Raw genomic sequence first — 162,470 nt, forward strand, 5'->3', positions numbered from 1 at the left:
AAATTAAATCAAGAGCCTTCTTTCAAGCTTTGCTTGTCAGAAGGACTTCTCGTCCTTTCTGGTGCTTCGTGTTTCTTTCACGTTGTTTAATTTACAAGGTACACGCTCCGTCCAGCCGATCGGCTGACGTGCTATTTATTTTAGCACTTCCGGATTTGTTTGTCAAGAACTTTTTTCAAGTTTTTTCGGAGCTTTTTAGCTCCAATCCCTTGATTTCAGTCCTTTTTAAACTCGTTCAGGCCTTTCGGCTCGAACTCGCTTATTCTATCACGCACACTCGCGGTTGTCAAGCACTTTTTTCTAATCTTTTTCGTGAGGCCGTCCGGCGTTCCGCTCGGTTTCTCCCAATTTTGATCAGTTTTCAGTCCTCTCTCGCAAGGCGCTCAGATAGAATACCACTCAGGGTTCCATTTGTCAACACCTTTTTCCCGTTTTCGTCATTTTCTTTTTCCAGTCGCTGTTTGTCATTCTCTGGTTGCGGCTGATGGGGAATTATGCTACTCTATTGGATAGCAAATCCTTATAGAAGGGAGCACTTCTATGCCCATTAAAATCCCTGACTCACTTCCCGCTACTGCGGTTCTGGAAAGCGAGAACATCTTTGTTATGACGGAACACCGGGCTCTGCACCAGGATATCCGTCCTCTGAACGTCCTGATCCTCAATCTGATGCCCACCAAGATCGTCACTGAGACCCAGATCCTGCGCAAGCTGTCCAACACACCGGTGCAGATCGAGGTGGAGCTGCTGCGGACCGCCAGCTATCAGTCCCAGCACACCGACGAGGATCACCTTTCCTCTTTCTATACCACCTTTGATCAGATCCGGGAGCGCAAATTCGACGGTATGATCATTACCGGCGCGCCGGTGGAAAACCTGGAGTTTGACCAGGTGGACTACTGGCCGGAGCTGTGCGAGATTATGGAATGGAGCAAGACCCATGTCCACTCTACTTTGCACATCTGCTGGGGCGCTCAGGCCGGCCTCTACTACCATCATGGAATTGAGAAGCGGTCCCTGCCCAAAAAGCTCTTCGGTGTTTATGAGCACCGGGTGCTGAAGCCCAGCTCTCCCCTCTTCCGCGGATTTGACGACGTCTTTTATGCCCCCCACTCCCGCTACACCGAGGTATGGGAGCAGGACATCCGCAATGCTCCGGGTCTGGAGCTCATCGCGACCTCCTCCGAGGCCGGCGTCTATGCGGTCAAAACCGAGAACAGCCGTCAGTTCTTTGTGCTGGGTCACCCGGAGTATGATCCGGATACCCTGGCCAAGGAATATTGGCGCGACGTCAACAAGGGCCTGGACATCGCCGTCCCCGCCCATTACTTCCCCGACGATGACCCCAACCGTGTTCCCGTGGTCCGTTGGCGCAGCGCCGGGCAGCTCCTGTACACCAACTGGCTCAATTATTACGTCTATCAGACCACACCTTACGATCTGAATGATATGTAACCGCAAAAGGAGGACGCGCACTTGCGCGTCCTCCTTTTTCTCTCAGCCTTCCAGACTGTTGTATTCCTGCTCGCTTACCGGCTCACACCACTCATTGGCGGTATCCTCTCCGGGAACCTCAACTGCCAGATGAGCAAACCAGCTGTCTTTGGCTGCACCGTGCCAGTGCTTTAATTCCGGCGGGATATTCACCACATCGCCAGGCTTTAGCGCACGGGCCGGCTTGCCCCACTCCTGATACCAGCCCCGTCCGGCGGTACACAGCAAAATCTGTCCACCGCCGCTCTTGGCGTGGTGGATATGCCAGTTATTGCGGCAGCCCGGCTCAAAGGTCACGTTGCCAATCACCACGCCCTGTGTACTCAGTATATTCAGGTAGCTGGTACCCACAAAGTAGGCCGCATAGGCCTCATTTTCCCCTCCGCGGGGAAAAACGCTCTCAATCGGTTCCATCATTGCTTCTGCTCCTTTCGTTCCTTGGCCCGGCGCAGCTGCTGCTCCTTGGTCATCAGTCCCTGCTCATACCGTTCAATCTTTTCGTTGAGGCGGTCCAGCGAGCGCTGCATATCTTCCATGCGCTCCACCAATTGGTCCCGCTGTTCGATCAAAAGGGCCTTTCTGGCGTCGATGGTCTCGTCTCCCTGCTGGAAGAGAGCTACATACTCAATCAGCGCCTCAATCTGTACCCCTGCTCCCCGCATGCACTTCATCAGCTCGATCCAGCCGCAGGATTCCTCGTCGTAGTCCCGAATACCGCTTTTGGTGCGAGGCACCGGTGGGATCAGGCCGATCCGTTCATAGTACCGCAGGGTATCCGGGGAAATGTCGTACTTTTTACTCACTTCCGCAATGGTCATACCCGTTCCTCCTTGCCATACCTTTATTTCCTTATCTAAACCATATCACCTGGAGTCCACTCCATGTCAAGCCTTTTTTCTGAGCTGGCTTTTTTCTCACATTCTTTGAATATTTATTCTTGCATTTTCCAACGGGTTCCGTTATAATTTGCATCACTGCGTTTTCGCAGAATCGGACTGAAAAGGAGATCGAGAAATGAAACAACAAGTCACTCTGGCGCTGACCCTCACCCTGACCGCCGGCCTGCTGGCAGGCTGCACTAACACCACGGGAGGGACCCAGCCGACTGGGGCGGCCCAAACATCCCTTGCGGATGCCACAACACCCAACAAGGCGGAAGTCTCCGCCAGCTTCACCGACGAGATGAAGATCCCCTACGCTGTGGACCTGTCCCCCGAGGACGGTGCCGACTCGGTAGAGCGGCTGGGCGACCATCAGGATTCCCCCTACTTCGCCCATCCCGATTACTACCACATGGAGTCCACTGACACCCTCACCATCCTGACCGGCTTTAAGACCATGCAGCAGACCAGCGAGTGGGCCTGCGGCGTCACCAGCGCCCTGATGGTGCTCAACTGGTATGATCAGCTGGGCGACTGGAACGAGGAGAGCCTGGCGGCTCTGCGCCACTCTCTGGAGGGCACTGAGCTGGCCGATTATCCCGGCACCACTCTGAAGCAGGCCATGGACATCTTTGACGGCGTAGGCGGCTTTACATACACCAGCACGCTGGATTACGAGGACCCGGCCTCCGAGGTCTGGATGGACACCATCCAGGGCTGGCTGGCCGAGGGCAAGCCGGTCATGGTGTGCTACAACGACTGGGGCGGCCACTGGCAGGTGATCATCGGTTACGACACCATGGGCACTGAGACCCAGCAGGACGACGTGTTTATCGTGGCCGATCCCTATGACACCACCGACCACTGTCAGGACGGATACGGCACTCTGATGGCCGAGCGCTTCATGTACAACTTCTCCATGTACGGCGCTTTCCCCGAGTCTGAGGGCGGCAGCGACTTCCTGTTCCTGGTTCCCTCCCCCGCCGAGTCCTGACCATCGCAGAAACGCTCACAGAGGGCTGTGACAAGCCTTTAGAGGGCATAAAGCGCCGGACACATCCGTGTCCGGCGCTTCGTTTCTCTGATGCAATTACTTGCCCAGCTGCTTGGCGATCTCCTCAGCGAAGTTCATCCCACCCGGCCAGGCCGGGCGGGGCCCCTGTTTTGACCGGATGGGGGCAAAGTGAATCCGCCCCCATCCAAGGTTTTGCCTCCGGCAAAACGCTTGTGCGCGCCACCTGGCGCGACCTGCCTTGCGGCAGGTGCAGGAGAACCTCCAGGCATGAAAAAGCGCCGGACACATCCGTGTCCGGCGCTTCATTTCTCTGATGCAATTACTTGCCCAGCTGCTTGGCGATCTCCTCAGCGAAGTTCTCCTGCTTCTTCTCGATGCCCTCGCCCTTCTCAAAGCGAACAGCGTTCTTGAAGGTGATGGTGCCGCCCAGAGCCTTGGCAGCGGAAGCGATATACTGCTCCACGGTCATGGAGTTGTCCTTAACAAACTCCTGCTGCAGCAGGCAGTTCTCCTTGTAGAACTTGCCCAGCTTGCCGGCCACGATGCCCTCCTTCACCTTCTCGGGCTTGGAAGCCATCTTGGGATCGTTCTCCATCTGGACCAGCAGGATCTTCTTCTCCTCGTCCAGGGTGGCCTGATCGACCTGGCTCTTGTCCCAGAAGCGGGGATTCAGAGCGGCGATCTGCATGGCCACGTCCTTGCCAACGGTCTCCACCTGCTCGGCAGTCAGGCTGCTCTCCAGGTTGACCAGCACGCCGATCTTGCCGCCAGCGTGGATATAGGGCACGGAAATACCCTCAGCAAAGAAGGCAAAGCGGCGGACCTTGATGTTCTCGCCGATGACCAGCACCATCTCCTGCTGCTCCTCCTGCACGGTACGGCCGTTGCCGAAGGGCAGAGCCATCAGAGCGTCCAGGTCAGCGGGCTTGTTGGCGGCCACAACAGCGGCAACACCCTTAACGAAGTCCACGAACTTCTCGTTCTTGCCCACGAAGTCGGTCTCGGCGTTGACCTCGACCACAACGCCCATGCCGTCGATGACAGCGGCGTAAGCCATACCCTCAGCGGCGATACGGCCAGCCTTCTTCTGGGAAGCAGCCAGACCCTTCTCGCGCAGGATCTCAACAGCCTTGTCCATGTTGCCCTCGGCCTCGGTGAGGGCCTTCTTGCAGTCCATCATGCCCACGCCGGTCATCTCGCGCAGAGCCTGTACGTCTTTTGCAGTGATTGCCATGATCACATTACCTCCATCTCAATTATAAAAGGAGCGTCCGCCCGCGCGGGCGGGCGCTCCTGTCCTTCGTTCCAGTAAAATTACTCAGCAGCCTCGGTCTTCTCGGTCTCCTCAGCGGCGTCCTGGCCCTGCTTGCCCTCCTGGATGGCGTTGGCCATCACACCGGAGATCAGCTTGATGGCGCGGATGGCGTCATCGTTGCCGGGGATCACGTAGTCGATCTCGTCGGGATCGCAGTTGGTGTCCACGATAGCCACGATGGGGATGTTCAGCTTGCGGGCCTCGTTGATGGCGTTGCGCTCCTTGCGGGGGTCAACAACGAACAGAGCGCCGGGGAGCTTCTTCATCTCCACGACACCGCCCAGGTACTTCTCCAGCTTGGCGATCTCGCCCAGGTGCTTCATGACTTCCTTCTTGGGCAGCATGTCGAAGGTGCCGTCCTCCTGCATCTTCTTCAGCTGGTTCAGACGCTCCACGCGGCCGCGCATGGTCTTGAAGTTGGTGAGCATGCCGCCCAGCCAACGAGCGTTCACATAGTACATGCCAACGCGCTCAGCCTCTTCCTTGATAGCCTCCTGAGCCTGCTTCTTGGTGCCCACGAACAGCAGGGTCTGGCCGGACTCGCCCAGAGAACGGACGAAGTTATAGGCCTCCTCCAGCTTCTTCACGGTCTTCTGCAGGTCGATGATATAGATGCCGTTGCGCTCGGTGTAGATATAGGTGGCCATCTTGGGGTTCCAACGACGGGTCTGATGACCGAAGTGGACGCCCGCCTCGAGAAGCTGCTTCATAGATACGACTGCCATGGTAAAAATTCCTCCTTTAATTGTTGATTCCTCCACCCGGTTCATTCGGAGCCGGCCAACCTCCAAGCGGAAGCACCTGGCCCCCCGTCCGCGGGTGTGCGTAATCATGCCCGGATATAATATCACAGTGTTTCCCAATTTGCAAGGATTTTTTCAATTCCGCACAGAAAAAAGAGCCCGGGTCACTCCGGGCTCTTTTTGTAGGGTTACTGCTGCTTCCAATAGCTGTTGACGGTGTTCCAATAGGTCTCATTGCGGAAATAGTGAGGCGTGAACTGGAAATGAATCACCGCATTGCTCTCCTCCGCCCCGTACAAAAGGCTGTTGTCCCCTACAAAGACAATGTCTTGGATCTGGGCCACATCAATGGGGGACTCCAGTTCGAACCGCACGTGATCCGCCCGGAAGAAGGTCTTTCCATTGGCGTCATGGAACACATCCTGGACACCGCCTCCCTTCTCAAACCGGGTCTGCACCTGGGTGCCATCCTCCAGCAGCACATACATCTGCCAGGGGCCCTGGGCTTCAAAGGCCGCATCATAGGCCGCCCCGTTGGGGATCACCAGGTCCATGGCGATGCTGACCGGGGAGATGGTCAGGTTTTCCACCGTCGCCAGCGTTGTCCCATTCAGATTCACACCGCAGCGCCCCTCAAAGGAATAGATCTCCGCCGTAGTCTCAATGGGAATGACCAGCCGGAAGTCCATTCCCTCCAGCACCCGGACCTCTTTCCCGTTCTCCAGCGCCCAGAGGTTGGAAAGGTGGGTAACCCGGAGCCAGGACGCCTCCTCCGGCAAGGTCTCGTCTGCGGTGATCTGGAGCATCATGGGGATCACCTGATCGGTGGTATCCGGGGCCTCCACCGCCTGGAAGCCCCAGCCCCAGCTGCGAGGGTCCACCCGCTGGGTGCAGTCCTCATCTCCGTAGAAGGCGACGGAACAATCCCCCTCTTCCTCTCCCAGCCAGAAGTTCCGGCCGTCCGCCGTCTCCTCCGGTATCGGGAGTACCGTCCCCTCCGGTGCGGTGAAGTCCATGAGCACATAGACCCGCTCCTGGTCCTTCACCACCTCTTTCACAATGATGGATGCACCGGAGCCATTCTGATCCGCAAAGACCAGATCCATCTGCTCAGCCCCCAGCTGCTCAGCCTGGACCTGATCGGTGATGCCGAAAAAGTCCCGGAATGCCGGAGACACCCCTGCCAGGGAAGCCGCCCCCGCCGCCCCTAGCAACAAAGAAATCACCGCCACGCCAGCCACCAGGCCCCGGTATGGCAGGTGCATCCGCCTTTTTGTTTCGCTCCGTCCTGCCGTCAGGCGGCGGGTCAGCTCTGCCTTCTCCTCCGGCGAAAATCTCAGCTCCTCCAGTTCATCCCGATAGCTTGCCATAGCCCTGTACCTCCAATCCCAGTCTCAGCTTCTGTCTGGCCCGGCTCATCCGGGCCCGCACCGCGTCCGCCCGGATCCCCAGCATATCTGCAATTTCATTGCTGTCATAGCCCATATAGTAGTAGAGCACCAACACCTCCCGGTATTTGGCGGGCAGCCGCTGGATCTCCTCCAGTACGCCCCCCTCTTGGGGCTGGAAGGCGGGCTGCTCCGCCACCGTGTCCAGCCCTACCGTCCGGGTGCGCCAGGGGCTGCGGCGCAGATTTTTGCACAGATTGATGGTCACCCGGATGAGCCAGGCCCGCTCGTGCTCCTGGCTCTCAAAACTTCCGGCCCGGTCCAGCCGCTTGAGCAGCGCCTCCTGGCACACATCCTGGGCGTCCGGCACGGAATTGAGCAGCGAGTATGCCACCCGCAGCAGCTGGTCGGAGTAGGTCTCCACCAGCCGCCGGGCCAGCGCCTCCCTGTCTTGCCCCTCCATGGTCCTCCCTCCTTGCCTTGTGTTTTGGAACGCGTTCACCTGGAATACACTTGGGACAAGCCAAGTGTGACAAAAACCTCCGGCTCCGGCCGGAGGTTTCGCAGCTGCTTTCTTTATACTTATATAAAAGTCCGCCGCAGAAGCCCGGAGGCTTCCCTCCGGGCTTCTGCGGCGGACCTGATCTACTGGTTTACTTGTTCATCTGGGCACTCATGGCCTGGTCGAAGTGCTCGTTGATCTGCTTGGTAAACTCCAGAGCAGCGTTATAGCCCATCTTCTTGTGACGGTTGTTCATGGCCGCCACCTCGATAATGACCGCCAGGTTCCGGCCCGGCTTCACCGGGATAGTCAGAGAGGGCACCTGCACGTCCAGAATGGTGGTGTACAGATTCTCCAGACCCAGCCGGTCATACATGGTCCCGTCCTTCCACTGCTCCAGGTTGATGACCATGTCGATCTCGCTCTCTTCCTTAACGGCGCTCATACCGAACAGGCGGCGCACGTCAATGACGCCAATACCGCGCAGCTCGATATAGTGGCGGATCAGCTCAGGGGCAGTACCCACCAGGCCGCCGGTAACAGTCTGCTTGATCTCCACCGCGTCATCGGCAATGAGGCGGTGGCCGCGCTTCACCAGCTCAATGGCGGTCTCACTCTTACCCACGCCGGACTCGCCCAGCAGCAGCACGCCTTCACCGTACACCTCCACCAGCACGCCGTGGCGGGTGATGCGGGGTGCCAGATAGGACTTCAGAGAGGCGATGATGGTACTCATGAGCACGCTGGTGGTGTCCTGGCTACGGAGCACCGTCCGGTCGTATTTCTCCGCCATCTCCATGCACTCCGGGAAGGGCTCGATGCCTCGGGAGAGGATGAGGGCAGGAATATCCTGGCTCAGCAGCAGCTCGAAGCTCTCCCGCCGCTGATCCGGCGTCAGGCCGGAGAGATAGGTGTCCTCGACCCGGCCAATGACCTGGAGCCGATGGGGGTCAAAATAATCAAAAAAGCCGGTGAGCTGCAGACCGGGGCGGTTCACGTCCTCCGTGCGGATGGCCTGATCCTCATAGCCCGCCGCACCCCGTAGCACCTCCAGTTTGAATTGCTTGATCAGCTCGCCCAACTTGACGGTGTATAAACTCTCCATGCCGCTACCTCCTGTGCCGCTGTTTTCCGATGATTTGTTTTATTATACCATTCTATCCGCCCTGTTTGCAACCGCCAGGATTTTACCACAAAAGCGGACAACGACACCTTGACATTTAATTCTATTGTTGTAGAATATAGTTGTACTATAATTGTAGAGGAGTGATCCTATGAAAGCCATCCGCAGGCTGCCCGACGCCGAGCTGGAGGTCATGCAGGCCCTGTGGTCCTGTACGCCGCCCGCCTCCCGCTCGGACATTGAAGCAGTGCTCCAGAACGTCCACCCTATGGCGGTCACCACCCTGCTGACGGTGCTCACCCGGCTGGGGGAAAAGGGCTTCCTCCGCATGGAAAAGCAGGGCCGCAAAAGCTATTACACCCCCCTTGTGGCACAAAAGGACTATCTGGCCGCCCAGAGCCGTACCTTTGTCCAGAAGGTGTGCGGCGGCAGCCTGCCCGCCTTCGCCGCCGCCCTGTGCGACAGCGGCCTCACCCGGGAAGAGCTGGACCAGCTCCGGGATCTCTTGGAGCGTGATGCTCTATGACGCTGTCCCTTCGTCTGCTGATGGGGCTCTTCCTCGCTGTGATATTGGCCATCGAAGTCACCTGGTTAGACCGCAAGGCTTTCGGCCCCCGCGCCCTTCGGAAAGGCCCCCATTATACGTTCAGCCTCCCCCCCGTCCTATTCGTATATTGGGCAGCTCTCCTGCTGGGGTCCGTGGTTCTGAACTGGGGCGACAGCCTGACAGACGCCCTTTTCTCGCTGTGGCTCATCCTCTTTTTCCAGCTGAGCCTATACAACCTTCTCCTGCTGGCCCTGATGCCTCTGCTCCGACGCTGGTTCAAACCGCAGACCTGCGCCCTGCTGTGGCTGCTGCCCATCTACCTCTATGTGCTGCAGTATGACGCCATGGCTCCCAGCCATCCCCGGCTGGTCCTACAGGTCCCTGATCTGCCCATTGGGGCCATCCTCCTGGTGTGGGTGATCGGATTTGCAGCCGTACTTGGGTGGAAAATCTTCTCTCATATCCGCTTCCGCCGCTCCATTCTGGCAGACGCCCGCCCGGTTGACGCCCCCGCTATCGTGGAGTTATGGCGGGGACTCCAGGCCCGTCTGAACCCCCACGAAGACAAGTGCTACCCTTTGGTGACCTCCCCTCGGGTGCAGAGCCCTCTGTCTGTGGGGCTCTGGAGCATCCATGTGGTGCTGCCCGAGCATCCCTATTCTCCGGAACAGCTCTCCCTGATCTTGAAACACGAATTGATCCATATTCTGCGTCGGGACAGCCTGTCCAAATTCTTTTTCGCCACCTGTACCGCCCTGTGCTGGTTCAATCCTTTGATGTGGCTGGCCATGGACCGCAGCGCTCAGGACATGGAGCTCAGCTGTGATGAGGCAGTGCTCTTCGATGCGGACCCCGACACTCGCCGCACCTACGCCGGTCTGCTGTTGGATACCGCCGGAGATTCCCGCGGCTTTACCACCTGTCTCTCCGCCTCGGCCTCTTCCCTGCGCTACCGCCTGAAACAGATCGTCAAACCCACCCGGCGGCTTGCCGGCAGCCTGCTGGCCGGTGCGGCCGCCTTCGGCCTGGTCATGACCAGCGGCTTTGTCTCCCTGGCTTACGAGACCACCCCCACTGCCGAATTGCTTTTCTCCAGCGGCTCTCAGGAAGACTATGCGCTGCGCTCCGTGGCTCTGACTGCCCCTTCCTCCCCCGAGTCCCAGTGGAGCTGCACCGACCCGGAGGCCCTGCTGGATTATCTGGCCGATCTGGAGGGACGAAAAATTACGGGCGGCTATACGCTCTCCGACGCCACTCACCAGCTGAGCATCCGCTATGCGGATAGCCAGCGCTCCTACCGTGTGGTCCTGGCCGACGATTATCTCATCTGCCGTCCCCGGTCCAGTTCGGTCGCACAGGAGGGGGCCTATCTAATCTCCGGCGGTGTGGACTGGGATGTTCTGACCGGCCTGCTGGAGCCGGAACCCCCGCTGCAGTAAGGCCTCCAGAAAAATTATATTCATTTTGAAAAAAACGCTTGCATTTTTCGCAAACATCTGCTATCATATCGTTCGATGCTTTTGTAAGCGTATCCTGACGAGCGAGGAGGTATAAGCGAATGGCCAAATGTGAATTTTGCGACAAGGGCGTTGTCTTCGGCATCAAGGTGTCCCACTCTCACCGCCGTACCAACCGTCCCTGGAAGCCCAATGTGAAGCGCGTCAAGGCGATCGTCAACGGCACGCCCAAGCACGTTTATGTGTGCACCAGATGCCTCCGTTCGGGTAAGGTCACCCGCGCTGTGTGATTGACCAATAGAAATCAGCGTCTTTTGTATCTGAAAAAAACAGCAGCATGATACTAACGTATCATGCTGCTGTTTTTCGTTCCTTCTTGTTCACCTTAAAAGAGCCAAGCGCTAGGTGTCATCCCCCCAGCTCTTGGCTCTTCTATCGTCACGATTCTGTTCCCGTTTTGATACGATGCACGGTACCACCATGGGTAATCGCACTTTGCGTGCGATCAATACCAACCGTTTCCCCAATATTAACAGAATCATACTGCTCTCTTGTGCAGCTCAACTTAAAGTCGGATGATTCGCCTTCCAGCGTGGGGCCTTGCTTGACCACAATATAGTAACCGAAGAGATTGGTGCCCTTATCCACAATTACTACATCGCCACCCATTGGAAAATACGATCTTCTCAATGCGGCATAACACAGAAAGCCCAGCACCGCAACCAGAAAAACACATAGAATCAGTTTGAAATACATCTTTTTTCGCATGGAAATCAATCCTCTCACCTGGCTTCCCGCAATGCTGATTCAAACTCGATCTTATTAACGTTCCTCTGGTAATAGCAAAACCTAATTTTTCATTCGTTTTCCAGTGGTATTATATTATTTTATCATATGATCTTCAAGTTTTTTCTTGCGTTTGGGTGTCGAGCTATGGAGCAGCCTTTTTCCTTTTCAGGCATGACAAGCCCTTCCTTCTGTGCTATACTGAACCCAGCTTTACAAGTGAGGAGGTCCTGCTATGAGCGACTGTCTGTTCTGTAAGATCGCCGCCGGGGAGATCCCGTCCAACAAGGTCTATGAGGACGATCAGGTCTTTGCCTTCTATGACATTGATCCCCAGGCGCCCACCCATTTCCTGGTGATCCCCAAGGCTCACATCGGCTCCTGCGGCGAGATCAACGCCGACAACGCCGGTGTGGTGGCCCACATCTTTGAGGTCATCTCCAAGGTGACTCAGGAGAAGGGCATCACTGATTTCCGGGTGGTTTCCAACTGCGGAGAGCAGGCGGGCCAGTCGGTCCATCACCTGCACTTCCACGTGCTGGCAGGCCGGGATATGACCTGGCCTCCGGGCTGATCCCAACCAAAAAAGCGGCCGCGCACAGCGCGGCCGCTTTTGTTATGTCCTCTTCTGCAGATGTCCCTCCAGCCAGATCAGCACATCCTCATAGACCTGCTGGCGGTTGGTCTCGTTGAGCATCTCGTGGCGTCCCTCCGGATAGAGCTTGACGGTCACATCCTTCACGCCGGCCTCTCGGAACCAGCGGGCCACCTTTTTCACGCCCTTGCCGGAACTGCCCACCGGGTCCTTGTCCCCGGCAAAGAAGTACACCGGGGTATCCGGGTCCAGCCGGGCCAGGGTACTCTTCCGGGCCAGCAGATTGAGCCCGTGCATCATGTCGTGGAACATGCTGACGGTGGGCAGGAACTGGCACAGAGGGTCGGCGCAGTAGGCGTCCACCACCGCCTCATCCCGGGAGATCCAGTCCGCACCGGTGCGGATGGGCTTGAACTGCTTGTTGTAGGCTCCCACAGACAGATCATCCAGCAGCTTGCTGTGGGCCCGGGGTCCTTTGGTCTTCATCAGCAGCGCGGACAGGGCCAGGCCCGCATTTACCTTGGCAGGTGCCTCCTGCCCAGTGCCCGACAGGATAGCTCCGTCCACTGTCCCCGGCCAGAAGCTGAGATAGCCCCGCACCACAAAGGAACCCATGGAATGGCCCATGATGATATAGGGGGCCTCCGGACAAGCCTCCCCGGCGATGCGGCGGAGGGTCTTGGTGTCCTTCAGCACATACTTCCAGCCGTCCTTGTCGGCAAACCAGCCGTATTCCGAGGGGTCCGCCGCCGTGCGGCCATGGCCCAGGTGGTCATGGCCCACCACCCAGTACCCGTGCTCCGCCAAGAAGTGGGCAAAAGCGTCGTAGCGGCCAATATACTCCGAGATGCCGTGGACCAGCTGTACCACCGCCCGGGGCCGCTCCGTCTCCCCCCGCCACCAGGTGGCTCCCACCAGATGGACCCCGTCACTGGAGGGAAAGGTAAATTCCTGTGTTGTTACCATGGAAATCGCTCTCCTCTTGTGGTACAATGTTTGTTACGATTTCAGTGTATTCCATTGCCCGGTCCCCGTCAAGAGAAAGCGGCGGGTCCCGGCGGAAAGGACGTAGAAACATGAATGCTGTGGAACGCTTTTTGAAGTACGTGACCTATGATACCCAATCCGACGAGCACAGCCAGACCATTCCCTCCACCGAAAAGCAGAAGGTGCTGGGCGCCGCTCTGGCGGAGGAGCTGAGCGCGCTGGGCCTGCACAACGCCCATATGGATGAGTTCGGCTATGTCTACGGCTGGCTCCCCGCCACCCCCGGCTGCGAGGGCATCCCCTGCGTGGGCCTCATCGCCCACATGGACACCGCCCCCAGCGCCCCCGGCACCGACGTGAAGCCCCGCATCGTCCACTATGAGGGCGGCGATATCGTCCTCAATGAGGAGAAGCAGATTCTCATGAAGGCCGCCGACTTTGAGAGTCTGGCCAAGTATGTGGGTCAGGACCTGATCGTCACCGACGGCACCACCCTGCTGGGCGCCGACGACAAGGCTGGCGTGGCCGAGATCATGTCCGCCGTGGAGTATCTCACCCTCCATCCCGAGATCCCCCATGGCCGCATCGCCGTAGGCTTCACCCCCGACGAGGAGGTGGGCAACGGCGCCGACCACTTCGACGTGGCCGGCTTCGGCGCGGCGGTGGCCTACACCGTGGACGGCGGCGAGCTGGGTGAGCTGGAGTATGAGAACTTCAACGCCGCCAGCGCCGAGATCACCATTCATGGTGTGAACATCCACCCCGGCTCCGCCAAAAACAAGATGAAGAGCGCCATCCTCATGGCCGTTGAGCTGGTGGACATGCTGCCTCCCGCCGAGACTCCCGCCCACACCGAGGGCTACGAGGGCTTCTATCACCTGTGTGAGATGTCGGGCGACGAGACCACCGCCACCCTCTCCTACATCATCCGTGACCACGACCGGGATAGCTTTGAGGCCCGCAAGGTCTTCCTGACCCGGGTGGTGGACTACCTCAACGCCAAGTACGGCGCCGGCACGGTGGATATGGACCTGAAGGACTCCTACTACAACATGCGGGAGCAGATCGAGCCCCACATGTACCTCATCCTCCGTGCCCGTGCTGCCATGGAGGCGGTGGGGGTCACGCCCATGGAGGTGCCCATCCGGGGCGGCACCGACGGCGCCCGGCTCAGCTACATGGGCCTGCCCTGTCCCAACCTGTGCACCGGCGGAGTGAACTTCCACGGTGTCCACGAGTACATCCCAGTGGATGCGCTGGAAAAAATGACCCAGGTTCTGGTCAATCTGGTGCGTAATCAGTAAGTGAAACAAGAAGCGGGGCCGCTCCCAATGGGAGCGGCCCCGCTGTTTCTTTACAGGACCATCTGGAAAAACTGCCAAATCAGCTTGCAGCCGTAGAAGATAATGACGATGCCGCACACCACATTGATGACCCGCAGGATCTTGTCGTTGAAGCGGGCGGAGAAGAGGGAGATCAGCACCGTAATGCCGAAGAACCACAGGAAGGAGGCGGTGGAGGAGCCCAGGATCAGCTGAGTGCTTACCGCGCCGGGGTTGCCCGCCCGGAAGCCGCCGAAGAGCATGGTGCCGTCGATGATGGCCTGGGGGTTGAACCAGGTGACCACGCAGGCCTTGGCCGCCACACGGGGCAGGGAGATGTTCACATCTACGTTGTTGTCCATGGTGGGCTTATCCCGCAGCAGGCCGATGCCGATCCAGATCACGATGCCGCCGCCCACCAGCAGAATGACCATCTGCAGCCAGGTGAAGTGCTCCATCAGCGCGCCGATACCGAAGAAGCAGGCCAGAGCCAGGGTCACATCAAAGAAGACCACGATGAGGGCGGTCAGCAGCGCCTTATGCCGGGGCTGGGTCAGGGCGGAGTTGATGACGAACAGATTCTGCATCCCGATGGGGGCCACATAGGCCAAGCCGATGCCAAGGCCGGTCAGATAAGGTGGCATGGAAATTCCTCCTAAAAAGTGCTTTTCATTTTTCGAACCTGGTAGTATTATAGTACCTATATTCATCCAACGCAAGAACGCAGAAATTTCGTACCAGGTAAGGAGGAACTGACCTGTGGAACATGATAACTGTCCCTGTATGGAGACCTGCCCCCTGAACCACGCCCTGTCGCTCATCGGCGGCAAGTGGAAAATGCAGATCCTGTGCTCTCTGTACAACAACGGCCCCACCCGGTACAACCAGCTGAAGAAGACGCTGGACGGGGTGTCCAACACCGTGCTGGCCAACGCCCTGCGGGAGCTGGAGGAGGACAAGCTGGTTACCCGCATGGAGTATCTGGAAGTGCCGGTGCGGGTGGAGTACAGCATCACCGAGCCCTGCAAGCGGCTCATCCCCATCCTGGATCAGCTGGGCAACTGGAGCATCTCCCTGTAAAAAAAGCCGCAGGCACAGGGCCTGCGGCTGTCGGTAAACTCAGTCTTTGTGGGTCATGTTGAACTTGACCCGATTCCAGAAGGTGTCCTTCTCATACCCCTTGGAGACCCGGAACTTCCATTCCGCGTCCCTGGCCTGTCTGCGGCAGGCCTTTTCATCGTGGTCCATCCAGCCTCCGGGGATCAGAGTCTGACTCATCTTGACCTGCAATCCAGCAAACCCGAACATACTGTACTCCTTTCTTAAGTCAGCACAACAAACGGGGTTTCCTTCTGGCTTAAAGATAACAACCGGACGCGAAAAAGTCAACGGGAGAAAAACCTGAAAAACGCCGGTTTCCGGCGGTTAGGAGAAACTATATGTCTAAAACATTGGTATTGGCGGAAAAGCCCTCGGTAGCGCGGGAATTGGCCCGCGTACTGGGCTGCAAAAAGTCCGGCGAGGGCTTCCTGGAGGGGGATCGCTACATTGTCACCTGGGCCCTGGGCCATCTGGTGGAGCTGGCACCCCCGGAGGACTACGACAAGGCATGGGCCAAGTGGGACCTGCTCACCCTGCCCATGCTGCCCGACAAAATGAAAACGGTGGTCATCCCCCAGTCTGGGCGGCAGTTCCGGGCAGTGCAGTCTCTCATGCGCCGGGGGGATGTCTACGATCTGGTCATCGCCACCGATGCTGGCCGGGAGGGCGAGCTGGTGGCCCGCTGGATCATGGAGAAGGCGGGCTGGAAGAAGCCGGCCAAGCGGCTGTGGATCTCCTCCCAGACTGACAAGGCCATCAAGGAGGGTTTTGCCCACCTGCGCCCCGCCGCCAACTACAACAACCTGTACCACTCCGCCCGGGCCCGCAGCGTAGCCGACTGGGTGGTGGGCCTCAACGTCACCCGGGCACTCACCTGCAAATACAACGCCCAGCTGTCCGCAGGCCGGGTCCAGACCCCCACTCTGGCCCTCATTGTGGACCGGGAGGAGGAGATCCGCAAATTCCAGCCCAAGGAGTTCTTTACAGTCTCCGTCAAGCTGCCAGGCTTTACGGCCACCTGGCGTGATCAAGACGGCCAAGCCCGTATTTTCAACAGGGAGCAAGCAGAATCCCTTGCTGCCAGATTGGACGGTAAGACCGCTGTTCTCACCGAGGTGAAGCGAACCTAGAAGCAGACCCCGCCCCCGGCAGCCTACGATCTGACCGAGCTGCAGCGGGACGCCAACAAGAAGTACGCCTACTCCGCCAAGGAGACCCTGTCGGTGATGCAGAACCTGTACGAGGTCCACAAGATCCTCACTTATCCCCGCACCGACTCCCGCTATATCTCCGACGACGTGGTACCCACCCTGCCCGAGCGGCTGCGCAGCGTCATGATTGACGAGTACGCCCCCCTGGCCCGGCAGATCATGACCCGCCGTCCCCTCCAGACCCGCTACCTGGTGAACAACGCCAAGGTCAGCGACCACCACGCCATCATCCCCACCGAGGAACAGGTGGAGCTGTGGCGGCTGTCCGGTCCGGAGCGCAACATCTTTGACCTGGTGGCCCGCCGCTTCCTGGCGGTGCTGCTGCCTCCCTTCGAGTACGAGGAGGTCTCCCTCAAGCTGATCATCGACGGCGAGGCCTTCCACGCCAAGGGCAAGGTGGTCAAGGAGCTGGGCTGGAAGGCTGCCTACGACCGCTCCTTCGACCTGGAGGAGGATACTGACGAGGAGGAGCGGGAGCAGTCCCTCCCCGACCTGAAGCAGGGCGACAAGCTGTCCGTCCTGTCTGTCCGGATCAATCCCGGCAAGACCGCGCCCCCCAAGCGGTACACCGAGGCCACCCTCCTCACCGCTATGGAGCACCCCGCCGCTCAGGTGAAGGACAAGGACCAGAGCAAGATCCTGGAGGAGACCGGCGGCCTGGGCACCCCCGCCACCCGGGCCGACATCATCGAAAAGCTGTTCTCCGCCTTCTACATCGAGCGTCGGGGCAAGGAGCTGGTGCCCACCTCCAAGGGCATCCAGGTGGTGGGGCTGGCCCCCGCCGATCTGCGCTCGGCCTCTCTCACCGCCCAGTGGGAAAAGCGGTTGGGTGACATCGCCCAGGGCAAGGAACGCGAGGACGCCTTTGTGGGCGAGATGAAGGGCTACGCCTCCCATCTGGTGGCCGAGGTGAAGGCCAGCGACGCCACCTATACCCACGACAATGTAACCCGGGAAAAGTGCCCCGACTGCGGCAAATTTTTGCTCAGCATCAAGGGCAAACGAGGCAAGCTGCTGGTGTGTCCCGACCGGGAATGCGGCTACCGCCGCTCGGTAACCCAGACCACCAACGCCCGCTGCCCCAACTGCCACAAGAAGATGGAGCTGCGGGGTGAGGGTGACAAGCAGCTCTTCGCCTGCGTGTGCGGCTACCGGGAGCGGCTCAGCGACTTCAAAAAGCGGCGGGAGAGCAAATCCGCCGGCAAGGGGGACGTCCGCCGCTATCTTCAGCAGCAGGAGCAGCGGCAGGACAGCGGAAACTCCGCCATGGCCGAGCAGCTGAAAAAGTGGCTGGAGCAAAATAAGTAAGCGAAAAAGAGAGAGAAAAGAGGATTCGTATGAACGCGATCGTATCCTTCCTGAATTGGCTGGATGGTTTTATTTGGGGCATTCCCATGATCGTCCTGCTGCTGGGCACTCACCTGTTTATGACGGTGCGCACCGGCTTCATCCAGCGCAAGACCTTTACCGGCATCCGCCTGTCGGTAACCCGTGATCCGGACTCCCCCGGCGACGTGAGCCAGTTCCAGGCGCTCACCACCGCCCTGGCCTCCACCATCGGCACCGGCAACATCATCGGCGTGGGCACCGCCATCTTCCTGGGCGGCCCCGGCGCGGTGTTCTGGTGCTGGATCGCCGGTATCTTCGGCATTGCCACCAAGTACGCTGAGTCTCTCATTGCCGTCAAGTACCGGGTACGCACCCCCGACGGCAAAATGCAGGGCGGCGCCATGTACGCCCTGGAGCGTGGCCTGGGCCTGAAGTGGCTGGGCGTGCTCTTTGCGGCCCTGGCTGCTCTGGCCTCCTTCGGCATCGGCTGCGGCACCCAGATCAACGCCATCGCTGAGGTCATTCAGAACAACGTCCCCTTCTCCATCCCGCCCATCATCATTGGCATCGTGGGCGGCCTGCTCACCGCCATCGTTATCATCGGCGGCATCAATTCCATCGCCAGTGTGTGCGAGAAGCTGGTGCCTTTTATGGCCATCTTCTACGTGCTGGGCTGCATCATCATTCTGGGCTTCAACTACGACTTTATCCTTCCCGCCATCGGCGCCATCATCCGTCTGGCCTTCACCCCCGGTGCGGTAGCCGGCGGCCTGGTGGGCCAGGGCCTGATGGTGGCCATGCGCTTCGGCGTGGCCCGTGGCCTGTTCTCCAATGAGTCCGGCATGGGCTCCGCTCCTCTGGTGGCCTCCGCCGCCCAGACCCGCAACCCGGTGCGGCAGGCACTGGTCTCTGCCACCGGCACCTTCTGGGATACCGTGGTGGTCTGCCTCATGACCGGTCTGGTGTTGGTCTCCACCATCATGAAAAATCCCTCCATCAACATGGCCGACGTCACCGACGGCGGCAAGCTGACCACCCTGGCCTTTGCCCAGATTCCCGTGCTGGGCCCCGTTATTCTGGTCATCGGCATTATCACCTTTGCCTGGTCCACCATCCTGGGCTGGTCCTACTACGGCGAGCGGTGTGCCCAGTATCTGTGGGGCAAGAAAGCTATCCTGCCCTATAAGATCCTCTTTGTGGCCGTAGTGGTGGTAGGTCCGGTGCTGGCTCTGGATCTGGTGTGGACCATCGCCGATATTCTCAACGCTTTCATGGCCATTCCCAACCTGATTGCGGTACTGCTCCTCTCCGGCGTCATCGCCAGGGAAACCAAGCATTACCTGAACCATTTGGACGAGGTGGACACCACCGAAATTCCCAGCGTGGATAAATAACCGGTTGACAGGTTTGCCATCCGGTGCTATCATAAAGCCAACAAGTTCATATGCAGTCTTCAGGGCAGGGTGAAATTCCCGATCGGCGGTAAAGTCCGCGAGCGCGTAAGCGCAGGATTTGGTGTGATTCCAAAACCGACAGTTAAAGTCTGGATGGAAGAAGACGCCGGCGGGAATGAATATATCCTTTTTCATCTGGATTTTTCCCCCGCCCCGCAGTTGCTTTCTCAGCGCCCCGAAGTTGCTTCGGGGCGCTTTTTTCGTCCCGAAAAAGGAGGGAACGGCAAAGTATGAACGCCAACGACTGCATGGCGCTGGCCATGGAACTGGCCCGCAAGGGCACCGGCTGGACCAGTCCCAATCCACTGGTGGGGGCTGTGCTGGTGAAGGACGGCAAGATCATCGGCCAGGGCTGGCACCGCCGCTGCGGCGGACTCCACGCCGAGCGGGAGGCTCTGGCCGCCTGCACGGAGGACCCGGCAGGCGCTACCCTGTATGTCACTCTGGAGCCCTGCTGCCACCAGGGCCGCCAGCCTCCCTGCACCCAGGCCATCCTGGATGCGGGCATCTCCAAGGTGGTCATCGGCTCCCGAGACCCCAATCCCCTGGTCCACGGCAAGGGGGCGGCCCTGCTGCGGCAGGCGGGCGTCACTGTGGAGGAGGACTTCATGCGGGAGCAGTGCGACACCCTGAACCCGGTATTTTTCCACTACATCACTCACAAGACCCCCTATGTGGCCATGAAATATGCCATGACCGCCGACGGCAAGATCGCCTGTCACACCGGCCTGTCACAGTGGGTCACCGGCGAGGCGGCCAGGGCCCACGTCCAGACTCTGCGCCACAAGTACCGGGGCATTCTGGCGGGCATCGGCACGGTGCTTCAGGACGACCCCCGGCTCACCTGCCGGATGGAGGGAGGCCGCAATCCGGTACGCATCATCTGCGACTCCCACCTGCGCATTCCTCTGGATTCCAACCTATGCCGTACCGCTCACGAGGTACCCACCATCGTGGCCTGCGCCTCCCCTGACCAGGACAAGCGGAAGGCCCTGGATGGCCTGGGCGTCACAGTGCTGGACCTGCCCGGCCCCGACGGCCGGGTGGACCTGCCCGCCCTGATGGCGGAGCTGGGAAAACGGGAGATCGACGGCATCCTGCTGGAAGGGGGCGGCGGCCTTAACGAGTCCATGCTGCGGCAGGGCCTGGTACACAAGGTATACTGCTACCTGGCCCCCAAACTGTTTGGCGGAGCAGACGCCAAAAGCCCGGTGGAGGGCGTTGGTGTGGACCGGCCCGAGGACTGCTGGCAGCTCTCCTCTCCCACCTGCACCCCCATGGGGGAAGATCTGCTGCTGGAATACGAGGTGATACAACATGTTCACAGGGATCATTGAGGAACTGGGCACCATCCGCAAGCTGGGCCCTGGCAGCCTGGAGCTGGCGGCCTGCACCGTACTGGAGGGCACCAAGCTGGGAGACTCCATCGCGGTAAACGGGGTGTGTCTCACGGTGACCGCCCTCTCCCCCGCCGGTTTTACCGCCGACGTGATGCCCGAGACCTTCCGCCGTACTGGGCTGGGCGGGCTGCACCCAGGCTCCCAGGTCAACCTGGAGCGAGCCATGGCGGCGGACGGCCGCTTCGGCGGACACATCGTCACCGGCCATATCGACGGTACCGGCACGGTAAGTTCTCTCCGGCGGGAGGGCAACGCGGTGTGGGTGACCATTGCCGCCGCCCCGGAGTTGCTCTCCGGCATTGTGGAAAAGGGCTCCATCGCCATCGACGGCATCAGCCTGACGGTGGCTGCGGTCACCGACCGGGACTTTTCCGTCTCCATCATTCCCCACACCGGAGCCCAGACCACCCTGCTGGACCGGCGCGCCGGGGACACCGTCAACCTGGAGACCGATATTTTAGGAAAATACGTGGCCAGATTGCTGGGCCGGGAGACACCCAAGTCCTCCGGCATCACCATGGAATTTCTGGCCGAGCACGGATTTTAAAGGAGGATACATACCATGGGATTTGCCACCATTGAGGAGGCCCTGGAAGAGCTGCGGGCCGGACACCTCATCATGTGCATCGACGACCCCGACCGGGAAAACGAGGGCGATCTGATCTGCGCCGCCCAGTTCGCCACCACCGAGAATGTCAACTTTATGGCGGTCCACGCCAAGGGCCTGATCTGCACCCCCATGTCGGAAGCGGTGGCCGCCCGGCTGGGCCTGGAGCAGATGGTGAAGGTGAACACCGATAACCACCAGACCGCCTTCACCGTGTCCATCGACCATGTGGACACCACCACCGGCATCTCCGCCGAGGAGCGGGGCTTTACCTGCCGCCGGTGCGCCGCCCCCGACGCCAAGCCGGAGGAGTTCCGCCGTCCCGGCCATGTATTTCCCCTGGTAGCCCGCCGCGGAGGCGTGCTGGCCCGCAACGGCCATACCGAGGCCACGGTGGATCTGTGCCGCCACGCAGGCCTTGCCGAATGCGGCCTGTGCTGTGAGATCATGCGGGAAGACGGCACCATGATGCGCACCACCGAGCTGCTGAAAAACGCAGAGGCCTGGGGCATCAAGGTCATCACCATCAAAGATCTCCAGGACTACTGCCGCCTCCACGACAAGCACGTGGTGCGGGAAGCCACCGCCAAGATGCCCACCAAGTACGGTGACTTCACCATCTACGGCTACACCAACGACCTCACCGGTGAGAGCCACGTGGCCCTGGTGAAGGGGGACATCGGCGACGGCATGGGCGTGCTGTGTCGGGTTCACTCCGAGTGCCTCACCGGCGACGTATTTGGCTCCCAGCGGTGTGACTGCGGCCAGCAACTGGCCGCCACCATGGAGCGCATTGAAAAAGAAGGCCGGGGCGTAGTGCTCTATATGCGCCAGGAGGGCCGGGGCATCGGCCTCATCAACAAGCTGAAAACCTACACCCTCCAGGAGCAGGGCTATGACACGGTGGAGGCCAACATCAAGCTGGGCTTCGCCCCCGACCTGCGGGAGTACTGGATCGGAGCCCAGATCCTCCGGGACCTGGGGGTCAAACAGCTGCGGCTGCTCACCAACAACCCGGACAAGATCTACGGTCTGTCCGGCTTCGGCCTGGCGATCACCGAGCGGGTCCCCATCGAAATCGCCCCTCAGGAGCACGATCACTTCTATCTGTGGACCAAGCGTGAAAAAATGGGCCACCTGCTGGAGCAGGTGACCGACGATGACAAGATTCAGGGAGGTATTTGACATGAACATTCTGGAAGGAAAACTGGTCGGCAGCGAAAGCCTGCACATCGCCATTGTGGCGTCCCGTTTCAATGAGTTTATCGTGAGCAAGCTGCTCTCCGGGGCGGAGGACGGCCTGGTCCGTCACGGTGTCCCCACCGAGAACATTGACGTGGCCTGGGTCCCCGGCGCCTTTGAGATTCCCGTGGCCGCCCTTCACCTGGCCCAGAGCGGCAAGTATGACGCAGTGATCTGCCTGGGCGCGGTGATCCGCGGCTCCACCTCCCACTACGACTATGTGTGTGCCGAGGTGTCTAAGGGCGTGGCCCAGGCCTCCCTCCAGACCGGCAAGCCGGTGCTCTTCGGCGTGCTCACCACTGACACCATCGAGCAGGCTATCGAGCGGGCCGGTACCAAAGCGGGCAACAAGGGCTATGACTGCGCCCTGTCCGCCATTGAGATGATCAATCTCTTCCACAAGCTGGGCTAAACCCCTTTTCCACGAGAAACGCCCCCGCTTCCCAACCGGTTGAATCCGGTGGGGAAGCGGGGGCGTTTTTTCATGCAGTTTGGCTTCTTATTGGCCGCAGTAATACTGGATGGTGCGTCCCAGCAGGCCCTGGATGTCGGCACACTGGGCCTGGCAGCCGCAGACCACCAGAAGCAGATCATACATCTCGCCGGGAACTGCTGGCTCAAAGCAGTCCTGCGGCTGCTCTTCCATCAGGCGGTGGACCAATGCCACCCGGTCATACCGGGGGTTGCAGCCACCGCAGTATTTTACTCCGACCCGCATGGACGTTCTCCCCGCAGGATGGCCCTGGCCTGGTCCAGCAGATCCTGGCTCACGCCGCCCACCAGCACCACATCCTTCAGCTCCGGGATGGACTCCAGCAGAGCCGACTTGATCAGGTTCTCGGTGGTCAGCATAGCGGACGGGCACCCGGCACACTGGCCGGTGAGCTGAAACCGGTATACCCCGTCCTCACAGTTCAGACTGCGGATGTTGCCCCCATGGAGGGCCAGGTCGGGGCGCACCTTCTCTTCCAGTACCCCTTCGATCCGCTCCAGGATCTTGCTGTTGTCAGACACGTTGTATCACTCCTTGACGTGGGCGATCTTCTTGGCCAGTTCCTTCTTCATGGGCAGGTTGCCCTGGCGAGCGATCATGATGCGCTGGGCCTGGGGAGAGCCGGCACCGTGGAGGGACTCAGTGCGGTAACCCACGGCAGCAGTACCCAGGGTCAGGTTCTCAATGAGGCGCAGAATGCGGAAGCGGTTCTCCACCGACACGCCGGGAGCGGCCTTGAAGTACTTTTCCACATAGGGCCCCAGCTTGGGATCCTTCAGATCGGCCTCGGCGGGGGCGGTGACCACTACGCCGCCGGCAATGTCCTCGGCCAGCCGGGCAATCTCATAGGGGAAGCGGGTGACGTTCTGCTTGCACACGTTGGCCAGCAGCAGGTCGATGATGTAGTTGCCGCTGGCGGTGGCGTGGCCCTCGGCGGAGCAGGCGATGCCGCAGCAGTACAGGGTCTCGTTCAGGTGGGTCATCTCGATGAGCTTGTCCTTGATGTGGGAGGCCTTGGCGCAGCCGTTGTAGTCGGCGGCCACGGCGGCGGCCCCGATGAGCACGTCGCCCACGCCCACCTTACAGCCACCGTAGCTCTGGCGGTGGTAGCCGGCAAACCGCTCCACCAGCATACCGGCGAACTCGGTCTCGCCGCACATGAAGATGCGGTCGTTGGGCACGAACACGTCGTCAAAGACCACCAGGGCCTCCACGCCGCCGAACTCGGAATTGCCCACGTCCAGCTCGCTGCCCTCCAGCTTCCGGGTGTCGCAGCTCTGGCGGCCGATGATCATAAAGATGCCCTCGGCGTCCATGGGCACGGCGAAGGACACGGCGTAATCCTTGTCCTCGGGCCCCATGGAGATGGTGGGCATGATGATGATCTCGTGGCTGTTCAGGGCGCCGGTCTGGTGGGCCTTGGCGCCCCGGACCACGATGCCGTCGGGACGGCGCTCCACCACCCGCAGGAACAGATCGGGGTCCTCCTGCTCATGAGGAGCCTTGGAGCGGTCGCCCTTGGGATCGGTCATGGCGCCGTCCACCGTCAGGTCGTTCTCCTGGACGTAAGCGGCAAACTTCTTGAAGTTCTCGTGGTAGCTGGTGCCGTACTTCTGGTCGATCTCATAGGTGGTGGAGTAGACGGCATTAAAGGCGTCCATACCCACGCACCGCTGGAAGCAGGCGGCGGTCTGCTGGCCCAGCAGGCGCTGCATCTTCACCTTCTTCACCAGATCCTGAGCGGACTGGTGGATGTGGGTGAAACGGTTGACCTGCTTGCCGGTCAGGTTGGAGGTGGCGGTCATCAGATCCTGATACTCCGGCTTCTGGGCCAGATCATAGGTCATGCGCACACTGTTCAGCGAGGGACGGAGAATGGGGTCATCCACCGGATTCTCCACCTTCTTGCCAAACATATAGACCTGCATATGCATCTTGCGGATGCTCTCAATGTACTGTTCGCCAGTCATCAGTGCCATTATATTCCCTTCCCTTCTCTTATTTCAAGTTCAAGATTTCACGGGCCTCGTCGGGAGTGGCGACCTTCTTGCCAAATTCCTCGATGACCCGGCGGGCACGCTCTACAAACTGGACGTTGCTCTCAGCCAGCACACCCTTGGTGTACATCACGTTGTCCTCCATGCCCACGCGGATGTGGCCGCCCAGAGCCACAGCGCCGTACAGCATGGTGAGGGCGGAGTGGCCCACACCGAAGCAGCTCCAGGTAGAGCCGGGGCACAGGGACTCCATGGTCTCCTTCATAAAGATCAGGTTCTTCATGGTGCCGGGAATGCCGTTGGCACAGCCCATGCAGAACTGGAAGTGGAGAGGAGCCTTGAGCACACCCTTTTTCAGGTAGTACTGGGCGTTGGCAATCATGCCGGGGTCAAAGGCCTCAATCTCCGGCTTGATGTTGTTGTCCTGCATGATCTTACCCAGCTTTTCCAGGAAAGCGGGCGGATTGAGGAACAGGCCACTGTGCATCCAGTTCATGGAACCGCAGTCGTAGGAGGCCATCTCAGGGCGGAGCTCCACGATGTGCTCATAGCGGCACTCCTCATTGGGGAAGGAGGCAGCGCCGGAGGTGGTCATATTCAGAATGATATCGCAATCGGGATGGTTGCCCCGCAGCAGCTCCACCGTCTCGCGGAATTTGTCCTTATCCATGGCGCCGTTGCCTTCATCGTCACGCATATGCATGTGGGCAATGGCGGCGCCCGCCTTCCAGCAGGCATAGATGTCCTCTGCGATCTCCGCAGGGGTCATGGGCACGTTGGGGTTGTTTTCCTTCTTGGGCCACGCACCGGTGGTGGCCACGGTAATAATGGTCTTATCCTGACTCATGTTCCGTTCCTCCTTCAAATCCTGTATCCGTCCTCTGGGGGCGGATTTTATCACGCCTTGAAAAAGAAGCAAAACTCATGCCAATTTGTTTCCCGCTTCCCTGCTGGATTCCCCGCCTTTCTTCCCTTAGTTATTGCATTTTTGAAACAGGCATGCCTGCTCGCGCCGTTTCCTTGTTGCAGTTCTGCATCATCATGGGATTTAACCCGGTTGTTTTGTCCATAAGCCCCTCAAGATTGTTGGCATCCGGTTTGCAGTTTGTATCCGCAGAACCAATCTCACCCCAATTCGAGAGGAGCTATCTGTATGAACCATGTTGCAATCGTAGCCGCCTGCCGTACCCCCATCGGCACCATTGGCGGCCAGTTCAAGACCCTGACCGCTCTGGACCTGTCCATTCCGGTGATGCAGGCGCTGGTCCAGCGCTCCGGCGTGGACCCCACCCTTATTGATGATGTGATCTGGGGCTGCAACTACCAGCGTACGTATCTGGAAAACAACCTGGCCCGTGTGGCCGCCATCAAGGCCGGCCTGCCCGACAGCGTCCCCGGCATTACCGTCCACCGCAACTGCACCTCCTCCATGTCCTCCATCCAGCTGGGCTTTTACCAGATCATGGCCGGGGAGGCTAAGTGCATCATGGCCGGCGGCGCCGACTGCATGAGCGCCGCTCCCTTTATGGTCTTTGACGCCCGCTACGGCAAGAAGTACGGCCATATGGAGCTGCGGGATTCCATGTGGGACTCCCTGACCAATTTGGGCGTGGGTCCCGCCATGGGCATCACCGCCGAGAATGTGGCCGATGTCTACGGTGTCACCCGGGAGGATATGGATCGGTATGCGCTCCACTCCCAGCAGCGTGCCGCCGCCGCCATCGACTCCGGCAAGTTTGAGGAGGAGATCATCCCCATCACCGTCCACAGCAAAAAGGGCGACACCGTCATCACCACCGATGAGCACGTCCGCCGGGATACCACCCTGGAGAAGCTGGCCAAGCTGAAGCCCACCTTCAAGGCCGATGGCCGGGTCACCGCCGGCAACGCCTCCGGTATGAATGACGCCTCCTCCGGCGTGCTTCTGATGGAAGAGGAACTGGCCAAGAAGCTGGGCCTGCCCATCCTGGCCCGCGTGGTGGCCACCGCCACCACCGGCGTCTCCCCCGACCTGATGGGTATCGGCCCCATCAGCGCCACCCAGAAGACGTTGGAAAAGGCCGGCCTCACCGTGGACGATATCAACCTGTTTGAGATCAACGAGGCCTTTGCGGCTCAGTGCGTGGCCTGCCAGCGGGAGCTTGGTATCGACGAGGACAAGCTGAATGTCAACGGCGGCGGCATCTCCCTGGGTCACCCCGTAGGCGCCACCGGCAGCCGTCTGGTGGTTACACTGCTCCACGAGCTGAAGCGCCGGGGCGGCAAGTACGGCCTGGCTACTCTGTGCGCCGGCGGCGGCATGGGTACCGCGGTCCTCATCGAGATGGTCTGATTGTGATACCGCTATGAAAAACTTTACTTTTTCCTTCCCCACTCAGGTGATCTTTGGCCGGGATGCAGAAAACCGCGTGGGGGAGCTCTCTGCCCCCTTTGGTCCCAACGTCATGCTGCTCTACGGCAGCGACCGTATCAAGCGCAGCGGTCTGCTGGACCGACTCACCGCCGACCTGGAAGCCCACGGCCTGACGGTCACCCTCTTCGGAGGCATCCAGGAGAATCCGGTCCTCTCCAAAGCGGAGGAGGGGCGGCGGCTGGCCAAGGAAAAAAAGATCACCCTCCTGCTGGCCGTGGGCGGCGGCAGCGTCATTGACACCGCCAAGGCCGTCAGCCTGGGGGCCAAAAACAGCGTCCCCCTGTGGGAACTCTATGGCGGCAAGGCCAGAGCCCAGCGTGCCCTGCCCATCGGCGTCGTCCTTACCACCGCTGCCACTGCCAGCGAGGCCAACGGGGTCTCCGTCCTCTGCCACGACGTGCTACACGAAAAGGTGGCTCTAGATGAGCCCCTGACCTGCCCCCGCTTTGCCCTGATGGACCCGGTCCTCACCTATACGCTGCCGCCTCGGCAGACCGCCTCCTGCGCGGTGGATATTTTCTCCCACGCCTTTGAGCGCTACTTCCACAAGGGGCAGCAGGGCACCCTCCGCAGTCAGATGTGCGCGGCGGTCATGCGCACGGTGATTGCAGAACTGCCCCGAGCGTTGGAGCACCCCGACAGCTACGACGCCCGCAGCCAGCTCATGTGGGCTGCTACCGTGGCACACAGCGATATGCTGGGCTTTGAAGGGGATTTCGCCTGTCATGCCCTCTCTCATATCTTCACCACCGAGCTTGGGCTGCCCCACGGCGTAGCTCTTGGCATCCTGATGACCGCCTGGTGCAAGTACATGCTTACAGACGAAACCCAAGCCATCGCCGACTTTTCCACCCTGGTGTGGCAGGTACCCTCCTGTCCCAGCCAGATCCAGACCGCCCAAAATGGCATCTCCGCCTTTCAGGACTTCCTCTGCTCTGCAGGCCTGCCGGTCACCCTCCGAGAGGCCGGTCTGGGGGATGTGTCCATCGAGCATCTGGCCTGGCTGGCCCTCCCCAACCGTGAAGGCTCCCTAGGCGGCAACTTCCGCCCGCTGGACTATGATGCAGTGGTCAGCCTGTTGCAGCTGGCCCGGGGTTGATTTCCTCTCAATAACGCCAAAGGCCGTCGAATAAATTCGACGGCCTTTGGCGTTATTCTTAGCTTCTGCGGTTCTCATAATCAATTCCATATTGTTTGATCTTTCTGCTGATGGTAGAAGCATTGATGTTCAATCTCTTACTGGCATCCCGCAGGTTAGAGGACTCCTTTAGGACCTGCTCCAGAAGTTGCTTTTCAAAGCCTGCAACTGCGGTATTGAAGTCCATACCATCTGCCAAAACAACTTCAGGCTCCTCTGGTGGAGTTTCCACTACTACATCCTCAGGCTCGGCAGGCTGCGTTTCCACACTCTTCTCCGAAACATTCAGCAATCCTCTAAGCACATCGTCCGCAATTTGTCCAACGCCAGAACTGCACAGGATCAAGTATTCCATTACATTCTCCAGCTCTCGGATATTACCCGGCCAGGAATAGCGTTTCATATAACTAATCTGCCACTCACTCAAACTAAACAGGCGATCATATTTTTTGGTAAAACGCTGGATAAAGTGTTCACACAGGGCTTCAAAATCGCTCATTCTCTGCCGCAGTGCCGGTACCGCAATGGGGATTACGTTGAGCCGGTAGTAAAGGTCCTGACGGAAGCTTCCCTCCGCCACCTTCTTTTTCAGATCCGCATTGGTCAGCGCCAGGAAACGGATATCCAGCTTGATGGGACGGGTACCGCCGATGCGGGTGATTTCCTGAGACTGTATGGCCCGCAGCAATTTGACCTGCAGGTCCATAGGCATGTCGCCAATCTCATCCAGCATCAGTGTGCCGTGGTTGGCATATTCAAACAGGCCAACCTTGCCCTTGGCATTGGCTCCGGTGAAGGCCCCTTTCTCATATCCAAAGAGCTCCGACTCCAACAGATGCCCTGGAATTGAGGCGCAGTTGATCTTTACATAGGGCTTATCCTTCCGCAGGCTGCGGCGGTATATCTCATCTGCCACCACCTCCTTGCCTACACCAGATTCACCGGTAATCAGCACCGATGCATCGGTGGGGGCCACCCGGTCCAGCAGCGCGTCAATCTGCTTCAGAGAGCCGTATTTTCCTACCATACCCTCCGATAGATGCTTGTCCGAGTCGGTAGTAATGGACTTTGGATGGATGGCGTTAATCTCCTTGACAAAGGCCTCAAAATCCTCCTGCAACGAGCTGAGCGTCACAATGGGCCGGCTACAGGCCACTACCTGGCGCAAGCTGCCATCCGACTTGAAGATTGGCGTCCCCACCACATAGCCCACCAGCGGTGCCTCTTTTTTATAGGTCGTCGACAAGCGGAATGCACTCTTTTTGCCCTCCAGTACGCTGGTCACCGCACCGCCGGTAAACAGCTTGTCTTCACCAATCAGCGTGTGTATATCCCGCTCCAGAACCTCCTCCTCTGTAATCCCGGTATTACGGGTATAAGCGGGGTTAATATACAGCACCGTTCCTTTTTCATCGGTAATCAGAATACTGTCATCCAGACAGTCTACCACTTCTTTAAAATCAATCCCCCGATCGTGAAATGTCTCCAGCCGTCTGTCAATCTCCTTCAACTGCTCTATTAACTCGGGATGACGGCTTTGCTCTATAACCTGTCTGAGCAACTGCCGTACCTCTCGAATCGCCGAATATTGATTCATTTTGTTTCTCCTTTATCCATCTTTCCCGTTCAGGCAATCATGCTTTCTGCAGCACGCTTCTTCGGAAAATCAGCACTTTAGTTCCTATCGTCTCCTTACACTATGATCAATCATTGAAATCAGGGTTGCAATCAAGAACCAATCTGCGGTCTGGTTCTTATGTTCCTTTGATTTAACAATATTATAACTTGTGTGTCAATGTTTCACAAAAAATAGTGTACCCACATAAATATGCCACACAATTCATTTATTCCAAGAGTGCAAGTCGCATGCCATCTCATATGTTGCCAATACCCATACCGCCGGATATGTCTGTTGCATTTTTGCAATTCTATCCTTTTTATTTTGCTACATATGTTTCCATTTTGCAACGCTTCCCTAAAATTTTCTACCCATAGCCCCTGTTGTGGCCAAAATTTCTGGCACGCGGTTTGCTATATTCTCTGAGCAAGGACGCAATCAATCGCGACGCCCTGGATACCAACAAAGAAATGAGGAAAGTGACATGGGCAATATCAAAGCAGTTTTTGTAGGCACCGGTATGATCGGAGCCGGCTTGGCTGCCAACGCCATGCTGAACGGTTATGAAACGGTTCTTTACGATGTGGTGCCTCCGGAGAAGATGCGCCAGAACATCAGCCACATTCTGGACATTTTGGTGGAGGCCGGTGCCGCCACCCGGGAGCAGGCTGACGCCGCCCTGAACGCCTGCCAGTTCTCCAACGACCTGGAATCCGCTGTGAGGGGCGCTGATTTTGTACAGGAGTGTATTCCCGAACGGCTGGAACTGAAGAAATCCACCTACGCCACCATCCAGAAGGTCACCGGCCCCGACGCCATCATCTGCAGCTCCACCTCCAAGCTCTTCCCCACCAAGCTGCAGGATGGCGCGCTCTATCCCCAGTCCATTCTGGTAGGCCATCCCTACAATCCCTCCTACCTGCTGCCCCTGATCGAGCTGTGCGGCGGCGAGCAGACCGCCCCCGAGGCAATCGAAAAGGCCAAGGAGATCTATACCGGCATGGGTAAGGTGGCTGTGGTCTGTAAGAAGGAGATCTACGGCTTTATCGTCAATCGCCTGTCCTGGGCCGCCCTTGATGCTGCCAAGGAGTGTGTACGTGACGGTGTCTGTTCCGTAGAGGACATGGACAAGGCCATTATGTTTGGCCCTGGCATGCGCATGGCGGTCACCGGTCAGCTGCTCACCATCAGCTTGGGCGTGGACGGCGGCTTCCGGGCCATTGCCGAAAAGTACGGCGAGGAACCCACCCCCTGGAACGAAGTGTACGCTCAGGGCGTGGATGAAGAAATCGCCAACCGTGACCCCTCCATGGGTAACACCATTGAGGGCGTGTGTAAATTCCGGGACCACGCTTTTGCCGAGCTGCTCAAACTCCACAAGCTTCTCTAAGCCTTTGCTGTGCTCTGTTTCAATTTTGCAACAGTCATCCAACTTTGTATTATTTCTGCAACAAATTTACGCTATACCCCCCATTTTCACCCAAAATCCCCCTCTTTATTTGGCATGTAGATTGCTTTAGTATATAACCATAAGCGTGGTTTTACCAACAGCACACAGGAAAAGCCTAGCTTGCACCCCCCAGTTACAGCTTTCTAAAAGGTAGTCCATTGCTTATGTCCGGCCTGGATCAACAGATCCAAATCTAATCGATAAGGAGTCTTTATTATGAGTAAGACCGTACTTGTTGACCTGTCCCACCCCTTTGGCCGCGGCAATCCCCTGTGGCCCTCCAACGGCGATTTCCACATCGACCGTGTGCAGCATATGCCCATGCATTATCGTCTGCTGCAGACCTTCAATGACTTCCACATGCACAACTCCACCCACGCCGACTCTCCCTCTCATGTGATCCCCGAGGGTGCCTTTACCCACGAGCTGCCCCTGGAGAACTACTACGGCCCCGCTGTCTGCCTGGACATCCCCAAGAAGCACTGGGAGCTCATTACCGTTGAGGACATCGAGAAGGCCGCTGCCAAGGTTGAAGGCGGCATCCAGGAGGGCGACTGGGTCCTCATCTGCACCGGCATGAACAAGCGCTGGGGCGAGAACGACGACTATTTCATGTACTCCCCCGGCATGTCCATCGAGGGTGCCCACTGGCTGGTGGACCACAAGGTCAAGGGCGTCGGCTTCGACCTGCAGGCTCTGGACCACATCCTCTACACCTACGCCGCTCAGCACGGCCCCGGACCCTACGTCCCCCGTATCGTGGACGAGTACAAGAAGGAGTTCGGCCATGAGCCCCTGGAGGACTTCCCCGAGTGGGAGCCCGTACACACCATCCTGCTGAGCAACAATGTCATGGGCATTGAAAATCTGGGCGGCGACATTGAGAAGGTCAAGGGTCAGCGCTTCACCTTCTGCGCCTTCCCCCTGCGCTGGTACATGGGTGACGGCACCATCGTCCGTGCCGTGGCTATGATTGACGAAGATAAAATCAACAAGGATGTCCCCGATCGCGTTTATAAGTACGGCGTGTATTAAGATAATCGTTCACGCTGCACCAATGATAAATTGGGAGGGATATTTGAACCATGAAGAAAAGAATCGCCTGTACGCTGCTGAGCACGCTGCTCGTTGGCCTCTTGCTGACCTCCTGTGGAAGCGGAGGCAAAACCGGCGGCAACGTTACGGAATCCGGTTATCCGACTATGGAGCTGATCGTCTCGGCCATTGACTCCCACGACAAGACCTCTGCCCACGAGATCGAGATCTTCACTGATCTGGTGACCGAGCGTTCCGGCGGTGCCATCACCTTCAAGGTTTTCTACGACAACCTGCTGGGTAAGGCTACCGACAACCTGAACACGCTCAGCTCCGGCATTGCCGACTTGGGTACAGTCTGTACCCTGTACACGCCCAGCAACCTGCCCCTGTCTCAGATCACCTACTGCATACCCTTCGCCCCCAGTGATCCCGCCATGGCCGCTGAGCTAATGTATAAGGTGGCCGAGGAGTATCCCGAGTTCTATGAGGAATACGAAAAGAACAACGTGGTATGCCTGGGCTGGAAGGGCAATGAGCCCTACAAGCTGTACTCCAAGGCCCCCATTACCGACCTGTCCCAGATGGCCGGTATGAAGCTGACGCTGGGCGGTGTGTATTACATTCCCTGGTTCCAGTCCATTGACGCGGTGCCGGTAAACGCTCCCGCTGCCGACCTGTATCAGACCATTAAGACCGGTGTAGCCTCCGGTTCCTTCGTGTACGACAGCATTTACTGCAACTATAAGCTGTACGAGGTGGAGGACTACTGCCTGGAGGTGGGCCTGGGCGCCCGCAACAACAATGTGCTCTGCTTCAACAAGGACATGTGGGACTCCTTTGACGAGAAGACCCAGCAGCTTTTCCAGGAGTGCGCTGATGAGGCCATGGCCCAGTTCCAGGAGTGGCAGCAAGACGAGATGGACGGCTGGGTGCAGGAGATGCTGGACAACGGCGTTACCTTCAACACGCTCTCCGACGAGCTTAAGGAAGAGTGGGCCGAGACAGCTCTGGCCTACCAGGATACCCTCCAGATGTGGATCGACGAGGTCACCGCCCTGGGCTATGACGGCGCGGGCATCATGTCCGCCTACCTGAAGGCCGGCGAGGAGCTGGGCTATGAGTGGCACTTCGATACGACTCCCTACATTCAATAACGCCTCTTCCCGCTGGACAAGCATTGAGGAAAGAATCTGAATTGAGGAGGAAAAGTATGTCAATTACAAAAAAAATACCGGCCTTTTATGAAAAGCCAGAGCTTCTAATGAAGCTGTTCGGCTGGGTCTCCGCCGGGGTAATGCTGTTCAACATGGTGCTCATCTGCTGCGACGTATTCATGCGCTATGTGTTCAATGCCCCCATTCAGGGCGCCACTGAGATCGTAACCATGCTGATGGCCTGGGTGGCCTACGCAGGCATGGGCTATACCCTGCTGAAAGGCCAGCATATGCAGCTGGGCGCTATCTACGACAAGCTGCAGGGCCGTACCAAGCACATCATCAGCCTCATTATCTATGTCCTGGCCAGCATCCTGTTCATCGTGATGATCAAGGCCTCCTGGGATCAGTTCTGGGCCTCCTGGCTCATCAAGGAGAAGTCTGTGGCCGCCGTCACGGTTTATGTATTCATTGGTAAGTTCGGCACCTTCCTGGGCTGGCTGCTGCTGGCCATCCAGAGCCTCTTTATGTCGGTCTACTGCGTAGTCGGTGTGATTTATCCCAACCGCGTGGACCACATCCTGATCAAATCCGAGCTTCCTTCTCAGGAGGATCTGAGTGCGTTTGGTTCGGATGAGCAGAAGAATACCAGAAAGGAGGGCAACAACTGATGGAAGGCGGCATCATTCTAGCTTTGATCGGCATCGTTGCCTTGATCGTACTGGTACTGATGGGCGTACATATCGCAGTCGCTCTGGGCACTGTTGGTTTCTTCGGTCTGGTAGCCTGTCTGAACTTCCCCAAGGCGGTGGCCATGGTCGGCATTCAGGCCTACAGTAACATCGCCACCTTTGATTATGCGGTCATCCCCCTGTTTATCCTAATGGGTATGTTGGCCACAGGCATAGGAATCAGTACAGAATGCTACGATACCCTGGCCAAGTGGCTGGGCCGCATCCCCGGCGGTCTGGGCGTGGCCACCACCCTGGGCTGCACAGCCTTCGGTACCCTGAACGGCTCCGCTCTGGTCACCGGCTCCGTGTTTGCCAAGATCGCCGCGCCTGAGATGCGCCGGTATGGCTACGATACCAACCTGACCTATGGCCTGATCGCTGCTTCCGGCAACATCGGCCAATTTATTCCCCCCAGCATCCTGATCGTTATCTTTGGTGCTCTGTCGGGCGACTCCATCGGACGTCTCCTGATGGCAGCCATCGCCCCTGGTCTGGCTCTCGCCATTGGCTTCTCCCTGTTCGTCATCATCGCCGCCATCGTACGTCCCCACCTGTTCCCCCGGGTGGAGCAGCACTTCACCTGGCGTGAGAAGCTGATCTCCCTGAAAAATCTGATCCCCATCGCCATCGTGGCGGTGGTCATCATCGGCGGCATCTTCTTCGGCATCTGCAGCTCCGCTGAGGCCGGTGCCATCGGCTGCCTGGTGTTCTTCATTATGGGTTTCATCAAGCGCACCCCCCTCAAGAAGATCTGGGGCGCTATCATGGAGACCGTGGAGAATATGACCATGCTCTTCCTGATCCTGGCCTGCTCCGGTATGTTCGCCAAGTTCATGACGGTGTCCGGCCTGGCCCAGGCTCTGACCAATCTGGTCACCCAGACCCACCTGAGCCCCGTGGTGTTCATGATCGCCGCTGTGATCGTATTCGTGATCCTGGGCTGCTTCCTGGACGCCTACTCCAGCATTGCACTGACCATCCCCGTGTTCTATCCCGCCGCCGTGGCTCTGGGTATTGATCCCATGCAGTTCGACCTGGTTGCCATCCTGGCCCTGCACATGGGCGGCCTGACTCCCCCCGTTGGTCTGTGTGTCTACTCCGTCAAAGCTGTGGCACCCAAGGATGTGGATGTCATGGGTATCTTCAAGGGCTCCATGCCTTATCTGGTCATTATGATCCTCATTACCCTGCTGTTCATCTTCATTCCCGGACTGTCCACCTTTATTCCCAACGCCATGTTCTCGTAATTTCCTGAAAGGAGTCCTAAATCATGGGTAAAACCGTACTTGTTGACCTGTCCCACCCCTTCGGCCGCGGCAATCCCCTGTGGCCCTCCAACGGTGATTTCCACATCGACCGCGTGCAGCATATGCCCATGCATTATCGTCTGCTGCAGACCTTCAATGACTTCCACATGCACAACTCCACCCACGCCGACTCTCCCTCTCACGTGATCCCCGAGGGCGCCTTCACCCACGAGCTACCCCTGGAGAACTACTACGGCCCCGCTGTCTGCCTGGATATCCCCAAGAAGCACTGGGAGCTCATCACCGTTGAGGACATTGAGAAGGCCGCTGCCAAGGTTGAAGGCGGCATCCAGGAGGGCGACTGGGTCCTCATCTGCACCGGCATGAACAAGCGCTGGGGCGAGAACGATGACTATTTCATGTACTCCCCCGGCATGTCCATCGAGGGTGCCCACTGGCTGGTGGACCACAAGGTCAAGGGCGTTGGCTTCGACCTGCAGGCTCTGGACCACATCCTGTACACCTACGCCGCTCAGCACGGCCCCGGACCCTACGTCCCCCGTATCGTGGACGAGTACAAGAAGGAGTTCGGCCATGAGCCCCTGGAGGACTTCCCCGAGTGGGAGCCCGTACACACCATCCTGCTGAGCAACAATGTCATGGGCATTGAAAATCTGGGCGGCGACATTGAGAAGGTCAAGGGTCAGCGCTTCACCTTCTGCGCCTTCCCCCTGCGCTGGTACATGGGTGACGGTACCATCGTCCGTGCCGTGGCTATGATCGACGAGGACAAGATCAACAAGGATGTCCCCGATCGCGTTTATAAGTACGGCGTGTATTGATATTCCCCTCATCTCACATAAACACGAGCCGGCGGGCACAGGATGTATCCTGTGCCCGCCGGCTCATTTATCAAGTGATTATGTACTTCTTATTCCCACTCGGCAAATTCAGATATAGTAGGGTGTATTTGAGGTGATTTCGCAGGAAAAACTTTCGCAAATATGTTAATATTCCACCTGCTATTTTCGGCTGTAAAGTTTATTAGTATCAAAATAGTATCACAAAAGGCTGGGAAATACAACAGAATTATGTGGAGCTCTACATAATTCCGGCACGGACGGACGCTGTCAGGCACAGCGGATAACAGCCTTGCAAGAGGCGTTGTACCTGCGCTGGATATATTCTTGATAGGCTTTCTGGTCTGTCATGGAAATTCCCCCTCTCTGAATAATAGTGCGGGGCGGCAGCACTCCTTGCTGTCGCTCCTTGACTGCCTAACTGCGAAACCGGGCGGGGCTGTCAACGGTGGGCGAAGCCCGTTCATCTTGACCGCCCGCTGGCTCGGCTGGGTTTGCTATTTACCCGACAAACTTGAATTTATTTTAAGCTATCACGTTTTACCTTCTTAAGCCTTACTATCATTACCATAGGAATTTCTTTGTTGGTTTTAAAACATTCTTCATAAAATCCATCAATGACAAATCCAGCTCTAAAACAAAGGTTAAAAATATCTTGTATGGAACGATGATAATAAATCTGCTCTTTCGGTTGCCCTTCAATCGCTATATCATAGTAACTGTGCGGTGTCATATATTTTTCAGTCAACGTGACAAAACAAGGGTGTTGCGTTGCAAAGACAAAAATTCCGCTTTCCTGCAACAGTTCATAAACAGCCATAAGAAGTGGTTCAATATCCGTAATATCCATAATTGCCATATTAGAAACTGCTTTCGTAAAGGCTCGATTTCTTTTTAATTCTAATATACTTTTTCTATCGGTCGCATCCGCCACACAAAATTCAATTTGTTTTGCATATTGTGATTGCCGTCTTTTAGCCAATTCTATCATTTTTTTGCTGTAATCAAAAGCGACAACCGAAGCGCCTCTTTGTGCAAGATACGAAGAATAATTTCCATTGCCACACGCAATATCCAAAATGTAATCCGCAGGATTAGGAGATAGAAGTTCCGTTACTTTGGGACGCACTACCTCTCTGTGAAATTCATTAGATTCGTCACCCATTGCATTATCCCAAAATTGTGCGTTCTCCTCCCAGATTTTTTTACTTTCCTCTGTTCCCATGTTCTCTCCCACTCCCCAAATTTGCTTTTTTGCTTCCATTAAATCTTCCTTACGATATTCCATTGTTACCCTCCATAACTTCTGATTGTTGCCGTCTTGACGATTATGTATCTTTACATTACCTTCTGAAACATATGGCGCACCTTGTCCAGGCGGCTGTTTGGACGGCGGGGCTGGATGACCGGCTGACCGACAGCGGCCTGATATCCTTTCAGCTCTGTAAGGCATACGCTCCGCCCGTTGGTGTAAAAGGCCAGATCAGTATCCGTCAAGAATATTATGAACGAAGCCTACTGCCGGGACATTTCCATCAAGACCCGTACTTCTTTGGATATAAAGCGGCGTAACGGAGATTTTGTTGGAGCCTTTCCCGTTTACGGCTATATGAAATCTGAGGAAAACAAAAACCTGCTTGTACCTGACCCGTATGCTTCCCGCGTTGTCCGGGACATCTTCCGTATGCGCCTGGATGGGACAAGCGCCCTGCGGATCGCCACCGTGCTGAACGAAATGGGCATCCTCTCCCCCCTGGCCTATAAGAAAAACAATGGTTTTCCCTATGCCAAACACGGCTATGCCGACAAAGAGGATTGCAAGTGGTCTGCTACAACGATTATTCGTATTTTGCAGGATGAAACCTACATCGGCACATTGGTACAGGGAAAGCAAGGCACCCCACACTACAAAATCAAGCAGATGGAGCAGCGGCCATCTTCTGAATGGATTCGCGTCCCTGACGCCCATGAGCCGCTGATTGCCAAGCAGGATTTTGAGCTGGTCCAGCGTATCCGCAGACTGGATACCCGGACTTCTCCTAAGCAGGATACGGTGTATCTGTTTTCCGGCGTTTTGATCTGCGGCTGCTGTGGGAGCCGCATGACACGGAAAACAAACCGGGTCAAAGGCAAGGAATACCACTATTATTATTGCCCCACCGGGAAAAAGCATGGCTGCGCCAATCCGGTAATGCTCAAGGAAAGCGATCTGGTGGAATGCGTTAAGGACAGTCTGAAAGGCTACATTGACAATGTGAGCTGCCTGCAAGCCATCCTGGACGGTATCGACCAGAGCAGCATCAATCAGGCGCTTGCCAATGAATACGCCTCCCACATCGCCGCCAATGAGCAGCAGGTAGAACAGGCACTTGAATTTAGGGCCCGTCTCTACGAAAGTCTGATTACCGGCACCATCAGCAAAGAGGAATATACCGACTATAAGGCCAGATACACAAGGATTGCGGAAAATGCAAAAGAGAGCATTCGGGTCTTAAAGGAAAAGCTGGCTGATGTTCTGGAGAACCGGAGTGAACGGAACCGCTGGATTTCCCACTTCACACAGTTCTCTACGATGGAGACCCTGGACCGCAAAGCTGTGGTTCACATGATACAGAGCATCAAGGTGATTGGGAAAAAGGAATTGGAGATCACCTTTACATACCAAGATGAATACCAGAAAGCAATCCAGCTGATTCAACTGGCAAAGCAAACAAGCCAAAGAAAGGTGGGATGATTTGTGGCAAGAAAAAGCAGAAAAGAAACTGTGGTGCTTCCCGCACCGGAGATAGATACCTCTTGCCGCGCCGGAGTTTATGTGCGGCTTTCCGTTGAGGATAAGCATACTCACACCACCTCTATTGAAACCCAGCAGCTGATTATCGCCCGGTATCTGGAGCAGAACCCGGAGATTATTGTGGTACAGACCTACATTGACAATGGCGCAACGGGCACGAACTTCCACCGACCCGGCTTCCAGCAGATGCTCTCCGATATTGAAGCGGGGCTTATCAACTGCGTCATTGTAAAAGACCTCTCTCGCCTGGGGCGAAATGTCATAGACACCGGCTACTACATTGAGCGTTACTTTCCCATGCAGAAAGTCCGCTTTATTGCCGTGAATGACCGCTACGATTCTTCTTCCCCGGACAATGCACACGATGGTATCATCATTCCGTTGCGGAACATGATTAACGAAGCCTATGCGATGGATATTGCCAGAAAAATCAAAGCCCAGCAGCGGCAGGCCATGAAAGACGGCAAGTATGTCGGTGGGCGTACACCCTATGGATATTTGAAGGCTCCTGATGACTGCCACCAGCTGATTGTTGACCCGGTGGCTGCCGAGGTAGTCAAAACCATGTTCCAATGGGCCGCCGAGGGCGCAGGATTAAACACCATAGTGGTACGATTGAACGAGGCCGGGTATCTCTCTCCCAGCCACTACAAGAGAACCTTGGGAGAGATCACCCATGAGAATCTGGTGGGAAACGGGCATTGGCAAACCCGCACCGTTTCCAAGATTCTCCGCGCAGAGGTTTATACCGGCGATCTGGTGCAAGGGGTTTCCAAAATCATTGACCATAAGCAGGTCAGAGCCAGCGCAGATGAATGGACAACAGTGCGCGGCACCCATGAAGCCATCATCAGCCGGGAGCTGTTTGCCGCTGTTCAGAAAGCATTGGACCAGGCTGCACAGCAGGCCAAAGACAGGGAGATACATTCCTGGTCTCCCAATCTTTTGAGAGGAAAGATCTTCTGCGCCCACTGTGGTCATAGCCTTCATCGGCAAAAATGCGTCCGCAGAAAATCACAAGAGGTATATGTCTATCACTGTATCAGCAATAACCGCATCAAAAAGGGTGTTTGTCCTGGTGCGTTTATCTTTGAAAAAGAGCTGCTGGACGCCCTGGCCGATATGATACAGGAACAGCTTGATACCACGCTGGGGCAATACTCTCTCGGTCTGGAAAACCTCACCAAAGAAGCCGAGGAACAGAAAAATATACAGGCTAAAATCGCCAGCCGAAAACAGGAAATCCAACAGCTGCGTACCTACCAGCGCGGATTGTATGAGGGCCTGATCCAGAACCATCTGTCAAAAGACGAGTATTTTACCTTCAAGGAGAAGTACGAAGCCAAAATCGAGGCCATCAGCGAGGAAGTCGAACAACTGAAAGCAGGGCTTGCGATTATCGCCAAGCAGCTGGAACAGTATAAAATGCTGTCCCAGGATGCACAGCATATCAAGGAAGATCGCCAGCTGACGGCAACTCTGATTGACCGGCTGATTGACCGTGTAGAGGTTTCAAGGGAGAAACGAATTACGGTTCGTTTCCGTTTCCAGAGTGAATTTGAACATTGTGAGGAGGTGCTGAACCAGTGCAGAAATATGTAATTGCCCTTTATATCCGCCTTTCCCTGGAGGATTATAAATACGACAGTATGAGCATTGAAAACCAGCACCTTGCGCTGAACGAATTTGTTTCTTCCATGCCGGAGTCCGCCCATGCAGAAATCCTTGAGTTTATCGACAACGGATATAGCGGGACAAACTTCGAGCGCCCCAAAGTCCAGGAGCTGATTGAGATGGTGCGGGCCAATAAGATCGACTGCATCATCGTAAAAGACTTTTCCCGTTTTGGACGAAACAGCATTGAAACTGGCTATTTCATTGAGCGTGTATTTCCGCTGTTTCACACCCGGTTCATTTCCATCAACGATGATTTTGACAGCGATCAGCACAAGGGCGATACCGGCGGTATGGATGTGGCTTTCAAGTATCTAATCAGCGAGTATTACAGCCGGGATATGTCCATCAAGACCAAAAGCGCCAAGTACGCCAAAATGCAGCGCGGTGAATACCAGAGCAAAGTTTGCCCTTACGGGTATCGCAAAAGCGCCGATGGCAGAATGGAACCGAACCCGGAAACCGCTGCTGTGGTACAGCTCATTTTCCAACTTGCTGCAACCGGCATTGGAGCGGCAGCCATTACCAGAGAGTTGTTCAAGCAAGGTATCCCGACCCCTGGAGAATACAAAGCAGCTCATGGGCAGCAATTCCATGATGTTTCCCGCACCCGTGGCCGTTGGAGCAGTTCTACGGTTCTTCGTATCCTGGAAGATGAACGCTATATCGGCTCCTATGTCATCGGGCGTCGTGCTGTTATTGAAGTAGGTGGTACACGAAGCCGCAGGAAAGAGCGGGACAAGTGGTTTATTATTCCCGACCATCATCCGGCAATCGTGGACAAAGAACTATTTGAAAAGGTTCAGGCTGTGCAGCGCCGGTTTTCCTTGCCGAACAAGAAAACCAGGGAGTACCCACTGAAAGGCAAAGTCTATTGCGGCTGCTGTGACCATACGCTCTCCCGCATCGCTCAAAAGAAACCGTTTTATATGTGCCGCCATTCTACTGCCGATGTGAACAGCCGCTGCCGCGATGTCCGGGCAGATGCTGCCGGTTTGGAAGAAGCAGTCCTCCTCACTTTGAAAAAGCAGCTGGAAATCCTGTTGCCCGTCCATGAGGACGGCACCATTCACCTGGAGGCCACCGCTGCCAAATGCTCAGAATATGAAAAGCGGCTGGACGCTCTGAAGGACCAGAAGCAAGCTCTCTTTGAACGGTATCTCCTGGGGCAAATCGAGCTGGACACATATAAATCGGAGAAAGCAGTTTATGACGCAGAAATACTGAAAGTCAAAAATGCCTATGCTGCTGTCACCGCCCAGACAAAGCTGAAGCGAGAAGAACAGGCCCGCCAAAGCAGCCGACAGGGGATTGCTCACTCGATTGCCGAAGCAGATGTGCTAACCTCGGAGCTGACCGATCTGCTGATTGAAAAGGTGTATGTATTCCCCGACAATCGCATTGAGATTGTTTACAAGGTCCATGACCTCTTTGAATAATTGAAGGTGCAAAAACGGAAAACCCAGGCTATCAAATCCACCTTGATAGCTTGGGTTTTCTGCTTTTCAGAATTATATTTTTTTGTCGTGTGCTTGACATACGGGTGCCTCAGGTCGTGTATTCTGATCCGCTTTACCCCGGCCTCTTTCGCACCCCTGTCCATCTCCCGGTGGAGGTAGGATTTTGTCACCGTGAAAATGCGGTCGGTGGGCTTCACCCCATACAGGCTCTTGATATAGTCTCGCATTTCTTCACAGAGGAAAGCGGGCATTTGAATGACCCGGTTGCTCTTAGGGGTCTTGGGGTCGGTAATCACATCCTTGCCCTTAATCCGCTGGTAGGACTTGGAGATGGTGACGGTCTGTTTCTCAAAGTCGAAGTCGCCAGGAGTGAGGGCCAGCAGCTCCCCCTCCCGGACGCCGCACCAGTAGAGCATTTCAAAGGCGTAATAGGAAAGGGGCTTGTCCATCATGGCCTCGGCGAATTTCAGATACTCCGCCTTTGTCCAGAACAGCATTTCCCGTCCCTTTGGCTTTCCCATATTGCCCGCCTGGGCAGCGGGATTGACCTTTAGATTGTAGTGCCGTACCGCATGGTTGAACACGGCGCTCAACTGATTGTGCAGCGTTTTTAAGTACACCGGAGAGTAGGGCTTGCCGTTCTTGTCCCGGTAACCCAGCATTTCATTCTGCCAGGCGATGACCTCCTTGGAGTGAATGTCGCACATCTTCCGCTTGCCGAAGTACGGCACCAACTTCTTGTAGAGGATATGCTCTTTCGTCCCCCAGGTGTTTTCCTTGATACGGCCTTTCATGTCCGCCACATAGACAGCCACGAAGTTTTCAAAGGTCATTTCCAGGTCGGCGGTCTGTTGTTGCAGGAATGTCCGCTCCCACTCCAGAGCCTCCCGCTTGATGGGAAAGCCCCGTTTCATTTTCTTTACTTTCTTGCCCGTCCAGTCCTCGTAGTAAAAGGACGCATACCATGTGCCCTTTGCCTTGTCTTTGTATGCCGGCATTGTGGTTCCCTCCTTATTGTCTGTCCCGCAGCCCATAGAATTTTTCCTCGAAGTAGCGCCTGCTTACCCGTCCGGGAATGGTGAGAAAGCCTTTTTTCTTCAGCTCCTCGTTCATCTCCCGCACCAGCTTGTAGGCGTAGGGCTTGGAAATGCCCAGCTCCCTGGCGACCTCCTCTGCTCTCACAAACAGCTCCTTTTCCATGGTCAGCACCTCCTTATTTTAGTTTCGCAAATATGTTAATGTCACCATCTTCATTATACATTAACATAAGTGTTAATGTCAAGAATTTATTTCGCATTTTTGTTAAAGATTATCTTGCATCTTTCGCTTTTTTGCGCTATACTATTGGCAAAGGCGGTGGGATATTATGACAGTCGGAGACAAGATAAAGAAAATCCGCACCTTTCGAGGCATGACACAAAAGGAATTGGGGCTTGCTATCGGCTTTGAGGAAAAGGGAGCGGACAACCGGATCGCCCAGTATGAGACGAATTACCGTGTTCCGAAACGGGAACTGCTGGACAAGATGGCCGAGGCGCTGCGGGTAGACCGCCAGAACTTCTACACCATCGCCCCCGGCTCTGCCGAGGACTTCATGCGGACATTCTTCTGGCTGGACGAGGACAGCCCTGGCGCTATCCGCCTGTTCCAACTTGTCCGCAATCCGGGCAGAGCAGGGGCCGCTGATGATACCGCTGTACGGTACAATGATAGCGATGACTGGCCCGCACACCCTCCCGTGGGTATGTACTTCCAGTATGGCCTTGTGGACGAGTTCATGCGGGAATGGCTTTTTCGTCAGCAGGAGTTACACGCCGGGGAGATCACCAGGGAAGAGTATTTTGAATGGAAACTCAACTGGCCCCATACCTGCGACGATGGCCTGGAAAGCGAATATTATATCCCTTGGCGGAAAAATAAATAAGACAAGCAAAAAAACCGCCCTGCTGAATTTGTCGTTCAGCAGGGCGGTTTTGCTTGTCCTTTTGGGATTTTTCTCTTGAGAATACCGGGCGGACACAAATAGTATCAATCCAGTATCAAGAGCAGTATGGACGGGCAAAAAAGCCTGTATTCATGCGGGTTTTCGCCGTTTCGAGCGTCATTCCCACTCTTCTTACGAAGCTTAACTTAACACATTTTGTTTAGCGATTATTGCTTCGTATCCTCTTGATTATCTAATGTATTCGTATTATCCTGACTTAAAAAGCTCCTGTTATCATTTTGTTATCGAGGTTGATAACAAGAATAGTAACATCGTGGATAATAACAAGTGGTATATAAGTATTATAAACGATTTTGCTTGGAATTTCAAGGGTTACAAGGAAATATCTATAAACCAAAAGCCTTGCCTTATCTTAAATCACACATCACCTTCGCAATATCAGTATCTATATTTCACTCTTATTACTTATCAAATTTTTATTTATCAATATCCCAATTTTTCTCCAATCAAAATAATCTCAAACTCGCCCGTCATCGGCTTTGACCATAACACCGACAGTCCTCGGCAGATACGTTCGGGACTTTTGCAATCATAGCAACGAAGCTCACCAACGGCGCAGGGCGTTTTGAGTCCGAAGCGGCGGGCGTTCAGAGGCGATGCGATATTTCTCGCACGCCAAAGTGCGCTGTCGTAGTCTTTGGCAATTTTGTTTTCGCCTGCGACAAGATACACCTTTTCGTGTCCGTAAAAGATTGATGCCACACGATTGCAGTTGCCGTCGATATTGATGATCTCGCCCGTTTCGGCAAGTCCGTTGACCGAGGACACGTAGATCTCGGCGGCATTTGCGGCAAGGCGCACCTCTTTACTCGTTTTGCCTTCAGGAATACGCTGATGCCAACGCACGTCGTTATGTGTGGAAAGTGCCTCGTAAAGCCCCATTTCTTCTAACGTCATAGAGCCACCGAAGCCGACGGTCTTGCCATCAATCTCGCCGTTTATGTACTCGGTCGCTTCTGCTGTCGTATCAAAGCAGGATACCTTGTAACCGAGGGCTTCTAATTTCTTTTTTATCGTATCGAAGTTCATTTTAAGTATCCTTTCGTACCATTTCCACAAGGGCTTTGTTGCGGTAGGTAAGGTCGTTCCTGACCGTAAAACCTTGCTTTTCCCAAAAGGCGTTGCCGCCTTGATTTCGCTCAAACACCACAAGCGCTACTTTAGTTATGCCGACAGACCTCAAGGTTTCCAGTGCCGCCGACACGAGCGCCGATCCAATGCCTTGTCTGTGATAGTCGGGATGCACCGCTGTGTGATAGATAAATCCGCGCCTACCGTCGTTGCCTGCCATAATGACACCGACAAGCCTACCGTCGCGCTCTGCGACAAAGCAGGTATCGGGGTTGCGGTCAAGAAAACGGACAATGCCACTTTCTGAATCGTCTACATCGTTTAGCCCCATGCCTTTATTGGCAAGCCATAGGTTATATACATCGCTGTAATCTGCTATTTGCATTTTGCGTATCATTGTCGTTTTCCTCACTTATTTGTTCGTATAGTAGAAGAAAATATCCTTCTTGTTCTCCTGCGACGTGCCGTTATACACGTGGGTGTTCAGCCCACCGATCTCAAAGCCGTTGCCAAGATAAAAGTGGCAGGCACCGAGATTGTTGTCCTGACCTTGCGTGTAAACGCCGATGTAGCCGTTATCCTTTGCGACCTTTTTGGACTCGTCAATCAGCATTTTGCCGACACCTTTACTGCGATACTCGGCGTTGACCTTCAAGTCATAAAGGTACATATATTTGAACATATCGTGGCGCAGAATGGCAAGACCAATGCATTTGTCCCCGTCGTATGCGCCGATAAAAATGTGCTTCTTTGCCATCTTATCATAATTGTAATTCTCGTCGGGAAAGCACATTTGGGTGTGGTTTTCGGGCGGGAATACAAGCTCCGTATGATCCCATTTGCCGTTGTTGTAGGACGGCAGCATCAGTCCGAATAGTCGGAAAGGGTGATTGGGAATGTTAATATCGTCTTTTCTATCACTATCTATAATTTTTACAGTTATCATTAAAATCACCTTCAAATTCACTTTTTTGCAAGTCGGTAGCTTTCGTCAATCCGAGTGCAAACTTCCTCGGTCTGTATGCGACCGTCAAGGATAATCGTGTACCAATTCTTTTTGTTCATGTGCCAACCGGGGAAATAGCGGACGTTGTCAATCGTCTGCTCCATAAGTTCCTTTTCAAGCCGCAGGTCTATAATTTCAAGAATTTCATCGGTCGGGAGTCCCAACTTGCGTCCCGATACGGTAAGAATTGCGCCGTACCATTTTTGGTTGTCTTTTCTTCTCCATACGGCATTGTCGGGAAACTTTTCCCATAGATATTCAAGTTCATCACCGTATGTATCCCGAACATAATCGATAACCGCAAGCGTTTGGTCGTTTTTGAAAACGGAAAAATCAAAGCATTTACCAGCGATCTCTGAAAGAACGCTCCCGATCTCGGTTCTTACTTCACCTACAAAAGAGCCTGCCGCACTCGTCTTATACAAAACATACGGCTCATCGGTTTCTTTTTCTACAAGTCGTGTATCGACATTGCCGTTCTTCGTCACCAAAACGGTAAGCAAAAAGGCTTCGTTCATAATAGGCACAGTATATTCAAAGCTACCATTTCGCATTTCAAAACCGAAACTCTGTAGTTTTTCGATATTTAGCTTTCTTCTATGGAAAATATCTTCAAACATAACTGTGCCTGCCTTTGTTTTCAAACTTGAAAGTTCATTTTTAATGTATTATATCACAGAAATATGACTTTTTCTACCTGTTTTACAAAGTAAAGCGGCGGCAAGGAGTTTTATTCTCCCTGCCGCCGTTAATCATAGTGATAAATTTTACTTGTTCCATTCGGAGAGCAGTTTCACCACATCTGCCGTTTTCAACACCTTGCCCATTGAAACCACCTGCTCGTTCACCACAAGCGCCGGAATGTGCATAACACCATATTCCATTACTTTGGGCAGATCGGTAATGTATTCAACCTCGATGTCTAACCCCATATTCTTTACCGCTTCTTTTGCGAACTTCAGTTGTTCGTGGCAAGAACCACAGCCTGCACCAAGAACTTTAATGCTTTTCAGTTCGTCATTTCCTTTTTCTACTGTCGGCCCAGCAATTTTTGTTTCTGCGTCAAAACCACAACAGCAGCAAGACTGCTCTTTTTTCTTTCCGAAATTAAATAATGCCATAATTATTACCTCCAAATTTTATATAATCAAAGGTTGGATCAGATTAAAGAAATATCCAACCACAATAATTCCTACCGTACATACTCCAATAAAGATGGCAAGCAGCTTTGGCTTAACTGCCTTGCGAAGCATAATCATAGAAGGCAGGGACAGCGTTGTAACACCCATCATAAAGGACAAAACTACACCAAGCAAAGCACCCTTTGCAAGTAAAGCTTCTGCAATCGGAATTGTGCCGAAAATATCTGCATACATAGGAATACCTGCGACAGTTGCAAGGATAACACCGAACGGATTGTTATCGCCAAGCACCTTTACGATAAAGTCTTCCGGTATCCAGTTATGGATAAAGGTGCCGACACCGACTCCGACCAATACATAGGGAAATACCTTCTTTGCAGTTTCAGCCACCTGCTCCCACGCAAATTTCATACGGTCTTTGAAATGCAGTTCCTCTTGCGGTACTTCAAGGGTATGACCGTTTCGGATATATTCCTCCACTTGATTTTCAAGGTGAAGCTTCTCGATAATTGTGCCGCCAAGAACGGCAATAACAAGACCGAGTATGACGTAGAGTACAGCAACTTTCCAACCGAAAATGCTCATCAACAACACAAGGCTGCCGAGATCGACCATCGGGGAAGAAATAAGGAACGAAAATGTTACACCGAGAGGAAGTCCCGCACTTGTAAAGCCGATAAATAACGGGATAGACGAGCAAGAACAGAAAGACGTTACTGTACCAAGCAAAGCGGCAACAATATTTGCTCCAATTCCGTGAAATCTGCCGAGTATCTTCTTTGTTCGCTCCGGCGGGAAATAGCTTTGAATATACGAAATAATCAAAATCAACACACCGAGCAATACCACAATTTTGATGGTATCATAGATAAAGAAATGAATGCTGCTGCCGATCTTGCCGGTTGTATCCAACCCAACGGCATTCAGAATCGTTGCAAGAAGCCGATCCAGCCAATTCATTCCGAGAACTTCATCTTGGATGAAGTTCCACACAGTTTTTAGTGCTTCCATAAGAAAAAGCTCCTTTCATACATAAATATATTGAGATGTGTCTATATATAGGTGTTAAAGGAAGTCGTGCGGAAAAGATTGGACTTCCTGCTTTTCACATCACGACTTGTTATCCCTTTGGGGCGGATGTTAACTCCTTTATACAATCCGCAGCGACTTTCGCCCCTTCTGCCGAAATGGAATAATACATCCACTTACCTTCTTTGCGACCAAGCACAATACCGGAGTCACAAAGAATTTTCATATGATGGGACAGCGTAGGCTGTGTTACATTGAGTTCATCAAGCATTTTACAAGCACACTTTTCGCCGCTTCGGAGCATTTTCAAAATGCGGATACGGTTTTCATCGCAAAATGCTTTGAAGATCAACGCCATCTTTTTTTCATCCATCCGAAACACCTCCAATAGGCAATCATCTATATGTATTATATGCAATACATAGATGTTTGTCAATAGGTTTTGCAAAAAAAAGAAGCGGCGGCAGAGAAATTTTATTCTCCCTGCCGTCACTGACGTTATGCGAATATCAATTCTGCTTATTGACAATTATCTCGTCAACCTTTCAAGTGCCTCATCCTGCGTAGCAACAAAGAACACATCCTTGCCTTTATTACTCTCGTAAATAAAATCCTTCAGCGGCTTGCTTGTATAGTGAGAATAATCTCCGAAGATGGCGAGTTTTGCTTGATAGGTGATGAATTTTTCGAGTATCTCGCCCGCAAGACCTCGACTAAGGATAAAGAAGTCATCGGCTACGGCACTTTTTTCAATGGCAATCAGATTTGTGCCAACCTCATATTTAGCGGTCATAATGAGGTCAAGTGCCGATTGCACATCGGTCAATACTTTTTCAGTTCCCGTGATCACGGCAACCGTTTTTTCATTTCTTATAAATTTCTCAACATTCATTTTCTGTTTCTCCATTTGTTATTTCACGATTGGCAGTTTCCTCCTGCAATATCCTGCGAACCGCCTCTTTCAATTTTGCATTAGCCGGCGATGACGGATCAAAGCACATCGAAAGAAACGATGAGAGTTGTGTGTCCTCTAACGGTTTTGGCTGAGCGTCGTACAACTGTCCGTGCGGCTCGTCACATCTTCCGAAAATATAATCCAGCGATACATTGAAAAAATCCGCATACTTCATCAACACACCGTAAGGCGGAAAGGATTGAGTGTTTTCATAGCGAAAGATGGCAGGCTGATCTAAATCAAAAACAGCCGCAAGCCTTGCTTGTGAGACGTGTATTCCTTCTCTCAGCTCGGTCAATCTTTTTGCAACAATGGCAGGTTTCTTTTCCATAATATTCTCCCATAATCGTGATAATATAAATATTATATACAAAATTTATATTATTGTCAATACGCATAATGAATTAACGGCAGGGATTTTTATCTCCCTGCCGCCGCTGACGTTATGCGAATATCAATTCTGCATTTACAATTTCCGTTGCTCTGCTATGAATATTATTCATACGACCAACCCACTCCATTTGATTATCCGCTTTAAGTTTTTCGGTAACTCCCTCACGCTCTGCCATCTCCTTTACAAGCCTAAGAAACATATCCTCTGCCTGCTTGTCGATCTCGGTAAGGTGGTCATTGAGTTTTCCGGTGGTGAGCAAATTGGTGTATAAAACCTTTCGGTTTTGCTTCAAATGCCGCAATCGCCGCTGTCCCCATAAGCCGATTTCGGTTTCTTTTTCGTGTGGTAATTGCAGATCGGGCAGATAATAATCGCCCTGCAAAGTGTAGCGGATGCCCGTTCTTTCGTCTGTGAAATGCTGTTTCATTGTGTGTTCCTACCTTTCATAATTTCTATTTTTTGAGCGTTGCCCACGCTCTTGGGGTTGATTTTTGGGTGCAGGAATCGGCTCATACATAATGCTCTTTTCCTGCTTCTTAAAGCGTTCAAGAATACCATCTATAAATTCCTTAACCGCTTTCGGTGCAGCCTTCAATGCTTCAAGATACGGGCGGCACTTCTCGGTCAGCTCAGATAACGCTTCCTTCAGCCGAGAAACTTCCGATTGTAACGACCATATCTGCCGTGACAAATATCGGTTTTGGTCTTGCAATTTTCGCACCTCGGACTCTGCCGAGTAGCTACGCTTCGCAAGAGAAGTCAGCTTCTGATAGTCCTCTGCCGACACGGTGTATTTGCCTGTGAGAGATTTTTTGCCGGAATTGTCTATCTCCATAAAAGTCATTGAAGCGGTTTTCTTATCATCATAACGCACTTGCACATCGGCAATTTTCTCTTGCAGATCGGACAGCCGCTTTTGATCCTGCTTAATCTTGTGTTCGAGCGAGGTGAGATTTTCAGCGGTGCTGCCACGCTCTCCACGGCTGAAACCGTCAAAGCCTGCACTCTGCATATGCTCATAAAATTTGTCTTGCAGAACGCTGTAGGAAGCGTGATAAACTTGTTTCCCTTTGCTGTTGAGGATGGGATTTCCATCTTCGTCAAGTGCTTTTTCGGAACGCCATTTCTTTGAATGGCTTACTTGATGGATGACCTCTTTGACCGTTCCCACAAGTTCGGGATTTTTGCACCGCTTCGACCAACGTACTTCTTTATCCACCACCGGCAATGCCATAATGTGCAAATGGTAGTGATAAATCGGTCTGCCGTATTTCTCGGTCATTGCTACGTTCAGCTCGTCAGCGTGCATTACGGCGGAGAAAATATTGTCCTTGCCGTATATTTTTTCTGCAAAGCGGAACGCTTCTTCATAGAATCTGCAAGCAAAATCATAGCCGCCGTTCTTCTCAAAATACTCGGTGTTGACATCCATAATCATCTCGTCAAAGACCTTCGCATCGGGTTTCAAACCTTTCAGCGACACCGTTCCTGCGGCAATCATTTGGTCGAGGTATTCATTATAGGTCAGCTCACCGCAACCCTTAAAGCTAACGTTCATCGGGGTACGGGAGAGGTCAACGTTCATATTTTCATAACTCTCGTTTTTGCGTTCAATGTGTCGCTCAAACTTGCCGACAGATGCTCTCGTTCGGGTTTCCACACGAGCGACACTAAAATTTTCCTTCGCCATCTTCTCACTTCCTTTCCATAGGCGAAATTTTGGAGAGCCGCTGTTACACAACTTTTTCAAAGTGTGTAACCCACTATGACACTTTCAGCAATTCTGCTGCAAAGATGTCGTGGGCTCTCCGAGGGGGTGTAGGGCGTTGCCCTGCTTACTGCGGTAAGCACCCAGCAGAGCTGCCCTTTGAAAATGGCACCCTGCACCCCGCCGAAACTTTCGTATTGCTCACTACCACCCGAAAAAGAACATTGCAAGATTGCGAAAGTCCCGCACCTTTGCAATGTTGCAACCTTAAAAGTTGCCTGCTTCTTTTTCATCGGGTAGTTCCCAATACCATTGACTGCCTTCCTTAACAGACCGCACCCTCAGCGTTTTCTTCGCTTCGTCAAGCACTCGTTTGGAGATACCCAAACGCTGTGCTTTCTGCAGCACGATTTGTTGCGGATACTTCCCATCGGAAAGGCAGTCAACGATGAGGCTTTCAGCCATATCGGATTTCTTCTCACGACTAACACCGCTGAGAAGATCGTCGATAGAAATATCATAATGACCGAGCCATCGAAACCCGTTTGCTTCGCTCAGTTCAAAGGCAATAGGTTTACCTTCCGGTGCAAGTGATGACTTTTGATGTGCTGCCACACGCACCTCCGGCTTGTCCTTTACTCTGCCGACCACAAGGACGCTTCGTGCCGTTGCTTGAAAGTCAATAGAGCCAAGACCTCTATAATTGGATTTATTACCCTGCGCCTTGTTCAAATGCCCTACAAGGATAATCGCACAGCGATATTTCTCTGCGATCCTGCCAAGTTGGGAGAGAATATTTCTGACTTCGTTCGCTCGGTTCATATCGACCTTAGCGCCGATATACGCCTGCATCGGATCCAAGATAATTACCCTTGCTCCCGTTTCAGCAATAGCCTTTTCTACACGCTCGTCAAGCATTGTAAGCGCCGCTTCGGATTCGTCTATCACCTTAATCTGTGAGCAGTCCGCATTGCCTGCAAGCAGGCGGGGCTTGATGGTATCACCAAGTCCATCCTCTGCGGTCTGATAGATGATTTTGATCGGCTCACGTGCGGTATCGTCGCAGGGAAGTTTTTCTCCCCTCGACAACAGCGCCGCCAACCGCAAAATCAAGGTTGTTTTACCTTCGCCGCCGTCACCGTGAATGATTGTCAGTTTCCCGTATGGGATATAGGGATACCACAACCATTCCACTTCCTCGACGGCAACCTCATCCATACTGATGATTTTAAGTTCTGCCATAGGCATTACCTCCTTTCAATTTTCATCAAAACTATTGAAATTGAAGGAGAAGTCGGTTATAATAAGGACAGTACATTTTTGAGAAGACTGTTCCGTATCTGCGCCAACAGATACATTGGGAACAGTCTTTTCGGTTTTATACGCCAACGCCGCCGTCTCCTTTCATTCCATATAAGGTGGTGTTTATCTGCTCAATGGTGTCGAGCAGTTCATCGGTTACGTTGCCGCCGCTTTCGATACGCTTCAGTTCTGAAAGAACAGCGGCAAGCTCATTGCGAAGTGCCTTATACACTCTCGGATTACCGACTACCGTTATCTCCTGCTGCAAGGAGCGAGAACAAAGGTAGTCTTGTTTAGTCAGTCCCGACAGCCTTACGTTCGTATCGAGCTGATCGGCTTCTTCGGGAGACATACGGAAAGCAACAGTTTTGCTTCTCCAACGGTTGTGACGGTCAAGATTTTTAGCAGACATTGGTTATATCCATCCTTTCATAATCTAATTTCTTTGCCATTTCCACTTGCTTTGATGGAAACAGATGTGCGTATCGGTAGGTTATCTCAATGCTTTCGTGTCCTACACGGTCAGCGATTGCCACCGCCGAAAATCCCATATCAATTAAAAGGGAAATATGGCTGTGTCTGAGATCGTGAATACGAATACGCTTTACCCCTGCGGCTTTTGAGCCACGCTCCATCTCTCTGCTCAAATAATGCTTTGAGATATTGAAAATGCGGTCTTTTTTGCCCACGCCGTAGAGCATACCGAGATAATCCTGCATTTCTTCACAAAGAAACTGCGGCATTTTAATGGTACGGTTGCTTTTCTTGGTTTTAGGTGTGGTAATCACATCCCGCCCTTTCAAACGCTGATAGGATTTGTTAATGGTAAGCGTACCTTTTACAAAATCGAAATCGGCAGGGGTTAATGCCAACAGTTCGCCTTCACGGATGCCGCACCAATATAAAACCTCAAAAGCATAGTAGGAAACGGGTTTGTCCATCATTTCATCCGCAAACTTTTTATACTCGTCTTTTGTCCAAAACTTCATTTCCTTGCGTTCCTCTGTGCCCATATTTCCGGCTTTGGAAGCGGGGTTGGAACGAAGGTCATAGTGTCTGACAGCGTGGTTAAAAATGGCGCTGAGTTGATTGTGGACGGTCTTGAGATAGGTCTGCGAATATGGCTTGCGGTTTTCGTCACGGTAGGCAAGCAGTTCATTCTGCCACGCCATAACATCCTTCGTGGTTATCTCGCTGATAATTCGCTTTGCAAAGTAAGGCATAATCTTGGTTTCCACGATATGCTCTTTGGTCAGCCAAGTGTTTTCTTTCAAGCGGGGCTTAATATCGTTTGCATAAAGCTCAAAGAAGGCTTCAAAGGTCATATCCATATCGGCGGCGTTCTGCTGCTGAAAGGTACGCTCCCATTCGACTGCTTCTTTTCTTGTTTCAAATCCTCGCTTGCATTTCTGCTTGCGTTCGCCCTTCCAATCTAAATATCGGGTAAGGACATACCAAGTGCCGTTGTCGCTCTTGTATACCGGCATTTATATCACCACCTTTCCATTGTGATAAAGTCTTTCGTAGAAATACTCTCGGTTGATACGCCCTGCGATTGTTATGAAGCCTTTAGCTTTTAACTCATCGTTCAACTGTCTTATGACCTTATAGGCGAATGAAGTTGAAACTTCGAGGACTTCCGCAACTTCTTCTACTCGCATAAATTTGTTTTCCATTCTGATCTTCCTTTCTTAATAGTAATTGTGATTTGTGCTGCCGTTCTGCCGTCACAAGTTCCTGCAGGCATTCCCACTTGTCGATGGGCGCTGTGCAGTCCCCTTACGGAGCGCTCACTTCCTTTCGGAAGGTCTTGGCGGTTTGTGCTTGATCGGACGGTCATTTAATTTTCTGCAAATACACTAACGGTATTTGTTTAACCATTATACCAAGCAAATTCCGTTAAGTCAAGAGGTTTGCAAGAAAATATTTAACTTTTTTGCTTTGGTTATCTTGACAACGCCCAAGCGTATATGCTATACTATGTTCACAGCACATAGATTGGAGAAGATAACTATGGCAATCGGTGAAAGAATACGTTTTTTGCGTAACCTAAAAGGTATGACTCAAAAGTGGCTCGGTATTGCTGTCGGTTTTCCCGAAAAGACCGCCGACATTCGTATGGCTCAATATGAGTCCGGCTCAAGAACACCCAAAGCAGATTTAACGCAATCGCTTGCACAAGTATTAGAGGTTTCGCCTTTGGCTTTGACCGTACCGGACATTGACAGCGAACTCGGTCTTATGCATACGCTTTTTACATTAGAGGATATTTACGGCTTCAAGATCGACAAGGTCGATGATGAAGTTTGTATCCGTCTTGACGGCAGAGTAGGTAGCAACGCTTCTATTCAGAAATACTTTGCTGCTTGGCAGAAGCAAGCTGAAAAGTACAGAAACGGCGAAATCTCCAAAGAGGAATATGACCGTTGGCGTTACAACTATCCTAAGTTCGATACCGAAAGCGGATGGGTTAAAGTCCCTTCACAAGAACTCAGCGATGCAATGGTCGAAGCATTCAAAGACCACTTAAAAGACAAATAAAGACGACAAAAAGCCCTTAACTGCGTTATCCACAGTTAAGGGCTTTCATCGTCTTATAATACGGTTACATTAGTCCCAATCCACGCATTGTTTATTCTGATAACCTGCAAACCATACGGGATATAGAATAAAGGGTGCTTCAAAGGGTGTTATCAAATTGTTATCAAAAGGGGTGGTCGAAGTCCGAAAAACCTTGATATTACTGGGTTTTTGAGCCTTCGTTAATTATTCCCATTCGCTCCTGTCAGAAGTTTTCTAAACAGATTTGCTTATGGGATTTAGTTCAGGGTATCGGCATTATTTTCATTATTCAGATAGTAGGGGCTATCTGATTTTATGTTGCCATGGTGTTGCCAAGAGTCCCAGCCTCAGTATAGCGGATTGTGTAGTGAGACTCAATACACCGAAACCACAAATTATGTTTTGAACACAAAACGATAGAGATTTTTTAGAGGAAGGGCAGCTTTTCTGCGAACTACCTAAGCTTTTTTAGTGGTATACATAGAACCTCGTATGCATATTTGTAGACATTATTGGATGCTTCATCCGGCGAAAAATCTCCGTGTGCAAGACAGCACCTAAGCATATACAACACGACCACTATTGCTCGACTTATTTTCACATCGTCTTTAACAAACGAATATGCGCCAATCTTTTTGCTCCTGTCTGGACTTCCTACATCCTCGGGCTTGGAAAGAACGGATTCAATCACATATGGAGTCATTTTGCCATAGCAGCGTAAACAAGATTCCCGTTGCGTAGGTGTCAAACTAACATATACTGATTGCTGTTGTAAGGCCTCTTCATCATACTCGTCTTGCTCAAAATGAAAAATCTCAACACCTGTACTTTTTTCTTTGACCGATGTAATAATTTTGCCGCGAATTCGAGTGCATTCGTAATGGTTTTTATAGTAATCAAAGCGTTCGGCAGCATTTAAGTTCTTAGAGGCAACGCTAGAGAAAGAAATAGCTTGTCTCGTACCTATGTATTCCTGCGTCATAAGAGCCGCATTTTGGAGCGCTTCATGCAAGTTTGCCACATTATCCCTGTAGGAAGCCCCCTCGGAGTCCTCTGCTCTCAAAAGATTTACGATATATTCTCTGAATCTATTAGATGTTTGAGCAATAGAATCAATATGCTCTTTATCGTTTTTTCCTGCAATTTCACCGCTATAGTTATACCACGCATTAAAGGCGATCCAGGCCTTCATAAAAGCAGAGTAATAATCAATTCTAATATCTATGGTATCTATCCAGTCTTTATAGCCAGGCATTCTTAATCACCTCACTTTGCAAAAAGCACTTTTTGATCCATCGTTCTCAAAGCCTTTTGCTCAAGCAGGTAAGCTTCATAACGTTTTTGATTTGCCTGGAGCGCAAGCTTATTTATTCTATCCTGAATTTCGGCATTTTTCAGAATAGGGATTGGTATTTGACTCACATGCGTTGCATCAATCTCATCAATTACAGACCCATACGTATAGCGTGTAATCAACCGATAGCCATATTGCGAAGACAAAAATACACTCAGATATCCAGCTATTTCATTATTTGCAGGCACTACACGAATAATGTGTTGATTAGCTGTCCAATTCTCCCAGTGTTTTCCGACCAGCGCAACTTTTCCTATGGTTCCACTACAAGTTATAAGCGTCATGTTTTCATGCAGTTCTAGTTGTTCCTCTATACGCTCACCGTGCTGTGTTACCGAAAGATACTTCTTATTTGTAGGGTCTAATTCTCCTAATTGTTTGCCACCGATAAAAATTCGCCCATGTCCTTCATCTACATAGACACGCTTGAATCGGCCCGGTAGAATAACATTACGGCTTATCCTGCAATCACCAATCGTCGTCACCTCTGCTGCGTTTTTATTGAGATAATCAACGATAGCTTTTACAATAGGCACATGATAAGACGCATCCACACGGTTGTTAAGTTGACTTAATTTTACCAGAAAAGTTTCAACTGGAGCATCCTGAACGAAATCATCCACTCCAATCTCTTCAATGGGAGGTAATTTCAATTCCTGCACCAACAAATCCATAGCTTCATCCAGCAATTTATTGGATTCATCTCTGAGAGCATAGGAATCAATGACCATCTTATGAATTTCCTGTTTGATTTCTACCGGTGCATTTGGGATAGGAACGTCAGCTAAATGTTCAGGTTCAATATGCGTAATAACCGCTCCATAGCTATTGGTCAACAATATTTGCTGTCCAATTTTACTCTTAAGATATGCATAAATGTATCCTGCGTTATCATCGTTACTATCAATCCGCAATAGATCATGGCTGAAAATCAATCCGTCGAGGGTATCCGACACATAAGCCACTTTTCCAATTGTGCCAGAACACGTCATAAGAATTTGGCCTTTTTTGACTCGCAGAGCATCGATATCGGTATCCGTACGCTTAGAGATATAGCCGTCTGGAGTAGGCTTTATATCCACAATAGAAGATGGCTGATAAATTGGATACTCAGAGTGGTCTACCCAAATTCTCTTAAACCGCGCTCCAGTGTAAGAACTCGTTAGTCCATCATCCCCACCCAAAGCTATTGCTGGGAATTTACCGTGGATTACGATTTCTCTAGCCTGTTTTGCCTCCACATCATATACGCTGGCTTCCAAACGCTTCCCACGTGCGATAATATCTGAAAGTGTAACAGAACACCATTTTACAGGAGATTCATCAATTTCAGCTTCTTCGAAATTCTGAAGCTGATAAGCAACATTCTCGCTTACCATGATAACCCCTCTCTCTTTTTCCATTCAGCAAAAATAGGCGGTACATCCGATGTTTGGTCATCTTCAACCTTTCTCTTTTGCTCATGTGCTACAGTTCGAGATCCGTCTCCCGTTTTTCCTAATACCAAAACGCTGCTTGTATCCGGGACTAAAATTTCATTTCCTTCTTTATCTCGCTTAAAGATCGGATTTCCACGCTTATCATGACCAACCTTATCCACCATTGCCATGAAAATGTTATAATCAGCCATCGTACCGCTTTTTTCCTCAGCGTCCTTTTGCTCCTTGGTTTTCTTCTGCAAGAATAAGACCGATGTCTGTGTACCGTTTCTCGGCTGGAATGTATCGACATGGAGATCAACACTAGCAATTATGCGGTGGTTTTTAATTAACCACTCACGGATATACCCCAGTCCTGGTGCACCTAAAATATTGTCAGGTAATACTATGCCCATTCTACCGCCAGGAACAAGAAGCTGCGTGCAGCGTTCAACAAACAAAATTTCAGGAGGAACGGACGACTGCAAACGATCAGTCATCTTCCAAGTATTGGAGTCTTTATCGTTTTCCCAAACATGTGCGAGATCAAATTGTTCCAAAATATCTTTATCTTTAATAGGAATTTTACTGCCAAACGGTGGATTAGTTACAATCACATCAAAAAAGCCAATAGTTGAATGGTTACGAATACTCGACTTGTCAATTCCTAAAGCTTCAGCAAGACTCGTCCTGAAATCTTCGGTCCATTCATGAGGAGGCAACAAAGAGTTGTTTTGCAGAATATTTCCGCTTCCGTCATTATTCATGACCATGTTCATCTTAGTTGCTTTAACCAAGTCAGGATTTATATCAAAGCCAAAGTAATTTACTTTGGCCATATCCGATACCCGATCCTGAAATGCGTTTTCAGCATCAGAATCCCACTTATCACGAGGGACTCCTAATTCTTTTGCAAAATCTCTTTCAAGTTGACTCATAACATGTGTCATAGCCGTAACTAAAAATCCGCCTGTGCCACATGAACTGTCCAATACCTTTTCATCCACTTGGGGATTGATCATTTCAACGACCATCTTCATAACATTACGTGGAGTAAAGAATTCTCCTCGATCTCCACGCAAGTTAGCGCCGACAATTTCTTCGTAGGCTTTGCCCTTAATGTCAATATTAGTATGAAGTAAGCTGTACTTTTGAAGCTCACTCACAATATATGCCAAACTCCGAGGCGAAAGCTTGATTTCATCGTTTGTGTCAAAGATCAACCGATATTTTTTCTTGTTTTTTACTCTTTCAAAAATTTTGGAAATTCTTTTTTTAACTGTAAGTTGACCATCAGGATTCGAACGTTCTTCCGATGTAGCATAAAACTCAAGTGGCTTCGGAATGTTTCGTTCATCTTCAATTTTGCAAAAGATAACCTTCAATAGTTCAAAAAAAGCGGGTTGCTTTTGCATACCATCATTAACATAAATATGATTATGGCAGGTCTTGAAGGTGAACAAAAGGTTATCATCATATGCGTTTTTAAGAGACGCACGACTCGGACGATTGATATCTTCCAAATTCCCATCGGCAGACGGAATATCATTGTAATCCATAAAGTCAATCTGACCTTTATCATTTACATATTTCCGAAAAACTTCTTTTTGTCTGCCGTTTGTCCACATGCCCCACTCACAGTTAGGACATGCGGACATGTAAGATTTTAATTGTTCAACGCCATCCTTAGCGTTTCTTGCATCTACAGTTTCTTTTTTGCACTCAATAATGATCTTGATATTTTCCTGGGTCTGTGCGGTGTCTTTAGACTCAAAAATAACAATATCAGCTCTAGGCTTTCTAGAGCCCAACTGTAGCGTGTACTCTACTCGAATTTGTTCTGGAAAATATTTGTGTTCATTTACTAACCGCTTTTCGACAGTTTGACGCACATATTCTTCAGGTGTGTCATTACGAAATTTTCCATCTATGTAGTCACATATTTTCCCTTCCGGGATAACAATTACTTTTGTATCAGCCATTGCCCTTCTCTCCATTTCTTTCATTCGGGTGGACATATCGAATAATGTCCGACAACTCACAATTCAACGCATAGCAAATTCGTGCAAGGACATCAAGATCTGGTCGCTTAATATTGTTTTTACAATACGAGTTCAGTTGTGTTCTTTGCAAATTAGCTTTTTCTGAAAGCTGATTTTTGCTAATGCTATTTTGCTTCAGAAAATCCGCAAGGACAATATCAAAATGTCCATAGTCACAAGGCCCATCCATTTAGATCATCCTCCTTATATTTTATTATAGCAAACATTGTCAATATGTACAGCTGTAATTATATACACTCCACGGCATTGAAGTTTAGAATAGTGTTTGGGATGACGGCCTGAATCTCAGCTTTTATCTAAAGATTCATACTCTGTCACGGCTTTCAAATATAGTTCTGGCTCACCATTCAAAATCAGTTCGGCATAGGACAGCGGATCGTTGTAGATTAGCCAGTCCAGCTCTGACCGCTGGTACATACTGTTTGCCACCTCGTTCTCCACGGCGGTGCAGTCGATGGAGAGCAGCGTCCCGTCATCCAGGCGCAGCTCCACGCAGGCGGTGTCCAGGTTGAACTCACAGGACAAAACCTTTCTCATAGTCGTTACCTCCCAATACTTAATTTCAGTTGGTTTTCCGTAGCGGTACAAGGGCCGTTTCGGTTATTTTAGTTACCGGCAAGCAATGCGTGTGGATAGCCACACACAAATCCGGCAAGCAATGCGAGTGTTCATACACACTCACATTTCCTGCCGTCTGCTTGTTGAGGGCAACGCCCCCAAGCCCCTTTTGAACACAGAATTTCATTCTGTGGCTGCGCGTTCTCCGAACGCTTTTTTGTCTGTGCCCAGTGCCCCGTTTCGGAGCATAGGGGTGCGTGAATCGCTCACCCCTTTTGCTAATATGGTACTCCCTAAAATAGGGCTTCCCTTGGAAGATGGGGTGGTAAAATGCCACCCCAGATTTTCCGTTCCGCGACGGTTGCGACGGTCGCAACGGTGCTGGGAGTACCCCTCAAAACACCGCCGCGACCGTTGCGAGCGTCGCGCTTTACTCGATTACTTCAAACGCGGGGGCTTCCACCACCATGTAGGTCAGCCGGATACGCCGCCCGGCGTGCTTGGTTTTGTTCTCGTACTTCACCTGATGTTCTTCCGATAGGCGGCTGGCATTCACATTCAGATGCTTGGTAAGCCGGTTCACCGCCATGTCTGTTTGAATCGCTTGGGCCAGCTCGGTGGGGCTGCCTTCCCATTCCCGGTTGTCAGCAGATACGATCTTTGCCACGGCTTCCAGTACCGGATCTGGGGGTTGCTTCCAAAGCTCATTCTCTGCATGGTCGAGCCCCCAAACTAGGCTCTCTTGGTCCTTGCTTAGATACAGCCGCTGATCCGGCTGGTCTCTGCCCACAACCTCCAAGGTTGCCTTACTATCCGTCCGCTTTTCCTTCTGCATCAGGAGCGCTCCATCCGCACAGCCCAGCAAGCCCGTAGTGCCGGAAATCATCTCAAAGCTGTCTCCCGCAGGCTGCTTTCTGGTGTGGTGGACGATCAGGGCGCAGACACCATAACGGTCAGCAAATTGTTTCAGTCTGCCGATTACCTCATAGTCGCTGGAGTAACTGTAACTGTCGCTCACCGCTTCCCGGACTTTTTGTAGGGTATCCACGATAATCAGCTTGGTTTCACCGTGTTCCCGAACGAACTTTTCCAGCTGTTCATCCAGGCCACCGCCGATCATTTTAGCGTTGGTGGCGAAGTGGAGGGAGCTTGTCCCCTCCACTCCGAACATTCGGAACATCCGGCGCTGCAACCGGCTCTCATCATCTTCTAGGGCAAGATAGAGCACGGTTCCCTGATGGACTTTGTAGCCCCACAGGTCTTGCCCGGTACTGATATGGTGGGCGATTTGCGCCACCAGGAAAGACTTGCCGATTTTGGGCGCTCCGGCAAGGATGTACGCTCCTGTATAGAGCAGGTTCTCAATCACCGCAGACTTGCCCTCGAACACATTGTCCATCAGCTCGTCCAGGGTCACAGTATGCAGATAGGCCGGGTCACTCATGCGGCGCATTTTCCGGTAAAGTTCCTCCAAATCTCTTTCGGGGGAATTGCTTTTTTCGTCTGAATCTGGTATAGTGGTCTTGGAATTTTGAGAGATTGACTGCCCATCATCTGCGCCAACAGATGAACTATGGGCGGTCATTTTCTTTATCTCATCGGTCATAGGCAAAGTCCTCCTGCATCCCGTTCATAATGGTTGCGATCATCTGGATGGTGTCCAGCAGCTCATCGTTTACGCCCTGCCCGGCCTCAATCCGGCGCAGCTCGTCCAGTACGGCGGCCAGCTGGTCCCGCAGGGCCTTGTAAACTCTGGGATTGCCCTGGACCACCACATCCCGGCAAAGCAGCCGCCGGATGATGTAATCCTGCTTGGTCAAGCCGGTGAGCTTCACCGCCGTCTCGATCTGGGTATCCTCTTCCGGGGAGACCCGAAAAGCCACGGTCTTGTTCCTCCAACGGTTGTGCTTGTCCAAATTCTTTGCTGACATTTTTAATTGCCCCTTTCCATGTTTAATTTATCCGCCATTTCCGCCTGCTTGGACGGAAACAGGTGCGCATAATTGTAGGTGATGTCAATGCTCTCATGGCCCACCCGGTCCGCGATGGCCGTGGCAGAGAATCCCATGTCAATCAGAAGCGACACCGCGCTATGACGAATATCGTGGATTCTGATGCGCGGCACCCCGGCTTCTTTGGCTCCCCGGTCCATCTCCCGGTGGAGATAGCTCTTGGTGACGGTAAACATCCGGTCATCCGGCCCGATGCCGTAAAGCATCTTGATGTAATCCTGGATTTCCTCGGCCAGAAACTGCGGCATGGTAATGACCCGATTGCTCTTTTCCGTCTTGGGGGTGGTAATCAAGTCCTGGCCGTTCAGCCGCTGATAGGACTTGTTGATGGTAACGGTACACTTCTCGAAGTCAAAGTCCGCCGGGGTCAGGGCCAGCAGCTCCCCCTCCCGGATACCGCACCAATAGAGCATCTCGAAGGCGTAGAAAGACAGCGGTTTATCCATCATCACATCGGCAAATTTCAGGTACTGTTCCTTGGTCCAGAACATCATCTCCCGGTTTTTCTTCTTGCCCATGCTGCCTGCCTTCTTGCAGGGATTCTCTCGGAGGTTGTAGTACCGAACCGCGTGGTTGAAGATGGCGCTGAGCTGGTTATGAACCGTCTTGAGATACACAGGCGAGTAGGGCTTACCGTTCTCGTCTTTGTGGTTCAGCATCTCATTCTGCCAGGTGATGATCTGCTGGGCAGTGATGTTGCACATTTTCAGCCTGCCGAAGTAGGGCAGCAGCTTGGTACGGATAATGTGATCCTTGGTGGCCCAGGTGTTTTCCTTGAGCCGGGTTTTCATATCCGCTGTGTAGAGGTCCACAAAGCTCCTGAAGGTCATGTCCAGATCAGCGCTGGTCTTGTTGAGCTGTTCGCGCTCCCAGGCCTGTGCCTCCCGTTTGGTCTTGAAGCCCCGCTTCTGGGTCTGCTTGCGCTCGCCGTTCCAATCGGTGTAGCGGTAGACCGCCCGCCAGGTGTTGGTCTTTCCTTCCTTGTAGACTGCCATGATTAGCCCTCCTTTTCCGTTTTGCCGTAGCAAAACTTCTCCATGAAAAAGTTTCGGTTGACCCGCCCGGAGATGGTCAGATAGCCCTTCTCCCGGAGTTCGGCGTTGAGCTTGTGGATCACCTTGTAGGCGTGGGACTTGGAGATGCCCAGCTCCTGGGCCACTTCCTGCACGCGCATAAAGTTTTGTGCCTGCATTGAAAATACCTTCCTTTCTTCGTTGATGACTGCTTCGGATGGATGTTGTGTTCCATAAATGCCTCCTCACTTTCGTCCGCCACTTTCTTCCCGGATGTATAACCAGCGTTTGCGGCAGTTCTTTTTTATTTATTGGTTCTAAGCTATTATGCTTAGTCTATTGTCATTATACTAAGCATAATAGCTTATGTCAATCGGAGTACGCAAAATAAATTAAATAAAATTGTTTAGTATTCCCTTGACTTTACTAAGCATTTCTGCTACGCTTTTCTTAAAGACAACCAACGATTGGAGTGTATGATATGGCGATTGGCGAACGGATTCACTTTTTCCGTCTCCTGCGGGGGATGACACAAAAATATCTTGGTATGGCGCTGGGCTTCCCGGAGAAGTCTGCCGATGTGCGCCTCGCGCAGTACGAAACAGGGTCAAGAACCCCTAAAGCAGACCTGACTGCCGCCCTGGCCCAGGTACTGGATGTCTCACCCCATGCACTCTCTGTCCCGGACATAGACTCCTATGTAGGGCTCATGCACACCCTGTTTACCCTGGAGGACAACTACGGGCTCAAGATCAGCGAGATGGATGGAGAAGTCTGCTTGAAGGTTGATGTGCGGAAGAGCAAGGACGCCGCCCGGCTGCATGAGATGCTCTGTTCCTGGCAACAGGCCGCTGCCATGCTGGAGGCGGGCGAAATTTCCAAAGAAGATTACGACAAGTGGCGCTACCACTATCCGGAGTTTGATAGGACTCAAAAGAAGACAAAGACGCTATCGCAAGAACTCAGCAATATCATGGTGGAAGCTTTAAAAGATGAAAAATAACTATAAGGAGTGCTCTTAGATGGTAGAGGCTTTAACACTAACAAGGCTTCACGAAGAAGTCCGCGAACGCTATGCCCATGATGAACAATGTGTTGTTGGCATTATGATGGCACGATACGATTTAGGCGTGACAAAGGACATAGTTGAGCAAAACTATCAGTATTGGCACCGCAATACTAGAAAGTACTTTGATGTGTTTTGGGCTGGATATGGTGCATATTTACCCCCAAGTGATGAGTCTTTAACTAAAACGATACTTAAATTTCCCGGTAATACTCAAAGAGCATACTTTGACCTGGATGCATTCATTGAAATCAAAGACCAGTTTAATGAGTACTTTAGCTCTCCTTATGAAGACAAACTTCAACTAATTCTTGTAAACTATCGCAACGGCCAATTACATTTTAGTGAATCTCTAAAAATTGACTTAGAAGAAAACCTTGACCCAAACTACGCAAAAATACGAAAAATAATGGAATTTGTAACTAATGAATGCCGTTCAGAATATGAGGTAGCTCCAATTGCCAAAAAGTTAAAATTAGGAAAATTGAAGGATACTTTTAAAGGCATTACTTTAAGCGATGTAATCAATGCAGCCATAGGAATTGCAGGACTAACAGTTTAATATGATGCAAAAAAAGAGCTAACTGACTAATCAAAATCAGTTAGCTCTTTTTTTATGAATAATGAAAAAGTGTTGCCAAATCGTTGCCACGGATGGCCTTAACCTCTAAAAAAACCAGTTATATCAGGCTTTTCCGAGTCTCTGAAATCATTCCCATTCGATGGTCCCCGTGGGCTTGGGCGTCAGGTCAAAGAGCACCCGGTTGACCCCCTTCACCTCATGGGTGATGCGGTCTGTAATGTGCTGCAGCAGGGCAAAGGGCACATCCTCCACAGTGGCAGTCATAGCATCCACGGTGTTCACCGCCCGGATGATCACCGGCCACTCGTCGGCCCGCTTGCCGTCCCGGACGCCTACGCTCTTGATGTCGGGGATGGCGGTAAAGTACTGCCACACCTTGCCCTCCAGGCCGTTCTTGGCAAATTCCTCCCGCAGGATCGCGTCAGACTCCCGCACCGCCTCCAGGCGATCCCGGGTAATGGCCCCCAGGCAGCGCACGCCCAGGCCAGGGCCGGGGAAGGGCTGCCGGTAAACCATGTTGTCGGGCAGGCCCAGGGCCTTGCCGCAGGCACGCACCTCGTCCTTGAAGAGCATCTTCAGGGGCTCCACCAGCTCAAAGTCCAGATCCTCCGGCAGGCCGCCCACGTTGTGGTGGCTCTTCACCGCCTTCACAGTCTTGGTGCCCGACTCAATGATGTCGGGGTAGATGGTGCCCTGCCCCAGGAAGGAGATACCCTCCAGCTTCCGAGCCTCCTCCTCAAAGACGCGGATAAACTCGCCGCCGATGATCTTGCGCTTCTGCTCCGGATCGGCCACGCCGGCCAGCTTGTCCAGGAAACGGTCCACCGCATCCACATAGACCAGATTGGCGTCCATCTCATGGCGGAACACCTGGACCACCTGCTCAGGCTCACCCTTGCGCAGCAGGCCGTGGTTGACGTGGACGCAGGTCAGCTGCTTGCCGATGGCCTTGATAAGCAGAGCAGCCACAACGGAGGAGTCCACACCGCCGGACAGGGCCAGCAGTACCTTCTTATCGCCTACCTGACGGCGGATCAGCTCAATCTGATCAGCGATAAAGTTTTCCATGTTCCAGTTGGCTTCTGCGCCGCACATGCCAAAAATAAAGTTGGACAGGGCCTGCTTCCACACCTCGTCGTCCTCCGGCCAGGGGGCATCCCCCTTGTGGTCCACCAGCAGCACCGGCAGGTCACAGTTATAAATCTCCTTGGACACGTCGATCTCCGCACCGTCTACCACACGGTTGGGACCGCCATTGAGGATGATACCCTTTACGTTGGGCAGAGCCTGTACCTCTGCCAGGGTGATATCGTGGGGGTGAATCTCGCTGTAAACGCCCAGTGCACGGACTTCCCGGGCGATTTTGGCATTTTCTTTGCTGCCAAGGTCCAGAATCAGAATCATGTCCTGCTTCATTGCAGTACCTCCCCGTTTCTTCAAAATAGCTGTGCGCGGCCGCCGGCGGCGCTTTTTGACATTATATCACATTTGTCCCAGCTTGGAAACACTCAGCGGTGCTTGGCCAGCTCTTTCCAGACCGCCTGAGCGATGAGCTCCTGCCCCTCCGGGGAACGCAGGGCCTCCAGCACCATGGCCTTGAACTGGTCCTTAGCCTGCTTGCTGGAGAAGAGGGCGTCCAGCATGGTGGCGCCGCCGCTAGAAGCAGGCTCCGCCTTGGGCCGCTTTACGGCAGGCGTGGGCCGATAGACCGGCTCCTCGTCCGCCGCGCTCAGGCCGCCGCTCATCCAGTCCTCCTGCCGGGTGCGGTCTCCGCTCTCTCCCCGGAGATAGAACAGGGAGACCCCGAAATAGGACGCCATTTTCTCCTGCTGGTCCTTGGTGGGGGTGGCCCGGCCGGTCTCATATTTCTCAATGGCGTTCTTGGGGAAGCCCAGCTCCGCCGCCAGGGCGGGACGGGACAGGCCCTTTTCATTACGCAGGGCCTCAATACGCTGTGCCATGGTAACCATAAATCATCTCTCCTTTTTCTGATGCAGCACAAAAGGGGCCCTGAGGGCCCCTTTTGTCTGTCTGTACTTTACCGCTGACCCTTGTCGTAGGGGATACCTTCCGCCTTGGGCGCTCTGGACTTCTTGGAGGTGAAGGCCAGCACGATCAGGGTGATCAGGTAGGGCAGCATCCGATAGAAATGGGGGCTGACGCCGATCTCCGCCAGCAGGAACACGCCGTCGCCGTTGATGTCGATGCTGGTGTAGGAGGCGGCGATACACTTGAACAGGCCGAACAGCAGGGCCGCACCGGCGATGTTCAGGGGCTTCCAGTTACCGAAGATCATAACCGCCAGGGCCAGGAAGCCAAAGCCGGCCACCTCACCGGTGGAGGCGCAGTTGGCGGTGGTGAGGGCGTACACAAAGCCGCCCATGCCCGCCAGGGCGCCGGAAATGGTAGTACCGGCGTAACGCATCTTATACACGTTGATACCCAGGGAGTCGGCAGCCTGGGGATTCTCACCGCAGGAGCGCAGCCGCAGGCCGAAGCGGGTCTTGTAGAGCAGAATGGACAGCACCACAAACAGGATGATGCAGATATAGGTGGCCAGATAGGTCTTGTCGATGAAGGTGGAGCCGAAGAAGCCCATATCATCGTTGCGTCCATAGCCGAAGAAGCTCTTCTTGATCATGAACCAGCTGGCTGCATCGCCCTGCGCCATCTGCAGAGTGTTCTGGTTGGCCACGATGCGGATGAAGAAGAGCACCAGAGCGGGCGCCAGCAGGTTCAGAGCGGTACCACCGATGGTCTGGTCTGCCTTCAGGTTCACCGAGGCGAAGGAGAGCAGCAGGGAGAAGATAGCACCCAGAATGGCAGCCACCACCATGGCCAGGAGCATGAAGCCCTGCAGGGCCACCCAGTCGCCGGCAGCCTTGGCTTCCACAAAGAAGCCCGCCTGCTGGCTCAGCCGTACAAAGAGCACACCCGCAAAGGCGCCGAAGATCATAATACCTTCCAGAGCCAGGTTGATGATACCGCTGCGCTCGGCGAACACGCCGGCCAGAGCCACGATCATCAGCGGAACGGCATAGATCAGGGTCTGTTGGATCAGGAACGTCATGCCTCACCGCCTCCTTTCTCCGCTGTGCCGCCATCGTCCGGCGGCGGCACCTGCGGTGTGGAAGCCGCATCCACCTTTGCCGCCTTGTGCTTCTTGCGGCCGCTGATCAGCATACGGATCACCAGGGAGAAGGCGCTGAGGTAGACGATGAGAGCAATGATAACGTCGGTGATATACTCGTTGTAGGCCGTCAGATTGGTCATCTGCAGGCCCACGATGTCCAGCATGGACATAAAGCAGCCGGCGAAGATGACACCGATGGGATGGCTGGCCGCCAGCAGGGCCACGGGGATGCCGTTGAAGCCGGTAGCCGGCAGAGTCTGGTAGGCCGAGGTCCAGTAGAACTCGGTGTTGCCGGACAGATAGTAGAGAGCGGCAGCCGCGCCGGACAGAGCGCCGGCAATGGCCATGGACAGCACGATGTTGCGCTTATCAGCGATGCCCGCGTACCGGGCGGCATGGCGGCTGGCGCCGCAGGCCTTGAGCTGGTAGCCCAGGGTGGTCTTGGTCATCAGGATATACACCAGGATGGCGATGATGATGGCCACCACGATGCCGCCGTTGACCTGGGAGCCGGGGAAGAGCTTGTCCAGCCCCAGCTTGGCGGTCTGCACACCGTTGAAGGAGGTCTTGTAGATATAGGCCGTCTTGGTGTTCTCCACATGGTTCTGCAGATTCTCAAACAGGCTGCCGTTGTCAAACAGCCAGGTCACCAGGTTGGCGGCAATCCAGTTGGTCATGATGCAGGCCAACACCTCATTGATGTTGAGGAAGGCCTTCACCAGGCCGGGGATGCAACCCCAGATGGCGCCGGCCAGGCAGCCGCCCACAAAGGCGATCACCCACACCAGGGGCGCAGGCACCACACTGGTGGGAATGGACAGAGCCAGAATCAGGGTGGCGGCAGTACCCATCAGGTACTGGCCGGGGGCACCGATGTTGAACAGGCCTGTCTTGAAGGCCACCGCCACCGACAGACCGGTAAGGATCAGGGGGGTAGCCCGGAAGAGCATATTGCCCATATTGGTGGGATTGAAGCCGAAGGTCAGGGCACCCGCCGCGTTGCGGCCTGTGCTGAACAGGCCGCCGAACACCAGCTGAATGCCCTCCAGGGCACCCTTCAGGCCCAGGTTGGAATTGAAGATACCAACGATGAGGATGATGACCGCGCCCACCGCCATACCGATCAGAATGGCGATCAGAGAGGCCAGCACCGACTTGGTACTTTCTTTCTGCAACAAGGTGGAACCTTTCTCTTTCACGCGCCCTCTCCCTCCTTCTGCGACCGCTTGGCGCCGGCCATGTACAGGCCCAGCTCCTGAACGGTGGTGGTCTTCGGGTCCAGCTCGCCCACGATCTCTCCTTCGTACATCACCAGAATACGGTCAGACAGGCTCATGACCTCATCCAGCTCTAGAGAGACCAGCAGAACGGCGCGGCCCTTATCACGCTCGGCCACCAGCTGCTTGTGGATATACTCGATGGCGCCCACGTCCAGGCCGCGGGTGGGCTGTACCGCCACCAGCAGGGGCTTGTCCCGATCCACTTCCCGGGCAATGATGGCCTTCTGCTGGTTACCGCCGGACATGGACCGTGCGAGGGTCACCGGGCCCTGACCGGAGCGGACATCATACTGCTGGATCAGGGTCTCCGCGTATTCCCGCACGGAACCCTTTTTGATAAAGCCGCCCTGCTGGAACCGGGGCTCCCGGAAGCGCTGAAGCACCATGTTCTGCTCCAGCGTAAAGTCCAGCACCAGACCGTGCTTATGGCGGTCCTCGGGGATATGGCTCATGTTGTTGCCTCTGTGGCGGATAGAGGCATGGGAAATGTCCTCACCGCACAGGGTCACCTTTCCGGCGCTGCACTTCTCCAGGCCGGTAAGGCCGTAGACCAGTTCGGTCTGGCCGTTGCCGTCGATGCCGGCGATACAGACGATCTCGCCCTTGCGCACCTGGAAGCTCACACCGTTCACCGCGTTGCGCTTGTGGCTGTGGGACGGCACCGTGAGGCCCTCCACAGAGAGCACCACATCGCCGGGCTTGGCCGGCTCCTTCTCCACCTGCAGCTGGACGGGACGGCCCACCATCATATTGGACAGGGACTGCTTGTCCGTATCACAGGTATTGACCGTACCCACATACTTGCCCTTGCGGAGTACCGTGACCCGGTCGGCCACCTCCATGATCTCGTTGAGCTTGTGGGAGATGAAGAGGATGCTCTTCCCCTCCTTGGCAAACTCCTTCATGGTGGCCATCAGCTCTTCGATCTCCTGCGGCGTCAACACCGCGGTGGGCTCGTCGAAGATCAGGATCTCGTTGTCCCGGTAGAGCATCTTCAGGATCTCCACGCGCTGCTGCATGCCCACGGTGATATCCTCCACCTTGGCATCCAGGTCCACGCTCAGGCCGTACTTTTTGGAGATCTCCTCCACTTTCTTTCGGGCTTCTTTCTTCTGCAGGAAACCCAGCTTGGTGGTCTCCGCGCCCAGGATGATGTTATCCAGCACGGTAAACACATCCACCAGCTTGAAGTGCTGGTGCACCATACCGATCCCCAGCACGGTGGCGTCATTGGGATTGTTGACCTTCACCCGCTGACCGTTTTTCCGGATTTCCCCTGCCTCGGGCTGGTACAGGCCGAACAGCACGCTCATCAGGGTAGACTTTCCCGCTCCGTTTTCGCCCAGAAGCGCGTGGATCTCCCCTCTCCGAAGCTGAAGGGTGATATCATCGTTGGCAATGATACCGGGAAATTCCTTGGTGATATGGAGCATCTCAATGATGTTCTCAGCTTCCATAGTCCTCACCCCGCCCCCCTTATCAAGAATATGTTTTATTATATAATAATGGCCAAAAAAACACAAGAAATTTATCCTATCTTACAAATAGGAAAGGAGCGCGGGCACTTGCGCGCCCGCGCTCCTTGTTCGTACAGATACGGGTTAGGATCAGATCACGTTCAGAGTGAGGTTGCTCCACTCGGTGGTATCCAGCTTGGAGTAGTCGTTGTCCACCACCAGGGTGCCATCGACCATCTGTTGATACAGAGCCTCGTACTCCTCCACGGAGAAGGTCTCGAAGCGCCAAGAGCTATCAGTGGTGGGCAGCTCAACAGCGTTCTCCTTCACACCCAGAGAGGTGGCGGTGCCGCCGATGGTGTCGAAGGTGTCGTCAGAGACATGGCCCACAGCCCACTGCACAGCGTCAGACAGGCCCTTCATAGCGGAGGTGACCACGCTGTCGGACTCGCCGGCCTGGTCAACGTCGACGCCGATGACATAGCCGTCATTGGCGGAAGCGGCGGCGGCGATGGACTGGAACATGGAACCGCCGCAGGCAAAGACGATCTCAGTGCCGTTGGCGTACCAGCCGCTGATCATGGTCTGCAGCTCGGTGGAACCGGAGAAGGTGGCACCGTACTGCCAGGAGTAGTTCATCTCAACGTTGGTGCCCATCTCGGTAGCAGCAGCGTTGGCGCCCTGAACATAGCCATAGCCGAAGCGGCAGCAGGCGGGGTTGGTGCCGCCGCCACCACCGGAGAAGCCCAGCTTGGTGAAGCCGTCCTTCACGGCAGCGTAACCGGCCAGATAGCCAGCCTGCTCCTCGTTGAAGGCGATGCCAGCCACGTTGGCCAGGGTATTGCCAGCGTCATCGCTGAGGGGATAACCGTCGATGAACACGAAGGGAACCTCGGGGAACTCGATGGCAGCCTTCTTCAGCGCGGCCTCCTGCAGGTAGCCGGCGCACACGACCACCTCAGCGCCGCCCTCAACAGCGGCCTTCATGGCGTCGTAACGGTCATCGTCGGTAGCCTCGCTGCCGTTGGCGGGCTGATAGTACTTGTAGGACTTGCCGTTGGCGGAGGCATACAGCTTCACGCCGTCGAAGGTGCCCTGGTTAAAGGACTTATCCTTCAGCTGACCCACGTCGGTGACGAAAGCAACCTGATACTTGCCGTCCTCGGAGGTCATGGTGTCGGGGATGGTGTCGGGATCGACAGCGCCGGTCTCCTCACCGCCGGGAGTGGTCTCCACGGTGCCGGGGGTCTCGGTGTTGCCGCTGGGAGTCTCAGTGTTGCCCTGAGAACCGCCGCCGCAGGCAGCCAGTCCAAAGATCATGGCAAGAGAGAGCAGCAGCGCAAGGAGCTTCTTGGACTTCTTCAATGTAATCTACCTTCCTTTCATACAAATCGCCCAGGTCGGTGTGCAACGTTGTCGTTTCTCCTCCCTGAGCTTGTCCTTATTATACCCTGTTCCCGCCAAAAGGGCAACCTGCATTTTACACAAACCATTCATTTTTTACAAAGCAGCCGTTGATTTTCCTTCCCTTTCCAGCAAAAACAGCAAAAGGGCGGCAAATTGCCGCCCTTTTGCGCCTGTTGTCACTGAATGGAGACTACCTCGTACCCCGCTTCCGTAACAGCGTTCTTCAGAACGTCGTCTGCCACATCGTGGGTCAGGGTAACGGTTGCGGTCTTGGCCTCCAGATCCACGACAGCGGTGACGCCGTCGATGGCGTTGAGGGCCTTCTCCACATGAGCCTGGCAGTGAGCACACATCATTCCGTTGATGGTCATAGTCTTGGTCATGGTACTCGTTCCTTTCTGTGTTTCAATTTGAGCTTCCGGCTCCTCCCCATGAGAGGGGCGGAAGAACTTCAGACGTAACGCGTTGGACACCACGCACACCGAGCTAAGGCTCATGGCGGCGGCGCCGAACATGGGGGAAAGCTGCCAGCCGGTGATGGGGAACCACACACCGGCGGCCAGCGGTATGCCGATGATGTTATAGATAAAGGCCCAGAACAGGTTCTCCTTGATGTTGCGGATGACCTTTTTGGACAGCCGTACCGCGGTGACCGCGTCCAGCAGATCGCTCTTCATGAGCACCACGTCGGCCGATTCGATGGCCACGTCGGTGCCCGCACCGATGGCCATGCCCACATCGGCCCGGGCCAGGGCGGGGGCATCGTTGATGCCGTCGCCGATCATAGCCACCCGCTTGCCGTCGGCCTGCAGCTGAGCCACCACCCGCTCCTTATCCTGGGGCAGCACCTCGGCAATGACACGGCTCACCCCCAGAGCCTTACCCACCGCCTGAGCGGTACGCTGGTTGTCGCCGGTAAGCATGACCACGTCGATGCCCAGGGCCTGGAACTGCCGGACGGCCTCGGCGCTGGTGGCCTTGGGTGTGTCGGCCACCGCCACCACACCCAGCATCTTCCCGTCCTCGGCAAAGTACAGCGGGGTCTTGCCGTCCTGGGCCAGGGCCTCACCCTTGTCTCCCAGAGCGCCCAGAGCGATACCCGCCTCCTCCAGCATGGCCCGGTTGCCCGCCAGCACGGCGGTGCCGTGGAGGGATCCCCGTACGCCCCGGCCGGAGACAGCCTCAAAGTCCTGGATGGGAGCCAGCGGAATGTTCCGCTCCTCCGCCTCATTCAGGATGGCCTCAGCCAAGGGATGCTCCGAGGGCTTTTCCAGGGAGGCGGCCACACACAGAAGCTCCTCCTCGGTTACGCCCTCCGCCGGGAGACAGTGGGTGACCGAAGGCTTGCCCTGGGTCAGAGTGCCCGTTTTGTCCACCACCACAGTCTGGATGGCGTGAAGGGTCTCCAGAGCCTCGGCTGACTTGATGAGGATGCCGTTTTCCGCACCCTTGCCGGTGCCCACCATAATGGCCACCGGGGTGGCCAGACCCAGGGCGCAGGGGCAAGAGATGACCAGCACTGCCACACCGGCCGTGAGGGCCCGGGTCACATCGCCGCCGGTGGCAATGAGCCATACCACAGCGGTCACCAGCGCAATGACGATCACCGTGGGCACGAAAATGCCCGCCACCTTGTCGGCCAGCTTGGCAATAGGCGCCTTGGAGGCAGAGGCTTCCTCCACCAGCCGAATCATCTGGGCCAGGGTGGTGTCCTCCCCCACCCGGGTAGCCCGGAAGGTAAAGAAGCCGCTCTTGTTGATGGAGGCGGCAGCCACCTTGTCACCAGGGCCCTTCTCCGCCGGCAGGGACTCACCGGTGAGGGCGGACTCGTCCACCGAGGAGGCTCCCTCGGTCACCACGCCGTCCACCGGAATGCGGCCGCCGGGGCGCACCACCACCAGGTCACCCACGGCCACCTCCTCCACCGGGATCTCCACCTCCACCCCATCTCGCAGGACAGAAGCGGTCTTGGGGGCCAGATCCATCAGCCGGGTAATGGCCTGGCTGGTCTTGCCCTTGGAGCGGGTCTCCAGCCACTTGCCCAGGGTGATGAGGGTAAGAATCATACCGGCGGACTCAAAATACAGGTCCATGGACCACTGGTCCACCCGGGCCAGATCCCCGTGGCCCAAGCCCCAGGCGATCTGGAACAGGGCCGCGATACCGTATACCACGGCGGCGGCGGAGCCCAAGGCGATGAGGGAATCCATATTGGGCGACCGGTGCCACAGGGTCTTGAAGCCCACCCGGTAGTACCTATCATTGATATACATGATGGGCAGGGTGAGCAGGAACTGGATAAAGGCCACCACAAACACATTGCCCGGATCATGGAAGAAGGCGGGCAGCGGCCAGCCCATCATGTGCCCCATGGCGATATAGAACAGGGGCACCAGGAAAATCAGAGAGGTCAAAAACCGCCGCTTCATGCCGGCAGCTTCTTCCTCCATCACGTTGGCCTGCCGGGGCTGGGCGGCCTGCTTCCTGCTCTCGGGCAGGGCGGCGCCGTAGCCCGCCTCCTCCACCGCGTGGATGATCTGCCCGGCATCGGTGGTCTCCTCGTTGTACTCCACTACCATGGAGTTGCCCAGCAGGTTCACATTGACCTGGTCCACACCGGCTACTTTACACACCGCTTTCTCCACATGGGCAGAGCATGCCGCGCAGGTCATACCGGTTACATCAAATTTTTGCTTCATGGTCTCACCATAACGTCTTTCTACTTTAGAATCTTGCCCAGCGTGCGAATGAACTCATCGATCTTCTCACTGCGGGCCTCCGGCGTATCCGCCTCCTGGACACAGTGCTTCAGGTGGGCCGCCAGGATCTCCTTATTGGTCCGGTTCAGCATGGCCTCAGTAGCCATCAGCTGCTGAGAGATATCAATGCAGTACCGGTCCTCTTCTACCATTTTAATGATTCCGTCGATCTGTCCCCGGGCGGTACGCAGCAGCCGGAGGACGGTTTTCTGGTCTGCCATCATGTCATACACCCCCCTGGGGTGTAGTATACTACCATCGGTTAGTCATGTCAACCTACCCCCTCCAAATTTCCCGAAAAAAAGTAGGAAAAAAGGGTTGACATATTAGAATATTTGAATATAATAATATATAGATCAAGACAGCGAGGTGATCCCATGGAAGGGTTGGAATCCATCTATCTGGAGAAAGCGGAGCTGCTGAAGGCCCTGTCCCATCCCATCCGGCTGCAGATCGTCCGTGGACTGCTCCACTGCGGCTGCCGCAACGTGGGCTGTATGGAGGCCAATATCGGCCAGTCCCAGTCCTGTATCTCCCAGCACCTGATGCGCCTGAAGGCGGCCGGCGTGGTCAAGGCAGCCCGCTCCGGCAACGAGGTCTATTATGAAGTATCCGATCCCCGGGCGGCTGCCGTCATCGCCGCTCTGTTCGGAGAGTGTGAGGAGGAATACCATTGTACGACATCGCAGTGATCGGCGGCGGCCCCGCCGGGTTGTCCGCCGCCGTCCAGGCCCGGGTGCGGAACAAATCCGTACTGGTAATCAGCGGCGACGGCCGGGACAATCCTCTCTATAAAACCCCCCGTATTGAAAATTACCTGGGCTTCCCCCAGGTCAGCGGCAAGGAACTACTGGACCGGTTCCGTGCCCACGCCGATGAAATGGGCGTGGCACGAAAAGAGGGCCGGGTGCTGAATATCATGCCCATGGGCGACACATTCTATCTCAGCATCGGTTCCGAGATGGAGCAGGCCCGGGCCATCGTACTGGCCACCGGTGTGGTGTGGGCCAACAAGTACCCCGGCGAGGCCGAGTATCTGGGCCGTGGCGTCAGCTACTGCGCCACCTGCGACGGTATGCTCTACCGCGGCAAAGAGGTAGCGGTGGTGGGCAAGGCCGCCGACTCCCCCCAGGAGGCCAACTACCTCCAGGAGCTGGGGTGCAAAGTCACCTATATCAGCGATAAAGCTCCCGACCGGCTGCGGCCCGACATTCCCTTCGTAAAGGCCGCCAAGGTGGAAATCACCGGCGGCGGCAAAGTGGAGGCCCTGAAAGCCGGCAGCACCACCATCCCCTGTGAGGGCGTGTTTATCCTCCGTCCCTCGGTGGCTCCCGCCGATCTGCTCCCCGGCCTGGCGCTGGATGGCGGATATATCCAGGTGGACCGAAACATGGCCAGCAGCCTGCCCGGCGTCTTTGCCGCCGGCGACTGCACCGGCCTTCCCCTCCAGGTGTCCAAGGCCGTAGGCGAGGGCCTGGTAGCCGGCCTGCGGGCTGCGGAATACGTAGACCATTTATCATAATTTTATATAGAGAAAGGATGTTATCTATGTCTATCATTCATCTGACCAACGAGGCCTTTGACAAGGCGGTTTCCAACGGTATCTCCATGGTGGACTTCTGGGCCTCCTGGTGCGGCCCCTGCAAGATGCTGGCTCCTGTGATGGAGGACCTGGCGGGCAAGTACGAGGGCAAGGCCCTGGTGGCCAAGGTCAACGTGGACGACGAGCCCAACCTGGCCATGCGCTTCGGCGTCATGAGCATCCCCACCGTCATCTTCCTGAAGGACGGCAAGGAGTTCGACCGCAAGGTGGGCGTCATGCCTCCCCAGGCCTACACCGCCGTGCTGGATGCCAATCTGTAAGCAATAAAAAATGCCTGCCGCAGTAATGCGGCAGGCATTCTTTGTTACTCTTCTTCTTTTTCAATCAGATGAGACGCCAGGGCGCAGAGTACCCCGCCGATGGGATAGACGATCCACCCCCAGCGCCAGCCCCAACTGTCCCCGTACTCTCCCGACGCTGCCATGGTGCCAAAACCCACGATCATGTAAATCACGGTAGCGACGATCATGATGGCCCCGCACACCCAGCCCGCCTTTTTCTGTCTGGCCTCCGCCTCCGGACTGGGGTTGTGTTGTTTATTCCACACTTCGATCTCATATTTACCTTTGCGAAGCGAAGCCCACACCAATACCGTCACCGCACCAGCTATGATGAGCAAAAATGCAGCCACCAGACCTAGCTCTGCCCGTTCTCCCTGCTGTTCCGCCCAGTCGCCCAGCAGTACCAGCCACAGCATTCCGATGATGATGGCCGCTACCGGCAGGGCAATGAGAAAGGGAAACCGGCCCAGATATCGCTCCCGCTGCTCCCGGGTGTAGAAATCCGGAATGGTGGGGTGTTCCTTTTCAAAGCGGTCGTACCGCATCCCGGCCACAATCAAAATCGCCACTGCCACTGCCACACCGGACAGCAACACTGCGGGGACGGCAATCTCCGGTGCGCCCAACCAGCCCCGGCAGCCCAGGCCCGCGGCTACCGACAGGATAATAAGTCCCACGCCCAATGCGACCCAGTTGGAAAACCAATTCATAAATCGGTCGTACCCAATGGTATCGCTCCGCATATGCTCCTGCACATCGCCCCGCAGCAGGGTGTCCAGATCCGTATGAAACAGCTTGCACAGCACCAGCAGCTTTTCCATCTCCGGAAAGCTGCTGTCCGACTCCCACTTGCTCACCGACTGCCGGGACACCTGGAGCTGCTCGGCCAGCTCCTCCTGGGTCATGCCAGCCCGATCTCTCAAAAACTGTAGATTGGACCCAAAACTCATGGTCTCTGCCTCCTCTCAAGGTGGCTACAACATACCAAAACCCAAACGCAACTGAAACCAATTTGCAGTTGCGTTTGCGTTTTTCCACGTAAACTTCCGGTTGCATCAGGCTTTTTGCCCTCAAAAAGTGCTCAGTGGGACCGTCCGCCCAGCATGGCGTTCAGTTCCGCCTGGGTACAGTGGTAATCCCCGTCTCCGCTGCGGCGATAGGAGCCCCGGCGGAGGTTTCCTCCGATATACACCGGCCGCTGATCCTGCTCCGCCATGGGCACGGTGATGGCCACAATGTCTCCACCATCCACATGGAGGATCTGGATATCCTCTTCCTTGAGAATGTTGATGCTGACCACCGCCGGATCATCCAGACCGGCGATCAGCTCCTCCACCATGCCCTGGGGATCCAGCAGTCCCTGCACCCGCAGGCTGTGGTCGGGCAGCTCCTCCACCCCCAGCAGGATCACCCCGCCGTAGCTGTTGGCAAAGGCGGAGTAGGTCTCCCAAATGCTGTGGGGCAGGCCGCCAGTGGCCAGCTTGGCCTCCAGACGGTTGTTTTCCCGATAGCGGCTGATCTGTGTGAAGTCGAACATGGCGCCGGCCTCCCCTTTCGTAGTGCCTTCATTATACCGGGACGGCGGTCGGTTGACAAGGAAAAAAGGGACCTGTCTACCGACAGGTCCCTTGCATGGGTCATACTGTGACAGCCCCCAGGATCTCCCCAATGGGGCCGGCAATCACCAGGTCGGCCTCCTTGTCGTAGGGGGTGGGGCTCTTGTTGATGAGGGTCAGCTTGCTGCCCCGGTAGTAGCGGATGAGGCCCGCCGCTGGATACACCGCCAGGGAGGTACCGCCGATGATGAGCATATCCGCCCGGGAGATGGCCAGCACGGCCCCCTCAATGGTCTCCTGGTCCAGGGACTCCTCGTAGAGCACCACATCGGGCTTGATCATGCCGCCGCACACCGGACAGTGGGGCACGCCCTCCTGCTCCATCATGAAGTCCAGGTCATAGAACTGATGGCACTTCATGCAGTAGTTGCGGTGTACCGAGCCGTGGAGCTCGTACACGTTGACGCTGCCCGCCGCCTGGTGTAGCCCGTCAATATTCTGGGTCACCACCGCCGTCAGCTTGCCCGCCTGCTCCAGCTCTGCCAGCTTTAAATGGGCGGCGTTGGGCTTGGCGTTGGGAAAGAGCATCTTGTTGTGGTAAAAGCGATAAAATTCCTCGGGATTCTTCTGGAAGAAGGTGTGGCTCAGGATGGTCTCCGGCAGGTAGGCGTACTGCTGGTTGTACAGGCCGTCCACACTGCGGAAATCAGGGATGCCGCTCTCGGTGGAGACACCGGCGCCGCCAAAAAAGACGATGTTCTGGCTCTCGCTGATCCACTCCTGGAGCTGCTTGCGTTTTTCATCCATGGTAAGCCCTCCTTTACGGCTCTTTCCGATGGCGGCAGTAGGTGTGGGGGCAGCTGGAGCAGCCGCCGCAGTCACACCCACGCTTGCCCTTCAAGCTCTGGTGAAAGCGGTAGATCAGGTAGACCGCCGCCCAGATGATGAGGGCGGCCACCCCGATGTAAATCAGGATCTTCAACATAGGATTACCTCAAAAACAGGGAGCCGATCTGGTACACCAGGAAGGAACCCAGCCAGGCGGCGCACAGCTGCCAGCCGATGGAAGCCAGGGTCCACTTGACGGAGTTCATCTCCTTGCGGATGGTGGACACTGCCGCCACGCAGGGCACGTAGAGCAGCACGAACACCAGGAAGGAGTAGGCGGCCAGGGGGCTCTGGAAGGTACCGCCCAGGGCGGCGGCAATGGTGGCGCCGCTGGCGGTCACCGAGAAGCCGTAGAACATACTCATGGAGGACACCACCATCTCCTTGGCGATGAGGCCAGAAAGGAGGGCCACCGCGGCCTGCCAGGTACCGAAGCCCAGAGGCACAAAGATGGGAGCCAGGAAGGAGCCGATGTTGCCCAGGATGGAGTATGCCTCATCGGACACCATACCGAAGGTGCCACCCTCGAAGCCGAAGCTCTGGAGGAACCACAGCAGCACACTCATGGCCAGAATCAGGGTACCGGCCTTCACCAGAAAGCCCTTCACCTTCTCCCACACGTGGAGAGCAATGTTCTTCAGGGTAGGCAGGCGGTAGGGAGGCAGCTCCAGCACAAAGGCGGCGGGCTCTCCCTTGAACACCAGCTTCTTCAGCAGGATGCCGGAAATGATGGCAAAGATCAGGCCCAGCAGGTAGAGGGAGAACACCACCAGTCCGCCGTATTTCGGGAAGAAGGCGGCGGTGAGCAGACCGTACACCGGCAGCCGGGCAGAACAGGACATGAAGGGTACCAGCATGATGGTCATGCGGCGATCCTTCTCATTCTCCATGGTGCGGGCGCCCATGACGGCGGGCACCGTACAGCCAAAGCCCATCAGCATGGGGATAAAGGCCTTGCCGGACAGACCGAACCGCCGCAGCAGCCGGTCCATGATAAAGGCGGCACGGGCCATGTAGCCCGAGTCCTCCAGGAAGGACAGGAAGAGGAACAGAATGGCGATCTGGGGCAGGAAGGTAAGTACGCCGCCCACGCCGGCAATGACGCCGTCCACCAGCAGGGCCTCCACCCAGGGGGCGGTACCGGCGGCAGCCAGGACGCCCCGCACCCAGTCGGCAAAATAGCCGCCGATAAGAGTATCCACCCCGTCGGCCAGCATCTGGCCGGGGCCGAAGGTCAGGGCAAACATGGCCAGCATCATCAGCAGGAACACCGGGATAGCCAAAAACTTATGGGTGACGATTGCATCAATCCGGTCGGACAGGGTGGGGGTGCCCAGAGGCCGTCCCCGTTTGACGCAGCCCTCCACCACTTTCTGAATGAACTGATACCGGGCGTCGGCGATGAGGGTCTCCCGGTCGCCCAGGTCATAGGCACTTTCATACTCCTGGCAGGTCCGCTCCAGGGCGGCCTTCTCCAGACCGCTGAGCCCCAGAGCCTTCTCCACCAGCTGGTCCCCCTCAATAAGCTTGATGGAGGCCCAGTGGGCGGGGATGTGGGCGGCATAGGCCTTGTCGTGGATCAGCTCGCCCACCTTGTGGTGGATCTGGTGGGTGAAGTCGTCGTACAGGTCGTCGGGCTCCACCGTGACGCCCACATGCATCTGGTTGTGGGCCACCTCCAGTAACTCCTTAATATTCTTGCCCGACCGGGCGGTGATGGGGATCACCGGCACGCCCAACTCCTTGGACAGCTGGTCCACGTCGATCTTATCGCCGTGCTTTTCCACCTCGTCCATGAAGTTCAGGGCAATGACCATGGGCCGCTCCAGCTCCAGCAGCTGGGCGGTCAGATAGAGGTTTCGCTCAATGTTGGTGGCGTCAATGATGTCGATGATGGCATCGGGCCGCTCACCCACGATAAAGTCCCGGGCCACGATCTCCTCCATGGAGTAGGGGGACAGGGAGTAAATGCCGGGCAGGTCCACCACGGTGACGGCTTTCCCGTCCACCTCGGCCTTGCCCTCCTTCTTCTCCACCGTTACGCCGGGCCAGTTGCCCACATACTGATTGGAGCCGGTGAGGGCGTTGAACAGGGTGGTCTTGCCGCAGTTGGGGTTACCCACCAGGGCCAGCTTCATTTCCCGGGTGTCATGGCTGGCGTAGTCGGGCACGCCGCCGTGCTCGGCAGCCTCGTGGGCGTGGTCGGCATCCATCCGGCGGATGGTCTCCTCATCGGGCAGGTGCTGCACCATGCCCATGCGCTTCTTTCTGGCCTGGGCCTTCTGCTCTCCCTCCTCGCCAGTAGCGATGAGGATCTGGGCTGCATCCGATTTCCGCAGGGAGAGCTCATAGCCCCGCAGGTTGAGCTCCACCGGGTCGCCGAAGGGGGCCACCTTGCGCACCATCACCTGGGTACCGGGGGTGAGGCCCATGTCCACCAGGCGGCGCTTTACCGGCCCTCGCTCATTGCCTACCCGCAGGATGGTACCCCGTTCTCCGGGCTGGACCTCCTCCAGTGTCTTATGATTTTGTGTCTCTTGTATCTTCATCTTATCCATCCACTGCTTCCAAGTTAATCTAATCTAATTCCGTGCTCATTATACTACGCAGCCAGCCGATGACGCAAGTAACATCCCCCGCCATTTTCACCAAAATCCTACTGCATTTAGGGGCATAAGGCCAACGATCAGACAAAGCAAAAAGGAGCGCTGCGGAAACTCCGCAGCGCTCCTTTTTAAATAGCCGGACTTAGCCCTCGTGGTCGTGGTCCTCGCAGCCGCAGCCACAGCCGCAGTCATCCTCGTCCTCATCGCCGCAGCAGCAGTCGTCGGACAGGTCCAGAGCGAACTTCTGCTTGCAGTTGGGGCACTGGATCACGCCCTCGTCCAGGACGGACTCGTCGATGACCAGAGTCTCACCGCAGTTGGGGCACTCGGTCTCGAAGAAATCGTCGTCGCCGCAGCAACAGTCGTCCTCATCCTCGTCGTCCTCGTCCTCAAAAACGGCCTTCTCCACGTCGGCCAGGTCGTCGGAGATGGCGTCGATCTCCTCACCCAGAGCCTCAGTGTTCTCCTCCAGGTCCTCGATGGACATGCCGATCTCCTCCAGGATGCCGATCATCACGGAGATGAGCTTGCCCTCCTTGGACTCCTCGGTGTCGATATTCAGGCCCTCAGCCAGGCCCTTCAGATACGCGACCTTCTCAGAAATCGTCATAACTGGTTCTCCTTTTCTCAGTCGTCGGCCACGAAGGGCCTAAAAATTGTCCGATTAACCCTTGCAGCGCTCCAGGTACTCGCCGGTACGGGTGTCGATCTTGATCTTGTCGCCGGGGTTGATGAACAGGGGCACCTTGATCTCGGCGCCAGTCTCCAGGGTGGCGGGCTTGGTCACGTTGGTGGCGGTGTCGCCCTTGAAGCCGGGATCGGTCTCGCTGACCTCCAGCTCCACGAAGGTGGGGGGCTCAACAGCGAAGATCTTACCCTTGTAGGAGTTGATCTTGCAGACCATGTTCTCCTTCACAAAGCGGAAGTTGTCACCCAGCAGCTCGGAGCCGATGGGCACCAGATCGTAGGTCTCGGGGTCCATGAAGTAGTACAGATCGCCGTCGTTGTAGCTGTACTCCATGTCCTTGCGCTCCACGTAGGCCTGCTCGAACTTGGCAGTGGGGTTAAAAGAGGTCTCGGTCACGCCGCCGGTGATGACGTTCTTCATCTTGGTACGAACGAACGCGGCGCCCTTGCCGGGCTTAACGTGCTGGAACTCGACGACCTGCATAACCTGGCCATCCATCTCAAAGGTCACACCATTGCGGAAATCACTGGCAGAAATCGTAGGCATTGAACTTCATCCTCCAAAAGGTATTTCTATAATTCAGCTAAGTCATTTTACCCTATTATTTCCCTCATTGCAAGGCTTTTTACAGAATAATCAGTTCTTTGGGCGATTTGGTGATATCCACATTGCCCTCCTCGGTGTAGATGAGCACATCCTCAATCCGCACACCGAACTTGCCGGGCAGATAGATGCCGGGCTCGGCAGAAACAGCGGCGCCCACGGGCATGGGAGTCTCGTCCCGGCCGTTGGCATTGGGGGACTCGTGGATCTCGATGCCTACGCTGTGGCCGAAGCCGTGTCCAAAGTATGCCCCGTATCCGGCGTCCTCAATCACCTTGGCGGCGGCGTTGTGGATCTCCTTGCCGGGCACGCCTGCCTTGGCCTTGGCAATACCAGCCAGCTGGGCTTTCAGCACGGTGTCGTACACCTTGCGCATCTCCTCGGTGGGCTCGCCGATGGCAATAGTACGGGTCATGTCGGAGCAGTAGCCGCCGTACTTGCAGCCGAAGTCCATGGTGAGGAACTCGCCCTTCTGCACCTTCTTCTCACTGGGGATGCCGTGGGGCAGGGAGCCGTTGGGGCCGGACACCACGATGGGGTCAAAGCTCATCTTGTCGGCGCCGCGGAGCAGCATCTCGTACTGCAGGCGGGCAGCGATCTCCTGCTCAGTCATGCCGGGCTGGATGAACTTCAGAATGGCGTCAAAGGCCTGGTCGGTGATCTCCTGGGCCTTCTTCATCAGGGCGATTTCTTCCTCGTCCTTGGCAGCACGCAGGTCGTTCACCAGGCTCTGGGCGGGCACCAGCTCGCAGGGCAGCTTGGAATACTGGTTGTAGGAGGCCACGGTCACATAGCCGTCCTCAAAGCCCATCTTCTGGATGCCCAGCTCCTGGATGGCCTGCTCGGCCAGCACCATGAAGTTCTTGTTCTTGTCGGTCATGGTGATGTTGGCGCCGGTGACCAGATTACCGGCGGCCTCAATATACCGGGAGTCGGTAAAGTAGCGGCTCTCAGTCTTGGTCACGATGACCATACCCTCACCGTGGAATCCAATGGCGTAATACTCGCCGGGAGCGCTGGTGATGAGCATGGCATCCAGCTTGTACTGGTCCAGCTTGGCCGCGATCTGATTCAGATGATTCATAATAATGACTTCCTTTCTATCTCGCGCCGCGGCACCCTACAGGGCGCTTTGGTACAGTTTTTTCATGGTCAGTGCGTCCTCCGCCTGGGTACCTGCGGACTCGCAGATAAAGGTGGGGCTCCAACCCCGTCGGGCCACCTCCGCCATCAGAGGCTCCGGGTCGGGCCCAAAGTCCTCCTGGTCAAAGGTCAGATGCATCTTCTCGCCCCCGTTGGGGGTGAACTGGATCTTAGAGAAGTGGCTGTGGAAGCGGCTGGCCCGCTCCTCCCCCAGTACCTCCTGGATGCGGTCCAGCATCCGGACGCAGGCCTCATGGCCCTCCAACTCCCCCAGGGAGCGAGCGTACAGGTGGCCGAAATCCACGCAGGGGGTGAGCCGCTCATCCAGGGTACAAAGCTCCAGCACCTCGTCCAGATCTCCCAGCTGGTTGATCTTGCCCATGGTCTCCGGGCAGAGGGTGATGTGACCGAAGCCGGTGTCATCACAGGCGGTCACCACCTCCTTCAGGGATTTCAGGGCGATATCCTGGGCCTCCCGCCGGGTGCGCTTCATCAGGGCGCCGGAGTGGATGACTACCCGGGTGGCTCCCATCCAGTCAGCTGCCCGGCAGGCAGCAGTGATATAGCCGATGGTCTTTTGCAGGCTCTCGGGATCGGGATTGGCCAGATTGATAAAGTAGGGGGCGTGGAGGGACAGGGAAATGCCTGCCTCCCTGGCCGCCGCCCCTACCTTGCGGGCGGTCTCCTCCCCCACATTGACGCCCTTGCCGCACTGGTACTCGTAGCAGTCCAGGCCCAGCCCGGCCAGCCACCGGGGGGCGTCCACCGAGGATTTATAGGGAAAGGACTCTGCGTTGCCCGCAGGGCCGAAGATTGCGCTCATAACGGTTTTGCTCTCCTTTTTGTCAGGGCGCGGAAGGGCCACTCGGCGGCGTACCGCAGGTAGCGCCCCGGATTGCCCGCCAGCCGGATGGGCTCCACCAGCAACGTGGTCACCCCGGCGCGGCTGCCGCCCAGAATATCGGTAAAGATCTGATCCCCCACAATGGCGGTCTGCTCCGGCGTGCAGCCCATCTGCTCCATGGCCTTGTAAAAGGAGCCTGGCTTGGGCTTGCCGGCGTGACCGATATAGGGCACGCCCAGTGCCTTGGAAAAACGCTCCGGCCGCTGGGGATGCCGGTTGTTGGACAGCACGAACAGAGTGATCCCCTGTTCCCGCAGCGCCGCCGTCCACTCCTGCACTGGCTGGGTAGGCTCCGGTACACCGTAGGGTACCAGGGTATTGTCCAAATCGGCCAGCAGCAGCCGGATGCCCCGCTTTGCCAGGGCGGCGGGATCAATGTCGTAAATGGTCTTTCCTGACCAGTGGGCCGTCAGCATGGCTTCACCTCGTCTATTTGCTGTCTGGTCAGCATAGGATGGTACAGGCTATCGAAAAGAACCTCCAGCGCAAAGGATTCGGAGGGAAAGATAGTGTGAAAGAAAACCGTCAGGGTTGTCTTTCGCGTTCGATCAAACACGTTTTGAAACTTGCCTCAAGTTTCAAAACGTGCCTCAGCTTGTCGGAAAGGCTTTTTCGACAAGCTGATTATACACGCTTCTTACAACTTGGACAAGGGGGTAGCTTATATGCAACCAAATTCCACCATCCTTCTCACCGCACCGCCTGCCCACAGCCGGGCGGCCCTGCGGTTTGGCCTGCCGGTGGCCCACGCGGCCTACCGGGTAGGCGGTGGCCCGCATCTCTTCCGGGCCAATATGCCCATATCCGTCCGGGGCGGCCTCATGGCCCTGGACTGCGTCGGCTTCGACGGCCGGGGTGAGGCCGGTTCCTTCTGCCAGGAGGTGATCCGGGAGTGCTCCGCCCGGGGCTATGACGGTATTTTATGCGACTTTGAGGGCCGCCCGCTTCCCCTGCTGGCGGAAATCGTTCAGACCCTGTCCGGCCTGACCCGGAAGCGGGGCTGGCCCCTCTACGTGCCCGAGGCCTACGGCGGCTGCGATGGGCACACCCATGTGCTTATCTCCTCCGCCCTCTCCGGCGGCTCGCTGGTCCAGCGGCTGCGGGAGGCTGTGTCGACCTATGGTCCCGACCGGGTCACTCTGGCGGTGGAGCGGGTAGCAGAGGATTTCTATCTCCCCTCCCCCACCGGACAGGGCCAACCCCTGTCCCGGGAGGATCTGTCCCGGATGCTGACCGAGCGCAGCCCCTCGGTCTTTTTCTCCAGCGAGCTGTGCGCCCACTACTTTACTTACATGTCCCGGGAGAACGGCGCCCACTTCGTACTCTTTGACGACGCCGGCTCCATCCGCAAAAAGCTGCGGGTAGCCCGGGATCTGGGCATCCAGCAAGCAGTCCTCTCCTATCCTCAAGTGGAGGACCTGCTGGATGATATTCTGTCCGGACGGTCTCAATAAAACGCAACAAAACCCCGCGCCGTTGGCGCGGGGTTTTGTGATTCGTCGTATTAGTAATACTTCTTGCGATTCTTGCGGGCGGCCTCAGACTTCTTGCGGCGCTTAACGCTCGGGCTCTCGTAGTGCTCACGCTTGCGAACCTCGGCCAGAACGCCAGACTTGGCACAGCTGCGCTTGAAACGCTTCAGCGCATTCTCCAAGGACTCGCCGTCCTTCACATGGACTTCCGACATTGACTTCCCCTCCCTCCGAAGCGGCGGGGTTCCACCGCCAAAAGGGCCACACATAGATATGGCTTTAACAGAATCATTGTATGCTATCCGCAAGCAAATGTCAAGAGCAGATTTTTATTTCTCGAATTCTATCTTCATCGCTCCTGAAAAAATTCCAGTTCCTCTCCGGCAGGACCCGTACAAAAGGCGATACGAATGGGATAATTTTCACCCAGATTTTTATCCTCCGGCCCAAGAAAAACCGTCTGTCCCGCTGCCTGGACCCGCCGGGCCATGCCATCCACATCATCGGTGGCAAAGGCAATATGGGCAAACAGGCCCTTCTCTTCCTTCCCACCGTTTGCCATGACCTCCAGCAGAGTGTTGCCCAGATCAAGCATGGCACCCTGATGATCTCCTTCACCCCAGCGGCGGACCAGCGGGCAATCCAGCACCTGCTGATAAAAGTCCAGTACCTGCTGGAATTGCTCGGCTCCCTTGGCCTTCAGGGATATATGATGCACACCATTCATATGCATACTTATTTCGCGATCAGATTGACCAGCTTGTTGGGCACCAGAATGGTCTTGACCAGGTTCTTGCCCTCGGTGAACTTCTGCACCTTGGGATCGGCCAGAGCGGCAGCCACCACGGTGGCCTCGTCGCTGTCCATGGGGACGGTGACGGTGGCGCGCAGCTTACCGCACACCTGGACGGCCATCTGCACCTCGGCAGCCACGGTCTTGCTCTCGTCGTAGGCGGGCCAGCTCTGCTGGCAGGCCATGCCGTCGGCATTGAAGCCCAGCCTCTCCCACAGCTCCTCCACCATGTGGGGGGCGAAGGGGGACAGCAGCAGCAGTAGGGTCTTGTAGTCGCCCTTGGAGCAGCCGTTGGCATAGAAGTCATTGACCAGAGCCATCAGAGCGGCGATGGCGGTATTGAACTTCATGGCCTCGATATCGTCGGCCACCTTCTTGATGGTCTTGTGAACGGCACTCTCATTGGCGGGAGTGTAGTCCATGGAATCGGTCAGGTTCTCGGACAGATTCCACACACGGTCCAGGAAGCGCTTGCAACCCTTGACAGCGTTGTCGCTCCAGGAAGCGGCCTTCTCAAAGTCACCGATGAACATGATATAGGTGCGCATGGTATCGGCGCCATACTGAGCCACCACGTCGTTGGGGTTGACCACGTTGCCGCGGCTCTTGGACATCTTCTCGCCGCCCTCGCCCAGAATCATGCCGTGGGAGGTACGCTTCTGGTAGGGCTCCTTGGTGGGCACCACGCCGATGTCATAGAGGAACTTGTGCCAGAACCGGCTGTACAGCAGGTGCAGGGTGGTGTGCTCCATGCCGCCGTTGTACCAGTCCACAGGGCTCCAGTACTCCAGAGCCTCCTTGGAGGCTAGGGCCTTGTCGTTGTGGGGGTCCATATAGCGCAGGAAATACCAGGAGGAGCCGGCCCACTGGGGCATGGTGTCAGTCTCACGCTTGGCGGGGCCGCCGCAGTGGGGGCAGGTGGCGTTGACCCAATCGGTCATCTTGGAGATGGGGGACTCACCGTCGTCGGTGGGCTCATAGGAGTCCACGTCGGGGAGCAGCAGAGGCAGCTGGTCCTCGCTGAGGGGCTGCCAGCCGCACTTCTCGCAGTACACCATGGGGATGGGCTCGCCCCAGTAACGCTGACGGGAGAACACCCAGTCGCGGAGCTTATAGTTGACCTTAGCCTCGCCGATGCCCTTCTCCTCCAGCCACTTGGTGATGACGGGGATGGCGTCCTTTACGGTCAGGCCGTTGAGGAAGTCGGAGTTGACCAGGATACCGGTCTCGTCCTTGGCGGTAAAGGCGGCCTTCTGCACGTCCTCGCCGCCGGAGACCACCTCGATGATCTCACAGCCGAACTTCTTGGCAAACTCCCAGTCACGGTCGTCGTGGGCAGGCACGGCCATGATGGCGCCGGTGCCGTAGGTAGCCAGCACGTAGTCGGAGATAAAGATGGGGATCTCCTTGCCGTTGACAGGGTTGATGCCCTTTACGCCGTCCAGGCACACGCCAGTCTTTTCCTTGTTGAGCTCAGTACGCTCCAGGTCAGACTTGGAGGCGGCGGCGGCCTGGTAGGCCTTGATCTCATCCACATTGTTCAGCTTGCCGCTCTCCAGCCAGCCCTTCACCAGGGCGTGCTCGGGAGAGAGGACCATATAGGTGGCGCCGAACAGGGTGTCGGGCCGGGTGGTGAACACCACGATATCCTCACCGGTGGTGGCCTTAAAGGTGACCTCGGCGCCGGTGGAGCGGCCGATCCAGTTCTTCTGCTGGGTCTTGACCCGCTCGATGAAGTCCAGGTCGTCCAGATCGTCGATGAGCCGCTGGGCGTACTCGGTGATCTTCAGCATCCACTGGCTCTTCTCCTTGCGAACCACGGGAGCGCCGCAGCGCTCGCACACACCTTCCACGACCTCCTCGTTGGCCAGCACGCACTTACAGGAGGTACACCAGTTCACGGGCATGGTGGTCTTGTAGGCCAGGCCGTGCTTGTACAGCTGGAGGAAGATCCACTGGGTCCACTTGTAGTAGGCGGGATCGGTGGTGTTGATGACCCGGTCCCAATCAAAGGAGTAGCCCAGCATATGCAGCTGCTTGGTGAAGTTCTCAATGTTGTCGTGGGTCACCTTGGCGGGGTGAATATGGTTCTTGATGGCGTAGTTCTCGGTGGGCAGGCCGAAGGCGTCATAGCCCATGGGGAACAGCACATTGTAGCCGTCCATGCGGCGCTTGCGGGCCACCACGTCCATGGCGGTATAGGGACGGGTGTGACCCACGTGCAGGCCCTGTCCGGAAGGATAGGGGAACTCCACCAGGCCGTAGAACTTGGGTTTATCACTGTGGTTCTCACAGTGGAAGGTCTTTTCCTCTGCCCATTTTTTCTGCCACTTGGGCTCAATGGCAGCAAAATCGTACTTCATTGACTGCACTTCCTCGTATCATATCCTGGCGGCATCGGCCGCCTCCATAATCCAGCATATTATACTAGAAATACAACATCAATGCAAGAAAAACCATCAGGCCCCGCCGTAAAATACGGCGGGGCCTGATGCGATTCACGGCTGTTCCTCCAGCCAATAGCTCTGACCGGCCTTCTCTCCCTCCAAGGGGATGTACCACTGCCCCAGGGCCAGACCGGTCACCTTCTCCGGCTCCACCGGCTCATCATATTCCCAGCAGGTCAGCCGGGTATCCCCCACGCTGCCCCCGCCCCCATGCGTTAGGGACAGTCGTCTGCCATCTTTGCAGAAAACGGTCAGCGGGAATGCATCGATGGTATTCCAACCGTCAGTTTGGATGGTCACACCCAGGGCAGACAGCTCTGCCTGGAGCAATGGGGTACCGGAAATCTCCCCGTTCAGCGGAATCCTTCTGACCGGCAGCTCTTCCGCCGTAAACGCGATCTTCCATTGATCGGTGATCTCCAACTCTCCCAACGGCGGCAGGACGATAGCAGACAGTTCCAACTGGTCCCCAATGGGCGTTGAAAATCCCCACACTGTAAACTCCAGGAGCGCAGTCTCACTCTCTTTCTCATACCCCACCCACTCCGCACTGCTGGTTATGGAGCCAGTATCCTCGCCCCCTTCGAGCGGAGTGAGTATCCCGCTCACACGCAGCGTATCGCAGACCGGTTCCCCATCCAAATTGCGCAGTTCGGCATAAACCTTGAAGATAGAGCCGCTGTTCAGCGCAGACACTACCCGGAGCTCCATCCCGTTGGATACATCCGCCCCCTCCACCGGCCGGGCATATTCCGTATATCCCCCCAGGGCGCTTTCCAGCATCTGCCGCAGGGTGGGCGACAGGGCAAAGGCCGATACCATCAGCACGCCGCACACCGCCGCCGCTGCCAACATGGTTCGTCCGATCCGGCGGGGCCGCCGGACCGGCTGGGCTGCCATAGCCTCCGTCAGCCGGGCCTGAAAGTCCTGCCCCGGCTCCACCTGGTCCATCCAGGCCTGATAATCCTGCTTCAGCATGGCGTTTCCCCCTCCTGTAAGTCCTCCCGCAGCATGGCCCGGGCCCGACTCAGGCGGGTGCGGATGGTCCCCTCCCGCTTGCCCAGCACCTTGGCAATCTCCGCGGTACTCAGCTCCTCATAGTAATAAAGATGGACCACCACCCGGTAGTCCTCCGGCAGCGCCAGGAGGCGCGACTCCATGCCCTGTTCCTCCGGCGGCTCCGGCGCGGCCATCTCTCCCGCCTGTTCCAGGGGCACCAATCGGCGACGCCAGGGGGAACGGTGCAGATCCCCCGCGCAGTTGGCGGCTACCCGCAGCAGCCAGGCCTTGCAGTGTTCCCCGTCCCGAAAGGTGGGGGCTGACCGCACCAGCCGCAGAAAGGTCTCCTGGGTGATGTCCTCTGCATCCTCCCGGTTCCCGGTCCTGGCGTAGGCCAGCCGGTACACCGCCGTGCTGTACTGCTCCACCAGCCGGGCCGCCTCTTCCCGCTCCATAGCTCACTCTCCTTTCGCCCTTTCTGTATGATACACGTTTTTCTCCGACAAAACGTTACAGGCCTCGCGGATATATTGATAAACAATAAAAATACATTGACAAACGAGTTGTCAGGTGGTACAGTGATGCCAAAGGAGGGAGCGCTATGGAACGAACCCGTGTACAGAAACTGGCCTATGTGCTGAAAATACTGGTAACTATCACCTTTGTATGTAACCTTATCGCGCTCATCATGGTGCCGGGCCTGGTACACATCGGCTTGCAGCAGGGTCTGGCGGTGTGGCTGGACTACGATATCGACGATACTCTGCATATGCTCTTTCTGGGCGGCTGGTCCCTGTGGGGATTCAACGGTCCCTATGCCGATGTTTTGTCCGGATTTTTGCTCTTCTGCGGCGCATGTATGGCCGTCATCCTTTGGCAAGGGCGCCGGGTGCTGAACACCATTCTGAAAGCAACCCCTTTCTGCACAGAAAATAGCGTCACGCTGCGCCGCGCCGGTATCTGCTGTTTTCTCATCTCTGCTGCCGCCCTGGTCCGGGTCATCTGGCGTCTATGCTATGACCAATCTATCGCTCCCCTGTTCAGTTACAACGCCCTCTTTGTCCCCCTGTTCTTCCTGGGCGGGCTGCTCTGTCTGGTCATGTCCGCCCTCTTCCGCCAGGCGGCGGAGATGAAGGCGGAAAACGACCTGACCATTTGAGGAGGTGTTCCCATGCCCATCGTTGTAAACCTGGATGTGATGATGGCCAAGCGGAAGATGAGCCTCAACGAGCTGTCCGCCAAGGTGGACGTCACCCTGGCCAATCTATCCATTATGAAAAACAACCACGCCCGGGCGGTGCGCTTTACCACCCTGGAGGCCATCTGCAAGGCCCTGGACTGCCAGCCTGGAGATATTCTGGAATATGTGCCGGAGGAGGAGTGAGCCATGGCGGTATTGGTCGCTATGATCCTGCTGGGTGCTCTGGGCCTGGGACTGCTGTCCTGGGGACTGGGACTGGCTGGGCTGATCCGGCGTGACCTGCGGTTCAGCGTATGCAGCCTGAGTTGCTGCGCCCTGACCCTGCTGCTGGCCTGCACCTATTTCTATGGTGGCATTCAGTGCGAAGACTGGTCCACCCTGCTGGACACCGCCCGCGCCATGCTGCTGTCCGCCGTGGTGCTGACGGTGGTGAACCTTCTGCTCAACGGCGGCGCCCTGGTGCGTCGGTATCTGGGAGGAACCGTTCGATGATCCGTTTCTTTTCTTCACTGCTGCTGTTGGTTCTGCTGTCATCCTGCGGCAGCAGAACCGACCAACCGAGCTATGCCGCCCGTCAGCTGGTCCTGAACTTGCCGTCCTGCCAGAGCTTCACTTCCGCCGACAGCCACGGCGGCTTTCACGGAGACGGGCTGCTCCACATGGAGCTGGTCTTTTCTCCGGAGGATGGAGAGACGGTAGCCGAAGCCATATCCACCCACCCCAGTGGCCTCTGGAACCCCTTCCCCATGGACCAGGAGATGGAAGATTTTCTGTGGAACGGTGGGGCTGGGATGGCGGAGTGGCCGGTGCCGGAGGAGGGCTGGTGGTTCCTGATGGACCGGCAGACCGACGGCGAGGGTAGCATGTTCAACCGTTACTCCCAGAACTATACCTTTGCCTGCTATGACAGCGAGACGAATACCCTCCGTTACCTGGAATTTGACACATAAGAAAAACAGGGCGCCTGCTTTCGCAGGCGCCCTGTTTTTCTGATTAAGCCTTGTTCTTCTGCTCCTGCCGGACCAGCTTGACGCAGGCGGCAATGACGCCGAAGAGGAACCAATAGGTGAACATATTGCGGGGATAGAACCAGGTGTACTCGGCCACACTGACCACCAGGATGCCGCAGAAGGCACCCAGCCCAGCGGCCAGCATCCGCTTGGTGCGCTTGTCCAGCGCGGCCCGGAAAGCCTTGACGCCGCTCTTCAGCTGGTAGAGCAGCACAGCCAGGAAGGCGATGATACCCCAAATGCCGGTCTCCGCCCACATCTGCAGATAGTTGTTGTGGGTGTGGATGGGATAGGTGCCGTCAAAGTTGGTGGGATAGGTCTGGAAGACCTCCTTCATCACGTCGGTACCCAGGCCCACACCCTTGACCCAGTGATCCCGCATCAGATTGCTGGTGGTGCTGTAGATCTCAAAGCGGTACTGGGTGGAGCTGTCCTGGGTGTTGGTGATGGTAAGGATCCGGTTATAGATGGTCTCCGGCAGGAAGGGGATAGCCACCACACCAGCCAGAATGAACAGAGGCACCCAGCGCCAGTCCATCAGGGCCAGGAAGACCACCACCGCCAGAGCCAGACCGATCCAGCAGGACCGGCCGTAAGTCAGGCCGATGGCCACCACGCCCACGCACAGGGCGATCAGAGAGAGGATCTTGCCCCGCCAGCGGGAGTTGAGGAAGAGGGCCATATCCAGCGGCAGCAGCATGACCAGCTGCTCGGCGAAGTTGTTGGGGTTATCAAAGAAGGAATAGACCCGGCCGGGCATACCGGCGTTGACGGTCATATCCTGCTGGGAGGCCACCACCTCCACGCCTACATACCCCTGGTAGCAGCCGTAGAGGGCGGCAATGGAGACGCCCAGCACCGCCAAGGCCACCATCAGCTGCAGCTGCTCGTACTTGCGCACAGTGCTTACCACCAGCAGCACCAGCAGGAAAGCGGTGAGATGGAAGGCGAAGAAGCGCATGGACAGGCGGGTGGAAATGGACCCCGCCAGGGCAATGCAGATAAAGGCCATGTAGATGGTCATGTAGGGGCCCAGGGTGTCCAGCTCCAGCCGGTCCTTGGCGCGGGAGGCACTGCCGATGATAAACAGGCCGGTGACGGCTATCACGCCCAGCAGGCCATAGGTGTTGTTCCACATCTCGTGGGGGGCCACCAGCATGACCAGCATAAACAGGCCCAGGAAGAAGAACCCGGCCCCGCCCACGGCCCCCAGGAAGCGGCAGAACAGACTGCCGTCCCATATCGGGCGGCCGATCTTGTAGATCCACTTACAAATGGCACACGGGATGTTGATAATACCGGTAAACAGCTGACAGGACAAGCTGTTGGGCCAGGCCTTGGGTACCGTGCCCTCCCGCCAGACAAAGCGGAAGATGGCGCTGCCCCGGAGCTGTCTGGTGAACCACCGCTCCAGGCCCGCACACGCCCGGCCCGGCAGGCTGCTCGCCCAGGCATGCCGGATCCCCAGCCAGAAGGCCAGGAAGAACCGGACAAAAAGACTGTTCGTTGCGATAGACATATAGCTTTTTTACTCCTTGGAATCAGTCGTGAAGCGCTTTTTCATAGACGCCATAGGTCACTTTTGCCATCTTGTGGACCTCGAACTTCTCCTCGATGGTCCGCAGGGCGTTGACCCGACACTGCTCGGTAAAGGCGGGGTCCTCCAAAAACCGCTTCATGGCCCCCGCCATGGAGTCGGGATCGTCATAGGTCACCAGCAGGCCGCATCCGGCCTCCTCGTTGACAATGTCGGAGTTGCCCCCCATATCGGTGGCGATCACCGGCAGGCCGGCGGCCATGGCCTCAATAATGAGGAAGGACAGCGCCTCGTGCTGAGAGGAATTGACGTACAGATCAGAGCCCTTGTACAGATTCTTGATGTCCTTGCGGAAGCCGATGAATTTCACCTGCTCCTCCAGCCCCAGTTCCTTCACCTGGGCCTTGGAGGGCTCCAGCAGAGGTCCGTCGCCCGCCAGCACCAGAGTAAAGGGCTTGTCCGTCAGCTGGGTCAGCCGCTTCACCGAGTCGATCAGGTACTTGTGGCCCTTGTCGTCGGCAAAGCGGGAGGCGCACAGCATGACAAACTGGTTCTCGGGCAGTCCCAGCTCAGACCGCAGGGTAGACTGGGAGCGGTCACCCGCCCAGGCCTCCAGATCCACAGCGTTGAAAATGACCTGGATCCGGTCGGCACTCCAGCCGTTGGCAATGAGCTGCTCCTTGCCCTTGTTGCATACGGCGATCATCTGATCCTGCCGCTTGTCCATCCAGCGGTTGGACAGACGGGTAACAAAGTCATTGGCCATCACGAAGTGGTTGGTGTACACCACCCGGATCTTCTTGTTGTACTTCTTGGCCAGCAGGGCGGTGTAATGCTCCCGCAGATAGTGGCAGTGGATCAGGTCAATGTCCCACTCCCGGCACAGCTCGGCCACCGCCTTGGCGGCCTGCTTATCAAACCGGCGGCGCATGGTGATCTGGCGGCAGGGAACCCCCATGGCCTCCAGCCGCTCCACCAGCAGCCCGCCCTCGTTGTAGGCAAAGAAGGGCTGTACCAGCCCGTCAGCGGAGAGGTATTTGACCAGAGTCTCCACATACCGCTCGGTCCCCGCCTTGCCCGCGTAGTTCAGCAGATAAAGCACCTTAAGCATGGCAATTATCTCCTTTTATTTTGGCGGATTACTTCTCCGCCCAGTTGCCGGTGGCCTCCGCTTTCAGATAGGCGTTGATGAAGCCGTCCAGATCGCCGTCCATCACGCCGTTGACGTTGCTGGTCTCATAGCCGGTGCGGTTGTCCTTCACCAGCTGGTAGGGCATGAACACGTAAGACCGGATCTGACTGCCCCACTCGATCTTCAGCTGCACGCCCTTGATGTCGGAGATCTTCTCCGCATGCTGCTGCATCTTCAGCTCCACCAGCTTGGCCCGCAGCATCCGCAGACAGGTGTCCTTGTTCTGGAACTGGCTGCGCTCGGTCTGGCAGGAGACCACGATGCCGGTGGCATGGTGAATCAGACGGACGGCAGAGGAGGTCTTGTTGATGTGCTGACCGCCGGCGCCGGAGGAACGGAAGACCTGCATCTCGTAGTCCTCGGGCCGGATCTCCACATCGGCGTCCTCAGGCAGGTCGGGCATGACCTCGATGGCGGCAAAGGAGGTCTGCCGACGGGCGTTGGCGTCAAAGGGAGACACACGCACCAGACGGTGCACGCCGTGCTCGCTGCGCAGGTGGCCGTAGGCGTTCTCACCCTCGATGAGGATGGTGGCGCTCTTCAGGCCGGCCTCGTCGCCGTCCAGATAGTCCAGGGTCTTACAGGTGAAGCCGTGGCGCTCCGCCCAGCGGGTGTACATCCGGAAGAGCATCTGGGCCCAGTCCTGGGCCTCCGTGCCGCCGGCACCTGCGTGGAAGGTAAGGATGGCGTTGGAGTTGTCGTACTCGCCGGTGAAGAGGGTGGACAGCTTGGCTTCCTCCATGTCGGCCTGCAGCTTGGCAAAGCCCTCCTCCAGCTCGGGCACCAGACTCTCGTCCTCCATCTCGTTGCCCAGCTCGCACAGAGTCATCAGGTCCTCCCACTGGCTCTGGCGCTTCTCCTGGCCCTCGATCTTGTCACGCAGGTTCTTCACCCGCTGCTGCACCTTCTGGGCCTTCTCCAGGTTGTCCCAAAAACCGTCGGAGGCGGACTCCGACTCCAGCATCTCGGCCTCCCGCCGGGCGGCCTCCAGCCCAAGGGCCTGCTCCAGCTCTTCCAGCTCCGGCCGCAGGTTGTTGAGCTTTACCTTATATTCATCAAACTGTAACATAGATCCACTCTCATTTCCGTAAAATAGCCCTACTATTATATCCAACCGCGGCAATAATGTAAAGAGAGGGGCACCAAAAAACCGCCCGAAGACGGGCGGTTTTTATGTGAGATCCTGCTTCATCGGTCACTGGCAGACCAGGCCGGATCGCTGCAAAAGATCAGATCATCCACATCTCCGCTGGGGCCGGTGCGCTGAATGGTATCATCATGCGGGTACTGCTTCATAGGGTTCCCTCCTTCCCGGTGATGTACGTATCAGTATATGCCGGGAGCCGGGAGGGATGTGTACGATTCCTGTCGCAGAATTTTTTGAAATTAGGGGTTGACATGTGCTCCATGCTGTGTTATTCTAATTGGGCACTCAAGAAACGCGAGATCGGAGCCCTCCACGCCGGAGTGGCGGAATTGGCAGACGCCCGGGACTTAAAATCCCGTGGGAGTAATCCCGTGCCGGTTCGATCCCGGTCTCCGGCACCATATCGCGGGGTAGAGCAGTTTGGTAGCTCGTCGGGCTCATAACCCGGAGGTCGGAGGTTCAAATCCTCCCCCCGCAACCAGAAAAAAACACCTGATTCTCGTGGAATCAGGTGTTTTTTATTACTTTTCTGCCATTTTCAAAAATGAGGCGTGTCGAGAAATTCAACTTTAATTCAACTCGCCTCTCAAATTCAAGCCTTTTTCAAAAAGATATCTGACAAGATATCCGCATTGCGCTGGTCGGCCTCCTCCATTACATGGGCGTAAATATTGGCCGTGGTGCTGACCTGAGCATGACCCAGCCGTTTGGAAATGCTCACACTGTCCACCCCATTGAAGTACAGCATGGAGGCCATTGTGTGCCGGAATGCATGGGCGTTAATGTGTGGGAGTCCGTGGCGCTTGCTGAACTTTTTGAGATAGTCGGTCACGCTGTCCGGGTGCATGGGCTTGCCGTTGTCCTGGGAGAATACAAAGTCCTGATTCTGGTAGTACTCCCCCAGCCGCAGCCGCTCCCCTGCCTGCCATGCCCGATACCGCCGGAGTAACTGCATTGTCTCAGCGGGCAGGGTGATGTACCGGCGGGACCGTTCTGTTTTGGGCGTACTCTCATAGATGCCGATATCCGGGGAATAAAGGACGCTGTTGCAGATATAGACCCTATTCCCTTCAAAGTCCACCTTGTCCCATTTCAGCCCCAGCACCTCCCCGCGCCGGGCACCGGTGATCAGCAGCAGATGGACAAGCATTTTCCACTTCATGGGCTCCTGTTCCAGTGCGTCCCGGATCGCCGCCACCTGTTCCGGCTGGAAGTAGTTCACTTCCTTGTGTTCGGCTTTCGGCAGTGTGGCGCGGCTGGCGACGTTAAACGGGACAAGGCCCTCTTTCACTGCCTGCTCCAGCACCGTGGAGATCAGCCGGTGATGCTCCAGGATCGTCTTTGCGGACAGCTTGCCGCCCCGCTTGTTCTGTCCATCCTGGCCCAACAGGGTATAGAGATCGTTCAGGTGGTCGGCCCGCAGCTCCCGCAGCTTGATATGCCCTATCTGTGGGTAAATCCGGCCTGTCAGCTCCTTGTATCTCACAACGGTGGAGTGCTTCACCCCCCGTTGCTCTTTCAGACCAATTACATAATCGCAGTAGGCGGCAAACTTCTGGCGGCTGTCAGAGGTCATGCCCTCTTTGCACTCTTTCTCAAAGGTCGCGGCGAAAGCCTCGGCCTTTTTTCTTGCGCTTTTTTCCGTCCATGTGGGCGATACCTCAAAAGTGGCCGTCCAGGGCTTGAGCTGCTTGCCGTCCATCCCCCGGCCACGATGGACGCGGATGGAGTAAGAAACCAGCTTGCCGGCCTTGTCCCGGCGCTCTTGAATGTTAGCCATTGATTACACCTCTTTTAGACAGTATTGGAGGTACAGGGACAATTTCATCTAACATATCTCCCAATACATCGGATACCCCAAATTTTCCTGCACGATACGTATATGAAAGAGTTTCAATTAGTGCTATATCTTCGGAGCTGCCTTGCTCCAGTTCTAACTTTAATTTTTCAATATCCATTGCGTATTTCCTGATTTGAAAAATAAGTTTCTCAAAATACGAACTGCTAATGATGATTGATAAAAGCTGTGGATACATTTCACCTCCGGGACGGTTGCTATTGATAGCTCGAAGAATGTCTATCGCATACTCACTTAGCCCCGTTGTTTCTGACATCTCTTTGTTTCCGATGTTGGTGTAATCCGATATACCAAGCAAATAATCAGTTGATACACCGAATAACTGTGACAGTTCTATCAGGTAGTCAGCGCTTGGATAATTCCCATCTTTTTCCCATGATCTATAAGTTTTCAGGTCGCAGCCTATCTTGTTTTTTACTTGCTCCTGAGTCAGGCCACACTGCTCCCTAAGTTTTTTCAGCCTTTTATCAGGTAGTTTACTCCCCGTTTTCATCGTTGTATCACTCCATAATAGGGTTTAAATAGGGAATTTACTCCCTGTTTGCAATAAAGTATACTACAGTCATGGACGCAACGCAACTACATTTTTTCGTAAAGGAGTGTTTTGTGATGACTGTGGAAGTCCCTCGTTTTATGTCCATCCGTGAAGTTGCAAGAACTGGCCTTTTATCTGAGTACACCTTGCGACTGATGGAAAAGCAAAAGCTGCTCCCTTGTGTATATGCGGGCCGAAAGTGCCTCATCAACTTTGACCGCCTGGTGGAGCAACTGAACGCCCCATCCCAGGAAGGAGGTGGCAAGAATTGAGCAAAAAAAGAAACGCCCGCCGGGATGCTGCAACATCCAAGCGGGCAGAGATGGAGACCAGCCGAGCGGGCAGAGATCCCCACACTGATTCTACCACATGGCACGGACCTGTTTCAAGATTTCTCGCAAAGGGACAGGAAAACGGCCTGCACCTCCGGGAGCTGGTGCGCCTTACTGGGTGGAGCACGCGGGAAGTTCGGCGGCAGATTCACATTGAGCGGCGGCAACATGTTCCAATTTGCAGCGACAGCAAAAGCGGCTATTACCTTCCATCCACACCCCAGGAGCGGGCCGCCTGTGTGCGCTCCATGCGCCACCGGGCGTGTGAGATTCTGGCAGCCGCTCGGGCTATTGAAGGAGATACAGAGATTGAAGGACAGGTGGCGATGTTTGATGTTTGAAGGCCAGCGCTTCACCGTCTTAGCCGTCGACGGCGCGTTTTTGGATGCCGCCGACCCCGGAACCGACGCCCTGCGCTTTGACGGTCTGACCTGGGAGGAGGCCGTCGAGCTGGCCCGCCTTTCCTTTAACCAGGGATATCAGATCGTGGTATGGCGGGCAGAGGAAAGCGCCGACACCACCTAATAAAGGGGGGCGGATAATGCCACGACATAAAGCAGCGCAAAATTGTAAGGTTCAATTTTGGATGTCGGCGCGGCAAGATTGCAAGGAAGGGCGATTCATTCAAGTTGGAAATTCGCTGCTTCTGTCCGAAGCGTTTCAAAAGCTATCTATGGGAGCCCGGAACTTGTATCTGTGCATGGCTATGGAAAGCGGCGGAAAACGCGCCTTTACATTTCCTCAATCAGCAGGAAAAAAGTACGGCTTTCCTCCGCGTTCCATGCGCCGGTACCAGCAAGAGCTATTAGACGCTGGCTTTGTCGAACTGGAGAGCAGCGGACGATTCACGCGAGAAAAGAACGCCTATTTATTCTCCACCCGGTGGAGGCCAGCGCCGGAAGATTAAAACCTATCGGGTGGCTACATGTTGTAGATCTGTGCCAATTTGGCATAGTGCCGATCGGGTCTATTTTCTCACTGGTTATGCCATTTTGGCACAGTGCGTGCCCCAAATCGCAATTACACTGTGCCAATTTGGCATAAGATAGCCGCCCACACTGTGCCAATTTGGCATAGCCAAATAAGACAATCATTCATCCAGAAAAAGAAAATTAAAAACCAGAGGGGAGAAACAAATGATTGACCAAGCTAAAATGAACCAGCTCAAGGAATACGGTGCCGCAGCCGCGCTGGAGCTGCGGGGGGAGATCGCCGCCGCATTGAAAGCCCAGACCGACGAGACATTGCGGGCCGTCAACGGCTACTTTTCAGACCGCAAAGAAAAGGAAAAGGCGCTTTCTGACCGTATCGAAGCACTGAAGGACCAGAAAACAGAACTGGAGGAGCGAGTGGCCAACTACGCCCCCAGGCTGGCAAATGCCACGCTTTCCGGGGACTCCGCCGACCTGGAAAACATCCAGGTGGAACTCACAAACCTGGAGGCCCAAAAGTCCGCGATTGCCGCCCAGATCGGCCTCCTGTCCGGCGTCGCCGTGTCTGGAGATAAAGAGCTGTTCAGCGCAGCCGACGAAATGGCGCGGGCCCTAGATCAGTTCTGGACGGAGACCCTGGCAGACCTCTCCACCCTTGCCATCTTTGCCGACGAGCAATCGAACCTCTGGAGGCAGGTGGCGAACCTCTCGACACTGGGTGGAGACCTTATGCCGCGCAACGCCGTTTTCTCCCGGGTGGAGGCAATGAAAAAAGATTTCCATGAAAAGGAAGGTGTAAACAATGAGTAAACCTATCAGAAGAATGGCATACACGTCCCCCATGCCGTTGCCCAGAATGTGCCTGGTGAATGACCAGGCCCCCCAGCAGCCCCAGAAGCGGGACCCGGAAGTGGAGCGGAAGCTGGCCCGGGTTGTGGCGCTACTGGAAAAGCTGGTAAATGAGGACCGGCCGGCGGCGGCGGATGTCATGGCCGCGAAAAAGGCCCAGCGGCAGGAAAACGCCCGCCGGCTGCGCGAGCGGAACGCGAAAATGGACACTCCCAATGATGACGGGATGACGCCTTTACTGGATGCTATCCGGCGGGCCTGCTTTGAGACAGAATGCGAGAGCAGCGCAGCAGCTTATGCAATGCGGAACCCACACAAGGCTCAGCAGGACGCCCCCGGGGATGACCGGCTGCAATACCCGCACAAACCCCGGCAGCGTGAAGCATGGGAGGACCGGCTGGCCACCAGGGACAGCGGCGCTCGCTTCATGACGGCCTGTGAACAGGCAGAAGCAGCTTATGCCGCCCGGAACCCGCACAAGCGCCGCCGGGAGAGGTAAAAACAGCCCCCGGATTGTATCGCGTGTACAATCCGGGGGCATCCCTACCGTGGTCCATATCGCTCACATTTTACCACGGGAAGGGGCGGTTTTCAATGAGCATTGAAGAATTGGCAAAGTTGATTCAAGCAGGCGAGCAGGACAAAGTACTGGAGCTCTGGCAGCAGGTGCGGCGCTTTGCATACCGGCAGGCCCGCCGGTGGTCTGCTGTCACCGGGGAAGATACTGAGGACCTCTTGCAAACCGCTTTTATAGCCCTCTTGGCCGCCCTGGAGGGCTGGAACCACGAGCGGGGCCAGTTCCTCACCTGGTACGGTTTGCGGCTCAAATCGGAGTTCACAGAGGCCACAGGGCAGCGCACACAACGGGACAGGCTGGACCCGCTGCAAAATTATCTATCCCTTGATACTCAATTGACAGATCAAGAAGGGGGCGTGCTCCTTCTGTCTGACGTTATACCAGACCCGAGAGCGGCGGCGGAAATGGAGGCTGTTGTGGAGCGTGACGCGGCAGCACGCCGGAATGAAGCAATCCGGAAAGCGCTGGACGCCCTCCCAGCAGATCAGCGGCGGGCCGTGGTGCTGCGGTATTGGTATGGAGAGGCAGTGGACAGCAAGGCCCACCAGGCAGCCCTGAAAGCCCTAAGACGGCCCGACGTGTCCCGGGGACTGCGGCAGTACATGACCCCCGTATAAACCCTAAGAAAGCCACAGAAAGCACAAGCGAGGTGATAAAAACGACACCGCGAAAAGAAAAAGCACTGCAGGCGTTTTTGGTGAGCAGAACCCAGGCAGAGGCGGCAAAGGCCGCCGGGATCAGTGAAAACACCTTGCGGGAGTACCTGAAAGACAAGGAGTTTAACGAGCGATACCGGAAAGCCTGCGGCGATTTGCTGCGGGACGCCGCCCAGCAGGCCCGGCAAGGCATTTCCCCGGCGCTGGAGACCCTGCGGGAGATTGCAGAGACCCCAGGAAACCCGCAAGCCAGGATCATGGCCGCCCGCTCTACCCTGGAATACTCATTGCGGCTGACGGAAAGGGTGGACTTCCTGGAACGCCTGGAGGACCTTGAAAAAATGCAGAGGGAGGCCGGACAGTGAATCTTGACCTTTTAAAGCGCCTCCGCCGCTTGGAGGCGGAAGCGGCACAGAGACAGGCAGGAAAGACCGTTTTTCTCCTGGAGGGCGGGGCGCGGTTTTTAACCGAGGATGACCCGATAACCTACCTGCTCCAGCACGGCCCCCAGAGCCCCCGGGGCCGGATCGTGGGGTATGAGCACACGGAGGGGCGGGAGGTGGACCCCATTTCCTGCTCCGTGGATGAGTGTATCAATGAGCTGCTGCTGAAAGGGGGCGATGATGTTTGCGTGTAAGGAAATCCGCCTTGCTGGAGTTCATCCGTTCCCGAGAGTCGGTGACATTCCCCGAGATCGAGAAGTTTTTTCAAGGAAAACGGTACGATTATCAGGGGTGTACGGCTATCAAATTATCCGGGGATATTTTGTGGCATGGCTGGAGCCATAAAGCAGGGGTAAGTTTTTTGGAGCTCTACGAAGCGGGCAAGATAGACCTTGTCAATGATGAAGGTGCTCCCATTCCGCCCCCCCGTCTGCGCTTTGCAGAGGGTCCCCCTGACTATCCGTTTAGACAAGTTTTGATCAAAGCGAGGTGACAATAAAAATGGCGGCAATACATGAAGTTCTTGTCATGGAGGACCAGTTCACGGCCCCCCTGACACGATATCTATCCTTAATCCAAAGGTCCGCCGGCGCATCTGATGATATGCGGGCGTCGCTGCTCAACATCGAGACAGCCACCGCCCGAACAGCTATGGCAGTTGAGGAAATGAGCCAGCAAATGAGTCAGTATGGATCGAGCACTCGGCAGGCGAGAACGCAAACCGATAACCTCATGAACTCCATTAAAAAACTGGTTGGTGCTTACGCTGGTATAAAGGGCGTGCAAACGCTGCTGAACCTGTCCGACACTTACGCCTCCAACACCGCCCGCATCAACATGATGAATGACGGCTTGCAGACTACCGCCGAGCTGCAAGACCAGATTTATTTGGCGGCGCAGCGGTCCCGTGGTTCGTATCAGGCCACCACCAACCTGGTGGCCAAGCTGGGCACCCTGGCGGGCGACGCGTTCAGCAACTCGGCGGAGACCGTAGCCTTTGCCGAGCAGCTTAATAAGCAGATCGCCCTTTCGGGTGCATCCACCCAGGCGGCGGACGCGGCTATGCTTCAGCTGATTCAGGGTCTATCCTCCGGCGCCCTGCGCGGCGAGGAATTGAACTCCATCTTGGAGCAGACCCCCACCATCGCCCAGACAATTGCGGACTATATGGGCGTCACCACGGGCGAAATGCGGGAGCTGGCCAGTGAGGGCGCGGTGACCGCATCCGTGGTCAAAAACGCCCTCCTCTCTTCTGCCGAAGAGACAAACGCTAAATTTGCGGAAATGCCCATGACCTGGGGCCAGGTGTGGACAAGCGCAGTAAATACGATAACCAAAGCAGCCGAACCCCTTTTGTCCGTTATAAACTCGCTGGCCAACCTTATTGGAAACAATATGGACGTTGCAATCGGGGTATTTTACGGGCTTGCTGCCGCTGTCACATTTTACGCAATAGCGCAAAGCATTGCCACCGGCGCCGCACAGACGTTTTTCTCCACTTTGATGAGTCACCCCATCCTTTTGGCCATCGCTGCCGCTATCGGTGTTGTAATTGCGGTAATTTACAAGTGGATTCAGTCCGTGGGCGGCCTGGAAGTGGCCTGGATGACCGCAAAAGACGGTATTTTGTACGCGTTTGACTGGCTGAAGATCGGAGTCATGACGGGTGTTTATATCGTCATGAACTTACTGGATCAGATGTCCTTGAAATTCCAATCGGTCGGCGTGGCCGTGGCCAATTTCATCGGTGATATGAAGGTCAACGTTCTCACCATCCTGCAAAGCATGGTTAACGGCGCCATCGACATCATCAACAGCCTGATTAACACGGTGAACAAGATCCCCGGTGTGGCGTTTGAGACCATCGAGCACGTCACCTTTGCAACGGAAGCATCTGTGCAGAACGAGGCCGCCAAAGCTGCCCGCAATGCTGCCCTCGCTGCTTCTGAGGCTGACGCAGCCGCCCGGGCCGCCGAGAGTGAACAGCTCCTTGCGGACATGCAGACCCAGAGAGAGGCCGACCACGCCAGCCGCCTGGCTGAGATCGAGGCCAAAAAGGCTGAGATTGCCAGTCAGACCGCGGATACCACCGTTTCTTCCACTTCCTACCCCACCTACGACGAACTCCAGCAGCAGACCGATGGAATTGAAGAAGCGAACAGCACTCTTGAGGATATTGAAAAATCCGTGAACATGTCGGATGAGGATATCAAGTCCCTTGTGGACATGGCGGAGCGCCGCTATGTGAACAAGATCAACTTGACCGCTCAGACCCCGGTCATCAACATCAACGGCCAGAACACCGGCAACACCGCCGCAGACCGAAAGGCCCTGGCGGCGGCCATCCAAGAGGTGTTGATGGAACAGATTGCATCTACTTCTGTCCGGTCCACAGCTATGGCGTATTAAAGCGCTGGTAAAACAAAAGCACCCCCGAGAGATCGGGGGTGCTTTGCTGTGCGCCGGAAAGGCAGAAGAAGCGCACGAATAAAAGACTATCTTCAGTATACTATAACCGAGAACAGAACACAAGTTCTATTTCTGGGGCTGGTCAAGGCTCCTGGTCACCTTATCCCGCTTTGCCTGGGTGACCACCGCCCGCTCGATAAACTGCGGGACGGGCTCCCCTGCGGCCTGGGCGGCTTCCTGGGCGGCTTTGAGGGTATCCGGGGATAGCTGGAGCCCTCCACCCTCCCGGGGGTGCTCCTGGGCGCTGTCGGGCTCGCCTATACACTCCAGAACATAGTCCCGCAATACTGCATTGGATGTCTTTCCTTGCCCGGCACAATACGCCTTGAAACTTTCTGCCTGCTCTTTTTTGACGCGGCAAGCTAGGCTCGCTATATTTTCCCGTTGATATTTGGCCGAAGCCCTTTTCTGTGCTTCCGTTGGTGCCAATATATCACCCCCCTTTTCAAAGAAGATTATACCACACATTATATATTTTTAACCATATACAAAACACACAAATATATATGGTTAACATTGTGTATTCTGTCGCTTGATATATGGTTAATCATATAGTACAATAAGACCATGCAAGGGGGCAACACCCCGAGCGGGACCGGCGAAGGTGGACGGGTAACACTAAGAACACCACGCAAGAGCGGAACGGGATATGGTAAGTCACCCCCGGGAGGGTGCACATAAAGCCCACCGCCGCCAGAACATCACGGAGGAGGTACATAGTATGAGCACCAATGAACTGGAGAGGAAGGTCCGGGAGCTGCGCCAGCTGCAATCCCTGATTGAGGAGGCCGAGGCAGAGGCCGAAGCCATCAAAGACGCCATCAAGGCCTATATGGGCGATTCTGAGGAGCTGCGGGCCGGGGAGTATAAGATCACCTGGAGGGCCGTGAAGTCCTCCAGAATCGACACCACGGCCCTCCGCAAGGCCCTTCCCGATGTGGCCCAGGCTTTCACCAGGGAAACTACCGCCCGCCGCTTCTGCGTGGCATGAGAAAAGCCCCTTGTATCAGCACCGACCAAAGCGAGATACAAGAGGCAGCCAATGACCACGGGGGCCTGGTGCATCCAGTGTACCACGGCCCCCTCCAAAAGACAAGGAGGAATTTACATGAACATCAACGAAACCCAAGCGGCTATTGTCCGGCTTCTGGAGCGGGCGAACGCCCGGCAGCTGTCCCTTATTCTCCGCATGGTGCGCGTGGTAGTGGGAGAGGGGGAGAAGGCATGACCAATATGGAGAAAATGCGCCGCTATATCGAGCGGACCGGGGTAAAGTTCCCAGAGGCTTACCAACTGAGCATGGAAGAGTTAGAGGCATTGCGGGGAATGGGTACATTTGAGTCCCTGGCACTTGCCTTTGAATATGGCAGGGCAAAGGGCTTCCGGTATTCCAGAAAGGGGGAGAAAGCATGACACGCGAGGCCATGATTGAATCCATTTCCAAGCTGCTGGACCGTGCAGACGTGTCCCGGCTGCGGATCGTCTATCAATTCATTTTGCACCTGGTAAGGTGAAGGAGCGGGGGCTGTGACAGGCCCCCGCTATCATTTTGAGTTCAACAAAAATTCAACTCCACTATGAAAAGTTCAACTATTTTACAAAACGATGTAAAACGCTAAAACCGCTGAAACCATTGCACCCCAACACTTTGCTGGATTTTATAAAACGATAAAAAACGATTGATTTTGAACTCATAACCCGGAGGTCGGAGGTTCAAATCCTCCCCCCGCAACCACATTGTGCGACCAAAAAAGATATCGCACCGGAAAACCCCGAAGCCGCAACGGTTTCGGGGTTTTTTCGCGTCCATTTTTGACTGCACGAAAAAAAGATATCTTCCCACCTCTTCCACGTGCGGTGAGGACTTGAACTAAAACTGAGGGCTTTTGCGCCCAATTTTGAGTGAGCAACACGGAAAAATTTCTGTTTCTTCGAAAATTATTTTGTTAAATTTTTGTGAACAAAGTGGTTTGTGCTAAAATGTAGTACAAACCACTTTTCTATTCCACACATCTTGGCCGTCACTTTTTTAAGGTGACGGCCTTTTTTCTTTTCAGATAAAATCAAAATGAGAGCCCAAAGGGCATTACGCACAGGAGGAAATTAACTTGGATCGAAAACAGTATTTTGAAGAACTACATATTGCGCTCACGCGGGAGGGTTTCACCTCCCAGCCTGAGCAGGACGAATTGCTTCCTGTGGAGTGGGATGGTCTCCCCCTCTGCCGGATTACAGCGGACGGAGGCGTTCGCTACTGGCAGGAGGATGTAGCGACGCCGGAACGGGAACGAGCCTGTGAGCGAGCCACCGATCTGGCCTGTACCGTGCGTGAGTACATGACGCTGCTGGAACAGGCTCCGCCCCTGCAAGCCCAAAGCCTGACCGGTGACTACCGCCTGCTGGCTGACTTCAACGGAGCCGTGCTGGCTGCCCATCCCACCCGGCTTGGCGTCCAATTCGTCACATGGGGCTGGAGCTTCGACCGCACAGGTCTCAACCAGGGCAATTACTTTCAAGAAAACTATGTATGTGCCAAGCAGGACTTCGCCATCCGCGCTGGCCTCATTTCCAAACAGCAAATTTTCAATCAGGAGCAGCTTGTTGAAATCTACCGGTGCTGCTCTGACACCTTGGACGCTGGTTTTGACTTGACTGCCGAGCAGGAAAAGTGCATCCGGAGTGTTCAGGAGCAGATTGCCATTGCAGCTCCCGATACTCTGGAGCGCATAAGAGAGCAGGAGCAGCACCCCATGGAATCCTACAACCAAGAACCGATCTTGTAATATTCAGGCGCCGGAGTTTTGGAAATAAGACTCCGGCGCTTTTTTATTGCCTCAAACCAGACAGGAGGATTGAAGATTGGAGCAAAAGAACGAACAAAAAGCGCCGCTGCGCATCAAAAATCTGGCTGAGTTGAAACGCTGTATCCGCCCCGGGACAGAGTTGGTGGCAACCAGCCATAGCAAGCACCCTGCCCTGGTCGGGCTTGTACGGGTGGTGACTGAGGTTCAGACCAACGCTTACTATTCCGTGGTCAAGGATCAGCCAACTCATCAATATTCGACCTGTAATTACGGGAAGGGATTCCGCTCTGATTTCGAAAAGGCATCCAACTATTTATTTGAGGGCACGACCATCAAGGTCCTTGACCGCAGAAGCAGTGATGGCAGCGTGCTTTACGAAATGGAACTTTATCCGGGCGAATACCTTGTCCTCGGTCAGAAGAACGACATGGAGGAGAATGCGGATATCAGAGAAGACAATGGCGAAATCAAGCAGGAAGGGATGAACATGACCTTATGACACGCTATTTCATGCGAGATACACCGCTGTGCCAGCTGGAACAGCAGATGATGACCCCGCCCAATTTCAAGGTCAGAGGTCACGGCCGGTATTCTCCCGGTTTCCAATACAGCAGCGAGGACACGGAGTGCCCATACTGTATAAACTTCAGGCGCAATCAGCCTTGTCCGCTGAAACTGTGCATTTGCCTGGATGAACGGATCGCGGCCGGCGCACTGAATCTCAATGAGTTCGTCAGGGATTGCTTCTTCCCTGAAGCGGGGGTACAGCTTCTGGCCCGCTTAGAGAGGAATTTCACTTGCTGCTCCATCAGCTTTTTTCTGAATGAGTGCCATCGTGAGCGCTGGCAGCACTGGCGCGAGCGCTACTATCGAATGTCAGGCCGTAATCTGGCCGCGCTGTTTCTCCTCACGGCGTATGAGGATATCTGGCGCAGGATGATCTGGAAGTTTGATGCCCGCGGATTTGACTTCCAGTCCGTCCAGCTTTCCGGCATCCAGCCGGAGCTGTACAGTGTTTATCAGGCGGCCAAAGCCATCTCCACCGGTAGCCCCAATATCACTCTTGCCGATCTCGCATCCCCCGAATTGGTCACAGATGAGGCGTTCCACCTGATTGTCTGCGCTCTGCTTCTGGCCAAGTACGGAGATGCGATTTTGAATTTTGAAGGAAAGACCTGCTAATAAAAGTCAAGTAGAAAATTCAGATTTTTAGGGAGGCGAAAAAGGCAATACAAAATCAAGCCGCTGCGCATTTCAAAACTAAAATGGCGGCCAGCCAGACAGTATAGAGCCGGAAAATCAGTCGTGCTCCAGAGAATCCAGGTAGGCTTTCACAGAGGCGTAATAGAAGCGCAAGAACTTGTTGGCGGATGCCATCATGTAGACACGGTAGGGCTTGCCCTCAGAGCGTTTCTTGTTCATGAACTGGTAGATCGGCTCATCCATTGGAGCGCATTGCAGGATGACACCCATCACCAGAAAAAGTGTCCTGCGCAGCGAGGCAGACCCCCTCTTGGAAATGCTGCGGCTACGGACATCCATTTGTCCGGATTGGTAAGGTGGGGCGTCAATGCCCGCAAAGGCCACCAGCGCTTTCTTGGAATGAAAACGGCGCACATCGCCAATTTCGGCCATGAGCTGGGGACCGAGGGTGGGGCCAACACCAAACATCTCCATCACCACAGGATACTCCGGTAGAGAAGTCGCCAGAGACTGCATCTCCTGCTTAAGGGCAGCTAACGCGGCGGAAGTTGCCCGGAGTTGGGAAATGGCCTGTTCTACCAAAAGTTTTGCCGTATCCGTTTTCGGCATGACACCGAAGCGTCCACAGGCAGAGGCATAAATGTCCAGCGCCTTATCTTCACTGAAATTGTAGCCGTGCTTTCTGCACCACTTCTGGTACTTGGTGGTAAAGGCCTTCTCAGACAGGCCGCAGACGCACTCGCAATGCCAAAAAGCAGCTACAAAGTCCACCCACTTCTCGCTGCCATCGGCGCGGGGCGGACTGGTAAACAGGCGGTTTACATCTGGGAAAGCAGTGTCCAGCAGGGAGATTAAATTATTCTTCATCATGGTCTGTACTTTGGAATACTGCTGGTACTGCCGGTAGCAGGTCTTCAGCATGAGCCGGGTATCCTCCTCCGGGACATATCTCGGCAGCGTGATCCAGTGGTCAAGGCCGTAGTTGGCCAGCTTCACGGCATCCTTCTTGTCAGTCTTGGCCCGTCTTAAACTGTTGTTCCCGTAGTCATGCACCAGCATTGCATTGACTACGGAGACATAAAGCCCCGCGTCGTGGAGCAGCCAGGCCACCGGCGCGTGGTAATTGCCCGTGGACTCCATCACCACACGGGTCTCACCGTCCAGACTTTTGAGCAGCCTTGCCAGCTTACTCAGTTCGCTGTCGGTGTGAAGCACCTCAAAGGGTGAAACCACTACCTCTCCGAAGGGCCGCATGACGGCGATCATGCTTTTCCCTTTGGAAATATCGATGCCAACACAGTTCATCCACATTCCTCCAATACAACGAATCTGCAACCGGAATCCATCTTTTCTCGCTGCCGATTCAATCTATTGGGTGACGCGAACTCTCCGGCATCCGGTGGCTCAACCTGCTTAAATCGAACGCTGCAACAAGAGGATGGCTGACAGTCTTTCCTGCGGACTTGTTAGCCCAAGTGAGGTGTTGTCAGCCAGTTGCTCCTCTTATTGTAGCTTAGGCACGAGATGGAAAGAAAGCCGGACTGGCTGCCCGGCTTTCCTGTCCAAATTTATTGTAATAGTAAGGTGATGCAATGTGATGATGGAAGCAGTTCTGAGCAACGCTGACCACCCGGAATACGGTGTTGCGACGATCCCTCTTCCCATTCCCAGAAATCAGTACGACCACTGTGTTTCGCTGTTGGAGGCACTGGAGATCGGCGATGCCTCTGAAGCCGACTGCCGCTTGGACTCGCTCGACAGTGCCTGGCCTGTGCTGAATCGGCTGGTATGCACCAAGGTCAACCTTGATGAGTTGGACTATCTGGCAAAGCGGCTGGACAGCTTTACTGTGGGCGAGTTTTCGCAATTTCAGGCGATGGCTGAAAAGCTGAATCTCACCAGCATGAAGGATCTCATCAACCTGACCTTCTGCTGCCAGCAGGCGACGGTGATCACGGACTTCACAAATTTGAAAGAGGTTGGCCGTGATCACTACATGAACATCCATGGCGGGTGTGCCAGCATGGAAGAACTGGAACAGCTGGACGGAGTGGAAACCGCTGTCCTGTTGATTGAGGACAATGAGGGGACTATCACCCGCTACGGAGTGGTCTATGACAACGGCATGCAGCTTTCACAGCTCTATGATGGGAAGCACCTGCCCTGCTATCACTATGAGGCCGATATGACTGCTGTCGGGATATCCTCCCGGTGGGAGCCGGAGAACAGCAGGAATGTGACCTGGATCTATCTCCCTGCCTCAAAAGGACAAATTGAGCGCGCCATGCAGCGTTCCGGCATTGCTGACCCAAAGGATATGCGCCTTTTTATGGCAGACAGTTCATTCCCGGAGGAAGTGGATGTAGCACTGGACTTCCGGTGCGACAACATCTACGAGCTCAATGAGCTGGCGCTGGTCGCAGATAAACTCTCGTGTGACGACCGCAGAAAGCTGGGAGCAGCAGTAAGTATGGCTAAACCGGAATGCGCCAGCCAGATCCGCCGCTTGGCGGAAAACCTGGATCTGTTTGAATTCGCCCCCGGCGCCCACACCCCCGAGGAATATGGGAAATACATGATTCAGAGATCCGGCCATTTTGAGTATGACCCCAATCTGGACGAGTTTTATGACTACGAGCGGTATGGCCTGCAACACATGGGCTATCAGTCGGGCGTGTTTACCGACCGCGGCTACATCGCCTATGTCGGTACAGTAAGTCTGGAGGAACTGATGGCAGACGACCCGGCAGAGTCCTATCAGCGGGAGCAGGACTTTCAGATGGGAGGGATGACATGATCCAACTCTTTATGAGCCGCAGCGGGAGTTCTGTCATTGTCCCGCTCAATTTGCCCGCATCTCATGGCGCTATGACAGAAGCGTACAGCCAGCTTGAACAAGCTAACAGAACAGGAAAAACAGAGATCGTTGAGATCAAAAGTGTGATTGCCAACCTGCCGTCATATCTCGGCGGACTCGACCCTGATTCCAGAACGCAGCTTGCACAGCTGAATCTGCTTTCGAGCATCATTGCCAAAATGGACTCTCGTGAACGGAGCATCTATGCCGGCGCCTTGGATGGCAACAGCATCAATGATCTGAACGATATGATCCGTGTGGCGGAACAGGTATCGGACTACATTCTCATCCCTAATGTCAATTCGGATGTGACGCTTGGCCGGTATGTCGCTGTTGCCGGCCAGATTCAGGGCGATCCCAGGTTCCCCGAAGCGGCCTGGCCCTACCTGGACTTCGCGAAAATCGGTGCGGAGTACTATGCCGAGCATGGTGGTGCGTACACCCATGCTGGCTATGTGCTTCTCAAGCAGGATGCCGAACCCGTCAGAGAGAAGGCGGCAAAGATCCGGCTTGACCTCTCCTCCTCCCAAGCGCAGGCGAGTGTATCGCTTCCGGCATTGAAGGAGGAATTGGAGCGAGTAAAAAAGTTGCTGGGGATCGATTGTTTTGCAGAGGCCGCAATTACCAAGGTTTCTTTTGCTGTTCCCAATTTGAACGAGTATATTCCCACCACGGGAGTATGCGTGGAAGATGCAAACGAATTGGCTTGGGCAATCGAGGGGATGCAGCTTGAAGACAGCGAGCTGATGAAATACCTGTCGGTTCTTTCTGTGGAGCAGCCGGAAACCATGCAGGATGCTCTTCGATATGCCATGAATCTGGACGACTATGAGCGTATCACGGAGGACACCTATGAATATGGCCAAACCGTCCTTCGGCGCATTGGCGCTGATGACGAGCTAATCGATACCATCGACGGGTATATGGATTTTGAGAAGCTGGGCGAGGACATTATGGCAGAGGAAGGAGTCCGGCGAACCGAGTTCGGCCTGATCCGCCGATGCAGCAGCCCTTTTTCTGAGGAAACACATACGTTAGAGATGGAATACCTTTCATAATGACTCGGGCAGTCAATTTTCTCTTGGTATAACTGATGGCTTATATGTTGCTTAAAGTAAAGAATACTGAACAGCATCACCTGATGGATTAGGAGGAATGCAAATGAAAAAGAAACTCATGATCTCGGTGGCTTTGCTGGCCGTACTGGGAGCTGCTGTTGTAGGCTATTTTCACTTCTCTTATAAAAATGTTTTTGACCATGGCTAATCTCTCTAAACTGTGGTATGTTGTGTACTTACCAAACGAAGGAGGTGAAAAACCATGAAACAGAAACCTACGAAAAAATGTGAAAACGGTGTTCAGCTGAGGCCCGCTTCCATTGAGGAGGCGGGCCTTTTCTATTCAGAACTGGACCAGAAACAGGATGAAGCTCTGGGCACAGTTGGTCACATCCGCACGGACTTTGGTTCTGGTGGCAAGGAATTTTGGCATACCTGGTGGCCTCACAACGAGGATCGATTCAATACTTTGGAATTCAAGGAAGAACTCCAAGCTATCGTTGACACCTTACGAGCAAACGGGCCGCTAAAAGATCTGGCCTCCATGAGCAACTACTGTCACAAAAACGGCGGGACCATCACAGAGGACAGCAGAAGTTTTGGATATGTGGCAGAAACAGACCAATACCGCTACTGTCTCCGCTGTACCCCCACTCCGGGTGATTATCAGGGCTACCTATACTGCTATGATAAGCGGCAGCAGGAAATGGCCCAAAAGGACAAGATAGTGGGGCGAGTGACCTTTGCAGATGGGACGGCTCAGGAGTTCACAGACCCACATCAGTATCTTCAAACTATCAAAGAAGAACTTCCACTCCGCAATACGACCGGATTCAAGCACGAAACGCTTTCTGAAGATCCAGAGATCAAGAAAGCAGTGGATGATATTCTGTTGGATTTTGCGGGCGAGGAAAATCCTCGACGAACCTGTAACTACGGCTTGACCGAGAAAGGGTTGCAAGCCCTTCAAGATGTGGCAGACCCGTCCCTCCCCCATTCCTATGCGTGGTTTGTGATGACTGATTGTAACACCCCGCAGGAGCAGCTCCACCGTAACCTTACCCTGGACGAAGCGGTCGAGCTCTATCAGAACAGCGACCATCCTGAGAAACGGCTTGGTGTCACCAAGGATGACTTCGCAACAGTCGACTTTGTCCGAATGGTGGACGGGGAGCAGACATTTTTCGGTGACTATCAGAAACTGGAGAGTTTCAAGAACGATCCAACGATTTTCGAGGCAGTAGAACAACTCCATCAGGAATTGGAGGATATGTCCCAAGATCAGGGCATGACCATGTAGGAGGTGCAAGATGCAAATACAAAAAGAGTGGCTGGACTTTCTCCGGGAGCAATATCCCAAGGGGTCTCGCATTCGATTGACGGAAATGAAAGATGATCCCTACGCACTGTCCCCTGGAAGTATGGGGACGCTCAAATATATCGATGATGACGCACAGTTTCATATCAGTTGGGACAACGGCAGTGGCCTTGCCCTCCGGATTGGCGAAGACCGATTCCGCGTTCTGTTACCGGAACCCCAGACTCTGAAATTCTACATGCCTCTCACCGCTCAACTTTACGGTCGTGACAGCTGTGGAGATCTGGAGGAGTACGGCAACGATTTGAATGGTCGTGATCTGCGAGACTATCAGTCGTGCATTCACGAGGCGCTTCTGGAAAACCAGGTGCCGGAGGAAAAAAGTCGCGGCCTTATGCGCTGGTATGATAAACAGGATGGGGTAAATGAAAAAGTTCAGTCCATCGTGTTTGACGCAGAAAGTCGCGATGGGCAGCTGTGGTGCGTAGCGGAATGCAAGGTAGTGGGTGACCTTCTGCCGGAGGAAAAAGAAGCCCTGGCTGATTACATTTCAGGTCAGGCGTCGGACGGTTGGGGCGAGGGATTTGAGCAGCGGGCCATCGATCTGGAAGAGGGGGAACTTTATGTGAGTCTCTGGAACTCCAGCAACTGGACAATCCAGACCGAGGAAGAAAAGTTCTCCCCCGATTCTCTCACCCGCCTGCCGGATATGTGCTGGTCTGTGCTTCCCGGTGAAGGAACACTTATCTGCATCAAAAAAGGTGAGAGCGGCTACTACCCCAGCGACTGGAGTACCGGCGACAGGGCCCAGAACCGCTACCTGGCGGACTATAACAACCAGCATCGGGGCATTACACCGGCACAGGAACAGGCGATGCTCACTGGCAGCATGTGCGGTTGGGATGTACCTGGTGCGGATCCCAAGTGGTATGAAGAACATCAGAACCAGGAGACGGGAGGAATGACGCTTGAATAAAGGATTCACCGTATATGTAAGTCCTTTGGAAATGGACAGTACAGCTCACCGGTTGGTAGAACTGCCTATGGAACAGGAAAAACTGGATGCACTCCAGCTGGAACTGAACACCGGCTCCCCCCTCTATACCGAAGTATCGGACTTCTGTGGGCGGGAATACCTTGAGGAGCATTTGCCAGAGGATATGGATCTGACAGAGTCGAATCTGCTGGCTGAGAAACTGGCCTCCTTGGAACCTGTCCAGGAAGCGGCCTTCGAGGGCCTTGTCCGCATGGATCTGGATAAAGGAATGACGGAACTGCCATTGTGTCGGCTGGTCGACCTGGCCAACAGTGCGGATTGCTGTCATGTTGCTCCAGGAGTTGGTAATGACGAGCAGCTGGGACACTTCTATGTGGACAATGATTTCCCGGTAATTCCGCCCGGCCTGCCGGAAGAGGTGTATGAGGTTCTGGACTATGCAGCCATTGGCCGAAAGGCCAGAATGGAGGAGGGCGGAGTCTTCACCTCCGAAGGCTATGTGGTACAGCACACCGACCTGGATGTGAGTTACTCGCAGTCCCATTGTGGGCCGCAGATGGAGGTGATGAGTCCATGAAACACCGCCTTGCCCCTCTTTTGGAGGGGATGGAGATGGGCAAATCGGAACATGATTGGCTGGAACAACGGTTGGAAAGCATGACAGCAAAGGAAGAACTGCTCTTCCGAGGTGCCATGCAGATTGAATCACCAAGGGACATTCAGACGACCATCCAAATTCTTCAGGGATTGGATCACTACCAGCTCCTCTATGGAGCAGAGGACGATGTGCTACTGGGACGATTCGTCATGGAGCATATTCACACCCCCACACACGCGGCACGGGGCTACCTTGACCCGGAAATTGTTGGGGCAGCCTATCGGGAACATGGTTCAGGCAGTTTTGTTGAGAACCACTATGTAGAGCGGCTGAACCCCGATCGTCCCTTGCCGGAGGTAAATCCCAACATGCCGCTGCCTAACACCGGTGAGTATGCAATTCGGATCAAACTGGTAAGCAGAAACAATATGGAGGGTGTCTGGATTGGATTCCCCGACACAGGAGAGTACATGGATGCAGTCCATCCGGATGAACTGCTTCTCGGGCTGGATGCCTTGCAAGCAGAAACACTGGATCAGTGCATGGCGGTGGATGTGGACTGCGCTCTGCCCCAGATTACCGACATCCTCAGCCAATATGACTCCGCAGGAGAATTGGTTCGCCACGCCATTGACTTCGGCTATGTCTGGGCGGAACAGGGGCAGGGAGAACCCCACTGGTTGGAAAAATGGATGTGTGTCATGGAGTTGGAAGACTGTCACCGCCTGGATTTGGCACTGGATCTCGCCCAAAACCTCCATTGCTACGAATATATTCCCCGCGGGGTTGATCTTGCGCAGTATGGCATGGACTTGGCCCGAAAGGAGGGTGTACTTGGCCAGGATCCGCTGCTCAACCAGTGCTTTGACTCTGTAGCCTACGCCCAGCATCATATGGCAAAATATGGCCTGTCCACAACAGACCATGGCTATGCAGCCAGGAATGGGCAAGAGGTCATCTACGAATACAGCCAGCCAGAACATGAACCGGAGATGACCATGTAACAATCTCACACCAAATTAGGGGCCGTTTTTCCGAAAGGGACAAAACGGCCCCTTCTTTTTTGCGCCCTTTTTCGGTAAAACGTGTCCGGAAAAGGAGGCATTTATGAGAGATGACAAGTTGTTGGACTATTTGAAAAGTTCCTGTCATGGCCGTGAAAACCGGAAAAGCGGCAGGGAGTTGGCTCGGACACTGGGGATCAATGTTAAGGATCTTCAAAAGTTGGTAAAACGACTGCGAAAGAAAAAGAACCCCATCGCTAGTGACCAGTACGGCTATTACTATGCCGCCACCGCTGCGGAACTCTGTGACAGCATGGATTTTCTCCAGGGGATGGCGGATGGCCTGATGGAAGATATCCGCAGTATGCGAGGGTGCCTTGATGGTTACTCGGAAAGGGACGGTGCTGCTAATGGCTAAGCCCTTCTTTCCGTGGATGGGGAACAAAGAGAAACTTGTTCCCTACATCCACCAGCTGATACCGCCCCATATGAAACAGTTTACAGAGGTGTTCGGTGGAAGCGGTGCCGTCATCTTAGGTCTGCAGCCAAAGAAGGGCCGGTTGGACATTTATAACGACCTGAACGACGATTTGTTCAATGTGTTTTGCTGCGTCAAAGAAAAATCGTTCTCACTGGCCAAAGAACTGAAGTTTCTGCCGGTGCATGGCAGGACACCCTTCGCCTTCTACCGCGATATGGCCGCTCATGAGCCGGACTTCTATCGGCATATTGAGGAGGAGAAACGAGTTGTAGCGGAGTCCACTTGTTTTACCGAAGAAGAGATCCGCGAACTGCTCACGATCCTGGATGGCAACGCAAAACTTTTTGATGTGCGGCGGGCAGCGGCTTTTCTGTTCACCACTTACGGCAGCTTCAGTGGGACAGGAAATTCTGTTGGCATTAAAACTGTGGACCCGCAGGCAATCGTGGATAAACTTCCCCAGGTTTCAAGACGAATGGACAGCATTTTCCTGGAACATCAGGATGCCCTTGTGCTGATCCCCAAGGAGGACCGTCCGGACGGAATCATCTATGCAGATCCACCCTATATGCTGACAGAAAAGGTCTATGATGTGCGATTCCTTCCGGAACACCACATCATCCTTCACGACAGGGCACGTTCATGTAAAGGGTATGTGATCATCTCCTACGGCTATGATGACCGGATCATTGATCTGTACAAAGATGATTTTTTCATCATCTCCTTGAAACGAACCAATCCGCTGTCACAGACCGAAGGTTCCACCTTCAGGGAGTTGATCATCACCAACTACGATCCCAGCCCCTACCTGAATAAGCAACTTGATATCTTTGGGCAGGCAACTGAGGCCATGTGGGAACCCGTCATCCTGCACCGGCCTCGCAGAATCTTAAAAGCAGACTAGGAGGTAATTTGAAATGAAGTTTGTATTACATCGTAATCCCGAGAACAGAAACCAGAAAATTCCTTTCCCCGCCATGCAGATGGCTGAATTGGCTGACGCGGAGCAGCTGACTATCCAGGCAGATGCAGGCAGTATCCTGATCAGCCGGGAGGACATCACGGCGCGGCAGGCCATCACCACCATCACCCATCTCTACGAGGTGATCGACTCCTTGATTCTCCAGCTGGTGGATGCCAGCAATGAAATCGTCGATGTCCTGGATATCCCCGACCCTCTCGAGACCGTGGATGAGGAGCTGCTGGATGATCTTCTGGAGTGCGGAGCCAACCCGGACGGTCTGCGTCTGCTTCTGGCGGTGGAGGACGAAGCAGATGAGGAATGATACCTACCTCTACACAGACGGTCTGGACGCAGCCAGGCGCAGCGGGCAGATAGCCCTATGGCGGGCCAGCCATCAGGCCAACATCGCCTGTAAAAAAGCGATTGAGGATAGTATCCGCCAAGGCTTTGATGGCGTGCATCTCAAAGAGGACTGCGCCAAAGAGGTGTTGGAGGAGTTCGGTTTCAAGCGGGTGAACTGGGTGCTGGCAAACACCATCCAGGAAAAGAGTGGCGATGGCCGATTCCGCCCCGACAACAGAAGTTGGGCACAGCGCACCTTCATTCCGGAAGATATGGGCCACAAGGTGGAGTTTATTGTTAACTCACACTCCGAGGTTGTGAATGGTTTTGTGAACCAAATACGGGAGGCCTATCAGAAGCTTAACCTCTTCGGCCCAGAACACTGCGAACCCAATTCATGGGAGGATTTAGATTACACAGGAAAGGTGCTGGTACTGAGTCCGGACACTCTGAGAGAATCCTGCTGGACACAGGAAAATCAGCTTTGGTATGCCCATGATGGATTTGGGTGCAGTCCCCATGCCATCGGTCGTTCTATCCGCTGTACCTGCCTGGGAGATGGAGAACATACCAGATGGAACCGATCCGACTTCATCGGAGTCCTGCAGGAGAATCTTCTTCCGGAGTGGGCTGAGGAAAAACTGAACGAGCTGACAGGCCAGAATGTTGATCACAGCATGGAAGGCATGAAGATGGAGTGAAGTGGAGGAATTATGAATTTGAGTTATTACACGGTGGATGATCTTCGTCTGGGACATGATCCGAAAGGCGTGGTCGGGTGGCGGATGTCCCATTTTCTATCTTTGGATGATGCGTTAACGCATTATGCGAGTCTGCCTGCTACGGGAGTAAAATCTCTTGGGCTGACGGATGGAGTGCATTGTCTGGAGATCGCTCGATGTGTCCCGCTCTTTGAATATGACAGAGAAGGCGAAGACATCCTGGCCTCTGACTACAAGCAGTTTCCGCTCTGGGCCGATGTGGAGGAGGTCAATACTGCAACACAGGCATGTATTTCCGCCTTGCGGCTTCGGTATGTCCTCCATCCTGATGCGATTGTACCAATTCCAAAAGGTGACTCCTTATCTTCAAAATTAAAGGATAAATATCTCTGGCTGAATGCAAACCGGGCAAAGGAATCCGCCATTACGCTGGCGTATCGCGCCGGTACAGGCTGGATCCCCTTGAGAGAATGGAAACGCTGCGCTTCGAAGCATCCGCTGATTCTTAAGTTTATGGCGGATGGTCTGACGGAGGGCGGCGCTTTTGTATCTCTGGAAGTTGAGCCCTGGGAGTATGACCTGTTGGTCCGCCGCACTTTAGAGCGGCTTAACCAAAATACATCAAATTCAGGAGGAATGAAGACATGAAGAACGACATGAAAGCAGCAGTGTCCCCTATGGAGATGGATGTGAGGATCTTTCCCTATCGAGGGGACGGCCCCGTGGCAGCAATCGCTTCGGTTACGCTGAACGGCTGTTTTGCCGTGCGGGATGTACGGATCATGGAAGGGAAAAATGGGCTTTTCGTTTCCATGCCCCGCAGAAAGGTAAAGGGTGAGTATCGAGACATCTGCTATCCCTGCACCAAAGATTTCAAGCAGCAGTTTGATCAGAAGGTCCTGGAGGCCTATGAGCAGGCACAGGTTCAGGAGGCTCAGAAGTCCCCGGACCCCGAGGGTCAAGAGGAAAACGGCCCCACCATGGCAATGTAAGGAGGTAATGTTCATGAAACGAGTAATGACCCTTTGCGTCCTGGTTCTGACACTGACAATGGCGCTCTGCCCCGCAGCACTGGCAGCGGATCTTGGGAGTGCGGCTACTGCAGCCCAGGTATGTTACCCTACTTCTATCAGCCGCAGCGAGGACGGCACAGAACTGAAAAAAATCTATGATCTGGGGCCGGAGGATGACCCCGCAGGGATTCCCCGCTCTGATTTTGAGCAGGATGGCTTCCACTATACCCTGACGGATCTGCTCAAACAGGAGCTTCCCGAAAACGAAAGTCGGCAGCACACTGAAACGGTCTCCTTGCCCAGCAAAAATAAGGATATGGAGTCTGTGCTGGCGCTGCTGCCCGCCGAAAAGGAATTCGTTACGGATGACGGTCTGACCGGGATTCTGAGCCTGGACCTGTCCACAGTCCGGGTGGAGGTTGCTGGGTATGGCAGCTCCACCAAGGAAGTCTCTGCCACACGCTCCTACCCCAATCTGGCTGGTCAGGATACCCAGTACATCCCCAAGACTATCGAAGAGGATGGCCGGACCCTGACGCTTCAAACGGTCAATTGGCAGACAGACAATACCGCAAACATGGATGGATATGCCGTTGGCGACCGTTTCACCGCTGTCGCCACCTATACCGGAACTGCGACCAGCTCCTATGTGAAAGGTTATACCGTGACTGCGGACTATACCGGAACCGTCAGCCGCATCGCCCTGAATAAGGTGCGCTATGTGGCTATTTTTGAAGGAACACCGCTGGAGCCTATTCTGCCAACGGAGGATGAAAGCACTGGCCCCGCCCAGTTTAATTGGTTGGCCATTGCAGTCCCCTTCGGTATCGTAGCCCTAGTCGGTGCAGGAACAGGTGCCGCTCTATTTATGAAGCGTCGCCACGAGACAACGGAGGAGGAGAGCGAATGAAACGAGTAATTTCCACTTGCCTGACGCTTTGCCTGTCTGCGGCATTGGCCTTGCCTGCCAGCGCCTTGGACTACAGCATTGACGCCCCCGGTAATCCGGATTACGGGGATCCTACTTCTATCGAGGTAGTCCACACGGCTGATGGTGGGGCAATGAAGAATGAGGATATCAGCAAAAATGCAGCCCTGATCCCGCCTTCCTTTGGCAGCCCCAGCGCAGATGCCCTTGGAACAGGTACCTATCTTACCCCCAACTTGGCCCCTGGCGGCATGGCGGTTGGTACTATCTCCGGCGGCAATATGCCCATCGTATTCCCGCCTACGTCTGGCGAAGACACAGGCAATACCAGCTCTGGCAGTTCTGGCGGATCCAGTACCTCTGGCGGTTATACCTATGTGACCGATGATCTCTACTATTCTGGTGGTTATCTGGGAACTCTGAAAATCTCCGCCATTGGCCTCAGTGTGAAGATCTATCAGGGCACCGGGAGCAGCACACTGGCCAAGGGAGCAGGCCACTTCACAGACACGAGTATCTGGGACGGCACTGTTGCCCTGGCTGGCCACAATCGGGGTGTCAACAACCATTTCGGCAAGATCCATACCCTGGAGATCGGGGATAAGATCACCCTGACCACTAAGCTGGGCACCCGCACCTATAAAGTTACCTCCGTCAGTAAGGTCAGCGAAACGGACCGCAGCGCCATGACGCCTACCGGCGAGGACCGGATCGTGTTGTACACCTGCGTAATGAATTAGAGTGCTTACCGCTGGTGCGTCCAGGCGACTGCTGTGTAAACTGATCTGCTGCGTCGCCATTTGTTCTCTGCCCACGCGGAAGATTCTGCTTGACTTCTACCTCCTTCTTGGATATTGTGTGCTTGCAAAGATCCACATAATGCAAAGGAGGAATGAATATGAAGGCAAAAAAGAATCTGGCCCTGGTAGCGGCAGGTATCGTAATCGGCGCGTTTCTGGCATTCCCCACAGCACACGCCGCTGAAGAACTATTCACTGCAGTTCGCAGCTCCCACCAGTTCTTCCTGGATGGGGAAAAAGTTCAGATGGAAGCATATATCATAAACGGCAACAACTATGTCAAACTTGCAGATGTGGGCAAGATGGTCGGGTTCAATGTGTATTGGGACGGAGCGGTGTACATGGACAGTGATGCTCCTTACACTGGAAAAGCACCGGAAGCATCCTCCACGCTTGAGGAGGTGAGAGAAGAGATCGCCGTCCTCGTGAACGAGGTACGACGCGAGAATGGTCTCCAGGAACTGACTATCGATCAGCGCCTGATGGCAGCAGCGCAGAACTGCAGCGATCAAAAGTTTACCTGGCATCACACGAAAGAAGAGTGTGAAGCGGTGGCGGCATCTGGATATCCCTATGGCTTCGGCTCAAATCTCACCGTATTCACTGGTGCGGCAATAGCAGATATTGCACAGCGCGCAGTGGATAACTGGGAAAAGTCTCCTGGTCACTTCCAAACCATGACGGATCCAGACGCAACAAGTCTTGGTGTAGGTGTAACCAAGGACAATGGCGTTACGTACTGCTATCTGTTTCTCGGAAAGCCTAATACCAATAATCCCTACGGATAAATCCATGTAGAGTGTGGCCCCTCCAAAACTGGAGGGGTCGTTTTTTTGTGCCTATACAAGAAAGAAGGTGAGTGAAATGATGTAATGCAATAGCATATCTGCCTATTTTCCAAGTTCAAGAAGAATAACCGCAAAAAATAATATCGAGAGAAGCAACAGGCCGTAGGGATACAGGACCCGACAGCCTGTTTTGACTGGAATGCTCCATCCCTGCGGCCCTTTCTTTTTTCGAGGAAAGGACAAAAAATGAAGATGAAAACGCATTCCGTATATATTCGCATGATGTCCTTGCTGCTCGCTGTTCTGTGTATTGTGGGCCTGTTCCCTGCCAGTGCGCTGGCTGCCAGCCCCAACACCATTAAGTTGGAGGACTGCACCTACAACGGGGTCCACTATGACTCTCCCGCATTAGGGATTTGCTATATGCACCAGATGCAGTTTGATTTCAACGGCGACAGCGTCATGGGCTTTTGCTCCGAAAAAGGCAAAGGCATGGGCTGGTCTTTGGAAGGTCATGAGTGGAACAGCCCCAAAGAAATCAACGACTCCACAGTGAAAATTATGATGGCATATTTCTATTGTCATACCAAAGGTATTTTCACTGACCGGGCACAAGCACTGGGCCTGGATGAAGTATGGGGCTCCGACTATACCTGGACTATGAATGCATGGGTGCAGGCAGTAGTTTGGCGGTATAAGGCCGGTCTGCTCTCTGATCCTGTGGTCGCCTGCGCGGAAGAATTGATGTATGTTTTCAACAACCTCAAACACACCAACTACACCAGCATTGATGAGGAACTGGATGGCTGGTCTTTCCGCGACAGGGCCCAGTACACTCTCGACCTCGGTGCAGAGGGTGTTTGGGGTGATTGCGCAGTATATGAATACAAATATGCTGGTCCCGGCTCCAATTACCACCCCGCCAATGATGTTCAGGCTGTATTCGTTGGCGAACTCACCATCACCCGCGAGCAGTACGAGCTTACCGTAAAGAAGGTAGACTCTACCAACCCCAGCAAGGGCCTTTCCGGTGCTCGGTTCCTCATCCAGTCCGCCAATGGCACCTATTCCAAGGAGTTTGTCACCGGGAGCGATGGAACCTATACGCTGTCGTCTTTGGATGCAGGCACTTATTCCGTAACTGAAATGGCCCCTCCGGAGGGGTACGAAATTGATAACGCAGGACCTCAGTATGTTGTTCTCCCCAACGAGAGCGGTACCACCGTCACAGTTACCTTTACTGATACTCCTGTCATCACCAGTGAGGGCAGCATCCGCAAAGTGGATTCCGACGATCCCAGCAAGGGGCTGGCTGGTGCTGTGATTAAGATCGAGGGTGTCGATAACAGCTTTACCGGCACCTACACCACTGGTGTCGGAGGATATCTGCAGGATGTACCCTGGGATACGATGCCCGTCGGCTCTTATGTAGCCACTGAAGTCACCCCTCCGAACGGGTACACCATCAGCAAAGATCCTGATAAGGTCCGGCAGGAGTTCTATTGGGACGGCAAGAGCGATGTTGACCTTGTGTTCGAGAACGACGCAAAAGTAAAGCTCGAACTTTTGAAGGTAAACGACTCCGACCAGCCCATCGAAGGCGCAGTATTCAATGTCCTGAAAGATGGGCAGATCATTGCCACAGAGAAAACCGATGCCTCTGGAATTATTACCGTTACCAATATCACTGAGGGCCTCTACGCTTTTGTTGAGGTCTATGTCCCGGCTCCCTATGCCCGACTCGAAGAGCCTGTTACCGTCCATGTGGATCAGGAAGATGTGGACGGTGGCGGCACGATTTCGGTCTCCGCAGTAGATGAAGAACTTCCTACCCTTACCATCCTTAAGCGAGATGGCCAGACTGGACAGGTTGTTCCCGGAGCCGTCTTTGAAGTAAAGGGCATTCATCACGGCTACCACACGGATGTTACTACTGGTGAAGACGGCACGGCCACTTTGACTGGCCTTCCCGTAGACAGCTATGAAGTGACTGAAATCTCCGTACCTGACCCCTATGTGGTGGCTGCAGAACCCACCCAGACGATCTGGCTGGGTCCCGGCGATGAGAAGCAGCTGATCTTTGATAACTTGAAGCAGCCCCAGCTCACCATCGCCAAAGTCGATGCTGCAGACTCCACCACCCCCATTTCCGGCACCGTCTTCCGGATTGAAGCCATTGATGGTGATTACCAGAATGATGTCACCACCGGCCAGGATGGTACTGTTACCCTCCGTGTGGCACCTGGTACTTACCGTGTCACTGAATTGTCCGTACCGGCCCCCTACTTCCTCCCCGATAAAGACGCAGATCGGGTCCAGACGATCTCTCTGAATGCAGGGGACGAAAAGAAGCTTGTTTTCAAGAACAGCAAAAGCCCTGAACTCACCATCTACAAGGAGGATAGCGTTGCCGGTGCCCCCGTGGAGGCAGCGCGATTCCATGTAACCTATACCAGCAATGGTGAGGCCGCTGACGCACCTGCCACCATTGATTTTGGCGAGTTCCTGACGGATTCTAACGGCGAGATCCGACTTCACGAGCAGGGAAAGCGGCTGTATCCCGGCGAATACACCATCACTGAGGTAGAGCCTGCTCCTGGGTTCCAGATGGTAGAGCCCACAACTCAGAAGATCATTCTCCATGGCGGAGAAAAGAAAACCGTTACCTTCCAGAATACTCCCCTTAACGCCATCATCGTCGAGAAATACGACAGCGTCACTGGTGAGGCCCTTCCGGGCTGCACGTTCCAGCTGCGTTACCTTGGCGGGACATCTGGCACCGGTGGAACGATTATTGGCCAGAAGGTGACCGGGAAAAACGGCACCGCTATTTGGACCAGCCTCAAACCCGGCACCTATATTCTGGAGGAAGTGGACCCTGCGGACGGCTATAGTATCATCCAGTCTTCGGAAACCGTCTATCTGGCCGACAGCGGAGAACAGTCGGTTGTCACCGTCCGGTTTAAGAATATGCCGGATGGCAACCTGCTGATTCGCAAGGTTTGTTCTGTCAATCCCAGCGTGACTCTCCAGGACGCCGAGTTTAAGGTCATGTATGCCGATGGCACTTTGATCGGGGACAATAATGGAATCTACCGCACGGACGAGAACGGTGAGATCCGCATCGAGGGCTTGGCTCCCGGTAAAAGCGTGGTCGTCACTGAAACGAAGGCTCCGGCAGGTTTCCTGATTGACACCCAGTCCCAGACCATCCAGATCAAGGAGGGGCGAACTGTTTCGCTTACCTTCAAGAACCAGCCCAAGGGCGAGCTCATTATTCAGAAACGCGATAGCGCCACCGACAAACCTCTTCCTGGTGCTGAATTCCGAGTGACTACGGCAGCAGGCTGTGAAGTTGGGCTAGATGGTGTCATTGGAGATTCCACTCTCACCCAGAATGGCATCTTCACCACGGACTCCAATGGTGAAATTCACATCACGAATCTGGCCCCAGGTGCCTATGTAATCTCTGAACTGAAGGCTCCGTCTGGGTATGTGATCGATCAGCCCACCACCAATGTGGTGATCGGCGAGAGCGGCGATACACAGACAGTGGTCATCAAGAACTCTAAGGCCGGAAGTTTGATCATCGATAAGCGGGACTCTCTTACTGGTAAACCTCTCGAGGGAGTTACATTTAAGGTGACCACATCTACCGGTGAGTACGTGCCGGACGAGAACGGCTACATCTCCAGCAACGGTCTTTACTTTACCGATAAGGACGGAAAGATCCAGATTGACGGTGTAGTGGGCACCCTGGTAGTGACCGAAACCGCAACCATTCCGGGATACAGCATTGATCCCGCAAAGAAGACCCAGACCGTCCAGGTCAACCCCAATGATACGCAGACGCTCTACTTCACCAACACGCCCAGTACCACATTGGTCATCGAAAAATATATCGAGGGTACCACAACGCCGCTGGCGGGCGTGACTTTCTTGGTCACAGATAGTTCCGGCGCGGTCGTTGGCTCCAGCAATGGAGAGTACATTACCGATGAGAATGGCCGCATTGTTATTGATGATTTGGAGCCCGGCACCACGGTGACCGCCAGAGAGGTCAAAACAGTGGAGGGCTATGTGCTGGACACTTCTCCCAAGTCCATTGAGATTAAGGCCGGTGAGGTACAGACATTGCGCTTCTATAATGCGGCGAAGGGCACTCTGGTCATTCGAAAGCTCGATTCCGTGACTAAAAAGCCTCTGGCTGGTGTGGAATTTGAGCTGACCTACGCCGATGGTGGCTATGTGGACGCTGACAACGGCCACCTGTCCAGCAAGGGCCTTTATACCACAGATGCCAATGGTGAGATTCGAATCAGTGGTGTGACCGGCACGATCGTGGTAAAGGAAACGAAAACCATTGATGGCTACACCATTGATCCGGCCACTCAGTCCCAGACCGTGGTGGTAAACCCGGCAGATACGCAGACCTTGACTTTTTATAACGATCCCATCGGAGGGGTTGAGATTATCAAGGTCAACGAAGCTGATCAGACCGAGCGCATTCCTGGCACCACATTCGAGATCCGTAAGGTAGATGACGAACTGATTGATACCGTCACCACGGACAAAAACGGTCGAGTCTTCGTTTCCCTGGAAGACGGTGCCTATTATGCGGTGGAGGTCGAGGCAGCGGATGGCTTCAAGCTGGACAGCACCCCCTACTACTTTGAGGTGGAGAACGGAAAGACAGAACCCCTCAAGATTACCAATAAGGCCGTGTCCGGTATCCTGATCCATAAGACGGACAGCACTACCGGCGAAGGGATCTACGGGGTGACCTTCCTCCTCTATGACAGCAGCAACACCCCCATCGGTCAGTACACCAGTGATGACCGGGGCTATGTCTACATCGAAGATCTGGAGGCAGGCCGTTACTACCTGCGCGAGTTGGAAAATGAGGGGTATGTCCCGGACACCCAGAAGAAAACCGTCTATGTGAAGTCTGGAGAGACCACCGAGGTTGAGTGGGAAAACACTCCCATTACCGGACAGATCCAGATTACCAAAACTTCGGCAGATTATAACTCGATGAACGGCTGGCCTGCCGGAACCCCCATTCCCAACACCGTCTTCGAGATCTACAACTATCGGACCGGCAAGCTGGTGGATACCATCAAGACGGACAAAAATGGCGTGGCAGTCTCTAAGCCGCTGCCCCTGGGCCGGTACAAAGTTGTGGAAGCCCAGGCAGCCGAGTTCTATGGCCTGGACAAGACTCCCATTGAGGCGGAGATCGAATTTGCCGGTCAGATCGTTAAGACGGCCATGACAAATAAGAGCCTCTATACCAACGTCAGCATTAAAAAGACCGGATATGTGGAGGTCATGCCTGGGCAGCAGATTCGCTATGACTTTTCTGGCATCGGCAACAACTCCACCACCAGCCTCACCTCCTTCTACTGGAGGGATACCCTGCCTACCCAGGCGGTACGGCTGGATAAGATCATCACCGGCACCTACAATGTGCCTGGAAATTACAAGGTGGTCTACCAGACCAACCTGAGCGGCGGTACATGGCGCACCATGTACGACAACCTGAGCACCATGCAGAACTATACGCTGGATGCCTCGCCTGCAGCACTTGGTTTGGCTTCCAACGAGTATGTGACCCAGTTTATGGTGTCCTTCGGCGTGGTGCCCTCCAATTTCCGACAGGTGGAGGCACCGAGAGTCTATTGCAATGTAGTCTCTTGGCTCACTGGTGGCACCCAGTTCGTTAACCAGGCAGATGTGGGCGGTGTCTATGACGGACAGTGGATCATGGCAACCAGCCGTTGGGTAACCAAGGTTTATAAGCCTTCCGAGCCCCTTCCCAGAACGGGATATTGATCCAATTTCATTACATCCAGGAGGGTCGCCCAATTGGGCGGCCCTCCCACTTTGAGGAGGAACTACCTATGAGCAGAGGAGAACAAAAGGTTCAAAGGCCTTTCAGCTGGTTTCAGCTCGGAGGAAAGGCACACCGGTTCCAGCTCGATATTTTTTAAGAAAGGGTGATTAACATGAAGTTGAAAAAATACTTATGTGCCTTTTGTGTGATTTCCCTTATGGCGATTTTACTCACTGTCCCCGCTTTCGCAGCTGGCGGTGATGTGGCCGGTGCAGTGGAACAGACCTGGGATGATGCCGCAACGCAAATCAAGACTGTCGTGGATAATGTGGTTTTTCCTGCCCTGAGTATGATCCTTGCCATTGCATTCTTTGTGAAGCTAGGAATGTCGTACTTCGATTACCGCACGAGGGGACAATTCGAATGGACTGGTCCTGCAATCCTCTTTGTTTGCCTTATCTTCGTACTGCTGGCCCCCAATTACATCTGGGGCATCATCGGCATCTAAGAATCGAAGGCCGCACCCCCTCCTAATTAGGAAGGGGTGCGGTTACCTTTTAGAGAGGAGGTGTTAGTGCCTAATGTTTATTTGGGATTTTGTAGCCAATCCCATTATGGATGCTCTTATGGATTGGTTTTACAGTCAGGTCGTTGGCTTTCTCGGCGCATTTTTTGCCCAGATGGGCAATATGGGTGCGGAACTTTTTGAATTGGAATGGGTGCAAGCTGTTGTCCTATTCTTCTCCCAACTCGGTTGGGCTCTGTATGGCGTCAGTCTGGTCGTTTCTGGTTTTGAGTGCGGAATAGAATATATTTCTGGCCGTGGCAATATCCAACAGGCTGCATTAAATGCCATTAAGGGTTTTCTGGCAGTGAACCTGTTTACCGTTGTTCCAGTTCGCCTATATTCGTTATCCGTTGCGCTGCAAGGGACCTTTGCACAAGGTATCACCGGAGCCGGTTCAGGCATTGGAGATCTTGGCGCGGCAATTTTGGAAAACATGGAGTCTACTTCCTTAACGGAGATCGCGGCTGCTGGCCACTGGGGAATTGGCACCAACCCACTCATGCTGATCTTCTGCATAATTTTGATGGCCTATGCTGTGATCAAGGTGTTTTTCGCAAATCTAAAAAGAGGCGGAATCCTCCTCATTCAGATTGCGGTCGGAAGCCTCTATATGTTTTCAATCCCTAGAGGATACACCGATGGTTTTACCCAGTGGATGAAGCAAGTGATTGGCTTATGCCTTACCGCTTTCCTGCAGGCCACCATATTGGTGGCAGGGCTAATGGTATTCAGCGAGCATGCTCTGCTGGGATTAGGTCTGATGCTTTCTGCTGGCGAAGTGCCCAGGATTGCAGGAACATTTGGTCTGGACACCACCACCAGAGCCAACATCATGTCTGCGGTGTACACAGCTCAAGCAGCTGTCAACACCACCCGTACGCTTGTACAGGCGGCAACAAAATGATAGCACCCACAGGCCGTGTCCTGACGATGGGCAGCCTCTTTGATGGAATTGGTGGATTCCCTTTGGCTGCTGTTCGCAGTGGTATAGAACCGCTGTGGGCCAGCGAAATTGAGGCGTTTCCAATCTCAGTAACACAAAAAAGATTTCCCAACATGGTTCATGTCGGAGACATCACACAATTAGATGGAGCAGAGTTACCGCCGGTGGATATCATCTGCGGTGGCTCTCCGTGTCAGGATCTTTCCGTGGCCGGAGCGCGTGCCGGGTTAGCCGGTGAACGCTCCGGCCTATTTTTGGAACAGATCCGCATCATTAAGGAGATGAGATATGCAGATAAGCAAAGAGGACGGCCAGATATCCTTGTTCGGCCAAGATATGGAGTGTGGGAAAATGTCCCAGGAGCATTCTCCAGCGCAAACGGAGAAGACTTCAAAATCGTCCTCCAATCGTTCCTCCAAGTTGAAGAACCATACCTTCATGTTATTAGACCTGAGACCGGGCGCTGGGAATATGCTGGGGCCGTGCTGGGAGTACGATCCTGTGTGGCTTGGGTCACTTGGGACGCTCAATACCTCGGAGTGCCCCAGCGCCGTCGTCGAATCTTCCTTATCACAGATTTTGCAGGATACAGTCCCATCCAAATATTATTTATCCCCGACAGCTTGCATGGGTATCCTGCGGCGAGCGGAGGAGAGGGGGAAAGATCTTCCGACAGCACTTGCGGCAGCACTGAGGGTTCAGGCTGGGATACAAAAACCGGAGGACATTAATCTGCACGGAGAAATTACTGGGGTCGATGGTTATAACGGTGATTTAACGGGCGACGTGTCTGCCACACTTGGAACCAACTGCGGTATGTCCACAGGACGAAATGGTGTTCTGGATCCAACTCCTTTTGTGAATAACCAGCAGGATGAGGCCAGATTTACTTGCGGCATAGACGGCGACCTCGCCCTATTGCCCCCGGAAAGCCTTCATGTATCGGGTCTAATAACAAAAGGAAGCGGCGATTGCTTTATTACAGAAGAAAAACACACCACTTTAAGCACTGGTGGAGGTCAAGCGGGTCAGGGATACCCATGCATTTTTGCCGCAGGATTCTCCGCAGGGGCTGGTGCAACTGCCGGTAGCATTGGCTACGATGAAGAAATCGCTCCTACTCTCAAAGGTAGTGCCAGCGGAAATTGTATGCCGACTGTTTTCTGCCTGAATGATCAGGGCGGCCGTGTAATGGATGTAACCAAAGAGATGACAGGAACGCTCCGCGCTCAGACACACGGACATGAACCTTTGGTTCTTGATGCCCACGGTCAGGACACCAGATACCGTGGGCCAGTCGAATGTTCACCAACTTTATCCGCAAGCTTACTGAATCATCCTTTGGTAGTTGATTCGCCCCAAGAACCGGCCCTATACGAGAACCACGGAATTGATGCCCGCTATACTGGTCCACATGCTGTGTCACCTACTCTCTCTGCAAGGGCTGGAACTGGTGGAAACAATTTGCCTTTGGTTGCAGCACCAGAGGAAACCTATTGTATTACAGGAAATGCAATTGACCGGCAGCCACATAATGGTGGGAACGGAATTGGATATCAGCCGAATCTATCCTATACTTTGACCGCAACAGATCATCATGCAGTGTTTCGCCGGCAGCGTGTCGATCTATTTCAGAGCGATACAGTTGTAGGGACCCAAAGTGCGCGCCAGTACAAGGATGCTACAGATCTAATTTATCAACAGTTACCTGAAAAGATGGGAATGGTATACCTCATTCGCAGACTCACACCAATGGAATGTGAACGGCTACAAGGGTACCCGGATGGTTGGACAAATATGCCAAATGTGTCGGACTCCAATCGATATAAGGCTTTGGGCAACAGCGTTGCAATTCCATGTGTGCAATACCTGATCCAGCGCATCGCTATGTGCCTTATGCTTGGCTTTCAAGGTTACTTTTAGTTCCTTTTGTGAATGGCTTTTTACCTTGCTTTTGGGTATGCTTGCTTTGCAATTACAGAAGAAGGAGGTCAGGTTATGGCGGAAGATATTAAGAATCTCTGTGCGCCAATCCCATCAGATCTGCACGCAAAGGTACGGGAACATCAGGAAGCATCCGGCAAAACCCTTGGCCAGTATATGGCTTGGTTGATCACACAATTCTATGAGTACGAAAAAGGAGGAAATGCAAGTATGGCAGACAACAAAAGAACGGTGGCCTTCCAAGTTCCGGCAGACCTGTTCGAACAGTTCAAGGCGTATCTGGAAAAGAATCACATCAAGCAGAACGCATTCTTCTTGGACTGCATCCAACGAGCCCTTGCAGATGAGTTGGAATAAATGCTCAACAATGCCCTGCCGGAAATTGGCAGGGTTTTGTTTTCTTCAGACCGAAATGACATCTAGGAGGTGAAGATGTGTTTATCTATCCTGAAAACCTGAAAGCAAAACCAATGCTATGGCTTTGGGAACTGCGGGATATTGGTATTATCGGCGTTGGTTTTCTCCTCTCTGTTCTGGCTTTGAGTCAGGGGGCCGGGATGATACCACTCGTGATTACCGTCCTATTCTCCTTCCTAACTATTCGGGTGGACGGCTCCAGCATCTTGGACTTTTTACGGAGGGCCGCCTGTTTCCTAATCCTGCAGCAGCAATACTACGAATGGAGGCTTGACCCATGACTCGCAAAGAAAAATTGGCTCTTCGGCAACACCAGTCCACACGACAGCTCATGGGTATGCAGGGTATTGCATCACATGGAATTACGACTTCCAATTCGGAGTTGGTCTTTTTTCTCATCCGACCCGATAACCTTTCCGTTCTATCATCCGAGGGAATCCGTGCCAGGGTAACGGCGCTTGCCAACCTCCTGCGGGCAGAGCCCGCTGTGGAGCTCTTGGTTGTCGATTCCAGGGAATCCTTCCAACGAAACAAAGAATTTTATCAGAAGAGACTGGAAGAGGAAACGACCCCTGCCATTCGGAAACTGCTGATTGAGGATATGCGTCATCTGGATGAAATCCTGTCATCTTCCGCTTCTGCTCGAGAATTTGTTTTGATTCTGCGGCGGGATCTGAAGTCGGACATGAGCGAAGGCACCTTGCGCCAATTGGAGAAAGGTATCTGTGATCATGGCCTGCACGTCCGCCTAGCCGATGAGCAAGATGTAAAACGCTTGCTGGCCGTTTATTACCAGCACGATATAACCACAGACTTCTTTCAAGATGTGGATGGAGAAAAGGCGGTGATCGGAAATGGCTAAGAAGAAAAAACAGAAGAAGAAAAACACACCCTCGAAACAACCCGTAGTATCCCGGCCCAAGGAGTTCCTGGATCTGATCGCACCGGCTGCAGTTAAGTTCAATACGGACCATTTCATTCTGGGTGGTACATATCGCAGTGTTGTTGCACTTCGAAGTTATCCCCCCACAACAGAGGAACTGGCTCTACTCCGTAGACTTGGCGAAATGGCTGGTGTCACCCTGCGCCTTTCCGCCAGGCGAGTTACCACAGCTGAGGAGGATGCTATTATTCATGCAGCCACCAACAAGAACCGAATGGAGCGCAGTAATTTCAGTAACATCAAGCAAAGCGTGACTGCAGAGGAAAAAATCCAGGATGTCGAAACCCTGATCAAAACAACTCGACGGCAAACCGAACCCCTCATCCATTGTTCCTGTTTTTTGGAGTTCACCGCTCCGACCATGGAAGAGCTCCGCTCCCTGCGCGATGAGGTCAACGCAATTCTCATCCGCTCCAAATTGGGAACAGATCCTCTACTCTTACGTCAGAGAGACGGATTTCTTTCCTCCAATCCTGCTGGTCAAAATGCGTTTGGCTCCTTTACTGAACGTGTGCTGCCTGCATCCAGCGTGGCCAATCTGTACCCAATCAGCTATTCGGGAAAGACGGATCCGATGGGCTTTTATGTGGGCCGGGACAAATATGGCTCCAATGTTATCGTGGATCTGGACCGACGAGCCGACGACAAAACCAATGCCAGCGCCTTGATACTTGGCAACAGCGGTCAAGGAAAAACATATCTGCTCCGGCTCCTACTGTGCAATGTCTTGGAGGCAGGTAAGTGTGCCATCTCTCTGGACTCGGAGCATGAAATGGAGGATCTCTGCAGAAATCTGGGAGGTTGCTTTCTGGACTTCATGGACGGCAGACATCGCATCAATTTATTGGAGCCGCGCCGGTGGGATGATGGTAGTGAGCCTGATGATCCAGACGCGCCTCCTGCCTTCCACGGTACTCTCTTGGCCCAGCACATCTCATTCCTTCGTGACATCTTCCGTGTCTATAAGGACTTCGATGTCCCCCACATTGACACTTTGGAGCTGATGATAGAACGGCTCTACCGCAAATGGGGCATCAATGATAAGACGGACTTCTCACGTATGCTTCCTACCGATTATCCTATCTTATCAGACCTCTATGACACCATTGAGGATGCCTACCAGAACTATGAAGACGAGGAAGCTCTGAAACTCTATCCTCCCGAAATGCTTCGGGATCTGCTGCTGGGCCTCCACTCTATGTGCAAAGGTGCGGATGCACGATTCTTTAACGGACATACGAATATCTCGTCTGCGCGTTTCCTTGTGTTCTGTGTCAAAGGCTTGGACAGCGTCGCGCAAAACCTTCGGGACACCTTGCTGTTTAGTGTGCTCTCATATATGTCTGATCAGCTCCTCAGCGCCGGAAATACAGTGGCAGCGATTGATGAGCTGTACTTGTGGCTCACCAATCCAGTAGCTGTCACCTACATTCGAAACTGCCTGAAACGAGTAAGAAAGAAAGAATCGTCCCTATTTCTCGCCAGTCAAAACCTGGAAGACTTTGACCAGCCGGGCGTCCGGGAGTTGACTCGCCCCCTTTTTGCAATCCCTACCCATCAATTTGTTTTTAATGCAGGTGCCATCGATAAAAAGTTCTACATGGAAAACCTTCAGTTGGAGGAAGCGGAGTACGAACTGATTCGTTACCCCCAGAGAGGCGTCTGCCTCTACAAATGCGGGACAGACAGACATTTGCTGGCGGTCCATGCGCCTTCCCATAAGGAGCAGCTCTTTGGATCGGCAGGTGGTCGCTGATGGCAATTCCTGCTGCTGCCATTGCAAAAGCCGCAATTGGTGTCCTCTCAAACGAGAAGACACGCAAGGCTGCAGGCTGGGTTCTGGTAGCGATTCTATCCCCAATCATTCTCCTCATCGCTGCATTCTGTTCTATCTTGGGCGGTTCCGCTGATCACAACAGCAGCATCCTTGACCTGTGTTTCTATGGTGGCACATTACCAGCAGATATCCCTGCAGAATACCGAGCCTACATCGAAGACATGCAGGCAAGCTTTGCATTGTTGGATGAGCGAATTGCGGAAATCAATAGCATGACAGAGGATGGAGAAAGTCTTGACGCAATACGTGTCAAGGCATTTTTTTATGCTCTGTATTTCGGCGCGGAGTCACCGAGCAGCCGAGCGCACCAACAATTTGTTGATTGCTTTGTCACTTATGAGGAACGTACCCGCCCGCTCGATTCAACTGATAGCGAAGACGAAAGTGCAGGAGAACCGGAGGAGGAAACCTACACCGTTGCAATTCCCATCACAGACACCGCCACAATATGGTCCAACATTCAAACGGCATTAGGAGAAACAGTTACAGAGGAACAACGAAACAACGCAGACAGTATCTACAACTTGGTCCGTTACGGTTCTGCTACTGGAACAGAGGGCTGGATACCCGGTGCCGAAGTGCCGTTTATCGGTGCGGATGGATTTTGTTCTCCTGTGGGTTCCAGCTGGGAAAGTAGAGTCACATCAGAGTTTGGATACAGATCCGATCCCTTTACCGGCCAGACAAAAGGTCATACCGGTATCGACATCGCTGTGCCCACAGGCACACCAGTTCGTGCAGCTCTGCCCGGAGTCGTTACAAAGGCAACCTACAATGCTGGTGGCTATGGCTACTATGTAATGATTGACCACGGCAATGGAATGGTAACACTGTATGCTCACAATTCGAAACTGTTGGTCAGTGTTGGAGATACCGTGGAGGCAGGTGACACCGTATCTCTGTCCGGCTCCACGGGGCGATCAACCGGTCCGCATTTACACTTTGAAGTGCGTGTCAATGGTCAGCGTGTAAATCCACGCTCCTACCTGCCCACAAATTAAAGGAGGCGATTTGATGAAAGAAAAAGAGATTACTGTCTTGAAGGTGGAACCTGGTAAGTCACCAGAAACGGTAACCATGCCAAACACTTTGGACGCTATGCAGAAAATGGTGGGTGGCTACATCGAGGTGCTCCCCCTGAGCGATGTTTGCCTGGTCTGCAATGAGGATGGCAAATTGATGGGGCTGGAAGGAAACCGGCGCTTAGGCAACGACATCATTGTCGGCACATTCTTTCTGGCTGGCGATACTCGATCCGGTGATCTTTGTTCTCTTACCCAAGAGCAGATACAACACTTTGGTGAAGTGTTTGCTAAGCCGGATACCTTCCAACCAGGTGAGGTAGAGGATGCCTTGCGGATTGAGTTCTACTCAATGTAAGGAGGTCAGAATGGACAAGATTGAATTGAAAGTGACGATGGAGCCGGAGCGATTGGATGCGCTTCGGTATTTTTTGTCCGCAAAGGAAAAGCGAACACCAGAGAAAGAACTGCAGCGGTTGCTGGAAGAGCTCTATGAAAAATATGTGCCAGCGGATACTCGGGAGTATCTGGACAGTAAGAACAAGCCTGCAGTTCGCCCACGCCCCAGGCGTACAGCAAAAGGCGGGCGCACTGCACAGACACAGGATAACAACATTGACCAGAACAATCCCGGCCAAGATGTTTCGGCCGGCTATGACATGGGAGGTAGACATAATGAAAAAGTGTGATTTTTTGAACCAGGATCTTCGTTCGTCCAATCGGCTGTTAAGTCTTCGCCACCACAAAGATATCCGTTGTCCAGCACCCAGCACCTACAGCAAGCAAAAGCCTGCCAAGCGGCGGAATAGGGGGTGTCCCAATGAGCGGCTCCGTTGAGATCGTGCTCTGGCTTCATGAGTACAAATACCAAGCGTTGGAGAATCGGCTTGCCCAGGACGGGCGTGACATTGAAAAAGCAATGCAGGAGATGCTGATCGATCTATATTCTGAGTGCGTTCCGTTCGAGGAGCAGCAAGCCATCCGGGAGCGCATTGACACTGAACATGCCGAGGCGGTGGCGGAACAAATGGCCAACACCACCTGGGCAGCCTACCATATCACCGGCGGTGGAGAGGATCTTTATTTCAAAACATCTAAAGCAGATACACTGCTCGTCGCTGCAAAGCGCTTGCGTACATATCTCACTGCTGAGGATAATCCTCAGCCAGCTTCCTTTGCAGCCGTGCTCAAAGACCGCATTGAAATCACTCAGGCAGAGTACGATCAACTCCTGGACCAACGGCTGCAGAATACCGGAAAGGTATCTGGAGTATTCGAAATGGACTTTGACAGAGATACATTTTCCGCAGCCAATGCTATGGACGGCTGGCACACCTACCGTATCCATGATGTGAGTGTGGCAGCCTATCATGCATTCCGAAAACAGAACATCTCTACAGATCAAAGGTGGGAAAGACTGCTGGACAAACTCGATGGAAAGGAACTCACACCAAGCTCAGAGGCTATGGTGCTGACCGGATCCAGGCGGCTTTGTATGGATGAGATTTCTTTCCAGGATGACATGAGCGAGTGCGGAAGTCTGTTGAATTTCTATGTGCCAGTCACATTTGATCCTGACGCTGTGTTCGGAACCAATGTGGCTACTGATGCCAATGATGACTATCTCAATGTCTATGCAGATTTTGATTTGGATGTTGGTGAAGTGTGTGACGCACTCACTGTGATCCAGGTCTGTGGAGATGGTTCTGAGGAAACCTACCGCTACCCCCTGACCGAAGAGGATCGCTCAATCCTACGCTCCAAAATGAATGACTACTGCATGGAGCAGACGGGACTGAGTCTGGATGATTATCGCGCACAGTATCTTGACGAAGAGATGTGCGCTTCCTCATTCCCGGATGGCCAGAGCATGTAATAGTGTGAGGAGGTGAAAGATGTTGATCGATCGCAACAGCAAAAATGAATTCGTGCTCAACTGCTTCCGGGAACTCCTGGATGACGGTGAGCCACATCGATACCGCGAGATCATCGACTATGTGCGTGAACAGGCCAAAGGAACGCAGTACGAAGGAACCATTGAACAGAACAACCTTGTGTTGCCTATCAGTAAAAAACTTGAAGATCCTGCGTTCCCCTATGCACGAGTGAGTCATGGCATCTACCAAAAGACAGAACAGTCTCCTGTGCAGCAGGAATCGGTTGGTTGCCACACTCCCTCTGCCTATGATCTGTTGGACATCCTGTTTGTTGTGCAGCGTCAGATGGAAGTGATTCACAAAACGCAACAAGAGGAGTTCTCCTCAAGCAAAACATTGGAGAACTCTTTCCAAGTTGTGTCTGATCACTTAGAAACGCTGCTCGACAGTATGTCTATGTGGATTGCCGACATGGAAGATCTGACGCAGGTCCCCCTTCAGGAGCATGAAAACGAGGATTTGACGGGAATGCAGATGGGGTGAATGCTGGGCACCTGATAACGGCCCCGTGTGGGCCGCTGTGAGGCCCTGTGTGCCCTCCTATGGGTGGGGGTAGACCACCTACCCCAATCGGGAAGGTTAGCCCCCGTTTGGGGGGCTTTTCCACCAGGGGACGGAGGACGAAAAAAAAGCAGGCAGAAAGAGCCGGGGTCGTGAACGCCCCGGCTCTCTCACTTCTGCCCGCAGTGCGGGCAGTTTCAGGCTTTTCCCACCGGGGTCGTGAAAGCAAAAAAATCACGCCTACGGGGTCGTGAATCCCCGTAAGCCCCGCCGTATCAGGCTTTCTTCCGGGGACGAAGACGTACCCAGCGCAAATTTGATTAGAAAGAAGGTACCAAAGATGAGAAGCGCAAAGGAGACAGACGGCTTTCCTTACGACAGCAATCGAATCTGCTATATCGAGTTGTTTGCCACTGGCGAGATCAAACAGCTCACCACATATCATGACAAGATCGAAGGATACGTACACGCCCAGTCGGGTATCAGCAAACTCTTTGCGGTATGGCCCGGCCATTGGCGCAGCGACCTTTTCATCATCGATGACCTGGAAGCGTTTCGTATTGGCCAGAGACTCATTAGAGTGTGAGGTGAACTACGTCATGAGTAACACAAAGAAAAAATTTGCTTTCTGGCTGACACCGAAAACAAAAGAACTGGTGGAGCGCTCCTATCAGCTTGACAACTCTCAGAGTCAAAGCGAATTTATTGAAAAAGCCATTCAATTCTATACCGGATACCTTGAAGCGGAGCAGGACGGCTCGTATCTACCAGTCACACTGTCAGCTACATTGGAAGGCTCGTTAGGCGCGCTGGGAGATCGGCTCGGCAAGCTGCTGTTCAAAATGTCGGTGGAGATGTCCATGATGATGCACCTCATGGCACACGATACAGATGCAACACTCAATGAGTTGGAACAGCTGCGTGGCCGGTGTGTCCAGGATGTGATGCGCACCCATGGCATGATCAGCTTCAAGGAGATCTTCCGGTTCCAAAAGAGGTTGTAAGCCATGCCAAAGCTGGTGCAGAAGTGTGGGTACATCTGCAATGGCAGTGCAGCAAAGTACATGCGGTACATTGCCACAAGAGAAGGTGTTGAGAAACTTCATGGCCGGGGTCCTGTCACACAGCCTCAGAAAGAACTCATCGAAAGACTGCTCAAGGATTATCCAGATACCAAAGAACTATTCGAGTACAGTGATTACTGCGCCTCTCCCACCTTTGGCAACGCCTCTGAATTGCTCACTATGGCACTGGATGCCAATGTCCACACCATGGAAGCTGGCGATGGCTACCTCAAATACATCGCTACCCGTCCCCGTGTAGAAAAGCGCGGTGACCATGGCCTGTTCAGTGACACGCAGGATGTGTCGCTCCAGGATATGATGGCAGAGGTCGCGGAACACCATGGCCCTGTCTGGACGGTCATCCTTTCTCTGCGCCGAGAAGATGCGTCTGCTCTTGGATACGATAGTGCTGAAAACTGGCGCACCCTCCTCCTACAGCACCGGACACGTTTGGCGCAGGCCATGAAGATCCCGGTGGATGACTTCCGGTGGTGTGCAGCCTTCCACGATGAAGGGTACCACCCACATGTACACATGATGGTGTGGTCTGCAGATGAGAAACACGGGTATCTGAACAAGACCGGAATCACAGCCATGCGCTCTGCGCTGACCAACACTATCTTCCAGGATGAGATGCACAACATCTATGTCAAAAAAGATCTGGCTTATCAGGACCTGGTAAAACAGTCCCGCTCCGCTATGGCGGAACTGATTGCGCACATGGAATTCACCTCGCTGGATAATGATTCGATTGCCAGAAAGATGGTGGAACTGGCCAATGCCCTGAGCAGTGTCAAAGGGAAAAAGCAGTATGGATACCTGCCTAAAAAGTTGAAAGAACTAGTAGATGCTATTACTGATGAGCTGGCACTGCAGCCAGATGTGGCAGCGTGCTATCAGGTCTGGAATGATCTGCGTGATAAATTGGAGGGTTACTACAAGGACAAACCACGTGTCCATAATCCTCTCTCAAAGCAAAAGGAATTCAAGGCAATCAAGAACTCCATTATCCGCGAGGCTGATTGTCTACGTCTGGAATTGGAACAGGAAGAGATGGACTCCACCAACCCAAATGCGAACGAAGAATCAGGAGAAATTGATTCGACCGAGACACCACCAAAAACGGATAGCGCCCAACAGCCAATTAAGTCACCGGCAGTGAACAACCACAACCCAGCAGTAATCGCTGCGGTAACTCGTCTCCTCTATCACATGGGCCAGATTTTCCGTGACAATGCAATGGCACCTACTAGTCCGTTGGGCCTTCGAATTGATTCCAAGCGCAGGAAAAAGCTGATGGCCAAGCGACTAGCCCTTGGGCATAAAGCGGATGATCATGAGGAGCAGGGATGGCAAAATGGGCCATCGATGTAAGGGAAAGGAGGTACTATGGCTCAGTATATTCATTTCACTGATGAGCAGAAACAGCGAGCAGCTGAAGTGGATCTGGAAGAATTCCTACGCCAGAGAGGAGAAAAACTCCTTCCTTCTGGACGGGATAAGAGGCTCGATAGAGATCACAGCGTGACCATCCGTGGCTGTGAATGGTTCGATCACGACAGCCGTCAGGGTGGAAATGCGATCAGCTTTGTCCGGTGGTTTTATAATTACAGTTACCCAGAAGCCGTCAAAGCACTTCTGGGTGGTGAACAGGGTACAATATACCCATCTGCTGCTGAGCGGGAGAAGCCACCACAAAAACCGTTTGAACTTCCTGAAGCGAATACCAATATGCGGCGCATTTTTGCCTACCTGATGAAGCACCGGCACATTGACCGTGATGTGATTGCCTATTTTGCGAAGGCAAAGACACTCTTTGAGGACAGCAAATATCACAACTGCGTCTTTGTGGGGACGGATGAACAGGGCATTCCACGCCACGCGCACAAACGCAGTGCCAACAGTTTTGGAAAGTCCTTCCGGCAGAATGTGGAGGGCAGCGATCCCAAATATAGTTTTCATCACCTTGGCACTGACGGAAAGCTCTATGTGTTCGAGGCACCCATCGATATGCTCTCCTTCATCACCCTGTATCCTGAAGATTGGAAATCGCACAACTATGTTGCCTGCTGCGGAACATCTGCGATCCCTGTAATGTCAATGCTTTCCCGTATGCCCCACGCACAGGAGGTGTTCTTATGCCTGGACAATGACGCAGCAGGTCAGGCAGCAAGCCTCCGTATGGCTGAACAGATTGCCGAACAGTTTGGAATCACCTCGGATCGCCTGGCTCCCCAAAACAAAGACTGGAATGATGACCTGTGTGTTCTGGAGGACGCACAGGTCCCTTTTCTGGAAACGGGGTGACGCAATGACTGAACAAGCATGGGGACTGATTGTATTGTGCGGCGGAATGCTGCTGGTGTTGATCATTGCCTCCATATTCACTCAGCGATATTCCCTAAACCGTATCAAATCCAAAACCGTTGGTGACGGCCAGCATGGTACCGCACGATGGGCTACCCCAAAAGAGATCCGTCAGACTTATAAGCATGTGCCTTTCCAAGTCGATGAATGGCGTCGTGGCAAGAATCGGCCAGAGGCACAGGGGATCGTCTTAGGGTGCATCGGACGCGCGTCTGTCAAAGCCAAGAAGCATTCCAAACATGGTGGGCTGAAAGCTCTTGTAGACTGCGACGATGTTCACTTCCTGATGATTGGTGCATCCGGTGTTGGCAAGACTGCCTTTTTCCTGTACCCCAATCTGGAATATGCCTGCGCCTGTGGTATGAGTTTCTTGGCGCTGGACACCAAGGGCGACTTGGCGAGGAACTACGGTGCTATTGCCAGCAAGTATTACGGTTATAAGATTTCCGTGATCGACCTTCGCAATCCGACCAGATCAGATGGTAATAATCTTCTGACGTTGATCAACCGTTATATGGATTTGGCTCAGGAAGATCCCAGCAATCTGGCTGCCAGAGCCAAGGCCGAAAAGTATGCCAAAATTCTCGCCAAGACCATAGTTAATCCAGATGGCGACGCTTCCTCTTATGGACAAAATGCATTTTTCTATGATGCAGCAGAAGGATTGCTTACTGCTGTGGTACTTTTGTTAGCAGAATATCTTCCACCAACAAAAGAAGATTCAAGTGAGAGAAGGCATATCGTATCGGTGTTCAAACTGATTCAGGATCTGCTGGAGTCCCCTGGTCCAAGGCAAAAAAACTACTTCCAGCAGCTAATGGGGAAACTCCCCGATAATCACAAAGCGAAATGGTTTGCGGGAGCCGCACTCAACACCTCGGACCAGGCAATGGCGTCTGTCATGTCCACGGTCTTGTCCCGACTGAATGCGTTTCTCGACAGTGAATTGGAGCAGGTCATCTGCTTTGACAGCGCCATTGACGCGGAGACATTCGCCAGCCAGAAATGCGCTATCTTCCTGATCCTACCGGAAGAAGACACGACCAAAAACTTCATGGCCGGACTGATGATTCAGAATCTGAGCCGAGAACTATTTGCTGTTGCCGATGAGAACGGCGGAAAACTAAAAAACCGTGTGGTGTTGTTCTGTGATGAGCTTGGTACCATGCCGCCCTTTGATATATTGCCCCTATTCTCCGCCGGGCGCTCCAGGCGGTTGACCCTGGTGCCGATCATCCAATCGTTGGCTCAGCTTGAAAAAAACTACGGCAAGGAGGGCAGCGAGATCATTCAGGATAACTGTCAGGATACAATCTTCGGAGGCTTTGCACCGGGCAGCCAGACAGCAGAAGTGTTGTCCAGGAACCTTGGAACTCGCACGGTGCAGTCTGGCTCGGTGAGCCAAAGCAAGAATGATCCCAGTCAATCCCTGCAGATGGTAGAGCGGCCCTTGATGACGCCAGACGAGTTAAAATCAATTCCCAGGGGGCACTTCGTTGTTATGAAAACTGGTTGCCATCCAATGCAGACCCGACTCCGACTCTTCCTAGAATGGGGCATTACTTTCGAAAAAGAGGGATACACTGTGCCGGTACATGAAAATATGCAAGTCCACTACGCGGGGCGAAAGGAGCTGGAGGAAAGCATTCTATGTCATGCCTTGAAAAATACAGCATCGGAAAAGGCAGATGCAGCACCACAGCAAAACGGAAGTCAAAAAGCTGCAGAGGAAGATGCTCATGCTCCCGCTTCCGACGATACAAGTCTGAGAACATAATTGGAGGTGAACATGGTGGGCTATTTTGAATCGATCTATGCTGATACTGAATTGCCTCATCGGTGCAAAACCGTTTACATTTACCTCCGGGATCGGGCCAATGCATCAGGCACCTGTTGGCCAGGAATTAAGACAATCGCCTCAGATCTTGGCTTATCACGCAGCACTGTGAAGAGAGCAATCAACGAGTTGGAACGCAAAGGCTTCCTACTCAAGAACCCAAGATACCGCGCAAATGGCAGCCATACCTCAAATCTATATACTGTGCGCTAAAGCGAAAAAGTGGTTTGTACCATATTCTGATACAAACCACTTTCTCTTAAATAATTTGCCGCCAAGGGGTTTATATGCCCTGACGATGGACCGAGGGTGGGTTCATTATGGTCCCCCCAGAAGATCCCACTCTATTGGAGAACTTAATACAGAGAATAGTCTATATCTATGCTTGCGGATGACTTCATTTTTTAGCAAAAGCAAATCAAACGCATGAGACTGCTATTCTATGTTCCTATCCAAGCCAGCGAAGAAATCATCATAAGAGCAACTGTAAATTTTACGCAATTCAATCAACACACTCGCCCGGATATTCAACTCCCCTGACTCATATTTGGCATAGGCAGTTCGCCCGATGTCGCAGCCTCTTCGCTGTAATTCGGCACAGAGTTTCTCCTGGGAGATGCCATACTGATCCCGCAGCCGCCTGAGGTTAGAGCCCATGTTGCGGTCACGACGGATTTTTTGCTCCATCTGCGCGTCCTCCATTGACCAGTATTGGTTGCAACCGCATCTATTCTACGGTACAATGGTGGCAAATATTGTCCGTGATACTGGTCAACCTTTGGCGGGCAAATGAAGGCACACGGCACAAATGCGAATGGTAAAATCTGGTTAGTGACGGGCGAATACAGCGTGAGCATTCTCGTGGATAATGAAGTGCGGTGTGCCCAAAGGGCAGTTAATCCACTGTTGTTAGTAAAATAGCTGTCCGTATTATTTAACAGGTAACCTGCAATTATACTCTCAAGTCCAGGCAATGACACTCTGGAGAAAGAGTACGGGGGTGCGACCTGAAGGGGGAATCCGATGATTGTAATAGTCTGTTTGGACGATAAAGGCGGCATGATGTTCAATCACCGTCGGCAGAGTCGGGATAAGAGCTTGTGTGCGCAGATCTTAAGATTGACGAAGCACTCGATTTTACACATGAGCCACTATTCCGCTAGATTATTTTCTGACCTCAATCCTCCTGATCTGGCTGTTTCGGATACTTTCTTGCGAGATGCCGGCAATGGGGACTTCTGCTTTGTCGAAGATGCCGCATTGGCTCCGGTCGAGAAACGCATTGAAAAACTGATTATTTTCAAGTGGAACCGAACCTACCCAGCCGATCGGTATTTTGATTTGAAGCTGCATGAAGGAACATGGCATCTTGCTCTGTCAAGCAACTTTACCGGATACTCACACGAAAGAATCACTATGGAGGTATTTGAACGGTGAAACAGAAAGTTACATCCATTTTCCTGCTGGCAGCTCTTGTCCTTTCCCTCTTAGTTGGTTGTTCGACAGACGAAGGCAACTCTTCCAATTACCCGGATGATTCTCCATCCAGTGTTTCCTCTGGAATTGTGGAAAGTCCGCAATCTACTGATCGTGTAGAGCAGTCATCTGCCGACACAGATGACTCCGGCGTAGAGGCTGAGAAGCCGTCGGGGCCGAATGGACAGGGTAGCATGACCGGCCAAGAGATTGACCAACCAGTTTCCTCGACTCTTCCAAGTGAAAGTACTGCTGCCACCAGTTTTTCACTTTCCGATGTTGAGCCTTATAGTGGATCGGCTTATGTTGCAGTCAATGGAAATATTCCTTATTTCACATCTTCTGAACTGACAACAACTTCTTTTGAGCTATATAGCGCTCTCGACTCGCTCAGCCGGTGCGGCACCGCATATGCCTGCATAGGGCAGGATCTGATGCCTACCGAGGAACGCGGATCTATTGGATCGGTCAAGCCTTCCGGCTGGCACACTGTGCGGTATAATGGTGTTGTTGACGGGAATTACCTCTACAATCGCTGTCACTTGATCGGCTTCCAACTCTCGGGAGAGAATGCGAATGAGAGGAACTTGATCACTGGCACCAGATATTTGAACATTGATGGAATGCTACCTTTCGAGAATATGGTTGCCGACTATGTTCAGGAAACGAACAACCATGTTCTCTACCGCGTCACGCCCGTCTTTGAAGGGGACAACCTACTGGCTGCTGGAGTCCTGATGGAAGGTTACTCCGTTGAGGATGATGGTGATGGCATCTGCTTTTGTATCTTTGCCTACAATGTGCAGCCGGGGGTGACGATCAACTATGCAACGGGAGACAGCACGCTAGACGGAGCTGCTTCCACTTCAGAACCATCGGTTGCCCATGAACCCTCTTCCGATACCCAAGCCGGAACATCAACCGCTGAGGCACACTATGTTTTGAACAACAACACGAAGAAGTTCCACCTGCCATCTTGCGCCAGTGCGGACGATATCAAGGATTCCAACCGTGAGGACTATTACGGCTCACGCGAGGATCTAATTGAACGTGCATATGTTCCCTGCAAGCGGTGTAATCCATGAAATAATATCAGAAGCACAATGCGCATAAAGTCTAAATGATGATATAATATTCGCAATTGCGCAAAGTCATCTCGAGGGCGAAGACTGAACATGCCATGGATTTCGAAGAAAGCTAACAACATCAGGTAACAGTGGCTTGAACGAGGCTCTTTGCCTAGACGGCAATTCGTGATGGGTTAAAGGCATGGATTGGCACAAAGCGATTTTGACTAATCCCATATTATATCGTATTATAAAGTAACTAAGTAAGGATGTATGCCACAAACAGAAAGGGCGATATTATGACCGCAAATGAACAGTTGGCCTCTGTGGGCCGGAATATCCAGGAGAAGGCCACTCTCATTTGGAATGTGGCAAACACCCTCTTTGGTGCATTCAAACCCCATGAGTACGGCTTGGTGATCCTGCCCATGGTGGTGGTCAAGCGGTTCCACGACTGCCTGCTGCCAACCCATCAAGCGGTACTGGATACCTGTAAGAAGGTAGAGCACCTTGCAGTCAAAGAGGGCTTCCTGCGGACCGCTGCTGGATACCAGTTTTACAATACCAGCCCGTTCACCTTCGAGACTCTGCGGGCAGACCCAGAGAACATCAACGATAACTTCCGCGCTTATCTCAATGGCTTCTCCGACAATGTGCAGGACATCCTCGCACGCATGAACTTCAACGCCCAGATCGACCGCATGGAGGAGGCCGGACTGCTCTATCAGGTTATCGTGGACTTCTGCTCTGACAAGGCGGATATGAAGCCGGAAAAGATCAGTGCCGTTGATATGGGCTATATTTTTGAGAACCTGGTTCAGCGGTTTTCCGAGTCCTACAACGAGGAGGCCGGAGCACACTTCACCAGCCGGGATATCATCTACCTGATGTGCGACCTGCTGGTGACGGGAGATCAGAACACCTTCCACGGGGAGAGCATTACAAAGACGGTCTACGACATGACCATGGGCACCAGCCAGATGCTCACCTGCATGGAAGAGCGGCTGAAGCAACTGGATGCCGATGCAGATGTCACCTGTTTTGGCCAGGAGTTGAACCCCTTCACCTTTGGAATCGCCAAGGCTGACATGCTGATCCGTGGGGGCGACCCGGACAATATGCAGTTCGGTGACACCCTGGACGATGATAAGTTCGACGGCTATCAGTTCGATTACTGTATTTCCAACCCTCCCTTCGGAATTGACTGGAAGCGGGAGGCCACGGCGGTGGAGGCAGAACATAAGAAGGGTTCCGCTGGTCGCTTCGGTCCCGGCCTCCCCAGCAAAAGCGACGGGCAGATGCTGTTCCTGCTCAACGGTCTGTCCAAACTGAAGCCGGAGGGCCGCATGGCCATCATCCAGAACGGCTCCTCTCTGTTCACCGGGGATGCCAGTTCCGGCCAGTCGGAGATCCGCCGGTATCTGATCGAAAACGACTGGCTGGACGCCATCGTGCAACTCCCCAACGACAGCTTCTACAACACCGGCATCGCCACCTACATCTGGATCATCACCAAGGACAAGCCTTCGGAGCATATCGGGAGGGTCCAGCTCATTGATGCCAGCAAGTGCTATGAGTCTCGCCGGAAGCCCATCGGCAACAAGCGAGTGGACATCACCGAGGCCTGCCGGGAGTTGATTGTCAGGGCCTACGGGGAGTACCGGGACCAGACATGTGAGCGGGAGCTGGAGTCCGGGGCAAAACTCGTCTGCAAGAGCCGGGTGCTGGACAGTGTAGCCCTGGGCTATAACAAGATCACCGTGGAAAGCCCCCTGCTGGATGAGGACGGGAAGAAGGTCCTGAAAAAGGGCAAGCCTGTGGCCGACCCCAAAAAGCGGGACACGGAGAATGTGCCGCTGGACGAGGACATCGATGCATACTTTGCACATGAAGTCCTGCCCTATAACCCGGATGCCTGGATCGACAAGAGCAAGACTAAGGTTGGCTATGAGATTCCTTTCACCCGCACTTTCTACGAGTACAAAGAGATTGAGCCCGCCGACCAGATTGCCAAGCGTATCGAGGAGCATGAGCGTGCCCTGATGCAGAAGCTCCACGACTTGTTTGGGAAGGAAGGTGAGTGAGATGACCCCGGCAAAGGGCTATACGGAGATGAAAGAAAGCGGGATTGAATGGCTGGGAAAAATTCCAAACAATTGGTGTACCATTCGGGTAAAGTATGCATTTAGGATTAAAAAAGTGATTGCAGGTGAACTCGGACATACAGTGTTGTCTGTTACACAAAGAGGGATCAAGCCCAAAGACATGAGCGAAAAAGGACAATTTTCACTGGATTATTCTAAGTATCAACTTGTTGATTCAGGTGACTTTATAATGAATCACATGGATTTACTCACCGGATGGGTTGATATTTCTTGTATGAATGGTGTAACCAGTCCTGACTACCGTGTATTTCAATCGTCTAATCCCGAAAAATATTATCCGGGTTTTTACCGATATGTATTTCAAACTTGCTATCAACAAAGAATCTTCTACGGCTTAGGGCAAGGGGTTTCAGGCTTTGGGAGATGGCGACTCCCAGCAGAAATATTCTTAAATTTCTATGTCCCAGTACCTCCATACGAAATCCAATCCGCCATCGCCTCCTACCTGGACGCCCAATGCGCCAAGATCGACGAGATCATCACCCAAGCCAAGGCCAGCATTGAGGACTATAGGCAGTGGAAGGCATCCATTATCTACGGGGCTGTCACCAAGGGCCTGGACCCGAATGTGGAGATGAAGGACAGCGGCGTAGAATTTATCGGTTCTATTCCTGCACATTGGAGAATCACCTCTCTAAAGCGTATCTGCCAGAGGATTAAAGATGGTAGCCACTTTTCGCCGGAAACAACAGTGGATGGATTTCCTTATGTGACAGCCCGAGATGTCCATGGAAAAGGAATTGATTATTCTCAATGTCGCACTGTTTCAGAAGAAAATTTTCAAAACTTGGTTAAGACAGGGTGTCAGCCTCAATCTGGGGATGTATTACTGGTTAAAGACGGAGCAACAACAGGCCGTGTGGGAATGATGACTGATGATATGCCATGTGTTCTTTTGTCTTCTGTTGCGATGCTTACCCCGAAAGACAATGTTTTAAGCGAATATTTAATGTGGTTAATTGAATCTGAGGTTCTTCAATTCCAAATCAGAAAATCCATGGCTGGTTCAGCAATGCCAAGAACAACTTTAACAAAACTAATGGCATATTATGCAATCGAGTGCCCATACCAAGAGCAATGCATGATTGCAGAATATCTCGATAAAGAGTGTTTGCATATTGATGAACTAATCGCAAAAAAAGAATCTCTTATTGCTGACTTGGAAATCTACAAAAAGTCCCTCATTTATGAGGTTGTGACTGGAAAAAGGAGAGTAGAAGATACCAATCAAATGACGATTGCTATTCTTTCCCCTGAGATAATGCGGTACAGAAAGGCTCTGCTTATGCTCAGGGTGTTGGACTTGCTTGGTACTGGTGTCCGGGGACGAATTCAGTTGCAGAAATGTATGTTTGCCGCAGAGTGTTTGCTAAATATGCCATTTCACACTCAATTCATTCGATACGAACATGGCCCATACGATCCAGATCTCCCAAACATAGAAGAAATCATTAACGCAAAAGGCTGGTACACGGTTCTGAAAGGATCGCCTGTCTCCTACCAAAAGGGAAAACAATTCGAAGAGGGCTTGCGGGAGTATATGGATACTTTTTCTGAAATTGATCTGAAACTCGAAAAAATAGTGGATTTTTTGAGGCCAATGAAAACCTCTCAGGCTGAACGTGTAGCGACCTTGCTCGCTGCATGGAATGACTTTATTATTGATGGGGTATCCCATCCTACTGACAAAGAGATAATTGGCGAGGTCGTTACGAATTGGACTCCTAATAAGGCAAATCCTCAGTATTCTACTTGGCAGGACACTCTATTCAAAATGAGAGAACATCGGTTTGTGCCCAAAGGTTCTGGAGTTCACACATTGCAGAAAGAAGCGTAAGGAGGATACGACATGCCCGATAACGAAAGACAGTTTGAACAAGATATCGAGTCCTTCCTGATCTCTCCTGTCGGTGGTTGGCAGAAGGCGTCAGACGCGGGCTATCGGGCTTCCATGGACTCCGGTATGGCCCTGGACTTAGCTACCCTGGTGGGCTTTGTCCAGGCCACACAGCCCATCCAGTGGCAACGTTTCGAGAAACAGTGCAATTCCGATCCGGAGAAGAAGTTCTACAAGGCTTTTGAGAACGCCGTGGAGAACGATGGACTGATAAGTGTCCTGCGCCACGGGTTCAAGCACCGGGGGATTGAGTTCCGGGTGTGCTACTTTAAGCCGGAGTCCACTCTCAACGATGTGGCTGTCAAACACTACGGTCAAAACATCTGCCAGTGTATCCGCCAGTGGCACTACTCCGGGCAGAACAACAACAGCGTAGATATGATGTTGGCAGTCAACGGTATCCCGGTCGTAGCCATCGAGCTTAAGAACCAGCTCACCGGCCAAAGCGTGGACAATGCCAAGCGGCAGTGGATGTTTGACCGGGACCCCAAGGAACCAGCGTTCCGGCTGAACCACCGCGTCCTGGTGTTCTTCGCCGTGGATCTCTATGAGGCGGTGATGACCACCAAGCTGGATGGGGCCAAGACCTACTTCCTCCCCTTTAACCAGGGCAGTAACGGCCCCGGCAGGGACGGCGGAGCCGGGAATCCGCCTTCACCGGATGGAGACTACGTGACCTCCTACCTCTGGAAGGACGTATTGCGAAAAGACAACTTTTTGGACATCATCCAAAAGTTCGTCAACCTCCAAGTGAAGAAAGAGAAGGCACCTCAGAAAGATGGCGCACAAAGGGAAATCACTAAAAAGTCAGTCATCTTCCCCCGGTATCACCAGATGGATGTGGTGCGTCGGCTGATCCAGGATGTCAGAACCAACGGCCCCGGCAAAAACTATCTGGTGCAGCACAGCGCCGGTTCCGGGAAGTCCAACTCTATCGCCTGGACCGCCTACCGTCTGGCCAGCCTCCATGACGATGACAACAAGCCCATCTTCAACTCCGTGGTCATCGTCACAGACCGCACGGTGCTGGACGCCCAGCTCCAAGAGACTATCTCTGGCTTCGACCACACCCTGGGTTCTGTAGTGACCATCGACAAGAAGAAGTCCGCCAAAGATCTGCGGGACGCTTTGAACGACGGCAAGCGGATCATCGTCACCACTCTGCAGAAGTTCCCCGTGATCTATGAACAGATAGACGACACATCCGGCAAGGCTTTTGCCGTCATCGTGGACGAGGCCCACAGCAGCCAGACTGGCCAGAGCGCCATGAAGTTGAAAATTGCCCTGGCGGATACCCATGATGCACTCAAAGAATATGCGGAGCTGGAGGGTAAGGCCGAGGACGAACTGGAGGATGCGGAGGACAAGCTGGTGCGAGAGATGGTCTCCCACGGCAAGCACAAGAACCTGAGTTTTTTTGCCTTTACTGCCACGCCAAAGAACAAGACCCTGGAGATGTTCGGGGATGAGTATGCGGATGGCTCTTTCCACCCCTTTCATATCTACTCCATGCGACAGGCCATTGAGGAGCACTTCATTTTGGATGTGCTGGAGAACTATACCACCTATAAGACCTGCTTTCAAATCGCCAAGAACACCCCGGACAATCCGGAGGTCCCCACTATCAAGGCCATCAAGACTATCCGGCGTTTTGAGGAGCTTCACCCCCACAACCTGCAGCAGAAGGCCGCCATCATTGTGGAGACTTTCCGGGACATTACCAAGCACAAAATCGGCGGAAAGGGTAAAATGATGGTGGTTACGGCCTCACGTCTGGCGGCGGTGCGCTACTACCACGAGATCAAGGCATATCTGGAGGCAAATCACTACGACGATGTAGAGATCCTGATTGCCTTCTCTGGAGGTATCAGGGACCCAGACGAGGAGAACGGCACAGAGTACACTGAAAGCGGCATGAACCGAGACCGGGAGGGAAACCGCGTCAGCGAGGCCCAGACCAAGCAGGTCTTCCACGACGAGGGCGATGTGCTGATCGTGGCGGAGAAGTACCAGACTGGCTTTGATGAGCCGTTGCTCCACACCATGATTGTGGACAAGAAGTTACGAGATGTGAAGGCAGTCCAGACTTTGAGCCGTCTGAACCGTACTTATCCTGGAAAAGAAGATACCTACATTCTGGACTTTGTGAATACCAAGGAAGAAATTCTGGAGGCCTTCCAGCCATACTACCAGGAGACTAGCCTCACCGAGGAAATCAATGTTGACCTGATTTACAAGACTCAGAAGCAGCTCCGGGAATTCAAACTGTATAACGAAAGTGATATTGAGGTGGTCAGCAAAATCTACTTCGCTCCAGATGCGAAAAAGGCCACCTCCGTCCAGGCGAAGATCTCCAACGCTCTGCTCCCGGTGGCCAAGGCTTACAATCAACTGAGCAAGGAGGACCGCTACCAGTTCCGCCGCCTAATCCGAGCGTTTGTGAAGTGGTATAACTACATCTCTCAGATCGTGCGGATGTTCGATAAGGACCTTCATAAGGAGTTTCTCTTCTGTTCCTATCTCTCCAAACTGATCCCTGCAGAGCCTTCCACCCCCTGGGACCTGGAGAACCGGGTGAAGTTGGAGTACTACCGTCTGGAAAAAACCTTTGAGGGAGCAATCACACTGGAAGATAAGGCAACGGCCCTGGAGCCCGCGAAGACGAAGAAGGCGGTCAACATGAACGCCAAGAAAGACCCGCTGGACGAGGTCATTGATCGAATCAATGAGACCTATAAAGGCGATTTTACTGAAGCAGACAGAGTCTTGATTGGGACTTTGCGTGAGAAACTACTGGCGGATAAAAAGCTTCGCAAAGCAGCTAAAGTGGATGGACAGCAGATCTTCGAAAAAAATGTGTTCCCCAAGATTTTCGACCAGACTGCCCAGGCCTCCTATATCGAGAGCACGGAAACCTATACGAAGCTATTTGAGGATACCGCCAAGTATAAAGCCATCATGGTCGCCTTGGCAAAGGAACTGTATCGGGAACTTCGGAATGGATAATATGGGTATAAGACGTACTGATCCATGGCAATGCACAACTTGAAATGGGTTTAGAGAGAAAAATTTGGAGGAGTCAGCGTGAATGGTCAAGGAAAGCTACTGACACATTTTCTGAAGAATGCGGACAAGCTCGTAATACCTGTCTATCAGAGAAATTACGACTGGAAGGAAGAACATTGCAAGAAACTCTACTCCGACCTTGTAAAGACGATCCGAGATAACAAACGGTGGCATTTCTTCGGTGGTATAGTCTCCGTCAGTGATCCTATGGGCAGCAGTTCAGACTATCTGGTTATCGATGGCCAGCAGCGGATTACCACAGTTTCGCTTCTCCTCTTGGCGATTGCTAATCTGATCAAGGATGGACTCGTTACCCCTAATGATCCAAACCTGTATGACGTCATCACGAAGAAATATCTCGTTGATGAAATCAATCCTAAGCAGAGGAAGATGAAGCTAAAGCCCATCAAAGGAGATCAGGACGCTTATGACAGGCTCTGGGGCGATCCGTCTGAGTACAATTTCAGCTCCCGTATCACACAGAATTACCTATTCTTCTATAATCAGATCCAGCGTGAGGACATCAGCGTAGACCAATTGTTTACGGCGGTAGAGAAGCTCCAGATCATCGACATCACGCTAACACCACCCGACGACGATCCACAACTAGTGTTTGAGAGCCTCAATTCGACCGGCCTTGATCTGAATGAGGGCGACAAAATCCGGAACTTTGTTCTTATGCGACGATCTATGGAGGAGCAGGAGCAGTTCTATGATGACTACTGGTGCCCCATTGAAAAAAACGCTGGCTACGACAAACAGACGAACTCTTACGACGTGAGTCCGTTCATCCGTGACTATCTGGGGATTAAGGAGCGACGTCTGACCGCAATGAAGGAGATCTACCAGGAGTTCAAGGATTATGTTGAAAAGCGCGGCCAGATAGAGGATGTTCTTAAAGAACTCCGGGACTATGCGAAGAGGTATAACAAGATCCGGGTTGGGAATCCGAACTTTCCAATTAAACTCCGGGCTTCGCTATATCGGCTGAACCGTTTCGAAAGCAGTGTTTGCAGGCCGTTTCTAATGGAAGTCTTCCGACTACAGGAGGAGGATGTGCTTACCTTAGAGGATGTGGGTGAGGTCTGCCGCATTGTGGAGTCCTATCTACTTCGCCGCCTCATCTGCGATTTGCCATCCAACACCCAGAGCAAAGTATTCCTTACGCTCTGCAATGACATCAAGCGTCTCGATGGTACCTATGATGATTTCATTGAGAAACTGCGGTATGTTTTTGGAAACAAGAAGGAGAAGGCAGCCTTCCCAACAGACGAAGATTTTGCTGAAGGTCTCAAAAACAAGAATATCTACACAATGCCGGCCAGATATAAGGCGTACATCTTCGAGCGCATAGAGAATGGAGATAGCTCGGAGTACAAAGAGATCTATAATCGTCTGGACAGTGGTGAGTACACCATTGAGCACATCATGCCCCAGCATCTAACTCCTGCTTGGGCCAGCGAGCTCGGTGACGATGCTGAAAATATCCACGGCCAATGGCTCCACCGGCTCGCAAACCTGACCCTGGCAGCCTCCTCTTACAATATCAGGTACAGCAATGCCTCCTTCCAAGATAAGAAAACAATGAAAGACGGCTATCTGCAGAGCGGACTGAAAATGACCCAACAAATCGCCAAAGCCGATCATTGGGGCCTTCCAGAACTGGAGCAGCGGAGCAGTATGCTGGTAAATCAGTGCATTGCCCTTTGGCCAAATAAGGATACTACTTATGTTCCACCGCAGAAGCAGTATGACGAAATTGCGCTAGATGATGATGCCTCCTTGACTGGGCGTCAACTGATGAAGTATCGTTTTCGTGGAATTGAACATGAAGCCACAACTTGGGTTGATATGTATGTCCAGATGCTGAAGGAACTCCACAATATCGATACGGCGTATCTGAATTATCTTGCCGGCGCCGATGATAGCGTCGATCTGGCCAGCCAATTCTTTAGGACAGGAGATGGGTTTGAGGCATCTGCACTGGTCGTTGAAGGTATCTATGTTAATACCGGGACCTCCACGCAACACAAGCTGAATATGCTGAGACGGCTGTTTGAGCATTACGATCAAGACCCATCTGACTTGGTGTTTTTCCTCAACGAAAAGAAATGCAACGATGAGGAATCTAGTCTGCGGCATAAGGTACGTAGAGAGTACTGGTCGCAGGTCCTTCCAGCAATTCGTACCGAGACAGGCACTTTCAATTATGTCTCCCCGACCAAAAACAATTATATGTCTGGCTCTACGAGTTGCCCTGGTGTCCAGCTATCTTGCGTGGCGAACTACGATCAAGCCCGTATAGAAATCTATATCGATACCGGGAATGCAGGAAGGAACCAAATGATCTATGATTCGCTGAAAAGTCATCGCTCTCAAATTGAGGAGGATTACGGCCGACCACTGAAATGGTACAACCAAGAAGGCAATCGTTCTTGTAAATTATATGATGAACTTCTCGATGTCAGCGTGACGAACCATGATGACTGGCCTGCGATGATTAAATTTCACGTTGAGCGAGGGGCAAGACTCCTCAAGGCTGTGACACCATTTCTTCCATAGGCCCGGCAACTTATGAGGTGAGCATTATGAGAAGGCCCGCATATGATTCAAATGTTGCCTTCGAGGGTAAGATTAAATCAATGCGTCTGATTTCAGAGATGATCGGTTTTGGACCGATGCCTGCTCCAGATCGTGAGGTCGAACAGCGGTTGACGCTCAATTCCAGAGGGAAGATCTGGTTCAGCAATTACTTATATGGGGATGGGGTAAAGCAGAAACTTCATCGAAAAGAATGTTCAACGATTTCACCCACAGATGCGGATTATATCCTTAAATTGATCGCGATGGTATTTACCTCCCCCCAATCATCTGCGCTTGTTACAGATGTAGGTATGTGGAGGCTGTGCCTACTCAGTGAAGCTGGGCAGAATTTCAAGTATGAAGGCTCCCTGACTAGTCAAAGTGAAAATGACCCTCTCGGTATTGCATCTGAAGAATTGAGGATAATCTTGTCTATGCCTGAATTGGCTGCCTTCGACGGAAAGGTATCAGAAGGCCAACTGTCGGGGAAAGCCGATGGCCAGCGGCCTCCGAGCATGCAACGGTTTGTGAGGGAGTACAAAGCTTGTACGCACCAACACGGTAATATCGCTGATGCAAAGTGGGGGGACTGAACGAACAATATGAAAGCAAGTGGGAGGGATCGGAAATTCCGATCCCTCCCATCATCATTTTGTTTTGCTGATCAAGTCCGTTCTCGATACAGGAAGGTCATAGCCTGTGCACGGGAAACCACCGCCTCGGGACTAAATGTAGTCGCACTGGTTCTCGCAGTGATTTGGTTACTGGCGGCCCAAATGACTGCACTAGAGTAATATTGGCATCCATGGGGAGGATTAAGTTTTTTCTTTCCAGCAAAACGTGTTCGCACGCAGCAAGGTCTGCCGTTCCAATTCCTCTACAATGTGTTTCGCATCTTCCTCTCATCATACAATATATCGTTTACCATCAATCACAATGAAGAGAGAACGCTTCGTCTGCATAGAGGCATTGACATACTCAAGATAAGAGCGCTATGCTAATAACATCATCGGGCAGCACACTAACTGTCTCTCGAACACAATCAAGGCAAAAGCGACCAACTTGTTACAGTTGATCGTCTTTGTCTTCATCGTTCATTTCGAATATGAAACTTAGTATCGTAAAGTCATATTTACCTTGAAAAGCCGGAAGTGCGAGCCCGCAGCTAGAAGCAGCTAAGCACAAAGATACAGTGTTTATGCTGGTAACTATAAAAAGAAATGAAGTGAAATCTTTGAGTAAGCATAATCCATACAATCCTATTCCTCAAGAACTCAGAAAACAAGTTGAGCTAACTCAAAGGCTCACCAAACATATACCTCCTATTCTTGAGACGCAGGAACGCATCAAAGCCATGGTGATGCCTCTGGAGCGGTTATCCGCAATTAACAGCCAAATCATGAATTGCCAGATTCCGGCTCACAGCGTGCTGAACCCCACAGTAATAGCTGCAGCCGAGATGGCTCGTCAGCCGGAAGGAACACTGACTGCTGCACTCGATGCTACTCAGAATCCAACAGTTATGGCAGCCACAGAAGTAGCCACAAGATTTGCCGAGCCGATGGGTTTGGCAGCACTTCAAATGTCCAACTTACAGTTAGACACAGCGGCACTCCAGTTCGCCAATAACATCGAAAGAGTTCAGCCCCCCAACTATATGACAAATATCCAAGGTGTGCTGGATGCCTATTCTTCCGCCCTTGCCACTGTTCAATCTCCCTTCTTGGATTGGTTGCAGACGGTGGACATCTCCCCGCTGACCCGCATTTGGGAACGCTGGGACACAGAACGTCGGCTGGAGGAGGAGCGATACAGGGAGCTTCAAAAACTGCACCTGCAGGTCATGTATCAGGCCAGATGGTTCCCATACGCCTCTACCCTGGCGGGTGATATGCTGTTTGACGAGATAAACGAAATCATCGCTTCCAGTAAAATAGGTGCAACTGTAAGCAAGCGATGTGAAAAACGGATAGATACGGCCATCCTATCCCACTACACCAAGGCCGAAATCAAGCGTATCAAGAAGAAATGGAACGATTCGGAGATCGAACCTTATTTCAAAAAGGCACTTGGCCAGACTCTTGATGCTTATCTCCGAAAGGAGTATGCCTTAGTGATACCCTTTCTGGCTACCATGTGGGAGGGGATTATCAAGTCCAAGGTAGGAAAAAACGAGAAGAAATTCAAAGAAAAATGTAAGGATTTAGTGGATGAAAACGGCTATGATGAGGTGTTCAGTGACTTCTTTAATAATCTGATTTTTGGCCAATGCTACAGTGTTAATGATGTCGTGGATGGTATTCCCAACAGAAACGGAGTGGCCCATAGCTGGTACATCAAGTACCCTTCGCAGAAAGCGGCTCTCAATGCCATTCTATTGACGGATTTTGTACTGAGCCTGAAGCCCAAAAATGAAGCGGAGGACATCGAAAAAGAATAGCGGATATTTACTTCGCATTCATTTTTGTCGGTGTCATTGCTTGTTCAATAGAGTGTCCACCAGTATTCGAACACTTTGCGATACTGGTTGCCCTTCTTTGGTAGAGTGTGATATTTACGAACCTTGCGATTCGCCCTCCGCTTCAGATACTGCTGCCGACTGCTGGATTTCATGTACTTGATGTGAAGGCCGGAATGAAGCAGAGTCGTTTTCTCTTCATAATCTCCGATGATATACCCTATGTTTGGCGCATATCCGCTGTGTTGAATAAGAAACAGAAGTCGATCATCGTGTCTGACCCTTTGTATGCGCCGGTATTGCCTGCCAGTCCGACGTCCACCCGAGGTCTGACACAGCCGCGCATCTTTTTCAGATACCTTCAGGATTTCGGTAATCCGATTGTTTAACTCTTGCTCTGTCATAAGCCTTCCTGCTCTGTACAGTCCGGGAAATTGGGTTCACTCCATGCCAGGAGCCGCGCTTTTGGGCGTAAAATTCCCGCTGCGCCTTCTTGCTACGCTTGTTCAGTGGTACGAACTGCATCACAGTCTGTCACTTCCTTCTCATTATGCGATTTTCGGTTCCCCCGAATGGCATGGCAGGCATTCAGATAGTCTGTATAGCCGAGCAGCATCATTTTACCTGGTAATTCATTCAGTGCCGCAAGGAAACGCTCCTGATCCCGCTTTCGTACATGGCAGAAGATGACCCGGTATGGAAAACCATCCCGCGCATATTCCTCTCGAAAATGGACCCGCACCTGGTGCTTGATAAAAAGCTGGTCAGCCAGATACGCATCTGTATCCATGTATGCGTAGTAGGCATTCAGCAGTGAGAACCGCTCAATATCCTGATAAAAGTCTGTTTGTTTCAACGAACGCCTCCTATATGACAATCTCATTACAAATGTTCAAAATCGCTTGCCATTCCGAAATATATCGGGTATTCTGAAATACTCCGCTGCGGCGGAAATCATCCTGATGAATGGAGGCGATCCATATGTCCATGATTCAGTTTCCTGTGATCGATCCTGTGGCCACCGGAGCGAATATTTGCCGGCTCCGAAAGGATCGCGGCCTGACAGTCCGAGATCTCCAGCACTATTTCGGATTTGAGGAGCCGCAGGCCATCTACAAATGGCAGCGCGGGCAGAGTCTTCCCAGCGTAGATAATCTCTACGCACTGAGCGCTTTGTTCCAGGTGCCAATGAATGAAATCATCATCCCCACTTCTCATATCGTCTCTTTCGAGCAGCAGGCAGCCGTCTGCTGCTCAGGTCATTTTATCGGAGAATTTCTTCAGGTGCAGTGGGCATGGCAGAACTTCAAAACCGCTTAGACCCTTATCCGCCTGTCCATCCTCGGTCCTGCAGTGGCCCAACCAGGCCACTGCCCTGCCCCAGGTGAGCAAGCGACTTGAAAAAAGATTTTCACATCATTACTATGTGTACCAAGGGAGCGTAAGATTGAATTCTGCATTTAAGGGTAAACGTGTGGAAGAAATGGCGGCAATGCGCTGAACGCGGAGGGAAACGCCTGGCGTTCCTTTCATCATGAGTTATGAGCTCATTTCACATTCATGCAAATGCTGTCCGTAATCTGCCGGAGTTGCGCAGCCTCATAATTCATCTGCGCCTGAACCGATCATCACGACCTATCCATTCTGCCACGCCCACCACACCCGAAAGTGTGGTTCGGAAAGTTATGCAACTGCCGCCTTTTCAATGAAGTCGTTGAGGATCTCCTCGAAGCTGTCGTTGATATCAAAAGGAGCTTCGTAGGCCACCTCGGTATTGACCAGGCACTTATCCAAGGCCATGGAGATCTCGTCTGCCTTCTTGCTCAGCGCCGTGGCCATGCCCCGGATCTTGTTCCGGTCGAAGTCGATGGTGGTGACCTGGGTAGCGTCACACCGATAAGAAACCTGGTTGCCCTCACCATTGAAGCGGAATCCGGATCCGCCGCTGGCGATGGTCTTTTCGCTGTTGCGGAGCGTGGTCATATGCCGGAAAACTTCGGCCAGTTCCTGGCGCTGCCGGTTCAGGCCGACCTCGCTGTCCATATCCAGATCCAGTCCGCTCTTGGCCGCATGAATGGCTTTGCTCAGATTCTCCCGC

170 protein-coding genes, 2 tRNA genes, 5 pseudogenes and 1 riboswitch are annotated in these 162,470 nt (G+C 53.8%); of the genes and pseudogenes, 98 read left to right on the forward strand and 79 right to left on the reverse strand.

Annotation, left to right across the window (positions count from 1 at the left end):
• Nucleotides 1-540: 540 nt before the first annotated feature.
• Nucleotides 541-1,455, forward strand: coding sequence for a homoserine O-succinyltransferase (gene metA / locus J9789_RS13170; RefSeq protein ID WP_209346137.1), 915 nt, complete (start codon nt 541-543; stop codon nt 1,453-1,455).
• A gap of 42 nt (nt 1,456-1,497) precedes the next feature.
• Here metA and J9789_RS13175 read toward each other — a convergent pair whose 3' ends face one another.
• Both J9789_RS13175 and J9789_RS13180 read right to left on the reverse strand, forming a co-directional pair.
• Nucleotides 1,498-1,911, reverse strand: coding sequence for a cupin domain-containing protein (locus J9789_RS13175; protein WP_348633693.1), 414 nt, complete (start codon nt 1,909-1,911; stop codon nt 1,498-1,500).
• Entirely contained in the window at nt 1,908-2,312 is a 405-nt protein-coding gene (locus J9789_RS13180; RefSeq protein ID WP_209346139.1) for a MerR family transcriptional regulator, read from the reverse strand. Before J9789_RS13180 ends, J9789_RS13175 begins: the two co-directional genes overlap by 4 nt.
• Before the next feature lie 196 nt (nt 2,313-2,508).
• Between J9789_RS13180 and J9789_RS13185 the strand changes: the two genes are divergently transcribed.
• Nucleotides 2,509-3,369 carry a C39 family peptidase gene (locus J9789_RS13185; RefSeq protein ID WP_209346141.1) on the forward strand — a complete coding sequence of 287 codons (861 nt, stop codon included), beginning with the start codon at nt 2,509-2,511 and terminating at the stop codon, nt 3,367-3,369.
• Between the two features lie 340 nt (nt 3,370-3,709).
• On the opposite strand, the gene tsf is transcribed toward J9789_RS13185, so the two are convergent.
• The 5 genes from tsf to hprK form a co-directional block, all read right to left on the reverse strand.
• The gene (gene tsf / locus J9789_RS13190; RefSeq protein WP_209346143.1) at nt 3,710-4,624 is read right to left on the reverse strand and encodes a translation elongation factor Ts; all 915 of its coding nucleotides are present in this window, start codon (nt 4,622-4,624) and stop codon (nt 3,710-3,712) included.
• A gap of 80 nt (nt 4,625-4,704) precedes the next feature.
• Nucleotides 4,705-5,430: a 30S ribosomal protein S2 gene (gene rpsB / locus J9789_RS13195; RefSeq protein WP_087188242.1), complete on the reverse strand. Its 726-nt coding sequence runs from the start codon at nt 5,428-5,430 to the stop codon at nt 4,705-4,707.
• Between the two features lie 206 nt (nt 5,431-5,636).
• Nucleotides 5,637-6,818: a DUF4179 domain-containing protein gene (locus J9789_RS13200; RefSeq protein WP_209346145.1), complete on the reverse strand. Its 1,182-nt coding sequence runs from the start codon at nt 6,816-6,818 to the stop codon at nt 5,637-5,639.
• Nucleotides 6,799-7,299, reverse strand: a complete 501-nt coding sequence (locus J9789_RS13205; protein ID WP_209346147.1) for an RNA polymerase sigma factor — start codon at nt 7,297-7,299, stop codon at nt 6,799-6,801. Before J9789_RS13205 ends, J9789_RS13200 begins: the two co-directional genes overlap by 20 nt.
• 190 nt (nt 7,300-7,489) lie before the next feature.
• Nucleotides 7,490-8,443, reverse strand: a complete 954-nt coding sequence (gene hprK, locus J9789_RS13210) for an HPr(Ser) kinase/phosphatase (protein WP_209346149.1) — start codon at nt 8,441-8,443, stop codon at nt 7,490-7,492.
• Nucleotides 8,444-8,612: 169 nt separating this feature from the next.
• Here hprK and J9789_RS13215 point away from each other — a divergent pair, with 169 nt between their 5' ends.
• From J9789_RS13215 to rpmB, 3 genes are all read left to right on the forward strand, one after another.
• A complete protein-coding gene (locus tag J9789_RS13215; protein WP_209346151.1) occupies nt 8,613-8,987 on the forward strand; it encodes a BlaI/MecI/CopY family transcriptional regulator in 375 nt (124 codons plus the stop codon).
• Nucleotides 8,984-10,447, forward strand: coding sequence for a M56 family metallopeptidase (locus J9789_RS13220; protein WP_209346153.1), 1,464 nt, complete (start codon nt 8,984-8,986; stop codon nt 10,445-10,447). The genes J9789_RS13215 and J9789_RS13220 overlap by 4 nt, the downstream gene beginning before the upstream one ends.
• Nucleotides 10,448-10,566: 119 nt before the next feature.
• Nucleotides 10,567-10,755, forward strand: a complete 189-nt coding sequence (gene rpmB / locus J9789_RS13225; RefSeq protein ID WP_087188236.1) for a 50S ribosomal protein L28 — start codon at nt 10,567-10,569, stop codon at nt 10,753-10,755.
• Between the two features lie 148 nt (nt 10,756-10,903).
• On the opposite strand, the gene J9789_RS13230 is transcribed toward rpmB, so the two are convergent.
• Nucleotides 10,904-11,233 carry a hypothetical protein gene (locus J9789_RS13230; protein WP_209346155.1) on the reverse strand — a complete coding sequence of 110 codons (330 nt, stop codon included), beginning with the start codon at nt 11,231-11,233 and terminating at the stop codon, nt 10,904-10,906.
• Nucleotides 11,234-11,486: 253 nt separating this feature from the next.
• Here J9789_RS13230 and J9789_RS13235 point away from each other — a divergent pair, with 253 nt between their 5' ends.
• Complete coding sequence (locus J9789_RS13235; RefSeq protein ID WP_209346156.1) at nt 11,487-11,825, forward strand: histidine triad nucleotide-binding protein; 339 nt, start codon at nt 11,487-11,489, stop codon at nt 11,823-11,825.
• A gap of 42 nt (nt 11,826-11,867) precedes the next feature.
• Here J9789_RS13235 and J9789_RS13240 read toward each other — a convergent pair whose 3' ends face one another.
• Nucleotides 11,868-12,812, reverse strand: a complete 945-nt coding sequence (locus tag J9789_RS13240; protein WP_209346158.1) for an alpha/beta hydrolase — start codon at nt 12,810-12,812, stop codon at nt 11,868-11,870.
• Between the two features lie 110 nt (nt 12,813-12,922).
• Between J9789_RS13240 and pepT the strand changes: the two genes are divergently transcribed.
• On the forward strand, nt 12,923-14,137 hold the full coding sequence (gene pepT, locus J9789_RS13245) for a peptidase T (protein ID WP_209346160.1): 1,215 nt from the start codon (nt 12,923-12,925) through the stop codon (nt 14,135-14,137).
• Between the two features lie 50 nt (nt 14,138-14,187).
• On the opposite strand, the gene J9789_RS13250 is transcribed toward pepT, so the two are convergent.
• Nucleotides 14,188-14,799 (reverse strand): LysE family transporter, encoded by a 612-nt coding sequence (locus J9789_RS13250; protein WP_209346162.1) that lies wholly within the window; start codon nt 14,797-14,799, stop codon nt 14,188-14,190.
• 139 nt (nt 14,800-14,938) lie between these two features.
• On the opposite strand from J9789_RS13250, the gene J9789_RS13255 reads away from it, so the two are divergent.
• A complete protein-coding gene (locus J9789_RS13255; RefSeq protein ID WP_087336229.1) occupies nt 14,939-15,235 on the forward strand; it encodes a helix-turn-helix domain-containing protein in 297 nt (98 codons plus the stop codon).
• Between the two features lie 39 nt (nt 15,236-15,274).
• Here the strand turns inward: J9789_RS13255 and J9789_RS13260 are convergent, their stop codons facing one another.
• Entirely contained in the window at nt 15,275-15,463 is a 189-nt protein-coding gene (locus tag J9789_RS13260; RefSeq protein ID WP_209346164.1) for a hypothetical protein, read from the reverse strand.
• 131 nt (nt 15,464-15,594) lie between these two features.
• Here J9789_RS13260 and J9789_RS13265 point away from each other — a divergent pair.
• From J9789_RS13265 to ribE, 6 genes and pseudogenes are all read left to right on the forward strand, one after another.
• A pseudogene (locus J9789_RS13265) lies at nt 15,595-17,775 on the forward strand (DNA topoisomerase III).
• Between the two features lie 29 nt (nt 17,776-17,804).
• Complete coding sequence (locus tag J9789_RS13270; protein ID WP_209346166.1) at nt 17,805-19,190, forward strand: sodium:alanine symporter family protein; 1,386 nt, start codon at nt 17,805-17,807, stop codon at nt 19,188-19,190.
• A gap of 51 nt (nt 19,191-19,241) precedes the next feature.
• A riboswitch (FMN riboswitch) is annotated at nt 19,242-19,359 on the forward strand.
• Between the two features lie 121 nt (nt 19,360-19,480).
• Entirely contained in the window at nt 19,481-20,587 is a 1,107-nt protein-coding gene (ribD, locus tag J9789_RS13275) for a bifunctional diaminohydroxyphosphoribosylaminopyrimidine deaminase/5-amino-6-(5-phosphoribosylamino)uracil reductase RibD (protein ID WP_209346168.1), read from the forward strand.
• The gene (locus J9789_RS13280) at nt 20,568-21,197 is read left to right on the forward strand and encodes a riboflavin synthase (protein WP_209346170.1); all 630 of its coding nucleotides are present in this window, start codon (nt 20,568-20,570) and stop codon (nt 21,195-21,197) included. The genes ribD and J9789_RS13280 overlap by 20 nt, the downstream gene beginning before the upstream one ends.
• 15 nt (nt 21,198-21,212) lie before the next feature.
• Complete coding sequence (locus J9789_RS13285) at nt 21,213-22,442, forward strand: bifunctional 3,4-dihydroxy-2-butanone-4-phosphate synthase/GTP cyclohydrolase II (protein ID WP_209346172.1); 1,230 nt, start codon at nt 21,213-21,215, stop codon at nt 22,440-22,442.
• Nucleotide 22,443: 1 nt separating this feature from the next.
• A complete protein-coding gene (gene ribE / locus J9789_RS13290; protein WP_209346175.1) occupies nt 22,444-22,911 on the forward strand; it encodes a 6,7-dimethyl-8-ribityllumazine synthase in 468 nt (155 codons plus the stop codon).
• An 87-nt stretch (nt 22,912-22,998) separates the two neighbouring features.
• Here ribE and J9789_RS13295 read toward each other — a convergent pair whose 3' ends face one another.
• Genes J9789_RS13295 through J9789_RS13310 form a run of 4 tightly spaced genes read right to left on the reverse strand, consistent with a single transcriptional unit; the run spans nt 22,999 to nt 25,836 of the window.
• Nucleotides 22,999-23,217 carry a hypothetical protein gene (locus J9789_RS13295; protein ID WP_209346177.1) on the reverse strand — a complete coding sequence of 73 codons (219 nt, stop codon included), beginning with the start codon at nt 23,215-23,217 and terminating at the stop codon, nt 22,999-23,001.
• Nucleotides 23,202-23,513, reverse strand: coding sequence for a NifU family protein (locus J9789_RS13300; protein ID WP_348633694.1), 312 nt, complete (start codon nt 23,511-23,513; stop codon nt 23,202-23,204). The genes J9789_RS13295 and J9789_RS13300 overlap by 16 nt, the downstream gene beginning before the upstream one ends.
• Nucleotides 23,514-23,519: 6 nt before the next feature.
• On the reverse strand, nt 23,520-24,971 hold the full coding sequence (locus tag J9789_RS13305) for a 4-hydroxyphenylacetate 3-hydroxylase family protein (protein ID WP_209346179.1): 1,452 nt from the start codon (nt 24,969-24,971) through the stop codon (nt 23,520-23,522).
• A 19-nt stretch (nt 24,972-24,990) separates the two neighbouring features.
• Nucleotides 24,991-25,836: a 3-keto-5-aminohexanoate cleavage protein gene (locus J9789_RS13310; protein WP_209346181.1), complete on the reverse strand. Its 846-nt coding sequence runs from the start codon at nt 25,834-25,836 to the stop codon at nt 24,991-24,993.
• A gap of 306 nt (nt 25,837-26,142) precedes the next feature.
• Here J9789_RS13310 and J9789_RS13315 point away from each other — a divergent pair, with 306 nt between their 5' ends.
• Nucleotides 26,143-27,321, forward strand: coding sequence for a thiolase family protein (locus tag J9789_RS13315; RefSeq protein ID WP_209346183.1), 1,179 nt, complete (start codon nt 26,143-26,145; stop codon nt 27,319-27,321).
• Between the two features lie 13 nt (nt 27,322-27,334).
• Nucleotides 27,335-28,501 carry an iron-containing alcohol dehydrogenase gene (locus tag J9789_RS13320; protein ID WP_209346185.1) on the forward strand — a complete coding sequence of 389 codons (1,167 nt, stop codon included), beginning with the start codon at nt 27,335-27,337 and terminating at the stop codon, nt 28,499-28,501.
• A 58-nt stretch (nt 28,502-28,559) separates the two neighbouring features.
• Here the strand turns inward: J9789_RS13320 and J9789_RS13325 are convergent, their stop codons facing one another.
• On the reverse strand, nt 28,560-30,137 hold the full coding sequence (locus J9789_RS13325; protein WP_209346188.1) for a sigma 54-interacting transcriptional regulator: 1,578 nt from the start codon (nt 30,135-30,137) through the stop codon (nt 28,560-28,562).
• Between the two features lie 505 nt (nt 30,138-30,642).
• Here J9789_RS13325 and J9789_RS13330 point away from each other — a divergent pair.
• From J9789_RS13330 to J9789_RS13355, 6 genes are all read left to right on the forward strand, one after another.
• The gene (locus J9789_RS13330) at nt 30,643-31,548 is read left to right on the forward strand and encodes a 3-hydroxyacyl-CoA dehydrogenase NAD-binding domain-containing protein (protein ID WP_209346190.1); all 906 of its coding nucleotides are present in this window, start codon (nt 30,643-30,645) and stop codon (nt 31,546-31,548) included.
• A 276-nt stretch (nt 31,549-31,824) separates the two neighbouring features.
• Entirely contained in the window at nt 31,825-32,643 is an 819-nt protein-coding gene (locus tag J9789_RS13335) for a cyclase family protein (RefSeq protein WP_087187165.1), read from the forward strand.
• Nucleotides 32,644-32,693: 50 nt separating this feature from the next.
• Complete coding sequence (locus J9789_RS13340; protein WP_209346192.1) at nt 32,694-33,800, forward strand: C4-dicarboxylate TRAP transporter substrate-binding protein; 1,107 nt, start codon at nt 32,694-32,696, stop codon at nt 33,798-33,800.
• Nucleotides 33,801-33,856: 56 nt separating this feature from the next.
• A complete protein-coding gene (locus J9789_RS13345; RefSeq protein ID WP_209346194.1) occupies nt 33,857-34,471 on the forward strand; it encodes a TRAP transporter small permease subunit in 615 nt (204 codons plus the stop codon).
• Nucleotides 34,471-35,781, forward strand: a complete 1,311-nt coding sequence (locus J9789_RS13350; RefSeq protein ID WP_209346196.1) for a TRAP transporter large permease — start codon at nt 34,471-34,473, stop codon at nt 35,779-35,781. The genes J9789_RS13345 and J9789_RS13350 overlap by 1 nt, the downstream gene beginning before the upstream one ends.
• Nucleotides 35,782-35,804: 23 nt before the next feature.
• Nucleotides 35,805-36,623, forward strand: coding sequence for a cyclase family protein (locus J9789_RS13355; protein WP_209346198.1), 819 nt, complete (start codon nt 35,805-35,807; stop codon nt 36,621-36,623).
• Nucleotides 36,624-36,914: 291 nt separating this feature from the next.
• On the opposite strand, the pseudogene J9789_RS17150 reads toward J9789_RS13355, so the two are convergent.
• The 3 genes and pseudogenes from J9789_RS17150 to J9789_RS13365 form a co-directional block, all read right to left on the reverse strand.
• Nucleotides 36,915-36,992, reverse strand: a pseudogene (locus J9789_RS17150) (sigma-70 family RNA polymerase sigma factor); the annotation flags it as partial.
• A gap of 169 nt (nt 36,993-37,161) precedes the next feature.
• A complete protein-coding gene (locus J9789_RS13360; RefSeq protein WP_209346200.1) occupies nt 37,162-37,929 on the reverse strand; it encodes a class I SAM-dependent methyltransferase in 768 nt (255 codons plus the stop codon).
• 50 nt (nt 37,930-37,979) lie between these two features.
• A pseudogene (locus J9789_RS13365) lies at nt 37,980-38,129 on the reverse strand (elongation factor G); the annotation flags it as partial.
• A 16-nt stretch (nt 38,130-38,145) separates the two neighbouring features.
• On the opposite strand from J9789_RS13365, the gene J9789_RS13370 reads away from it, so the two are divergent.
• From J9789_RS13370 to J9789_RS13380, 3 genes are read left to right on the forward strand one after another with little or no spacing between them, the layout of a single operon-like run.
• Nucleotides 38,146-39,375 (forward strand): recombinase family protein, encoded by a 1,230-nt coding sequence (locus J9789_RS13370; protein WP_348633695.1) that lies wholly within the window; start codon nt 38,146-38,148, stop codon nt 39,373-39,375.
• Between the two features lie 3 nt (nt 39,376-39,378).
• Nucleotides 39,379-41,037: a recombinase family protein gene (locus tag J9789_RS13375; protein ID WP_169319089.1), complete on the forward strand. Its 1,659-nt coding sequence runs from the start codon at nt 39,379-39,381 to the stop codon at nt 41,035-41,037.
• A complete protein-coding gene (locus J9789_RS13380; RefSeq protein WP_169319087.1) occupies nt 41,022-42,548 on the forward strand; it encodes a recombinase family protein in 1,527 nt (508 codons plus the stop codon). Before J9789_RS13375 ends, J9789_RS13380 begins: the two co-directional genes overlap by 16 nt.
• Here the strand turns inward: J9789_RS13380 and J9789_RS13385 are convergent.
• Together J9789_RS13385 and J9789_RS13390 are read right to left on the reverse strand one after the other, a co-directional pair.
• Nucleotides 42,521-43,567, reverse strand: a complete 1,047-nt coding sequence (locus J9789_RS13385; RefSeq protein WP_209346202.1) for a site-specific integrase — start codon at nt 43,565-43,567, stop codon at nt 42,521-42,523. The two genes, J9789_RS13380 and J9789_RS13385, sit on opposite strands and share 28 nt — an antisense overlap.
• A 13-nt stretch (nt 43,568-43,580) precedes the next feature.
• Nucleotides 43,581-43,769 (reverse strand): hypothetical protein, encoded by a 189-nt coding sequence (locus J9789_RS13390; protein ID WP_004010379.1) that lies wholly within the window; start codon nt 43,767-43,769, stop codon nt 43,581-43,583.
• Between the two features lie 166 nt (nt 43,770-43,935).
• On the opposite strand from J9789_RS13390, the gene J9789_RS13395 reads away from it, so the two are divergent.
• Nucleotides 43,936-44,493, forward strand: a complete 558-nt coding sequence (locus J9789_RS13395; protein WP_004010378.1) for a helix-turn-helix transcriptional regulator — start codon at nt 43,936-43,938, stop codon at nt 44,491-44,493.
• 504 nt (nt 44,494-44,997) lie between these two features.
• On the opposite strand, the gene J9789_RS13400 is transcribed toward J9789_RS13395, so the two are convergent.
• The 15 genes from J9789_RS13400 to J9789_RS13470 form a co-directional block, all read right to left on the reverse strand.
• Nucleotides 44,998-45,603: a lactate utilization protein gene (locus tag J9789_RS13400; RefSeq protein WP_209346204.1), complete on the reverse strand. Its 606-nt coding sequence runs from the start codon at nt 45,601-45,603 to the stop codon at nt 44,998-45,000.
• A 1-nt stretch (nt 45,604) separates the two neighbouring features.
• Nucleotides 45,605-46,042, reverse strand: coding sequence for a GNAT family N-acetyltransferase (locus J9789_RS13405; RefSeq protein ID WP_209346206.1), 438 nt, complete (start codon nt 46,040-46,042; stop codon nt 45,605-45,607).
• Nucleotides 46,043-46,057: 15 nt separating this feature from the next.
• Nucleotides 46,058-46,591: a GNAT family N-acetyltransferase gene (locus J9789_RS13410; protein WP_209346208.1), complete on the reverse strand. Its 534-nt coding sequence runs from the start codon at nt 46,589-46,591 to the stop codon at nt 46,058-46,060.
• A 17-nt stretch (nt 46,592-46,608) separates the two neighbouring features.
• Entirely contained in the window at nt 46,609-47,271 is a 663-nt protein-coding gene (locus tag J9789_RS13415; RefSeq protein WP_209346210.1) for an MmcQ/YjbR family DNA-binding protein, read from the reverse strand.
• Nucleotides 47,272-47,418: 147 nt separating this feature from the next.
• Nucleotides 47,419-47,772, reverse strand: a complete 354-nt coding sequence (locus J9789_RS13420) for a thioredoxin family protein (RefSeq protein ID WP_209346212.1) — start codon at nt 47,770-47,772, stop codon at nt 47,419-47,421.
• Between the two features lie 18 nt (nt 47,773-47,790).
• Complete coding sequence (locus J9789_RS13425) at nt 47,791-48,804, reverse strand: permease (protein WP_209346214.1); 1,014 nt, start codon at nt 48,802-48,804, stop codon at nt 47,791-47,793.
• A gap of 109 nt (nt 48,805-48,913) precedes the next feature.
• Nucleotides 48,914-49,195, reverse strand: coding sequence for a metalloregulator ArsR/SmtB family transcription factor (locus tag J9789_RS13430; RefSeq protein ID WP_178418505.1), 282 nt, complete (start codon nt 49,193-49,195; stop codon nt 48,914-48,916).
• A gap of 156 nt (nt 49,196-49,351) precedes the next feature.
• On the reverse strand, nt 49,352-49,714 hold the full coding sequence (locus J9789_RS13435; protein ID WP_209346216.1) for a DUF4180 domain-containing protein: 363 nt from the start codon (nt 49,712-49,714) through the stop codon (nt 49,352-49,354).
• The gene (locus J9789_RS13440; RefSeq protein WP_209346218.1) at nt 49,704-50,108 is read right to left on the reverse strand and encodes a helix-turn-helix transcriptional regulator; all 405 of its coding nucleotides are present in this window, start codon (nt 50,106-50,108) and stop codon (nt 49,704-49,706) included. Before J9789_RS13440 ends, J9789_RS13435 begins: the two co-directional genes overlap by 11 nt.
• A gap of 112 nt (nt 50,109-50,220) precedes the next feature.
• Entirely contained in the window at nt 50,221-50,598 is a 378-nt protein-coding gene (locus J9789_RS13445) for a TnpV protein (RefSeq protein WP_209346220.1), read from the reverse strand.
• Nucleotides 50,599-50,607: 9 nt separating this feature from the next.
• Nucleotides 50,608-51,861: a plasmid recombination protein gene (locus J9789_RS13450; protein ID WP_209346221.1), complete on the reverse strand. Its 1,254-nt coding sequence runs from the start codon at nt 51,859-51,861 to the stop codon at nt 50,608-50,610.
• A gap of 285 nt (nt 51,862-52,146) precedes the next feature.
• Nucleotides 52,147-53,121 carry an AAA family ATPase gene (locus J9789_RS13455; RefSeq protein ID WP_209346223.1) on the reverse strand — a complete coding sequence of 325 codons (975 nt, stop codon included), beginning with the start codon at nt 53,119-53,121 and terminating at the stop codon, nt 52,147-52,149.
• A gap of 136 nt (nt 53,122-53,257) precedes the next feature.
• Nucleotides 53,258-53,593 (reverse strand): hypothetical protein, encoded by a 336-nt coding sequence (locus tag J9789_RS13460; protein WP_178418499.1) that lies wholly within the window; start codon nt 53,591-53,593, stop codon nt 53,258-53,260.
• Nucleotides 53,583-54,668 carry a site-specific integrase gene (locus J9789_RS13465; protein ID WP_022236795.1) on the reverse strand — a complete coding sequence of 362 codons (1,086 nt, stop codon included), beginning with the start codon at nt 54,666-54,668 and terminating at the stop codon, nt 53,583-53,585. Before J9789_RS13465 ends, J9789_RS13460 begins: the two co-directional genes overlap by 11 nt.
• Entirely contained in the window at nt 54,669-54,857 is a 189-nt protein-coding gene (locus J9789_RS13470; RefSeq protein WP_022236794.1) for a hypothetical protein, read from the reverse strand.
• A gap of 337 nt (nt 54,858-55,194) precedes the next feature.
• Here J9789_RS13470 and J9789_RS13475 point away from each other — a divergent pair, with 337 nt between their 5' ends.
• A complete protein-coding gene (locus tag J9789_RS13475) occupies nt 55,195-55,722 on the forward strand; it encodes a helix-turn-helix transcriptional regulator (RefSeq protein ID WP_178418497.1) in 528 nt (175 codons plus the stop codon).
• Between the two features lie 475 nt (nt 55,723-56,197).
• Here the strand turns inward: J9789_RS13475 and J9789_RS13480 are convergent, their stop codons facing one another.
• The 9 genes from J9789_RS13480 to J9789_RS13520 all read right to left on the reverse strand — a co-directional run bounded on the left by J9789_RS13480 (nt 56,198) and on the right by J9789_RS13520 (nt 64,340).
• Nucleotides 56,198-56,998, reverse strand: coding sequence for a hypothetical protein (locus J9789_RS13480; protein WP_176923698.1), 801 nt, complete (start codon nt 56,996-56,998; stop codon nt 56,198-56,200).
• 11 nt (nt 56,999-57,009) lie between these two features.
• A complete protein-coding gene (locus tag J9789_RS13485; RefSeq protein WP_195969437.1) occupies nt 57,010-58,476 on the reverse strand; it encodes a restriction endonuclease subunit S in 1,467 nt (488 codons plus the stop codon).
• Entirely contained in the window at nt 58,470-60,497 is a 2,028-nt protein-coding gene (locus tag J9789_RS13490; RefSeq protein ID WP_176923696.1) for an N-6 DNA methylase, read from the reverse strand. Before J9789_RS13490 ends, J9789_RS13485 begins: the two co-directional genes overlap by 7 nt.
• Nucleotides 60,490-60,747, reverse strand: coding sequence for a helix-turn-helix transcriptional regulator (locus tag J9789_RS13495; protein ID WP_118564178.1), 258 nt, complete (start codon nt 60,745-60,747; stop codon nt 60,490-60,492). The genes J9789_RS13490 and J9789_RS13495 overlap by 8 nt, the downstream gene beginning before the upstream one ends.
• Nucleotides 60,748-60,863: 116 nt before the next feature.
• Nucleotides 60,864-61,115, reverse strand: coding sequence for a DUF6061 family protein (locus J9789_RS13500; protein ID WP_118564177.1), 252 nt, complete (start codon nt 61,113-61,115; stop codon nt 60,864-60,866).
• Between the two features lie 451 nt (nt 61,116-61,566).
• Complete coding sequence (locus J9789_RS13505; protein WP_209346225.1) at nt 61,567-62,742, reverse strand: AAA family ATPase; 1,176 nt, start codon at nt 62,740-62,742, stop codon at nt 61,567-61,569.
• Nucleotides 62,732-63,067: a hypothetical protein gene (locus J9789_RS13510; RefSeq protein WP_108981136.1), complete on the reverse strand. Its 336-nt coding sequence runs from the start codon at nt 63,065-63,067 to the stop codon at nt 62,732-62,734. Before J9789_RS13510 ends, J9789_RS13505 begins: the two co-directional genes overlap by 11 nt.
• Before the next feature lie 2 nt (nt 63,068-63,069).
• Nucleotides 63,070-64,143 carry a site-specific integrase gene (locus J9789_RS13515; RefSeq protein WP_209346227.1) on the reverse strand — a complete coding sequence of 358 codons (1,074 nt, stop codon included), beginning with the start codon at nt 64,141-64,143 and terminating at the stop codon, nt 63,070-63,072.
• A gap of 2 nt (nt 64,144-64,145) precedes the next feature.
• Nucleotides 64,146-64,340, reverse strand: coding sequence for a helix-turn-helix domain-containing protein (locus tag J9789_RS13520; protein ID WP_209346229.1), 195 nt, complete (start codon nt 64,338-64,340; stop codon nt 64,146-64,148).
• Nucleotides 64,341-64,642: 302 nt separating this feature from the next.
• On the opposite strand from J9789_RS13520, the gene J9789_RS13525 reads away from it, so the two are divergent.
• Both J9789_RS13525 and J9789_RS13530 read left to right on the forward strand, forming a co-directional pair.
• Entirely contained in the window at nt 64,643-65,164 is a 522-nt protein-coding gene (locus J9789_RS13525; protein ID WP_118564173.1) for a helix-turn-helix transcriptional regulator, read from the forward strand.
• 19 nt (nt 65,165-65,183) lie between these two features.
• Nucleotides 65,184-65,789, forward strand: a complete 606-nt coding sequence (locus J9789_RS13530) for a hypothetical protein (RefSeq protein WP_118564172.1) — start codon at nt 65,184-65,186, stop codon at nt 65,787-65,789.
• Between the two features lie 147 nt (nt 65,790-65,936).
• Here the strand turns inward: J9789_RS13530 and guaA are convergent, their stop codons facing one another.
• The 8 genes from guaA to J9789_RS13570 form a co-directional block, all read right to left on the reverse strand.
• Nucleotides 65,937-67,226, reverse strand: a complete 1,290-nt coding sequence (guaA, locus tag J9789_RS13535) for a glutamine-hydrolyzing GMP synthase (RefSeq protein ID WP_209346231.1) — start codon at nt 67,224-67,226, stop codon at nt 65,937-65,939.
• 92 nt (nt 67,227-67,318) lie between these two features.
• A complete protein-coding gene (locus J9789_RS13540; RefSeq protein WP_209346233.1) occupies nt 67,319-67,780 on the reverse strand; it encodes a helix-turn-helix transcriptional regulator in 462 nt (153 codons plus the stop codon).
• 68 nt (nt 67,781-67,848) lie between these two features.
• Nucleotides 67,849-68,880 (reverse strand): ABC transporter permease, encoded by a 1,032-nt coding sequence (locus tag J9789_RS13545; protein ID WP_209346234.1) that lies wholly within the window; start codon nt 68,878-68,880, stop codon nt 67,849-67,851.
• Complete coding sequence (locus J9789_RS13550; protein WP_209346236.1) at nt 68,877-70,142, reverse strand: ABC transporter permease; 1,266 nt, start codon at nt 70,140-70,142, stop codon at nt 68,877-68,879. Before J9789_RS13550 ends, J9789_RS13545 begins: the two co-directional genes overlap by 4 nt.
• Nucleotides 70,139-71,680, reverse strand: coding sequence for an ABC transporter ATP-binding protein (locus tag J9789_RS13555; protein WP_209346238.1), 1,542 nt, complete (start codon nt 71,678-71,680; stop codon nt 70,139-70,141). The genes J9789_RS13550 and J9789_RS13555 overlap by 4 nt, the downstream gene beginning before the upstream one ends.
• A 150-nt stretch (nt 71,681-71,830) precedes the next feature.
• Nucleotides 71,831-73,045, reverse strand: a complete 1,215-nt coding sequence (locus J9789_RS13560; protein WP_209346240.1) for a BMP family ABC transporter substrate-binding protein — start codon at nt 73,043-73,045, stop codon at nt 71,831-71,833.
• 218 nt (nt 73,046-73,263) lie between these two features.
• On the reverse strand, nt 73,264-75,786 hold the full coding sequence (locus J9789_RS13565) for a heavy metal translocating P-type ATPase (protein WP_209346241.1): 2,523 nt from the start codon (nt 75,784-75,786) through the stop codon (nt 73,264-73,266).
• Between the two features lie 20 nt (nt 75,787-75,806).
• Nucleotides 75,807-76,070 (reverse strand): metal-sensing transcriptional repressor, encoded by a 264-nt coding sequence (locus J9789_RS13570; protein ID WP_209346243.1) that lies wholly within the window; start codon nt 76,068-76,070, stop codon nt 75,807-75,809.
• A gap of 153 nt (nt 76,071-76,223) precedes the next feature.
• Here J9789_RS13570 and J9789_RS13575 point away from each other — a divergent pair, with 153 nt between their 5' ends.
• From J9789_RS13575 to trxA, 3 genes are read left to right on the forward strand one after another with little or no spacing between them, the layout of a single operon-like run.
• On the forward strand, nt 76,224-76,538 hold the full coding sequence (locus tag J9789_RS13575; protein WP_209346245.1) for a metalloregulator ArsR/SmtB family transcription factor: 315 nt from the start codon (nt 76,224-76,226) through the stop codon (nt 76,536-76,538).
• A complete protein-coding gene (locus tag J9789_RS13580; protein ID WP_209346247.1) occupies nt 76,520-77,368 on the forward strand; it encodes an NAD(P)/FAD-dependent oxidoreductase in 849 nt (282 codons plus the stop codon). Before J9789_RS13575 ends, J9789_RS13580 begins: the two co-directional genes overlap by 19 nt.
• Before the next feature lie 26 nt (nt 77,369-77,394).
• Nucleotides 77,395-77,709, forward strand: coding sequence for a thioredoxin (gene trxA / locus J9789_RS13585; protein ID WP_209346249.1), 315 nt, complete (start codon nt 77,395-77,397; stop codon nt 77,707-77,709).
• 44 nt (nt 77,710-77,753) lie between these two features.
• Here the strand turns inward: trxA and J9789_RS13590 are convergent, their stop codons facing one another.
• The 10 genes from J9789_RS13590 to J9789_RS13635 form a co-directional block, all read right to left on the reverse strand.
• Nucleotides 77,754-78,680 carry a helix-turn-helix transcriptional regulator gene (locus tag J9789_RS13590; RefSeq protein ID WP_209346251.1) on the reverse strand — a complete coding sequence of 309 codons (927 nt, stop codon included), beginning with the start codon at nt 78,678-78,680 and terminating at the stop codon, nt 77,754-77,756.
• Between the two features lie 131 nt (nt 78,681-78,811).
• A complete protein-coding gene (locus J9789_RS13595) occupies nt 78,812-79,267 on the reverse strand; it encodes an ATP-binding protein (protein WP_209346253.1) in 456 nt (151 codons plus the stop codon).
• 100 nt (nt 79,268-79,367) lie between these two features.
• Nucleotides 79,368-80,093: an NAD-dependent protein deacylase gene (locus tag J9789_RS13600; protein WP_209346255.1), complete on the reverse strand. Its 726-nt coding sequence runs from the start codon at nt 80,091-80,093 to the stop codon at nt 79,368-79,370.
• Between the two features lie 13 nt (nt 80,094-80,106).
• Entirely contained in the window at nt 80,107-80,271 is a 165-nt protein-coding gene (locus J9789_RS13605; RefSeq protein WP_209346257.1) for a FeoB-associated Cys-rich membrane protein, read from the reverse strand.
• A gap of 4 nt (nt 80,272-80,275) precedes the next feature.
• Nucleotides 80,276-82,723, reverse strand: a complete 2,448-nt coding sequence (feoB, locus tag J9789_RS13610) for a ferrous iron transport protein B (RefSeq protein WP_209346321.1) — start codon at nt 82,721-82,723, stop codon at nt 80,276-80,278.
• A 199-nt stretch (nt 82,724-82,922) separates the two neighbouring features.
• Nucleotides 82,923-83,390 carry a CD1247 N-terminal domain-containing protein gene (locus J9789_RS13615; protein ID WP_209346259.1) on the reverse strand — a complete coding sequence of 156 codons (468 nt, stop codon included), beginning with the start codon at nt 83,388-83,390 and terminating at the stop codon, nt 82,923-82,925.
• 54 nt (nt 83,391-83,444) lie between these two features.
• Nucleotides 83,445-84,014 carry an elongation factor P gene (gene efp / locus J9789_RS13620; protein WP_087188553.1) on the reverse strand — a complete coding sequence of 190 codons (570 nt, stop codon included), beginning with the start codon at nt 84,012-84,014 and terminating at the stop codon, nt 83,445-83,447.
• Nucleotides 84,015-84,093: 79 nt separating this feature from the next.
• The gene (locus J9789_RS13625; protein WP_209346261.1) at nt 84,094-85,155 is read right to left on the reverse strand and encodes an aminopeptidase P family protein; all 1,062 of its coding nucleotides are present in this window, start codon (nt 85,153-85,155) and stop codon (nt 84,094-84,096) included.
• Nucleotides 85,156-85,191: 36 nt separating this feature from the next.
• Nucleotides 85,192-86,037, reverse strand: a complete 846-nt coding sequence (locus J9789_RS13630) for a TIM barrel protein (RefSeq protein ID WP_209346262.1) — start codon at nt 86,035-86,037, stop codon at nt 85,192-85,194.
• Nucleotides 86,034-86,534, reverse strand: a complete 501-nt coding sequence (locus J9789_RS13635; protein ID WP_209346263.1) for a YqeG family HAD IIIA-type phosphatase — start codon at nt 86,532-86,534, stop codon at nt 86,034-86,036. The genes J9789_RS13630 and J9789_RS13635 overlap by 4 nt, the downstream gene beginning before the upstream one ends.
• 249 nt (nt 86,535-86,783) lie before the next feature.
• Here J9789_RS13635 and J9789_RS13640 point away from each other — a divergent pair, with 249 nt between their 5' ends.
• Nucleotides 86,784-87,572: a hypothetical protein gene (locus J9789_RS13640; RefSeq protein WP_209346264.1), complete on the forward strand. Its 789-nt coding sequence runs from the start codon at nt 86,784-86,786 to the stop codon at nt 87,570-87,572.
• 50 nt (nt 87,573-87,622) lie between these two features.
• On the opposite strand, the gene rpsU is transcribed toward J9789_RS13640, so the two are convergent.
• The 5 genes from rpsU to J9789_RS13665 all read right to left on the reverse strand — a co-directional run bounded on the left by rpsU (nt 87,623) and on the right by J9789_RS13665 (nt 92,284).
• Nucleotides 87,623-87,805 (reverse strand): 30S ribosomal protein S21, encoded by a 183-nt coding sequence (gene rpsU / locus J9789_RS13645; RefSeq protein ID WP_009259223.1) that lies wholly within the window; start codon nt 87,803-87,805, stop codon nt 87,623-87,625.
• 134 nt (nt 87,806-87,939) lie between these two features.
• The gene (locus tag J9789_RS13650) at nt 87,940-88,317 is read right to left on the reverse strand and encodes a VOC family protein (protein ID WP_209346265.1); all 378 of its coding nucleotides are present in this window, start codon (nt 88,315-88,317) and stop codon (nt 87,940-87,942) included.
• Between the two features lie 8 nt (nt 88,318-88,325).
• Nucleotides 88,326-90,746: a leucine--tRNA ligase gene (gene leuS, locus J9789_RS13655; RefSeq protein WP_209346266.1), complete on the reverse strand. Its 2,421-nt coding sequence runs from the start codon at nt 90,744-90,746 to the stop codon at nt 88,326-88,328.
• Nucleotides 90,747-90,881: 135 nt separating this feature from the next.
• The gene (locus tag J9789_RS13660; RefSeq protein ID WP_209346267.1) at nt 90,882-91,808 is read right to left on the reverse strand and encodes a hypothetical protein; all 927 of its coding nucleotides are present in this window, start codon (nt 91,806-91,808) and stop codon (nt 90,882-90,884) included.
• The gene (locus J9789_RS13665; protein WP_209346268.1) at nt 91,802-92,284 is read right to left on the reverse strand and encodes a sigma-70 family RNA polymerase sigma factor; all 483 of its coding nucleotides are present in this window, start codon (nt 92,282-92,284) and stop codon (nt 91,802-91,804) included. The genes J9789_RS13660 and J9789_RS13665 overlap by 7 nt, the downstream gene beginning before the upstream one ends.
• A 146-nt stretch (nt 92,285-92,430) precedes the next feature.
• On the opposite strand from J9789_RS13665, the gene J9789_RS13670 reads away from it, so the two are divergent.
• From J9789_RS13670 to J9789_RS13685, 4 genes are read left to right on the forward strand one after another with little or no spacing between them, the layout of a single operon-like run.
• Nucleotides 92,431-92,988 carry a DUF2975 domain-containing protein gene (locus J9789_RS13670; RefSeq protein ID WP_209346269.1) on the forward strand — a complete coding sequence of 186 codons (558 nt, stop codon included), beginning with the start codon at nt 92,431-92,433 and terminating at the stop codon, nt 92,986-92,988.
• Nucleotides 92,989-93,000: 12 nt separating this feature from the next.
• Nucleotides 93,001-93,213, forward strand: coding sequence for a helix-turn-helix transcriptional regulator (locus J9789_RS13675; RefSeq protein WP_209346270.1), 213 nt, complete (start codon nt 93,001-93,003; stop codon nt 93,211-93,213).
• Between the two features lie 3 nt (nt 93,214-93,216).
• The gene (locus J9789_RS13680) at nt 93,217-93,522 is read left to right on the forward strand and encodes a hypothetical protein (protein ID WP_209346271.1); all 306 of its coding nucleotides are present in this window, start codon (nt 93,217-93,219) and stop codon (nt 93,520-93,522) included.
• Nucleotides 93,519-93,980, forward strand: a complete 462-nt coding sequence (locus J9789_RS13685) for a hypothetical protein (RefSeq protein WP_209346272.1) — start codon at nt 93,519-93,521, stop codon at nt 93,978-93,980. The genes J9789_RS13680 and J9789_RS13685 overlap by 4 nt, the downstream gene beginning before the upstream one ends.
• A gap of 43 nt (nt 93,981-94,023) precedes the next feature.
• Here the strand turns inward: J9789_RS13685 and J9789_RS13690 are convergent, their stop codons facing one another.
• From J9789_RS13690 to prfB, 3 genes are read right to left on the reverse strand one after another with little or no spacing between them, the layout of a single operon-like run.
• Nucleotides 94,024-95,559 carry an O-antigen ligase family protein gene (locus tag J9789_RS13690; protein ID WP_209346273.1) on the reverse strand — a complete coding sequence of 512 codons (1,536 nt, stop codon included), beginning with the start codon at nt 95,557-95,559 and terminating at the stop codon, nt 94,024-94,026.
• A 22-nt stretch (nt 95,560-95,581) separates the two neighbouring features.
• Entirely contained in the window at nt 95,582-96,688 is a 1,107-nt protein-coding gene (locus J9789_RS13695; protein WP_209346274.1) for a glycosyltransferase family 4 protein, read from the reverse strand.
• Nucleotides 96,689-96,716: 28 nt separating this feature from the next.
• Nucleotides 96,717-97,838, reverse strand: a complete 1,122-nt coding sequence (gene prfB / locus J9789_RS13700; RefSeq protein WP_209346275.1) for a peptide chain release factor 2 — start codon at nt 97,836-97,838, stop codon at nt 96,717-96,719.
• Nucleotides 97,839-98,230: 392 nt separating this feature from the next.
• Between prfB and J9789_RS13705 the strand changes: the two genes are divergently transcribed.
• A tRNA-Leu gene (locus J9789_RS13705) sits at nt 98,231-98,317 on the forward strand.
• Nucleotides 98,318-98,320: 3 nt separating this feature from the next.
• Nucleotides 98,321-98,397 (forward strand) — tRNA-Met (locus tag J9789_RS13710).
• A 111-nt stretch (nt 98,398-98,508) separates the two neighbouring features.
• On the opposite strand, the gene J9789_RS13715 is transcribed toward J9789_RS13710, so the two are convergent.
• Both J9789_RS13715 and J9789_RS13720 read right to left on the reverse strand, forming a co-directional pair.
• Nucleotides 98,509-99,696, reverse strand: a complete 1,188-nt coding sequence (locus tag J9789_RS13715; RefSeq protein ID WP_209346276.1) for a tyrosine-type recombinase/integrase — start codon at nt 99,694-99,696, stop codon at nt 98,509-98,511.
• The gene (locus J9789_RS13720; RefSeq protein WP_209346277.1) at nt 99,689-100,267 is read right to left on the reverse strand and encodes a helix-turn-helix transcriptional regulator; all 579 of its coding nucleotides are present in this window, start codon (nt 100,265-100,267) and stop codon (nt 99,689-99,691) included. Before J9789_RS13720 ends, J9789_RS13715 begins: the two co-directional genes overlap by 8 nt.
• Before the next feature lie 116 nt (nt 100,268-100,383).
• On the opposite strand from J9789_RS13720, the gene J9789_RS13725 reads away from it, so the two are divergent.
• From J9789_RS13725 to J9789_RS13775, 11 genes are all read left to right on the forward strand, one after another.
• Nucleotides 100,384-100,581, forward strand: coding sequence for a hypothetical protein (locus J9789_RS13725; RefSeq protein WP_209346278.1), 198 nt, complete (start codon nt 100,384-100,386; stop codon nt 100,579-100,581).
• A complete protein-coding gene (locus tag J9789_RS13730) occupies nt 100,578-100,982 on the forward strand; it encodes a hypothetical protein (protein WP_209346279.1) in 405 nt (134 codons plus the stop codon). Before J9789_RS13725 ends, J9789_RS13730 begins: the two co-directional genes overlap by 4 nt.
• Entirely contained in the window at nt 100,975-101,166 is a 192-nt protein-coding gene (locus J9789_RS13735) for a hypothetical protein (RefSeq protein ID WP_209346280.1), read from the forward strand. Before J9789_RS13730 ends, J9789_RS13735 begins: the two co-directional genes overlap by 8 nt.
• A gap of 16 nt (nt 101,167-101,182) precedes the next feature.
• On the forward strand, nt 101,183-101,548 hold the full coding sequence (locus tag J9789_RS13740; protein WP_209346281.1) for a hypothetical protein: 366 nt from the start codon (nt 101,183-101,185) through the stop codon (nt 101,546-101,548).
• A 229-nt stretch (nt 101,549-101,777) separates the two neighbouring features.
• The gene (locus tag J9789_RS13745; protein WP_209346282.1) at nt 101,778-102,383 is read left to right on the forward strand and encodes a hypothetical protein; all 606 of its coding nucleotides are present in this window, start codon (nt 101,778-101,780) and stop codon (nt 102,381-102,383) included.
• Nucleotides 102,376-102,921 carry a hypothetical protein gene (locus tag J9789_RS13750; RefSeq protein ID WP_209346283.1) on the forward strand — a complete coding sequence of 182 codons (546 nt, stop codon included), beginning with the start codon at nt 102,376-102,378 and terminating at the stop codon, nt 102,919-102,921. The genes J9789_RS13745 and J9789_RS13750 overlap by 8 nt, the downstream gene beginning before the upstream one ends.
• A gap of 95 nt (nt 102,922-103,016) precedes the next feature.
• Nucleotides 103,017-103,616: a sigma-70 family RNA polymerase sigma factor gene (locus tag J9789_RS13755; protein WP_209346284.1), complete on the forward strand. Its 600-nt coding sequence runs from the start codon at nt 103,017-103,019 to the stop codon at nt 103,614-103,616.
• 80 nt (nt 103,617-103,696) lie between these two features.
• On the forward strand, nt 103,697-104,020 hold the full coding sequence (locus J9789_RS13760; protein WP_209346285.1) for a hypothetical protein: 324 nt from the start codon (nt 103,697-103,699) through the stop codon (nt 104,018-104,020).
• The gene (locus tag J9789_RS13765; protein ID WP_209346286.1) at nt 104,017-104,292 is read left to right on the forward strand and encodes a hypothetical protein; all 276 of its coding nucleotides are present in this window, start codon (nt 104,017-104,019) and stop codon (nt 104,290-104,292) included. The genes J9789_RS13760 and J9789_RS13765 overlap by 4 nt, the downstream gene beginning before the upstream one ends.
• An 11-nt stretch (nt 104,293-104,303) precedes the next feature.
• Complete coding sequence (locus tag J9789_RS13770) at nt 104,304-104,591, forward strand: hypothetical protein (RefSeq protein WP_209346287.1); 288 nt, start codon at nt 104,304-104,306, stop codon at nt 104,589-104,591.
• Nucleotides 104,592-104,878: 287 nt separating this feature from the next.
• Nucleotides 104,879-106,507 carry a tape measure protein gene (locus J9789_RS13775; protein WP_209346288.1) on the forward strand — a complete coding sequence of 543 codons (1,629 nt, stop codon included), beginning with the start codon at nt 104,879-104,881 and terminating at the stop codon, nt 106,505-106,507.
• A gap of 126 nt (nt 106,508-106,633) precedes the next feature.
• On the opposite strand, the gene J9789_RS13780 is transcribed toward J9789_RS13775, so the two are convergent.
• Nucleotides 106,634-106,852, reverse strand: a complete 219-nt coding sequence (locus tag J9789_RS13780) for a hypothetical protein (RefSeq protein ID WP_209346289.1) — start codon at nt 106,850-106,852, stop codon at nt 106,634-106,636.
• Nucleotides 106,853-107,288: 436 nt separating this feature from the next.
• Between J9789_RS13780 and J9789_RS13785 the strand changes: the two genes are divergently transcribed.
• The 5 genes from J9789_RS13785 to J9789_RS13805 all read left to right on the forward strand — a co-directional run bounded on the left by J9789_RS13785 (nt 107,289) and on the right by J9789_RS13805 (nt 110,553).
• Entirely contained in the window at nt 107,289-107,558 is a 270-nt protein-coding gene (locus J9789_RS13785) for a hypothetical protein (RefSeq protein WP_209346290.1), read from the forward strand.
• Nucleotides 107,559-107,791: 233 nt separating this feature from the next.
• Entirely contained in the window at nt 107,792-107,980 is a 189-nt protein-coding gene (locus J9789_RS13790) for a hypothetical protein (protein WP_209346291.1), read from the forward strand.
• Between the two features lie 695 nt (nt 107,981-108,675).
• Nucleotides 108,676-109,350: a hypothetical protein gene (locus J9789_RS13795; protein ID WP_209346292.1), complete on the forward strand. Its 675-nt coding sequence runs from the start codon at nt 108,676-108,678 to the stop codon at nt 109,348-109,350.
• A gap of 76 nt (nt 109,351-109,426) precedes the next feature.
• Complete coding sequence (locus tag J9789_RS13800; RefSeq protein WP_101691697.1) at nt 109,427-109,870, forward strand: hypothetical protein; 444 nt, start codon at nt 109,427-109,429, stop codon at nt 109,868-109,870.
• On the forward strand, nt 109,867-110,553 hold the full coding sequence (locus J9789_RS13805) for a hypothetical protein (RefSeq protein ID WP_209346293.1): 687 nt from the start codon (nt 109,867-109,869) through the stop codon (nt 110,551-110,553). The genes J9789_RS13800 and J9789_RS13805 overlap by 4 nt, the downstream gene beginning before the upstream one ends.
• 117 nt (nt 110,554-110,670) lie before the next feature.
• Here J9789_RS13805 and J9789_RS13810 read toward each other — a convergent pair whose 3' ends face one another.
• Nucleotides 110,671-111,879, reverse strand: coding sequence for an IS110 family transposase (locus J9789_RS13810; RefSeq protein ID WP_209346294.1), 1,209 nt, complete (start codon nt 111,877-111,879; stop codon nt 110,671-110,673).
• Nucleotides 111,880-112,171: 292 nt separating this feature from the next.
• Here J9789_RS13810 and J9789_RS13815 point away from each other — a divergent pair, with 292 nt between their 5' ends.
• The 34 genes and pseudogenes from J9789_RS13815 (at nt 112,172) to J9789_RS13985 (ending at nt 145,873) form a co-directional block, all read left to right on the forward strand.
• The gene (locus J9789_RS13815; RefSeq protein ID WP_209346295.1) at nt 112,172-113,371 is read left to right on the forward strand and encodes an antirestriction protein ArdA; all 1,200 of its coding nucleotides are present in this window, start codon (nt 112,172-112,174) and stop codon (nt 113,369-113,371) included.
• Entirely contained in the window at nt 113,368-114,489 is a 1,122-nt protein-coding gene (locus tag J9789_RS13820; RefSeq protein ID WP_209346296.1) for an antirestriction protein ArdA, read from the forward strand. Before J9789_RS13815 ends, J9789_RS13820 begins: the two co-directional genes overlap by 4 nt.
• 262 nt (nt 114,490-114,751) lie before the next feature.
• On the forward strand, nt 114,752-115,789 hold the full coding sequence (locus J9789_RS13825; protein WP_209346297.1) for a hypothetical protein: 1,038 nt from the start codon (nt 114,752-114,754) through the stop codon (nt 115,787-115,789).
• Between the two features lie 10 nt (nt 115,790-115,799).
• Nucleotides 115,800-116,783, forward strand: a complete 984-nt coding sequence (locus tag J9789_RS13830) for a DUF4314 domain-containing protein (RefSeq protein ID WP_209346298.1) — start codon at nt 115,800-115,802, stop codon at nt 116,781-116,783.
• Nucleotides 116,776-117,381, forward strand: coding sequence for an antirestriction protein ArdA (locus J9789_RS13835; protein WP_209346299.1), 606 nt, complete (start codon nt 116,776-116,778; stop codon nt 117,379-117,381). The genes J9789_RS13830 and J9789_RS13835 overlap by 8 nt, the downstream gene beginning before the upstream one ends.
• On the forward strand, nt 117,378-118,406 hold the full coding sequence (locus J9789_RS13840; protein ID WP_209346300.1) for a hypothetical protein: 1,029 nt from the start codon (nt 117,378-117,380) through the stop codon (nt 118,404-118,406). Before J9789_RS13835 ends, J9789_RS13840 begins: the two co-directional genes overlap by 4 nt.
• A gap of 103 nt (nt 118,407-118,509) precedes the next feature.
• A complete protein-coding gene (locus tag J9789_RS13845; RefSeq protein WP_087337441.1) occupies nt 118,510-118,824 on the forward strand; it encodes a hypothetical protein in 315 nt (104 codons plus the stop codon).
• On the forward strand, nt 118,817-119,791 hold the full coding sequence (locus J9789_RS13850; protein WP_209346301.1) for a DNA adenine methylase: 975 nt from the start codon (nt 118,817-118,819) through the stop codon (nt 119,789-119,791). Before J9789_RS13845 ends, J9789_RS13850 begins: the two co-directional genes overlap by 8 nt.
• 13 nt (nt 119,792-119,804) lie before the next feature.
• Complete coding sequence (locus J9789_RS13855; RefSeq protein ID WP_087337436.1) at nt 119,805-120,173, forward strand: hypothetical protein; 369 nt, start codon at nt 119,805-119,807, stop codon at nt 120,171-120,173.
• On the forward strand, nt 120,163-120,894 hold the full coding sequence (locus J9789_RS13860; RefSeq protein ID WP_209346302.1) for a DUF3849 domain-containing protein: 732 nt from the start codon (nt 120,163-120,165) through the stop codon (nt 120,892-120,894). The genes J9789_RS13855 and J9789_RS13860 overlap by 11 nt, the downstream gene beginning before the upstream one ends.
• A gap of 12 nt (nt 120,895-120,906) precedes the next feature.
• Nucleotides 120,907-121,563, forward strand: coding sequence for a hypothetical protein (locus tag J9789_RS13865; RefSeq protein WP_022289155.1), 657 nt, complete (start codon nt 120,907-120,909; stop codon nt 121,561-121,563).
• Entirely contained in the window at nt 121,560-121,907 is a 348-nt protein-coding gene (locus tag J9789_RS13870) for a SpoVG family protein (RefSeq protein WP_245185282.1), read from the forward strand. The genes J9789_RS13865 and J9789_RS13870 overlap by 4 nt, the downstream gene beginning before the upstream one ends.
• 13 nt (nt 121,908-121,920) lie before the next feature.
• Nucleotides 121,921-122,838, forward strand: a complete 918-nt coding sequence (locus J9789_RS13875) for a hypothetical protein (RefSeq protein WP_022289157.1) — start codon at nt 121,921-121,923, stop codon at nt 122,836-122,838.
• Entirely contained in the window at nt 122,835-123,596 is a 762-nt protein-coding gene (locus J9789_RS13880) for a class D sortase (protein WP_209346303.1), read from the forward strand. Before J9789_RS13875 ends, J9789_RS13880 begins: the two co-directional genes overlap by 4 nt.
• Before the next feature lie 158 nt (nt 123,597-123,754).
• Nucleotides 123,755-124,444 carry a CAP domain-containing protein gene (locus tag J9789_RS13885; RefSeq protein WP_195328269.1) on the forward strand — a complete coding sequence of 230 codons (690 nt, stop codon included), beginning with the start codon at nt 123,755-123,757 and terminating at the stop codon, nt 124,442-124,444.
• A gap of 246 nt (nt 124,445-124,690) precedes the next feature.
• Nucleotides 124,691-130,279 carry a SpaA isopeptide-forming pilin-related protein gene (locus J9789_RS13890; protein WP_209346304.1) on the forward strand — a complete coding sequence of 1,863 codons (5,589 nt, stop codon included), beginning with the start codon at nt 124,691-124,693 and terminating at the stop codon, nt 130,277-130,279.
• Nucleotides 130,280-130,452: 173 nt separating this feature from the next.
• Nucleotides 130,453-130,788, forward strand: coding sequence for a DUF3852 domain-containing protein (locus J9789_RS13895; RefSeq protein WP_148337099.1), 336 nt, complete (start codon nt 130,453-130,455; stop codon nt 130,786-130,788).
• A gap of 73 nt (nt 130,789-130,861) precedes the next feature.
• Nucleotides 130,862-131,752 (forward strand): conjugal transfer protein TrbL family protein, encoded by an 891-nt coding sequence (locus J9789_RS13900; protein ID WP_209346305.1) that lies wholly within the window; start codon nt 130,862-130,864, stop codon nt 131,750-131,752.
• Nucleotides 131,749-133,714, forward strand: a pseudogene (locus J9789_RS13910) (DNA cytosine methyltransferase). Before J9789_RS13900 ends, J9789_RS13910 begins: the two are co-directional and overlap by 4 nt.
• A gap of 75 nt (nt 133,715-133,789) precedes the next feature.
• Nucleotides 133,790-134,092, forward strand: coding sequence for a hypothetical protein (locus J9789_RS13915; RefSeq protein WP_209346307.1), 303 nt, complete (start codon nt 133,790-133,792; stop codon nt 134,090-134,092).
• A 77-nt stretch (nt 134,093-134,169) separates the two neighbouring features.
• Nucleotides 134,170-134,433 (forward strand): hypothetical protein, encoded by a 264-nt coding sequence (locus J9789_RS13920; protein ID WP_101691723.1) that lies wholly within the window; start codon nt 134,170-134,172, stop codon nt 134,431-134,433.
• Nucleotides 134,430-135,014: a hypothetical protein gene (locus tag J9789_RS13925; protein ID WP_209346308.1), complete on the forward strand. Its 585-nt coding sequence runs from the start codon at nt 134,430-134,432 to the stop codon at nt 135,012-135,014. Before J9789_RS13920 ends, J9789_RS13925 begins: the two co-directional genes overlap by 4 nt.
• Complete coding sequence (locus J9789_RS13930; protein WP_209346309.1) at nt 135,007-136,851, forward strand: type VI secretion protein; 1,845 nt, start codon at nt 135,007-135,009, stop codon at nt 136,849-136,851. The genes J9789_RS13925 and J9789_RS13930 overlap by 8 nt, the downstream gene beginning before the upstream one ends.
• A complete protein-coding gene (locus tag J9789_RS13935; RefSeq protein ID WP_209346310.1) occupies nt 136,851-137,933 on the forward strand; it encodes a M23 family metallopeptidase in 1,083 nt (360 codons plus the stop codon). Before J9789_RS13930 ends, J9789_RS13935 begins: the two co-directional genes overlap by 1 nt.
• Before the next feature lie 13 nt (nt 137,934-137,946).
• On the forward strand, nt 137,947-138,312 hold the full coding sequence (locus J9789_RS13940) for a DUF3846 domain-containing protein (protein ID WP_209346311.1): 366 nt from the start codon (nt 137,947-137,949) through the stop codon (nt 138,310-138,312).
• A 10-nt stretch (nt 138,313-138,322) separates the two neighbouring features.
• Complete coding sequence (locus tag J9789_RS17155; protein ID WP_245185283.1) at nt 138,323-138,643, forward strand: DUF6103 family protein; 321 nt, start codon at nt 138,323-138,325, stop codon at nt 138,641-138,643.
• A 131-nt stretch (nt 138,644-138,774) separates the two neighbouring features.
• A complete protein-coding gene (locus tag J9789_RS13950; RefSeq protein WP_209346312.1) occupies nt 138,775-139,830 on the forward strand; it encodes a hypothetical protein in 1,056 nt (351 codons plus the stop codon).
• Nucleotides 139,831-139,849: 19 nt separating this feature from the next.
• Nucleotides 139,850-140,374, forward strand: coding sequence for a hypothetical protein (locus J9789_RS13955; protein ID WP_209346313.1), 525 nt, complete (start codon nt 139,850-139,852; stop codon nt 140,372-140,374).
• Nucleotides 140,375-140,732: 358 nt separating this feature from the next.
• Nucleotides 140,733-140,978: a hypothetical protein gene (locus tag J9789_RS13960; RefSeq protein WP_148337092.1), complete on the forward strand. Its 246-nt coding sequence runs from the start codon at nt 140,733-140,735 to the stop codon at nt 140,976-140,978.
• Nucleotides 140,979-140,991: 13 nt separating this feature from the next.
• On the forward strand, nt 140,992-141,396 hold the full coding sequence (locus J9789_RS13965) for a hypothetical protein (protein ID WP_148337091.1): 405 nt from the start codon (nt 140,992-140,994) through the stop codon (nt 141,394-141,396).
• A gap of 3 nt (nt 141,397-141,399) precedes the next feature.
• Nucleotides 141,400-142,830 (forward strand): MobP3 family relaxase, encoded by a 1,431-nt coding sequence (mobP3, locus tag J9789_RS13970; RefSeq protein ID WP_209346314.1) that lies wholly within the window; start codon nt 141,400-141,402, stop codon nt 142,828-142,830.
• A 15-nt stretch (nt 142,831-142,845) separates the two neighbouring features.
• Nucleotides 142,846-143,763, forward strand: coding sequence for a DUF3991 and toprim domain-containing protein (locus tag J9789_RS13975; protein ID WP_101691729.1), 918 nt, complete (start codon nt 142,846-142,848; stop codon nt 143,761-143,763).
• A 46-nt stretch (nt 143,764-143,809) separates the two neighbouring features.
• On the forward strand, nt 143,810-145,600 hold the full coding sequence (locus tag J9789_RS13980; RefSeq protein ID WP_245185288.1) for a type IV secretory system conjugative DNA transfer family protein: 1,791 nt from the start codon (nt 143,810-143,812) through the stop codon (nt 145,598-145,600).
• A 15-nt stretch (nt 145,601-145,615) separates the two neighbouring features.
• Nucleotides 145,616-145,873: a helix-turn-helix domain-containing protein gene (locus J9789_RS13985; protein ID WP_180956741.1), complete on the forward strand. Its 258-nt coding sequence runs from the start codon at nt 145,616-145,618 to the stop codon at nt 145,871-145,873.
• Between the two features lie 222 nt (nt 145,874-146,095).
• On the opposite strand, the gene J9789_RS13990 is transcribed toward J9789_RS13985, so the two are convergent.
• Nucleotides 146,096-146,347, reverse strand: a complete 252-nt coding sequence (locus J9789_RS13990) for a helix-turn-helix transcriptional regulator (RefSeq protein ID WP_130870494.1) — start codon at nt 146,345-146,347, stop codon at nt 146,096-146,098.
• A gap of 336 nt (nt 146,348-146,683) precedes the next feature.
• Here J9789_RS13990 and J9789_RS13995 point away from each other — a divergent pair, with 336 nt between their 5' ends.
• From J9789_RS13995 to J9789_RS14035, 8 genes are all read left to right on the forward strand, one after another.
• A complete protein-coding gene (locus tag J9789_RS13995; protein ID WP_148337089.1) occupies nt 146,684-147,097 on the forward strand; it encodes a ribonuclease Z in 414 nt (137 codons plus the stop codon).
• The gene (locus J9789_RS14000; RefSeq protein WP_226928286.1) at nt 147,094-148,221 is read left to right on the forward strand and encodes a DNA/RNA non-specific endonuclease; all 1,128 of its coding nucleotides are present in this window, start codon (nt 147,094-147,096) and stop codon (nt 148,219-148,221) included. The genes J9789_RS13995 and J9789_RS14000 overlap by 4 nt, the downstream gene beginning before the upstream one ends.
• A gap of 281 nt (nt 148,222-148,502) precedes the next feature.
• The gene (locus J9789_RS14005) at nt 148,503-150,287 is read left to right on the forward strand and encodes a class I SAM-dependent DNA methyltransferase (protein ID WP_130870496.1); all 1,785 of its coding nucleotides are present in this window, start codon (nt 148,503-148,505) and stop codon (nt 150,285-150,287) included.
• 1 nt (nt 150,288) lies between these two features.
• Complete coding sequence (locus tag J9789_RS14010; RefSeq protein WP_148337088.1) at nt 150,289-152,205, forward strand: restriction endonuclease subunit S; 1,917 nt, start codon at nt 150,289-150,291, stop codon at nt 152,203-152,205.
• Nucleotides 152,206-152,217: 12 nt separating this feature from the next.
• Entirely contained in the window at nt 152,218-155,271 is a 3,054-nt protein-coding gene (locus J9789_RS14015; protein ID WP_209346316.1) for a DEAD/DEAH box helicase family protein, read from the forward strand.
• A gap of 78 nt (nt 155,272-155,349) precedes the next feature.
• A complete protein-coding gene (locus tag J9789_RS14020) occupies nt 155,350-157,893 on the forward strand; it encodes a DUF4268 domain-containing protein (RefSeq protein ID WP_101691737.1) in 2,544 nt (847 codons plus the stop codon).
• Nucleotides 157,894-157,919: 26 nt separating this feature from the next.
• Entirely contained in the window at nt 157,920-158,507 is a 588-nt protein-coding gene (locus tag J9789_RS14025; protein WP_209346317.1) for a hypothetical protein, read from the forward strand.
• A gap of 641 nt (nt 158,508-159,148) precedes the next feature.
• Nucleotides 159,149-160,354, forward strand: coding sequence for a hypothetical protein (locus J9789_RS14035; RefSeq protein WP_145996821.1), 1,206 nt, complete (start codon nt 159,149-159,151; stop codon nt 160,352-160,354).
• A gap of 44 nt (nt 160,355-160,398) precedes the next feature.
• On the opposite strand, the gene J9789_RS14040 is transcribed toward J9789_RS14035, so the two are convergent.
• Nucleotides 160,399-160,776: a hypothetical protein gene (locus J9789_RS14040; protein ID WP_148337085.1), complete on the reverse strand. Its 378-nt coding sequence runs from the start codon at nt 160,774-160,776 to the stop codon at nt 160,399-160,401.
• 92 nt (nt 160,777-160,868) lie between these two features.
• The gene (locus J9789_RS14045) at nt 160,869-161,228 is read right to left on the reverse strand and encodes a hypothetical protein (RefSeq protein ID WP_209346318.1); all 360 of its coding nucleotides are present in this window, start codon (nt 161,226-161,228) and stop codon (nt 160,869-160,871) included.
• 125 nt (nt 161,229-161,353) lie between these two features.
• On the opposite strand from J9789_RS14045, the gene J9789_RS17440 reads away from it, so the two are divergent.
• Complete coding sequence (locus tag J9789_RS17440; protein WP_348633698.1) at nt 161,354-161,692, forward strand: helix-turn-helix transcriptional regulator; 339 nt, start codon at nt 161,354-161,356, stop codon at nt 161,690-161,692.
• Nucleotides 161,693-162,055: 363 nt separating this feature from the next.
• Here the strand turns inward: J9789_RS17440 and J9789_RS14055 are convergent.
• Nucleotides 162,056-162,470, reverse strand: a pseudogene (locus tag J9789_RS14055) (hypothetical protein); the annotation flags it as partial.

Origin of the sequence: Flavonifractor sp. AGMB03687, from assembly GCF_017811815.1 — a bacterium.
Taxonomy (GTDB): Bacteria; Bacillota; Clostridia; order Oscillospirales; family Oscillospiraceae; genus Flavonifractor.

Excerpts from the sequence above, each read along its gene's own strand:
- J9789_RS13480 (WP_176923698.1), bottom strand. The coding sequence starts at position 56,998 with ATGCCTGGCTATAAAGACTGGATAGATACCATAGATATTAGAATTGAT.
- J9789_RS13545 (WP_209346234.1), bottom strand. The coding sequence starts at position 68,880 with ATGACGTTCCTGATCCAACAGACCCTGATCTATGCCGTTCCGCTGATG.
- J9789_RS13640 (WP_209346264.1), top strand. The coding sequence starts at position 86,784 with ATGCAACCAAATTCCACCATCCTTCTCACCGCACCGCCTGCCCACAGC.
- J9789_RS13720 (WP_209346277.1), bottom strand. The coding sequence starts at position 100,267 with ATGAAAACGGGGAGTAAACTACCTGATAAAAGGCTGAAAAAACTTAGG.
- tsf (WP_209346143.1), bottom strand. The coding sequence starts at position 4,624 with ATGGCAATCACTGCAAAAGACGTACAGGCTCTGCGCGAGATGACCGGC.
- J9789_RS14005 (WP_130870496.1), top strand. The coding sequence starts at position 148,503 with ATGACCGCAAATGAACAGTTGGCCTCTGTGGGCCGGAATATCCAGGAG.
- J9789_RS13180 (WP_209346139.1), bottom strand. The coding sequence starts at position 2,312 with ATGACCATTGCGGAAGTGAGTAAAAAGTACGACATTTCCCCGGATACC.
- J9789_RS13935 (WP_209346310.1), top strand. The coding sequence starts at position 136,851 with ATGGCAATTCCTGCTGCTGCCATTGCAAAAGCCGCAATTGGTGTCCTC.
- J9789_RS13500 (WP_118564177.1), bottom strand. The coding sequence starts at position 61,115 with ATGAGAAAGGTTTTGTCCTGTGAGTTCAACCTGGACACCGCCTGCGTG.
- J9789_RS13350 (WP_209346196.1), top strand. The coding sequence starts at position 34,471 with ATGGAAGGCGGCATCATTCTAGCTTTGATCGGCATCGTTGCCTTGATC.
- J9789_RS13895 (WP_148337099.1), top strand. The coding sequence starts at position 130,453 with ATGAAGTTGAAAAAATACTTATGTGCCTTTTGTGTGATTTCCCTTATG.
- J9789_RS13220 (WP_209346153.1), top strand. The coding sequence starts at position 8,984 with ATGACGCTGTCCCTTCGTCTGCTGATGGGGCTCTTCCTCGCTGTGATA.
- J9789_RS13470 (WP_022236794.1), bottom strand. The coding sequence starts at position 54,857 with ATGGAAAACAAATTTATGCGAGTAGAAGAAGTTGCGGAAGTCCTCGAA.
- J9789_RS13430 (WP_178418505.1), bottom strand. The coding sequence starts at position 49,195 with ATGGATGAAAAAAAGATGGCGTTGATCTTCAAAGCATTTTGCGATGAA.
- J9789_RS13960 (WP_148337092.1), top strand. The coding sequence starts at position 140,733 with ATGAGAAGCGCAAAGGAGACAGACGGCTTTCCTTACGACAGCAATCGA.
- J9789_RS13555 (WP_209346238.1), bottom strand. The coding sequence starts at position 71,680 with ATGGAAGCTGAGAACATCATTGAGATGCTCCATATCACCAAGGAATTT.
- J9789_RS13505 (WP_209346225.1), bottom strand. The coding sequence starts at position 62,742 with ATGACCGATGAGATAAAGAAAATGACCGCCCATAGTTCATCTGTTGGC.
- J9789_RS13200 (WP_209346145.1), bottom strand. The coding sequence starts at position 6,818 with ATGGCAAGCTATCGGGATGAACTGGAGGAGCTGAGATTTTCGCCGGAG.
- J9789_RS13325 (WP_209346188.1), bottom strand. The coding sequence starts at position 30,137 with ATGAATCAATATTCGGCGATTCGAGAGGTACGGCAGTTGCTCAGACAG.
- J9789_RS13670 (WP_209346269.1), top strand. The coding sequence starts at position 92,431 with ATGGAACGAACCCGTGTACAGAAACTGGCCTATGTGCTGAAAATACTG.
- J9789_RS13280 (WP_209346170.1), top strand. The coding sequence starts at position 20,568 with ATGTTCACAGGGATCATTGAGGAACTGGGCACCATCCGCAAGCTGGGC.
- J9789_RS13975 (WP_101691729.1), top strand. The coding sequence starts at position 142,846 with ATGGCTCAGTATATTCATTTCACTGATGAGCAGAAACAGCGAGCAGCT.
- J9789_RS13475 (WP_178418497.1), top strand. The coding sequence starts at position 55,195 with ATGGCAATCGGTGAAAGAATACGTTTTTTGCGTAACCTAAAAGGTATG.
- J9789_RS13980 (WP_245185288.1), top strand. The coding sequence starts at position 143,810 with ATGCTGCTGGTGTTGATCATTGCCTCCATATTCACTCAGCGATATTCC.
- J9789_RS13330 (WP_209346190.1), top strand. The coding sequence starts at position 30,643 with ATGGGCAATATCAAAGCAGTTTTTGTAGGCACCGGTATGATCGGAGCC.
- J9789_RS13930 (WP_209346309.1), top strand. The coding sequence starts at position 135,007 with ATGGCTAAGAAGAAAAAACAGAAGAAGAAAAACACACCCTCGAAACAA.
- J9789_RS13485 (WP_195969437.1), bottom strand. The coding sequence starts at position 58,476 with ATGGTAAGCGAGAATGTTGCTTATCAGCTTCAGAATTTCGAAGAAGCT.
- J9789_RS13215 (WP_209346151.1), top strand. The coding sequence starts at position 8,613 with ATGAAAGCCATCCGCAGGCTGCCCGACGCCGAGCTGGAGGTCATGCAG.
- J9789_RS13340 (WP_209346192.1), top strand. The coding sequence starts at position 32,694 with ATGAAGAAAAGAATCGCCTGTACGCTGCTGAGCACGCTGCTCGTTGGC.
- hprK (WP_209346149.1), bottom strand. The coding sequence starts at position 8,443 with ATGGAGAGTTTATACACCGTCAAGTTGGGCGAGCTGATCAAGCAATTC.
- J9789_RS17155 (WP_245185283.1), top strand. The coding sequence starts at position 138,323 with ATGGACAAGATTGAATTGAAAGTGACGATGGAGCCGGAGCGATTGGAT.
- J9789_RS13355 (WP_209346198.1), top strand. The coding sequence starts at position 35,805 with ATGGGTAAAACCGTACTTGTTGACCTGTCCCACCCCTTCGGCCGCGGC.
- J9789_RS13915 (WP_209346307.1), top strand. The coding sequence starts at position 133,790 with ATGGCGGAAGATATTAAGAATCTCTGTGCGCCAATCCCATCAGATCTG.
- rpsU (WP_009259223.1), bottom strand. The coding sequence starts at position 87,805 with ATGTCGGAAGTCCATGTGAAGGACGGCGAGTCCTTGGAGAATGCGCTG.
- ribE (WP_209346175.1), top strand. The coding sequence starts at position 22,444 with ATGAACATTCTGGAAGGAAAACTGGTCGGCAGCGAAAGCCTGCACATC.
- J9789_RS13345 (WP_209346194.1), top strand. The coding sequence starts at position 33,857 with ATGTCAATTACAAAAAAAATACCGGCCTTTTATGAAAAGCCAGAGCTT.
- J9789_RS13695 (WP_209346274.1), bottom strand. The coding sequence starts at position 96,688 with ATGCTTAAGGTGCTTTATCTGCTGAACTACGCGGGCAAGGCGGGGACC.
- J9789_RS13435 (WP_209346216.1), bottom strand. The coding sequence starts at position 49,714 with ATGAATGTTGAGAAATTTATAAGAAATGAAAAAACGGTTGCCGTGATC.
- J9789_RS13825 (WP_209346297.1), top strand. The coding sequence starts at position 114,752 with ATGAAACAGAAACCTACGAAAAAATGTGAAAACGGTGTTCAGCTGAGG.
- J9789_RS13950 (WP_209346312.1), top strand. The coding sequence starts at position 138,775 with ATGAGCGGCTCCGTTGAGATCGTGCTCTGGCTTCATGAGTACAAATAC.
- J9789_RS17440 (WP_348633698.1), top strand. The coding sequence starts at position 161,354 with ATGTCCATGATTCAGTTTCCTGTGATCGATCCTGTGGCCACCGGAGCG.
- J9789_RS13745 (WP_209346282.1), top strand. The coding sequence starts at position 101,778 with ATGATTGACCAAGCTAAAATGAACCAGCTCAAGGAATACGGTGCCGCA.
- J9789_RS13205 (WP_209346147.1), bottom strand. The coding sequence starts at position 7,299 with ATGGAGGGGCAAGACAGGGAGGCGCTGGCCCGGCGGCTGGTGGAGACC.
- J9789_RS13845 (WP_087337441.1), top strand. The coding sequence starts at position 118,510 with ATGAGAGATGACAAGTTGTTGGACTATTTGAAAAGTTCCTGTCATGGC.
- J9789_RS13370 (WP_348633695.1), top strand. The coding sequence starts at position 38,146 with ATGAACGAAGCCTACTGCCGGGACATTTCCATCAAGACCCGTACTTCT.
- rpsB (WP_087188242.1), bottom strand. The coding sequence starts at position 5,430 with ATGGCAGTCGTATCTATGAAGCAGCTTCTCGAGGCGGGCGTCCACTTC.
- J9789_RS13590 (WP_209346251.1), bottom strand. The coding sequence starts at position 78,680 with ATGAGTTTTGGGTCCAATCTACAGTTTTTGAGAGATCGGGCTGGCATG.
- J9789_RS13635 (WP_209346263.1), bottom strand. The coding sequence starts at position 86,534 with ATGCTGACGGCCCACTGGTCAGGAAAGACCATTTACGACATTGATCCC.
- J9789_RS13305 (WP_209346179.1), bottom strand. The coding sequence starts at position 24,971 with ATGGCACTGATGACTGGCGAACAGTACATTGAGAGCATCCGCAAGATG.
- J9789_RS13900 (WP_209346305.1), top strand. The coding sequence starts at position 130,862 with ATGTTTATTTGGGATTTTGTAGCCAATCCCATTATGGATGCTCTTATG.
- feoB (WP_209346321.1), bottom strand. The coding sequence starts at position 82,723 with ATGAAGATACAAGAGACACAAAATCATAAGACACTGGAGGAGGTCCAG.
- J9789_RS13455 (WP_209346223.1), bottom strand. The coding sequence starts at position 53,121 with ATGGCAGAACTTAAAATCATCAGTATGGATGAGGTTGCCGTCGAGGAA.
- leuS (WP_209346266.1), bottom strand. The coding sequence starts at position 90,746 with ATGAAGTACGATTTTGCTGCCATTGAGCCCAAGTGGCAGAAAAAATGG.
- J9789_RS13385 (WP_209346202.1), bottom strand. The coding sequence starts at position 43,567 with ATGCCGGCATACAAAGACAAGGCAAAGGGCACATGGTATGCGTCCTTT.
- J9789_RS13850 (WP_209346301.1), top strand. The coding sequence starts at position 118,817 with ATGGCTAAGCCCTTCTTTCCGTGGATGGGGAACAAAGAGAAACTTGTT.
- J9789_RS13410 (WP_209346208.1), bottom strand. The coding sequence starts at position 46,591 with ATGATAACTGTAAAAATTATAGATAGTGATAGAAAAGACGATATTAAC.
- trxA (WP_209346249.1), top strand. The coding sequence starts at position 77,395 with ATGTCTATCATTCATCTGACCAACGAGGCCTTTGACAAGGCGGTTTCC.
- J9789_RS13790 (WP_209346291.1), top strand. The coding sequence starts at position 107,792 with ATGACCAATATGGAGAAAATGCGCCGCTATATCGAGCGGACCGGGGTA.
- J9789_RS13630 (WP_209346262.1), bottom strand. The coding sequence starts at position 86,037 with ATGAGCGCAATCTTCGGCCCTGCGGGCAACGCAGAGTCCTTTCCCTAT.
- J9789_RS13865 (WP_022289155.1), top strand. The coding sequence starts at position 120,907 with ATGAATTTGAGTTATTACACGGTGGATGATCTTCGTCTGGGACATGAT.
- J9789_RS13185 (WP_209346141.1), top strand. The coding sequence starts at position 2,509 with ATGAAACAACAAGTCACTCTGGCGCTGACCCTCACCCTGACCGCCGGC.
- J9789_RS13650 (WP_209346265.1), bottom strand. The coding sequence starts at position 88,317 with ATGAATGGTGTGCATCATATATCCCTGAAGGCCAAGGGAGCCGAGCAA.
- J9789_RS13995 (WP_148337089.1), top strand. The coding sequence starts at position 146,684 with ATGATTGTAATAGTCTGTTTGGACGATAAAGGCGGCATGATGTTCAAT.
- J9789_RS13675 (WP_209346270.1), top strand. The coding sequence starts at position 93,001 with ATGCCCATCGTTGTAAACCTGGATGTGATGATGGCCAAGCGGAAGATG.
- J9789_RS13955 (WP_209346313.1), top strand. The coding sequence starts at position 139,850 with ATGTTGATCGATCGCAACAGCAAAAATGAATTCGTGCTCAACTGCTTC.
- J9789_RS13490 (WP_176923696.1), bottom strand. The coding sequence starts at position 60,497 with ATGGCTGATACAAAAGTAATTGTTATCCCGGAAGGGAAAATATGTGAC.
- J9789_RS13240 (WP_209346158.1), bottom strand. The coding sequence starts at position 12,812 with ATGGTAACAACACAGGAATTTACCTTTCCCTCCAGTGACGGGGTCCAT.
- J9789_RS13615 (WP_209346259.1), bottom strand. The coding sequence starts at position 83,390 with ATGACGATTTCTGAGAAGGTCGCGTATCTGAAGGGCCTGGCTGAGGGC.
- J9789_RS13715 (WP_209346276.1), bottom strand. The coding sequence starts at position 99,696 with ATGGCTAACATTCAAGAGCGCCGGGACAAGGCCGGCAAGCTGGTTTCT.
- J9789_RS13785 (WP_209346290.1), top strand. The coding sequence starts at position 107,289 with ATGAGCACCAATGAACTGGAGAGGAAGGTCCGGGAGCTGCGCCAGCTG.
- J9789_RS13755 (WP_209346284.1), top strand. The coding sequence starts at position 103,017 with ATGAGCATTGAAGAATTGGCAAAGTTGATTCAAGCAGGCGAGCAGGAC.
- J9789_RS13295 (WP_209346177.1), bottom strand. The coding sequence starts at position 23,217 with ATGCGGGTCGGAGTAAAATACTGCGGTGGCTGCAACCCCCGGTATGAC.
- J9789_RS13400 (WP_209346204.1), bottom strand. The coding sequence starts at position 45,603 with ATGAACTTCGATACGATAAAAAAGAAATTAGAAGCCCTCGGTTACAAG.
- J9789_RS13605 (WP_209346257.1), bottom strand. The coding sequence starts at position 80,271 with ATGTTGAAGATCCTGATTTACATCGGGGTGGCCGCCCTCATCATCTGG.
- J9789_RS13660 (WP_209346267.1), bottom strand. The coding sequence starts at position 91,808 with ATGCTGAAGCAGGATTATCAGGCCTGGATGGACCAGGTGGAGCCGGGG.
- J9789_RS13575 (WP_209346245.1), top strand. The coding sequence starts at position 76,224 with ATGGAAGGGTTGGAATCCATCTATCTGGAGAAAGCGGAGCTGCTGAAG.
- J9789_RS13440 (WP_209346218.1), bottom strand. The coding sequence starts at position 50,108 with ATGGAAAAGAAACCTGCCATTGTTGCAAAAAGATTGACCGAGCTGAGA.
- J9789_RS13880 (WP_209346303.1), top strand. The coding sequence starts at position 122,835 with ATGAAACGAGTAATTTCCACTTGCCTGACGCTTTGCCTGTCTGCGGCA.
- mobP3 (WP_209346314.1), top strand. The coding sequence starts at position 141,400 with ATGCCAAAGCTGGTGCAGAAGTGTGGGTACATCTGCAATGGCAGTGCA.
- J9789_RS13390 (WP_004010379.1), bottom strand. The coding sequence starts at position 43,769 with ATGGAAAAGGAGCTGTTTGTGAGAGCAGAGGAGGTCGCCAGGGAGCTG.
- J9789_RS13805 (WP_209346293.1), top strand. The coding sequence starts at position 109,867 with ATGACACGCTATTTCATGCGAGATACACCGCTGTGCCAGCTGGAACAG.
- J9789_RS13595 (WP_209346253.1), bottom strand. The coding sequence starts at position 79,267 with ATGTTCGACTTCACACAGATCAGCCGCTATCGGGAAAACAACCGTCTG.
- J9789_RS13445 (WP_209346220.1), bottom strand. The coding sequence starts at position 50,598 with ATGAAACAGCATTTCACAGACGAAAGAACGGGCATCCGCTACACTTTG.
- J9789_RS14025 (WP_209346317.1), top strand. The coding sequence starts at position 157,920 with ATGAGAAGGCCCGCATATGATTCAAATGTTGCCTTCGAGGGTAAGATT.
- J9789_RS13525 (WP_118564173.1), top strand. The coding sequence starts at position 64,643 with ATGGCGATTGGCGAACGGATTCACTTTTTCCGTCTCCTGCGGGGGATG.
- rpmB (WP_087188236.1), top strand. The coding sequence starts at position 10,567 with ATGGCCAAATGTGAATTTTGCGACAAGGGCGTTGTCTTCGGCATCAAG.
- J9789_RS13735 (WP_209346280.1), top strand. The coding sequence starts at position 100,975 with ATGTTTGAAGGCCAGCGCTTCACCGTCTTAGCCGTCGACGGCGCGTTT.
- J9789_RS13815 (WP_209346295.1), top strand. The coding sequence starts at position 112,172 with ATGATGGAAGCAGTTCTGAGCAACGCTGACCACCCGGAATACGGTGTT.
- J9789_RS13510 (WP_108981136.1), bottom strand. The coding sequence starts at position 63,067 with ATGTCAGCAAAGAATTTGGACAAGCACAACCGTTGGAGGAACAAGACC.
- J9789_RS13690 (WP_209346273.1), bottom strand. The coding sequence starts at position 95,559 with ATGTCTATCGCAACGAACAGTCTTTTTGTCCGGTTCTTCCTGGCCTTC.
- ribD (WP_209346168.1), top strand. The coding sequence starts at position 19,481 with ATGAACGCCAACGACTGCATGGCGCTGGCCATGGAACTGGCCCGCAAG.
- J9789_RS13830 (WP_209346298.1), top strand. The coding sequence starts at position 115,800 with ATGCAAATACAAAAAGAGTGGCTGGACTTTCTCCGGGAGCAATATCCC.
- J9789_RS13465 (WP_022236795.1), bottom strand. The coding sequence starts at position 54,668 with ATGCCGGTATACAAGAGCGACAACGGCACTTGGTATGTCCTTACCCGA.
- J9789_RS13415 (WP_209346210.1), bottom strand. The coding sequence starts at position 47,271 with ATGTTTGAAGATATTTTCCATAGAAGAAAGCTAAATATCGAAAAACTA.
- J9789_RS13285 (WP_209346172.1), top strand. The coding sequence starts at position 21,213 with ATGGGATTTGCCACCATTGAGGAGGCCCTGGAAGAGCTGCGGGCCGGA.
- J9789_RS13820 (WP_209346296.1), top strand. The coding sequence starts at position 113,368 with ATGATCCAACTCTTTATGAGCCGCAGCGGGAGTTCTGTCATTGTCCCG.
- J9789_RS13725 (WP_209346278.1), top strand. The coding sequence starts at position 100,384 with ATGACTGTGGAAGTCCCTCGTTTTATGTCCATCCGTGAAGTTGCAAGA.
- J9789_RS13990 (WP_130870494.1), bottom strand. The coding sequence starts at position 146,347 with ATGGAGCAAAAAATCCGTCGTGACCGCAACATGGGCTCTAACCTCAGG.
- J9789_RS13965 (WP_148337091.1), top strand. The coding sequence starts at position 140,992 with ATGAGTAACACAAAGAAAAAATTTGCTTTCTGGCTGACACCGAAAACA.
- pepT (WP_209346160.1), top strand. The coding sequence starts at position 12,923 with ATGAATGCTGTGGAACGCTTTTTGAAGTACGTGACCTATGATACCCAA.
- J9789_RS13855 (WP_087337436.1), top strand. The coding sequence starts at position 119,805 with ATGAAGTTTGTATTACATCGTAATCCCGAGAACAGAAACCAGAAAATT.
- J9789_RS13925 (WP_209346308.1), top strand. The coding sequence starts at position 134,430 with ATGACTCGCAAAGAAAAATTGGCTCTTCGGCAACACCAGTCCACACGA.
- J9789_RS14040 (WP_148337085.1), bottom strand. The coding sequence starts at position 160,776 with ATGACAGAGCAAGAGTTAAACAATCGGATTACCGAAATCCTGAAGGTA.
- J9789_RS13810 (WP_209346294.1), bottom strand. The coding sequence starts at position 111,879 with ATGAACTGTGTTGGCATCGATATTTCCAAAGGGAAAAGCATGATCGCC.
- J9789_RS13260 (WP_209346164.1), bottom strand. The coding sequence starts at position 15,463 with ATGTTCGGGTTTGCTGGATTGCAGGTCAAGATGAGTCAGACTCTGATC.
- J9789_RS13250 (WP_209346162.1), bottom strand. The coding sequence starts at position 14,799 with ATGCCACCTTATCTGACCGGCCTTGGCATCGGCTTGGCCTATGTGGCC.
- J9789_RS13665 (WP_209346268.1), bottom strand. The coding sequence starts at position 92,284 with ATGGAGCGGGAAGAGGCGGCCCGGCTGGTGGAGCAGTACAGCACGGCG.
- J9789_RS13360 (WP_209346200.1), bottom strand. The coding sequence starts at position 37,929 with ATGGAATATCGTAAGGAAGATTTAATGGAAGCAAAAAAGCAAATTTGG.
- J9789_RS13740 (WP_209346281.1), top strand. The coding sequence starts at position 101,183 with ATGCCACGACATAAAGCAGCGCAAAATTGTAAGGTTCAATTTTGGATG.
- J9789_RS13495 (WP_118564178.1), bottom strand. The coding sequence starts at position 60,747 with ATGGATGGGCCTTGTGACTATGGACATTTTGATATTGTCCTTGCGGAT.
- J9789_RS13450 (WP_209346221.1), bottom strand. The coding sequence starts at position 51,861 with ATGGCGAAGGAAAATTTTAGTGTCGCTCGTGTGGAAACCCGAACGAGA.
- J9789_RS13890 (WP_209346304.1), top strand. The coding sequence starts at position 124,691 with ATGAAGATGAAAACGCATTCCGTATATATTCGCATGATGTCCTTGCTG.
- J9789_RS13315 (WP_209346183.1), top strand. The coding sequence starts at position 26,143 with ATGAACCATGTTGCAATCGTAGCCGCCTGCCGTACCCCCATCGGCACC.
- J9789_RS13885 (WP_195328269.1), top strand. The coding sequence starts at position 123,755 with ATGAAGGCAAAAAAGAATCTGGCCCTGGTAGCGGCAGGTATCGTAATC.
- J9789_RS13255 (WP_087336229.1), top strand. The coding sequence starts at position 14,939 with ATGGAGACCTGCCCCCTGAACCACGCCCTGTCGCTCATCGGCGGCAAG.
- J9789_RS14010 (WP_148337088.1), top strand. The coding sequence starts at position 150,289 with ATGACCCCGGCAAAGGGCTATACGGAGATGAAAGAAAGCGGGATTGAA.
- J9789_RS13420 (WP_209346212.1), bottom strand. The coding sequence starts at position 47,772 with ATGGCATTATTTAATTTCGGAAAGAAAAAAGAGCAGTCTTGCTGCTGT.
- J9789_RS13625 (WP_209346261.1), bottom strand. The coding sequence starts at position 85,155 with ATGAATCATCTGAATCAGATCGCGGCCAAGCTGGACCAGTACAAGCTG.
- efp (WP_087188553.1), bottom strand. The coding sequence starts at position 84,014 with ATGCCTACGATTTCTGCCAGTGATTTCCGCAATGGTGTGACCTTTGAG.
- J9789_RS13395 (WP_004010378.1), top strand. The coding sequence starts at position 43,936 with ATGACAGTCGGAGACAAGATAAAGAAAATCCGCACCTTTCGAGGCATG.
- J9789_RS13235 (WP_209346156.1), top strand. The coding sequence starts at position 11,487 with ATGAGCGACTGTCTGTTCTGTAAGATCGCCGCCGGGGAGATCCCGTCC.
- J9789_RS13530 (WP_118564172.1), top strand. The coding sequence starts at position 65,184 with ATGGTAGAGGCTTTAACACTAACAAGGCTTCACGAAGAAGTCCGCGAA.
- guaA (WP_209346231.1), bottom strand. The coding sequence starts at position 67,226 with ATGAAGCAGGACATGATTCTGATTCTGGACCTTGGCAGCAAAGAAAAT.
- J9789_RS14015 (WP_209346316.1), top strand. The coding sequence starts at position 152,218 with ATGCCCGATAACGAAAGACAGTTTGAACAAGATATCGAGTCCTTCCTG.
- J9789_RS13940 (WP_209346311.1), top strand. The coding sequence starts at position 137,947 with ATGAAAGAAAAAGAGATTACTGTCTTGAAGGTGGAACCTGGTAAGTCA.
- J9789_RS13600 (WP_209346255.1), bottom strand. The coding sequence starts at position 80,093 with ATGGATGAAAAACGCAAGCAGCTCCAGGAGTGGATCAGCGAGAGCCAG.
- J9789_RS13520 (WP_209346229.1), bottom strand. The coding sequence starts at position 64,340 with ATGCAGGCACAAAACTTTATGCGCGTGCAGGAAGTGGCCCAGGAGCTG.
- J9789_RS13460 (WP_178418499.1), bottom strand. The coding sequence starts at position 53,593 with ATGTCTGCTAAAAATCTTGACCGTCACAACCGTTGGAGAAGCAAAACT.
- metA (WP_209346137.1), top strand. The coding sequence starts at position 541 with ATGCCCATTAAAATCCCTGACTCACTTCCCGCTACTGCGGTTCTGGAA.
- J9789_RS13570 (WP_209346243.1), bottom strand. The coding sequence starts at position 76,070 with ATGATGGCAGACCAGAAAACCGTCCTCCGGCTGCTGCGTACCGCCCGG.
- J9789_RS13540 (WP_209346233.1), bottom strand. The coding sequence starts at position 67,780 with ATGGTTACCATGGCACAGCGTATTGAGGCCCTGCGTAATGAAAAGGGC.
- J9789_RS13750 (WP_209346283.1), top strand. The coding sequence starts at position 102,376 with ATGAGTAAACCTATCAGAAGAATGGCATACACGTCCCCCATGCCGTTG.
- J9789_RS13875 (WP_022289157.1), top strand. The coding sequence starts at position 121,921 with ATGAAACGAGTAATGACCCTTTGCGTCCTGGTTCTGACACTGACAATG.
- J9789_RS13175 (WP_348633693.1), bottom strand. The coding sequence starts at position 1,911 with ATGATGGAACCGATTGAGAGCGTTTTTCCCCGCGGAGGGGAAAATGAG.
- prfB (WP_209346275.1), bottom strand. The coding sequence starts at position 97,838 with ATGTTACAGTTTGATGAATATAAGGTAAAGCTCAACAACCTGCGGCCG.
- J9789_RS13860 (WP_209346302.1), top strand. The coding sequence starts at position 120,163 with ATGAGGAATGATACCTACCTCTACACAGACGGTCTGGACGCAGCCAGG.
- J9789_RS13270 (WP_209346166.1), top strand. The coding sequence starts at position 17,805 with ATGAACGCGATCGTATCCTTCCTGAATTGGCTGGATGGTTTTATTTGG.
- J9789_RS13685 (WP_209346272.1), top strand. The coding sequence starts at position 93,519 with ATGATCCGTTTCTTTTCTTCACTGCTGCTGTTGGTTCTGCTGTCATCC.
- J9789_RS13515 (WP_209346227.1), bottom strand. The coding sequence starts at position 64,143 with ATGGCAGTCTACAAGGAAGGAAAGACCAACACCTGGCGGGCGGTCTAC.
- J9789_RS13425 (WP_209346214.1), bottom strand. The coding sequence starts at position 48,804 with ATGGAAGCACTAAAAACTGTGTGGAACTTCATCCAAGATGAAGTTCTC.
- J9789_RS13335 (WP_087187165.1), top strand. The coding sequence starts at position 31,825 with ATGAGTAAGACCGTACTTGTTGACCTGTCCCACCCCTTTGGCCGCGGC.
- J9789_RS13565 (WP_209346241.1), bottom strand. The coding sequence starts at position 75,786 with ATGAAGCAAAAATTTGATGTAACCGGTATGACCTGCGCGGCATGCTCT.
- J9789_RS13230 (WP_209346155.1), bottom strand. The coding sequence starts at position 11,233 with ATGCGAAAAAAGATGTATTTCAAACTGATTCTATGTGTTTTTCTGGTT.
- J9789_RS13840 (WP_209346300.1), top strand. The coding sequence starts at position 117,378 with ATGAAACACCGCCTTGCCCCTCTTTTGGAGGGGATGGAGATGGGCAAA.
- J9789_RS13870 (WP_245185282.1), top strand. The coding sequence starts at position 121,560 with ATGAAGAACGACATGAAAGCAGCAGTGTCCCCTATGGAGATGGATGTG.
- J9789_RS13310 (WP_209346181.1), bottom strand. The coding sequence starts at position 25,836 with ATGAGTCAGGATAAGACCATTATTACCGTGGCCACCACCGGTGCGTGG.
- J9789_RS13405 (WP_209346206.1), bottom strand. The coding sequence starts at position 46,042 with ATGATACGCAAAATGCAAATAGCAGATTACAGCGATGTATATAACCTA.
- J9789_RS13320 (WP_209346185.1), top strand. The coding sequence starts at position 27,335 with ATGAAAAACTTTACTTTTTCCTTCCCCACTCAGGTGATCTTTGGCCGG.
- J9789_RS13680 (WP_209346271.1), top strand. The coding sequence starts at position 93,217 with ATGGCGGTATTGGTCGCTATGATCCTGCTGGGTGCTCTGGGCCTGGGA.